General features: G+C 52.7%; 212 protein-coding genes, 3 tRNA genes, 3 pseudogenes and 1 riboswitch (1 of these 219 cut by a window edge). Of the genes and pseudogenes, 86 read left to right on the top strand and 132 right to left on the bottom strand.

Translation table 11 applies throughout. The annotated features are described in order from the left end of the window. The 11 genes from ACI43T_RS06890 to rpsF form a co-directional block, all read right to left on the bottom strand. Window positions 1-112, bottom strand: partial view of a hypothetical protein gene (locus tag ACI43T_RS06890; protein ID WP_050748712.1) — the 5' end (the start) only. 131 nt of this gene lie to the left of the window's left edge; 112 of the gene's 243 nt are visible here — the first part of the coding sequence; its start codon is at window positions 110-112; the stop codon falls past the left edge of the window. Window positions 113-123: 11 nt separating this feature from the next. Continuing rightward, window positions 124-4269, bottom strand: a complete 4146-nt coding sequence (locus ACI43T_RS06885; protein WP_405386087.1) for a PAAR-like domain-containing protein — start codon at window positions 4267-4269, stop codon at window positions 124-126. A 225-nt stretch (window positions 4270-4494) separates the two neighbouring features. Continuing rightward, on the bottom strand, window positions 4495-6405 hold the full coding sequence (locus ACI43T_RS06880) for an alpha-amylase family protein (RefSeq protein WP_405386085.1): 1911 nt from the start codon (window positions 6403-6405) through the stop codon (window positions 4495-4497). A gap of 375 nt (window positions 6406-6780) precedes the next feature. Beyond that, window positions 6781-6954, bottom strand: a complete 174-nt coding sequence (locus ACI43T_RS06875; protein ID WP_405386083.1) for a hypothetical protein — start codon at window positions 6952-6954, stop codon at window positions 6781-6783. A gap of 130 nt (window positions 6955-7084) precedes the next feature. After that, complete coding sequence (locus ACI43T_RS06870; RefSeq protein ID WP_009173318.1) at window positions 7085-7420, bottom strand: YbaB/EbfC family nucleoid-associated protein; 336 nt, start codon at window positions 7418-7420, stop codon at window positions 7085-7087. A gap of 131 nt (window positions 7421-7551) precedes the next feature. Further along, complete coding sequence (dnaX, locus tag ACI43T_RS06865; protein ID WP_405386080.1) at window positions 7552-9651, bottom strand: DNA polymerase III subunit gamma/tau; 2100 nt, start codon at window positions 9649-9651, stop codon at window positions 7552-7554. A 163-nt stretch (window positions 9652-9814) separates the two neighbouring features. Beyond that, window positions 9815-10897: a lytic murein transglycosylase B gene (mltB, locus tag ACI43T_RS06860; protein ID WP_405386078.1), complete on the bottom strand. Its 1083-nt coding sequence runs from the start codon at window positions 10895-10897 to the stop codon at window positions 9815-9817. 276 nt (window positions 10898-11173) lie between these two features. Further along, window positions 11174-11629, bottom strand: a complete 456-nt coding sequence (rplI, locus tag ACI43T_RS06855; RefSeq protein ID WP_009173315.1) for a 50S ribosomal protein L9 — start codon at window positions 11627-11629, stop codon at window positions 11174-11176. Between the two features lie 16 nt (window positions 11630-11645). Next, entirely contained in the window at window positions 11646-11876 is a 231-nt protein-coding gene (rpsR, locus tag ACI43T_RS06850) for a 30S ribosomal protein S18 (protein WP_405386076.1), read from the bottom strand. A gap of 6 nt (window positions 11877-11882) precedes the next feature. Continuing rightward, entirely contained in the window at window positions 11883-12185 is a 303-nt protein-coding gene (gene priB, locus ACI43T_RS06845) for a primosomal replication protein N (protein WP_372338374.1), read from the bottom strand. Continuing rightward, window positions 12182-12559, bottom strand: coding sequence for a 30S ribosomal protein S6 (gene rpsF / locus ACI43T_RS06840; RefSeq protein WP_009173313.1), 378 nt, complete (start codon window positions 12557-12559; stop codon window positions 12182-12184). Before rpsF ends, priB begins: the two co-directional genes overlap by 4 nt. A 245-nt stretch (window positions 12560-12804) precedes the next feature. On the opposite strand from rpsF, the gene ACI43T_RS06835 reads away from it, so the two are divergent. From ACI43T_RS06835 to ACI43T_RS06815, 5 genes are all read left to right on the top strand, one after another. Beyond that, entirely contained in the window at window positions 12805-13755 is a 951-nt protein-coding gene (locus ACI43T_RS06835; protein ID WP_377079999.1) for a bile acid:sodium symporter family protein, read from the top strand. Between the two features lie 233 nt (window positions 13756-13988). Next, complete coding sequence (locus ACI43T_RS06830; RefSeq protein WP_405386073.1) at window positions 13989-16151, top strand: heavy metal translocating P-type ATPase; 2163 nt, start codon at window positions 13989-13991, stop codon at window positions 16149-16151. Between the two features lie 104 nt (window positions 16152-16255). Beyond that, a complete protein-coding gene (locus ACI43T_RS06825) occupies window positions 16256-16513 on the top strand; it encodes a hypothetical protein (RefSeq protein WP_009173310.1) in 258 nt (85 codons plus the stop codon). A gap of 129 nt (window positions 16514-16642) precedes the next feature. After that, on the top strand, window positions 16643-17206 hold the full coding sequence (locus ACI43T_RS06820) for an SGNH/GDSL hydrolase family protein (protein ID WP_405386071.1): 564 nt from the start codon (window positions 16643-16645) through the stop codon (window positions 17204-17206). 115 nt (window positions 17207-17321) lie between these two features. After that, the gene (locus ACI43T_RS06815; RefSeq protein ID WP_405386069.1) at window positions 17322-17570 is read left to right on the top strand and encodes a CsbD family protein; all 249 of its coding nucleotides are present in this window, start codon (window positions 17322-17324) and stop codon (window positions 17568-17570) included. Window positions 17571-17651: 81 nt separating this feature from the next. Here the strand turns inward: ACI43T_RS06815 and ACI43T_RS06810 are convergent, their stop codons facing one another. The 6 genes from ACI43T_RS06810 to ACI43T_RS06785 form a co-directional block, all read right to left on the bottom strand. Continuing rightward, window positions 17652-18041, bottom strand: coding sequence for a VanZ family protein (locus ACI43T_RS06810; protein WP_405386067.1), 390 nt, complete (start codon window positions 18039-18041; stop codon window positions 17652-17654). Continuing rightward, on the bottom strand, window positions 18038-18244 hold the full coding sequence (locus ACI43T_RS06805) for a dioxygenase (protein WP_297955000.1): 207 nt from the start codon (window positions 18242-18244) through the stop codon (window positions 18038-18040). Before ACI43T_RS06805 ends, ACI43T_RS06810 begins: the two co-directional genes overlap by 4 nt. 21 nt (window positions 18245-18265) lie before the next feature. Further along, window positions 18266-18796 (bottom strand): SRPBCC family protein, encoded by a 531-nt coding sequence (locus tag ACI43T_RS06800; RefSeq protein ID WP_405386065.1) that lies wholly within the window; start codon window positions 18794-18796, stop codon window positions 18266-18268. Window positions 18797-18857: 61 nt separating this feature from the next. Next, window positions 18858-19433 (bottom strand): aminoacyl-tRNA hydrolase, encoded by a 576-nt coding sequence (pth, locus tag ACI43T_RS06795; RefSeq protein ID WP_009173304.1) that lies wholly within the window; start codon window positions 19431-19433, stop codon window positions 18858-18860. A 45-nt stretch (window positions 19434-19478) separates the two neighbouring features. Beyond that, a complete protein-coding gene (locus tag ACI43T_RS06790; protein ID WP_009173303.1) occupies window positions 19479-19763 on the bottom strand; it encodes an RnfH family protein in 285 nt (94 codons plus the stop codon). Next, entirely contained in the window at window positions 19756-20187 is a 432-nt protein-coding gene (locus tag ACI43T_RS06785) for a type II toxin-antitoxin system RatA family toxin (protein ID WP_293276446.1), read from the bottom strand. Before ACI43T_RS06785 ends, ACI43T_RS06790 begins: the two co-directional genes overlap by 8 nt. A gap of 180 nt (window positions 20188-20367) precedes the next feature. Between ACI43T_RS06785 and ACI43T_RS06780 the strand changes: the two genes are divergently transcribed. Then, entirely contained in the window at window positions 20368-21414 is a 1047-nt protein-coding gene (locus ACI43T_RS06780) for a sulfate ABC transporter substrate-binding protein (protein ID WP_405386062.1), read from the top strand. A gap of 210 nt (window positions 21415-21624) precedes the next feature. On the opposite strand, the gene ACI43T_RS06775 is transcribed toward ACI43T_RS06780, so the two are convergent. Beyond that, window positions 21625-22323, bottom strand: a complete 699-nt coding sequence (locus tag ACI43T_RS06775) for a class I SAM-dependent methyltransferase (protein WP_405386060.1) — start codon at window positions 22321-22323, stop codon at window positions 21625-21627. Window positions 22324-22542: 219 nt separating this feature from the next. On the opposite strand from ACI43T_RS06775, the gene ACI43T_RS06770 reads away from it, so the two are divergent. Then, window positions 22543-24681 carry a LysM peptidoglycan-binding domain-containing protein gene (locus ACI43T_RS06770; RefSeq protein WP_405386058.1) on the top strand — a complete coding sequence of 713 codons (2139 nt, stop codon included), beginning with the start codon at window positions 22543-22545 and terminating at the stop codon, window positions 24679-24681. 162 nt (window positions 24682-24843) lie between these two features. Here ACI43T_RS06770 and ACI43T_RS06765 read toward each other — a convergent pair whose 3' ends face one another. From ACI43T_RS06765 to cmk, 11 genes are all read right to left on the bottom strand, one after another. Next, on the bottom strand, window positions 24844-25416 hold the full coding sequence (locus ACI43T_RS06765; protein ID WP_009173298.1) for a 50S ribosomal protein L25/general stress protein Ctc: 573 nt from the start codon (window positions 25414-25416) through the stop codon (window positions 24844-24846). Between the two features lie 66 nt (window positions 25417-25482). Beyond that, window positions 25483-26469: a ribose-phosphate pyrophosphokinase gene (locus ACI43T_RS06760; protein WP_405386106.1), complete on the bottom strand. Its 987-nt coding sequence runs from the start codon at window positions 26467-26469 to the stop codon at window positions 25483-25485. 232 nt (window positions 26470-26701) lie between these two features. Continuing rightward, the gene (gene ispG, locus ACI43T_RS06755; protein ID WP_377080222.1) at window positions 26702-27967 is read right to left on the bottom strand and encodes a flavodoxin-dependent (E)-4-hydroxy-3-methylbut-2-enyl-diphosphate synthase; all 1266 of its coding nucleotides are present in this window, start codon (window positions 27965-27967) and stop codon (window positions 26702-26704) included. A 3-nt stretch (window positions 27968-27970) separates the two neighbouring features. Further along, on the bottom strand, window positions 27971-28840 hold the full coding sequence (locus ACI43T_RS06750) for a helix-turn-helix domain-containing protein (RefSeq protein WP_377080220.1): 870 nt from the start codon (window positions 28838-28840) through the stop codon (window positions 27971-27973). 3 nt (window positions 28841-28843) lie between these two features. Beyond that, the gene (pilW, locus tag ACI43T_RS06745) at window positions 28844-29599 is read right to left on the bottom strand and encodes a type IV pilus biogenesis/stability protein PilW (RefSeq protein ID WP_009173294.1); all 756 of its coding nucleotides are present in this window, start codon (window positions 29597-29599) and stop codon (window positions 28844-28846) included. A 3-nt stretch (window positions 29600-29602) separates the two neighbouring features. Next, the gene (gene rlmN, locus ACI43T_RS06740; RefSeq protein WP_405386055.1) at window positions 29603-30697 is read right to left on the bottom strand and encodes a 23S rRNA (adenine(2503)-C(2))-methyltransferase RlmN; all 1095 of its coding nucleotides are present in this window, start codon (window positions 30695-30697) and stop codon (window positions 29603-29605) included. A gap of 236 nt (window positions 30698-30933) precedes the next feature. Next, window positions 30934-31359, bottom strand: coding sequence for a nucleoside-diphosphate kinase (gene ndk / locus ACI43T_RS06735; protein ID WP_377080215.1), 426 nt, complete (start codon window positions 31357-31359; stop codon window positions 30934-30936). 184 nt (window positions 31360-31543) lie between these two features. Beyond that, window positions 31544-32689, bottom strand: coding sequence for a cell division protein ZapE (gene zapE / locus ACI43T_RS06730; RefSeq protein WP_377080212.1), 1146 nt, complete (start codon window positions 32687-32689; stop codon window positions 31544-31546). Between the two features lie 208 nt (window positions 32690-32897). After that, complete coding sequence (locus ACI43T_RS06725) at window positions 32898-33212, bottom strand: integration host factor subunit beta (RefSeq protein ID WP_009173290.1); 315 nt, start codon at window positions 33210-33212, stop codon at window positions 32898-32900. 10 nt (window positions 33213-33222) lie between these two features. Then, window positions 33223-34908, bottom strand: a complete 1686-nt coding sequence (gene rpsA / locus ACI43T_RS06720) for a 30S ribosomal protein S1 (RefSeq protein ID WP_009173289.1) — start codon at window positions 34906-34908, stop codon at window positions 33223-33225. Window positions 34909-35075: 167 nt separating this feature from the next. Further along, window positions 35076-35783, bottom strand: coding sequence for a (d)CMP kinase (gene cmk / locus ACI43T_RS06715; RefSeq protein WP_405386051.1), 708 nt, complete (start codon window positions 35781-35783; stop codon window positions 35076-35078). Between the two features lie 370 nt (window positions 35784-36153). Here cmk and ACI43T_RS06710 point away from each other — a divergent pair, with 370 nt between their 5' ends. From ACI43T_RS06710 to ACI43T_RS06700, 3 genes are all read left to right on the top strand, one after another. Next, window positions 36154-37389: a uracil-xanthine permease family protein gene (locus ACI43T_RS06710; RefSeq protein ID WP_405386049.1), complete on the top strand. Its 1236-nt coding sequence runs from the start codon at window positions 36154-36156 to the stop codon at window positions 37387-37389. A gap of 191 nt (window positions 37390-37580) precedes the next feature. Continuing rightward, on the top strand, window positions 37581-38525 hold the full coding sequence (locus tag ACI43T_RS06705; RefSeq protein WP_405386047.1) for a DnaJ C-terminal domain-containing protein: 945 nt from the start codon (window positions 37581-37583) through the stop codon (window positions 38523-38525). Between the two features lie 11 nt (window positions 38526-38536). Continuing rightward, window positions 38537-38830, top strand: coding sequence for a chaperone modulator CbpM (locus ACI43T_RS06700; protein WP_009312947.1), 294 nt, complete (start codon window positions 38537-38539; stop codon window positions 38828-38830). Between the two features lie 67 nt (window positions 38831-38897). Here ACI43T_RS06700 and ACI43T_RS06695 read toward each other — a convergent pair whose 3' ends face one another. After that, on the bottom strand, window positions 38898-39503 hold the full coding sequence (locus ACI43T_RS06695; protein ID WP_405386045.1) for a DUF4230 domain-containing protein: 606 nt from the start codon (window positions 39501-39503) through the stop codon (window positions 38898-38900). Window positions 39504-39768: 265 nt separating this feature from the next. Here ACI43T_RS06695 and ribBA point away from each other — a divergent pair, with 265 nt between their 5' ends. Then, the gene (gene ribBA / locus ACI43T_RS06690; RefSeq protein WP_405386043.1) at window positions 39769-41112 is read left to right on the top strand and encodes a bifunctional 3,4-dihydroxy-2-butanone-4-phosphate synthase/GTP cyclohydrolase II; all 1344 of its coding nucleotides are present in this window, start codon (window positions 39769-39771) and stop codon (window positions 41110-41112) included. Window positions 41113-41182: 70 nt separating this feature from the next. Here the strand turns inward: ribBA and ACI43T_RS06685 are convergent, their stop codons facing one another. The 5 genes from ACI43T_RS06685 to ACI43T_RS06665 form a co-directional block, all read right to left on the bottom strand. Continuing rightward, on the bottom strand, window positions 41183-41734 hold the full coding sequence (locus ACI43T_RS06685) for a hypothetical protein (RefSeq protein ID WP_009173282.1): 552 nt from the start codon (window positions 41732-41734) through the stop codon (window positions 41183-41185). 18 nt (window positions 41735-41752) lie between these two features. After that, window positions 41753-42688: a hypothetical protein gene (locus ACI43T_RS06680; protein WP_405386040.1), complete on the bottom strand. Its 936-nt coding sequence runs from the start codon at window positions 42686-42688 to the stop codon at window positions 41753-41755. Window positions 42689-42702: 14 nt separating this feature from the next. Continuing rightward, on the bottom strand, window positions 42703-43281 hold the full coding sequence (locus ACI43T_RS06675) for a hypothetical protein (RefSeq protein WP_039850375.1): 579 nt from the start codon (window positions 43279-43281) through the stop codon (window positions 42703-42705). Window positions 43282-43337: 56 nt separating this feature from the next. Next, entirely contained in the window at window positions 43338-43730 is a 393-nt protein-coding gene (locus ACI43T_RS06670; protein WP_405386038.1) for a hypothetical protein, read from the bottom strand. Between the two features lie 114 nt (window positions 43731-43844). After that, window positions 43845-44219 carry a hypothetical protein gene (locus ACI43T_RS06665; protein WP_377080194.1) on the bottom strand — a complete coding sequence of 125 codons (375 nt, stop codon included), beginning with the start codon at window positions 44217-44219 and terminating at the stop codon, window positions 43845-43847. 358 nt (window positions 44220-44577) lie between these two features. Here ACI43T_RS06665 and ACI43T_RS06660 point away from each other — a divergent pair, with 358 nt between their 5' ends. Both ACI43T_RS06660 and ACI43T_RS06655 read left to right on the top strand, forming a co-directional pair. Continuing rightward, window positions 44578-45456 (top strand): DMT family transporter, encoded by an 879-nt coding sequence (locus ACI43T_RS06660; RefSeq protein ID WP_377080192.1) that lies wholly within the window; start codon window positions 44578-44580, stop codon window positions 45454-45456. Between the two features lie 104 nt (window positions 45457-45560). Continuing rightward, window positions 45561-46304, top strand: a complete 744-nt coding sequence (locus ACI43T_RS06655; RefSeq protein WP_377080190.1) for a pseudouridine synthase — start codon at window positions 45561-45563, stop codon at window positions 46302-46304. 94 nt (window positions 46305-46398) lie between these two features. Here ACI43T_RS06655 and adhP read toward each other — a convergent pair whose 3' ends face one another. Next, a complete protein-coding gene (adhP, locus tag ACI43T_RS06650) occupies window positions 46399-47442 on the bottom strand; it encodes an alcohol dehydrogenase AdhP (RefSeq protein ID WP_003764565.1) in 1044 nt (347 codons plus the stop codon). Between the two features lie 465 nt (window positions 47443-47907). On the opposite strand from adhP, the gene ACI43T_RS06645 reads away from it, so the two are divergent. The 5 genes from ACI43T_RS06645 (at window position 47908) to ACI43T_RS06625 (ending at window position 52727) form a co-directional block, all read left to right on the top strand. Then, window positions 47908-49383: an aldehyde dehydrogenase family protein gene (locus ACI43T_RS06645; RefSeq protein WP_405386035.1), complete on the top strand. Its 1476-nt coding sequence runs from the start codon at window positions 47908-47910 to the stop codon at window positions 49381-49383. Between the two features lie 143 nt (window positions 49384-49526). Beyond that, window positions 49527-49913, top strand: coding sequence for a lysozyme inhibitor LprI family protein (locus ACI43T_RS06640; RefSeq protein ID WP_405386033.1), 387 nt, complete (start codon window positions 49527-49529; stop codon window positions 49911-49913). Between the two features lie 19 nt (window positions 49914-49932). Further along, window positions 49933-50364 (top strand): hypothetical protein, encoded by a 432-nt coding sequence (locus ACI43T_RS06635; RefSeq protein ID WP_405386031.1) that lies wholly within the window; start codon window positions 49933-49935, stop codon window positions 50362-50364. A gap of 18 nt (window positions 50365-50382) precedes the next feature. Then, a complete protein-coding gene (locus ACI43T_RS06630; protein ID WP_405386029.1) occupies window positions 50383-51372 on the top strand; it encodes a hypothetical protein in 990 nt (329 codons plus the stop codon). Between the two features lie 140 nt (window positions 51373-51512). Continuing rightward, the gene (locus ACI43T_RS06625; protein ID WP_405386027.1) at window positions 51513-52727 is read left to right on the top strand and encodes a pyridoxal phosphate-dependent aminotransferase; all 1215 of its coding nucleotides are present in this window, start codon (window positions 51513-51515) and stop codon (window positions 52725-52727) included. A 68-nt stretch (window positions 52728-52795) separates the two neighbouring features. Here the strand turns inward: ACI43T_RS06625 and aspA are convergent, their stop codons facing one another. Then, window positions 52796-54199: an aspartate ammonia-lyase gene (gene aspA / locus ACI43T_RS06620; RefSeq protein WP_405386025.1), complete on the bottom strand. Its 1404-nt coding sequence runs from the start codon at window positions 54197-54199 to the stop codon at window positions 52796-52798. Window positions 54200-54500: 301 nt separating this feature from the next. Here aspA and ACI43T_RS06615 point away from each other — a divergent pair, with 301 nt between their 5' ends. Next, window positions 54501-55235, top strand: a complete 735-nt coding sequence (locus tag ACI43T_RS06615) for an epoxyqueuosine reductase QueH (protein ID WP_009173270.1) — start codon at window positions 54501-54503, stop codon at window positions 55233-55235. Window positions 55236-55519: 284 nt separating this feature from the next. Here the strand turns inward: ACI43T_RS06615 and yfaE are convergent, their stop codons facing one another. From yfaE to surE, 19 genes are all read right to left on the bottom strand, one after another. Next, a complete protein-coding gene (gene yfaE / locus ACI43T_RS06610; protein ID WP_405386023.1) occupies window positions 55520-55822 on the bottom strand; it encodes a class I ribonucleotide reductase maintenance protein YfaE in 303 nt (100 codons plus the stop codon). Window positions 55823-55908: 86 nt separating this feature from the next. Next, window positions 55909-57042: a class Ia ribonucleoside-diphosphate reductase subunit beta gene (gene nrdB / locus ACI43T_RS06605; RefSeq protein ID WP_003756859.1), complete on the bottom strand. Its 1134-nt coding sequence runs from the start codon at window positions 57040-57042 to the stop codon at window positions 55909-55911. Window positions 57043-57314: 272 nt separating this feature from the next. Then, complete coding sequence (locus ACI43T_RS06600) at window positions 57315-57887, bottom strand: hypothetical protein (protein ID WP_079874230.1); 573 nt, start codon at window positions 57885-57887, stop codon at window positions 57315-57317. Window positions 57888-57907: 20 nt separating this feature from the next. Beyond that, the gene (nrdA, locus tag ACI43T_RS06595) at window positions 57908-60187 is read right to left on the bottom strand and encodes a class 1a ribonucleoside-diphosphate reductase subunit alpha (RefSeq protein WP_405386020.1); all 2280 of its coding nucleotides are present in this window, start codon (window positions 60185-60187) and stop codon (window positions 57908-57910) included. Window positions 60188-60640: 453 nt separating this feature from the next. Then, the gene (locus tag ACI43T_RS06590) at window positions 60641-62098 is read right to left on the bottom strand and encodes an efflux transporter outer membrane subunit (RefSeq protein ID WP_405386018.1); all 1458 of its coding nucleotides are present in this window, start codon (window positions 62096-62098) and stop codon (window positions 60641-60643) included. 431 nt (window positions 62099-62529) lie between these two features. After that, a complete protein-coding gene (locus tag ACI43T_RS06585) occupies window positions 62530-63642 on the bottom strand; it encodes an ABC transporter permease (RefSeq protein ID WP_377079664.1) in 1113 nt (370 codons plus the stop codon). Between the two features lie 107 nt (window positions 63643-63749). Next, the gene (locus ACI43T_RS06580; protein ID WP_377079665.1) at window positions 63750-64442 is read right to left on the bottom strand and encodes an aspartate/glutamate racemase family protein; all 693 of its coding nucleotides are present in this window, start codon (window positions 64440-64442) and stop codon (window positions 63750-63752) included. A 38-nt stretch (window positions 64443-64480) separates the two neighbouring features. Then, a complete protein-coding gene (locus ACI43T_RS06575; protein ID WP_039407382.1) occupies window positions 64481-64831 on the bottom strand; it encodes an MmcQ/YjbR family DNA-binding protein in 351 nt (116 codons plus the stop codon). Between the two features lie 76 nt (window positions 64832-64907). After that, the gene (gene rbbA, locus ACI43T_RS06570) at window positions 64908-67694 is read right to left on the bottom strand and encodes a ribosome-associated ATPase/putative transporter RbbA (protein WP_405386014.1); all 2787 of its coding nucleotides are present in this window, start codon (window positions 67692-67694) and stop codon (window positions 64908-64910) included. Between the two features lie 118 nt (window positions 67695-67812). Next, on the bottom strand, window positions 67813-68418 hold the full coding sequence (locus ACI43T_RS06565) for a GyrI-like domain-containing protein (RefSeq protein ID WP_009173260.1): 606 nt from the start codon (window positions 68416-68418) through the stop codon (window positions 67813-67815). A 101-nt stretch (window positions 68419-68519) separates the two neighbouring features. After that, complete coding sequence (locus tag ACI43T_RS06560) at window positions 68520-69266, bottom strand: alpha/beta fold hydrolase (protein WP_377079667.1); 747 nt, start codon at window positions 69264-69266, stop codon at window positions 68520-68522. 51 nt (window positions 69267-69317) lie between these two features. Next, window positions 69318-69506, bottom strand: coding sequence for a hypothetical protein (locus ACI43T_RS06555; RefSeq protein ID WP_377079668.1), 189 nt, complete (start codon window positions 69504-69506; stop codon window positions 69318-69320). A gap of 10 nt (window positions 69507-69516) precedes the next feature. Next, window positions 69517-69837, bottom strand: a complete 321-nt coding sequence (locus ACI43T_RS06550) for an NAD(P)H-dependent oxidoreductase (RefSeq protein WP_377079669.1) — start codon at window positions 69835-69837, stop codon at window positions 69517-69519. Window positions 69838-70030: 193 nt separating this feature from the next. Continuing rightward, window positions 70031-70756, bottom strand: coding sequence for a nitroreductase family protein (locus tag ACI43T_RS06545; RefSeq protein ID WP_377079670.1), 726 nt, complete (start codon window positions 70754-70756; stop codon window positions 70031-70033). Between the two features lie 81 nt (window positions 70757-70837). Further along, entirely contained in the window at window positions 70838-71893 is a 1056-nt protein-coding gene (locus tag ACI43T_RS06540; protein WP_377079677.1) for an HlyD family secretion protein, read from the bottom strand. 14 nt (window positions 71894-71907) lie between these two features. Further along, on the bottom strand, window positions 71908-72561 hold the full coding sequence (locus ACI43T_RS06535) for a TetR/AcrR family transcriptional regulator (RefSeq protein ID WP_314765104.1): 654 nt from the start codon (window positions 72559-72561) through the stop codon (window positions 71908-71910). Between the two features lie 138 nt (window positions 72562-72699). After that, complete coding sequence (locus ACI43T_RS06530) at window positions 72700-73344, bottom strand: TetR/AcrR family transcriptional regulator (RefSeq protein WP_254654882.1); 645 nt, start codon at window positions 73342-73344, stop codon at window positions 72700-72702. Between the two features lie 277 nt (window positions 73345-73621). Next, window positions 73622-74569 carry a peptidoglycan DD-metalloendopeptidase family protein gene (locus ACI43T_RS06525; RefSeq protein WP_405386009.1) on the bottom strand — a complete coding sequence of 316 codons (948 nt, stop codon included), beginning with the start codon at window positions 74567-74569 and terminating at the stop codon, window positions 73622-73624. A gap of 235 nt (window positions 74570-74804) precedes the next feature. Further along, complete coding sequence (gene surE, locus ACI43T_RS06520; RefSeq protein ID WP_405386007.1) at window positions 74805-75563, bottom strand: 5'/3'-nucleotidase SurE; 759 nt, start codon at window positions 75561-75563, stop codon at window positions 74805-74807. A 184-nt stretch (window positions 75564-75747) separates the two neighbouring features. Here surE and ACI43T_RS06515 point away from each other — a divergent pair, with 184 nt between their 5' ends. Continuing rightward, a complete protein-coding gene (locus tag ACI43T_RS06515) occupies window positions 75748-76086 on the top strand; it encodes a cupin domain-containing protein (RefSeq protein ID WP_405386005.1) in 339 nt (112 codons plus the stop codon). Between the two features lie 81 nt (window positions 76087-76167). Here ACI43T_RS06515 and pnp read toward each other — a convergent pair whose 3' ends face one another. The 3 genes from pnp to ACI43T_RS06500 form a co-directional block, all read right to left on the bottom strand. Next, the gene (gene pnp, locus ACI43T_RS06510) at window positions 76168-78285 is read right to left on the bottom strand and encodes a polyribonucleotide nucleotidyltransferase (RefSeq protein WP_405386003.1); all 2118 of its coding nucleotides are present in this window, start codon (window positions 78283-78285) and stop codon (window positions 76168-76170) included. 327 nt (window positions 78286-78612) lie between these two features. After that, window positions 78613-79476, bottom strand: coding sequence for a phosphoribosylaminoimidazolesuccinocarboxamide synthase (locus ACI43T_RS06505; RefSeq protein ID WP_377079674.1), 864 nt, complete (start codon window positions 79474-79476; stop codon window positions 78613-78615). Window positions 79477-79620: 144 nt separating this feature from the next. Continuing rightward, window positions 79621-80976 (bottom strand): calcium-binding protein, encoded by a 1356-nt coding sequence (locus ACI43T_RS06500; RefSeq protein WP_405386001.1) that lies wholly within the window; start codon window positions 80974-80976, stop codon window positions 79621-79623. Window positions 80977-81702: 726 nt separating this feature from the next. Between ACI43T_RS06500 and rfbD the strand changes: the two genes are divergently transcribed. Continuing rightward, window positions 81703-82566: a dTDP-4-dehydrorhamnose reductase gene (rfbD, locus tag ACI43T_RS06495; protein ID WP_405385999.1), complete on the top strand. Its 864-nt coding sequence runs from the start codon at window positions 81703-81705 to the stop codon at window positions 82564-82566. Between the two features lie 608 nt (window positions 82567-83174). Here the strand turns inward: rfbD and ACI43T_RS06490 are convergent. From ACI43T_RS06490 to hisS, 14 genes are all read right to left on the bottom strand, one after another. Beyond that, window positions 83175-83417: a glutaredoxin family protein gene (locus tag ACI43T_RS06490; RefSeq protein ID WP_405385997.1), complete on the bottom strand. Its 243-nt coding sequence runs from the start codon at window positions 83415-83417 to the stop codon at window positions 83175-83177. A gap of 74 nt (window positions 83418-83491) precedes the next feature. Further along, the gene (gene brnQ, locus ACI43T_RS06485) at window positions 83492-84820 is read right to left on the bottom strand and encodes a branched-chain amino acid transport system II carrier protein (RefSeq protein ID WP_405385995.1); all 1329 of its coding nucleotides are present in this window, start codon (window positions 84818-84820) and stop codon (window positions 83492-83494) included. 267 nt (window positions 84821-85087) lie between these two features. Next, complete coding sequence (locus tag ACI43T_RS06480; protein WP_009173193.1) at window positions 85088-85294, bottom strand: (2Fe-2S)-binding protein; 207 nt, start codon at window positions 85292-85294, stop codon at window positions 85088-85090. 262 nt (window positions 85295-85556) lie between these two features. Continuing rightward, window positions 85557-85985, bottom strand: coding sequence for a TOBE domain-containing protein (locus ACI43T_RS06475; protein WP_297958671.1), 429 nt, complete (start codon window positions 85983-85985; stop codon window positions 85557-85559). A 149-nt stretch (window positions 85986-86134) separates the two neighbouring features. Beyond that, window positions 86135-87007, bottom strand: a complete 873-nt coding sequence (xerD, locus tag ACI43T_RS06470) for a site-specific tyrosine recombinase XerD (RefSeq protein WP_405385992.1) — start codon at window positions 87005-87007, stop codon at window positions 86135-86137. 75 nt (window positions 87008-87082) lie between these two features. Continuing rightward, complete coding sequence (locus tag ACI43T_RS06465; protein WP_405386103.1) at window positions 87083-87520, bottom strand: peroxiredoxin; 438 nt, start codon at window positions 87518-87520, stop codon at window positions 87083-87085. A gap of 13 nt (window positions 87521-87533) precedes the next feature. Next, window positions 87534-88172, bottom strand: coding sequence for a deoxynucleoside kinase (locus ACI43T_RS06460; RefSeq protein ID WP_297958669.1), 639 nt, complete (start codon window positions 88170-88172; stop codon window positions 87534-87536). Window positions 88173-88260: 88 nt separating this feature from the next. Beyond that, complete coding sequence (folK, locus tag ACI43T_RS06455) at window positions 88261-88761, bottom strand: 2-amino-4-hydroxy-6-hydroxymethyldihydropteridine diphosphokinase (protein WP_405385990.1); 501 nt, start codon at window positions 88759-88761, stop codon at window positions 88261-88263. 22 nt (window positions 88762-88783) lie between these two features. Further along, the gene (locus tag ACI43T_RS06450; RefSeq protein ID WP_405385988.1) at window positions 88784-89155 is read right to left on the bottom strand and encodes a SirB2 family protein; all 372 of its coding nucleotides are present in this window, start codon (window positions 89153-89155) and stop codon (window positions 88784-88786) included. 50 nt (window positions 89156-89205) lie between these two features. Next, window positions 89206-89766: a class I SAM-dependent methyltransferase gene (locus ACI43T_RS06445; protein WP_377080969.1), complete on the bottom strand. Its 561-nt coding sequence runs from the start codon at window positions 89764-89766 to the stop codon at window positions 89206-89208. A gap of 110 nt (window positions 89767-89876) precedes the next feature. Further along, the gene (hfq, locus tag ACI43T_RS06440) at window positions 89877-90167 is read right to left on the bottom strand and encodes an RNA chaperone Hfq (protein ID WP_009173185.1); all 291 of its coding nucleotides are present in this window, start codon (window positions 90165-90167) and stop codon (window positions 89877-89879) included. Between the two features lie 242 nt (window positions 90168-90409). Next, window positions 90410-91867 carry a ribosome biogenesis GTPase Der gene (gene der / locus ACI43T_RS06435; RefSeq protein WP_377080966.1) on the bottom strand — a complete coding sequence of 486 codons (1458 nt, stop codon included), beginning with the start codon at window positions 91865-91867 and terminating at the stop codon, window positions 90410-90412. Between the two features lie 583 nt (window positions 91868-92450). Then, complete coding sequence (locus tag ACI43T_RS06430; RefSeq protein WP_405385985.1) at window positions 92451-93080, bottom strand: YfgM family protein; 630 nt, start codon at window positions 93078-93080, stop codon at window positions 92451-92453. Continuing rightward, on the bottom strand, window positions 93081-94376 hold the full coding sequence (gene hisS, locus ACI43T_RS06425; protein WP_405386101.1) for a histidine--tRNA ligase: 1296 nt from the start codon (window positions 94374-94376) through the stop codon (window positions 93081-93083). A 145-nt stretch (window positions 94377-94521) separates the two neighbouring features. On the opposite strand from hisS, the gene ACI43T_RS06420 reads away from it, so the two are divergent. Beyond that, the gene (locus ACI43T_RS06420) at window positions 94522-95442 is read left to right on the top strand and encodes a pseudouridine synthase (protein ID WP_377080959.1); all 921 of its coding nucleotides are present in this window, start codon (window positions 94522-94524) and stop codon (window positions 95440-95442) included. 105 nt (window positions 95443-95547) lie between these two features. Here the strand turns inward: ACI43T_RS06420 and lpdA are convergent, their stop codons facing one another. The 5 genes from lpdA to ACI43T_RS06395 all read right to left on the bottom strand — a co-directional run bounded on the left by lpdA (window position 95548) and on the right by ACI43T_RS06395 (window position 103767). Next, window positions 95548-97335, bottom strand: coding sequence for a dihydrolipoyl dehydrogenase (lpdA, locus tag ACI43T_RS06415; protein ID WP_405385982.1), 1788 nt, complete (start codon window positions 97333-97335; stop codon window positions 95548-95550). 87 nt (window positions 97336-97422) lie between these two features. After that, window positions 97423-99024 carry a dihydrolipoyllysine-residue acetyltransferase gene (gene aceF / locus ACI43T_RS06410; protein ID WP_405385980.1) on the bottom strand — a complete coding sequence of 534 codons (1602 nt, stop codon included), beginning with the start codon at window positions 99022-99024 and terminating at the stop codon, window positions 97423-97425. A 130-nt stretch (window positions 99025-99154) separates the two neighbouring features. Further along, a complete protein-coding gene (aceE, locus tag ACI43T_RS06405; protein ID WP_009173178.1) occupies window positions 99155-101818 on the bottom strand; it encodes a pyruvate dehydrogenase (acetyl-transferring), homodimeric type in 2664 nt (887 codons plus the stop codon). 538 nt (window positions 101819-102356) lie between these two features. After that, entirely contained in the window at window positions 102357-102971 is a 615-nt protein-coding gene (locus ACI43T_RS06400; RefSeq protein WP_405385977.1) for a Smr/MutS family protein, read from the bottom strand. Between the two features lie 16 nt (window positions 102972-102987). Then, window positions 102988-103767 (bottom strand): SDR family NAD(P)-dependent oxidoreductase, encoded by a 780-nt coding sequence (locus ACI43T_RS06395; protein WP_405385975.1) that lies wholly within the window; start codon window positions 103765-103767, stop codon window positions 102988-102990. A gap of 141 nt (window positions 103768-103908) precedes the next feature. Between ACI43T_RS06395 and ACI43T_RS06390 the strand changes: the two genes are divergently transcribed. From ACI43T_RS06390 to ACI43T_RS06365, 6 genes are all read left to right on the top strand, one after another. After that, window positions 103909-104319 (top strand): membrane protein, encoded by a 411-nt coding sequence (locus ACI43T_RS06390; protein ID WP_009173175.1) that lies wholly within the window; start codon window positions 103909-103911, stop codon window positions 104317-104319. A 228-nt stretch (window positions 104320-104547) separates the two neighbouring features. Further along, a complete protein-coding gene (gene trpE / locus ACI43T_RS06385; protein ID WP_405385973.1) occupies window positions 104548-106023 on the top strand; it encodes an anthranilate synthase component I in 1476 nt (491 codons plus the stop codon). 54 nt (window positions 106024-106077) lie between these two features. Then, on the top strand, window positions 106078-106341 hold the full coding sequence (locus tag ACI43T_RS06380; RefSeq protein WP_009173173.1) for a hypothetical protein: 264 nt from the start codon (window positions 106078-106080) through the stop codon (window positions 106339-106341). A 153-nt stretch (window positions 106342-106494) separates the two neighbouring features. Further along, window positions 106495-106782: a GIY-YIG nuclease family protein gene (locus tag ACI43T_RS06375; RefSeq protein WP_107145223.1), complete on the top strand. Its 288-nt coding sequence runs from the start codon at window positions 106495-106497 to the stop codon at window positions 106780-106782. Window positions 106783-106917: 135 nt separating this feature from the next. Next, complete coding sequence (locus ACI43T_RS06370; RefSeq protein WP_405385971.1) at window positions 106918-108054, top strand: 5-(carboxyamino)imidazole ribonucleotide synthase; 1137 nt, start codon at window positions 106918-106920, stop codon at window positions 108052-108054. A gap of 164 nt (window positions 108055-108218) precedes the next feature. Then, complete coding sequence (locus ACI43T_RS06365; RefSeq protein ID WP_009173171.1) at window positions 108219-108701, top strand: GNAT family N-acetyltransferase; 483 nt, start codon at window positions 108219-108221, stop codon at window positions 108699-108701. A gap of 154 nt (window positions 108702-108855) precedes the next feature. Here ACI43T_RS06365 and ftsH read toward each other — a convergent pair whose 3' ends face one another. After that, complete coding sequence (ftsH, locus tag ACI43T_RS06360; protein WP_405385969.1) at window positions 108856-110817, bottom strand: ATP-dependent zinc metalloprotease FtsH; 1962 nt, start codon at window positions 110815-110817, stop codon at window positions 108856-108858. A 61-nt stretch (window positions 110818-110878) separates the two neighbouring features. Then, on the bottom strand, window positions 110879-111499 hold the full coding sequence (locus ACI43T_RS06355; RefSeq protein ID WP_405385967.1) for an RlmE family RNA methyltransferase: 621 nt from the start codon (window positions 111497-111499) through the stop codon (window positions 110879-110881). A gap of 140 nt (window positions 111500-111639) precedes the next feature. Between ACI43T_RS06355 and yhbY the strand changes: the two genes are divergently transcribed. Next, window positions 111640-111924 carry a ribosome assembly RNA-binding protein YhbY gene (gene yhbY, locus ACI43T_RS06350; protein ID WP_009173168.1) on the top strand — a complete coding sequence of 95 codons (285 nt, stop codon included), beginning with the start codon at window positions 111640-111642 and terminating at the stop codon, window positions 111922-111924. Between the two features lie 256 nt (window positions 111925-112180). Here yhbY and greA read toward each other — a convergent pair whose 3' ends face one another. The 4 genes from greA to ACI43T_RS06330 all read right to left on the bottom strand — a co-directional run bounded on the left by greA (window position 112181) and on the right by ACI43T_RS06330 (window position 115639). Next, complete coding sequence (gene greA / locus ACI43T_RS06345; protein ID WP_293276378.1) at window positions 112181-112657, bottom strand: transcription elongation factor GreA; 477 nt, start codon at window positions 112655-112657, stop codon at window positions 112181-112183. Window positions 112658-112935: 278 nt separating this feature from the next. Further along, window positions 112936-113451 (bottom strand): single-stranded DNA-binding protein, encoded by a 516-nt coding sequence (locus tag ACI43T_RS06340; RefSeq protein WP_377081997.1) that lies wholly within the window; start codon window positions 113449-113451, stop codon window positions 112936-112938. Window positions 113452-113456: 5 nt separating this feature from the next. After that, window positions 113457-114839, bottom strand: coding sequence for an MFS transporter (locus ACI43T_RS06335; RefSeq protein WP_377081995.1), 1383 nt, complete (start codon window positions 114837-114839; stop codon window positions 113457-113459). Window positions 114840-115009: 170 nt separating this feature from the next. Next, window positions 115010-115639 carry a lytic transglycosylase domain-containing protein gene (locus tag ACI43T_RS06330; protein ID WP_314106366.1) on the bottom strand — a complete coding sequence of 210 codons (630 nt, stop codon included), beginning with the start codon at window positions 115637-115639 and terminating at the stop codon, window positions 115010-115012. Window positions 115640-115825: 186 nt separating this feature from the next. Here ACI43T_RS06330 and ppx point away from each other — a divergent pair, with 186 nt between their 5' ends. The 5 genes and pseudogenes from ppx (at window position 115826) to ACI43T_RS06305 (ending at window position 122865) form a co-directional block, all read left to right on the top strand. Next, window positions 115826-117334, top strand: a complete 1509-nt coding sequence (gene ppx, locus ACI43T_RS06325) for an exopolyphosphatase (RefSeq protein WP_377081992.1) — start codon at window positions 115826-115828, stop codon at window positions 117332-117334. A gap of 236 nt (window positions 117335-117570) precedes the next feature. Further along, window positions 117571-118407, top strand: coding sequence for a sulfate ABC transporter permease subunit CysT (gene cysT / locus ACI43T_RS06320; protein WP_003759178.1), 837 nt, complete (start codon window positions 117571-117573; stop codon window positions 118405-118407). Window positions 118408-118669: 262 nt separating this feature from the next. Beyond that, the gene (cysW, locus tag ACI43T_RS06315) at window positions 118670-119530 is read left to right on the top strand and encodes a sulfate ABC transporter permease subunit CysW (protein WP_003743550.1); all 861 of its coding nucleotides are present in this window, start codon (window positions 118670-118672) and stop codon (window positions 119528-119530) included. After that, window positions 119527-120600 carry a sulfate/molybdate ABC transporter ATP-binding protein gene (locus ACI43T_RS06310; RefSeq protein WP_003778776.1) on the top strand — a complete coding sequence of 358 codons (1074 nt, stop codon included), beginning with the start codon at window positions 119527-119529 and terminating at the stop codon, window positions 120598-120600. Before cysW ends, ACI43T_RS06310 begins: the two co-directional genes overlap by 4 nt. 294 nt (window positions 120601-120894) lie before the next feature. After that, a pseudogene (locus ACI43T_RS06305) lies at window positions 120895-122865 on the top strand (TonB-dependent copper receptor). Between the two features lie 446 nt (window positions 122866-123311). On the opposite strand, the gene pflA reads toward ACI43T_RS06305, so the two are convergent. From pflA to ACI43T_RS06280, 5 genes are all read right to left on the bottom strand, one after another. Next, entirely contained in the window at window positions 123312-124121 is an 810-nt protein-coding gene (gene pflA, locus ACI43T_RS06300) for a pyruvate formate lyase 1-activating protein (protein WP_308022767.1), read from the bottom strand. Between the two features lie 134 nt (window positions 124122-124255). Then, complete coding sequence (pflB, locus tag ACI43T_RS06295) at window positions 124256-126541, bottom strand: formate C-acetyltransferase (RefSeq protein ID WP_405385961.1); 2286 nt, start codon at window positions 126539-126541, stop codon at window positions 124256-124258. 358 nt (window positions 126542-126899) lie between these two features. Next, window positions 126900-128198, bottom strand: a complete 1299-nt coding sequence (locus ACI43T_RS06290; RefSeq protein WP_377080832.1) for an adenylosuccinate synthase — start codon at window positions 128196-128198, stop codon at window positions 126900-126902. A 27-nt stretch (window positions 128199-128225) separates the two neighbouring features. Next, on the bottom strand, window positions 128226-129377 hold the full coding sequence (locus ACI43T_RS06285) for an ATP phosphoribosyltransferase regulatory subunit (RefSeq protein ID WP_405385958.1): 1152 nt from the start codon (window positions 129375-129377) through the stop codon (window positions 128226-128228). A gap of 333 nt (window positions 129378-129710) precedes the next feature. Further along, on the bottom strand, window positions 129711-130883 hold the full coding sequence (locus ACI43T_RS06280) for an alpha-hydroxy acid oxidase (RefSeq protein WP_405385956.1): 1173 nt from the start codon (window positions 130881-130883) through the stop codon (window positions 129711-129713). Between the two features lie 381 nt (window positions 130884-131264). Between ACI43T_RS06280 and iscR the strand changes: the two genes are divergently transcribed. The 14 genes from iscR (at window position 131265) to ACI43T_RS06210 (ending at window position 141625) form a co-directional block, all read left to right on the top strand. Beyond that, window positions 131265-131711 (top strand): Fe-S cluster assembly transcriptional regulator IscR, encoded by a 447-nt coding sequence (gene iscR / locus ACI43T_RS06275; RefSeq protein ID WP_009173148.1) that lies wholly within the window; start codon window positions 131265-131267, stop codon window positions 131709-131711. 32 nt (window positions 131712-131743) lie between these two features. Beyond that, entirely contained in the window at window positions 131744-132958 is a 1215-nt protein-coding gene (locus tag ACI43T_RS06270; RefSeq protein WP_405385954.1) for an IscS subfamily cysteine desulfurase, read from the top strand. Between the two features lie 57 nt (window positions 132959-133015). Then, on the top strand, window positions 133016-133510 hold the full coding sequence (locus ACI43T_RS06265) for a hypothetical protein (RefSeq protein WP_405385952.1): 495 nt from the start codon (window positions 133016-133018) through the stop codon (window positions 133508-133510). 163 nt (window positions 133511-133673) lie between these two features. Further along, window positions 133674-133802, top strand: a complete 129-nt coding sequence (locus ACI43T_RS06260; protein WP_003712319.1) for a hypothetical protein — start codon at window positions 133674-133676, stop codon at window positions 133800-133802. Between the two features lie 69 nt (window positions 133803-133871). Beyond that, on the top strand, window positions 133872-134258 hold the full coding sequence (gene iscU / locus ACI43T_RS06255; RefSeq protein WP_123796284.1) for a Fe-S cluster assembly scaffold IscU: 387 nt from the start codon (window positions 133872-133874) through the stop codon (window positions 134256-134258). A gap of 72 nt (window positions 134259-134330) precedes the next feature. After that, window positions 134331-134579, top strand: coding sequence for a recombinase RecA (locus ACI43T_RS06250; RefSeq protein ID WP_009173144.1), 249 nt, complete (start codon window positions 134331-134333; stop codon window positions 134577-134579). A gap of 10 nt (window positions 134580-134589) precedes the next feature. Further along, the gene (gene iscA / locus ACI43T_RS06245) at window positions 134590-134910 is read left to right on the top strand and encodes an iron-sulfur cluster assembly protein IscA (RefSeq protein ID WP_003764837.1); all 321 of its coding nucleotides are present in this window, start codon (window positions 134590-134592) and stop codon (window positions 134908-134910) included. 102 nt (window positions 134911-135012) lie between these two features. Beyond that, window positions 135013-135516, top strand: a complete 504-nt coding sequence (gene hscB, locus ACI43T_RS06240; protein ID WP_405385949.1) for a Fe-S protein assembly co-chaperone HscB — start codon at window positions 135013-135015, stop codon at window positions 135514-135516. Between the two features lie 145 nt (window positions 135517-135661). Continuing rightward, complete coding sequence (locus tag ACI43T_RS06235; protein ID WP_405385947.1) at window positions 135662-136384, top strand: DUF6973 domain-containing protein; 723 nt, start codon at window positions 135662-135664, stop codon at window positions 136382-136384. 128 nt (window positions 136385-136512) lie between these two features. Continuing rightward, window positions 136513-137514, top strand: coding sequence for a porphobilinogen synthase (gene hemB, locus ACI43T_RS06230; protein WP_405385945.1), 1002 nt, complete (start codon window positions 136513-136515; stop codon window positions 137512-137514). A 286-nt stretch (window positions 137515-137800) separates the two neighbouring features. After that, window positions 137801-139216, top strand: coding sequence for an SLC13 family permease (locus ACI43T_RS06225; protein ID WP_405385943.1), 1416 nt, complete (start codon window positions 137801-137803; stop codon window positions 139214-139216). 107 nt (window positions 139217-139323) lie between these two features. Then, window positions 139324-139833 (top strand): peptidylprolyl isomerase, encoded by a 510-nt coding sequence (locus ACI43T_RS06220; protein WP_009173139.1) that lies wholly within the window; start codon window positions 139324-139326, stop codon window positions 139831-139833. A gap of 223 nt (window positions 139834-140056) precedes the next feature. Continuing rightward, window positions 140057-140815 (top strand): CDP-diacylglycerol--serine O-phosphatidyltransferase, encoded by a 759-nt coding sequence (gene pssA / locus ACI43T_RS06215; protein WP_293276352.1) that lies wholly within the window; start codon window positions 140057-140059, stop codon window positions 140813-140815. Between the two features lie 3 nt (window positions 140816-140818). Then, window positions 140819-141625, top strand: a complete 807-nt coding sequence (locus tag ACI43T_RS06210) for a sulfite exporter TauE/SafE family protein (RefSeq protein WP_405385941.1) — start codon at window positions 140819-140821, stop codon at window positions 141623-141625. 70 nt (window positions 141626-141695) lie between these two features. Here the strand turns inward: ACI43T_RS06210 and ACI43T_RS06205 are convergent, their stop codons facing one another. The 8 genes from ACI43T_RS06205 to ACI43T_RS06170 form a co-directional block, all read right to left on the bottom strand. Further along, window positions 141696-142370 (bottom strand): sulfite exporter TauE/SafE family protein, encoded by a 675-nt coding sequence (locus tag ACI43T_RS06205; protein ID WP_009173136.1) that lies wholly within the window; start codon window positions 142368-142370, stop codon window positions 141696-141698. A 151-nt stretch (window positions 142371-142521) separates the two neighbouring features. Beyond that, on the bottom strand, window positions 142522-142773 hold the full coding sequence (locus ACI43T_RS06200; RefSeq protein WP_405385939.1) for a putative hemolysin: 252 nt from the start codon (window positions 142771-142773) through the stop codon (window positions 142522-142524). A 55-nt stretch (window positions 142774-142828) separates the two neighbouring features. Then, window positions 142829-143602 (bottom strand): TatD family hydrolase, encoded by a 774-nt coding sequence (locus ACI43T_RS06195; protein WP_377079600.1) that lies wholly within the window; start codon window positions 143600-143602, stop codon window positions 142829-142831. Window positions 143603-143616: 14 nt separating this feature from the next. Beyond that, complete coding sequence (locus tag ACI43T_RS06190) at window positions 143617-143967, bottom strand: PilZ domain-containing protein (protein ID WP_009173133.1); 351 nt, start codon at window positions 143965-143967, stop codon at window positions 143617-143619. Further along, complete coding sequence (locus tag ACI43T_RS06185; RefSeq protein ID WP_405385936.1) at window positions 143964-144953, bottom strand: DNA polymerase III subunit delta'; 990 nt, start codon at window positions 144951-144953, stop codon at window positions 143964-143966. The genes ACI43T_RS06190 and ACI43T_RS06185 overlap by 4 nt, the downstream gene beginning before the upstream one ends. Window positions 144954-145074: 121 nt before the next feature. Next, window positions 145075-146391 (bottom strand): MFS transporter, encoded by a 1317-nt coding sequence (locus ACI43T_RS06180; protein WP_405385934.1) that lies wholly within the window; start codon window positions 146389-146391, stop codon window positions 145075-145077. Then, entirely contained in the window at window positions 146372-146563 is a 192-nt protein-coding gene (ccoS, locus tag ACI43T_RS06175; protein ID WP_009173130.1) for a cbb3-type cytochrome oxidase assembly protein CcoS, read from the bottom strand. The genes ACI43T_RS06180 and ccoS overlap by 20 nt, the downstream gene beginning before the upstream one ends. Further along, on the bottom strand, window positions 146564-146878 hold the full coding sequence (locus ACI43T_RS06170) for an HLGFF motif protein (RefSeq protein WP_009173129.1): 315 nt from the start codon (window positions 146876-146878) through the stop codon (window positions 146564-146566). It abuts the gene before it with no gap. Between the two features lie 254 nt (window positions 146879-147132). Here ACI43T_RS06170 and ACI43T_RS06165 point away from each other — a divergent pair, with 254 nt between their 5' ends. From ACI43T_RS06165 to ACI43T_RS06155, 3 genes are all read left to right on the top strand, one after another. Then, the gene (locus ACI43T_RS06165) at window positions 147133-148329 is read left to right on the top strand and encodes an acetate kinase (RefSeq protein ID WP_009173128.1); all 1197 of its coding nucleotides are present in this window, start codon (window positions 147133-147135) and stop codon (window positions 148327-148329) included. A 211-nt stretch (window positions 148330-148540) separates the two neighbouring features. Next, window positions 148541-149599 carry a sulfate ABC transporter substrate-binding protein gene (locus ACI43T_RS06160; protein ID WP_405385931.1) on the top strand — a complete coding sequence of 353 codons (1059 nt, stop codon included), beginning with the start codon at window positions 148541-148543 and terminating at the stop codon, window positions 149597-149599. A gap of 236 nt (window positions 149600-149835) precedes the next feature. Continuing rightward, window positions 149836-150102: a hypothetical protein gene (locus ACI43T_RS06155; RefSeq protein WP_405385929.1), complete on the top strand. Its 267-nt coding sequence runs from the start codon at window positions 149836-149838 to the stop codon at window positions 150100-150102. A gap of 71 nt (window positions 150103-150173) precedes the next feature. On the opposite strand, the gene ACI43T_RS06150 is transcribed toward ACI43T_RS06155, so the two are convergent. Together ACI43T_RS06150 and ACI43T_RS06145 are read right to left on the bottom strand one after the other, a co-directional pair. Next, on the bottom strand, window positions 150174-155393 hold the full coding sequence (locus ACI43T_RS06150) for a RecQ family ATP-dependent DNA helicase (protein WP_405385927.1): 5220 nt from the start codon (window positions 155391-155393) through the stop codon (window positions 150174-150176). A 144-nt stretch (window positions 155394-155537) separates the two neighbouring features. Then, on the bottom strand, window positions 155538-157331 hold the full coding sequence (locus tag ACI43T_RS06145) for a 2-isopropylmalate synthase (protein WP_405385925.1): 1794 nt from the start codon (window positions 157329-157331) through the stop codon (window positions 155538-155540). 586 nt (window positions 157332-157917) lie between these two features. Here ACI43T_RS06145 and ACI43T_RS06140 point away from each other — a divergent pair. Then, window positions 157918-159036 carry a methyltransferase gene (locus tag ACI43T_RS06140; RefSeq protein ID WP_405385923.1) on the top strand — a complete coding sequence of 373 codons (1119 nt, stop codon included), beginning with the start codon at window positions 157918-157920 and terminating at the stop codon, window positions 159034-159036. Window positions 159037-159116: 80 nt separating this feature from the next. On the opposite strand, the gene ygfZ is transcribed toward ACI43T_RS06140, so the two are convergent. Both ygfZ and ACI43T_RS06130 read right to left on the bottom strand, forming a co-directional pair. Beyond that, on the bottom strand, window positions 159117-159977 hold the full coding sequence (gene ygfZ, locus ACI43T_RS06135) for a CAF17-like 4Fe-4S cluster assembly/insertion protein YgfZ (protein WP_405385921.1): 861 nt from the start codon (window positions 159975-159977) through the stop codon (window positions 159117-159119). Between the two features lie 97 nt (window positions 159978-160074). Then, entirely contained in the window at window positions 160075-160428 is a 354-nt protein-coding gene (locus ACI43T_RS06130; RefSeq protein WP_308024849.1) for a RidA family protein, read from the bottom strand. A gap of 144 nt (window positions 160429-160572) precedes the next feature. Between ACI43T_RS06130 and ybaK the strand changes: the two genes are divergently transcribed. The 4 genes from ybaK (at window position 160573) to ACI43T_RS06110 (ending at window position 164029) form a co-directional block, all read left to right on the top strand. Further along, window positions 160573-161058: a Cys-tRNA(Pro) deacylase gene (gene ybaK, locus ACI43T_RS06125; protein WP_297956543.1), complete on the top strand. Its 486-nt coding sequence runs from the start codon at window positions 160573-160575 to the stop codon at window positions 161056-161058. A gap of 28 nt (window positions 161059-161086) precedes the next feature. After that, entirely contained in the window at window positions 161087-161449 is a 363-nt protein-coding gene (locus tag ACI43T_RS06120; protein WP_405385918.1) for a DUF4870 family protein, read from the top strand. Between the two features lie 90 nt (window positions 161450-161539). Then, window positions 161540-162415, top strand: coding sequence for an EamA/RhaT family transporter (locus ACI43T_RS06115; protein WP_405385916.1), 876 nt, complete (start codon window positions 161540-161542; stop codon window positions 162413-162415). Between the two features lie 279 nt (window positions 162416-162694). After that, entirely contained in the window at window positions 162695-164029 is a 1335-nt protein-coding gene (locus ACI43T_RS06110) for an anaerobic C4-dicarboxylate transporter family protein (RefSeq protein ID WP_009173116.1), read from the top strand. Between the two features lie 72 nt (window positions 164030-164101). Here ACI43T_RS06110 and ACI43T_RS06105 read toward each other — a convergent pair whose 3' ends face one another. Continuing rightward, on the bottom strand, window positions 164102-164536 hold the full coding sequence (locus ACI43T_RS06105) for a DUF4124 domain-containing protein (protein ID WP_009173115.1): 435 nt from the start codon (window positions 164534-164536) through the stop codon (window positions 164102-164104). A gap of 207 nt (window positions 164537-164743) precedes the next feature. On the opposite strand from ACI43T_RS06105, the gene guaB reads away from it, so the two are divergent. From guaB to ftsB, 3 genes are all read left to right on the top strand, one after another. Continuing rightward, a complete protein-coding gene (gene guaB / locus ACI43T_RS06100; RefSeq protein WP_405386098.1) occupies window positions 164744-166207 on the top strand; it encodes an IMP dehydrogenase in 1464 nt (487 codons plus the stop codon). Between the two features lie 348 nt (window positions 166208-166555). Continuing rightward, on the top strand, window positions 166556-167842 hold the full coding sequence (eno, locus tag ACI43T_RS06095) for a phosphopyruvate hydratase (protein ID WP_293276336.1): 1287 nt from the start codon (window positions 166556-166558) through the stop codon (window positions 167840-167842). Between the two features lie 22 nt (window positions 167843-167864). Then, on the top strand, window positions 167865-168140 hold the full coding sequence (ftsB, locus tag ACI43T_RS06090; RefSeq protein ID WP_009173112.1) for a cell division protein FtsB: 276 nt from the start codon (window positions 167865-167867) through the stop codon (window positions 168138-168140). Window positions 168141-168247: 107 nt separating this feature from the next. On the opposite strand, the gene ACI43T_RS06085 is transcribed toward ftsB, so the two are convergent. The 12 genes from ACI43T_RS06085 to mtnN all read right to left on the bottom strand — a co-directional run bounded on the left by ACI43T_RS06085 (window position 168248) and on the right by mtnN (window position 185520). Further along, window positions 168248-169567: a DUF445 domain-containing protein gene (locus ACI43T_RS06085; protein ID WP_405385913.1), complete on the bottom strand. Its 1320-nt coding sequence runs from the start codon at window positions 169565-169567 to the stop codon at window positions 168248-168250. Window positions 169568-169860: 293 nt separating this feature from the next. Beyond that, entirely contained in the window at window positions 169861-170193 is a 333-nt protein-coding gene (trxA, locus tag ACI43T_RS06080; RefSeq protein ID WP_293276334.1) for a thioredoxin TrxA, read from the bottom strand. A 150-nt stretch (window positions 170194-170343) separates the two neighbouring features. Beyond that, window positions 170344-171885 (bottom strand): ABC transporter ATP-binding protein, encoded by a 1542-nt coding sequence (locus tag ACI43T_RS06075; protein WP_405385911.1) that lies wholly within the window; start codon window positions 171883-171885, stop codon window positions 170344-170346. A 36-nt stretch (window positions 171886-171921) separates the two neighbouring features. Continuing rightward, entirely contained in the window at window positions 171922-172968 is a 1047-nt protein-coding gene (locus tag ACI43T_RS06070) for an ABC transporter permease (protein ID WP_377079615.1), read from the bottom strand. A gap of 27 nt (window positions 172969-172995) precedes the next feature. After that, window positions 172996-174048, bottom strand: coding sequence for an ABC transporter permease subunit (locus ACI43T_RS06065; RefSeq protein WP_016687013.1), 1053 nt, complete (start codon window positions 174046-174048; stop codon window positions 172996-172998). Between the two features lie 13 nt (window positions 174049-174061). Beyond that, window positions 174062-174367, bottom strand: a complete 306-nt coding sequence (locus ACI43T_RS06060; protein ID WP_377079616.1) for a hypothetical protein — start codon at window positions 174365-174367, stop codon at window positions 174062-174064. Window positions 174368-175434: 1067 nt separating this feature from the next. Next, complete coding sequence (locus ACI43T_RS06055) at window positions 175435-175920, bottom strand: hypothetical protein (RefSeq protein ID WP_377079617.1); 486 nt, start codon at window positions 175918-175920, stop codon at window positions 175435-175437. 219 nt (window positions 175921-176139) lie between these two features. Continuing rightward, on the bottom strand, window positions 176140-179013 hold the full coding sequence (uvrA, locus tag ACI43T_RS06050; protein ID WP_405385907.1) for an excinuclease ABC subunit UvrA: 2874 nt from the start codon (window positions 179011-179013) through the stop codon (window positions 176140-176142). A 115-nt stretch (window positions 179014-179128) separates the two neighbouring features. Beyond that, entirely contained in the window at window positions 179129-181840 is a 2712-nt protein-coding gene (locus ACI43T_RS06045) for a M16 family metallopeptidase (protein WP_405385905.1), read from the bottom strand. Between the two features lie 28 nt (window positions 181841-181868). Further along, window positions 181869-182855 (bottom strand): signal peptidase I, encoded by a 987-nt coding sequence (gene lepB, locus ACI43T_RS06040; protein ID WP_009173103.1) that lies wholly within the window; start codon window positions 182853-182855, stop codon window positions 181869-181871. Further along, a complete protein-coding gene (gene lepA, locus ACI43T_RS06035) occupies window positions 182855-184648 on the bottom strand; it encodes a translation elongation factor 4 (RefSeq protein WP_377079877.1) in 1794 nt (597 codons plus the stop codon). The genes lepB and lepA overlap by 1 nt, the downstream gene beginning before the upstream one ends. 170 nt (window positions 184649-184818) lie before the next feature. Beyond that, the gene (gene mtnN / locus ACI43T_RS06030; RefSeq protein WP_377079879.1) at window positions 184819-185520 is read right to left on the bottom strand and encodes a 5'-methylthioadenosine/S-adenosylhomocysteine nucleosidase; all 702 of its coding nucleotides are present in this window, start codon (window positions 185518-185520) and stop codon (window positions 184819-184821) included. 144 nt (window positions 185521-185664) lie between these two features. On the opposite strand from mtnN, the gene ACI43T_RS06025 reads away from it, so the two are divergent. After that, the gene (locus tag ACI43T_RS06025) at window positions 185665-186792 is read left to right on the top strand and encodes a PilT/PilU family type 4a pilus ATPase (protein WP_377079903.1); all 1128 of its coding nucleotides are present in this window, start codon (window positions 185665-185667) and stop codon (window positions 186790-186792) included. A gap of 109 nt (window positions 186793-186901) precedes the next feature. Here the strand turns inward: ACI43T_RS06025 and ACI43T_RS06020 are convergent, their stop codons facing one another. The 3 genes from ACI43T_RS06020 to modA form a co-directional block, all read right to left on the bottom strand. After that, on the bottom strand, window positions 186902-187564 hold the full coding sequence (locus ACI43T_RS06020; protein WP_405385902.1) for an ATP-binding cassette domain-containing protein: 663 nt from the start codon (window positions 187562-187564) through the stop codon (window positions 186902-186904). After that, entirely contained in the window at window positions 187554-188237 is a 684-nt protein-coding gene (modB, locus tag ACI43T_RS06015) for a molybdate ABC transporter permease subunit (RefSeq protein ID WP_377079883.1), read from the bottom strand. The genes ACI43T_RS06020 and modB overlap by 11 nt, the downstream gene beginning before the upstream one ends. 131 nt (window positions 188238-188368) lie before the next feature. Next, complete coding sequence (modA, locus tag ACI43T_RS06010; protein ID WP_405385899.1) at window positions 188369-189112, bottom strand: molybdate ABC transporter substrate-binding protein; 744 nt, start codon at window positions 189110-189112, stop codon at window positions 188369-188371. A gap of 178 nt (window positions 189113-189290) precedes the next feature. Here modA and ACI43T_RS06005 point away from each other — a divergent pair, with 178 nt between their 5' ends. Genes ACI43T_RS06005 through rlmB form a run of 3 tightly spaced genes read left to right on the top strand, consistent with a single transcriptional unit; the run spans window position 189291 to window position 191115 of the window. After that, entirely contained in the window at window positions 189291-190001 is a 711-nt protein-coding gene (locus ACI43T_RS06005) for an AzlC family ABC transporter permease (protein ID WP_405385897.1), read from the top strand. After that, window positions 189998-190306, top strand: coding sequence for an AzlD family protein (locus tag ACI43T_RS06000; RefSeq protein WP_039850317.1), 309 nt, complete (start codon window positions 189998-190000; stop codon window positions 190304-190306). Before ACI43T_RS06005 ends, ACI43T_RS06000 begins: the two co-directional genes overlap by 4 nt. Before the next feature lie 59 nt (window positions 190307-190365). After that, the gene (gene rlmB, locus ACI43T_RS05995) at window positions 190366-191115 is read left to right on the top strand and encodes a 23S rRNA (guanosine(2251)-2'-O)-methyltransferase RlmB (RefSeq protein ID WP_405385895.1); all 750 of its coding nucleotides are present in this window, start codon (window positions 190366-190368) and stop codon (window positions 191113-191115) included. Between the two features lie 55 nt (window positions 191116-191170). Here rlmB and thiC read toward each other — a convergent pair whose 3' ends face one another. Both thiC and ACI43T_RS05985 read right to left on the bottom strand, forming a co-directional pair. Then, window positions 191171-193072, bottom strand: coding sequence for a phosphomethylpyrimidine synthase ThiC (gene thiC, locus ACI43T_RS05990; RefSeq protein WP_405385893.1), 1902 nt, complete (start codon window positions 193070-193072; stop codon window positions 191171-191173). A 92-nt stretch (window positions 193073-193164) separates the two neighbouring features. After that, window positions 193165-193264: riboswitch (TPP riboswitch) on the bottom strand. Window positions 193265-193477: 213 nt separating this feature from the next. Continuing rightward, a pseudogene (locus tag ACI43T_RS05985) lies at window positions 193478-194680 on the bottom strand (cytochrome-c peroxidase). A 166-nt stretch (window positions 194681-194846) separates the two neighbouring features. Between ACI43T_RS05985 and ACI43T_RS05980 the strand changes: the two are divergent. Beyond that, window positions 194847-194995, top strand: a pseudogene (locus tag ACI43T_RS05980) (DEAD/DEAH box helicase); the annotation flags it as partial. A gap of 56 nt (window positions 194996-195051) precedes the next feature. On the opposite strand, the gene ACI43T_RS05975 reads toward ACI43T_RS05980, so the two are convergent. Both ACI43T_RS05975 and pdxH read right to left on the bottom strand, forming a co-directional pair. Next, window positions 195052-196101 carry a pseudouridine synthase gene (locus ACI43T_RS05975; RefSeq protein WP_405385891.1) on the bottom strand — a complete coding sequence of 350 codons (1050 nt, stop codon included), beginning with the start codon at window positions 196099-196101 and terminating at the stop codon, window positions 195052-195054. A gap of 235 nt (window positions 196102-196336) precedes the next feature. Then, the gene (pdxH, locus tag ACI43T_RS05970) at window positions 196337-196969 is read right to left on the bottom strand and encodes a pyridoxamine 5'-phosphate oxidase (protein ID WP_405385889.1); all 633 of its coding nucleotides are present in this window, start codon (window positions 196967-196969) and stop codon (window positions 196337-196339) included. Between the two features lie 127 nt (window positions 196970-197096). Here pdxH and dut point away from each other — a divergent pair, with 127 nt between their 5' ends. Further along, window positions 197097-197549, top strand: a complete 453-nt coding sequence (gene dut / locus ACI43T_RS05965) for a dUTP diphosphatase (RefSeq protein ID WP_405385887.1) — start codon at window positions 197097-197099, stop codon at window positions 197547-197549. 102 nt (window positions 197550-197651) lie between these two features. On the opposite strand, the gene ACI43T_RS05960 is transcribed toward dut, so the two are convergent. The 5 genes from ACI43T_RS05960 to ACI43T_RS05940 all read right to left on the bottom strand — a co-directional run bounded on the left by ACI43T_RS05960 (window position 197652) and on the right by ACI43T_RS05940 (window position 202761). Further along, window positions 197652-198140, bottom strand: coding sequence for a DUF4189 domain-containing protein (locus ACI43T_RS05960; RefSeq protein ID WP_009173092.1), 489 nt, complete (start codon window positions 198138-198140; stop codon window positions 197652-197654). A 101-nt stretch (window positions 198141-198241) separates the two neighbouring features. After that, window positions 198242-198736: a hypothetical protein gene (locus tag ACI43T_RS05955; RefSeq protein WP_405385885.1), complete on the bottom strand. Its 495-nt coding sequence runs from the start codon at window positions 198734-198736 to the stop codon at window positions 198242-198244. A gap of 120 nt (window positions 198737-198856) precedes the next feature. Further along, window positions 198857-200638, bottom strand: a complete 1782-nt coding sequence (gene nrdD / locus ACI43T_RS05950) for an anaerobic ribonucleoside-triphosphate reductase (protein ID WP_041961393.1) — start codon at window positions 200636-200638, stop codon at window positions 198857-198859. A gap of 35 nt (window positions 200639-200673) precedes the next feature. Continuing rightward, window positions 200674-201210 (bottom strand): anaerobic ribonucleoside-triphosphate reductase activating protein, encoded by a 537-nt coding sequence (gene nrdG, locus ACI43T_RS05945; protein ID WP_405385882.1) that lies wholly within the window; start codon window positions 201208-201210, stop codon window positions 200674-200676. A gap of 420 nt (window positions 201211-201630) precedes the next feature. After that, the gene (locus ACI43T_RS05940) at window positions 201631-202761 is read right to left on the bottom strand and encodes a porin (protein ID WP_405385880.1); all 1131 of its coding nucleotides are present in this window, start codon (window positions 202759-202761) and stop codon (window positions 201631-201633) included. Window positions 202762-203205: 444 nt separating this feature from the next. On the opposite strand from ACI43T_RS05940, the gene ACI43T_RS05935 reads away from it, so the two are divergent. From ACI43T_RS05935 to ACI43T_RS05910, 6 genes are read left to right on the top strand one after another with little or no spacing between them, the layout of a single operon-like run. Next, window positions 203206-204333 (top strand): glycosyltransferase family protein, encoded by a 1128-nt coding sequence (locus ACI43T_RS05935; protein WP_405385878.1) that lies wholly within the window; start codon window positions 203206-203208, stop codon window positions 204331-204333. A 21-nt stretch (window positions 204334-204354) separates the two neighbouring features. Continuing rightward, on the top strand, window positions 204355-205590 hold the full coding sequence (locus tag ACI43T_RS05930) for a glycosyltransferase (RefSeq protein ID WP_405385876.1): 1236 nt from the start codon (window positions 204355-204357) through the stop codon (window positions 205588-205590). A 15-nt stretch (window positions 205591-205605) separates the two neighbouring features. Beyond that, window positions 205606-206796: a glycosyltransferase family 4 protein gene (locus ACI43T_RS05925; protein ID WP_405385874.1), complete on the top strand. Its 1191-nt coding sequence runs from the start codon at window positions 205606-205608 to the stop codon at window positions 206794-206796. A 33-nt stretch (window positions 206797-206829) separates the two neighbouring features. Then, window positions 206830-208767, top strand: coding sequence for an ABC transporter ATP-binding protein (locus tag ACI43T_RS05920; RefSeq protein ID WP_405385872.1), 1938 nt, complete (start codon window positions 206830-206832; stop codon window positions 208765-208767). Between the two features lie 47 nt (window positions 208768-208814). Beyond that, window positions 208815-211118 carry a phosphotransferase gene (locus ACI43T_RS05915; protein WP_405385870.1) on the top strand — a complete coding sequence of 768 codons (2304 nt, stop codon included), beginning with the start codon at window positions 208815-208817 and terminating at the stop codon, window positions 211116-211118. Next, window positions 211115-212296 (top strand): nucleotide sugar dehydrogenase, encoded by a 1182-nt coding sequence (locus ACI43T_RS05910; RefSeq protein WP_405385868.1) that lies wholly within the window; start codon window positions 211115-211117, stop codon window positions 212294-212296. The genes ACI43T_RS05915 and ACI43T_RS05910 overlap by 4 nt, the downstream gene beginning before the upstream one ends. A gap of 75 nt (window positions 212297-212371) precedes the next feature. Here ACI43T_RS05910 and ACI43T_RS05905 read toward each other — a convergent pair whose 3' ends face one another. Further along, a complete protein-coding gene (locus ACI43T_RS05905) occupies window positions 212372-213763 on the bottom strand; it encodes a nucleobase:cation symporter-2 family protein (RefSeq protein ID WP_405385866.1) in 1392 nt (463 codons plus the stop codon). 338 nt (window positions 213764-214101) lie between these two features. Between ACI43T_RS05905 and dapA the strand changes: the two genes are divergently transcribed. The 14 genes from dapA to ACI43T_RS05835 all read left to right on the top strand — a co-directional run bounded on the left by dapA (window position 214102) and on the right by ACI43T_RS05835 (window position 224201). Continuing rightward, complete coding sequence (gene dapA, locus ACI43T_RS05900; protein WP_293276304.1) at window positions 214102-214977, top strand: 4-hydroxy-tetrahydrodipicolinate synthase; 876 nt, start codon at window positions 214102-214104, stop codon at window positions 214975-214977. 16 nt (window positions 214978-214993) lie between these two features. After that, window positions 214994-216127, top strand: coding sequence for an outer membrane protein assembly factor BamC (gene bamC / locus ACI43T_RS05895; RefSeq protein WP_293276303.1), 1134 nt, complete (start codon window positions 214994-214996; stop codon window positions 216125-216127). A gap of 171 nt (window positions 216128-216298) precedes the next feature. Beyond that, a complete protein-coding gene (locus tag ACI43T_RS05890) occupies window positions 216299-216529 on the top strand; it encodes an NGO_0222 family membrane protein (protein ID WP_405385863.1) in 231 nt (76 codons plus the stop codon). A 9-nt stretch (window positions 216530-216538) separates the two neighbouring features. Beyond that, on the top strand, window positions 216539-217132 hold the full coding sequence (gene rdgB, locus ACI43T_RS05885; protein ID WP_405385861.1) for an RdgB/HAM1 family non-canonical purine NTP pyrophosphatase: 594 nt from the start codon (window positions 216539-216541) through the stop codon (window positions 217130-217132). Window positions 217133-217172: 40 nt separating this feature from the next. Then, window positions 217173-218366, top strand: coding sequence for a DUF262 domain-containing protein (locus ACI43T_RS05880; protein ID WP_405385859.1), 1194 nt, complete (start codon window positions 217173-217175; stop codon window positions 218364-218366). A gap of 13 nt (window positions 218367-218379) precedes the next feature. After that, entirely contained in the window at window positions 218380-218907 is a 528-nt protein-coding gene (locus ACI43T_RS05875) for a HEPN domain-containing protein (RefSeq protein WP_405385857.1), read from the top strand. Between the two features lie 33 nt (window positions 218908-218940). Continuing rightward, on the top strand, window positions 218941-220107 hold the full coding sequence (gene hemW / locus ACI43T_RS05870; protein WP_405386096.1) for a radical SAM family heme chaperone HemW: 1167 nt from the start codon (window positions 218941-218943) through the stop codon (window positions 220105-220107). A 177-nt stretch (window positions 220108-220284) separates the two neighbouring features. Further along, a complete protein-coding gene (locus ACI43T_RS05865; RefSeq protein WP_009173075.1) occupies window positions 220285-220674 on the top strand; it encodes a RidA family protein in 390 nt (129 codons plus the stop codon). A 101-nt stretch (window positions 220675-220775) separates the two neighbouring features. Continuing rightward, on the top strand, window positions 220776-221606 hold the full coding sequence (locus ACI43T_RS05860; RefSeq protein ID WP_405385855.1) for a symmetrical bis(5'-nucleosyl)-tetraphosphatase: 831 nt from the start codon (window positions 220776-220778) through the stop codon (window positions 221604-221606). Window positions 221607-221727: 121 nt separating this feature from the next. Next, window positions 221728-222918 (top strand): succinyldiaminopimelate transaminase, encoded by a 1191-nt coding sequence (dapC, locus tag ACI43T_RS05855; RefSeq protein WP_405385853.1) that lies wholly within the window; start codon window positions 221728-221730, stop codon window positions 222916-222918. Between the two features lie 116 nt (window positions 222919-223034). Further along, window positions 223035-223814: a peroxide stress protein YaaA gene (gene yaaA / locus ACI43T_RS05850; RefSeq protein WP_405386094.1), complete on the top strand. Its 780-nt coding sequence runs from the start codon at window positions 223035-223037 to the stop codon at window positions 223812-223814. 80 nt (window positions 223815-223894) lie between these two features. After that, window positions 223895-223985 (top strand) — tRNA-Ser (locus tag ACI43T_RS05845). Window positions 223986-224009: 24 nt separating this feature from the next. Further along, a tRNA-Ser gene (locus tag ACI43T_RS05840) sits at window positions 224010-224099 on the top strand. Between the two features lie 11 nt (window positions 224100-224110). Continuing rightward, a tRNA-Ser gene (locus ACI43T_RS05835) sits at window positions 224111-224201 on the top strand. Between the two features lie 128 nt (window positions 224202-224329). Here ACI43T_RS05835 and ACI43T_RS05830 read toward each other — a convergent pair. From ACI43T_RS05830 to rluD, 5 genes are all read right to left on the bottom strand, one after another. Next, a complete protein-coding gene (locus tag ACI43T_RS05830; RefSeq protein WP_405385851.1) occupies window positions 224330-225418 on the bottom strand; it encodes an acyl-CoA dehydrogenase family protein in 1089 nt (362 codons plus the stop codon). A gap of 88 nt (window positions 225419-225506) precedes the next feature. Then, the gene (locus ACI43T_RS05825; RefSeq protein WP_405385849.1) at window positions 225507-226055 is read right to left on the bottom strand and encodes a carboxymuconolactone decarboxylase family protein; all 549 of its coding nucleotides are present in this window, start codon (window positions 226053-226055) and stop codon (window positions 225507-225509) included. Window positions 226056-226234: 179 nt separating this feature from the next. Beyond that, entirely contained in the window at window positions 226235-227926 is a 1692-nt protein-coding gene (gene dld / locus ACI43T_RS05820) for a D-lactate dehydrogenase (protein WP_405385846.1), read from the bottom strand. An 87-nt stretch (window positions 227927-228013) separates the two neighbouring features. Next, window positions 228014-228787, bottom strand: coding sequence for a peptidoglycan editing factor PgeF (gene pgeF, locus ACI43T_RS05815; protein WP_405385844.1), 774 nt, complete (start codon window positions 228785-228787; stop codon window positions 228014-228016). 48 nt (window positions 228788-228835) lie between these two features. Then, window positions 228836-229957 (bottom strand): 23S rRNA pseudouridine(1911/1915/1917) synthase RluD, encoded by a 1122-nt coding sequence (rluD, locus tag ACI43T_RS05810; protein ID WP_405385842.1) that lies wholly within the window; start codon window positions 229955-229957, stop codon window positions 228836-228838. Between rluD and ACI43T_RS05805 the strand changes: the two genes are divergently transcribed. Continuing rightward, window positions 229956-230686 (top strand): outer membrane protein assembly factor BamD (locus ACI43T_RS05805; protein ID WP_405385840.1); only part of this gene is annotated, 731 nt, incomplete at its 3' end. The two genes, rluD and ACI43T_RS05805, sit on opposite strands and share 2 nt — an antisense overlap.

Genomic DNA, 230686 nt, shown 5'->3' with positions numbered 1-230686 from the left:
GAAAAAGGTCCTTATCAATTAAACATATAACAATACCTTTCTCTATGGGATAGGAACCAGTCCAACATACAATATCTCCCAACTTAATTTCTTTTCCATTAGAATATTTCAATTATCTATTCCTTAATTATTAACAAAAGGTTCTACTGGAACCATATTTGACTTTAATTGATTAGGTTTTAATACATATTTTTGCTTTGCCCAAAAACAATCACATTTTGGATAAGGCATTTGGTTTGCTTCAAAAATATTGTGATGAGAACCATAAACACCATGCTGCTTTACATTGTTAGGAATAATATCTAGTGGTCTATAACCCAATGTTTTAGGTTGGATAATTTTTCCTGATACTGTTTTACAAGGAGGACATTTACCTTCGGGAGGTTTATTACATTTCCCAACATCAGATACGGATACCGCAGCTCCGCCCGCGCTACTTCTACTTCCCGTAAAGCCTCCCGATTGGGTTGCCTGCTGCCCAGCCACAACCACTGCACCGCCGAACAACAGCATCCAGAGTTCGTAACCTCCCAAAGCCAATGCGGGATTCAGCCCCAGCGGGTCAATCCACATCTGCACATTCGGCGCGTACGTATACGCATTCTCCCCTCCCGACAGCCCTATCGGATCCTGCGTCAGAAACCGTCCCATGTCCGCATCGTAATAGCGCAGCAGGTTGTAGTGCAGCCCCGTCTCTTCGTCGTGATGCTGGTTCTGCAACCGGAACGGCTGGCTTACGCCACAGATGTCTTCCTCCCGCTCCAGCCGCCCCAAGGCGTCGTATTCGCCGTACCACAGCAGCCTGCCCTCCGCATCGGTCAGCTCCCGCGGCCGCCCGATTTGGTCGCAGTGGAAATAGTGGATGCTCTCGTGGCTCCCGTGCTCGGCATCGGTCCAGTTGCGCACCTGCGCCAGCGGTTCGTAGCCGTCCTGTCCGGCGTACAGGTAGGTATGCGTCTGCCAGCCGTCGATTGTTTGTACCAGCCGGTCGCCGCTCCATAAGTAACGGGTTTCGCCGAGGATGCCGCCTTCGGCATCAATCCGACGTTTGCGGATGCGCCGCCCGACTGCGTCGTATTGGTATGTCCAGCTTTCTTTCTCCCGCCCGGGACGGAAGATGTCCGCCTGCACCAGTTGGTGCAGCGGGTCGTAATGGTAGTTGTGTACTTCGCCGTCTGCCTTCTCTTTCTGGATGACGTTGCCGAAGTCGTCGTAGTAATAGCTGTGGCCGTTGTGGTGGCGGACGCGGTTGTCGTTTGCCGGCCGTCCGATGATTTCTGCCACCGCTGCGGCGGCCGCTCCGTCTGCTTCGATATGGTCGCGGATGTTGTGCGCGGGGTCGTAGGCGTAGCTGCGCCCTGCTGCGGACACGGTCCGTCCCAGTGCGTCGTAACGGTATTGCGTGCTGCCGCTACGCTGGTCGTTGCTGCGGACGAGGTTGCCGTCCTTGTCGTAATGGTAGCTGCGTCTGACGGCATGGGCGCTGACTTTCCTGCCGTCGGCGGCAGTGTGCTCCAGTACCGCCCGCTGCTCTTTCAGACGGCCTGCAGGGTCGTACCGGTAACGGGCCGTCAGCCTGCCCTGCGTGCGCCGGATCTCGCGGTGCAGTGCGTCGCGCTCGCAATCGCTGACGGTCTCGCCGCCGAACATGAGGCCGTGCTGGTGGCCGCTGCCGTAGTAATGACGGCTTATCCGCCGTCCGTCGGGCAGGTCGGTGGTGGTACGGTTACCGTTGCCATCGTAGTGGTGGCTTACCAATTCGGTATGTAAAACCAGCAGGTGGTCGTGTTCCCTGCTCTGCCAGTCCAGTTCGGGCAGTGCCTGCTCCCGGCATTCGGCGGCGTCGGGATGGTCGCGGCCGTGTTCGCCCACCAGCCTGCCGTTACAGTCGTATTCGAAATAGTTGACGTGTTCGGGGGTGGCGGCGCGGACCAGCCGCCCCTCGCCGTCGTAGTGGTAGGCGCGCCGTACTTCGCCGCCTTCGTGCCGGCTGGCGCACAGATATTGCAGCCGTCCCAGCTCGTCGCGGCGATATTCGGTACGTATCAACGGGGGTTTATCTTTGAGGCCGTCTGAAAGGCTTTCCAAACCGTGTGCGGTGATGCTGTTGCCGTATTCGTCCCGCGCGCTCAATTCGCCGGCGGCGTTGTAATGGTAAACAGTCAGATTACCGTCGAAGCCTGTTTCGGCGGCCAGTCGGTCAAGTGCGTCGTAGCGCAAGCGGTAGACGGCGCCGTTTTCGTTGGTCAGCGAAGTCAATCGACCGGCCGGGTCGTAACGGTAATTGAAGCTGCGGCCCAGCGCATCGATGCGCTTGAGCGGCTGGCCGTCCGGACGGTATTCGTAGGTTGTGCTGCATCCTGCCGCGTCGGTGTGTCCGATCAGGCGGCCGGCGCTGTCATAACGGTAATATTCGCTGCCGCCGTCGGGATGGTGGATATGGCTGAGGCGGCCGTTGCCGTCGTAGTGGTATTCGGTGCGCTGCCCCAGTGCGTCGGTGAAGTGCGACAGCCAACCTTCGGCAGTATAGGACAGTCGGGTTTGGTTGCCGGAACAATCGGTAATGCTTTCGAGTCGGCAGTCGGCGTCATAGCGGTATTCAGTGCTGCCGCCCTCCGGCAGCTCTATGCACTCCGGCAAACCGTCGGCGCGGTAGCGGTAGCGGGTGATGTACCGCTTCGGGTCGGTATGAGAAATCAAGTTGCCGCGTTCGTCGTAACCGTAGCTGTGGCAGTTGTCTTCGGCATCGGTGCGGCTGCTTAGCCGATAGCCGTCGTCGTAGTCGTAATTTAGTTCGCTGCCGTCGGGGCGGATGATACTTTCCAGCTGCCCTTCGCTGCTGTAGCCGAAACGGGTGGTGCGGCCCAGCGCGTCGGTGTGAGCGGTCAGCCGCCCCAGATGGTCGCGTTCCATTTTGATGCGGCTGCCGTCGGCAAAAACGCGGGCGGTCAGTTCGTTGTGGCAGTCGTAATGATATTGTTCCGTCCGTCCCAGTACGTCGGTTACTTCGGTATAACCGTCGCGGTAGGCAAAACGCCATTCTTCGCCCAAACTGGTCCGGTTGCGGATCACCCGCCCGCCGGTGTCGTAGCGGTCGTATTCGTAATAAGATGCCAATCCGGCCGCGTCGGTGTGTTCGGTCATGATGTGGTTACGGTAGCCGAAACGGCGTACTTCGCCGCCGTCCCGCCCGATGACCCGTATCAGGTCGCCGCCGACACTGTATTCGTAACGCACCAGCGCCTTGCCGGTACGCGGTGTGCCGCCGAAGAAATCCGGCAGCCCTTCCGCCAGCAGGTACACCGCCACCAGCCGCATTTGCGGTGATGCGGCATCGGCGGTATTGGCAAAGCGCAGATAGAACACCCGACCGTTACCGTCGATAACATATTGCGGCAGCCCGCTGCGGTGGTGGTAAAGGATGCGGCGATGGTTGCCGTTGGCGTCCTCGGCCGCTACCAGCGGGTAATGCCTGCCGCTTTCGCCTGACGGATCGTCTGCCGAAACCGACAGCGGGGCGAAACGCAGCGTCAGCGAACCGTCCAAGCTGACTATCAGGTAATGGCCGTCTGAATTTTTGCTGAACCAGATTTGCTCGCTCTCGAACAATACCGGCTCTTCATCATCTTCCTCCACCTCAGGCAGCGGGAACTCCCGTCCCTGCACGTCGGTATAGACCAGCCCTTCGGCAGTACGTTCTATGCGTTCGCTCCCCGGAACACTCCAGCCCTGCCCCAGCCAGCCCGTACCCTCTTGGTCGGAATAGTAGCTGCGCTGCCAAATCAGCGGCATCAGGCCGTCAAAGGCAAAATCGGTTTCGCCTTCAAGAAACTTCAATCCCAATACCGGATTGACCGGCCTCCCCGCCGCCAGCGCCGCTTTACACGACAGACAGGTATTCTTCTTCAGCGGCTTGTTGAAATTGCCGTTCATATGAAACATGTCGCCGGTGCGGATAATGTAGTGGCTACGGATTTTAACCGATGCGGAATGCTGCATCGGCCATGCTGCCTCGCCTACCGTGCGCGAGATTACCCCTTTGCGCTGCCCCGGCTCGTCGCCATATGTTTTGGGTGCTTTGCTGGCGTTGTAGACGAACGCCGGCCTGCCGTTAATCAAAACGTCTTTCGCCACTTTCACCGCACCGCCCAAATCTGCAAATAACGGAAACGGCACCGGTGCTGCCAATCCGGGAACGAAGCAGAAATCCGGCAGGATGCTGATCACTCGAAAACGGCTGTCTTTACGGGCGATTTTGTTCGCAGCCATCAGCCTCCCTTCTTTTTAAGTGTATTTAAATTTATGTATGGATATGATTTATTGAGATGCGGTATGTAAACATAAAGTTTCCATCTTCCTGCAAAACTTTTTATACGGGGAGTTTGAAGGAAAGATGGAAACTGTCGGTTTCATGTGAAAAGGCATGGCTGAACCGTTCATTGATTCTTGCATAATACAGAAAGAACGGCCTTTGTCATGCCGGTGGGGCGGTTATCAGGCGATTTCCAGCCACAGTACCTGATACGGTCGCAACGTTACCCCTTCGTGCAGGGAAACGGTTTCGCCGCTGATGAGGTCGAACGCTTCTTCCGGCATGGCCGACAGCGTCAGCGCGCCGACGGTTTGGGTGTCTTCGCTGAAATTCGCCAGCACCAGCAGGGCATGGTTGCGGGTGTAGCCCAGCACATGCGCGTTATTGGTGTTGAACGTACTCAGACGGCCTCCGTCGAATTTGTCGTTGCTCTGGCGGATTTGAATCATGTGGCGCAGGCCCTGGTAGATTTTGCCTGCGTTGGTAGACGGGTCGTTGCGCTGGCCATACAGCGTTTCGTTGTAGTGCGGACGGTGCGCCCAGCGGCTGTCGTCGCTCTTGTTGCTGTCGCTCGCCCATTCGTCGTCGTTGAGCGTGCCCACTTCGTCGCCGAGGTAAATCAGCGGCAGGCCGCCGGTACTGAGGACGACGCTGTATAGGAGTTTGATGCGGTCGACAGCGTAGGGGTCGTTTTGCGCCAGTCCCGCCAAGGCGGCCGCAGTACCGCTGACGCGGCAGTCGCCGGTATTCGGATTGTATTGGAACGGTACGCCGCGGGCGAAGCTGCCGTCGAAGTGGTTGACGAAGAAGCGGTTGAGGAACTGACGGTGGTTATAGCCCTGAATGCCGAACTGCGAGGCATCTTCGTCAGCAAACGTCCAGCCGATGTCGTCGTGGCTGCGCACATAGTTGACCCAGCCAGTGTGTTCGGGCAGGTTGTGGCGGTAGGTCAATGCCTGCTGGAGCAGATTGACTTCGCGCGTGGCCAGTGTGTTCCAAAGCAAGGCCATTTGCAGTGGGTTGTAGCCGATTTGGCATTCGTTTTGGTGGATATACTGCACCACTTCGTCTGGATGGACAATCGCTTCGGATTTGAAGAATACGGCGGGGGCGGCGATGCGCATGACGGAGTTGAACGCGCGAATCAGGGCGTGTGCCTGCGGCAGGCTTTCGCAGCTGGTACCCATCTGCTTCCAGATGAAGGCTACGGCGTCCATACGCAGGATGTCCACGCCCAAGTTGGCGAGGAACATCATTTCGCCCGCCATGGCGTTGAATACCCACGGATTGGTGTAATTCAAATCCCATTGGAAAGAGTTGAAGGTCGTCCATATCCAGCGGCCGTCTTCCAGTTGCGAGAAGCCGCCCGGATGCTGGTCGGGGAAGATTTCGCGCAGAGTGCGGTCGTATTGGTCGGGCATCCAGCGGTCGGGGAAAATATAGTAGAAATTGTCGTATTGCGGGTCGCCGCCGACGCAGCCCTTGGCCCATTCGTGTTCGTTGGAGGTATGGTTGAAAATAAAGTCCACCACGGCGGAAATGCCCGCTTCGTGCAGCGCACTGATGACTTCGCGCAAATCGTTTATTGTGCCCAACGCGGGATTGACGTCGCGGTAGCTACTGACGGCATAGCCGCCGTCGCTCTTGCCTTCGGGGCATTTAAACAACGGCATCATGTGCAGGTAAGTCAGGCCCAGCTCCCTGAAATACGGGATTTTTTCTTTCAGGCCTTTCAGGTCGCCGGCAAACAGGTCGACATAACATACGCCGCCGACCATTTTGTTCGACAACAGCCAGTCGGGATTTTCCTCGCGCGACAGGTCGGTCGCCTTCAAATCCGCGCCGCGCTGCGAATAACTTTTCCAAGCGTTGGTAACCAACTGCTCCAGCATGGGCAGCACTGCTTCGTTGTTGCCGTATACATTGTCCAATTCGTGCATCAGATTGGGGAAATGCACGTCCAGACGCTCGCTGAACTTCTTCCAATCCTCGGTTTTTTTAATCCTTGTGCGCGATGCCTGTGCATAACCTGACAAAGCATAATCTTTGAGGTGTTGAAGCGTTAAATCGATTTGTTGGGCTTGGGTCAACATAATGCCTACTCCGTTTGAGATGAGGTAAAAAAATGGGAAATCTGCAAGCGGCCGTTGCCTACGCACCGGATGGGCTGCACATTCGGAAAATTGTGTTTATCCTTATAAAACAAGGGCATTCACCATCACAATACACAACGGCAATCGAGAAATATCATACTTCAAGCCACTGTTTCTGCCTAGATAGCCGACACGGCACTCCCACCGTGTTTTCAGGCAGATACGTCCCATTTTGTCCGAACCGGAATCCGGTTTGCGAAGCATTGCCGCTGGTTTTAGGCCGTCTGAAAAATATATTGACACTTAAATGACGTTATTTATCTCGTTTAACGCATAATCAGCCAAAAAAATTCCGTCTCTAACGCGGAAAAATTTTTACCGGACGCGTCCGTCATACCGTATCCCTTTGATGCAGGTCAAACATACCGCAGGCCGTCTGAAACCGTGTTCCAACTCCGTGCCCTGCCATAATCTTTCGAGCTTTAGATACTGCCGCCCTTCCGAGTGTTGCTCGCCGACAGGCTGGGAGGGCAGATCATGTTCTCCCACGACGCCTCTGCCGGCATGATGGCTAATCTTATGGAAACAATAATAATGGTCCCCCGTTTTCAGTATAGGCTATACAAAAAGGCCGTCTGAAAACCTGTTTCAGACGGCCTTTGACTTGCCAACCGTTGTATCAGCGGAAAAAGTCGCCCATTCCCGCAGGCAGGCCCTGCGTAAACGCGCCCATGGTCTTGTTGGCGGTTTCTTCGGCTTTTTTCGAAGCATCGTTGATGGCCGCCAATACCAAATCTTCCAGCATTTCTTTATCGTCGGCGGCCTCTTTAATCAGGTCTTCGCTGATTTCGAGTTTGCGCACGACATGGGCGCAGGTCATGGTTACTTTGACCAAACCGTTGCCCGCTTCGCCGCCGACCTCGGTATCGGCCAGCTTCGCCTGCGCCTTTTTCATATTTTCCTGCATCTGCTGGGCCTGCTTCATCAGTCCGCCCAATCCGGCTTTTCCGAACATTCTTTAAACTCCTGTTTCAATAATGGGGTTGTGGTAACGGGTCGGATCGGTTTCGCATTCCGCCCTCGTCATAATCGGTTGCAAACCGGCTGATATGCCGGCTGTTTCTCTAAATTTCAGACGGCCTCCGCCTATTCCTTGTTTTCAGCCAGTTCCAACGTATCCTGCTGCCACTGCGCTTCGAAAATCCGCATAATCTGCTGCACTTCGTTGTCGGCTTCAAGACATTCCTGCGCCTGCTGGCGGCCTTCGAGCTGCAAACGTTTGCGGCGCATAATCGGTGTTTCCAAACCCTTGCCGTCGTCCCACGGTTCGGTTTGCAACTTAAGCGGCAGGCCGTAGGCATCGGCCAGCGTATCGCGGATTTTGTCCAAACGTTCTTTATTGGTGGTGGCGCGCGCTTCGTCGGCCAGCGCCAGTATCAGCAGATGGGTGTCGGCATCGTAACCGGCCCATGCCGCATGTTGCGCCAGCATCTGCGCCGCTCCCAATTTCCTTGCGAAACGCTGTACCACCGCCGCCCAATTTTCGGGCTTGAATTCGGGCAAAGCGGCAAACTGCCGTTCGTCTTCATCCGCTTCGTCTTCCTCTTCATCCAGTCCGGCCATACCGGACATCGCAGCGGCTTCAGGTGCGAGTTCCGCTTCTTCGGGGAAATACGGCGGCGGTTCGTCGGCAGCGTAATCGGCCGATTTGTCCAACGGTTGTTTATTATCTGCTTCGTTCGACTGCGCCGGTATGTTTTCAGACGGCCTTACGGTTGCCGCCGTTTCCGTCTGAACGGTTTGCGGTTGTTCCGGCTGCGGCACGGCTTCTGCTTCGGCAACCGCCGTTTCCGCTACGGTTTCAGACGGCCTCTCATGCTCAAGCTGCGATGCCGCCATTTCAGGTTCGGCAGGCGTCGGAACAGAGTCGACGGATGTCTCGACTGAATCAGTCAAACCGACTTCCGACTCGGCAATCTCTTCATCCGCAGCAGCCGTATTTTCAGACGGCCTGCCGTCTCCGGCCGGGGCTGTCCGAACCGTCTGCGCTTCAGTTTCCTGCGGCAGAATCCGAAGCGGCTTTTTTTCGGTCGGCTCCGAAGCTGATGCAAAACCTAGCTGCGTATTTTCAATCACACCGTCCGTGCCATGCGCTTCGGCGGCAAACGGAGCGAACGCCAGCATCCGCAACAGCGTCATCACAAAGCCCGCATATTCGTCGGGGGCAAGGCTCAAATCCTGTTTTCCATGGATAACACATTGATAGTAAAGCTGGATTTGTTCACCGCTCAAAGCGCGGACGAAATTTAGCAGATTCTCCCGTTCGGGGTCGTCGCCGTCCAAAGCGGAAGGCACGGCCTGAATCAGCGCGAGCCTCTGAAGCAGCATAGCCAGTTCGCTCAGCGCACTGTCGAAACCAATGGCGCGCGCGGCCATTTCCTGTGCTTTACCCAATAAAGCCTTACCGTCCCGATTGACGATTCCGGCCAGCAACTCGTAAAGGTATTGTTTGTCCACCGCGCCTATCATCTGGCGCACATCCTGTTCCGCAACGCTGCCCGAACCCATTGCGATTGCTTGATCAAGCAGGCTCAACGCATCGCGCATCGAACCCGCACCCGCGCGTCCGATAAGTTGTAAAGCGGTTGCTTCATAAGGGATTTTTTCACTTTCCAGCACATGCGCCAAATGATCCGCCACTTGCTGCGTAGTCATATTGCGCAACACGAATTGCAAACAGCGGCTCAATACGGTAACCGGTACTTTGTGCGGGTCGGTCGTCGCCAAAATAAATTTCACATGCTCCGGCGGTTCTTCCAGCGTTTTGAGCATGGCATTGAACGCGCTTTTCGACAGCATGTGCACTTCATCAATGATATAGACTTTGTATCTGCCTGCGGTCGGCGCGTACTGGGCGTTTTCCAATACCTCGCGGATATTGTCGATACCGGTATTGGAAGCGGCATCAATTTCCAGCAAATCGACGTAACGTCCGGCGTCAATCTGCGTACAACTTTCACATACGCCGCAAGGCTCGCCGTGTTCGGCATGTCCGCAATTAAGGCTTTTCGCCAAGATACGCGCAATCGTGGTTTTGCCCACCCCGCGCGTGCCCGTGAGCAGATAAGCATGATGCAGACGGCCTTCGTCAAGTGCATTGCGCAAAGCTTTGACAACGTGTTCCTGTCCGACCAAATCGGCAAAAGTTTTCGGCCGCCATTTTCGGGCAAGCACTTGATAAGCCATAATTCTTCTCTGGATAATGATAAATTCGCGCCGAGGCCGTCTGAAAACTTTGTTCAAAAACCGGCCGGAACCCGCATTCTAACATTTTTTTCCAATGCACAATATGCGGCGGCACTCAGGCAAAAACCACCCTTACGGGTGGTTTCAACCGATACCTTGGATTTTACAGTCCAGCCGGACCGACAGCATTGGCAATGTCGCGCACGGCGGTAACGTACATACGGCTGTGGTTGTATTTCCAAACCGCATAGAAATTGTTTAAACCCAAATAATATTCATATACGCCCGGGCTGATTTCCAAACGGTACAAAACGGCTTTTTCACTGTCGGCCACGCCTTCCATCGGCACTACGCCCAATTCCCGAAAATCCGCAACCGTACGTGTCAGCGCGGTTTGCTCGTCAATAATCGCCTGAATCTGCGGAGTCGGATCCAGAGTTACGGGCACAATCATTTTGCCTCCGGTCTGCCAACCGTGCGCCTTCATATAATTGGCCACCGAAGCAGCCACATCGCCGATGTTGTTCCAAATATCGCGGTGCCCGTCGCCATCATAGTCCACCGCCCACTTACGGAAACTCGAAGGCATAAACTGCGGCATACCCATCGCCCCCGCATAACTGCCTTTGAAGCTAAATATGTCGGTTTTCTCTTCCTTCGCCATCAAAAACAGTTCGCTCAATTCGTCTTGGAAAAATTCGGCACGACGCGGGTAATCGAATGCCAACGTACTCAGCGCATCCGCCACACGAAAACTCCCCGTATTTTTACCATAATTGGTTTCGATACCGATAATCGCCACAATCAACTCAGGAGGCACGCCGTATTTACGCGACACATCATCGATTACGTCACGGTTCGCCGCATAAAATTGTCTGCCGCCGTTAAACTTAGACTCACCCGAATTTCCGGTACGGAATTCATACCACGGACGCGAAGTGCTCGGCCGGTAAATAATGCTGATAATATTGCCCTTATACACGGCATTATCAAAAAAATCACGCAAATCGGCTTCTTTAAAGCGTCCTTTGGCCGCTTCATATTTGATAAACGCCTGAACATTGGTATTGGCATTAAACCCGCTGCTGGCCACCGACTCAGCAGCAGCATCGAAAGCCGGACGCTTTGTTAAAGGTTGCACGCCCTTCTCTTGCCCGCTGACAGAAGGTCTCCCGGTCTGATTACTGCTACAAGCCGCCAATGCGGCCGCCACCGCCAGCAATATTAATGATTTTTTCACAAACATTTCGTTTCATCCCTTTCAAAACAAAAAGTTAAAAGTATACTAAATCAAGTTTTAAATTTAAAAAACATTGGATTAAGTTTTACCGCAAAATACATTCTCTACAAACAGCAAATAACCTACATCATACAACATCGTTTTACCCTAATGTAATGCAAATTATCTGATGCAGTGTAAATTATTCACATAAAAGGCCGTCTGAAAAGCCCGAAGCAAATTTAAAATTGCTCCCGTGCTATTTCAGACGGCCTCTGCGTCGTAATATACCGTGGCGACTACTTATTCAACGGCCGCAGCCACTACTGCAACGGTAATTTTCGCAACCGCATCGGTATGCAGTACAACTTCCAATTCATATTCGCCGACAGCTTTCAATGGACCGTTGGGCAGGCGTACATTCGCTTTAACAGCTTCAATACCGGAAGCAACAACGGCAGCCGCGATATCAGCATTGGTTACGGAGCCAAACAGACGACCGTCCACGCCTGCTTTTTGGGCGATGGTTATGGTTTGTCCGTCCAGTTTTTCCTGACGTGCTTTAGCATCAGCCAAAATCTCGGCCTGTCTGGCTTCCAATTCGGCGCGACGTGCTTCAAATTCCTGCATGTTGGCTTCGGTAGCACGTTTGGCTTTACCGCTAGGAATCAAAAAGTTACGGGCGTAACCGTTTTTTACGGTTACGATATCGCCCAGATTACCCAAGCCGCCGATTTTCTCTAACAGAATAATTTGCATGATTTACGCTCCAAAATTATTTGTGTTGATCGGTATACGGCAGCAAAGCCAAGAAACGCGCGCGTTTAACGGCGGTAGCCAACTGACGTTGGTAATGGGCTTTGGTTCCGGTAATGCGGGCAGGAATGATTTTTCCGTTTTCGGAAATAAAGTCTTTCAGCAGTTCTACCTGTTTGTAATCGACTTCTTGGATTTTTTCAGCCGTAAAACGGCAGAATTTTCTACGTTTGAATGATTGACGGGCCATTGTCGTTTAACCTTTATATTCTTTGATTTTCTGTATCCGCAGTATCGGTCGGGGGAAGCGCTGGCTGCGTTGCGCTAAAAAACCTTCGGCTTCTACCATAATATTTTGCCGATACTGCCACATTTCTGCTTCCTTACCTAAGATGCGCGCGTGCATTTCGAATTTTACAAGACATTTTTGTCCGTTTTCTTCCTGCCAAGATTCATGTATCAATATCAAATCCAAAACAGGAATGCCTGCCGGCGTATATCTTAATGCACCGCATTCGGCGATTCGGGCGGTAAGGCGTAAAAGATTTTCCAATCTTATTCGGCTTCGGCAACTTCTTCGGCAGTTGCCGCGCTGTTCAGCAGATTTTTAGTTTTTTCGCCGCCGAGCATCGGGGATGCTTCGGTAACGGCATGTTTGGTTTTGATGGTCAGATGACGCAACACTGCATCGTTAAAGCGGAAAGCAGTTTCCAACTCTTCCACTACTTCGGGAGTAGTCTCAATATTCATCAACACATAATGTGCTTTGTGGATTTTGTTAATCGGGTAAGCCAGTTGGCGGCGGCCCCAATCTTCCAAACGGTGGATTTTGCCGTTTGCTTCGGTAATCATGGTTTTGTAACGTTCAACCATTGCGGGCACTTGCTCGCTTTGATCGGGATGAACGATAAACACGATCTCGTAATGACGCATGCTATCTCCTTATGGATTGAAAACAGCCTTCTACCATGCGAAGAGTAAAAGGCAAGGTTGTGAAACGCACTATTATAGGGTAATCCTGCCGAGCAAAGCAAGCGTAATGTATCAAAAGCGTTTAGACTTTCGTTAGCATAATACCGCTTAAGTTTCAGACGGCCCCTCGATATCCGGCATCTGTACCGGAAACCGGAATATGTGTATCCTCTCCTTTTTCTTTCTTTTCAATTATTGACAATTTTATGAACAAACTAACTCGAATCAGCAATTTTATCGGCAAAACCTTTGCTTTTTGGGCGGCATTGTGCGCCGCTGTCGCATTTTATTTCCCCGAAACATTCGAATGGGTAACGCCGCATATCCCGCTGTTTTTAGGCATCATCATGTTTGGAATGGGACTGACGCTGACGCCGTCCGACTTTAAAATCATCGGCAGGCATCCGAAAGCCGTCGTCATCGGTGTCGTTTCCCAATTCGTCATTATGCCGCTAACCGCCTATTCCTTAGCCGTAGGGCTGAACCTGCCTGCCGAAATTGCCGTCGGCGTTATTTTGGTCGGTTCATGTCCGGGCGGAACAGCCTCCAACGTTATAACCTACCTGGCGCGCGGCAATGTGGCTCTTTCGGTGGCGGTAACCTCAGTTACCACTCTGCTAGCTCCTATTATGACGCCGTTTATTTTCTGGGCACTGGCGCACCAATGGCTGGAAATATCCGCTGCCGATATGCTGGTTTCCATTATGAAAATGGTATTGCTGCCGATTATATTGGGCGTGATTGCGCACACCCTGTTCCGCAGGCAGACCGAAAAGGCCGCCGGCGCATTGCCGCTGGTTTCCGTTATTGCGATAGTTTTGATTATCGGCGCGGTCGTCGGTGCAAGCAAACCCAAAATCATAGAAAGCGGTTTACTGATTTTCGGCGTGGTGGTCCTGCACAACTGCATCGGTTATCTGCTGGGCTTTCTTGCCGCCAAACTCTGCAAACTGCCTTACGATGCGCAAAAAACGCTGGCTATCGAGGTCGGTATGCAAAATTCCGGTTTGGGCGCGGCGCTGGCCTCGGCGTACTTCACTCCGCTGGCGGCCGTACCCAGCGCGCTTTTCAGCGTGTGGCACAATATCTCCGGTTCACTGCTGGCTTCCTATTGGGCTTCAAAAGCGGAAAAGGCAGATCCGGCCAAACGGCAATAATTGACTGCGGATAACGTATGAAGGCCGTCTGAACAAACAGGATTGTTTCCTTCTGTTTCAGACGGCCTTCTCTGTTTTTCCCGCTCGAAATGCTTTTTATCCACCATTTGACTTTTACCCGCGGTAAAGGTTTATAGTTACCCATAACTTAGATTAAGGCCGTCTGAAAATACAGTTTATAAAGTTTGTCTGATTTGCTTTCAGACGGCATCGGCTGAAAGAAAGGTCTATATATGCAACAAAAAGTCCGTTTCCAAATCGAAGGCATGACCTGTCAGGCCTGTGCTTCGCGCATTGAAAAAGTGTTGAACAAAAAAGACTTTGTCGCCGAAGCGGGGGTGAACTTCGCCAATGAAGAAGCGCAGGTGGTGTTTGATGCCGACAAGGTATCGGCGCAAGACATCGCCGCCATCATCGAAAAAACCGGTTTTTCGGCAAAAGAGAAAACCGACGCGCTGCCGTCTCCGGAAACGGAACTGCATATCGGCTGGCGGTTGTGGCTGCTGTTCGCCATAAACATCCCGTTCCTTATCGGCATGGCAGGCATGATGATTGGTCGGCACGATTGGATGATTCCGCCGTTGTGGCAATTCGCGCTGGCAAGCGTGGTACAGCTTTGGCTGGCGGTGCCGTTTTACAAAAGCGCGTGGGCAAGCATTAAGGGCGGACTGGCAAATATGGACGTACTCGTTACCATCGGCACGGTGTCGATTTACCTGTATTCCGTCTACATGCTGCTTTTCAGCCCGCACGCGGCGCACGGCATGGCGCATGTGTATTTTGAAGCGGGCGTGATGGTGATTGGTTTTGTGTCGCTGGGCAAATTTTTGGAACACCGCACCAAAAAATCCAGCCTGAACAGCTTGGGCCTGCTGCTGAAACTCACGCCGACCCAAGTCAACGTGCAACGCGATGGCGAATGGAAACAACTGCCCATCGACCAAGTGCAAATCGGCGACCTTATCCGCGCCAACCACGGCGAACGCATTGCCGCCGACGGCATTATCGAAAGCGGCAGCGGCTGGGCGGACGAGAGCCACCTCACCGGCGAATCCAACCCCGAAGAGAAAAAGGCGGGCGGCAAAGTGTTGGCGGGTGCGCTGATGACCGAAGGCAGCGTGGTTTACCGCGCTACGCAGCTCGGCAGCCAAACCCTGCTCGGCGACATGATGAACGCGCTGTCCGAAGCGCAAGGCAGCAAGGCGCCGATTGCGCGCGTGGCGGACAAGGCGGCGGCGGTGTTTGTGCCTACTGTCGTGGGCATTGCGCTTTTGACTTTTATCGCCACTTGGCTGGTGAAAGGCGATTGGACGATTGCGCTGATGCACGCCGTTGCCGTTTTGGTGATTGCCTGCCCGTGCGCGCTCGGTCTGGCGACGCCCGCCGCGATTATGGTCGGCATGGGCAAGGCAGTGAAACACGGCATTTGGTTTAAAGACGCGGCGGCAATGGAAGAAGCCGCCCACGTCGACGCCGTCGTGTTGGACAAAACCGGCACGCTGACCGAAGGCAGGCCGCAGGTTGCCGCCGTCTATTGCGTGCCCGACAGCGGCTTTGACGAAGACGATTTGTACCGCCTCGCCGCCGCCGTCGAACAAAACGCCGCCCACCCGCTCGCCCGCGCCATCGTCTCCGCCGCCCAAGCGCGCGGTTTGGACATTCCCGCCGCACAAAACGCGCAAACCATCGTCGGCGCAGGCATTACCGCCGAAGTTGAAGGCGCGGGATTGGTTAAAGCGGGCAAACTTGATTTTGTCGAATTAAAGCTACCTGAAAACCTTTCAGACGACGTCTGGCACATCGCAAGCATCGTCGCCGTTTCCGCCAACGGCAAGCCCATCGGCGCATTCGCACTCGCCGACGCATTGAAAGCCGATACCGCCGAAGCCATAGGTCGTCTGAAAAAACACGGCATCGATGTTTACATCATGAGCGGCGACAACCAAGGCACAGTCGAATACGTCGCCAAACAACTGGGCATCGCACACGCCTTCGGCAACATGAGTCCGCGCGACAAGGCCGCCGAAGTGCAGAAACTCAAAGCCACCGGCAAAACCGTGGCGATGGTCGGCGACGGCATCAACGACGCGCCCGCACTCGCCGCCGCCAACGTCAGCTTCGCCATGAAAGGCGGCGCGGACGTTGCCGAACACACCGCATCCGCCACGCTGATGCAGCATTCGGTCAACCAGCTCGCCGATGCCCTGCTGGTGTCGCAGGCGACGTTGAAAAACATCAAGCAAAACCTGTTTTTCGCCTTCTTCTACAATATCTTGGGCATCCCGCTCGCCGCACTCGGCTTCTTAAACCCCGTCATCGCAGGCGCGGCAATGGCGGCAAGCTCGGTGTCGGTGTTGAGCAATGCGCTGCGCTTGAAACGGGTAAATATTGAGTGAGAATCTTAGAGGCCGTCTGAAAATATCCCCCTTTGTTTTCAGACGGCCTCTAACCGTTATAATCCCCCTATCCTAACCAATCTGCCAAACTAGGAGCACACCGTATGGACATGATGACGTTTACCAATATTTTATTGATTGTTTTATGTATTTTCACCATGTTACTGGTGTGGTCGCGCAACTGGAAACGCAAGCAGGCATATTTTGAGAAAATCAAAAGCAATCCGGAAAACCTCAAATGGGTCGGGCAAAATCTGACCGGCCAGGAATGGAAAGACCTGAAAACCGTCGGCGACCGCTTCGGACTGCCCATGTTGCAGGCCAAGCAGTTGATTGATTTTTATAAAAACAGTCGGAACTGATTGCATGATTTAACAATAGAATTTGACTGAAATTAAGGCCGTCTGAAAATATCACTCTTATAATAAGTAATATTTTCAGACGGCCTCGGCATTTGCCGTTCCGTTTTAAAACAAAGGGAGGGAATAAAAATGACCGTTTATCTTATCGGCGACTCCGTGCGGCTCGCTTCGGAACCTTATACCCGCGCCGCGCTGCCTGATGCAGGCATCGTTTCTCCGTCGGAAAACTGCCGTTCGTCGCACGATGTTTTGCAGCATATCAAACAATGGACGGCGGGTGCGGCTGCCGGAGACATCGTCCACATCAACTGCGGCCTGCACGACATACGCCGCGACCGAGGCAGTAACGGGCCGGTGGCCGATTTGGAAACCTACCGGAGCAATCTGACCCGTATTTTCGATTATCTGAAAAAGACGGGGGCGAAAATCATTTGGGCCGACAGTACGCCGTTTCTGGAGAGCGTGCATAACATCGTCAAATCCTCGCGCCGCTATCTGGCCGATTTGAAGGCGTATAACCGTGTGGCGGACGATTTGGCAAAACAATACGGTTTCGCCATCAATGATTTATACAGCCTGATGTTCCGGCAGGGCCTGACCGCACTGATGTTGTGCGACGGACTGCATTTCAACGAATTCGGCAGCGAAATGATCGGCAAGGCGGTAGCCGAAGCAGTGTCGAAGCAGATGTAGGGAGCCTTAGCCGTTTTACAGCCATTTACGGTTTTCAGACGGCCTCTAGGTTGCGGCCGGACGTTCATCGGGATATAGTAACTCCCCCCATTAACATGAAATCAAGGAATAGGCTATGAGCGGAAAATTAGACCAAATCAGCGGTAAAGTAAAAGAAACTGCCGGAGAAGTATTCGACGATTCCAAACTCAAAGCGGAAGGCATTATCCAGCAAGGAATCGGCAAGATAAAAGAAGCCGCTGCCGACATTGAGGAAAAAGCAGGCGACGTATTGAAAAAAGGCAAAGAAGAAGCGGGACATTTGGTTGACGAAGCGAAAGAAAAAGCCGGAAACCTGATTAACGATATTAAAAGCAAATTCTGATACATCCTCGTTTGAAACCATAAAAAGGCCGTCTGAAACACGATTTCAGACGGCCTTTTTATATAGTTTTTACCGCACGGTTTATTGTGCGGACGGCCCGCGTGCCGCTTTTTTTACCGCTGCGGTTTTTGCCGCCAGCCACAAAGCGGCCGACGCACCGAGCATATCCGCGATGCCGTCGCCGACCGTTCCTTCGCGCGTAGCGGTAAACGCCGCCTGCGCCCATTCGCTGCCCGCGGCAAACAGCAGGGCAAACGCCAGCAGCCCGCGATACGGGATTTTCAGTCCGTCATGGATAAAGGCTTTTGCCAGCAGCCAGATTTGGGCAAAAAACAGGGCGAAATGCGCGGCTTTGTCGAAATGCGGAAACGGCGGCGGCGCATTGCCGGATTCCCTGAAAATCAGTGCGTAGATACCGGCGGCAAACCATGCGGCGGCGAACAGGGTGAATTTGTTTGCGGGCAATTTCATGGCTGTTCCTCATCCAACCAAGTCTGGCAGAGAGCGGCCAAACGGGCGAACCTGCCGCCGCGGGCGTTCAATATATCGCGCCATTGCGCCACTTCCGCGGCGGACGGCGCTTCGTCCATACTGCATTCATACAGCCAGAAATCGAGGGTTTCCCCTACGGTACCGGCGGATTCGTTTCGGATAAGGTCTAAAAGTTCGGTCATATCGAGGCCGTCTGAAAAAAGTTAATCGGTTTCCGGTGGCGAAATACGGGTTTGCCGCGCCAATTCTGCGGCCAGTTCATCCTGATAGGTCCGCATCATTTTATCCAAATCCATCAGGGCATGGCCGACGGCGCGGACAAACGGATTTTTATACCGGATATTCTCCGTAGCCGTGAAGCGGGTGCGGTTTGTGGAAACGGCTTCCAGCTCGGCCGTCCATATCCCGTCAAAGAGGCGATGTTCCATCTTGAAAGCGTAATGGTCGGGATAATGTTTATCCAGCATTTCAAAACGGATGGTAATGCCGCCCGTTGTTTCCAGCCAAACCTCCCTTCCTGCGTTTTCGCTCACTATCCGCAAATCATCCGGAGAAGTGCGGTAATGCCAATGCCTGTTATCGGTAACAGTGCGGTAGACAATGTCTATCGGCGCATCAAATACGATTGTTTTGCTCAAGCTGCGCGTTTCCGGCAACAACAGGCCGGCAATATACAGCAAGCCCGCGCCGCAAACGGCCGCCATGCCCAAATAAACCGGAATCTTCGCCCACACGCCCTGTTCCTCCGAACAGTATAATTTCAGGCCGTCTGAAAATTTCAGACGGCCTTTCCATCTACTTGCTGTGCAAAAAACGCACCGCCTCTTCCCATTCGCCCGCCAGTATCGCCGGCATCGCCTCCAATGATTTTCGAATCGCATCATCGATTTGTCGGCGGTGCTCGGCACTGGGTTTGTTCAACACATAACCGACCACAAGGTTGCGGTCGCCCGGATGGTCTATGCCCAACCGCAAGCGGTAATAGTCGGGGGTTCCCAAGCGGGCTTGAATATCTTTCAAGCCGTTGTGCCCGCCGTTGCCGCCGCCGAGTTTGAATTTGATGCGGCCGCAAGGTATATCCAATTCGTCATGCACCACCAAAATCTCTTCGGGCTTGATTTTGTAAAACTGCGCCAGCGCGGCAACGGCCTGGCCGGAACGGTTCATAAAAGTCATGGGTTTGAGCAGCCAGACATCACCGTCGGGCAGGCCGACGCGCGCCACTTCGCCGAAGAATTTTTTTTCGTCTTTAAACGAGGCTTTCCATTGCCACGCAAGTTCGTCAAGGAACCAGAAGCCTGCATTGTGGCGGGTTTGTTCGTATTCGCGGCCGGGATTGCCCAAGCCGGCGATAAGTTTGATTTTCGGCATATCGTTCCTTCAAACAGGGCCGTCTGAAAGCGGGTTTCAGACGGCCTATCGTCCTTCTTCTTTATCCTGCACGCGCTTACGGCGCGCGTCTTTCGGGTCGATGAGCAACGGGCGGTACACTTCGATGCGGTCGTGGGCGCGCAATACGGTATCGTCCTTCACCACCTTGCCGAAGATGCCCAGCGGCGCGGTATTCAAATCCACATCGGGAAACCGCTCGGCAATCGGACTGCGCAAAGCGGCCTGCCGCACGGTCGTACCCTCTTCCACCCGCATGATGTGCAATTCCTGCCGGTCGGCCAGCCCGTAGGCGATTTCGATTTCAAGCATAACGGCGGTCCGCTTCTTTGATGAACGCATCCACCAGCGTCCCCGTCAGATGGGAAAACACGGGTGAAATCACCGCCGACAAGAGCGCGCTGGAAAAATCGTATTCCAGTTTGAATTCGATTTTGCACATATCGCCGCCCAAATCGATAAACTTCCAAGTCCCGCGCAAAGTTTTAAACGGACCTTCAAGCAAATCCATACGGATTTCCTTGCCGGGGATATTGTGGTTGTGCGTCGCAAAAGACTGTTGCACGCGCATATAGTCCATAAACAGCCGCGCCTTCAACTCGTTGCCGTTGCGCTCAATGATTTCGGTTTTGCTGTACCACGGCAAAAATTTCGGATAATCCTCGACCCTGTCGACCAGCTCGAACATCTGCTCTGCGCTGTGCAGCACCAATACGTTTTTTTCTACTTTTTTCATAACACAGCCTTCGGGCGGAAAGCGTCATTATAAACGCTTTTTCAGACGGCCTCCCCCATATTTCGGCACGGGCGTAAGCCATATAACCAAAAATCCTTTCAATAAAATAATCCATTCTTTCCCTTTCACGCGCCCGCCCGTTACAGTAACGCACAATGAAAATAAAAAAGGATAGAAATAATGAGCAAAATCCGCTGCTTGGCAATCGGCACCATCGCCGCCCTGCTGGCCGTCGCCGCCTGCTCCGGCGGAAAAACCGCCGCCGGCGGCGGCAAATACATGAAAATCCTCAACGTTTCCTATGACGTTTCCCGTGATTTCTACAAAGAATACAATCCGCTGTTCATCCGCGAATTTACCAAAAAACATCCCGAAACCGACCTGCACATCCAGCAATCGCACGGTGGTTCGAGCAAACAGGCATTATCGGTGGCAAACGGCCTGCCTGCCGACGTCGTTACCATGAACCAGTCTTCCGACATCGACACGCTTCAGGCACGCGGCCTTATCCGTCCAAACTGGCAGTCGCGCCTGCCGGATAAAGCCGTACCGTTCACCAGCACCACCGTTTTCCTCGTCCGCAAAGGCAATCCCAAACACATCCGCGACTGGGACGACTTGACGCGCCCTGACGTCAAAACCGTATTCGCCAATCCCAAAACCAGCGGCAACGGCCGCTACGCCTTCCTCAGCGCATACGGTTACGGCCTGAAAACATCCGGCGGCGACGAAGCGCAGGCCTGGCAGTTTACCCGGGCAATCCTGAACAACGTGCCGATGTTTGAAAACGGCAGCCGCGCAGCCACCACCAGTTTCACGCGGCGGGACATCGGCGACGTACTCGTAACCCTTGAAAACGAAGCCAACTTCGTCAGCAAAAAATTAGAAAACGGACGGTTTGAAATCGTCTATCCGAGCTACACCGCCGCCGCGGACAGCCCCGTGGCGGTAGTCGATAAAAACGCCGAGAAAAAAGAATCGCAAGCCGCCGCCCGCGCCTACCTCGAATACCTATGGAGCAAACCCGCGCAAGAGTTGGCGGCAAGAATGTATTTCCGCCCGAGCGATAAAGAAATACTGGCGCGGCACAAAGCCGACTTCCCCGACCTGGACACCTTCCGTCCAGCCGAACTCTTCGGCGGCTGGCCGCAGATTATGCAAAAATTCTTCGCCGACGGCGGCATGTTCGACCAACTGACGGCAGAAAGAAAGCCGCGGGAACAGTGATTTATAGAAGCTAAAAGGGATTCCATATTTGGTATTATCGAAACCACCATACAACCCTTTTATACTAAACACAGCTATATTTACTCTATTATTATGGTTTCCATCCAATTAACCTAATCTGAATTTCGACGACGGCTCCATCAAGAATTCCAATCTGCCACACAAAATTTATTACCAATCACCCTTCTTTCCATATGACTCATTAGGCTGTTACCCTATAAATAATTTGAGACTGTCCACTCTAGCCGCCCCCAATGCAACATCTTCCGTCGCCAACAGATTCTCGACTTCGGGCAACAAGGTCAGCCCTGCTTCTCTTTTAACCAGCACCAAACCATAAACAGCCGCAGCAGCAGGCCACCAGCGATCTCCTGCTTTTTCCATAAACTGCCAAAATTTCAAACCGCTTTCAGTTTTAACTGGAGGAACATACACCATAAATTTCCCGTATTCTATTTCAAATCCCAACGATAAAACCTTTTTTTTAAAGACAGGCAGAGTAAAACAATTTTTTTTCTCCGGCAATAAATTCCCATCAAACCACCCACTCATCCCCCATAACGAACCGAGATTAAATCCACTAATTACCAGTCTACCGCCCGACTTCAACACACGAGCTGCCTCAACCAGTGCAACATAGGGCTGTTGGCAATATTCATGACTATGCGGCATCAGCAAAATGTCCAAAGATTGCGCTGCCCAAGCCAAAGCGGTACCATCCATAACCACATCAGACGGTATATAAATAATGCTTTCAGACGGCCTGAGCCACGAATCCATCCCTAATTGGACAATCTTTCCCATTGCAGCAGAGGATTGAGTGTTCGATTCAAAAAAGTATTTTTCCTTTTCAGCCACATACCGTCCAACCAGTGTTTCCTCAAACCATACTCCCTGATTTTCAATCATTTTCAGACGCCCCCCTTATTTCAGTTTAACTCAAACCATCATACCGAGTTATGTCCCAGCAACCAAGTCCCAACCGCCGGGCTTTGTTTATGCTAATTGCCATTAACACCACAATTCACAGAAATTACAATGCTATCCGCTTGACGTTATCTCTCCCAGACAGTAACATCGGGCAAAACTTAATCTCAATTCCTAAAACTCACTGAATAACTATCAATCATGGCAAAACTGAAAACAATCGCATTGACCATTTCAGGTTTATCCGCACTTTCCGGGACAACACACGCTCAAGCCGCAAGCACCGAAACAGATTCATCTTCCAACAAACTCGGTATGGCTATGATGCGACTCAATTCATCTCTGCTTGATCAAGCACAAACAAATAAACATCCGAGCGGAAGCCTGTGGGCTTCATTACGTAAAGACTTCCGCATCAACGAAGTCAATACCGAGCTAGTGCGCCGCCACGAAAGCAAATTTGCTGCAAACAGCGGTTATTTCGATCGCACGATCAACCGTAGCAAACCATATATGTATCATATTGCAAACGAAGTAAAAAAACGCAATATGCCGGCAGAAATAGCACTGCTGCCGTTTATTGAAAGCGCATTTGTTACCAAAGCGAAATCACATGTAGGGGCATCAGGTTTATGGCAGTTTATGCCATCAACAGGCCGTCACTACGGTTTAGAGAAAACTGCCCTGTACGACGGACGTCATGATGTTTATGCCTCAACCAATGCAGCTCTAAACTATCTCGAATACCTACACAGCATGTTTGGTGACTGGACATTAGCCCTTGCTGCATATAACTGGGGCGAAGGTAATGTCGGTCGCGCGATCAACCGTGCTCGCGCACAAGGCCTAGAACCAACCTACGAAAACCTTCGCATGCCCAATGAGACAAGAAACTATGTACCAAAATTACTGGCAGTCCGCAATATTGTATCCAACCCCCAAATGTTTGGTCTGAATATCAGCGAAATCAACAACCAACCGTATTTCAAATCCGTCAATATCGATAAAGCCATTGATAATAGTACGATTGCCCGTTTTGCCAACATTAGCGAAAGTGAATTACTAGCGTTAAACCCCGGCTTCAACGCACCAGTCTTCATTCCTAAAAATAACCGCAAACTATTGTTGCCTGCCAGTGCAATCGCAACTTTCGAAAAAAATTACCGTAATGCAAAACCCGAAAATCTGCTATCTTGGGATATTTACTCAACAGCAGATAACACCAATTTAAGCACGATTGCTGCTGAAACTGGCATGAGCGTAGCAGAACTGAAACGATTGAACAATATTGGTAGTAACTCTGTTTCTGCCAATCGCAGCATTTTAGTTGCCAAAAATAACAGTAGTAATAATAAACTGGAACAAACTCATACGGTTGACATCGATATTACTCCTGACTCATACCGACCAAGCGTACCAAGAACAGAACAAATTGTAAAAGCAGAAAAACCAACTGATTTGGCTACTGCTTCATCTCAAACAATAACATCAGCAACTGATTTCGTTAGCCGTTCAAAAACGGATTCTGAAACCCATATGGTGATTTCTAAAAATAACGAATCAACAGCTAAAAAACAAGGTATCGCAGCCAATCTTGTTGCCAAAGAGATCGATACTCAGATCAATTCAAACCCAATGATTGCATCTGTGGCTTCGGAAAAAACATCAAATCAGCCAGCTTTATCTACCTTATCAGATAATGGGTTTGATAGTACCCAAACTGATGCCATTGCAAAACTCGCATTACAAGCTAATTCCCCTGCAACAACAATTTCATTAAATCAAACTGTTACCGAACAGGATGATGAATTAATGTCCTTGGTAAAAAATAATGAAACAGATTCTGCTGCTACAAATGCACTTACAATAACTGAAGCTAAAGTTACTACTCATACCGACGAGCCTACAACATCACAACAAGCCCGAATTGAAAAAATTGCTGAAAACCGCATTAAGCAGAAACATAGAATTGAATCTCGTCTTGCACGCGCCGAACAAAAAACACAACGCGTAGCAAGCACTACAGGTACACATAAAGTAAGTGATGGAGATACTCTTTTCAATATTTCTCAACGCTATAATCTAAGTGTTGCTGATTTGATTACAGCCAATAACATTAAAGGTAACAACATCCAGAAAGGTCAGGTATTACGAATCATAGCCTCTCCTGCAAAAAACAAAACCAGCAATATCAAAAATGTATCCTACACTGTTCGTAAAGGGGATACTCTGAATACTATTGCTAACCAATTCAATCTTGATATTAATGATATCCGCAGATGGAACAGAAATACACGCGCGGTGTCTCCTGGTCAACGTTTGAACCTACTGGGAAGTTAGGTTATTGCTATTTAGACTTGCCAAATACCCATAATAATATTAGTACTAATAGGAGCTTCCTGTTAGTCAGTGTACTTGGTTCTGTTTACCCAAGATATAAGGAAAGAAAACCCCATAGTATCTCTCTTACTATGGGGTTTTAAATCTTCTCTATAATTCAGATCAGCGTTTCTTACCTGTCACAGTAGCAACTGCTAAATTTTCATTACGTTTAAGTGAAACACTTTCTACACCTTCCGGCAACTTAATGTCTGACAAGTGCAAAATATCCCCTGCCTCTACTGAAGCACAATCTAAATCTAAGAAAGCCGGAATATTAGATGGCAATGCCAAAATCTCAACAGACGTATTCAATAATGAAACACGACCACCTTGTAATTTCACAGCCTGAGAGTTTTCAGCATTAACAATATGCAAAGGAACACGGATACGCAAAAGTTGATTAGCTTTTACTACCTGAAAATCAATATGCTGAACCTCGCGGCGGAATGGATGCATTTGGAAATCACGCACAATGACATCATAAGTCTTACCATTCAGGGCTAATTTAATTAATGCAGTATGGAACGATTCCTTCTCCAATGCATAAAAAATGGTTTTGTGATCAACCGAAATAGAAATCGGCTTTTGATCTTCACCATATAAGATGGCAGGAATCTGGCCTTCGCGACGCAGGCGGCGGCTCGCACCAGTGCCTTGTTGCTCACGAATAGCAGCTTGAATTTCATATGACATATAAAAATACTCCAATAATAATAAATAAACCGTCATCGGCCGCGACCAGCTTAAGACGGCAAAGGTTTATGGCAACAACATGCTGCCGGTAATCATCACATCTTCATTGAAAAGATATGACACAGATTCTTCATTACTAATTCTGCGGACTGTCTCCGCAAGCAACCCTGCAATCGTTACTTGACGAATACGCCCACAAGTTTTAGCTGCATCAGATAATGGAATGGTGTCAGTTACAACAACCTGATCTATATCGGAAGAAGCAATGCGGTTAATTGCTTCTCCTGAGAAAACAGGATGGGTTGTATAGGCCAATACACGCGAAGCTCCCCGTTCTTTTAAAGCTGAAGCTGCTTTACATAAAGTATTTGCAGTATCAATCATATCATCAACAATCAAACACGTACGGTCCTGAATATCACCAATAATATTCATCACTTCAGCAACATTTGCTTTCGGTCGGCGCTTATCAATAATTGCCAAATCAGCATTCAAAGCCTTGGCAACAGCACGAGCACGCAAAACACCACCAATATCAGGACTGACAACTGTCAAATTTTCAATACGTTGCTGATTAATATCATTCAGTAAAATTGGAGTAGCATAAATATTATCAACAGGAATATCGAAAAATCCTTGAATTTGGTCGGCATGCAAATCAACGGTTAATACTCTATCGATACCTGCCGAATACAACATATTCGCAACTAGTTTGGCAGAAATCGGAACACGTACTGAACGGGGCCGGCGGTCTTGGCGAGCGTATCCGAAATATGGGATGGCAGCGGTGATACGGCCGGCCGAAGCACGTTTCAACGCATCCGCCATAGTCAAAATTTCCATCAAATTATCATTTGTCGGAGCACAAGTCGGCTGCAAGATAAATACATCTCGACCACGCACATTTTCCAATAGCTCTATTGCAACTTCACCATCAGAAAATTTACCAACTGAGGCATTACCTAAAGAAATCCCTAAATGCTTCACAACGCGTTGAGCCAATTCAGGATTCGCATTACCGGTAAACACCATTAAACTGTCATAAGCCGCCATATCTATTCCACCTACCTCTACATTTAAATTTTGCTCAGAAAACATGATGCTTCCTTCCGCATAGCTGATAGCTAACTTTGTAATTATACCTAATAAAAAGGAATAAAACAAAATAGCATGAAGAAATAATCTCTTATTTCTTTGTTATTAAATAAAGCTTTAATTACATCACTAAAAAGTAACGAGTACCGTTGCAAATCCTATCTAAAATAAAATAACTTTTATTTTAAAATCAAATGGTTAAAATCGGAATAATACGATTCTGATTACGTTTACTTCCACCTTCTCCATAATTGGTTTTGACATAATCCTCAACAATTGCCAAAAATTCGGCAGCCATATTATCGCCTTTTAGGGTTACTTTACGTTCCCCATCTATATATACGGGAGCAATGGGTGTTTCACCTGTACCCGGTAGGCTTATACCGATATCCGCCAGTTTGCTTTCACCCGGGCCATTTACAACACAGCCCATAACGGCCACATTCAGTGATTCCACCCCCGGATAGAGATCACGCCAAACTGTCATTTTATTACGCAGATAATTTTGAATATCCTGTGCAAGTTCTTGAAATACAGTACTTGTGGTTCGGCCGCAACCGGGACAAGCCGTTACCATTGGAGTAAAAGAGCGCAGCCCCATTGTTTGCAGGATTTCTTGTGCGACAATCACTTCTTGCGTACGTGAACTACCCGGTTCAGGAGTAAGCGAAATGCGAATAGTATCGCCGATACCCTCTTGAAGTAATACTGACAATGCTGCAGTAGAAGCGACAATACCTTTACTACCCATACCGGCTTCGGTTAAACCCAAATGCAATGGATATTTGCAACGACCACCCAAATCACGATAAACCTGTATTAAATCCTGCACGGAACTTACTTTGCACGATAGAATGATTTTATCTTCCGGCAATCCCAAATTCACTGCTTTTTCTGAAGACTCCAACGCCGAGACAATCAATGCCTCTTTCATTACTTCTTCCGGAGGTCTGGGAGATGTAGCAGCTAAATTGGCATCCATCATCCGCTTCGCCAAACTTTGATCGAGCGAACCCCAATTTACACCGATACGGACCGCTTTATCGTTTTCAGCAGCAGTCCGAATCATATATGCGAATTTTTCATCGCCTTTTGCACCTTTACCAACATTACCCGGGTTGATACGGTATTTAGATAAAGCCTTGCCGCAATCCGGAAATTCTGCCAACAGTCTCTCACCATTGAAATGAAAGTCACCGATAAGCGGGGTGTGATACCCCATATCATCCAAGCGCTGCCTAATTTCGGCTACCTTAGACGCAGCTTCCGGACTATTAACCGTAATCCGCACCATTTCGGAACCGGCATCGCTTAATTCTTTTACCTGCTGCGCGGTTGCCGCCGCATCTGCCGTATCGGTATTGGTCATAGATTGAACAACCACAGGAGCATCCGAACCGACAATAATATGATCGATTTTTACTTGATGTGTCTTGCGCCGTTTGAGCGTATTCATAATTTATTTTTTTCCTGCAATAAATGACGCGGCCCTTGCTCCTGCCTTATAAGGTTTAACTGGAATTTCTTTTCCGCCAAAATTGGCTTGTGCGCCGGTAGAGATCCCTATCCAGACATCGTACGGCGCACCGCCTTGAAAACGTCGTTCGCTACCTTCGGGAATAATTTGACTGAAGACCATTTTGCCGTTTTTATCTTTCACAATCAGATTGCTGCGATATTGTACTTTAAGCCACAATTCGTCCGGCGCTACGGAAACCGGTACTTCCTCCGCCGAAGTGGCAACAGCGGAAGCCTCCGAAGCATTAGCTGCTTGAACTTTATCGGCAGTCTTTTCATCAGGCATTTTAGAAACTGTAACATTGCTGGCTTTGAGCGCCGGAGCTTGCATGCTGTTCTGTACCGCACTGCTATCCTGCTGGTTCTGGTATGCGGTTTCCTGATTGGATTTGTTTTGCCACGCATAAATGCCACCGCCAAACAATATGCCCACTGCCACACCTAGAATCCACTTCGGGAAAGCAGCCTTTTCATTTTGACGGTAATCAAAGCCTTTTTTTCCCGCTTGGCGTTCTACCGCATAAACATGCCCTCTTTCATCGGGAACAACCATTTTCAGACGGCCTGCAAATTCCTGTTCGTCCCATTTCAACAAACGGGCATAAGAACGTAAAAAACCGGTTACAAAAACAATACCCGGTAATAGGGAATACTCCCCCTTTTCCAATGCTTCTATCTGCTCGATTGACAACTTCAGTCGTTCAGCAACGGTGTCTATGTCAATGCCCTGCTTTTTGCGCATCGACCGCAACTCTCCACCCAGCGTTTTTGCGGCCAAAGCATCAAATCCGCCGCTTTGTTTATTATCCATGTATCAATGCCTTTTGGTAACAGCTTGTAATTCTTCGGAATAAGGGAAATTCGTTCTTAATTGCGCTTCGTATTCATAAGCAGCCTGAACTTTGCCCAAAGCATTGGCAATCTTCCAACCGAGCAGCAAATCATCTGCCATCAACATATCGACTTTGCTCTGATATTGACGGAAATAATAGTCCGCATCATGCAGATTGCCCGCCATCATCTTAGTACGCGCCAATTCTTTGAATGCTGGCGTAAATTGCGCGTTAGCGGCCAAGGCTCGTTTCAAATAAGCTTCTGACAGAGAGTATTGCCCCATTTTCGCACTGCAAATACCTTTGTTCAGATTTGCCACAAAAGGTGTCGGGTAGGTAGGATCAGAAAGGGCCTTATCGAAATAAGGCATGGCTTCAGACGGCCTATTAAGCTTACCGCATAAAAACCATCCGTAGTTATTGTTGATTTCGGCGCTGTCGGGTTTTAAAGCCAAAGCTTTGAGAAAGCTCTCCTGTGCTTTGTCATCGACTTTCAGAAATTGATAAATCTGCGCACGCACCAACCATGCTACTGCATTTTTATGATTGGCTTTCAATGCTTCTTCGATGGCGCGCGTCGCTTCGCGATAATCCTGAGCACGCATATATTCCAGTGCAAGCTGCGTTCTAATATTGGAGACCTGCTCCTCACGCTCGCGGGCACTGGGGCCGGAATGTCCGGCGCAGGCCGACAATGCCAGCACCAGCAATAGGGGTTGCCATATTTTCAGTTTCATATTTCAGCCCTGTTGTTGAATTACGATTTGCTGCCATTTTTGCTGGCGGCGGGTTTTATCTTTCACTTGGCCGGCCAGTTGGCCGCAAGCAGCATCGATGTCGTCTCCGCGTGTTTTGCGCACCGTCACAACAAAACCCGCCTGTTGCAAAATATCGCGGAACACACGGATGTTTTCTGCGGAAGAACGTTCGTAGCCAGAATGAGGAAAAGGATTGAAAGGAATCAGATTGAATTTGCACGGCACATCGTGTACCAAATCAATCAATTCGCGCGCATGTTGTGCATTGTCGTTCACACCGTCAAGCATCACATACTCGAACGTAATAAAATCGCGGGGTGCTTTGACCAGATAGCGCTGGCAGGCCGCCATTAATTCCTTCAACGGGTATTTTTTATTCAAAGGAACAATTTTATCGCGCACTTCGTCATTGGAGGCATGAAGCGACACAGCCAAAGCCACCGGCATTGCATCCCTCAATCTGTCCATCTGCGGCACCATGCCGGAAGTGGATACGGTAACACGGCGGCGACTCAGACCGTAACCGTGGTTATCAAGCATAATACTCAATGCCGTAACCACATTATCGAAATTCGCCATCGGTTCGCCCATACCCATCATGACCACATTGGAGATGACCCGTTCATTTTTCGGAGTAACGCCCATCGCCTTATTCGCCCACCAAAGTTGGCCGATGATTTCGGCGGCGGTAAGATTGCGGTTGAACCCTTGGCGGCCGGTAGAACAGAAAGTACATTCTAAGGCACAACCGACCTGTGAAGAAATACATAACGTACCGCGGTCGGTTTCGGGAATAAATACGGTCTCCACGCCGTTGCCGGTACCTACATCCAGCAGCCATTTGCGCGTACCGTCGGAAGATTCTTGGGCGGCCATTAATTTCGGCACTTCAATCGTCGCGCCGTCGATCAGTTTTTGGCGCAGCGATTTGGCCAAATCCGTCATTTCATCGAAATTCTGCGCACCCGCTTGATGCATCCAACGCATCACTTGCTTGGCCCGGAAGGGTTTTTCACCCATTTCGGCGAAATGCCGGGTCAGGCTGTTCAAATCGTAATTCAGTAGATTGGTTTTCATGTATTCTTAACGTCAAAACAGGGTTTCAGACGGCCTGAAATCCTGTCGGCAACCTTTATTATTCAAAGTTATCGGATATTTTAAAGCAGACATAAAACAAGCCGCCCGCAAAACGGCAAAATAATTCTAATCGGCAGGCCGTCTGAAAGCTCTAAGCTCTGCGTCAAAAAACCTTCAGCCGCCCGAACACTCTCTTTTCAGACGGCCTCGACAGTTAACGGTCATTCCCCACACCTTCAACGCGGACAAATTTCGCTTTGGCTGAAGAAATAAGCTATTTCGATTGCCGCATTTTCCAAACTGTCGGAACCGTGTACCGCATTGATGCTCAGAGATTCGGCAAAATCAGCGCGAATCGTGCCCGGAGCGGCATTTGCGGGATCGGTTGCCCCCATCAGCTCGCGATTTTTGGCCACGGCATTCTCACCTTCCAACACCTGAATCATAACCGGCCCGTTGGTCATGAATGCAACCAAATCTGCGTAAAAGGGGCGCTCTTTATGCACTGCATAGAAATCCTGCGCTTCGCGCACAGACAGATGCTTCATTTTGGCTGCAACGATACGCAGGCCGTTTTGCTCAAAACGGCTGTAAATTTGACCGATGATATTTTTTGCCACTGCATCCGGCTTTACAATGGAAATGGTACGCTCAATCGCCATATAAATGTCCTTATATCATGCTGTATCAACAACATAACGGGTAATTTTTCACTTGCGGGCTATTTTACCAAAATTCCCCTTCCTTTGGTAAAAACAGCGGCGGATTTGCATTTCATTTTAAGTCGGACTCGATATTTTCAGACGGCCTCAATACTTCATAAGGCCGTCTGAAAAAAATGAATCGTCAGGATTTGGGCGCATTTAAAGTCAGATGCGGCAGCTTCAAATAGGCTTCCGACTGCATTTCCGCCATACGGCTGGCTGTGCGTGTGAATTCTTGCGCAAAATCACCTTCGACATAAATATCGTCGACACCAACTTTGCTGGTGGCACACAACTTCACCCGATAATCATACAAGACGTCAATCAGCCAAGTCAGACGGCGCGCCTCGGCTTTTTCCTGAGGTGTCAGCCGCTCCAATCCCGAAAGGAACACGATTTCATAGTGTTCCGCCAAATAAAGGTAATCCGCCTGCGAACGCGGACCGAAACACAAAGCACGAAAATCAAACCAAATCACTTGCTCCGATTTTGCCTTATGGGGAATTTCCCTGCCGTGTATGACGCTGATTCCTGCTTCGGCTGCGACTCCGCCCGACATGTTTTTAAACAAATCAGACAGTTTTTTTTCGTTTTCGTCATTATCGGGTACGAAAAAAATTTCTGCGGGTTTCAAAGTGCGCAGACGGTAATCCTCGCCGCCATCAACATTTAATACCGTCAGATTGGCCTCAATCAATGCAATCGTCGGTAAAAAGCTGCTGCGGTTCTGCCCTTGCGGATACAGCTCTGACGGCGCATAGTTGGAAGTTGCCACCAAAACCACCCCTTCATTCAACAAATTTTCCAGCAGGCGGCCCAAAATCATCGCATCGGCAATATCGCTGACATGAAATTCGTCAAAACACAGCACGCGCGTTTCTTCGGCAATTTCCGCCGCTACCGCTTTAAGCGGGTTGGCCTCACTTTTCAACCCTTTCAAACGCTGGTGTATTTCCGCCATAAATGCATGAAAATGCACCCTGCGCTTACGGCGATATGGCAAACAGCCGTAAAAAGCATCCATCAAAAAACTTTTGCCCCGCCCTACCCCGCCATAGAAATACAAACCTTTCGGCACTTGCGGAGAACGCAGGCTGCGTCCTAGAAAACGGTTACGTTTGCGTTTGAACATCATCAGTTCCGTCCACAACCGGTCAAGATGCTCAATGGCGCGCGCCTGTGCCTCGTCACGGATAAAACCAGGTTTTTGCGAAGCGGCTTGATACCAAGTCAGCGGGCTGTGATTATCAAACTCAGGGGGGACAAAAAGATTTTCACTGTTACTCATTACCGGCCCTCATATTATCGTTATCAGATTACGGGTTGCAGATACTCTTCCTTGCTTCGCTTCAAAAAACAGACAGGCTGCCGAAAGTATCCCTACCTTTGCGATGCAAGCATTATAAATGATTTCAGACGGCCTCCAACAGCTATTACCCCTTCATCCTTATAGGCAAAACAAAAACGCCGCATCTCTGCGGCGTTTCCATCTGCACTTAATTGGCAGTTTGCTGCAATGCCAAATCTACACGTTCGCGCAACTCTTTACCCGGCTTGAAATGAGGAACATGCTTTTCAGGCACTTCCACACGCTCGCCGGTTTTAGGGTTACGGCCGATACGGGCCGGCCGATGATTCAGATCAAAGCTGCCGAAACCGCGGATTTCGATACGTTGGCCGCGGGCCAGCGAGCGGGTCATGGTGTCAACCAAAACTTTTACGCTGTATTCCACGTCTTTCGCCATCAGATGGGTACCGTTTTTTTCAGCAAATACTTCTGCCAAACGGACCATTAATTCCGATTTAGTCATGTCCGCAACCTTATTCCTGATCTCCGGACAGCTTGGCTTTCAACAGATCGCCCAAGCTGGTCGTGCCGGCACTAGCGGTAGCTGCGGCATTAACCGAATTGAGGGCCTCACGGTTTTCTTTGGCATCTTTGGCTTTCACAGACAAACGGATGCTGCGGTTTTTGCGGTCGACAGTAGCAACGATGGCTTCGACTTCGTCGCCTTCTTTAACGACATTGCGCAAATCTTCCACGCGTTCGCTGGACCACTCGGCAGCCGGCAGGTAGCCTTCCACTTCGTCGGACAATGCGATAACCGCACCTTTGGCATCAACGGATTTCACGGTACCTTTTACCAGCGAACCTTTATCGTTTACGCTAATAAAGTTGCCGAACGGATCGCCTTCGAGCTGTTTGATACCCAAAGAGATGCGTTCCTTATCAACATCGATGGCCAATACGACAGCTTCGACTTCTTCGCCTTTTTTGTATTTGCGTACGGCTTCTTCACCGGATTCAGTCCAAGACAAGTCGGACAGGTGCACCAAACCGTCGATGTTGCCCGGCAAGCCGACAAATACGCCGAAATCGGTGATGGATTTGACCGCACCGGAGATTTTGTCGCCTTTGTTGTGGTTGGCGGCAAATTCTTCCCACGGGTTAGCCTGGCATTGTTTCATACCCAAAGAAATACGGCGGCGGTCTTCGTCGATTTCCAGAATCATGACTTCGACTTCGTCACCCAATTGTACGACTTTGCTCGGATGTACGTTTTTGTTGGTCCAGTCCATTTCGGAAACGTGTACCAAACCTTCGATACCTTGTTCGATTTCAACAAACGCACCGTAATCGGTCAGGTTGGACACTTTGCCGAACAGGCGGGTGCCTTGCGGGTAACGGCGGGTCAGGCCGTTCCACGGGTCTTCGCCCAACTGTTTCATGCCCAAAGAAACGCGCTGTTTGTCTTGGTCGAATTTCAGGACTTTGGCTTCGACTTCCTGACCGACTTCCAACACTTCGCTCGGGTGTTTCACGCGGCGCCATGCCAAATCGGTGATGTGCAGCAGACCGTCGATACCGCCCAAGTCAACGAACGCACCGTAGTCGGTAATGTTTTTAACGATACCTTTGACAACAGTACCTTCTTGCAGATTTTCCAGCAGGGCTTTGCGTTCTTCGCCCAAAGTGGCTTCCAAAACGGCACGGCGGGAAACAACGACGTTATTGCGTTTTTTGTCCAGCTTGATGACTTTGAATTCAATTTCTTTGCCTTCAAAGTGCGAAGTATCTTTAACAGGACGCACGTCAACCAGCGAGCCGGGCAGGAATGCGCGGATGCTGCTGATCATAACGGTCAGGCCGCCTTTGACTTTGCCGTTGATAACGCCGGACAAGATGTCGCCATTTTCCATTGCTTCTTCCAAAGCAATCCAGTCGGCGGCACGTTTGGCTTTTTCGCGTGACAATTTGGTTTCGCCGAAGCCGTTTTCAACGGATTCGATAGTAACGGTAACAAAATCGCCTACTTTAACTTCAATCTCGCCCTGAGCGTTTTTGAATTCAGCCACATCAATCAGAGACTCTGATTTCAGACCTGCATTGACGGTAACGAAGTTTTGATCGATCGCCACCACTTCGGCGGTAATCACCTCGCCCGGGTTCATCTCTTGCAGGGTAAAGCTTTCTTCCAGCAGCTGGGCAAAATTTTCCATAGTCATATATACTCTTTTCGGTACACCGCCAAGGGGTGCGGGGTTGGTTGATCAAAATCTGCCGTCCTTGGCACGGCAGGCTTTAGAAAACACTTCAAAAATAATTTTCAGACGGCCTCATCGGAAGACAGGCCGTCTGAAAGCGGTAAAACGGGGCAATTATACAGCAAATGCTATAATTTGTGATACCAATCAAGCACTTTTTTCACAGATTCCTCGATACCCAAGTCCGTCGTATCCAGTAAAACGGCATCGGGCAGTTGTCTGAGCGGGGCGGCGGGGCGGCGGCGGTCGGCCTCATCCCTCGCTTCAATGTCCGACAGGATTCGGTCGAACTCCACTCCTTCGCACGGCAAACCGAGTTGTCGGGCGCGCCGCTGAGCCCTGACCTGTGCCGAGGCGGTCAGAAACACTTTCAACACGGCATCAGGGAATACGACCGAACCCATATCGCGCCCGTCGGCAACCAGCCCTTTCTCAGTCAGAAAATCACGCTGGCGCTGCAACAGGGCGGCGCGCACCTTCGGCAGTTGCGCTATGGCGGATGCCCCCATGCCGATGGCTTCGCTGCGGATTTGCACGGAAACATCTTCGTCATTCAACATAATCCGCGTTTCCTCGAAACGGACGGGAAGGTTCTCGGCCAACTGAGCGACGGCTTCTTCATTATGCCAACCAACACCCCGTTTTTCCGCATAAAGCGCAGTCAGACGATATAACGCGCCGGAGTCCAGATAGTCAAAATCCAAAGCCTGAGCGACGCGCAGGGCAACTGTTCCTTTTCCCGATGCACTGGGGCCGTCGATGGCGATTACTTTTTGTTTGATGCTCAATTCTTCCTCCTGAAACCTGCTACATGCAATTTTAAAAGTCGGCCGCATTATATAACGTGCAAGGCAAGCATAAGAAGGCCGTCTGAAAACATTTCAGACGGCCTTTTGCTGCCTTCCTGCATGAGGCGGTTACCGTTGCGCGGATACGCGACATTCAAAGGTAAAACTCCGCCCCCTTCCAATTTATATTCAAATCATTAGCGGCCGTAACATGCCGAATCCAACCTGGCGGACATATCGCCCTAAAAATCCGACCTAAATCTAATTGCAACCCAAATCCAATTCTTGAATTATCAGGATTTCAGACGGCCTTTAAGCTGCAAAGGCCGTCTGAAATTTTAATTTGTAAATTAATGTTCATTTTTAGGGTGAAACAGTATAATTCCCGCCGTTTGAATTGATTTGACGAGGCTTTTTGATGAACCAGCTTAAATTGGCGGTTTCCGGCGCGCAGATTTTGTTTGTGGCGTTCGGGGCGATGGTGCTTGTTCCGCTTTTGACCGGACTGAATCCTTCTTTGGCACTTTTGGGGGCGGGCATCGGTACGCTGCTCTTTCAAATAGTCACCAAACGTAAAGTGCCGATTTTCCTCGGCTCTTCTTTTGCTTTTATTGCGCCGATTATCTACTCCATTAAAACATGGGGTCTGCCTTCGACCATGTTCGGGCTGTTTGCGGCGGGTTTTATGTATTTCGTGTTTGCCGGATTGATTAGATGGCGCGGGCTGGCTACGGTCAACCGGCTGCTGCCGCCCGTGGTTATCGGGCCTGTGATTATGGTTATCGGTTTGTCTGTTGCCGCGGCCGCAAGTGAAATGGCAATGGGCAAATCCGGCGGAAACCAAGTGGTCGGCTATGCGGATGCGCTGATTTTGTCGGGCTTTACGTTTGCCGTTACGGTGGTTGTGTCGGTTTTCGGCAGCCGCATGATGAAACTGGTTCCGATTTTAATCGGCGTGGCTGCGGGCTATATTTTGGCTTTGGTGATGGGCTTGGTAGATACCGCCGCCATCGCGGCTGCGCCGTGGTTTGCCGTGCCGCATTTTGAAACGCCGCAAGTCAACTGGCAGGCCGCACTGTTTATGCTGCCCGTCGCCATTGCGCCCGCCATCGAACACATCGGCGGCATCATGGCCATCGGCAATGTAACGGGCAACAACTACACCAAAGACCCAGGCTTGGATAAAACGCTTGCGGGCGACGGCTTGGGCGTGTGTGTGGCGGGTTTGATCGGCGGTCCGCCTGTAACGACTTATGGCGAGGTAACGGGCGCGGTGATGATTACGAAAAACAGCAATCCGGTCATTATGACTTGGGCGGCGATTTTTGCCATCGCTATGGCGTTTTTCGGCAAATTCAATGCTTTCCTCGCTTCCATCCCTCTGCCAGTGATGGGCGGCATCATGCTGCTTTTGTTCGGTACGATTGCTTCTTTGGGCATTAAAACGCTGGTGGATGCAAAAGTGGATTTGATGCAGCCGAAAAATCTGGTGATTGTCAGCTCGGTTCTGACGGTCGGCGTCGGCGGCATGGCGGTTCATGTCGGTACGTTGAGTTTTGCCGGCGTCGGTTTGTGCGCCATTTTGGCGATTGTCTTAAACTGCCTGCTGCCGACACCGAAAACGGAAGTCAAATCATTTTCCGATTCGGCATAACCATATCGAACCTTCCCTTATCAAACATACCTCTCAGAGGCCGTCTGAAAAATCCGTTTCAGACGGCCTCTCTCAATCCTTATCCGCCTTAACCGTTTATTTGTGCACATAGAGTATTGAATCTATGCCTTCCGCCCTTATAAACAGCAAATACGGCATAATGATTAACATGATAAAGACGGAAGAACGATATGGCAGAAAAAACCTATTACGAAATTCTCGGCGTGGACAAAACCGCCGACGCCGACACCATTAAAAAGGCCTACCGCAAACTGGTACGCAAATACCATCCCGACGTCAGCAAAGAACCTGACGCCGCCGAGCGCACCGCCGAAATCAACACCGCCTACGAAACCTTATCCGACCGTGAAAAGCGTGCCGAATACGACGAATTGCTGGCCAACCCCTACGGCCGCAACGCAGGCGGCAATCCGTTCGGAGGCGCGCAATCCGGCGGCTTCCACTACGAATACCGCGGCGGCGAACCTTTCGGCGCGGGCGATTTCAATTTTGAAGATTTGTTCGCCGGCTTCGGCCGCAGTCAGAGACATGCGCACGCAAGGCCGGACGGCCCGATTAAAGGCGAAGACCAGCATGCCGAACTGAGTATCGATATTTACGCCGCTTATGTCGGCGCGGAGCGTTCGCTGAACCTGAACGTGCCGACCGTGGACGAATACGGCCGCGTCGGTTATCAGACCAAAACCCTCAACGTCAAAATCCCCAAAGGCATTACCGAAGGCCAGCAAATCCGTTTGGCGGGACAGGGTCTGCCCGGCTACAACGGCGGCGCAAACGGCGATTTGTATCTGAAGATCAAGTTCCACGACAAACCCGATTTATACGTTAAAAACAAAAAAGACGTATACCAGACCATAGACGTCAAGCCTTGGGAGGCCGTATTGGGCGGCAAAATCATCGTTCCCACCGCAGCCGGACGTTTGCAGGTCAACCTGCCCGCCAACAGCCAAAACGGTAAAAGCATACGCCTGAAAGGCAAAGGCATTCCGGCCAAAGAAGCGGGCGATTTGTACCTCAACATCCGCATCAGCGCTCCCAAGGCCGAAAGCGAAGCCGACCGCGCCGCATGGGCGCAGCTTGCCGCCCATTTTGACGGCAAAAGCGCATCAAATTGAAAGGACAAACCATGACGCAACACACCGATATTACCCTGACTTTCGAAGAAATCCTCGCTGCCAGCCGCTGCCGCCGCGATTGGCTGCTGGAGCTGATAGAGGAAGAAATCATCAGCGTAAACGGCCGGCCGGAACAAACTTTGTACAGCGGCTTCCAACTCGCCCGTATCCGCCGCGCCCAGCGCTTGAGCCGCGACTTCGATGCTGGCATTCCCGCGCTCGGCCTGATTATGCGCCTGCTGGACGAAGTGGAAGAATTGCGCAAGGCGCAGCAGCCCTTATCCCTGCTGGATGAAGGCAAATAGCAGTCAACAAAAGAAAGGCCGTCTGAAAAACAGTTTTCAGACGGCCTCAAATACCATCGGGAACAACCTACCCCTTACACACTGGAACGGCCGCGGGATAAACCGACACTTGGGTTTGCGTCAGCGCAAACAGATTCTCCAACTGCAACTGCGCCTGGCGGTTGGCATGTTGCAGAATATCCGCCTTGCACGCACTGGCCAACACCTGCGCCCTGGCCCTTTCCTGCACGGTTTTGAACACCCCTTTGTCGGCGGGCAGCAGATTGAACGAACCCGTCTTCATGTCGTACACCTCGATATTTTCCAAATCCACGCTGAGGATTTCCACCGGCGGCAGGCTGAGAATGACTTTGCCGTCGACAATATTCACATTCTCCGCCGTCAACTTGTCCAAATCCAAACCGGCCAGCACCTTGCCGCGCACGATAAAGATGCCGCTTTGCGCGTCCTGCCACAACATGCGCCAGTTGCCTTTTTTCTCGGTGCGGATAATCGTGTCGATATAGAACGCCGTGCTTTCCAGCCGGTTTACCTTCTTAATCTGCATCAGCACGCCCTCGCGCGACAGCACCTCATGCGCATCGTCCGCCTCTCTATCGTGGTAATACCAGCCGCCAAAACCGGCAGCGGCACACAGCAATAACACCGTCAACCAACGGAAAAAACTTTTCATCTCGAACCTCATCATTTACATCAGCCTGCATATAGGGTGGAGCGGATAAATTTCAATCATAAAGGCCGTCTGAAAACGGATTTTTACCTTTCAGACGGCTTTTGCATACACGGTGTTTGCCTCACGCTTATTTAAACCGAAAACACACCGCATCCCATCACATTAAATTTACTAAAAAGTAATAAAAATACAAAGTTTACCAAATTTGCTTTTTGGTAAAGCAAGGCATACAATCAGCCCGTGTCCTTCATCCACAGGAACCGAAATGACCATTACCGACTTGCGCCGCCTCAACCTGCGGCAATGGATTGCAGACAAATACGGCGGACAGCAGTCGCGCTTCGCCGAAGCTGCCTCCGTCAACCAAGGCGAGCTTTCCTCCCTGCTGAAAAACAAATCGTTCGGCGAGAAAAAAGCCCGCAAAATCGAACAGGCCGCATCCATGCCCGACATGTGGCTCGACACCCCCCACGATACCGGCCGCGCCGGAACCGGACCGAATAATCCGAAAGAGAGCAGAAAAATGACAGCAATTTCCACCATTCCAGAAATTCTGGCCGACATCAAAGCCGGCAAGATGGTCATCATCACCGACGCGGAAGACCGCGAAAACGAAGGTGATTTGTTGATGGCCGCACAATTCGTCACCCCCGAAGCCATCAACTTCATGATTAAAAACGCCCGCGGCCTCGTCTGCCTGCCGATGGAAGAACAAATGGTCGAAAATCTCGGCCTGCCGATGATGACGCAGAAAAACGGCGCCCAATACGGCACCAACTTCACCGTCTCCATCGAAGCGGCGCAAGGCATAACCACCGGCATTTCCGCCGCCGACCGCGCTCTGACCATCCAGACCGCCGTATCGCCCTCGGCCAAACCCGAAGACATCGTCCAACCCGGCCACATCTTTCCGCTGCGCGCGCAGAAAGGCGGCGTATTGGTGCGCGCCGGCCACACCGAAGCAGGCGTTGATTTGGCACGGATGAGCGGGCTGATTCCCGCCGCCGTCATCTGCGAAATCATCAACGACGACGGCACGATGGCGCGTATGCCCGAACTGATGAAGTTCGCCGAAACCCACGGCCTGAAAATCGGCACGATTACCGACCTCATCGAATACCGCAGCCGCACCGAGAGCCTGCTCGAAGAAATGGGCGACGCGCCTGTACAAACCCCGTGGGGCGAGTTCCAGCAACACGTTTACGTCGACAAACTCTCCGGCGAAACCCATCTCGCACTGGTCAAAGGCAAGCCCTCCGCCGACACCGAAACCCTCGTGCGCGTACACGAACCCTTCAGCGCGATGGACTTCATCCAGCCCAATCCGCGCCACTCGTGGCCGCTACCTGACGCGCTGCAACGCATCCAGCAGGCCGACAGCGGCGTCGTCATCCTGATGCACCGTACCGAAGACGGCGCCACCCTGCTCGACCGCACCCTACCCAAAGGCGCCAACCAAGCCTATAAATGGGACAGCAAAAGCTACGGTATCGGCGCACAGATTCTGGCCAACCTGAACATCAAAAAACTGCGCGTGCTAGGCCAACCTTCCTCCTTCACCGGCCTGACCGGATTCGGGTTGGAGATTGCGGGGTTCGAAGAAAAATAAGCGGCGCCGAATGACAAGAGGCCGTCTGAAAACGTATTTTCAGACGGCCTCTTGTTTGTTATCTGTTTGCTCACTCGGAAACAACCGGCACTTTATTCAGTTTGGCCTGCAATTGCTTCAACTGGGAAGCATTTTGCTGCTCCGCACGATACAGTTGTTGAAATTCCGTCAATTCGAATTTAGACAAGTCCGCACTCGAACGACCGATTTCAGTATTGAGTTGATTCATTATACCTTTCAACTCTGAAACCATTTTTTCAGACGCACTACTTCTGCCGATTTCATCTATTTTTAAGGCCAAATCTTGAATCAGCCTGCTGCGGGAGGCAACGGCGGCAGATTTTTCCTGATAACCGTAACGTTCCAACAGTAATGCCTTGGTGGAGTCGATAAAAGACGCATCAGACCGCACAGGCGCGGCTTCTCCCCGCTTCTTACCGCTACCGGTCTGGGCACTACGACCTTTAGTACCAACATTTGAAGTTGAAGGCTGAACCGTAAGCGTAGCAGGATCAAGCGTCTGTGTGTTGATGATCAGAACCTCCCCATATGCAGAAACATTAAATGCCAACATACCAGAAACCAAAAATAATCTTCTTAAAAATAAGCATTTATCAAACATTCGATTTACTCCTTGGTATTAGCAGTTCTGATCTTTATAAACTTGATAAGGTTTCAGGAATTTATCCAATAATTCATAAACCCCTTTGTCTATTATTTCTTTAACGGCTGCCATTTTCGGATCCCCCACCTGCACCGAATAATCGATACCGTAATCCTTCGTTCCAATCAAACGGAAGAAATTATGACCGTTTTTCACAGAATAGAAAGTATTGGTCAGATTGACGCCTGCCAAATCGTCCATGCCCGCCACTCTGACCACCGTTCCGGTATCAGAATCAATCAAGCGCAAATTGACACTGACGGTCATCGCCTGCGTACCTCTAGAAAACTGATACGCATCAAGATCGGCATTAATATCTTTATTGGGGATAACGTTGGTTTCGTCATATTGGGTTATCGCCCCGCTGATATAGTAATTAGACGGAAACATCACCCCTATCGGCATATGCTGCAAAGAGGTCATAGTGGCCGCAAAACCCTGTATCAATCCCGCCGGCAGGTTGTAAGTAGGTTTGATAAAGTTATTCCTAGATTCAGCCAAATTATCGGGTGCGAGCGGTGTTTCAACGACATCAAAATGTTTGAATTTCATTAACGAATCCATCACCATCTCTGACAATACCGTCGAACTGCCTTCAAACACTTTTCCCGTCTTATCCCGCATCGGAGCGACCGAAATGCGGAACCTTCCGTTTCCCGTTGTTATTCCGTTTTGCAATGCGGCCTGTTGGGACGCCATAAAGAAATCTTTATGCATATCGCTCAAACATTGAAGCTTCTTACCGTAAAACGTATTGTTTTCGCTAATCTGCTGGGAGCGTAAATCTGCAATATCCTGAACCTTTTTCCTATATTTTTCGGAAGCATATTTTTTACGCGTCATCTTCAAATCTAAAGTGGCGCATGAAGAGAGTGAAAAACAGGCCAAAACAATCAATGCAATGGCCTTCATAGAAGAGTTTTTTATCATTTTGCGATCGCCTTAAATTTATTCTTGCCTTTTATTTTAACTATAACTTTCGAATCCACATCTTCATCCGTACACACAACACCGGCACAGGCGACACTTCCGCTCGAAGAGGTCGCACGGGCGTTAATTTCACTGTTTCTAGACTCAACATGTACGTTTTTCATATGAATTTTAGAAGTATCTCTCGCATTTTTCTTCTTGCCATTTTCCACAACAACAACGCCTGCACTGCCGTCTTTGTTGTCCTGTGCAAATCCGTCAGTAACGATGCGCGTATTTTCAATATAGATTTCCTTATTTCTGGGATTTTTTATCTCAATAAGCGGCTTATTCTGGTTTTGCCCCGGTTTCGTCGTTATCGTCCCGCCTTTGACAATCAATTTATTACCTGAATTGATGACTTGTCCACCCTGCAAACCGTTGATATTAATTTGTTCTGTCCTTACATTATTTGCCTTCTCTGCAACAACAGACCCTCTTTGGCTAATCGAACCTTTATCGGTAATGGAAGAAGGCGGGGAAGCAAAAACTGCAAGCGGCATGACAAACACAAAAAATACTGGAAATTTCGACATAACGGTACTCCATATCAAATAAATCGAACCATCATTCAAAGAAATCTATTTTCGTATTATTCCCTCGGTGTAATCACCCTTCCTCCCGCATACGCACTTTTCCCTCCAGATGCCGTAGCGGTCGCATCGATTCTGGCATTCGAAAAATCGGCCGTTGCCGATACGCCTTTCGCATTTTCCTTATTATTGGTCGTACTGCTGACTACCCCTCCCGCCATGGCTTTAGAACCCTTGCCAAAAGCAGTTGCCGTAGCATTAACTTGACTTCCGCCCGTAAAAATCCCAGCAGTTACCCCACCATCCTCAGAATTACCTTTTTGTGCTTTTTCAGCTTCGCCTTTAGCTTGTTTGACAATAATGTCCGTGAAAGGATTAGACCAAGCGTCAGACACAGGAACCAATCCCAAACAACATAATCCAAATACATTAACGAACAATATATTCTTCATAAGAATCTTTCAATATTAAGCAAAATAAACGCTAAAACTTCGGAAAATAACACACATAGTCATAATAAGGACTTCCATCTCCGGGCAGTAATCAAAGATGAAAGTCCGAATAATTTATTTATCTTTGCTGGCGGAAACCACACCACCGGCATAGGCTTCAGCGCCATCACCGGCCTTAGCCTTAGCCCTTACGCTTGAATTATCAAATACGCCTAAAGTTACTTTCGTATTAACGGCTGCACCACTACCACCACTGGTCGCAACAACACCACCAGCCATAGCTTTAGAACCTCTACCTTGAGCTTCTGCCTTTGCATCCACATTGCTGCCATTTGTGAACGTACCGATGGTAACGTCTGTATTGACTTTACTGCCGCCAAAGATTGATTTTGCAGCATCAGCAACCGAACCAATCGCATCAGCATGGGCACTGCCTGCCATAACTGCCAAACTTACAAACAGTGTCGTATAAACTTTATTTAACTTCATGATTAATCCTTTCGCAAAAAGGGTTAGGAAAATCGCAGTATGATTTTCATCTGCACCTAGTAGACAATATTCATTAATAAAAATTCAATTTAAAATTAAATATAAATATAAATATTATAACAGTGAAAACTTTAACCTATCACAATCCAATGAATTATTGACATAATTTTCTTAACAATTCATTTATGCTAAACAAAATATAATTCTTTTTTTACGAAAACTATATTTTCAATTAATAACGGGGGAAGCTGCTCTAATAAAATATCAAATAACATTTTCAGACGGCTCCTTTGTTTTACATCCCCGTATTTTTATAGCAGAATCAACTCTTATCAGAAAAACACCATAGGGAAACACCATGCCGGCCACCAACCGTTCCCACGCCGCGCCGTTGCTGGTTGTCGGCTGCGTTATTTTCGGGCTGGGCAGCCTGATTGTGAAATTCGTTCATGTCGGTTCCTACGCCATCGCCTTCTGGCGTTTGGCCATCGCCGCCGTTATTTTTTGGCTCCTGGCGCGTTTCTTCGGGCAGAAGCTGCCCCAAAACAGGAAAGCCGCCTACACCGCCCTGCTCTCCGGAGTATTCCTCGCCTTCGATTTAGCGTTGTGGCACGAAAGTATCCGCGCGGTCGGGCCGGGCATTTCCACGCTGCTGAACAGCTTGCAGATTTTCTTCCTCTCTGCCATCGGATTTTTCTTTTACCGAGAACGTTTAAATAAGTTGCAAGTTCTGAGTTTATTGCTGGCCGTCGTCGGCGTCGCCCTGATTGGCAGCCCCGAATTCGGACACAACGGCAACGCGGTTTGGGGATTCGTCAGCGGCATTATTTCGGGCGCGATGCTGGCGCTGTCGATGGTGTTCGTGCGCAAGACCCATCAAATCGAACCGGTCCCGTTGTTTCCCGTTATGATGATTCTGAGCTTCGGCGGCGCGGTTTCACTGATTATCCCCGCCCTTGTTTTCGACGGCGGCGCGCTTTATCCGACCACCCTGCTCGACATCGGATGGGTACTGGTTTACGGCGCAGTGATGCAGTGTTTCGCATGGGGGCTGATTGCCTATTCGATTCCGATGCTGTCGCTCTCGCTGACCGGCCTGCTGCTGCTTTCCGAACCTGTCGCCGCACTGCTGATCGACTATTTCCTACTCCGCAAACCAATTAACGGGCTGCAATGGGGCGGCGCAGCCTTAACGCTGGCGGCAATTTATCTCGGTTCGCAGAAACCCAAACCATGAAACCTGCCGAGGCCGTCTGAAACCGTGTCGGTGGATATTTCAGACGGCCTCCGACCACCGGCCGAGTGCTATAATCCGCCTCATCCACACCAAGCGAACCCATTATGGAACACGATTCAAACGAAACCATGCGCCTTTCCAAGCGTATGGCGCAATTGGGCTTATGCTCGCGCCGCGAGGCGGACAGCTACATCGAGCAAGGCTGGGTCAAGGTCAACGGGCAAACCGCCGTACTCGGTCAGAAAGTAACCGAACGCGACCGCATCGACCTCAACCGGCAGGCGCATGAAAAACAGGCGGAGCGCGTTACCATCCTACTCAACAAGCCCGTCGGCTACGTCAGCGCGCAGGCGGAAAAAGGCTACAAATCCGCCGCCGAGCTGATTACCGCCGACAACCGTTGGGAAGGCGACGACAGCCGCATTCCGTTCAGCGAAAAACACAAATTCAGCTTGGCGCCCGCCGGCAGGCTGGACATCGATTCCGTCGGGTTGCTGGTGTTGACGCAGGACGGCCGCATCGCCAAGCAGCTTATCGGCGAAAACAGCGGCAGCGAAAAAGAATATCTGGTACGCGTGCGCGGCAAATTGGACGAAAAAGGACTTGCCTTGCTGAATCACGGATTGAGTTTGGATGGCGAGAAACTGCGCCCTGCCAAAGTAGAATGGCAAAACGAAGACCAGCTGCGTTTCGTGTTGAAACAAGGCAAAAAGCGGCAAATCCGCCGTATGTGCGAACTCGTCGGTTTGCGCGTCGTCGGGCTGAAGCGGATTCGGATGGGTAAAGTCAAACTGGGCAAACTGCCGCCCGGCAAATGGCGTTATCTGCGGGCGGATGAGTCGTTTTGATTGGATTTAAGAGATTGGAGATAACGGCAAAAGGCCGTCTGAAAACCCCAAACAGGGTTTCAGACGGCCTTTTCATTCAACTGCCTGCATCAAATTAATGATGACCGCAGCCGCATTCTTTTTTCATGTCGATAACCATGCGGCCGGTGATTTTGCCTTCGCGCATTTCTTGGAAAATGGCCGGAGCTTCGTCCAAAGCGCGCAATTGGACTTTCGGTACCACCAAGCCTTCTGCCCCGAATTGGAAGGCTTCTTCCAAGTCTTTGCGCGTACCGACCAGCGAGCCGACCACTTCGATGCCGTCCAAGACCAGACGCGGGATGGACAGGTCCATAGATTCGGGCGGCAAGCCGATGGCAACGACGCGGCCGCCAGCGCGGACGCAGTCCACGGCGGAGTTGAACGCAGCGGCGGATACGGCGGTGACAACGGCTGCGTGTGCGCCGCCGGTTTTTTCTTGAATCACTTTGGCTGCGTCTTCTTTGGCGGCGTTGATGACCAAATCCGCGCCGCTTTCTTTGGCGAATGCCAGTTTTTCATCGTTGATGTCGATGGCGACGACGTGTGCGCCGAATACTTTTTTCGCGTATTGGACACCCAAGTTGCCCAAACCGCCCGCGCCGTAAACGGCAATCCATTGTCCCGGACGCACGCCGGAAACTTTCACGCCTTTGTAAGTGGTTACGCCGGCGCAGGTGATGCTGGAAGCTTGTGCAGGGTCGAGGCCGTCGGGTACTTTGACGGCGTAGTCCGCATCGACGATACAGTGGGTCGCCATGCCGCCGTCGGCGGTGTAACCTGCGTTCAATACGGAACGGCACAAGGTTTCGCGGCCGGTATTACAGTATTCGCACGAACCGCAGCTTTGGAACAACCATGCGATGCTGACGCGGTCGCCGACTTTCAGGGCGTTCGCACCCGGAGCGACTTCTTTGACGATGCCGATGCCTTCGTGTCCCAACACGCGGCCCGGTTTTTCGCCGTAGTCGCCCGCCGCAACGTGCAAGTCGGTATGGCACACGCCGCAATATTCGACTTCAACCAACGCCTCGCCGTATTCCAACGGGCGCAGTTCGCGTTCTACAACTTCTACATCGCCTGCTACATTTTGATTCACAACAACAGCTTGCATCTTCATGGTGTTCTCCTTGGCATTCGTACGAAATCTGTAAATTTACGCGGCGGCCCGATTGGCTGCCGCGTTGCGGTTATGTCCGGCCGGCGGGATGCCGCCCGACCTATAAATGAGAATACTCCCCTTCGTTTCACTGTGTCAACTCCCTATCCTTTTGAAAAATAAGGAATAAAATGTTATACCATAACAAATTATTCACGAAGGGATTTGCAGTGAAAATTTATTACAAATAAATCGTCGCAGAGGCCGTCTGAAAGTTTAAAACATATTAACGAACTCATTTCATTCCTACGCTCCATCTTGTTTTTCAGACGGCCTGAGACGCTCTTGCAAAATTACATCGAACCGCCTTTGAGAAAATTATCATTTTTAGTGCTTGAACCAAAAGAGAAAAAATACTATGCTAATTCCGAAAGGCATTGCAGAAACGTCCAGAACCCCAATGAAGACAACCAAGGAGACAGCATCATGGCAAAAGATTTAAATGCGTTTGATAAAGAGTACGGCCTTTTGATTAACGGCGTGTGGACGAAACCCGGCGCGCTTTTGGATTCATACAATCCTGCCAACGGAGAATTGTTAGCCAAATTTACCGACGCATCCGATGCCGATGTTGATGCTGCGGTTGCCGCCGCGCAAGAAGCGTTCAAAACATGGCGCAAAACCACCACCACCGAACGCGCCGCCATACTCAACAAAATCGCCGATGTGATTGACGACAACTTGGAATTGTTCGCCTTGCAGGAAACGCTGGACAACGGCAAACCCATCCGCGAAACCCGCGCCGCCGACATCCCGCTGGCTTCCGACCATTTCCGCTACTTTGCCAGCGTCATCCGCGGCGAAGAAGGCACTGCCACCCAGCTTGACTCCGAAGACCTGTCTATCGTATTGCGCGAACCCATCGGCGTAGTCGGTCAGATTATTCCGTGGAACTTCCCCTTCCTGATGGCGGCTTGGAAAATCGCCCCCGCACTCGCCGCAGGCTGTACCATCGTTATCCACCCGTCTTCCAGCACTTCGCTGAGCCTGTTGTCGTTCGCACAAAAAATCAACCACTTGCTGCCTAAAGGCGTGTTGAACATCATCACCGGACGCGGTTCTAAATCCGGCGAATACATGCTGCGCCACAAAGGCTTCAACAAACTCGCCTTTACCGGTTCGACCGAAATCGGCCGCCACATCGGCATCGCCGCCGCCGAAATGCTGATTCCCGCTACCTTGGAGCTGGGCGGCAAATCCGCCAACATCTTCTTTGACGACATGCCGTTCGACAAAGCCCTCGAAGGCGCGCAAAAAGGTATTTTGTTCAACCAAGGCCAAGTGTGCTGTGCCGGTTCGCGCATCTTCGTACAAGAAGGCATTTACGACAAATTCGTCAACGCCTTGGCGGAAGAGTTCAAAAAAATCAAAGTCGGCCTGCCTTGGGAAGACGATACCCAAATGGGTTCGCAAGTCAACGCCGGTCAGCTTGAGACCATTTTGAAATACGTCAAAATCGGCGAACAGGAAGGCTGCCGCATCATCACCGGAGGTAAGAAAATCGAAGGCGCGTTGGGCAAAGGCGAATTTGTCGAACCGACCTTGATTGAAGCCGGCAGCAACAGCGCACGCGTTGCCCAAGAAGAAATCTTCGGCCCGGTTGCTACTGTGATTAAATTCAAAACCGAAGAAGAAGTCATCAAAATGGCCAACGACAGCGAATACGGCTTGGGCGGCGCAGTTTGGAGCAAAGACATCAACCGTTGCCTGCGCGTTTCCAATGCGCTGGAAACCGGCCGCGTTTGGGTAAACTGCTACAACCGCCTGCCTGCAGGCGCACCGTTCGGCGGCTACAAGACTTCAGGTATCGGCCGCGAAACCCACAAAATGATGCTCGCCGCTTACACGCAGGTGAAAAACATCTACATTTCCACCCGCGAAGAGCGCGAAGGCTTGTATTGATTGAATGCCCGCCTGATAGCGATTTGAACATGGAAGGCCGTCTGAAAACTTTTCAGACGGCCCTATCAATCACACAATAACTTTTTAGGAGATGAATTATTTCGAAACACAAAACCCGTTACATTCTGCCGCTGCTGGCCGTGATGGCATCCGCCGCCTGTGTCGGTGCGGCAGGGTCGTCTGAAAAAGCTGCAAATGCGCTTAAACTGCAGAAGGAAAAGAATCTTTGCCCTGAACCTGTAAAAGAAATGGACGATGATTGTTTGAGGCTTACATCAAGGGAGTTCGAAGGCAAATTGAACACAAAATATAAAGATTTATTTAGGCGAGCTGCCACCAAAGACAAAAAACTGCACGGTTTATCCAAACAGTATTTCACAAGTGTCCGCTCAAAATGGGAGGCTTATCGGGACGAACTCTGTGATGATCCGACGGTAACGACTGATTTAAAATCACCTGCGGACAGAGTTTTTTATACGTGTTATATCGAACAAACACAACATCATTTGAAGGCATTGGAACGTTTTTGATTTTTTTTAGGAGACTGATATGTCGAAACACAAAATCCGTTACATTCTGCCGTTGCTGGCAATAATGACATCCGCCGCCTGTGTCGGTGCGGCGGGGCCGTCTGAAAAAACTAACGAAAAAGATGCAAAGCAACAGAACAGGGCTATTTGTCCAGAGCCTGTCAATCTGATGAGTGACGATTGCTTGAGTATTACTTTAGGGAAATTCGAGGACAAGCTGAAGAAGAAGTATGAAGAATTGTTCCGACGTGCAGCAGCCAAAGACCGAAAACTGCACGGATTGTCCAAACAGTATTTTGCAAGCGTCCGCTCGAAATGGGAGGCTTACAAAGAAGAACTTTGCGACGACCCGACGGTAACGACCGATTTGAAAACACCTGCGGACAGGATTTATTCTCTTTGCGCCATTGAACAGACGAAACTTCATTTGAAGGCATTGGAACGTTTTTAATTTTTTTAGGAGACTGATATGAGTCGCTTTACAGGCGGAGACCATCTGAAACTGGAAGACGGTTTGAAATACTATATCCATCAGACAATGATGGTAAACGAATTGTCGGGCGGGCGCGGCGCGTACAAAATATCGAATGCGGAGAAGGCTGCCAGCGGTCCGAGCTTCGGCCCCATCCAATACGACATAGGCGGCAATGACAAAGGACAGCAATTATTGGAACGGATTGCGCGAGAGGCAGCAGACTCAAAAGGCAACCGTTTTATTTCCGATAATGAAATAAAGCAGATGCAAATTCATCTATACAAGCCGTTCAATAAAATGTCTGCCGAAGACAAACAGGTGTATCAAAATTTGAAACCGAAATTGAATCAGGCTTTGGCTTCCGAAACCGGTATCTCATTAATCAATCAGGATTACGATAAGGCACTTGACGACAAAGTTAACAAGGTAAATGACGTTATCTCTAGAATTACAAATCCTGACAATAAAAAATTCCTGCAATCCAGTATGCAGGCACAAGTCTTTATTGCCGATATAGGCAACCAATATGGAGGAAAAGTAAACATGTCGTTGGAACATTTCCTGAATATGTCGGAACGCGATGCGGGTATCAAACTTCCGGGGAAAAACGGCGGCACGGTTAAAGTCGAAGGCAAACTGGATATGGAAGATTTAAAAAACTTCCGTATGAATACGGCTTACGGTGTCAAACATCCCGCCGATGCCCATCGCAGAGACAAACACATCGAGGACGTTACCGCTCCGACCCGTGAAAAACCGCTATCCCAAGCAGATAAATTCCATGCCTTGGTTCAAGGCTTGCTCAACGATAAGGACGGCTCTTTCGCCAAACAGGTTTTGGCGGAGAACCGCGAAGTTGTTGATGTTTTCAATGCCAAAGCGCAGGAAAGGATGGAACAGGAACGGCAGCAAACAGCAGCGAGGGAAATTTCTGTGCAGCAGAATCCTGCGGAAAGGGAATTTGGCGGGCGGTCTTTCGGCTGATCGTTCCACATGAGGCCGTCTGAAACTGTTTTTCAGACGGCCTCATGGCTTAACATAAAATAATCCCCGTTGCGCCTTTCCATCCGGCGGCAAACAATGTACATTTACAATATTGTTGACAATTTCACGGAACACACGCCATGGAAAAATTCCCGAAATCTTCCAAACTCGACCACGTTTGCTACGACATCCGAGGCCCCGTACACAAAAAAGCCCTGCAACTCGAAGAAGAAGGCCATCAAATCCTCAAGCTCAACATCGGCAACCCCGCCCCGTTCGGCTTTGAAGCGCCCGATGAAATTCTGGTGGACGTTATCCGCAACCTGCCGACCTCGCAAGGCTATTGCGATTCCAAAGGGCTTTACTCCGCCCGCAAGGCCATCGTCCACTACTACCAAACCAAAGGCCTGCGCGACATCACGGTAAACGATGTCTATATCGGCAACGGCGTGTCCGAACTGATTACCATGTCCATGCAGGCACTCCTGAACGACGGCGACGAAATCCTGATTCCTGCGCCCGACTATCCGTTGTGGACGGCTGCCGCTACCTTGGCGGGCGGTACGGTGCGCCATTATCTGTGCGACGAAGAAAACGACTGGTTTCCCAACCTTGCCGACATGGAAGCCAAAATCACGCCCAAAACCAAAGCCATCGTCGTCATCAATCCCAACAACCCTACCGGCGCGGTGTACAGCAAAGAAATCCTGCTCGAAATCACCGAGTTGGCGCGCAAACACGGCCTGATTATCTTCGCCGACGAAATCTACGACAAAATCCTCTACGACGGCGCGGTACACCACCACATCGCCGCCCTCGCCCCCGACCTGCTGACCATCACCTTCAACGGCCTCTCCAAAGCCTACCGCGTGGCCGGATTCCGCCAAGGCTGGATGCTGCTCAACGGCCCGAAAGAACATGCCAAAGGCTATATCGAAGGACTGGATATGCTCGCCTCGATGCGCCTGTGCGCCACCACGCCGATGCAGCACGCGATTCAGACGGCCTTGGGCGGCTACCAGAGCATCAACGAGCTGATTCTGCCAGGCGGCCGCCTGCTGGAACAGCGCAACAAGGCTTGGGAAATGGTGAACCGAATCCCCGGTGTCAGTTGCGTCAAACCGATGGGCGCGCTGTATATGTTTCCCAAAATCGATACCGAAATGTACGGCATCCGCGACGACATGAAATTCATCTACGACCTGCTGGTGCGCGAGAAAGTGCTGCTGGTTCAGGGCAGCGGTTTCAACTGGATCAGGCCCGACCACTTCCGCATCGTTACGCTGCCGCACGTTTACCAGATTGAAGAGGCGATGGACAAGCTGGAACGTTTCCTGCGCAGCTACCGCCAGTAAACGGATAAACCGAAAAAGGCCGTCTGAAAACGTTGTTTCAGACGGCCTTTCGCTTATTTCAAGCCGAATCAGGTGCCCCGATGCGGGTTTGCCAGATTCTCCGGCGACAAGATGCGGTCGAGTTCCGCTTCGCTCAAGAGGCCGCGTTCGAGTACGACTTCGCGCACGCCTTTGCCGGTTTGGGCGCAGATTTTGCCGACCAAATCACCGTTGCCGTGTCCGATATACGGGTTCAGGTAAGTGACCAGGCCGATGGAGTTGAACACATAGCGTTCGCAGATTTCGCGGTTGACAGTAATGCCTTTGACGCATTTTTCGGCGAGGTTTACCGCAGCGTTGCCCAAGAGGGAGATGGTTTCGAACATACATTGCGCGATGACCGGCTCCATCACGTTTAATTGCAACTGCCCCGCTTCGGCGGCGAAGGTGATGGTGGTGTCGTTGCCGATGACTTTGAAGCAGACTTGGTTGACCACTTCGGGAATCACGGGGTTGACTTTGGCGGGCATAATCGACGAGCCTGCCTGCATTTCCGGCAGGTTAATCTCTTTCAAACCGGCGCGCGGGCCGGACGACAAGAGGCGCAAGTCGTTACAGATTTTCGATAATTTCACCGCCGTGCGCTTCAATGCGCCGTGTACCATCACATACGCGCCGCAATCTGAAGTCGCTTCAATCAGGTTTTCGGTCAGTTTGCAATCCAAGCCGCTGACTTCGGACAATTTTTTCACCGCCAAAGCCGCGTAGCCTTTCGGCGTGTTCACACCCGTGCCGATGGCGGTTGCGCCCAAGTTGACTTCCAACAGCAAGGCGCGCGTGCGGTTCAGATTCACAATCTCTTCTTCCAGCAATACTTGGAAAGATTGGAACTCCTGCCCCGCCGTCATCGGTACGGCGTCTTGAAGCTGGGTACGACCCATTTTCAACACATCTTTAAACTCATCGGCTTTGGCGGCAAACGCGTCTTTCAGCAACGCCAGTTTTTCCAGCAGTCCGCCGACGCTGTCATACACTGCCAAACGGAAGCCGGTCGGATAGGCGTCGTTGGTGGACTGGCTGGCGTTCACATGGTCCATCGGATTGACGATGTCGTAGCGGCCTTTTTCGTAGCCCAATATTTCCAAAGCAAGGTTGGCGATGACTTCATTAGTATTCATGTTGACCGAAGTCCCCGCGCCGCCCTGATACACGTCGGACGGGAATTGGTCGAGGCAGCGGCCTTTGAGCAACACTTCGTCGCAAGCCTTTTCGATGGCAGCGGCGATTTCGGGTTTTACTGCGCCCAATTCGCCGTTTGCCTGCGCGGTCGCTTTTTTCACCATCACCATGCTGCGGACAAACTGCGGCGCGTCGGAAATTTTTTGATTGGAAATTTTAAAGTTTTCCACCGCGCGCAAAGTATGGATGCCCCAATACGCCTCGGCGGGGATTTCGCGGTCGCCCAGCAAATCGCGTTCGATACGGACAGTCATGTTTCTCAGCCTCTTCAGATGTAGTCAATATAAAAAGTCTGCCGACGATCCCCGGCCGGCGGCACCGCCGCACCGGAAACGACAGACGGGATGCATAATGCGCATCGAACGATAGACCAGTCGGCAAGGCTTGTCCATATGCTTAAAGTATCGCGGCCCTAATCATGCCGTCTGAAACATTCCTTCGGGCGGCATGGCGGCCGTTCCGCCCGATTTCTGTTAAAATAAGCATTTATCCCAATACTCTTTTTCAGACGGCCTTCGGCCTGCTTCAAGGCCGTCTGAAAGGCAATGACACACCATGAACCAACACGATACCCCGCAAGTTACCCCCATCGACCGCCCCGTCCTCGTCCCGCCCGGCGGCCATAAAAAAGTCCTGCTGCATTCCTGCTGCGCCCCGTGCAGCGGCGAAGTGATGGAAGCCATGCTCGCCAGCGGCATCGACTACACCATCTACTTCTACAATCCCAACATCCACCCGCTCAAAGAATACATGTTGCGCAAAGAAGAAAACATGCGCTTCGCCGACAAATTCGGCATCCCCTTCATCGACAAAGACGACGACTACGAAAACGACCGCAAAGAATGGTTCGCCAAAGCCAAAGGCATGGAATTCGAACCCGAACGCGGCATCCGCTGCACCATGTGTTTCGACATGCGTTTCGAAAAAGCCGCCCAATACGCCCACGAAAACGGCTTCCCCGTCTTCACCAGCTCGCTGGGCATTTCCCGCTGGAAAAACATGGCGCAAATCAACGACTGCGGCCACCGCGCCGCCGCGCCTTACGACGACGTCGTTTATTGGGATTTCAACTGGCGCAAAGGCGGCGGCAGCGCGCGCATGATCGAAATCAGCAAACGCGAACACTTCTACCAGCAGGAATACTGCGGCTGCGCCTACTCCCTGCGCGACTCCAACGCCCACCGCAAATCGCAAGGCCGCATCCCCATCAAACTCGGCGTGCTGTATTACGGCGACGAATCGACGCAATACGAAAATATACAGCCGAACAAAATTGCCGTGGACAAATAAAATCAAATATAGTTAAACCACTTACTTCGACACAACTTGTTTATTAACCTCGTCATTCCCGCGCAGGCGGGAATCCAGTCCTATCTGTACAGAAACCTATCGGGAAAAACAGTTTCTTCAATTCCACGCTCTGGATTCCCGCCTGCGCGGGAATGACGATTGACGTAGGTGTGTTGTATCGGGAATTAAATTAAGTGAATCAGCTATAAAGGGCCGTCTGAAAACCTGTTGCAAGGTTTTTCAGACGGCCCTTTTGTATTTTAAAATCATTTGGAACAGCAACTTCAATCCTGTTCATCAAACAAGCCGACATCAAACAAGTCCGGTTCGCTCACCCGCCCGCGGCAATCGACCTTAATATCCTCATTCACACGACAGCAACACGGCAGAATTTCGCCGGGCGCGACAAACGCCAGCGGGAAATCGTCGTAGGACACCCTGCCGTCCAATATTTTGACGCGGCAGGAACCGCAATAGCCGCTGCGGCACTGGTATTCGACCTCGTGGCCGGTGCGCTCCAAGCCCTCCAATAAGGTTTCGCCCTCTTGAAGCTCGAAGGTTTTGTCGTGTGTGCTGATAAGTATCATATCGTTATTTTGGGGACGAAAGGCCGTCTGAAAGTTTTCAGACGGCCTCAAAGACCATGAAACTACAGAAAAGCCGCTAAGCCCGATTACAATTCAAAATCGCCCAAATCGTCCGCGCTGACTTCGGAATCGATCTGACCGATTAAGTAAGAAGAAATTTCCACTTCCTGCGGCGCGACCTGCACGTTGTCGGACGACAGCCACGCGTTAATCCACGGAATCGGGTTTTGGGTAGCGCCTTCGAATCCGGCGGGCAGACCGACCGCCTGCATACGCAGGTTGGTGATGTATTCGACGTATTGCGCCAGAATTTCCTTGTTCAGACCAATCATGGAACCGTCTTTAAACAGATAGGCCGCCCATTCTTTTTCCTGCTCCGCCGCTTTTTTGAAGAGTTTGAAACATTCGTCCTGCAATTCGACGGCGATTTCCGCCATTTCAGGGTCGTCTGAACCTGCACGCATCAGGTTGAGCATATGCTGGGTGCTGGTCAGGTGCAGGGCTTCGTCGCGGGCAATCAGTTTGATGATTTTGGCGTTGCCTTCCATCAACTCGCGCTCGGCAAAGGCAAACGAGCAGGCGAATGAAACGTAGAAACGGATGGCCTCCAACACGTTGACGCACATCAGGCAGAGATAGAGTTTTTTCTTCAACTCGCGCAAAGACACGGTAACGAGCTTGCCGCCGACATTGTGCGTTCCTTCGCCCAACAGGTTGTAATACTGAGTATATTCGATTAAATCATCGTAATAGCAGGCGATGTCTTCGGCGCGGGCGATGATGTATTCGTTCTGCACGATGTCGTCAAACACGACCGACGGGTCGTTGACGATATTGCGGATAATATGGGTATAGCTGCGCGAGTGAATGGTTTCGCTGAAGCTCCACGTTTCAATCCAAGTTTCCAGTTCGGGAATCGACACCAAAGGCAGTAAGGCAACGTTCGGACTGCGGCCTTGGATGGAATCGAGCAGGGTTTGGTATTTTAAGTTACTGATGAAAATGTGTTTCTCATGTTCGGGCAGGTTGGCGTAGTCGATACGGTCGCGCGACACGTCGATTTCTTCCGGCCGCCAGAAGAAAGACAGTTGTTTTTCAATCAGTTTTTCAAATACTTCGTATTTCTGCTGGTCATAACGGGCAACATTAACAGGCTGACCAAAAAACATCGGCTCTTTAAGCGCGTCGTTTTTGGTTTTGGAAAAGGTGCTGTATGACATGACTAGGTGTTCGCAGGACATGGCTGTTTTCTCAGGTTAATTTAAATCTAAAAGTAGGATAGGCGACTTCTAGGCTATGCAAAGCATATGGGTCGTCTGAAAATTTTTATTTTGAGCCTTATTGCAATCGTGGTACAATTTGACTCAACAAAACGCATGAGCAGGCATGAAACCATTTCAGCGTTTGTCCGGCCTTTTTTAGGCTACTAGCCCAAGAGCAGTTATAAAGCGAAGCCTGTACTGACAACCCTTGCTTTTAAGTGAGGGTTGTTTTACTTTGGGCGTTTGATTCTCTTATTGACCAATGTATTATGTAATAACACAAAGAAACCGACCGGTTTTCTCCTTACTTTTGTTCCGTGATTTTCTTTGTAATCCCCATCCCGTATATATGCACTATTAATGTAAATATGTACATCATGTTTTGGAGATTTGGCTCTTTGAAGTGAAAAGTAAATTTCATAATCTACTTTTTTACCGTTTTTATCCGTTACTGATATGGTCAGAAACTTATCATCAGCCGAAGTGAAATAACATTTGTTTCTACTAATTTCACGCATAATTTGCGGCAACATTTTTGAAACCTGATAACGTTCGAAACAAAAAATTCGTGTTTCTTTAGCCGTTATATACTGCAATGCAGGTTCAATATCTGATAACGTTTCTCCCTTACGTTTATTTTCACCTCTTGTAAAACAATGTGTACTAAACTCGATAATACAGCGGTATCGTTTTTCCGCCGTACCATCACTTTTAGCAGGTTGAATATAGTCACAAGAAAACGCAGTTAAATGCGTTAGATCATATTCAATACCTTGATAATCAAATTTAGGAAAGGCTTTCAATTACTTCACCAAAGCCCTTATCAAATCTTACAAGCACCGCCCGCGCAGCCGTCATCCTGAATATCGGTCTGCGTATCGTCCGCACCATCGCGGGTGTTGTGGTAGTACAGGGTTTTGACGCCGTATTTGTAGGCAGTCAGCAGATCTTTTAGCATTTGTTTCATGGAAACTTTGTTGCCTTCGAATTTGCCCGGGTCGTAGGCGGTGTTGGCGGAAATCGCCTGATCGACGAATTTTTGCATCACGCCGACAAGTTTCAGGTAGCCTTCGTTGCCCGGAAGCTGCCACAGGGTTTCGTAGGCGTCTTTCAGGGTTTCAAACTCCGGCACAACTTGTTTCAGGATCCCGTCTTTCGATGCTTTAACCGTTACCAATCCGCGTGGCGGCTCGATGCCGTTGGTGGCGTTGGCGATTTGCGAGCTGGTTTCAGACGGCATGAGTGCGGTCAGGGTGGAGTTGCGCAGGCCGTATTTGACAATGTCGGCGCGCAGGCTTTCCCAGTCGCACAACAGCGGTTCGCTGCACACGGCATCCAAGTCTTTTTTGTAAGTGTCGATAGGCAGTTTACCTTGCGAATAAACGGTCTGGTTGAACAGCGGGCATGCGCCGTATTCTTTGGCGAGGTTTACTGATGCTTTGAGCAGGTAATACTGCATGGCTTCAAAGGTGCGGTGGGTCAGGCCGAGTGCAGAATCGTCGCTGTAACGGACGCCGTTTTTCGCCAGATAGTAAGCGTAGTTGATGACCCCGATGCCGAGCGTGCGGCGGTTCATGGTCGCGGTACGGGCGGCTTCGACCGGATAGTCTTGATAATCCAGCAAGGCATCGAGTGCGCGCACGGTCAAATCGGCAAGCCCTTCCAGTTCATCCAAGCTGTTTAATGCACCCAAGTTGAAGGCGGACAAGGTGCACAGGGCGATTTCGCCGTTCGGGTCGTTGATGTTGTCCAGCGGCTTGGTCGGCAGGGCGATTTCCATGCACAGGTTGGACTGGTGCACGGGCGCGACGCGCGGGTCAAACGGGCTGTGCGTGTTACAGTGGTCAACGTTTTGGATGTAGATACGTCCCGTTCCGGCGCGTTCCTGCATTAGCGTAGAGAACAAATCGGTAGCCGACAAGGTGCGTTTGCGGATATTCGGGTCTTGCTCGTATTTCGTGTAGAGACGCTCGAATTCGTCTTGGTCGGCAAAAAATGCGTCGTACAGACCGGGGACTTCGTTGGGCGAGAACAGCGTGATGTTGCCGCCTTTAATCAGGCGGGTGTACAGCAGGCGGTTGATTTGTACGCCGTAATCAAGCTGGCGGATGCGGTTGTCTTCCACGCCACGGTTGTTTTTCAATACCAACAGGCTTTCGGCTTCAATGTGCCACAATGGGTAGAACAAAGTAGCCGCGCCGCCGCGCACGCCGCCTTGCGAGCAGGATTTAACCGCCGCTTGGAACATTTTGAAAAACGGAATGCAGCCGGTATGTTGCGCTTCGCCGCCGCGGATTTCGCTGCCCAAACCGCGAATACGTCCGGCGTTGATGCCGATGCCCGCACGTTGGGAAACGTATTTCACAATCGCGCTGGTGGTGGCGTTGATGGAATCCAGACTGTCGTCGCATTCAATCAATACGCAGCTTGAGAACTGGCGCGTAGGCGTGCGCACGCCGCTCATAATCGGGGTCGGCAGCGATACTTTAAATGTGGAAACGGCGTCGTAAAAGCGTTTAACGTAGTCCAAGCGCGTCTCTTTCGGGTATTTGCTGAAGAGGCACATCGCTACCAAAATGTATAAGAACTGCGGCGTTTCATAAATCTGGCGGGTAACGCGGTTCTGCACCAGATATTTGCCTTCGAGCTGCTTCACGGCGGCATACGAGAAGGTCATGTCGCGGCTGTGGTCGATATAGGCATTCAGCTCGTCAAACTCTTCGCGGCTGTAATCTTCGATGATGTGGCGGTCGTATTTACCCGCATCGGTGAGTTTTTTAACGTGGTCGAACAGGTGCGGCGGTTCGAACTCGCCGTAAGCGATTTTGCGCAGGTGGAAAATCGCCAGACGCGCGGCGAGATATTGATAGTCGGGTGTATCCTGCGAAATCAGGTCGGCAGCCGCCTTAATGATAGTTTCATGAATGTCGTCGGTGCGGATGCCGTTGTAAAACTGGATGTGCGATTTGAGCTCGACCTGCGATACGGAGACGTTTTTCAAGCCTTCCGCCGCCCAAGTAACGACGCGGTGGATTTTGTCTAAGTCGAGATTTTCCAAACGTCCGTCGCGCTTGGTTACTTTCAAATCAATCGGTGCATTCATCTTCGGTTCTTCCAGTTATAAAACACAAGATACGGTAGGTAGAAAACTTCTGGGCCACAATATAAAGTATTTTCATTCTGCTTTCTAGTCTTGACTTTCACGAAAAAACCGCGCCGTCTGCTTTCAGACGGCCTGCCGCATTTTTTACGCTCCTCCCCATTGACAGCGACGGAAAGGCGGCTTTTCCTTACCAATTCGGCCTTTACACCGTTTGCGGCGTAAAGGGGGAAATCGGGCGGGGAAAATTCGGTTTCCGACTATCCGCTTATGGAATCAAGCGATTCCGGATTTATACATGCCGTCTGAAAAATATGCGCTTAAAAATCTTCTGCCGCATTTTAATAATCACACGATATGGTTAAATTTCGTAAACGCAAAAATCTGTCGTCATTATGCAAAAAGTTTAGAGGCCGTCTGAAAAACATATTTTCAGACGGCCTCATTCCATTTTTCCTATTTCGCCGACCAGCCGCCGCCCAATGCCTTATACAGCGACACCAGCATCTGCGCCCTTGCCAGTTGCGCCGCAATCAGGTTTTCCTGCATTTGGCCTTCGGCGATATGGGCTTTGAGGGCGACATCCAGCGTTTTGTAGCCGTTGCGGAACATTTTTTCCGTATCGGCCGCGTGGCGTGCCGCCTGATTATGGGCGGTTTGCAGCAGTTCGGTTTGACGGCTTAGCGATTCCACGCCTTGATACGCGCTGTCAACTTCGCCCAGCGCGGTCAGAAGCCGTTTGTCGTATTCCAACAATGCCGTCTGAAGGCGCGCGTCGGCGACTTTGATATTGGCTTTGATGCGGCCGTTGGTGAACAGCGGCGTCTGTATGCCCACCGACAGCAAACTTGCCCAGCCGGTCAGAGAACGGTCGCCGTCCACACCGATGCGCCCGCCCTGCCCCATAAAGCTGATGGTGAAACGCGGCAGTAAATCGGCTTTGGCACTGGCGAATTTGGCGGCATAGGCATTGACTTGAGCCGCCTGTGCGCGCAGGTCGGGGCGGCGTTCCAGCAAGCCTTGCGGCGTTTGTCCGCTTGGTGCGGAGGGTTGGTGTGCCAACGCATCAACAGACGATTCGGGCAGCGTAAACGTCTGCGGCACGTTACCGATCAACACGGCGATACTGCGTACATAAGCGGCGTATTCCGCCGCTATCGTGGCGCGTTTGGCTTCCGCTGCGGTCAGTTGCACTTTCGCCTCGTTCACTTCATAGCCGCTGACATGTCCCGCCTTAAACCGACCTTCGATGTAGCGCACCATCCGCCGCAAAGTGGTAACGGTTTGGTCGGCGGTTTTCAGACGGCCTTGCGCCGCACGCGCTTTGAAATAATTGTCGGCAATATCGCCCGCCACCAGCATTTGCGCGCCATACGCCAGCTCTTGCTGCCCGAGTGCGGCATAACGGGCGGCATCGGCATCGCTGCGCTTCTTGCCGAAAATATCCGGCTCCCACGAAGCGGTCAGTCCGCCGTACATGCTGGTGCCTGTGGACTCGATGGTATCGCCGTTTAAAGACGAGGCCTGCGGATAACGCGAGAGCAACGCCCTGGCATTGCTGTCGAGCGGGTTATCCATTTTGCTGTAATTCGCCCCCACCTTGCCGCTCAGTCCGACGGTCGGCCCCAAATCGGCACGCGCAGCCCCCGCGACGGCACGGGCTTCGTTCAGACGGCTGACGGCGATTTTCACATCATGCCCCTGCGCCAAACCCTGCGCGATTAATCCGCTTAATACAGGATCATTCCACTGCCGCCACCACGCCCCGATGTCCGCATTGCCCTTCGCCTCCGCATCCTGCGTAAATGTTTCAGGCAATTCAACTTGACTGTTTAACGGAACTTCTGTGTTTTTACAGCCTGCAAGCGCCAAGGCTGCGGCAATACACAATAAATGGATTTGATTGAATTTCATCGTATTTTCCTTTTTGAAAAGGTTTTAGCGTTCCGTGTTGGCGAAACTCGCTTTGCTTGTTTTCAGATGACCTTTCAGAAGATTTTTTGCGAAACCTGAATGTAAGCCTGCGGCTTACCGCCCTCTCCCTAACCCTCTCCCGCGGGGAGAGGGAACAAATTGGCCGGAAACCCCAAAAATGGTTGGGTTTCAGCATCCTCAATTCCCTCTCCCACGGGGAGAGGGGACAAAATTGGTTGAAAATCCCAAAATGGTTGGGTTTCGGTATCCTCAACTCCCTCTCCCACGGGGAGAAGGGACAAATTGGCTGGAAATCCCAAACATGGTTGGGTTTCGGTATCCTCAATCCCCTCTCCCCGTGGGAGAGGGCTAGGGAGAGGGCAGCGAACCGTCAGGTTTGCTTTTTAGCGATCGTTGGCTTGACGACCTCATCAACCCTGTCTCTCCAACATCCCTTGAAACCGCAACAATGCCAGCCATAAGAATCCTACGCCGATACAGCCCATGATCAGCATATGTCCCCACACGATTTCAATCCCTGCGCCGCGGAACAGGATGTCTTGCGAAAATTTGACGAACTGCGTCAGCGGCCAATATTCGCTGATCAGTTGCGCCGCGTGCGGCATGTTGCTGCGCGGGGATGCGCCGCCGGCAAACAGGTTCATCACGATATACACCGGCAGCATCAGCATACCGAACTGCCCCATCGTCGATGCGAACGTGGCAATCATGATGCCCAGCGACGCCACCGAAAACAGGAACAACGCCAGCCCTACCGCATAAAGCGGCACCGAGCCGATGAGCGGCACGCCTATGTTCAAATGCACGATAAACCACAGCGACGACAATGCCGCCACCCAAATCACGGCGGCATTTGCCAACACTTTGCCCATCATCAGTTCGAACGCATTGACCGGCATCACCAGCAAATGCTCGATTGTGCCGCGTTCGCGTTCGCGGATAACCGCCGCCCCCGTCAATAAAATCAGCAACATACACGACATCGAGCCGATTTGCGAAGTCGGCATGAACCACGAGCTCTCGCCGTTGGGATTGTAATAAGTGTTAATGACGGGGCTGATTAACTCCGGCCGCGTCACGCCGGTGAATTCGTAAATTTCGCGGTTGATAATTTGCGAAAGATACGACGCGCCCACCCCCGCCTGCGTCATCGACGTCGCATCAACCAAAAGCTGCAAATCAGGATTGCGCCCCGCCGCCATGTCGCGCTGAAAATTGGGCGGCACTTCCAAAATAAAGGTGAACTCGCCCTTATCCATCAATTCGTCCGAATCCTCGCGCCGCACGTCCTCTACCGGTTTGAAAAACGGATGCTGCACGGCATCGCGGATACGCATAGACAAAACCGAACGGTCTTGATCGATGATGCCGACAGTGGCATTTTTCAAATCCGCGCCCACCTGCGCCATCTGATAAATCGTAGCGGTAAAGATATACGCAATCAGCACCATCAGCACCGGATCAGTCAGCACGCTGCGGAACTCTTTGAGCATCAGGGTCAGAATGTTTTTCAGGGTACGCATGGGGATTCCTGTTGATAGCTTGCTTTCTCAAAGGCCGTCTGAAAAACCGTCCGGCTGTTTTTCGGCTTTACAGCCTGTTCCTTATAAACAAAACGGCATTTGCTGCGTTACTCCGCCAGCGCCGCATCCACTGCCGCAAGCGCATGGATGGCGGTGCTGTCGAACACGGGCAGCGGGCTGTCGGCTTCGTTCACAAGCAGGCAGATTTCGGTGCAGCCGAGTATCACGCCCTGCGCGCCTTCCTTTTTCAGACGACCTATCACGTCGTAAAAGTAGCGGGCGGATTCGGGGCAGATGCGGTTCAGGCACAGTTCGTCAAAAATAATGCGGTGGATTTCGTCTTGTTCGGCGGCGGTTGGAGCTATGGTTTGTACGCCCTGCGAAACCATGCGCTCCGTATAAAAACCGTCGCTCATGGTAAAGCGCGTACCGAGCAGGCCGACGGCAGACAAGCCCTGCCGTTTGATGGCGGCGGCAGTCGCATCGACGACGTGCAGCAAGGGGATGCCGGCCGCCTGTTCGATGGCGGGGGCGACTTTGTGCATGGTGTTGGTGGCGAGCAGCAAAAAATCCGCGCCGCCCGCTTCCAGCTTCCGCGCGCTTTGCGCCAACACGTTTCCCGCCGCCGCCCAATCGCCGCTTTTCTGCAAACGGACGATTTCTTCAAAATCCACGCTGTCGAGCAGGATTTTGGCGCTGCGGTTGCCGCCCAAACGGCGGTTGGTCTCGCGGTTGATGATTTGGTAGTAGAGCACGGTGCTTTCGGGGCTCATGCCGCCGATGATGCCTATGGTTTTCATGTTTTTTCCTTTCGTTTGATGTGTGGAGTTAATCAATCCTAGCGCGTCAGCACGAAGCTGTCATCTATCAGCCGCCACACGTTTTCTGCGGGCGTTTGCGCCAATACGATGCTCAACCAGTGTTCTTTGTTCATGTGGTAGGCGGGCAGGATGCCTGCCGTCGCGCGCCATGCGCCGATGTGTTCAGGGCGGCATTTGACGTTGACGATTTCCGTCAGACCGCCCTCGCCCATGCCCAGTTTTTCAGACGGCACGGGCATATACAAACAGAACCATTTGCGGTTGCCCGTGTGGCGGAACACGGCAAAGTCGGGAGATTTCGCCCACGGATATTCCGCCGCCGCGCCGTAGCGTTCGGCCAGTCCGTCAAACAGGGTTGTTCGGTTCATGGCGTTTCTTTCTTTATAGTGGGTTAAGGAACAAATCAGGCATCAAGACCCGCCTGCTGAGTTTTCAGACGACCTCTCACTTCTCCTGTTTCTTCAACAACACGCACGCCAAAATCAGGCTGGTGGCGGCAAAGGCGGCGATGGCGGCGTATTCATGCAGCAGGTCGATGGTGTGCAGCCCTTTGGTGAAGCTGCCGACGCTGACGGTATAGTACCACGACGACGGGAAGGTTTTGCCGATAACCAGCGCGCCGCCTTCCATGGTGGACAGCGGGTAGAGAAAGCCGGAATAGGTTTGCGCGGGAATCATGGTGATGATGGCGGTGGCGAAGATGGCGGCAAGCTGGGAGCGCACGAAGCAGGAAATCAAAAGCCCTAGCGCGGTGGTGGCGGACACCATCAAGAGCGTGCCGATGGCGAGTCCGGCAAACGAGCCTTTGAGCGGCACGCCGAACAGGTAAATAATCATCAGCATCATGGCGGCAAAATTGACCATGCCGACGGCGATATAGGGAAGCTGTTTACCGATCAGATATTGCGCCACGGCGGCGGGCGATGCGTAGAAATTGGCGATGGAGCCGATTTCGCGTTCGCGTACCACGCCGACCGCCGACATCATGGCGGGTATCATCATCAACACCAGCATCATCACGCCCGGGGCGATGGCGTTGATGCTGTCGAAATCCTGATTGTACATAAAGCGCGGTTCGATGCCGGCGGGGGCTTTGAGTGAAACGGGCAGCCCACTTTCGGCGATGCGGTCTTTGGTGTAGGCGGTGATCAGGCTGCCGATGTAGCCGCGGATATTGGTGGCGTTAAACGGCATGGAGCCGTCCACATAAAACCCGACTTCGGGCTTGAGCCCGCGCGCCAAATCGCGCCCGAAACCGCTCGGAATATCGATGACCAATATGGCGCCGGAGCTTTTGAGCACGGTGTCGATTTCGGCTTCGGACTGTATCGGCGGCTGTTGGAGGAAATAGCGCGAACCGTCGAAATACTCAACCAGCTCGCGGCTGGCGGCGGTTTGGTCGCGGTCATAAACGGCGAATTTCAGATTACGTACGTCAAACGAAATCCCCCACGATACCGACGCCATGATAATCAGCGGACCGAACACGGCAAAAAACAGGCGGATTTTGTCGCGCAGGAGTTCTTTGGCTTCACGGCGGGCAAAGGTCCAAATCATGGAAAACCGGTATTTGAAGGTGTCGGTGTTTGGGTTGTCTCGTAAGGTGTGTGAACTTTGTTCACGCACGCCGTCTGTATTTTGGAGCAACTCGCGTTGATCACTTTCAGAGTGCGCAGCCTCCTGGCGGGACAACCCTTCCCCACCTTCCCCGCCTTCCGCTTCAATCAGATACTGCACAAACGCTTCTTCCAAATCCGGCGCATTCTGCCTTGCCGCCAGTTCGGCGGGCGTGCCCACCGCCAGCACGCGGCCTTTGTGCATAAAGGAAATGCGGTCGCAGCGGGCGGCTTCGTTCATAAAGTGGGTGGAAACGAAAATGGTGATTTTGTCTTCGCGGGAGAGTTTCAGAAGATGCAGCCAGAACATATCGCGCGCGGCGGGATCGACCCCCGAAGTCGGTTCGTCCAAAATCAATACTTCGGGATGGTGCAGACAGGCGGCGGCCAGTTGCAGGCGTTGGCGGATACCCAGCGGCAGCGATGCGGGCGCGGTGTCGGCAACGTCCGCCAAATCAAACTGTTGCAGGGCTTCCTCCACCGCTGCCGCGCCTTTGTCGCCCATCTGGTAGAGTCTGGCGTGCAAATCCAGATTGCGGCGCACGCTCAACTCTTCATACAGCGAAAACGCCTGCGACATATAGCCGACGCGCATTTTCGTATCCAAGCCGCCTGCGTCTATCGGCTTGCCCAACAACGTGGCGTCGCCTTCGGTCGCCTCCAACAGACCGGTCAGCATTTTCATGGTGGTGGACTTGCCGCAGCCGTTGCTGCCGAGAAAGCCGAAAATCTCGCCTTTTTGAATGGTAAAGCTGACATGGTCCACGGCGGTGAAATCGCCGAAACGCTTGGTCAGCCCGTGCGCTTCCATCGCGGGCGGCGCAGCGGGGTCGGGGACGAACGGCGTAATGTCCAAACCGCCCGAACCCTGCTGTTTCTCCGGCGGCAGCATTTTGACGTAGGCCTCTTCCAATACGTCGGTGCCGTAATCCGCCAACACGTCGGCGGTCGGCTTGTTTTCCAGCAGCCTGCCCGCATCCATCGCCAGCAGCCGCTCGAAACGCTGCGCCTCTTCAATATAGGCGGTCGCCACAATCACGGTCATACCCGCGTGCTCCCGCCGCAAATCGTCCACTAACGCCCAAAACTGGCGGCGCGACAAAGGGTCCACGCCCGTGGTCGGTTCGTCCAAAATCAACAAATCCGGGCTGTGCACCAGCGCGCAGCACAAACTCAGCTTCTGCTTCATCCCGCCCGAGAGCTTGCCCGCCGCCCTGCCGGAAAACGGCGCAAGGCGGGTCGCCTCCATCAGCCGCGCAATCTGCCGCGTGCGTTCCTGCCCGTCCAAACCGAACAGCCGCGCGTGGAAATCGATATTCTCATACACTGACAAGGTAGGATACAGGTTGCGCCCCAAACCCTGCGGCATAAAGGCGATGCGGTGCGACAAATCCCGCCGCACGTCCTTGTCCGCCATATCGCCGCCCAACACTTCCACCCGTCCGTCCTGAATCACCTTCACACCCGCCATCAGCGAGAGCAACGTCGATTTGCCCACACCGTCCGGCCCGATCAAACCGACCGTCGCGCCTTTCGGAATGTCCAGCGACACATCGTCAAGCGCAAGGGTCTTGCCGTAGTGGTGGGAAAGGTTTTGGATGGAAACGGTGTTCATGAAAACTTCTTTCGGGTCGGACAAGAGATTTTCAGACGGCCTCAAACGGGTGGGAGGCCGTCTGAAAACAGCTCGCGGGCTTCTTCGGGTTATAACGGATGATTTTGGCTGCGGTCGATTACTCTACCGTGTAACGCAAAATCGTTTTGAGCTTTTCCACGGCGGTGCGGTTCAGGTTGTTAAGATAAATTTCCCGATGGTAATCGCTGTTGCGCTTCAAGCCTTTCTCATTGCAGAAACCGTCCAATTTGGCAAAAGAGGCGGGTTCGTCGTCAAACGCGCCCTGATGCAGGATGCTCACGCATTTGCCTTCGGCCATCCGTTCAAACCGTATTTCGTCGTAAAGCGGATTCGGCTTTTTGACCCTGACCTTTTCCAAAGCCGAAGCCACCATTTCTGCGGTAATAAAATCAGGCTGGCCTATCATAATGGTATAAACCAAGTCTTCTTTTACTAAGGTTCCCTGCGTTTTCCGACGCCAAATCCCTTCCAATGGATAAACGGTGAAATCATCGATTTCGCAACCGGCTGATGCTTTCTTGTAATCCATTTTGACGGCGTAAGCCAAGGCATAAAGGGCCGAGACCCGTTCCGAGAAATCGGGAGCATTGGGATTTCCTTCTCCGTCTATCATGATGAAGGACTGCGCAGGGACATCCGTCAAAGTCGGAACCGCTTTGATGTTGTAACAAGCTTTTTGGGCTTTTTTCCATTCGTATTTCATCTCGATTTACCTCCGTAAGCCAGGCCGCGTTTACTTGATCGGTTTCGGGCATCAGGCCGTCTGAAAAATATAAGGCTGCCGTTTTTCAGACGGCCTCGCGGTTACAAAACATAAAACGCCTTCACCGCCGCCCACAGGATTTCGGGCTGCTCTTTAATCGCTTCATGCCGCGCGAAGGGGATGTTCATCAAATGCGCTTCGGGCAGGCAGGAATGCAAATCGGCCAAGTCCGACAGTGAAAACAGGCCATCGCGTTCGCCGCGCACGGCCAGCACGGGCGCTTTGACGGCGGCGATGCGTTCGTTCGGATAGCCGCTGGCCGATATGTCCAGCCACATGCGGCACAGGTCGGCGGTGAGCGTATCCAGATCGGGCTGCGGGTTCAGCGCTTCGTAAACGGCCACCTGCCGCGCCATGTTTTCGCGGAAAAACGCGGGGGTCAGGTTCTCGAACATTTCGCGCACCGGCTCAAGCTGGCGGCTGTGCCACGATGCGCCGACGGTAATGACCGACTGCACCCGTTCGTCCCGCGCCGCCAGCCGGTAGGCGGCGATACCGCCGTCGCTGAAGCCGAACACATGGTATTCGTCCAGCCCCAGCGCCTGCACGATGTGTCGGGCGTCATCGGCAATCTGGGCGTAGGTCGGCACCGCCGTGCCGCGCGTGGAACGGCCGTGTCCGCGCGTATCGGCCTCAATCACGAAAAAATATCGTTGCAATTTGGGCAGTATGGCGGCAAAGTCCTGCGCCGAACCCAATCCGCCGTGCAGCAGCAACATGGCGGGGGCGTCGGACTTACCGCCGGTGCGGTAGAACAAATCCGCACCCTGATAATGGATGGTCGGCATGATCTCCTCCTGAGGCCGTCTGAAAAATCCCTCCGGCCTGTTTATTGGTCATTATTGGTAATAAGTATCCAGATGCGCCAGATAATCTTCCGCGCCGCGCGCCACCGGCCCGGCGGCGGCTTCGTCGTAGCCCGCGTTGCTGTCTATGGCGTGGAAGGCAAAGGCGGGTTGGTAGTCGGCGTTGATATAGCGGGCGGTCAGTTCGAACGGACGCAGGGCTTCGGCAATCAGGGTTTTCATAGGTTTCCTTTCAATCTCCAAATAGGCGCGGGACAAGCAAAACCGGCACGGCAGGCCGCTTCAAAGGACCTGTGCGCCCCACGCCATCAATCCCGAGCAGAGAAAAAACATAATCCATTGTCCCAGCAGATAATAGTTTTTGCCGCCGCATCCTGCCACTTTGAGCTGTACCAGCCATACCACGCCCCATACGCCCAGAAAGGCCTGTTTTGCTTTCCACATAGGCAAACTGTTTCAACAGCACTTTGTCGAGAAACCTTTTGACGATAGCGGGCATATCCGCCCACCAGATCGGGAAAATGAAAATCAGACGGCGGCTTTCTTTAATCATCTGCTGGTATTTCTGCACCGACGGATCAAGCGCCTCCCTTGGTTGAAAAGAGCCAGCTCTTCTTTACTGGAAACGGGGTTGAAACTGCCTTCGTAAGGATGAGCGTAAATAACGGTCGTTGCCATAGCGTTACTCCTAAACAATGGTTGTCCCGAATTCCCGACTGTGCAATGTTTCAGACGGCCTCCCCCGTTCAAATCCGCCGGTATACCTCTTCAAACGGCAACCTGAAACGCTCGCCCCAAATACCGCGGCCGGGCTTGCGGATGCCGCAGACGACTATCATATTGATTTCCGCACCGCGCGGCAGCTTGAGGATGCGTTTGACCATGCGGCTGTCCAACCCTTCCAGCGGACAAGTGTCGTAGTCTGCCTCCGCCATCGCCAGCATAAAGGTTTGCGCGGCCAAGCCGCAGCTTTTGTGAACAACGTTGCGCATATCGTTTTCGGACAAATCGCGCATAACCGGACGAAACAGCCCGATACACCAAGCCAAGGCCACGCGGAACGCGCCGAGCAGACCGAAACAGCGGCTATACAGGAAGGGCAGCATCCTGCTGTAATACATTTCGCTGGCCTTTATCCGCTTCGCGTGTTTTTCGGGCGGGCTGTTGCGTTCGATGTTGCCGCGTTCAAATTCAGATACGGCCTGCGCGCGGCGGCGGTGCAAATCTTGGCGGGTAACGAACACAACCGCCTGCTGCGCAGTTTCCACCGCCCGCTGGCTCAAACAAGCTGCGGCGAGCCGTTTTAAAACGGCGGGATCGGTAACATGGTAAAACTCGTAAAGCTGCATATTCGAGCTGCTGGGCGCAAGCTGCGCGGTTTGCAGGCAACGGCGGACGGTATCGGCGTCAATGGGGGTTTCATCGTAATGACGAACCGAACGGCGACGGTTCAGCAAGTCGGTCAGGCTCATGCGCAAAATCCTTTCGTATTCGATTCTCCAGTAATACAAACGGTTTCAGACGGCCTCTTCCCAAACAGGCCGTCTGAAAAACTATTGCGGCAGCTTCACTGCCAATTCGGACGGCCAAGCCGCTTTGCCGTCGGTTTTGACAAAGCCGTTGCCGGTCATGCCGCCTTTGAGCAGACGGTTATACTTCGCCGCCGTTTCACGCGGGATTCGCAGTTTCACTTTAAACATCAGTTTGGCGCGTTCATCAATCGTTTCCACCGCCTTGGGCGTGAACTGCGCGTCGGTGGCGATGAATTGGATTTTGGCGGGAAATACGGCATCAATGCCGTCCAGCCTGATGCGTGCGTCGTCGTTGACTTTCAGACGGCTTATACTGCCGGTCGGCAGAAAAATATTCATGGAAACATCGTTCGGATCAAGCAGGCTGACCACTTTCGAACCGGATGCCACCACATTGCCGACTTCCGCGATTTTGTATTCCACCCTGCCGCTTATCGGCGCACGGATGTTCATGTCGTCGTTGGCGGATGAGGCCGATTTCACCGCCGCCTTCGCCTGCGCCACCGCCGCCTTGGCTTCGGCTTGGGCGGCAGCACTCTGTGCCACGGTAGCCTGCGCCTCGTCCCGCGCCGCTTCGGCGGCCTTCACCGCAGCGGCGGCACGCTCGTAATCCGCCTGGCGCTTGGTTACCTCCGATTGCGATACCAACTGGTCGGCAAACAATTTGCGCGCATTGTCCAATTCCATTCTGGCGACGCGCTGCTGCTGCCTGCTTGCAGCCACATTTGCCTGTGCGCGTGCAACCGTCTGTTTCATCTGCGCTTCGGCGGCTCTCGCCCGGCTTACCGCCTCTTGCTGCCGCGCCTCCGCCGCCTGCGCCTCTTCCAAACGGCTGCCGCTGGTTTCAGAAGACAATTCCGCCAACACATCGCCCGCCTTCACCTCCGCACCCTCTTCCGCCGGCATAGCCTTCACCCGCCCCGGATACAGGCTGGCGACATCGATGCGGTTCAATTCCAGCCGCCCGTTGGATTGCGCAATCCATTCCGGCAGTTCGCCGTTGTGATGCTGACGGTAATACCAGAAACCGCCCGCAGCCAAGGCGGCAATAACGGCAATTGAAACAACTTTTTTCATTGCAGTGTTTTTCTTCATTGTTTTTTCCTATCCGGCCGGATACCGACACATTCAAGACGGCTCGGGAACATGGCGCAAACCGCCCATTCCAAACGCTGGCTGATGGCCTCGTCAGTCAGCAACGCCCCCACATTCCGGCTCAACTCGTCCGACAACAATTCCATACTGTTAAACCGCGTCCCCAACACCATCGGCGCAATGACCGCGCTACTGAGGTAACCCAACCGCTGTATCGTGGCTGTCGGCACCCCGTCATCAATAGCGGCACACTCCTCCAACAACCCCACAATCACCCTCGTCCGTTCTTCCATTTCAGACTTGAGAAACTCGTTGGCAATAGCGATATTATCGGCACTATCAGTAAAAATACGCTGTATAAACAATAGATTATCCCGAACCGATTGCGCAATGGCGAAAGCGGCGTAATACAGGCGCGCAAACGGCTCATCCGGCACGTCGGCGAAATCTAAACGCCCGAATGCGGTTATATTGTAATGACGGAACATTTCCAACATAAAAACATCTTTGTTTTCAAAAAGATGATGAAACATTCCCGAACTTAATTCCGCTTCGGCGGCAAGCAGCCGCACAGAAAGCTTGCTGTAACCCAGTTCAGGATAAAGTTTCTCACCCGCGGCAATGAATTTGGTACGCGCTGACTCGGACATCTCATTTCCCTTACGATATTATTGGACATACGTCCAATAATAGACCTGACAATACCGCTTGACAAGAGCGGTTCTTAAGGCCGTCTGAAAGCGGCAGACCGATAAGTTCGCCACTTCCAGACCTGTTATAATAATATATTAATTTTTAGCCGGATGCTTTTGAGAACGGTATTGAGGAAACAACGCTTGGAAAGCCCAATTGATACGTTGGTGGATGGCCGAATCGGTCAGCAAATCCTCATGTTTCTCGTTCATTTCATCAGTCAGAATCCCCATCAGCCGGTAACGGGTATTCATAATCATCGGCGATATAATCGCCCCGTTAAGAAACTCAAACTGATTAAACAATTCGAGTTCGGACATATCTTCTCTGCCGTTACATGCCTTGATATGCTGAATCATGCCGTAGGCCAACATTTTATGTTGTTTTTTCAAAGCCTTGGTCATTAACTCAACCCCTTCCGCGCTGTCTAGCAGCATTCTGTGTATCCACACCAAATGCTCGCGTATGGTAACGGCCAGCCGCCATACAATCTGATACAGCCGCTCTGTTTCTTCTATATTCTGGGCGAAATCAAACGACACCCTTCCCAACGCGCGGTTGCTGTATTCAATCAACATTGCCTTAACAAATTCATCTTTGTCGGCAAACATTTGGTTGAATGTCTCCATATCCGAGTTCAAATGCTCGGCAATGGCCTTCTCTGAAAGCTGCCGATAACCGCATTTTGGGTAAAGATGAATACCTGCCGAAATAAATTGCGCACTTGTTACTCCATTCATAGCTCTCACCTTAACTCGCTGCATTATTTTAATTGGACGCACGTCCAATATATATTAAATCAACCTAATTATCAATGACTATGAACCAATGCTTACAATACGATAAATTTCATTACAAATCTGCAAGTTGGCATTCTCCATCTTTCCTTCAGATAAAAACAAAACAAAGGCCGTCTGAAAAACCGACGGTATTCATCAGTTTTTCAGACGGCCTAAAACATACTTTAAAAACTATTCTGCCGACATTATCCCAGCAGCAAACATTACCTTTACTGATTTAGAAAGCAACATAATTGGCAGGATTAACAGGTTTGCCGTTTTGACGCACCTCAAAGTGAAGTTGGGTACGGCTGGCATCGGAATTACCCATTTTGGCAATGGTCTGGCCACGTTTCACAGTCTGACCTTCGTTAACCAAAAGACTTTGGTTATGACCGTATGCACTCAGGAAAGTCGGACTATGCTGGATAATAACCAAATTACCGTAACCGCGCAGTCCGGAACCGGCATATACCACTTTACCATCGGCCGCAGCCACGACAGGCTGCCCCGGATTACCGGCAATGTCTACACCTTTGTTGGTACCGCCGAATTTAGTGATGACGTTGCCCGCAGTCGGCCGCTGCCAAGTAATGCCGCCGGTGTTGCGCACACCGCCCGTCGATACGGTCGGCGTTGTCGCAGGAGTTGCAACCTTAGATGTGTTTGCCTGCGGGGTAGAAGGTACATTCGGTGTGGCAGATGAAGCTGCGGAAGGCTGAGTACGCGCCGCAGAAGTTGCCGCGCTGCCGGCCGGAGCGGTATAACCCGCCGGTTTCACGCGCAGAACCTGACCCACGCTGATGGTATTGTCGGCCATATTGTTCCAAGCGCGCAGATTGTCTTGGGTAATCTGGTAACGTTTGGCAATATTATAAACCGTATCTCCGCGTACTACGGTATGAGTGGCCGCGTTAATATCGACGGGCGCATTGGAAGGAATGTAGCCGCCGGAAGAAGCAGCAGGATAACTTTGCGAAGCAGGCGGAGTATACGGTGCGGATTCGACAGGGTTGTTGCCCGCATTCGGTTCATAAGGTGTTGCACCATACGGATTGCTTGAAGAAGCGGCCGAACCGCCGCCCGAAGTTCCTGCTACGACGGGAGCAGGTTGTTGGGTGGTACAAGCACCGACTAAAAGAGCCAAAGCTGCCGGAACAGCATAGAATGCGGTCTTTTTCAACATATTTGTTACCTTTGTCAATGGGGTTATTTCTATTCGGGCATATCATAATCAAAATATGACCCGTTCTCAAGTGCTGCAGGCGTTAGGACTTGTTAAAATGCTCATAAACGCTGGGTTTCCGACCCGCAAAACAGATAACTTGCGATACCGTTTCAGACAATCTGAAACGAAGTTTTCGATAAGGAACCGACAATGTTTTTCACAATGAGGCCGTCTGAAAAAGCATCGTTTTTACTCATTCCGCCTTTACCGTCCCTTCCCAAAATCTGACCACGCCTTCCAACTGCGCATAATCGGTCAAATCAATCTGCAACGGGGTAACGGTAATGAATCCTGCCTCGCATTCTCCGAAATCAGTACCCTCCTCGCGATCGGAAATATCGCCGACCGGCCCTATCCAGTAAATCGGTTCGCCGCGCGGATTACGCATCGGTACGACGCTCTGTTCATGATGGCGGCGTCCGAGTCGGGTTATTTTGATTCCCTGAATCTCATCGGACGCGACGGCAGGGATGTTCACGTTCCATAATACAGGCAGTTTGGGCGGTGTTTTGACCAAGCGGTCAATCATCATCCAAGCCGCTTTTTCCGCGGTTTCCCAATACCGTCCGCTGTAATCGTTCAATGAGAAGGCCACTGCGGGAATGCCCATCAAATAGGCTTCGGTCGCAGCAGCCACCGTACCCGAATAAAGCGTGTCGTCTCCCATATTCGCACCGTTGTTGATACCGGAAAACACCAAATCAGGACGGAAATCCGGCAAAACGTGCAACCCCAGATGAATGCAGTCGGTCGGCGTACCGCTGACATAGTAAAACCCGTTCTGTGCCTGTTTGATATGCAACGGCCGGTCGAGCGTCAGTGAATTGCTGACGCCGCTGCGGTCGCGTTCGGGCGCAACTACGCGCACATTGGCAAACTCCCCTGCCACGCGCGCCAAAACGGCAATTCCGGGGGCGAGATAACCGTCGTCATTGCAGATTAAGATATTCATATTATTCTATAAAAATAAAAACGGAGTTATTTTAATAGCTTGTACGACTATTTGTCTACGCCGCTTCAAGCCGCTTCAAATACCGTAGAGGCCGTCTGAAAACATTTGAATGACTTTAACGCAGCATACGAATCGGCTATATAATGAATGGGCAAATCAGCCACCACAGCGATAAGGACATGCCGTGAAACAATATACCCTTGACCCCAAAGCCCTTTTGGGCGGTATCATCGCCCAAGACAATGATCAGGAAATCGTGCAACTTTCCCTGCAAAAAAACAACGAAATCCCGACCTACGAAACCGACGCCATCATTCTGTTGCTGGTCCTGAACGGCAGCGCGCAAATCGTCAGCACACAAGGCACACTCGAAACCAAAGGCCTACAGGTAGTACGGTTGGAGCCGAACGAGGCACACAGTATCCGTGCATTGGAAGACGCGACTAACATTTTGGTTATCAAACAACTTACACACGAATCAGTACTCAACAAAAAACTGCGCTTCGGTACCTGCTGCCTGTAACTTGAAACACAGAAAAGGCCGTCTGAAAACATATTTCAGACGGCCTTTCAATTTATATACCTGACGCAAATCCTGTGCGGATTATTCCTCGCCTTCCTCGCGCATAGGCTCTTCCAGCAAAGCCTTGATAGACAGGCGCACGCGACCGCGGTCGTCCACTTCCAATGCTTTCACATTTACAACCTGACCGACTTGCAGATAGTCGCTGACGTTGCGTACGCGCTCGTGGGCGATTTGGCTGATGTGTACCAAACCGTCTTTACCCGGCATCACGCTGACGATGGCGCCGACGTTGTTGTCGAGGATTTTAACCACAGTACCTTCGTACACTTTGCCTACTTCCACTTCGGCGGTAATTGCTTCGATGCGTTTTTTCGCGGCGTCGCCGGCTTCTTGAGTGGTCGCGGCAATAGTGATGGTACCGTCTTCCGCGATATTGATTTCAGTACCGGTTTCAGCGGTAATCGCACGGATGGTTTCGCCGCCTTTGCCGATAACGTCGCGGATTTTGTCTTGGTTGATTTTCATGGTGAACAGGCGCGGAGCGTGAGCAGACAGTTCTTGCGGACCTGCCACGGCGGCTTTCATCTGTTCCAAGATGTGCAGACGCGCGTCTTTGGCTTGCGCCAAAGCAATCTGCATGATTTCTTTGGTAATACCTTGGATTTTGATGTCCATTTGCAGCGCGGTCACGCCTTCGGTCGTACCGGCAACTTTGAAGTCCATATCGCCCAAGTGATCCTCATCACCCAAGATGTCGGTCAACACGGCGAATTTGTTGTTGTCCAAAATCAGACCCATTGCGATACCGGCAACGTGTGCTTTCAAAGGCACACCGGCAGACAGCAAGCTCAAGCAGCCGCCGCAGACGGAAGCCATAGAAGACGAACCGTTGGACTCGGTAATTTCGGAAACAACACGCATGGTGTAGCTGAATTCTTCAGGGGACGGCAATACGGCAACCAATGCACGTTTTGCCAAACGGCCATGTCCGATTTCGCGGCGTTTCGGTGCGCCGACGCGACCCACTTCGCCGGTAGAATACGGCGGGAAGTTGTAATGCAGCATGAAGCGGTCGGTGTATTCGCCGGAGAGCGCATCAATAATTTGCTCGTCGCGCGAAGTACCCAAAGTCGCTACGGCAAGGGCTTGTGTTTCGCCACGGGTAAACAGGGCGGAACCGTGTGTACGCGGCAATACGCCGGTTTGAATATTCAAAGGACGGACGGTGCGGGTATCGCGACCGTCGATACGCGGCTGACCTTCCAAAATTTGGGTGCGGACAACGTCGGCTTCCAAATGTTTAAAGATGCCTTTGATTTCGTTGGCAGCCAAAGTATCGGTTTCTTCGGTAATCAGCGCGTCTTTTACTGTGTTCCAAGCCTCGTCCAATTTAGCGGAACGCGCTTGTTTTTGACGGATTTTGAATGCTTCTTTAATCGCTTCACCTGCGATTTCGCGCACTTTGGCAACCAATTCCTCATTGGTTTCAGGCGCTTTCCAATCCCATACTTCAGGGTTTACTTCGTCGGCGAACTCGTTGATGGCATTAATCGCTACCTGCATTTGGTCGTGACCGTAAACGACGGCACCCAGCATCACGTCTTCCGGCAGGATTTTAGCTTCGGATTCCACCATCAAAACGGCTTTGGATGTACCCGCAACGACCAAATCCAGCTTGGATTTTGCCAATTCGGCTTTGGTCGGGTTCAATACGTACACGCCGTTTACATAACCTACGCGCGCGGCACCAATCGGACCGGCAAACGGTACGCCGCTCAACACCAGCGCAGCGGACGCGCCGAGCATGGCAGGAATGTCGGAATCGATTTCAGGATCAACGGAAACCACCATCGCAACGATTTGGATATCGTGGTAGAAACCTTCAGGGAACAGCGGGCGGATAGGACGGTCGATCAGACGGCTGGTCAGAATTTCTTTTTCGCTTTGTTTGCCTTCGCGTTTAAAGAAACCGCCGGGGATTTTACCTGCGGCGTAAGTGCGCTCAAGGTAATCAACAGTCAGAGGGAAGAAGTCTTGACCTTCTTTGACTTCTTTGTTGGTGGTCACAGCAACCAAAACAACTGTGTCGCCCATCGATACTTTAACAGCCGCAGCGGCTTGGCGCGCGATTTCGCCGGTTTCCAAGGTAACGGTGTGATTGCCGTATTGGAAGGTTTTAATATGTTTGTCGAACATTTTGTTCCTTTCGAAATGCCGCACCGCTAAACCATCAGGGTGTGTTTGCGATTCGCTTTTGCGCAGCCGATATTTTCAGACGGCCTCATGCAAACAACGAATTGCAAACATACCCTTAACTGTACATCCGCAACTGAAAACGGACGTTTGTGTCTAAGCCGATGCGGCCGGGTTGGTTGAACTTCAGACGGCCTGCCAAAGAGCAGGCACAGTGGGCGATTATAATCTTAAAACGTGTTTGAATCTAGATAGGATATTTGTTCGAACGGGAGGCCGTCTGAAAACAAATTTCAGACGGCCTCCCGTTGGAAACATTGGGAAACGAATTCAGTCTTGAGTCAGCAAATGCAATGCTTCTCTATATTTATCGATTGTTTTTTGAATAACGTCGGCAGGTACTTTCGGAGCAGGTGCCTGTTTGTTCCAACCGCTTTGTTCCAGCCAGTCGCGCACGAATTGCTTGTCGAAAGATGGCGGGTTAGTACCGACTTGATATTGGCCGGCGGGCCAAAAGCGGCTGGAATCGGGAGTTAAGACTTCATCCATCAGCGTCAGCGTGCCGTTTTCATCCACGCCGAATTCAAATTTGGTATCGCAAATAATGATGCCGCGCGACTTGGCGTATTCTGCCGCTTCGGTATAAAGCCGAATTGCTTTGGCACGGACTTCGGCAGCCAACCCTTTGCCGATAATGCGTTCACATTCTTCAAAGCTGATGTTTTCGTCATGATCGCCAACTGCGGCTTTAGTTGATGGTGTAAAAACTGCTTCGGGAAGCTGCTGCGATTCTTGCAGGCCTTCGGGCAACTTGATACCGCAAACGGCACCGGTTTTCCGGTAGTCCTTCCAACCGCTGCCCGCCAAATAACCGCGCACAATAGCCTCCACTTTTACAGGCGTGAGCTTTTTAACCACAACGGCACGTTTCTCCAAAGCCATCGCTTCACTTTCAGGTAACACGTCGTACACGGTATCGCCGGTAAAATGGTTGGGCATAATGTGCGCCAGTTTCCGAAACCAGAAATTTGAAATCTGAGTCAGTATTTCACCCTTGCCGGGAATCGGGTCGTCTAAAATGACGTCGAATGCAGACAAGCGGTCTGAAGCCACCATCAGGATACGTTTATCATCGATTTCGTATAAATCTCGGACCTTGCCGGAATAGATTTTTTTCAGGCTGATTGCAGACATTTTTAGATTCTTTTTGGCTGTTGGAATAAAGTCTTATTTTAACCGAACTTACGTTCTGCCGCTGGATTGTTTACAAAATAAGGCCGTCTGAAACGGCTGGAAAACCATTTCAGACGGCCTGTCTTCACACAAAATCAAAAGGGATTAAACAATACCTGCGTTTTGTGTTTGTTCTTGGATTTGAGCGGCAATATTCGCTGCATTCAAAGAGCTGCCGTCGGCGAACGAGAAGTTTTCCACTTTGTTGGAATCGTTCGCAAACCAATCGTCTACCAAGACGCTGTCGTTGCTGCCTTTGAACTTAATGCTCAGATCATCGCCCGATTTGCTCAAAATCAGGTCGGAAGCGGTGATACCTTGACCGAAGCACAGCGTGTCGTTACCCGAAGAATCTTGGATGATGTCGTGACCGTAGCCTTTGGCGAAGAAATAAGTATCATCACCGGCACCACCAATCAGCACGTCGTTGCCGATACCGCCGTCCAAGAAATCACGACCGTCTTTACCTACCAGACAGTCGTCGCCTGCCAGGCCGTACAGATGGTTGTTGCCACTGTTGCCGTTGATAGTATTGTCCAGCGCGTTACCGGTACCGTTCAGATTACTACTGCCTTGCAGGTAGAGGTTTTCCACATTGTCCGGCAATGTATAGTCGATAGTGCTTCGAACCGTATCTATACCGCTATTGACGTTGGCGAACTCTTTAACGATATCGCCGGGATTATCTACATAGTATACATCGTTACCATCGCCGCCGAGCATGATGTCCGCACCCTCGCCGCCGTTCAGGTAGTCGTTGCCGCTGCCTCCTTGCAGATAATCTTTACCGCCTTCACCGTAAAGGGTATCGCCGTTATTACCGCCGTTCAGCGTATCGTTGCCGTCACCGCCGTAAATAACGTCGGCTCCGCCCTGACCGTAGATAATGTCGTCACCCGAAGTGCCATAGATGGTGTCTTTCTGTTCGGTACCGATGGTTTTGCTCGGACCGGATTCGGAAGCAACAACGTTGATAATGTTACCTTTATCTTTATCCAGCCCACCGAAAGAATTGTTCTGCTTACCATCATCTACACAATCATCACAATCCGGTTTCGGTTTGGGTTCAGGTTTCGGTTCCGGACACGGTTTGGGCTCAGGTTTCGGTTCCGGTTTAGGCTCAGGACACGGTTTGGGCTCGGGTTTTGGTTCCGGCTTAGGTTCCGGACATGGTTTAGGCTCCGGTTTGGGCTCAGGCTTCGGTTCCGGTTTGGGCTCGGGTTTCGGTTCCGGTTTCGGCTCAGGTTTCGGTTCCGGTTTAGGCTCGGGTTTCGGCTCGGGTTTCGGTTCCGGTTTAGGCTCGGGTTTCGGTTCCGGTTTAGGCTCGGGTTTCGGTTCCGGTTTAGGCTCAGGACATGGTTTCGGTGGGCACCACGGAGCCGGTTTGATAGGAGGATAAGAATGATGAGGAGGACAATACGAAGGGCCTTTGTGATGCGGCTGGATTTGCGGAGTCCACATCGGACCGCAATGGAATTTTATCGGAGGACAGTATCCGTATGAAATGAACGGTTTGGGCATAGGTGCCCAATGACCGTGACCATAGTGGTGAGACGGTTTTGCAATAGGCATGCAATAATGCTTCATAATGTATTACTCCCAGATGAAATATTGTTATACAGACCAAATTACCGATTATCACTATGATAAAGGCTTAAATCTGCATTATTAGTCTAGTTACTCTTTTTACCTATCGCTTACATATCGCTTTAACGGTTTAACACTTTGACAAAAGGTATCAAGAAATTTAAATAATTTATCCATAACACTTTTCCCTTTACATTTATCAATTATTAACATAAATATATTTAATTAAATAATTTTTTCGATTTAACTAAATCATCACCAACTGAACTTTTAATTTTAGAATCAACATAACATCATGTTAGATAATTAATTTTATTTACTTAAACTCGTACTAAATTAATTTAATCAAGTTAATCAACTTAACTTATCAAAATTCAATCACGACCAACCGCACTATCCATTCACTCTTGAAACAAACTGCATACGGCAATAACATTCTGACAACTGTAAAATTATCCCATACTCCAACCGTAAAATATCTTAAACATATAAAGCACCAGATAAGATGTTTACGAGACAACGAGTTAAGATATAAACGGTTTTCTACTACAATTTGCTCTATAATAACGACACGATAAAAATCTCAATGGAGAAACTGACATGCGAATTCTCTTAACCGGTTCCAAAGGCCAACTGGCACAGTGTTTCAGAGACCGTCTGCCGGACAAATGGGAAGTTATTTCAACCGATTCTGCTTCTTTAGACATTACCGATGCGACAGCCGTCTTTAATATGGTTCAAAACTTCCAACCCGACGCCATCGTCAATGCCGCAGCCTACACTGCCGTAGACAAGGCCGAGAGGGAATACCGGAAGGCCTTTACAGTCAACGCCTCGGCCGTACACAATCTGGCCGCTGCCGCATATGAGGCAAAGGTGCGTTTTATCCACATCTCAACAGATTACGTTTTTGAAGGCGACGGTAAAAATCCTTACAGCGAACACGACGTTCCCAATCCTCAGAGTATTTACGGAAAATCCAAATTATCGGGAGAATTTCTTGCCTTGGCCGCCAATCCGGAAAGCATTGTCGTCCGCACCGCATGGCTTTTTAGCGAATATGGAGAAAATTTCGTTAAAACCATGTTGCGCTTGGCAAAAGAACGGGACACTCTGTCAGTGGTTAACGACCAAATAGGTAATCCGACTTATGCCGGCGATTTGGCCCAGGCATTGATCGACATCCTGAAATCCGCCGGGCCTGCACGCGGTGTTTACCATTTTTGCGGCGACAAATCTGTAAGCTGGTACGAATTTGCCCAAGCGATTTTTCAGACAGCCTCGGAAAATATAAAAGGCTTCAAAGTGCCCGAATTAAAGCCCATTCCGAGCGAACAATATCCGACGCCGGCCCCGCGCCCCGCATACAGCGTACTGGATTGCGGAAAAATAAACCGAGACTTCGGTGTGAAAACATCCGATTGGCAAAAAGCGTTGGGCAGTATCGTCGGCCGTTTTGACTGATGTTCTCCCGTATAAACAGGCCGTCTGAAAAACTGTTTTCAGACGGCCTGTTTCCCGTTGTACGGTAAGAATCCTACCCGCAATCTCTCTCCGCGAAACCATGCAATATTCGCCGTCATAGTACATTTTCGCTCCCAAGAAATATTTTCCATAACAAATCAAGGCATAACAAAAATACGGACTTAAGTTCCTAAATTACATAACCGCCTTATAAATTTACACTATACCCATTTAAAAAAACATCAAATGTCCCTATTATATTAGAGGACAACATCTCGCAATAACCAAAACGGATTTATTTGAACATAAATCCATAAGCAAAAGGCTAAACCGGCACCGGATTCAACGACATATCAAATCGATCGGTCATGCCTAAAACATAATAGAAAGGAAACATCATGCAACACCGCAGACGTCAGGCTATCTTCCAAGCTGCCAAACGTGCATTCAAAGGCTCGAAAGCGAGCAGTCCGGCAGAACCGCGCAGCGCACGCTGACGACATAACGGGCGTTATTGCTGAAACAAACGCCCGACGAATTAAAAGGCCGTCTGAAAACTCTGATTTTCAGACGGCCTAAGCATTCACGGTCCGACACAAACGAAACCGTCATCCTATCCTGTTTTGCAAATGCGCACACAGCTTATCCGCGTCCAAAAACCAATGGCAGATTTCCTCGTCTCCGTCCAGCAATACCGGAACAAGCTCATTGTATTTTTCTTCCAAATCAGGATGATCGTCCACATCGAGCACTTCCAGTTCAAATCCGAACGCTTCCTTATATGGCAGCAGTTCGGCCTTCATCTTGTGGCACAAGCTGCAATATTCGCGGAACATTAACGTCAGCTTCATCCTATCCGTCCGTATCAATACATACAGGCCGTCTGAAAACGCAACCACGATTTTCAGACGGCCTGTTCAAAGCGTTACGCTTTCTTTTTCAATGCCGCATTCAAAATGCAGCCCAACACAAAACCGACAGTCGCAGGCAGCAGCCAACCCAAGCCGATATGGTAGAGCGGCAGCACATTGTTGATTGCCGACGCAGCTTCTTCACTGAAGCCGAAAGCCGCTTTATAAGCGTCCAGCAAACCGACCACCAGCGTCGCCATAATGGTGCAGAAATACACGATGCGGCTGCCGCCGAAGAAATTATGCAGAAACGCCAACAAGATAATCACTACCGTCAACGGATACAGCAACATTAATACCGGAACGGAAAAACTAATGATGTCCGCCAACCCTTTGTTCGCCAATCCCATCGACACCAAGGTATTGATAATGACAAACATTTTATAAGAAATTCCCGGACACAGACGGTTGAAATATTCCGCACAGGAAGTAATCAGGCCGACTGCCGTACTCAGGCAGGCCAATAAAACAATCACGCCCAACAGCACATTGCCGCCCATGCCGAAATAATATTGCGCCGTTTTCGACAACACCAACGCACCGTTTTCCTGCACACCCAAACCGGCCACACTGGTCGCGCCCATATAGCCGATAAACAGGTAAACGGCAGCCAGACAAGACGCCGCAATCACACCCGAAACAGTAGTCGTGCGCAACAGCTCAGCACGATTATCCACACCCATCGCCCGTACGGCATCAATCACGATGATGGCAAACACCAAAGACGCCAACGCATCCATCGTGCCATAACCTTCCAAAATGCCTTTGGCCAAAGGTTGGGTAACAAAATCACCTTGTGCCCCAGTCAAAGCACCCATAGGATTCAGCGCGGCATAACCCACCAGCGCGGCAATAGTCAGCAACAATGCGGGGGTCAAAATTTTACCGATACGGTCAACCAGCTTGCCCGGCGACATCGACAGCCAGTAGGCTACGCCGAAAAACACTACGCTGAACACCGCCAAACCGACACTTTTATTGGCTTCGCCGATAAACGGCACTACACCGACTTCAAACGATACCGTCGCGGTACGCGGCGTAGCAAACAACGGGCCGATGGCCAGATACAGTGCGGCGGCAAACGCAACGCCGTACCACGGACTGACACGCGAAGCCAAGGCCTGAACGTCGCGCGAACCGGAATAACCGATGGCAATCACACCGAGCAACGGCAAACCGGCACCGGTCAACAAAAAGCCGAACATGGCCGACAACCAGTTTTCACCGGCCTGCTGCCCCAGATATGCCGGAAAAATCAAATTGCCCGCACCAAAAAACAAAGCAAACAACATCAGGCCGACAGCCCACAGCGAGGCTTTCTGGTTTCCACTTGAAGAACTCATAAACAACACCTGTTTTTCTTATCAATCAACAAACAATCCGCCGAAACCGATGAGCTGGCACGGTTACCGGCGGCATTTCAGTTTGTTTCGCATCTTCACCCCATCTTTGTAAAAAAGCAGAGCGAACATATGCAAACAAATATGTAAAACCTGAGCAAAGAATAGTCAAAAAACCTTTATTTATCAACTTATTTTTCACTACACCCCGCCCAAATACAAAGGCCGTCTGAAATTTTTCAGACGGCCTCATGCAAGAATTCTTTAAAATCAGCACTGTACGTTGATGCCTGCCGTAACCGAACCTTGTACCTGCGTACCGGCACCGTTCAAGAAAGAAGCGGCCAGTTCGCTACAACACCCGCAACAGGTCGCTACACCCAGTTGGGCCTGCAAATCATTCATAGTAACCGCACCGGCGGCAACGGTTTCTTTGATTTCACGGTCGGTAATCGCATTGCAGATACAAACAAACATGATGTGCTCCAAAAATATTACGCCTCAAGAATGAGACTTAGTTTTATTCTTGAGGCGTAATATAAATAAAAACTGTTTGCATTGCAAGCAACAATCAGACAAATTGCTACGATAAATTTCTATCGTTTTTTCATTTTGAATTGAAATCACCAAAATAAAATATATTTTAATTAAATTGGTATTTGATATATCCAACCACTTCCATTCACAAAATGCGCCGAAAAATCTTGCAACAGACAGATAAGATACTGATACCCCTCCTCTAAGCCAGCACACCCAACACTACACTGCCCGCTTTAAATATCGCGGTGGCGCGTTGGCCCGGATGAAGGTTGAGTTGTTCCGTGCTTTGCAAGGTAACGCCCGCCGTCAACCTCAAACCGCTACCTAGGTCCATCGTAATCACAGAGTTGACCGCCCCGCGTTCCACTTCACAAATCAGACCGTTCAGACGGTTTCTGGCTGAAAGTTTGATGTGCTCCAAATCGGTGGCGATGATGATGGCGGTCGATTTGATTAGGGCAATAACCGCACTGCCGACGTTCAGCCCCAAATCGTTGCAGCTTTCGCGGGTAATCATGGCCACCAGTTCGTGACCGCCCGGCAGCGTAATCGTTACTTCGCTGCCGACATCACCATTTTTGATGCGTTTAACGATACCGGCAAACTGGTTTCGTGCGCTGGTTTTCATGTTGTTCCGTTTCCTTTTAAAAATTCTTTCTGCAAAGCGTTCCGTATTTTTCAGACGGCCTGCGGACGGAGCGGCAGATACTTCCGCCACAATGTACCCGTTGGCAAACCTGCTGCAACCCGTTACGTTGAATACCGCCGAAAGTAGGATTAACTGCGCGGATGGTGTTTCCCGACCAATTCCTTCAGGCGCTGGTTGGCGACATGGGTATAAATCTGTGTGGTGCTGATGTCCGCATGGCCGAGCAGCATCTGTACTACGCGCAAGTCTGCGCCGTGGTTGACCAAATGGGTGGCAAAGGCGTGGCGCAGGCCGTGCGGGCTAAGCGAACGGATACCTGCCGCATCTGCATATTCCTTCACGATCATCCAAGCCAGCTGACGTGAAATGCCGCTTTTTTTCTGACTGACGAAAAGCTCGTCGCAGATTTTGTTTTTCAGCAGCAGCGGCCGAGATTCGGCGCAATACCGCTCTATCCAGTAGACCGCCTCTTCCCCCAGCGGTACATAACGTTGCTTGTCGCCCTTGCCTATGATGTTTATCCAGCCTTTGTTCAAGTCCAAATCCGACATTTTCAGTTTCACGGCTTCAGTAACGCGCAAACCGGTAGCGTACATGACTTCGAGCAGCGTTTTGTCGCGCAGGCCATGAGGGGTATCGACATCGGGGGCGGCAAGCAATTTTTCAATCTGGGCTTCGGTAATCAGGCCGGGCAATGGCTGCTCTTTGTGCGGAGAGGTCAAGAATTGAGTGGGATTGTCCGCCCGCTTTTCCGTTTCTTCCAGCCACGCATACAGCCGTTTGCAGGCCGACAACGCCCGTGCCTGCGAACTGGCCTTTTCCTCCGGAACATAAACGGCGGCGGCCAAATCTTCGGCCGCCGCGCCAAACCAGTCCTTCCCGCCCTGCCGCAATCTTGCGGCGACCTTTTCCAAATCGCGGCGGTAGCTTTGCAGGGTGTTTTGGCTGAGACGGTGGTTCAACCAGAGGTGTTCGAGCAGTTTGTCGATGAGTTCGTCCATATCCAGATAACGCCGAAACCATATGCCGAGGCCGTCTGAAACGGCGGCGCATTATGTTTTCAGACGGCCTCTCCATTATCCGCCCAATGTTTCCAATACTTCCTGCGCATGACCGCCCACTTTGACCTTGCGCCACTCGTACATGATTTCGCCTTCCGCGTTTAGCACGAAAGTGCTGCGCTCGACGCCGAGGGATTCTTTGCCGTAGAGTTTTTTCAGCTTGATGACATCAAACAGTTTGCACACGGTTTCGTCTTTATCACTCAGCAATTCAAATCGGAAACCTTGTTTGGTGCAAAAATTCTGATGCGACTTCACGCCGTCACGCGAAATGCCGACGACGGTATAGCCCAGTTTTTCAAACTTCGCCAGCCGCGCATTGAAATCCAGCCCTTCGGTGGTGCAACCCGGTGTGTTGTCTTTCGGGTAGAAGTAAACGACCAGCGGCAGGTGTTCGGCGGAATTAAATTCCGCACCGCTGCTTGACGGCAGGGTAAATTCGTATTTCGGCATCATCATTTCCTTTTCAGACGGCCTCACGCAGATTCAGGTAACGGCGGCTGCCCTGCATTCCACCCATCGCCTGGAGCAGCATATCGAAATGCTCGTCGTTGCCCGCAAAATCCAGTTCGTCGGCATTGACGATTAATAAAGGCGCGTTTTGATAAAGATGGAAGAAACGGCTGTATTCCTGCTGGATTTTACCCAGATAGCCGCTCGGGAACATACTCAATATACCGTCGCCGCGCCGTTGCAGGCGCTTGGTATCGGCCTCGCCGGAAGTTTGCAGATACACCACCAAATCGGGAACGGGATATTGCGGCATGATTTTGCGGCGCAGTTCCCAAAATAAGGTTTGCTCAGGATCTTTCAAAACCACGGGCACAAAAATCTGGTCTTTTTCCAACAAAAAATCGGCGATGATGCGACCGCCTTTGTCTTCCTCCGCATTGATAATGTCTACATTTTCGGCGCGGCGCATCAGGAAAAACAACTCGGTCGCCAAGCCGTGATTGGAGGCATTGAGGTAAAACTGCTCCAAAAACGGATTGCGTTCGGGACTCTCGGTCAGGTGCAACGCCTCGAAATGCTTGGCCAACCGGCGGCTCAATTCGGATTTTCCGCTGCCGATGGAACCTTCGACGACGATATAACGGTAGTTCATAATATTTCTCTGTTATTTACATCATTGGTTTTAAAACACTGCAAGGCCGTCTGAAAACACGGCGGACGGTTTTCAGACGGCCTCTCGTTCAATCCTGTTCCGCACCTTCATCCAACAGGCGGACACCTGAACCGCCCAGTTCGGCGGCAAGCTCCGCAGCCGTGCCTTTGTCTCCCAAACGGAAGGCCGGCAGGATTTCCGCCAACGGCAACATGACGAATCCGCGTTCATGCGCACGCGGATGCGGCAACGTCAGATGCGGGTCATTGCTGCTGCGGCCGTCGAAATCAATGATGTCCAAATCCAACGTGCGCGGCGCATTGCGGAAACTGCGTTCGCGGCCGAAAGCCGCTTCGATGCGGTTCAGCTCCGCCAACAGTTCCTCCGCGCCGAGCGAGGTCTCCACCGCACAGACGGCATTGATGAAATCGGGTTGGTCGTCATAACCTACCGGCGCGGTAACATAAAGCGAGGATATTTTATTGATGCGGATGGCGGGATGCCCGCCGACGGCTTGCAATGCCGCACGCACCTGCGATGCGGGGTTTTGCAGGTTGCTGCCCAAGGCAATAACGGCTGTCTTCAACATGGAAACACTTTCAGACGGCCTGTCAAAACGGTTTGTACATCGCCAGATACACGATGCTGCCCACGCACGCCATCGCCAGCAGATAAGTAATAAAGAATTTCGGCGAACGCGGCCTCGCCCTCATCATGACCACGCCCAAACCGATATAGACCAACAGCAGCAGGATTTTGACACCCAACCAGTTTGCATTGCCAAACGGGGTAAAATGCGTAATCTTCATCAGCCAGAGTCCGGCAAACAGCAGCATCGTGTCGTTCAGATGAGGCAACACTTTCCAAATGCCGGCCAGCGGTTTCTCCGGCTTGGAAAGCAACAAAAAGAAACGGATATTGAACAGAAAAATAGTCACGACCGCGAAAGTCATGTGCATGTTTTTAACGAACAAATATTGCATAGCGGTTTGTTTTTAAAATATCGAATTGCAACGTATTCTACCGCAAACATTCATTTTTGACGTAACTTTTCAATCGCAAGCAGATACGGCGGCCGGTTTTGTCTGTTGGTAAACACATATTTCAATACGGCAAACTGCTGTTGCGGCAAAGCGGCCGCCCATTCCTCGACGGCTTGGGCCTCGGCAAAACCCGCCTCGTGGCCGGGATACAGCACCGCCACCAAAAGGCCGCTTTCCTCCAAAAACGATACCGCCGCCGACAAAGCGGCAACACTGGTAGCCGCCTGCGTTGTGCAGGTTTTATCGCCGCCGGGCAGCCAGCCGAAATTGAACACCGCCGCCGTCAGTGGCCTGTCCACATAATCCGCCAGCTTTTCGTGCCCGTCGCATATCAACTCCGCACTAACACCCGCTTCCTCCAAGCGGCGGCGCGTCTGCTGCAAAGCCTGCGGCTGGACATCGAAAGCCCACACCTTACCGCCGCCCACGCATTGCGCCAGCAGCAGCGTATCATGGCCGTTGCCCGCCGTACCGTCGAGTGCGGCATCACCGTTTTTCAGACGGCCTCTAAGCAGATGGTGGGCAAAAGGCAGAATATTTTCCAAATACATATTTTTGATTGCTTAATACAAAAGTAATTTGAACAGTCGGGCCGTCTGAAAATCCGTCTGCCATAAAAAATACCTTACCGCAATACGGTAAGGCATTTTCCAATCCTTGATTATTCGGCAGACTGTTGTACTGTTTCTACCTGAACAGGTGCATTGGCGGGCTGCTGCGGCTTGTTTTCATGCTGAAGACTTACTGCACGGGCCGGAACGATCGTCGAAATAGCGTGTTTGTAAACCATTTGCGTTACCGAAGTGTTACGCAACAACACAACATATTGGTCAAATGATTCAACCTGCCCCTGCAATTTAATACCGTTTACCAGATAAATGGACACAGGCACATGCTCTTTGCGCAGTGCATTCAAAAAAGGATCTTGTAAAAGTTGTCCTTTAGCTGTCATATTCTTTAACTCCGTTATTATGATTTTAAGATAAGCGTAAAAAGCTTGGATTGTTGATTGTAGTCCTGAATGCAAATTTTTACCAATAATTTTGGGTAAGAATATGCAAACCTCCAGCACTTTAGTCGGCAGACTTCATAGTAGGATAAACACGGTGCGGAAAAGTTCAGTGCTAATGAAATATACCCCGTTTGAATTGCCTTTTATGTTTACCGCGCGGCCGCCAGACGGAAATTTCTTATTTATTTGCTGTGCTGTTTTTTCACGCTGACTTTGGTTTTCTTTTTAAAACGGTTTTTCTCTTCCTTGCGGCCCTCGCGTTTTTCGATGCGGTTGCTCAGGCTGACGCGGCGCAGCGGTTTTTTCTTCGGTTTGTCTTCCGCATTTTCATACGGGTTTTCCGAAACATTGTATTGAATCCGCAGCGGCGTGCCTTGCAGGTTGAAGGCTTTGCGGAACGTCTGGGTCAGGTAGCGCGTATAGCTGTCGGAAATCGCGTGCAGCGAATTGCCGTGTACCACAATCACGGGCGGATTCATGCCGCCTTGGTGGGCATAGCGCATTTTCGGGCGCACCAAACCTGCGCGCGGCGGCTGTTGGCGCTCGATGGCGCTTTGCAGGACGCGGGTGATTTTCGGCGTCGGCATCTTAATCATGGCGGCGTTGTAGGCGGCCTGAATGCTGTCGAACAATCCGTCGATGCCGCGTTCTTTCAATGCGGAAATGAAATGGAACTTGGCAAAATCGAGGAAATACAGTTTGCGGGAAATGTCGCGTTTGATTTGTTCGCGGCGCTCTTCGCTGATGCCGTCCCATTTATTGACAGCAACCACCAGCGCGCGCCCTGCTTCCAAGGCGAAACCGGCAATCGTGGCATCTTGGTCGGCGATGTCCTGCTGCGCATCCAACACCAAAACGGCAACGTTTGCCGCCTCAACCGCCTGCATGGCTTTGATAACGGAGAACTTTTCCACCGCCTCATCAACTTTGCCGCGACGGCGCACGCCTGCGGTATCGATGATGGTAAACGGTTTACCTTCGCGTTCGAAATCGATGTGGATGCTGTCGCGCGTCGTGCCTGCCATATCGAAGGCAATCACGCGCTCCTCGCCGAGAATGGCGTTAACCAGCGTGGATTTGCCGACATTCGGACGACCGATAACGGCAAAAACGGGATGTTTTACATCGGCTTCTTCGGCTTCAGGCTCGGGGAATTTTTCTAAAATTTCTTCAATCAGGTAATACACGCCGTCGCCGTGCGCGCCGGAAATAACGTGCGGCTCGCCCAATGCCAGCTCGTAAAACTCGGCGGCAAGCACGGCTCTGTTGCCGCCCTCGCCTTTGTTTACCGCCAGATAAACGGGGCGCGGGCTTTGGCGCAGACGGTCGGCGATGATTTTGTCTTGCGGGGTCAGACCTGTGCGGCCGTCCACCAAAAACACGACGGCGTCGGCTTCATCGACAGCCTGCAAAGTCTGCTTCGCCATTTCGTGCAAAATGCCGCTGTCCACAACCGGCTCAAAACCGCCGGTATCGATGACGAGATAAGGTTTGCTGCCGATTTTGCCGTGTCCGTAATGGCGGTCGCGGGTCAAGCCGGGCAGGTCGTGCACAAGCGCATCTTTGGTGCGCGTCAGGCGGTTGAACAAGGTGGATTTACCGACGTTCGGGCGGCCGACAAGGGCGATGGTGGGTTTCATGATGGGGTCTTTCTGTGTCAAGTGTCGGTTCGGAAGCGAACCTGCAACACGAGCAGGTGTTTTTCAAAACACGGTAGGTTAAAAAGGATAAGGGCTAGTCTGAAACGGGATGCAACAGCAACAATGGCTTGAGCCGGAATATCCATCCCGTACAGCCATCTTCGACTTGGGGAACTTGTCTGTGTCCATCAACTTCAAATACGGTATGACAAGTTTCATCCGGTCATAATTAATGGATTTTACGCAATGAAAAAGATCATCTTAACATCACTATTCATTTTTCTCCCTGTGAATTTCGGGATTGGCTTATTGCTCGGCGTTTATCAAACAGACCAACCACTCAAAATCATAGTCTCATTAATTATTAGCACGCTCTTTTATATCGTACCTATGTATTTTCTACTCAAATACAAAGCCAAATAATCTGCCTTTTCAGACGACCTGTTCGGCGAATCTTGTCCCTGCATGATACATATTCAAACAAAGGGTCGTCTGAAAATATAGTGGAACACAATTAAAATAGACAAGGCTTGCCGGAAAGATTCCGACAAGCCGCATACGTCTCTCAATTTTTCAGACGACCTTATTTTTGCGAATCCAGCTTCATTTGCAGCAATTCGCGTTCAATGGCGTCTTTTGGCAGCTTTTCCAAAGCCTGCTGATAGCTTTGCGCGGCTTCTTTGGTTTTGTTTTGTGCAGCGTAAACATCGCCTTTCGCTTCCAAAAGCAGCGGCTCGAAATCGGCTTCAACTTTCGTATTCGAGGCTGCAATCGCGGCATCGTATTTTTTCTGCTGCAACAATACCACGGCCAAACGTTGCGCGGCCAATGCCTGAATCAGCGGGGCTTTTTGGTTGGATAACACCCAATTCAGATGTCCCGCCGCCGTATCATAGCGGCCTGCGTCAAATTCGGTCGCCGCCACCATCATAGTCGCCTGTGCCGCCGGCACGGTATCGGAATAATCCTGCTGCAATTTCAGCAAATCGGCGTTAATCTGCTTTGAATCTGCTTTGGATTGGGCTTTGTCAACCATCTGCGCCAGCACTTCGGCGGCTTCCCGATTTTGGCTGATTTTGTGATCTTTATAAATAATGTAGCCTAGATACCCCAAGGCGGCGGCAATTAGCAGCGCAAACAGCCAACGCCCCCAGTTTTTCCAGAAATATTTGAAATCGTCGAGTTCCTGTTGTTCTTCCAAATGAGCGGCCATTTATGCGTTCTTCCATTGTTGTAAAGTATTAATCAAATCGGCGGCGGCAACGGTTTGCTGACTGTACCGTCCCTGCATGTCTTTCAACGTTGCACTGCCGGAAGACAGTTCGTCCTGCGCTACGATGAGGGTGAAGCGCGCCCCGCTGCCGTCGGCTTTTTTCATTTGGGCTTTCAGGCTTTGCGAACCGGAATGCTGCAACACGTTAAATCCTGCGTCGCGCAGCAAACGGGCGTATTTCATCACCTGCAAATCCGCACCCTCTCCTTGATGCACCGCGTAAACGTCGGGCGCGGCATCGGCACGCAGCGACCCGTATTCGTGTACCAGCAGCAGCAGGCGTTCGATACCCATGGCAAAACCGATGGAAGGGGCAGGTTTGCCGCCGAGCTCTTCAATCAGCCCGTCGTAACGCCCGCCGCCGCACACGGTGGCTTGCGCACCGATTTTGTCGGTCGTCCATTCGAATACAGTCTGGTTGTAATAATCCAAACCGCGTACCAGCCGCGGGTTTTCGATATAACGGATGCCCAATCCGTCCAGCATGGCTTTAAGGCGGGCATAATGCGCTCGGGACGCATCGCCCAAATAATCAATCAAGCGCGGCGCAGAGTTGCAAACTTCCTGCAAAGCGGGATTTTTAGTGTCCAATACGCGCAAGGGATTGGTTTTCAGACGGCGTTTGTCGTCTTCATCCATTTTGTCCTGATGCCTGCCGAGATAATCAACCAAAGCATGTCGGTGTGCGGCGCGTTCCTCTCGATTACCCAAACTGTTGATTTCCAAAGTCAGATAATCGCGGATGCCCAACTTGTCCCACAAATCGGCGGACATGGCGATGATTTCCGCATCGACATCCGGCCCTTCGAATCCCAATGCTTCGATACCCACTTGATGAAACTGGCGGTAACGCCCCTTCTGCGGCCGCTCGCGGCGGAACATCGGCCCCATATACCATAGTTTCTGCGGGCTGTTATATAAAAGGTTGTGTTCGACCACCGCCCGCAGGCAGGAAGCCGTGCCTTCGGGGCGCAGGCTCAGGCTCAAAGATTCGTTGGAATCGGAAAAAGTATACATTTCCTTGCCGACTACATCGGTTTCTTCGCCTATGGAACGGACGAACAGCCCGGTCTGCTCCAGAATCGGCGTGCGTATCTGCTGATAACCGTAGGCGCGCGTCCAGCGGCCGACCGTGTCTTCAAACGCCTGCCAAAAAGCGGCCGTGAGCTTGAAATCTTTTTGTTCGACGGGCAAAAGGTCGTTCATGCCTTTTACGGATTGGATTTTTTGTGCCATTTCAATATCGTTATTTAAGGCTTGGAATTTCGGGAAACTGCGATTATAGCCGATTTTGCGTTTTCCGTGTTTCAGACGGCCTGCGGAAGAAAAGGCCGTCTGAAACACGGCATTTTGCGGAAAATTTACCGTAAAATACGGCCTCATGAAAAAACGCATCAATCCCCTACCCCTGCGCGACGGTATCAAACCCAGCTATCTGGTTCTGCCGCACGAAAAACGGTTTTACGGTCTGCCGCTACTGCATTTCCTCTGCACGCATTTCCCTTTTGTCGGCGAAGACAACTGGCGGCGGCGGCTCAACAGCGGTTCCGTCGTCGGTGCGGACGGCGTACCGCTGAACGAAAACACGCCGTTTAAAGCGGGCGAAGTCATGTATTACTACCGAGAAACCAGCCGTGACAGCGAGCCGCGCATTCCGTTTGACGAGAAAATCCTGTATGTGGACGAGCATCTGATTGTGGTGGACAAACCGCACTTTCTGCCTGTTACTCCCAGCGGCCGCTTCCTGCACGAAACCCTGCTCACCCGCCTGCGCCTGCGCCCCGAGTTACAGCACTTAAACGTCGGCGACATCACGCCTGTACACCGTTTGGACAAAGACACGGCGGGCGTGATGCTGCTGTCGCACAACCCCGCAATCCGTCGTCATTATCAGGCCATGTTCCAAGACAAAGCCGTCCGTAAAACCTACGAAGCCCTCGCTCCGACGCGCACTGACTTGCGCTATCCCCACCGAATCAGCTCCCGCCTGGTGCGCGGTGAAAGATTTTTTCTGACGCAGGAAACCGACGGCGAACCCAATGCCCACACCGTTATCGAGCTTTTCGAAAACCGCGGCGACACCAGCCTTTACCGCCTTTACCCGCAGACCGGCAAAAAGCACCAACTGCGCGTACATATGACAAGTCTGGGCATACCGATTCTAAACGACATGTATTACCCCGTTCCGTCCGATGCGGAGGAAGACTACGGCAAACCGTTAAAGCTGTTGGCGAAAAGTATAGAGTTTCAAGACCCCGTCAGTGGCATGATGAGGCGGTTCGAGAGTATGCAAACACTTTGAATTTACCATCACGCATCATAAGAGGCCGTCTGAAAAACATTTTTCAGACGGCCTCCATTCAATAAATACCTAGGCGGCAGTTAACTCAAACCGCTGCTTCCGGCATTACTTTTTCTTTTGAGCCGGCAGGTCGGTACAAGTACCCAGTGCCACTTCCGCAGCCATACCGATGGATTCGCCCAAGGTCGGATGCGGGTGGATGGTTTTGCCGATGTCTTCCGCGTCGCAGCCCATTTCGATGGCCAGACAGATTTCGCCAATCATATCGCCGCCGTTCGGACCAACGATACCGCCGCCGATGATACGGCCGGTTTCGGCATCAAAAATCAGCTTGGTGAAGCCGGTATCGCAACCGTTGGCAATCGCACGGCCGGAAGCAGCCCACGGGAAGTTGGCTTTGGTGATTTTGCGGCCGGATGCTTTGGCAGACAATTCGGTTTCGCCAACCCATGCTACTTCGGGAGCAGTGTAAGCCACGCCCGGAATCACGCGTGCGTCGAAGTAAGCTTTGTGTCCGGCGCAGTTTTCAGCGGCAACGTGGCCTTCATGAACGGCTTTGTGCGCCAACATAGGCTGACCGACGATGTCGCCGATGGCGTAGATGTGCGGCACATTGGTACGCATTTGTTTGTCTACTTCGATGAAGCCGCGGTCGGTTACAGCAACGCCTGCTTTTTCGGCGCTGATGAGTTTGCCGTTAGGCGCACGGCCGGCGGCAACCAATACGGCATCGTAGCGTTGCGGCTCTTTCGGCGCGTTTGCACCTTCGAAGGTAACGTAAACGCCGTCTTCTTTCGGCTCGACTGCGACGGTTTTGGTATTGATCATGATGTTGTCAAAACGGTATTCGTTTTGTTTTTGCCATACTTTCACCAAATCGCGGTCCGCACCTTGCATCAGGCCGTCCATCATTTCAACAACGTCGAGGCGTGAACCCAGCGTGCTGTAAACCGTACCCATTTCGAGACCGATAATACCGCCGCCGATAATCAGCAGTTTGCCCGGTACTTCTTTCAGAGCCAGAGCGCCGCTGGAATCGATGATGCGCGGATCTTCAGGGATAAACGGCAGCTTGGTTACGCGGCTGCCCGCTGCGATGATACAGTTTTTGAACGCAACGATTTTTTTCTCGCCGGTAGGCGTAGCTTGCTCGTACACGTCGCCGGTAGTCAGCGACACTTCCAAGTGGTGCGGATCCAAGAATTGACCGTCGCCTTGGATAACGTCCACTTTACGGCCTTTTGCCATGCCTGCCAAACCGGTAGTCAGGCGGGAAACCACACCTTCTTTGTAGCCGCGCAACATGTCGATGTCGAGTTCAGGCTCGGGGTATTTGATGCCGTTGGCAGCCAAGTGGCGCACTTCGTCGATAACGGCAGCGTTGTGCAATAATGCTTTGGAAGGGATACAGCCGACGTTCAAGCAAACGCCGCCCAAGGTTTTGTAACGCTCAACGATGGCAACTTTCAAGCCTTCGTCAGCAGCGGCAAATGCAGCGGAGTAACCACCGGGGCCGCCACCCAATACGACCACGTCGTACTCTGCATCGGCAGAACCGCCGAATTGCGACGCTTGCGGTGCAGGAGCGGCAGCTTTGGGGGCTTCTTGCGCAGGAGCGGCAGCAGATGCTTCGGCTTTAGGAGCAGCAGCCGCGCCTTCGGCTTCAACGACGACGATCAAGCCGCCTTCGGAGATTTTGTCGCCGACTTTGACTTTGACTTCTTTGACCACGCCCGCAACTTCGGCAGGCACGTCCATCGTCGCTTTGTCGGTTTCCAGGGTAATCAGGGTATCGTCAACGGCAATGGTGTCGCCTACGTTCACTTCAACCGCGATAATATCTACATTTTCGTGTCCGCCAATGTCGGGCACTTTCAATTCAACTAAGCTCATGTCTAATCTTTCTGAATGATATTCGGACTTCTGTTTTCAGACGACCTGTCGGATTGTTTGCCGAAGGTCGTCTGAAATACGCTCGGATTACAGGGTAATGCGGCGGAAGTCTTTCAACAGGTTCGCCAAGAATACGGTGAAGCGCATACCGGCGGCACCGTCGATGACGCGGTGGTCGAAGGACAGACTCAACGGACACATCAGGCGAGGAGCGAACTCTTTGCCGTTCCAAACCGGTTTGATTTGGGATTTGCACACGCCCAAAATAGCGACTTCAGGTGCGTTCACAATCGGAGTGAAGCCTGTACCGCCGATGCCGCCCAAGCTGGAAATGGTAAAGCAGGCGCCTTGCATTTCTTGCGGTTTGAGCTTACCTTCGCGGGCTTTTTTAGACAATTCGGTCAGCTCTTGGCTGATTTCTTTCAGACCTTTTTGATCCACGTCTTTGATAACGGGAACAACCAAGCCGTTCGGTGTATCGGCTGCGAAACCGATGTTAAAGTAGTTTTTCAGAACCAGATTGTCGCCATCCAAAGAAGCGTTGAATTCAGGGAAGGCTTTCAGCGCAGAAACGGAGGCTTTGATGATGAACGCCAATGGAGACAGTTTCACGCCCTCGCGTTCCCATTCTTTGTTCAGCTGTTTGCGGAATTCTTCCAATTCGGTCATGTCCGCTTCTTCGTGAACGGTAACGTGCGGGATAACTACCCAGTTGCGGGACAGGTTTTGACCGGAAATTTTCTTAATGCGGGACAATTCTTTAACTTCGACATTGCCGAATTTGGAGAAGTCCACTTTAGGCCACGGCAGCAAGTCCAGACCGCCGCCCAAAGATGCGCCGGCAGCAGCAGGTTTCGCCGCACCGCCTTGCATTACAGATTTCACAAAGGCCTTAATGTCATCGCCCATGATACGGCCTTTCAAGCCTGTACCTTTGACTTGACCCAAATCTACGCCCAATTCGCGCGCCAGTTTGCGTGCGGAAGGACCGGCGTGTGCTTTGGCGAAAGCGGCTTCGTCGATTTTGGCCGCGGCAGGAGCCGGAGCGGCAACAGGAGCCGGAGCTGCAGCAGGTGCGGCAGTCGGAGCAGGTGCTGCTGCCGGCGCAGCGGCTTGAGCAGGAGCGGGAGCTGCGGTAGAACCGGCGGTTTCCACTTCGATAATGGCAGTACCTTCGGACACTTTATCGCCGACTTTCAGGAATACGGCTTTAACGACACCGGCGGCAGTACAAGGTACGTCCATGGTCGCTTTGTCGGTTTCCAAAGTAATCAGCGTGTCGTCTTCGGCAACGGTGTCGCCAACTTTGACTTCAACGGCGATTACATCTACATCAGTATGACCGCCAATGTCGGGAACGGCTACTTGAACGGTTGCACCGCCTGCGGGAGCGGCAGCAGGCGCAGGTTGTGCTTCAGCGGCAGGAGCCGGAGCAGCCTCAGCTGCGGCAGCACCGGTTTCAACGGTCAGAATCACGCCGCCTTCGGAGATTTTGTCGCCGACTTTGACTTTCACTTCTTTAACAACGCCTGCTGCATCGGCAGGTACGTCCATAGTGGCTTTGTCGGTTTCCAGTGTAATCAGGGTGTCGTCAACGGCGATGGTGTCGCCCGCTTTGACTTCTACGGCGATAATATCAACGTTTTCATGACCGCCGATATCAGGCACTTTAATTTCTACGATACTCATCTGAGTTCCTTTTAATTTCTGTTGATGCCGTCTGAAATGTTTTCAGACGGCCTGCAAATTATTTCTGCACACGGCAGGTTTATTCGGTTTCAGACGGTCTCACCAGACGAGAGGCCGTCTGAAACTGCCATCAGCGTTTCCAGCTCGGAGACGCGCTTACGTCGATACCGTATTTTTCAATAGCCTGCTGAACGGTCTCTTTGCTGACTTTGCCTTGTTCGGCCAATGCGCTCAAGGCGGTTACGGCTACGCTGTAACGGTCCACTTCAAAGAAGCTGCGCAGGTTGGCGCGGCTGTCGGAACGGCCGAAACCGTCGGTACCCAAAACGTGGTAGTCGTTAGGCACATAGGCGCGGATACGGTCGGCATAGCTGCGGATGTAGTCAGTAGCGACAACCACCGGACCCTCATGACCCTTCAACTGAGAAGTAACGAACGGCACTTTGGCTGTTTCCAACGGGTGCAGGCGGTTATAGCGCTCCACTTCGATGGCGTCGCGGTGCAGTTGGTTAAACGACGGGCAAGACCAAATGTCAGCTTCCACGCCGAAATCGGCTTTCAGCAATTCGGCACCGGCAATCACTTCCTGCAGGATAGTGCCTGAACCCATCAACTGTACTTTCTTATCGCCTTTTCCGCCTGATTTCAACAGATACATACCTTTCAGAATCTGCTCTTCCACACCTTCGGGCATATCCGGATGGGTGTAGTTCTCATTCATCAGGGTCATATAGAAGAACACGTCTTCATTGTTGGCATACATACGGCGCAGACCGTCGTGTACGATAACGGCCACTTCGTATTGGAACGTCGGATCGTAGGTGACGCAGTTGGGAATCAGGTCGGCCTGAACATGGCTGTGGCCGTCTTCGTGTTGCAAACCCTCACCGTTCAGCGTTGTACGGCCGGCAGTACCGCCCAGCAGGAAGCCGCGTGCGTGCATATCGCCGGCAGCCCATGCCAAGTCGCCGATACGTTGGAAACCAAACATAGAGTAGTAGATATAGAACGGAATCATGGCAAAATCGCTGTTGGCATAGCTGGTTGCCGCAGCAATCCAGTCAGCCATCGCACCCGGTTCGTTAATACCTTCCTGCAGGATTTGGCCGTCAACCGATTCTTTATAGAACATCAGTTGGTCTTTGTCCTGCGGGGTGTATTGCTGTCCTTTCGGGTTCCAGATACCGTATTGGCGGAACATGCCTTCCATACCGAAGGTACGGCTCTCGTCGGGCACGATGGGCACGATGCGTTTGCCGATTTTTTTGTCTTTTAACAAGGTGGACAGGATGCGGACAAATGCCATCGTGGTCGAGAATTCACGATCGCCGCTGGATTTCAGTTGTGCATCGAATGCGGACAACTCAGGCACTTCCAATACCTCTTGTGTCGGATGACGTTGAGGCAGGTAGCCGCCCAAAGCTTCGCGGCGCGCATGCAGGTATTTGTATTCTTCGCTGTCGGGAGCGAAAGCCAGGTAAGGCAGGTCGCCGCTTTCGATTTGCTCGTCGGTAACGGGAATGTCAAAGCGGTCGCGGAATTGTTTCAGGGACGCTTTGTCCATTTTTTTCGCTTGGTGCGCCACGTTTTGACCTTCGCCTGCGGCACCCATACCGTAACCTTTAATGGTTTTTGCCAAAATCAGGGTCGGACGGCCTTCGGCATGATTCACCGCGCGGTCGTAGGCGTTATATACTTTTTGCGGGTCGTGTCCGCCTCGGTTCAATGCCCAGATTTCGTCATCGGTCATGTCGGCGACCAATGCTTTCAATTCGGGGGTATTGAAGAAATGTTCGCGCACATATGCACCGTCTTTGGATTTATAAGTCTGATAGTCGCCGTCCAGACATTCTTCCATGCGTTTGCGCAGGATGCCGTCTGTATCGCGTTCCAGCAGTTTGTCCCAACGGCTGCCCCAGATGACTTTCACTACGTTCCAGCCGGCGCCGGTAAAGTTGCCTTCCAATTCCTGAATGATTTTGCCGTTGCCGCGCACCGGTCCGTCCAAACGTTGCAGGTTGCAGTTGATGACGAAAATCAGATTGTCCAAGCCTTCGCGGGCGGCCAATGCGATTGCGCCTTGGCTTTCCGGTTCGTCCATCTCGCCGTCGCCGCAGAACACCCATACTTTGCGGCCTTTGGTTTTGGCCAAGCCGCGCGATTCCAAGTATTTCAGGAAACGGGCCTGATAAATCGCCATCAGCGGGCCAAGACCCATAGACACGGTCGGGAACTGCCAGAAATCGGGCAGCAGGTGCGGGTGGGGATAAGACGGCAGGCCGTTGCCTTGGGTTTCCTGACGGAAATTGTTCAACTGCTCTTCTGTCAGACGGCCTTCAACAAAGGCGCGGGCATACATACCCGGTGCGGAGTGGCCTTGGAAGAACACCAAATCTCCTTCCTCACCTTCGCCTTTGGCTTTCCAGAAATGGTTGAAACCGACTTCGTACATGGTGGCCGAAGATTGGAAAGATGCGATGTGTCCGCCCAATTCCAAATCTTTCTTGCCAGCACGCAATACGATGGCTGCCGCGTTCCAGCGGACGAACGCACGGATGCGGTGCTCGATTGCTTGGTCGCCCGGAATCGGTTTTTCATCGCTTTTCGCAATGGTATTGACATACGGAGTAGTTGTCCCGTGCGGCATACGCACACCGTTGCGGCGGCCGTATTTCACCAAGTTTTCCAGCAGGTACTGCGCACGTTCGCTGCCTTCGTATTCCAGTACCGAACTTAATGCGTCTAACCACTCGCGGGTTTCGATAGGGTCAACATCGTGTAATTGGGTGGACATATCATTATCCTTCTATTGAATGTTACAAACGGCTGCTTTTTCGGCGGCCTTTTCTTTAATTTTTCGTTTGCGAAAATTTACCAACACAAACGAAGATTCCTAAAACCGAAGCAAATACGGTATCAACCTTTAATTTCAAAAAGTTAACGGATTCACGGGATAACTGCCTGCAAATCCAGCCATATTCGTGTTTTATTCCGGGGCAAATCGTATCAGTTATTGGATTTGCTGGCAAATTGCAGCAACAGGAACGGGACGGGCCGACGATGTAATTTGGCAACCTTTAACTTGCAAGATTAAAACTTTCAGAACGAAAACGAAAACATTTCGGACAATTTTCAAATAACAAACAAACCATACGAAAAGATAGGAATGATTTTCAAGTAGTTTTCCTGCAAGGAAACGGGTTTGACATACCAAACGGGCAACCGTTAAAAACGGTAAATCATGACACCATTATTTGTACCTGCCGTTCTGACAAAGCCTGAGGCCGTCTGAAAACGAATTTTCAGACGGCCTCAGGCTAATGTTTAAAAATTTAACCTTCTTCCCTACGGCTGCGCTTGAGCAGAATCCTGACCGCTCCGTCGTTGCCCGCCCTCGGTTCGACATACGCCAATACGTCGGGATGCTGCATCAGCCATCGTCGCGTCATATTTTTTAAAACCGGTTTGTAACCGGCCGAACCCAAGCCGCTGCCGTGGATGATTTCGCCGCACACGCCGCGTTTTTTGGTGAACTCGATAAATTCGTTCAATACCTGCTGCGCTTCTTCCTGCGTGTAGCCGTGCAAGTCCACATCGGCCACAACCGGATAATGGCCGTTGCGCAGGCGTTGGATGTCGTTTTTGCCCTGACCGTTTTTGCTGAACGAGGCGGGCGGTTCGTCGCAACCGCCGCTGCCGACATAAAAATAATCTTCCTCCGCCAACGCACCGGCCTCTTTCGGACGCGGCTTAATCGGCGAACGGTCGCGCGGCGCCTCATATCTGCGGCTGTCTTTCAAAGGCGTAACCCCGCCCACCGCTTTGGCGAAATCGATATTGTCTTCATCGCGCCTGCGGGCTGCGGCGGCTTCTTCCGCACGCGCTTCAGCTTCTTTTTTCGCCTGTTTGCCCAAGGCTTTCAAAGTCGATTGGAAATCCGTACTCATCGCATCGCTCCTGATTTTATGTTTCAGACGGCCTCTCCCTCAAAGCGGAGGCCGTCTGAAAAGTCTCTTTCAATTCCTGCCGGCGGCGCACGTCTTCAATAACCTCGCCGCCGAAATCTTCATCCGCTATCATCGCCGCAATCAGCGCGGCGGCCGATTCGGGCGAAGCCAGTCCGTTCTCCCGCCTGAGCTGCACAAAACGCGGCAGCACCGGAAATTCGTCCTGCGGCAGGCCGCGTATTTCCGCCTGCATCGCCGTATCCACCACGCCCGGCGCAATGCTGGCTATGGCGACGTTGCGCCGGTCTTCGGCCGCCACGCAGCGTGCATGATGGTCAAGCGCGGCCTTGGTCGCACCGTACACGCTCCAGCCCGGATACGCCTTGCGTCCCGCACCGCTGCTGATGTGTACGATTTTCACAGGCAGGCTTTCCGGCCTCACGGCCAAAACATGGTTCGTCAGCATCAGCGGTGCGGCAACGTTCAACGCCACCGCCGCCGCAATTTCAGACGGCCTCTGCCTACCGCATACTGCGCTTGGAGCAACCGTGCCTGCATTATTAATGAGGACAAGCTCGTCCGCACCGTTTATAAATGCCTTCGGCGCACCGCTTTCAAGCCAGCGGGCCAGCGTTCCGCTGTCGGACAAATCCAGCGTACACTGTTGCAAGCCCTCCCGTGGCGGCAGCATCCTTCGTGCAATCCCCAAAACCGGACAACCCTGTTCCAAATAAAGCTCGGCCAGCGCTTTTCCCAAGCCGCTGCTGTGGCCGCTGATGATGATTTTTGCCGCCATATCCCGTCCTTCGTATCAATATAAATGATTCTGCCACAGAATCAGGCCGTCTGAAACTCTTTCGGCCCGCCGCCTTCCTTAACAGCGGCGGTGATTTGGGGTATAGTGGGCAAAATCCACTGTTCCGTCCGGAGACCTGCAATGTTCAAACGCCCCGAAGAATTGATTATGTTGGTTTTAGCCGTTTTATGGGTCATCCTGACCTACTTCCTCTGCGGCTATTTCGGAGCGCCCGCGCAAACTTCTCTGCTGATTGCCGCCCTGACCCTGATTTGGGCCGCAGCGAGCTTTTCCTTATGGCAGCGCAATTACAGCCGATTAATCTGGCCCGTCCTACTGGGCCTGCTGGTCGCCTGCTGGTGGCCGTTCCTCGATTGGTACGCCGTAAAAAACATCGTCGTACCGGGCATGGAAAGCCAAGCCATTATCGTGAACAAACCGTGGTACGCAGGCTGGACGTTCAAATTCATCCTCGCGCTGATACCCATATGCGCCGGTTACTTTTTCAAATGGAAAAACAGCCGCAAAAGCAAAACCTCCCCGGCCCTCTGAACCCGTTTGGCAAGAGCACTATCCGCCCGATAGTGCTCTTTCCTTTTCAGACGGCCTGATTCACCGCCAACCGATAAACTGCTATACTTTTCACATTCTTTAACATCTATATCCGACGCAACTATTTCTCAATAAAGGCAGCAAAGCGCGGCAACGCTATCAAAGAAAAACAAACGCGTTGGCCATTCCGCCAGGCCGTCTGAAACATCCGCTTCAACGGAGTGAAACATGATCAGCAAACAAGAATACCAAGCCCAAGCCGCCCAAGGCTACAACCGCATCCCGCTCGTGCAAGAACTCCTTGCCGACTTGGATACACCGCTTTCCCTCTATCTCAAACTTGCCAACCGCCCCTATACCTACCTGCTCGAATCCGTTGTCGGCGGCGAACGTTTCGGCCGCTATTCCTTTATCGGGCTGCCTTGCAGCCACTATCTCAAAGCCAGCGGCAAACACGTCGATGTTTATCAAAACGGCGAAATCGTCGAGCAACACGACGGCAATCCGCTGCCCTTTATCGAAGCCTTCCACAACCGCTTCAAAACACCCGAAATCCCAAGTCTGCCGCGCTTTACCGGCGGACTGGTCGGCTACTTCGGTTACGAAACCATCTACAATTTCGAACACTTCGCCCACCGCCTGAAAAACACCGCCAAAGCCGACCCGCTCGGCACGCCCGACATCTTGCTGATGCTGTCGCAAGAATTGGCGGTTATCGACAATTTGAGCGGTAAAATCTACCTCATCGTTTACGCCGATCCCTCGCAGCCCGACGGCTACGAACGCGCCCGCGAACGCCTTGAAGACATCCGCACCCAGTTGCGCCAAAGCTGCGCCATCCCGCTCTCGCTCGGCAGCAAACACACCGAAGCCGTCAGCGAGTTCGGCGAAGAACCGTTCAAAGCCTGCGTCGATAAAATCAAAGACTACATCTTCGCAGGTGACTGCATGCAGGTCGTCCCCAGCCAACGCATGAGCATGGAATTCACCGACAGCCCGCTCGCCCTCTACCGCGCTCTGCGCACGCTCAACCCTTCGCCTTATCTCTTTTACTACGATTTCGGCGATTTCCACATCGTCGGTTCCTCGCCCGAAATCCTCGTCCGCCGCGAACGCGACGACGTCATCGTCCGTCCCATAGCCGGTACGCGCCTGCGCGGCAAAACCCCCGCCGAAGACCTTGCCAACGAGCAGGATTTATTAAGCGACGCCAAAGAAATCGCCGAACACGTCATGCTTATCGATTTAGGGCGCAACGACGTCGGCCGCATCAGCAAAACGGGCGAAGTCAAAGTAACCGATAAAATGGTGATTGAAAAATACTCCCATGTGATGCACATCGTTTCCAACGTCGAAGGCCGTCTGAAAGAGGACGTTACCAACATGGACATCCTCGCCGCCACGTTCCCCGCCGGCACACTCTCCGGCGCACCCAAAGTCCGCGCCATGGAAATCATAGAAGAAGTCGAACCAAGCAAACGCGGCATCTACGGCGGCGCCGTCGGCGTATGGGGTTTCAACAACGACATGGATTTGGCAATCGCCATCCGTACCGCTGTAGTGAAAAACAACACGCTATACGTCCAAAGCGGCGCAGGTATCGTCGCCGACTCCGACCCGACCTCCGAATGGCAGGAAACGCAGAATAAAGCCCGAGCGGTGGTTCGGGCGGCGCAGATGGTGCAGGAAGGGTTGGATAAATAAATTTCAGACGACCTGTTTTTTATTACTAATGTTTATTATTTAGAAATATTTATTATGCAAATCATCCAATTAAAATTTATTACAAATGTACAAAATGCAAAAAAATCTATCACGCTCACTAAAGAAGTGAAACAGGCCTTAAATATTGTAGATAATACTGATGAATACACTTTGATCATTGAAGTATCTTCCTCTAATGGCTCAAAAACAGTTGTTACCAATACAACTTCAGGAGGAGAAACAAAAGTGTCAGATTTTAATGATCATATTGATAATGGTGAATTAGTAACTGTAACAGTAAGTAAGTTATTAATCTGATTTTGTTTATAAAAATCTTAATCCGTCATTCCCGCGTAGGCGGGAATCCAGAAATTTGAAATTACGGGAATCTCTAAATATTTCTGAAAGATTGAGACCTGGATTCCCGCCTACGCGGGAATGACGGATTAAGATTTTTTTTGCAGAAACATGATGCAACCTGCCGTTTATATACTCGCCAGCCAAAGAAACGGAACGCTGTATATCGGTGTAACATCCAATCTTATCCAACGTGTTTACCAACATAGAGAACATTTGGCGCAAGGATTTACAAATCAGCATCATGTAACCATGTTGGTTTGGTATGAACTGCATTCCACGATGGAACACGCCATTACCAGGGAAAAGCAATTGAAAAAATGGAATCGGCAATGGAAGCTGCGCCTTATTGAAGAGAAAAATCCAGGTTGGCAGGATTTATGGTTTGAAATTATTAAATAACCATCATTTCCATAAAACATGTAAATTAACCCTAGTACCCCTTGAATTTCGTCATTCCCGCGCAGGCGGGAATGACGGATTGACGGTTTCAGACGACCTGAAATAAACAGCAGAACACAGACAGATTAAAACACCATGAACAAATCCCCCATCCTCCCTCCTTCCATGCTCGGCATCCTCGGCGGCGGCCAGTTAGGCAGAATGTTTACCGTTGCCGCCAAAACCATGGGCTACAAAGTAACCGTTCTCGACCCCGATCCGGACGCGCCGGCGGCGGAATTTGCCGACCGCCATTTGTGCGCGCCGTTTGACGACCAAGCCGCTTTGGACGAGTTGGCAAAATGCGCGGCGGTTACTACTGAATTTGAAAACGTCAATGCCGACGCGATGCGCTTTCTGGCAAAACATACCAACGTTTCCCCCAGTGGCGACTGCGTGGCCATTGCGCAAAACCGCATTCAGGAAAAAGCGTGGATACGCAAAGCGGGATTGCAAACCGCACCGTATCAAGTGGTTTGCCGTTCAGACGACATCAGCGAAGAAAGCGCGCAATTCTTGCCCGGCATCCTGAAAACGGCCACTTTGGGCTACGACGGCAAAGGTCAAATCCGCGTCAAAACGGTGGACGAACTCAAAGCCGCGTTTGCCGAACACGGCGGTGTGGATTGCGTTTTGGAAAAAATGGTGGATTTACGCGGCGAGATTTCCGTGATCGTATGCCGTCTGAACGATGAAAACGTGCAAACCTTCGATCCTGCCGAAAACATCCACGAAAACGGCATCCTTGCTTACTCCATCGTTCCTGCGCGGCTGAGTGCCGACGTGCAGCAACAGGCACGGCAGATGGCGCAACGCTTGGCGGACGAATTGGATTATGTCGGCGTGTTGGCGGTAGAAATGTTCGTCGTCGGCGACACGCATGAATTAGTCGTCAACGAAATCGCCCCGCGCCCGCACAATTCCGGCCACCATACGCTGGATGCCTGCGCCGCAGACCAGTTCCAGCAGCAGGTACGCATTATGTGCAATCTGCCGCCCGCCGATACCAAGTTGCTTTCTTCATGTTGCATGGCGAATATTTTGGGCGACGTTTGGCAGGAAGACGGCGGCGAACCGAATTGGCTGCCGTTGCAAAGCCATCCGAATGCACACCTGCACCTATACGGCAAAAAAGCCGCGCGGAAAGGCCGCAAAATGGGACATTTCACCGTCTTGGCCGCCGATGCCGATGCTGCGCTGCAACAGTCGCAAAAACTCCGCAGCCTGCTTTGACGTATTCAGAGGCCGTCTGAAAGCCAAACCCTATGCCGATACCTTGATGCCGAACCGGTTTATCTTTATCATTCAACATATTTAATTCCAATCTGACGTTTTAACCTTTTTCAGACGGCCTCACTCTTCAAAGGCCGTCTGAAACCCGTTTACCAAACCCGAACATGAGCCTGCTGACCGTACTCCGCCCCGCTAACCGGCAAGACTGCCGCTTCATCCACAATGCCCACCGCCACGCCGTGCAATATACCTGCATCCGCAGTTACGACGAGCGCGTATTACAGGCATGGGAAGAGCTACTGGGGATGGAAAGCTATATCGAAGCGATGGAAGACAAGAAGAAAGCATTGTGGGTGGTCGAATATAAAGGCGTGGTACAAGGTTTTTTCCAAGTGGACTTCAAAGAAGCACAACTTGACGCGCTTTACGTTCATCCGTTCGTCCACAACCAAGGTTTAGGCACCGCGCTGCTCTCCCGCGCCGAAGAACTGGCTGCGCGCGCTGGCCTGAGTTTTATGAAACTCTACGCCTCGTTAAACTCTGTTCCGTTTTACCGGCTGAACGGTTACGAATCGCTGGGCGCAGCGGTATTGCCGCTGAACGAAACGGTCAGGGTCAAATGCGAGCTAATGCGTAAGTATTTGTAATTTTTGAATAAAGCAACTATAAACCCAACACCTAAAACAGCAAAATATTATCTTGATAAACAAACAGGCCGTCTGAATATTTCAGACGGCCTGTTTTACGATTCAAAAATAAAAACGGCGGTATTCCACAAACCGCCGTTTCTCTATCGCCCAATCAGGCTTTATCCCGACTATTTTCCTGAGCCTCTATCGGCATCGGTTCAGGTTCGGCCTCTGCCGGTTGGATAGTATCCGTTGCCTGGACTTCAGATGCTTCACCTTCCTCATCCTGTCGCAGGTTGTGGCTGTAATCCTTAGGCGGGCTGGGCTGTTTGCCCGCCATAATTTCCAGCACCTGATCGCGATCAATGGTTTCCCACTCCATCAAGGCTTTACACATGGTTTCCATTTTGTCGCGGTTTTCATCTAGGATTTTGTAAGCGACTGCATACTGTTCGTCCAAAATGCGGCGTACTTCAGCATCGATTTCCTGCTGGGTTTTTTCGGAAATATGCTGCGAGCGGGTAACGCTGCGTCCTAGGAACACTTCGCCTTCATTTTCGGCATAAACCATCACGCCCATTTTGTCGCTCATGCCGTAACGCGTTACCATCTCGCGCGCCATCTGGGTGGCACGCTCGAAATCGTTGGATGCTCCGGTAGAAATACGGCCGACGAAAATGTCTTCGGCAATACGGCCGCCGAACAAAATGGAAAGCTGGCTCAGCATTTGGTCTTTATACATGCTGATACGGTCGCGTTCAGGAAGCTGCCAAGTCAGACCCAGCGCACGGCCGCGCGGCATGATGGTTACTTTGTGGACGGGATCAGTAAACGGCAGGCTTTCCGCTACAATCGCATGACCCGCTTCATGGTAGGCAGTGGCGCGTTTTTCGTCTTCGTGCATCACCATGCTGCGGCGTTCGGGGCCCATATAGATTTTGTCTTTGGCATCTTCAAAATCGCTTTGGTCAACTTTGATTTTGTTGCGGCGGCCAGCAAACAGGGCAGCCTCGTTAACCAAGTTTGCCAAATCCGCACCGGAAAACCCAGGGGTGCCGCGCGCCAATGAAACCAAATCCACGGATGCGTCCAAAGGCACTTTTTTCGAATGCACTTTCAAAATCTGCTCACGGCCGCGAATATCAGGCAGCGGAACAACCACTTGTCGGTCGAAACGGCCGGGACGTTGCAGGGCAGGATCCAGCACGTCGGGACGGTTGGTCGCGGCAATGACGATAACGGTCTGGTTACTCTCAAAACCGTCCATTTCCACTAAAAGCTGGTTCAAGGTTTGTTCGCGTTCGTCGTTACCGCCGCCCAAACCGGCACCGCGCTGCCGGCCTACGGCATCGATTTCGTCAATAAAAATGATACACGGCGCGTTTTTCTTCGCCTGCTCGAACATGTCGCGCACACGGCTTGCACCGACGCCGACGAACATTTCGACGAAATCAGAACCGGAAATACTGAAAAACGGCACACCTGCCTCACCTGCAATCGCTTTTGCCAACAAAGTTTTACCCGTACCCGGGCTGCCTGCCAGCAAAATACCGCGCGGCACACGGCCGCCCAAACTTTGATAGCGGTTCGGCGCTTTCAGATAATCAACGATTTCCTGTACTTCTTCTTTCGCTTCGTCGCAACCGGCAACATCGGCAAAAGTAACTTTGTTGGCATCTTTATCCAGCAGGCGGGCGCGGCTTTTGCCGAAAGAGAATGCACCGCCCTTGCCTCCGCCGCCGCTTTGCATACGCATAAAATAGAACCACGCGCCAATCAGCAGCAATACGGGCAGCAGGCTGTAAAACAGGCTGGCCAGCATACTCGGTTTTTCTTCCGGCGTTACTTTCACGCGGACTTTGTTGTCCAGCAATGTTTTAATCAGGTTGTCATCCAAAGGCGCATTGGTAAAAAACGGACTCTTATCGGAGCGCTCGCCCTTAATCAGATAGCCGCTGACAACAGACCCTTCGATGTTGACGCTGGATACTTCGCCACTGTTTACCTGTTGGATAAACTGCGAATACTCGATTTGTTGGCTATTTTCACGCTTCTCGCTGATTGCATTGAACGCAGCCATCAAAGCTACGCCCAAGGCCAACCAGACCAGCAAATGTTTAATGGTATTCCCCACTGAAACAGGCTCCATAAAAAGGTAAATGAAAGGAAGATTTTAAAGCAGGCAGCACACCTTGTCAGCGTTTATTTCTGCCCAATAAATAAATCTCACTGGAACGATTGCGGGATGCCTCCGGCTTGCGTGTCTGCACCGTACCGAACACCGCACGCATGGCCGCCGTATACTCCTGAAATCCTGCACCCTGAAATACTTTAACCAAAAAATTGCCGCCTGTTTTCAGATGGTTGGCGGCAAAATCCAAAGCCAACTCGCACAGATAATAACTGCGCGCCTGATCCGTGACGGCGTTACCCGACATATTGGGCGCCATATCGCAAATTACAAGGTCTAACGGCCGGCCGGACAATAAAGATTCAAACCGTGCCAACACATCGTCTTCCCGAAAATCGCCTTGGATAAAAGAAACGCCCTCAATTTCGTCCATCGGCAAAATATCCAACGCAAACACCTTGCCCGAATCACCGACCAACTTTGCCGCCACCTGCGACCAACTTCCCGGCGCACTGCCCAAATCGGCAAGCACTGTTCCCCGCTTGATTAATTTATCTTTCTCATTAATTTCCAAAAGCTTATATGCCGCGCGTGCACGATAGCCGTCTTTTTGCGCCATATGCACATAATGGTCGTTAACATGCTCATGCAACCATGCCTTAGAAGATTTCGAGTGAACCGCCATCGTTTATTTCCGCTTTATCAAAATGTTTTATTGTACGTTACTTTTCCGCAGGAATACCTGAATCTGCCGACAAAATCCGATGCAGCCATACCGCGATTCGCGTACAATAAGGCTTCATTATCCTTATTTAGTACAACAAAATGGCCAACGAAAAACTGAGCACAAAAGAAATTTTGGAATTAAAAGCACGCGCGCACCACCTCAACCCCGTAGTTATGGTCGGACAACAAGGTCTGACCGAGGCCGTCATCAAAGAAACCGATGCCGCGCTGACCGCGCACGAACTGATTAAAATCCGCATCTTCGGCGATGACCGTGCCGAGCGTATCGCCATTTGCGACGCATTGTGCGAAGCTGTCGACGCACAACCCGTACAGCACATCGGCAAGCTTTTGGTTTTGTGGCGTAAAAATCCTGAAGCCTGATACAACCCGACACATCCGTTTGGAAAGGCCGTCTGAAAAAATATTTTCAGACGGCCTCAAAACTATTTATAGCATTCGGAACGCAACAAACACTTTATCAATATCAACGATCACATATCTCGCCAAAACATGCGCGAAATACCGCACCATATGCCGAACGGACTGCTTGGCGGTCAAACAATTCGGATAACTCAAAAACAGAGGCCGTCTGAAAGTTGAATCTCCAACTTTTCAGACGGCCTCAACTATTCGAAAATCAAATATATTCGACAGAGATGATGTCATACTCGCGCACGCCGCCGGGCGCCTGTACCTCGGCTACATCGCCTTCTTCTTTACCGATAAGGGCACGGGCAATCGGGGAGCCTACATAAATTTTGCGCTCTTTTATGTCTGCCTCGTCTTCCCCTACGATCTGATAGGTAACCTGTTCTTCGGTTTCCATGTCCTCCAACGTTACAGTCGAACCGAATACGATTTTCCCTTCGGCGTGGATTTCGGCCGGGTTGATGATGTGCGCCACAGACAATTTGTATTCCAATTCGGAAATGCGGCCTTCGATAAAGCCTTGTTTTTCTTTGGCGGCTTCGTATTCGGCGTTTTCAGACAAATCGCCGTGCGAACGGGCTTCGGCGATGGCTTCGATAATTTCGGGACGTGCGACGCTTTTAAGGTGTTGCAATTCCTGCTTCAGCAACTCGGCTCCGCGCACGGTCAATGGGATTTTTTGCATCTTTACTCTCCGTTAAAGCGGCCTACCCCGCCTTCAATATATGATTTCCAGCCTGTTATACCGGACGGCCCCTCCGGTAAAGCAATAAATAAAAATACAAGCCGCGCGGATTCGGCGGCTTGTATGGATAATTTCTGACACGTTCATTTTACCAAAAACCATCAAAACTGCAACGACCAATCGGTTTTTTATCAGACAATGTACCCAAATCGTTACAGTTACAGGCCGTCTGAAACATTGTATGAATTTTTCAGACGGCCTCCAAACAGGTATCAAGGCTAGAACGGAATATCGTCGTCGATGTCTTCAACAGGAGCTGCCGGTGCTGCTGGGGCTTGGCGGCGGGGAGCGGCAGGGGGTTCTTGGTTTTGCGGGGCGGCTTGGTATTGCTGCTGCGGTGCCTGTTGCTGGTAGCCGCCTTGGTTGTAACCGCCGTCGTCGTAAGGTGCGCCGCCGCTGTTGTCATTCCGCCCGCCCAACATTTTCATTTCGTTGGCGATAATGTCGTATGCGGTACGCTCGATACCGTCTTTGCCTTGATATTTTCGGCTTTGGATGCGGCCCTCCAGATAAACTTGGCTGCCTTTGCGCAGGTATTGGCCGGCGATTTCGGCCAAACGGCGGTACATGGTGATGTTGTGCCATTCGGTACGTTCTACGCGCTGGCCGTTGCGGTCGTTCCAGGTTTCGCTGGTGGCAACGCTGAAATTGCAGACGGCTTCGCCGTTGGGCATATAGCGGACTTCGGGGTCGCGTCCCAAGCGGCCGATAAGGATGACTTTGTTCAATGACATAATGTTTAAACTCCTGAAATGATTTTTTCGGCGGCCTCTTGGTCAAACCCTTTCTGCAACGCCTTGATATAAACAGTTTGCCTGTCGGCACTGAATGCGACGCTTTCTACGCCGTCCAACTCCGACAGAGCACAGAAGAGCAAATCGGTATTGCCGCGCCATTGCGTTCCGACCGGCATACTGATGTTTTTCACGGGATTCGGTGCGGGCGAGCACAGCGCAATCAACAACCACACCCCCATCAATACGCAGCAAAAGGCGAAGATGCTGGCAAAACCGTAATGCTGGAACAGCAACCCGCCCGATGCACCGCCGACAAACAGGCCGACCGACTGTAATGTGTTGTACACCCCCATCGCCGTACCTTTGAGGTCGGGCGGTGCAATTTTCGACACCATCGACGGCAGGCTGGCTTCCAATACGTTAAAACCGATAAAGTAAACGACCAGATAGCCGGTAATCAGCCAAACCGAATGCAGGCCGAACAGCAATCCCGCCTGCGCCAGCGCGATGCAGGCGATACCGAGCACGAACACCTGCTTCAGTTTGCCGCGCGTTTCGCCGACGATAATCAGCGGAACCATCACAATCAGGCCCGTAACGGTGGAAGGCAGATAGACTTTCCAGTGTTGGATTTTCATCAGCCCCAGATTTTCCAACGCAAACGGCAATGCGGTAAACAAGGCCATCTGTGCGGCGTGGAGGGCGAAAATACCGAAATCCAAAGTCAAAAGCTGGCGGTTTTTCAACACTTCGCCCATACGTGACGGCTGGGTTTGTGCGTCTTCATGGAATTTCGACACTTCCGGATTGGGCGTCATCCATGCCACCACGGCGATACTGGAAACGGTCAGTGCGCCGGTCAGCATAAACAGGCCGGGCACGCCGATAAAATCGGCAATTACTGGCGCCAACACCAGACTGACGGAAAAAGTCAGGCCGATGCTCAAACCTATCATGGCCATCGCACGGGTACGCACTTCATCGCGGGTCAAATCCGCCAAAAGCGCCGTTACCGCCGCGCTGACCGCACCCGCACCCTGCACCGCCCGCGCCGCCACCAGCATATGCAGCGAATCGGCGGCGGTGGCAAGAAAACTGCCTGCGGCAAAAACTATCAAACCGACGTAGATGACTTTTTTGCGGCCGAACTTATCGGATGCGATGCCCAGCGGCAACTGCAACGCAGCCTGCGTCAATCCGTAGATGCCCATCGCCATGCCGACCAGCGTTTTGTTGTTTTCCGCGCCGGGCAGCGACGCCGCATACAGCGACAATACGGGCAGCACCAGAAACATGCCGAGCATACGCAGCGCGTACACGCCCGACAGCGTTACGCCCGCCCGCCATTCGGACGGAAACATTTGAGTGTGGTTTTGTCTTGCCATAATTATTTTCAGACGGCCTTTCGGAAAAGCCGGAACACTTGAACCTGTTGCCGGACATCGCCGTCCGCCGGTATATATCCGCATCAGGCCGTCTGAAAGACGGCCGGCGGGAGAAAGGTCGGATTATACAGGAACGGCTTGTTTTTGCATGTCGGCCGTGCACGAGGGAATCAGCCCCACTGCCAGCGGTTGCGCCATGCACCCAAAACGGCGTTCGGATATTTGCCGCTGCCGAGACTGCCGTTGAAGCGCGCCAGCGCGCGGTAAAGGTTGCCGTTTTCCAGATTATTGTAGTGGCGCAGGATGGTGCAGCCGTAGCGCAGGTTGGTGCGGATGTCGAAAAGATTATGCGACGGTTTGCCGATATAGTTTTTCCAAAACGGCATGACCTGCATCAGGCCGCGCGCGCCGACGCCGCTGATGGCGTATTGCCGGAACGCGCTCTCCACTTCGATGAGTCCGAGTACGACTTGGGGGTCCAGCCCGGCGCGGCTGGCTTCATACTGGATGTTGACCAGCAGGCGGCGGCGTTCGCCTTCGTCGGGCACATATCTTGCCAAACGGGACGACATCGCCGAAAGCCAGCGTTCGCCTTCCTGCGCGGAAGCGAACACCAGCCGCGGCGGATTGACGTTGTTAATCGAACCGCGCATCACCGAAGCGACGTCGTCCGACAGGGTTTCTTCGCGTTGCGCGCCGGCCAGCGCCAGCGAAGGCGATAAAAGCAGCGCGCTTCCGGCAAACAGCAGGCGGCGGCGTTGCAAAGATACGGGTGATTGAATAAGAGTGTTTTTTTCCATAATGCAGCCAAGCAGGTTATCGGTGTTATCGGCAGGCCGTCTGAAAACCTTTTTCAGACGGCCTTATTATAAAATTATCCCGCCCTCTTATAAAGCGGAAAACCGAAAATCGTAAATCGTAAAGCAGATGACAGTCCTCAAGGCAAAGGGTAACATACAGGCATTCCAACCAACCGGTATACCGTCATGACTGCCATCCCGACCAACGTCCTCGCTTCCGTCGATTTAGGTTCCAACAGTTTCCGCCTCCAGATTTGCGAAAACCACAACGGCCAGTTGAAAATCATCGATTCCTTCAAACAGATGGTGCGCTTTGCCGCCGGTTTGGACGAACAGAAAAACCTGAGCGAAGAATCGCAGGAACGCGCCTTGGAATGTCTGGCCAAATTCGGCGAACGGCTGCGCGGCTTCCAACCGGAACAGGTGCGCGTCGTGGCGACCAACACTTTCCGCGTCGCCAAAAATATCGGCCGCTTCATTCCCAAAGCCGAAGCCGCGCTGGGGTTTCCGATAGAAGTGATTGCGGGCCGCGAAGAGGCACGCCTGATTTATACCGGCGTCGTCCACACTCTGCCGCCCAACGGCGACCGGATGCTGGTTATCGACATCGGCGGCGGTTCGACCGAGTTCGTCATCGGCTCCGACCTGCGGCCGACCCATACCGAAAGCCTGCCGCTGGGTTGCGTTACATACAGTATGCGTTTTTTCCAAAACAAAATCGGCAATAAAGACTTTCAGGCGGCCATCGCCGCCGCGCGCAACGAAATCCAGCGCATCAGCAAGCTGATGAAGCGCGCAGGCTGGGACTTCGCCATCGGCACCTCCGGTTCGGCCAAATCCATCCGCGACGTGCTGGCGGCCGAATATCCGCAGGAAGCCGACATCACCTACGAAGGCATGAAAAAACTGGCCGAGCGCATCACCGCTGCGGGTTCGGTGAAAAAAGCCAAATTCGAGAACCTGAAACCGGAGCGTGTGGAAGTGTTTACCGGCGGTTTGGCGGTCATGATGGCGGCCTTCGAAGAGCTGGAAATCCGCAAAATGACGGTAACCGAAGCCGCCCTGCGCGACGGGGTGTTCTACGACCTTATCGGCCGCAGCCTCAACGAAGACATGCGCGAGCAGACCACGGCGGAATTCCAGCACCGCTACCACGTCAGCCTCAACCAGGCCAACCGCGTCGCCGATACCGCGCAAAAATTCATGGAAAGCCTCTGCCACGAACACAACGTGCCCGTGCAAAGCCTGACTTTATGGAAACAGTATCTGAGCTGGGCCGGCCGCCTGCACGAAATCGGGCTGGACATTTCGCATACCGGCTACCACAAACATTCCGCCTATATTTTGGAAAACGCCGACATGCCCGGTTTTTCGCGCAAAGAACAGTCCGTGCTGGCGCAACTGGTATTGGGACACCGCGGCGAGGTCAGAAAAATGACCGAAATCGTCGGCAGCAACGAAATGATGTGGTACGCCATCCTGTCGCTGCGCCTCGCCGCCCTGTTCTGCCGCGCGCGGATGCCGCTGGAGCTGCCGCCGTTTACCCAGCTCCGCCCCGACAACACGGGAAAAGGCTTCATGCTGCGCATCAGCCGGAACTGGCTGGAACAGCACCCGCTTATCGGCGACGCGCTCGCCTACGAAAGCACGCAATGGCAGAAAATCGATATGCCTTTCGGCGTGCAGCTTCAATAAGGCTGTTTTACAGCTTGATTTCAATAAAGGCCGTCTGAAACATCGGTTTGTCCGTTTCAGACGGCCTTTTCTTCTGCTCGCCCTTATCTCCCGGCATTTTCCGTCGGAGGCCGTCTGAAAAAAGGCCGTGCGCCTTTTATAACAAAATCATCTTTGCATCAAACAAACCATTCTTTCCTTTTTTCAGACGGCCTCAGTAAAGTAACACCTGCTTTCAATCATTCAAAATCCCGATTATGTTACTGCTCAAAACGCCCAGCGTACTGCCCGGCTTCAAAATCAGCCTCGGCCTGACCGTATTGTGCCTGTCGCTTCTGGTGGTTTTGCCGTTTGCGATGATGGCGGCGAAGGCGGCGGAAATCGGTTGGGGCGGCTTTTGGAACACGATTGCCGAGCCGAACGTGTTGGCGGCAGTGTGGCTGAGTTTGCGGATGTCGTTTTATGCGATGCTGACCAATGTCGTGTTCGGCACGCTGGTGGCGTGGGTGTTGGTGCGCTATGAATTTCCGCTCAAGGGGCTGGTGAACGCGCTGGTCGATTTGCCGTTTGCGCTGCCGACGGCGGTTACGGGCATCGCGTTGGCGACCCTATATGCACCCAACGGTTGGATCGGCCGATTTTTCGAGCCTTTGGGCATCAAAATCGCGTTTACGCCCGTCGGCATTTGGATTGCGCTGGTCGTCGTCAGCCTGCCTTTTATCGTCCGCGCCGTGCAGCCGGTATTGGAGGAATTGTCGGGCGAATATGAGGAAGCGGCGGCGACTTTGGGGGCAAACCGCTTCACGACGTTCCGCCGCGTGCTGCTGCCGGAAATCACGCCGGCGCTCTTAACCGGCGCGGGCATGATGTTCGCGCGGGCAACGGGGGAATACGGCTCGGTGATTTTTATCGCGGGCAACATTCCGATGGTTTCCGAAATCCTGCCGCTGATTATTACGGGTAAGCTAGAACAGTTCGACGTACAGGGCGCATCGGCGGTGGCGTTGTTTATGCTGCTGGTTTCGTTTGTGATTCTGTTTGCGTTAAATGTGATGCAGTGGGCGTTGAGCAGGCGTTCGGGAGCGAAGGGTTGAGGGGTCGTCTGAAAACCTGAACTACGCTGTTGCCGTCATTCCCGCGCAGGCGGGAATCCATTGGTGAATTTCGGCTGCCTTATTTATTTTCTGTTTTCCTGTTGCCCTGTGGTGGATTCCCGCCTGCGCGGGAATGACGGTAGCTAGACGTTTTTATTCCCTTAATCAATAAAAGGTCGTCTGAAAACGAATCCGCCCCACGAAAACGGTTTTTTCAGACGACCTCCAAACATCTTAAAACCAACCAGAGAACACCACCGCCATGAAACCCTATTCCGCCAATCCCAACCTGACCGAACCGCGCTGGCTGCGCGTGCTGCTGACCGCCGTCGCGCTGGGGTTCCTGCTGCTGATGCTGGTCGTACCGCTTGTCGCCGTGTTTTACGAGGCGCTGAAAGGCGGTTGGGATTTGTACCTGCAATCCCTTACCGACCCCGAAGCGTGGGCGGCGATCAAGCTCACCCTGATTACTGCCGCGGTGGTCGTTCCCGTCAATGCCGTCTTGGGCGTGGCGATGGCGTGGCTGCTGACCCGTTTCGACTTCCGCGGCAAGCAGTTGCTGACCACCCTGCTCGATTTGCCGTTTTCCGTATCACCCGTGGTGGCCGGTTTGATGTTCGTCTTATTGTTCGGCGCGCACACGGCATTGGGCGGCTGGCTGGAAGCGCAAGGCATACAGATTATCTTCGCCATCCCCGGCATTATTCTGGCGACGCTGTTCGTTACCTTTCCCTTTGTCGCGCGCGAAATCATCCCGCTGATGCAGGCGCAGGGCGACAGCGAAGAACAGGCCGCGCTGATACTCGGTGCAAGCGGCTGGCAGATGTTTTGGCGCGTTACCCTGCCCAACATCAAATGGGCGCTGCTCTACGGCATTATCCTTACCAACGCCCGCGCGATGGGCGAGTTCGGCGCGGTCAGCGTGGTATCGGGACACATACGCGGCGAAACCAACACCATCCCGCTTTTGGTCGAAATCTTCTACAACGAATACAACTTCACCGGCGCATTCGCCCTCTCCGGCGTATTGGCACTTTTAGCACTGGCGACGCTGGCGGTGCAGAACATCATCACAAAATTACAAGATAAAAAACTCGCCGCCGCCGAAAGGAACGCAGCATGAGCATCACCATCCAAAACTTAAACAAACACTTCGGCAATTTCCACGCGCTGAAAAACATCAACCTCAACGTCCCTACCGGCAAACTCGTTTCCCTGCTCGGCCCTTCCGGCTGCGGCAAAACCACGCTCCTGCGCATCATCGCCGGACTGGAAAACGCCGACGGCGGCAATATCCTCTTTGACGGGCAAGACGTAACCGCCAAGCATGTGCGCGAGCGCAAAGTCGGTTTCGTGTTTCAACACTACGCCCTCTTCCGCCACATGAACGTGTTTGACAACGTCGCCTTCGGTTTGACCGTATTGCCCAAGTCCGAACGCCCGTCCAAAGAACAAATCCGCGCCAAAGTCGAAGAATTGCTCAAACTCGTGCAGCTCTCCCACCTCGCCAAATCCTATCCGCACCAGCTCTCCGGCGGCCAACGCCAACGCATCGCCCTCGCCCGCGCCCTCGCGGTCGAACCTAAACTCCTGCTTCTAGACGAACCCTTCGGCGCGTTGGATGCCAAAGTGCGCAAAGAATTGCGTACCTGGCTGCGCGATATCCATCACAACCTAGGCGTAACCAGCATTCTGGTGACGCACGACCAAGAAGAAGCCCTTGAAGTTTCCGACGAAATCGTCGTCATGAACCACGGCAAAATCGAACAAACCGGTAGCGCTGAAGCCATTTATCGCAAACCCGAAAACGCCTTCGTTACCGAATTTCTCGGCGAAACCGATGCCTTCGAAGGCAGAATCGAAAAAGGCATCTGGCACTACAACGGCTTCGCGTGGAAATTGGACGCGCAATACAAATGGCAGGAACAAACCGCCACCGGCTACATCCGCCCGCACGAATGGCAGCTCGCCGCCGAACACGAAACCCCGATGATCCGCGCCGAAATCGAAAAAATCCACGCCGTCGGCGCACTGACGCACGTTTTGGTGAAACACGGCAAACAGGACGTACATATCACGCTGGCAGGCAGCGACGCGTCAAGGCTGGATTTGTCCGCAGGGCGGGAATTGGCATTGGTGCCGAAACAGGTTTATGTGTTCTCGCAAAACGAGTTGATTGAATATTCGATTTAACGGCGTGATAAGCGGAAGGCCGTCTGAAAAATGTTTCAGACGGCCTTTTTGCCGCAACGACAATTTTGTCCTTTCCTTGTCCGGCGGGGAAGCCTATCGAAATATGCCCGTTGCTGTTTTCTTTAAATATTTCACCATATCAAAAATTTACCTGTTGACTATATGCTATAAAAATATTGACTTAAATTAAACAACCCCTGTTTTGTCATTTCACAAATTAACCGACCTCGTATATACTACTAAAGTATTAGACTTCTATAACCTACGGACTACACACATAAAAGGAGCACCCAAATGAGACGCCCGTCTTTACTCGTTCTGCCGCTTGTCCTTGCCGTATCCCAGGCTTGGGCAGATACAGAACCCGTCGCTGAAGAAACCGTTACCCTTTCCCCCGTCACCGTTACCGGCACACAACAACAAAAAGCCAATAGCATTACTTTCAACCCCAAAGCTGCTTTGCAACCCCTCCCTGCCGGAGACGGCGCAGACCTTTTACAATCCGTGCCCAACATGAGCATCATCCGCAAAGGCGGCAGCTCGGGCGATCCGCTATTCCGCGGTTTGGGCGGTTCGCGCTTGTCCGTTAACGCCGACGACCAGTTTATTTACGGCGGCTGCGGTATGCGTATGGATCCGCCGACTGCCTACATTCACCCGAACTCTTTCGACAAAGTCGTCGTTACCAAAGGCCCTCAAACCGTAACCCAGGGCATGGGTTCGGTCAGCGGCTCGGTGCAATTTATCCGTAAAGACCCTGATTTCAGCGAAAAACCCTACAACGTCAACGCTACTCTGACCGCAGGCAGCAACGACCGCCGCGACGGCTCGCTTGAAGCCGAGTTCGGCGGCAAATACGGCTACGTCCGCAGCAATATTTCCCATAACGAAGCCGACGACTACAAAGACGGCGACGGCAACCGCGTCCACTCCAATTTCAAACGCGACAGCCAAATGCTGCAACTGGGCATCTCCCCGACCGAAAACACCACCATCGCCGGCACATACGAGCGCAGCAGAGCCAAGGTTGCCTACGCCGACCGCATGATGGACGGCAGCAAATTCGACCGCGACGCATGGAATGTCCGCTTTACCCAGCGCAACCTCACCCCTTGGTTCAGCGAACTCGAACTGCGCTACGGCAAAAGCGAAATCGACCACGTTATGGACACATACAGCCTGCGCACCATCCGCAATCCGGCAGGCAAACAAATTAAAAACGCCAACAACCCCAAACGAAATACCGACACAGGCCGTCTGAAAGCCACCTTCGACTGGGACAAACTCAATCTGCAAACAGGTCTGGACTATCTGGACGACGTCCACGTCGTGCGCAATGAGCGCGGCGGCGACGGCTACCGCCACAAGCCCTACATGCCCAACCAAAGTTTCAAACAATGGGGCATTTTCACTGAAGCCGCTTGGCAGCAAACCGACAAACAACGTTGGGTGGCAGGCTTGCGCCATGACCAGGTCAAAGCGCATTACGATACCGCAAGCGTTACCGACCCCGCTTTGAAACATCAGAAATTCAACTTGGATTCCGGCTTCCTGCGTTGGGAACGAAACACGGATAACGGCTTGAAATACTACGCAGGATTCGGCATTGCCGAGCGCGCGCCCGACTACTGAGAACGCCTGCGTTCTGAAAAGAAAGCCATCCACGCCGAACAAAACCGCCAAATCGATGCAGGCATCATCTGGAAACGCCCCAACCTCCACGTATCCGTATTCGGCAGCGATGTCAAAAACTTCATCCTGATGGAACGCCAAGGTATGAACTTGGGCGTGCGCAACATCAACGCCTCGCGTTTCGGCGGTGAAGCCGAAGTCAAATGGACGTTTGCGCCCAACTGGGAAATCGGCAGCAGCCTCGCCTATACCTACGGCAAAAACCGTACCGACGGCAAACCTTTGGCACAAACTCCGCCGCTGGAATGGAACAACACCCTCGCCTTTGACAACGGCAAATTCAGCGCAGGCGCGTTATGGCGCGTAGTAGCCAAACAAAACCGTTACAGCAAAGGTCAAGGCAATATCGTCGGTCAGGACATCGGCGCATCTTCCGGCTTCGGCGTACTCTCGCTCAACGCCGGCTGGAAATTCAGCAAATACGCTACATTGCAAGGCGGCATAGACAACGTGTTCAACAAAACTTATGCCGAATTCGTCAGCAGGGGCGGCGACCCCTCCGCCGGCACGCAAACCCTGCGCGTCAACGAACCCGGCCGTACCGCATGGCTGAGGCTGCAAGCGAAATTCTGACGCGGAGAAAGTCAAACAGGCCGTCTGAAAACCCTGATTCGAGGTTTTCAGACGGCCTTTTACTTTCCGCAATCCTCCGATATTGCAGGACAGACTTATATAACCAATTTACTTTGATTTTCGATACATCACTTGCCATCAGCCGCCATTCCCGCACAGGCGGTAATCCAGAATGTAGAATTTAGAAAACCTTTTTTCCGACAGGTTTCTGCACCGACAGGCCTAGATTCCCGCCTGCGCGGGAATGACGGCGGTTGGTAAGCAGCGTATCGGAAATGAGGTGTTTTACAGCTATATAAATTTTCAGACGGCCTCAACAAACACCGAGGTCTGTTGAGGCCGTCTGAAAATTTATATAGCGAAAATATCCGGCTGCCGCGCCTTCTTATTTGTTCCACAAACAAGGAATTAAACGATAAAACTCGTTTTCGGGTGTTCCGGCTAACTTAATAAATGATTGATTTTCCGTACCCTTCCAAGATTTCCTTAATCTTCAGCACAACCTCTTTGGGCGGCGGGTGCACGCCTTTCAGTTTGTACTCGTCGCCGCACAATGCCCATTTGTGCGCGCCCAGTTCGTGATACGGCAGAAGTTCGACCGCGCCGACATTTTCCATATCCCCGATGAACCCGCCCAACAGATGCGCGGAACGCTCGTCGTCGGTATAGCCGGGAACGATAACGTAGCGCACACGGGTAGACTGTCCGCGCTCGGCCAGATAGCGGGCGAAATTCAGCGTTTTGGTGTTGGGAATGCCGACCAGCACCTTATGGATTTCGGGGTCTATCTGTTTCAAGTCCAGCATGACGAGATTGGTATGGTCGAGCAGGTCTTCCAAGATGGAATCGTAATGCAGCGCGTAGCCGTTGGTGTCAAGACAGGTATGGATGCCGTGTTCGCGGCAGGCGGTGAACCAGTCGCGCACAAATTCGTATTGCAACAGCGGTTCGCCGCCGGTTGCGGTTACGCCGCCGCCCGTTGCCTCCAGGTAATGGCGGTAAGACATTACCTGTTTCATCACCTGCTCGACGGTCATTTCCTGACATTTGTCGGTATGGAAATCCCATGTATCCCGATTGTGGCAGTACAGGCAGCGCATCAGGCAGCCTTGCAGGAACAGGACGTACCGCAGGCCGGGGCCGTCCACCGTGCCGCACGATTCGACGGAGTGTACGATGCCTTTGCCCTGATAATGGCGGTGGCCCATGTCTTTTGCGGGCGGGTGCGTTTCGGAATTGATGGTGTAGGTCTGCATAATGGTTCGGGATGCTGGGTTTTCAGACTGCCTTTAAGCTGAAGAGGCCGTCTGAAAAACGGTTTCGGCGTTATGGTTCGGGTTTGCAGAAATAATGCCGGACGGCTCCGGCATTATTTCCTCTCCGCAGGCGGTTACATGGTTTCAGTAAAGGTGCGGGTAATCACGTCCTGCTGCTGTTCGCGGGTCAGCGAGTTGAAGCGGACGGCGTAACCCGATACGCGGATGGTAAGCTGCGGATACTTATCGGGATTTTCCATCGCATCCTTCAGCGTTTCGCGGTTCAGCACGTTGACGTTCAGATGTTGGCCGCCTTCCACCTCTCCTTCTTCGTGGTGGAAGTAACCGTCCATCAGGCCTGCGAGGTTGCGTTCGCGGGAGTTTTCATCTTTGCCCAATGCGCCCGGCACGATGGAGAAGGTGTAGGAAATACCGTCTTTGGCAAACTCGAACGGCAGTTTGGCTACGGAGGTCAGCGAAGCGACGGCACCGTTGACATCGCGGCCGTGCATCGGGTTGGCACCCGGACCGAACGGTGCGCCTGCGCGGCGGCCGTCCGGCGTGTTGCCGGTTTTTTTGCCGTACACGACGTTGGAGGTAATGGTCAGCACGGACTGGGTCGGCGTTGCGTTACGGTAAGTTTTGTGGGTTGCCACTTTTTTCATGAAGCGTTCCACCAAGTCGCAGGCGATGTCGTCCACGCGGTCGTCGTTGTTACCGAACTGCGGATATTCGCCTTCGATTTCAAAGTCGACGGCAATACCGTTTTCGTCGCGAATCGGTTTGACTTTGGCGTATTTGATGGCTGACAGCGAGTCGGCGGCCACAGACAAACCGGCGATACCGCAAGCCATAGTGCGTTTCACGTCGCGGTCGTGCAGCGCCATCAGCGCAGCTTCGTAACTGTATTTGTCGTGCATGTAATGGATGATGTTCAGCGCGGTAACGTATTGGGTTGCCAGCCAATCCATGAATTTGTCCATGCGCGCAAAGACAGTGTCGTAGTCCAAGACTTCGTCCATAATCGGTTCGGTTTTCGGGCCGACCTGGTCTTTGGATTTCTCGTCCACGCCGCCGTTGATTGCGTACAGCAGGGTTTTCGCCAAGTTGGCGCGTGCGCCGAAGAACTGCATTTGTTTGCCGATTACCATCGGGCTGACGCAGCAGGCAATGGCGTAGTCGTCGCTGTTGAAGTCCGGACGCATTAAATCGTCGTTTTCATACTGGATGGACGAAGTGTCGATGGACACTTTGGCGCAAAATTCTTTAAAGCCTTGCGGCAGTTGTTCGGACCACAACACGGTAATGTTCGGTTCGGGAGACGGACCCATGTTGTACAGGGTGTGCAGCACGCGGAAGTTGGTGCGCGTTACCAGCGTGCGGCCGTCCAAACCCATACCGCCGATGGATTCGGTTGCCCAAATTGGGTCGCCGGAGAAGAGTTGGTCGTATTCGGGCGTGCGCAGGAAACGAACCATACGCAGTTTCATCACCAAATGGTCGATAAACTCTTGCGCTTGGGTTTCGGTAATCACGCCGTTTTTCAGGTCGCGCTCGATGTAAATATCCAAGAACGAAGACACGCGGCCGAACGACATGGCGGCGCCGTTTTGCGATTTAACGGCGGCAAGGTAGGCGAAGTAAGTCCATTGGATGGCTTCTTGCGCATTTTTCGCAGGGCCGGAAATGTCGTAGCCGTAAGAGGCCGCCATTTCTTTCATTTGACCCAAGGCTTTGTATTGGTCATTGATTTCTTCGCGGCGGCGGATAACTTCTTCCAGATTCACACCGTTTTCCAAATCGGCTTGCAGCGAATTGAATTGGTTGAATTTGTCGGCCATCAGAAAATCGATACCGTACAACGCCACGCGACGGTAGTCGCCGATGATGCGGCCGCGGCCGTAAGCATCCGGCAAGCCGGTAATCACACCGGATTTGCGGCAACGGCGGATGTCGGGCGTATAAACGTCAAACACGCCTTGGTTGTGGGTTTTACGGTATTTGGTGAAGATTTCGCTGACTTCGGGGTTCAACTCGACGTTGTACACCTTGCATGCGTCTTGTACCATTTTCAAACCGCCAAACGGCATGATTGAGCGTTTCAGAGGCTCGTCTGTTTGCAGACCGACGATGGTTTCCAAATTTTTATTGATATAGCCCGGTGCATGACTGGTAATGCCGGACACGACTTGCGCGTCGATTTTGTAAGGTTCGTGCGTGCGGTTTTCGACTTTGATGCCTTCCATCACTTCCGCCCACAATTTGGTCGTAGCCTCGGTCGCAGGTGCGAGGAAAGACGCATCGCCTTCATAAGGCGTGTAGTTTTTCTGAATAAAATCGCGCACGTCGACATTGGTTTCCCAATTACCGCCGACAAAACCTTCCCAAGCGGCGGGGCGTTGTTGTATATCGGTTGACATATCAAGCTCCTAATCAGATGAATCGGTTGGATACAATACTAAAAAAATCTTGTTATTTAAAATAATATCACTATTGCCCGCTCAAAGTAATACCGATTCTGAAACATTACTACACGCGACACAAACGCTTGATGTATATCAAATATCCGTGCGGATTTATTTGAAAACCGGCACAGGCGCACCCATTCTCTTATACCTTAAGAATGAATATTATGAGGCCGTCTGAAAACCGTATCTGCAACTTTAAAGACAACAAATCTTTTCAGACGGCCTCCAATCTTCGTAAACCAATATTAAAAAGCCCCGCAAGCATTCTGGCTGCGGGGCGCATTTCTTTTTAAAACCGTCGGCATCGGCATCAGGCAAACGGATGGTGCAATACGATGGTTTCTTCGCGGTCGGGACCGGTGGAAACAATGGCCACGGGTGCGCCGCAAACTTCCTCGATACGCTTCAGATAGGCTTTGGCATTGTCCGGTAATGCGTCATAACTTTTCACGCCGAACGTCGATTCCTTCCAACCCGGCATAGTTTCGTAAACCGGTTTGCAGCCTGCCACCGCATCCGCGCCGAAAGGCAGGATGTCGGTCTTGCTGCCGTCGGGCAGTTCGTAACCGACGCAGATATTGATGTTTTCAATACCGTCCATGACGTCCAGTTTGGTGATGCACATACCCGAAATGCCATTGACTTGGATAGAGCGTTTCAACGCAGCCGCATCAAACCAGCCGCAACGGCGCGCACGGCCGGTTACCGAACCGAATTCATTGCCGCGCTCGGCCAATCCCGCGCCCACTTCGTCAAACAATTCGGTCGGAAACGGTCCGGAACCGACGCGGGTAGTATAGGCTTTGACGATACCCAGCACATAATCCAGCATTTGCGGCGCAACGCCCGCTCCGGCAGACGCGGCTCCCGCCAAGCAGTTGGACGAGGTTACGAACGGATAAGTCCCGTAGTCGATGTCCAGCAGCGTGCCCTGCGCGCCTTCAAACAACAACTGCTCGCCTTTGCGGTTTTTCTCGGTCAGCACGCGTGAAACGTCGGTGATCATCGGCACGATGCGCGGCGCGATTTTTTCAATGACGGCCATCACGTCCTCCGCCTTTACCGGCTCGGCACCATGCAGATGCTGCAACTGGACATTGTAATAGGCCAAAACCGATTCCAGCTTTTCGGCCAGCTGCTTAGGACGGAGCAAATCCACCACGCGGATGGCCCGACGGGCGACTTTGTCTTCGTAAGCCGGACCGATGCCGCGACCGGTCGTGCCGATTTTGCTTTTTCCTCTGGAGGCTTCACGCGCCTGGTCCAAAGCGATATGGTAAGGCAGAATCAGCGGGCAGGTCGGCGCGATTTTCAGACGGCCTTCCACGTTTTTCACGCCGGCCGCGTTCAATTCGTCGATTTCGCCCAACAGCGCCTCGGGGGAAACGACCACGCCGGAACCGATGAAGCAATCCAGCCTCTCATGCAGGATGCCGCTCGGAATCAGGCGCAACACGGTTTTTTTACCGCCCACCACCAAAGTGTGCCCTGCATTGTGGCCGCCTTGAAAACGCACAACACCCGACGTTTCTTCCGCCAGCCAGTCGACGATTTTACCCTTACCCTCGTCGCCCCATTGGGCGCCGATTACCACTACATTTTTAGTCATAGCCAAACCTTATAATTCTAGATATTGTTAAATTTTAAAAACTTCCCATCCCGATTCCGTCTTTTTCAGACGGCCCGAAACATCTTGCGAACCATTGTATCCGACGCCGTAATCCACCACGACGCACTGTCCCTGCGCGCGCAACCGCCCGATGGCTTCCTCAGCCTCTTCCGCATCCTCATGCGCCACGGCCACCAGCGGCAGGCGTTTGATGGCGGGCAGCCTGCCGACAAACGTGCGCATGTCGAAACTGAAACCGGTCGCCGGACGGCTCCGTCCGAAATACGCGCCCAAACCGTCGTAACGTCCGCCGCGCGCCACCGCCTCGCGGCAGTTGCTGCCGTAGGCCGCAAAGAGCAGGCCGGTGTGGTATTCGTCCACACGCAATTCGGATAAATCGACGTGTACCTGTTGCGAAGGGAATGCCTTACAGACGGCCTCCAACTCGTCCAGCGCCTCGCCGACCGCACTCAAATCCGGCAATTCGGCGCGCGCCCTGGCCAGTATTTCCCTGCCGCCGTAGAGCGTCGGCAGCAGGGCAAACGCCTTAGCCCACATCCCATCAAGCCGCCAAGCCGCAACCTGTTCGGAAACCGCAGCGGCATCTTTATCCTGCATCAGCGACAGCAAACGGGCGGCCCGCGCCTCGTCCAAATCCGCCGCACGCGCCAACGCACGGAACACGCCGATATGGCCCAGCGACAGTAAAACTCCGCCTATATCGGCAATTCCCATGCTTTTAAGCATCAAATCAATCAACTCTATATCGGCGGCAATACCGGCGAAACCGTACAGTTCGGCGCCGACCTGCAAAGGCTCGCGGGTATTGAGCAGGCCGTCGGGTCTCGCATGGAGCACCGGGCCGGCATAACACAGGCGGTTGATGCCTTCGTTGGCCGATAACAAGTGCGCATCGATACGCGCCACCTGCGGCGTAATGTCCGCGCGTATGCCGAGCTGCCTGCCGCTAATCTGGTCGGCCACACGGATGGTTTTCAGCGACAATCCTTCGTCGATATGGGTCAGCAGCGAACCGCTGTATTCCATCAGGGGGGGCTGCACCAATTCGTAACCGTGCACGCGGAACAGTTCCAAAACCTGCTCTCTGGCGCTTTCCAACTGTCTCGCGGCAGTAGGCAGAATATCGGCAACATGTTCGGGTAGCTGCCAGGGCTGCATAACCGTCTCCTCCAAACCTGCACACACTAAAAAAGCTGCTTAAACTTAAAATTCAGACGGCCTTACAGCTCACGTCGGCACTTTCAAAAATATGCGTTGCCAAACGTACCGCACCGAATCCTGATTTTAAATTCAAACAGCCCCTGTGGCGGCCAAACCGCCGAGTTATTAAAATCAGACTTTAACATAAAAATTACCTTTGTGCAGGCCGTTGCCGCAGAAAAGGCCGTCTGAAAATTTCAGACGGCCTCATCAACGTCGCGGCATCGCATGACCAACATTATTCAGGGAGAAACAATACGTTCATGCAACGCCGCTTAACGGAAAACGGAATCAAAACATACCTTCAGACCAACGCGTACTTTGCAAAATACCGGCATCGACGTCCTGAATATTGCGATGGCCGGTAAACGCCATGGATACGTCCATTTCTTTATACAGAATTTCCAGCGCACGGGTAACGCCTTCTTCGCCGTATGCGCCCAAGCCGTAGAGGAACGCGCGGCCTATCATCGTGCCTTTTGCGCCCAAGGCCCATGCTTTGAGGATGTCCTGACCGCTGCGGATGCCGCTGTCCATCCAGACTTCGATGTCGCTGCCGACTGCGCTGACGATGTCGGGCAAGGCTTTGATGGAGGATACGGTATCGTCGAGCTGGCGGCCGCCGTGATTGGAAACGACCAATGCGTCCGCGCCGCTTTTCGCTGCTTTTTCCGCATCTTCAGGTTCCATAATGCCTTTGATGATCAACTTGCCGCCCCACAAATCTTTAATGCGGGCGACGTCGTCCCAGCTCAGGCGCGGGTCGAATTGTTCGGAAGTCCATGAGGACAGTGAGGACAAATCGCCGACGTTTTTGGCGTGTCCGACGATATTGCGGAACGTGCGGCGTTCCGTGTTCAGCATTTTCATACACCATTCGGGCTTGGTCGCCAGATTGATTAAATTGGCGATGGTCGGTTTCGGCGGTGCGGACAGGCCGTTTTTGATGTCTTTGTGGCGTTGCCCCAAAACCTGTAAATCGGCGGTCAAAACCAACGCCGAACATTTGGCATCTTTCGCACGCTTAATCAGGTTTTCCATAAACTCACGGTCGCGCATCACATAAAGCTGAAACCAAAACGGCGCGCTGGTGTTTTCGGCAACATCTTCAATCGAGCAGATGGACATGGTGGACAGCGTAAACGGAATGCCAAACTTCTCCGCCGCCCGCGCCGCCAAGATTTCGCCGTCGGCGTGTGCCATGCCGGTAAAGCCCGTCGGCGCAATCGCTACCGGCATTTTCACATCCTGCCCAATCATTTTGGTCTCCAGGCTGCGGCCTTCCATATTGACCAATACCTTTTGGCGGAAGCGGATGTCTTTGAAATCCGAAGTGTTTTCGCGGTAGGTGGTTTCCGTCCAAGAACCTGAATCGATGTAATCGTAAAACATGCGCGGCATCTTGCGCTTGGCAACAAGGCGCAGGTCTTCGATACAGGTCATTTTGCTCAAATCGCGTTTCATATTGATTTTACCTCTGGGGATATAGGGGTTTGTTGCATGATGTTATTCAAATTTAAAATAGCAGGCTGAAACACTGCTTTTCAGACGGCCTCTTACCCACCTGAAATACTCAGATTTCGATAATCTATATCAATCGCAAATATAATGCAAACGCTTTCAGCGGAAAGGTTTGCCGCCGTTTCCCGTTCCGACTCGTTACAATCCGATATAAATACAGGATTAATAAAAACTTTCACCCGAACCCGATTACAGCAGCCTACCTGCGCGCCCCTCGTGGCGCCGGTCCGCCAAACGGACTACATACTTGACTGAATCACTCAGATATTAGACAATCGGCACATTACAAAAACAGCCTAACACATACCCGAACAGGCACAAATCATGCGACTGACCACCAAAGGCCGCTTCGCTGTAACCGCCATGATCGATTTGGCCATGAACGCGCAAACCGGCGCCGTCAAACTCAGTGCCATCAGCGAACGCCAAAGCATATCCCTATCCTATCTCGAACAGCTTTTCAGCAAGCTGCGCCGCGCGCAGTTGGTCGAAAGCCTGCGCGGCCCGGGCGGCGGCTACATCCTCGCCGCCCCCGCATCGGAAATCAACATCGCCCAAATCATCGCCGCCGCCGAAGACCGGCTGGACGCCACCCGCTGCGGCAGCAAAGCCAACTGCCACCACGGCGCGCCCTGCCTGACGCACGACCTTTGGGAAAATTTAAACAAAACCATCAATGACTACCTCAGCAGCGTTACGCTGCAAAGCATCATTGAACAGAAAAACTGTAACGACGGCAGCCAAGTCGTTACCTTTACTCACATCCATTAAGTAGAAACCAAATAAAAAAGAAAGAGCAAACCATGACCGTCAAAACCCCCGTTTATCTCGACTACGCCGCCACCACCCCCGTTGACAAACGCGTTGCCGAAAAAATGATTCCCTATCTGACCGAAACCTTCGGTAACCCCGCTTCCAACAGCCACGCATTCGGCTGGGAAGCAGAAGAGGCCGTCGAAAAAGCCCGCGCCGACATCGCCGCCCTGATTAACGCCGATTCCAAAGAAATCGTCTTCACCAGCGGCGCGACCGAGTCCGACAACCTCGCCATCAAAGGCGCGGCAAACTTCTACAAAACTAAAGGCAAACACCTCATCACCGTCAAAACCGAGCACAAAGCCGTGCTCGACACCATGCGCGAACTTGAACGCCAAGGTTTTGAAGTAACCTACCTCGGCGTACAAGAAAACGGTTTGATTGATTTGGAAGAACTCAAAGCCGCCATCCGCGACGACACCATCCTGATTTCCGTAATGTGGGTAAACAACGAAATCGGCGTGGTGCAAGACATTCCCGCCATCGGCGAAATTTGCCGCGAACGCAAAATCATCTTCCACGTCGATGCCGCCCAAGCCTGCGGCAAAGTGCCTGTCGATGTCGAAGCCGCCAAAATCGACCTGCTGTCCATGTCCGGCCACAAAGTGTACGGACCCAAAGGCATCGGCGCACTGTACGTCCGCCGCAAACCCCGCGTCCGCCTCGAAGCCCAAATGCACGGCGGCGGCCACGAACGCGGCTTCCGCAGCGGCACCCTGCCGACCCACCAAATCGTCGGCATGGGCGAAGCCTTCCGCATCGCCAAAGAAGAACTCGAACAAGACATGGCGCACTACCGCAAACTGCGCGACATCTTCCTCAAAGGCATCGAAGGCATCGAAGAAGTCTATATCAACGGCGACCTCGAGCACCGCGCCCCGAACAACCTGAACGTCAGCTTCAACTTCGTCGAAGGTGAAAGCCTGATTATGGCAGTGAAAGAACTCGCCGTATCCAGCGGCTCCGCCTGTACCTCCGCCTCGCTCGAACCCAGCTACGTCCTGCGCGCGCTCGGCCGCAACGACGAACTGGCACACTCATCCCTGCGCATCACCTTCGGCCGCATGACCACCGAAGAAGAAGTGCAGTTTGCGGCAGAACTGATCAAATCCAAAATCGGCAAACTGCGCGAGCTGTCGCCGCTGTGGGAAATGTTCAAAGACGGAATTGATTTAAACTCGATTGAATGGGCAGCGCATTAAGGTAACGAAAATTCAATTGTAAGTTATAATGCTTAATCATATATATTTGGAGTTAAAATGAAACGTTATCAATTATTTATTGCTATTCCTGGAGCTGTATTGTGGATAATTTTTATTTGTAATTATAAATATTTTTTCGATAAGTTTCCGGGTGATTGGCTTAAGTTAATTGATGGGTATGTACTAGGATTTATAATGACTTTTTTTGGTGGGATATTTTGGGAGATTATTCAAGGGAATATAAAAACGGATTGGTTTAAATCTCGTAATAAAAATAAGATTATTGCTGCTGTTAGTAACTTGCATACCTGCATTTTTTTTGCTATATGTTTTGCCATAGCGTCTTTAATATTTTTGATAAATATATTTAAAGACGGATTATCTTGGCAATATTTTATAAGTGTATCTATTGCAGGTATTGTAGTCAATCAAGGTATATTGAAGATCATCAATCAATTAGAAGAAAGTTTAAAAGAAAAAGAATTATTAATGGTTGAAAAATTACAGATGACTGAGAAAAATAAAGAGGAAACAAATAGTGAAATTAAGTAGTAAGCGTAGGTTGGGTTAGAAACCCAACAAGCCTATTAAAGCACCTGAAATGTTGGGTTTAACAACCCAACCTACCTAATAAATAAAAAAGGTCGTCTGAAAACCCTAAAAGACCTTTTCAGACGACCTAAAAGCCACCACATTAAAATCAAGGATGCAACCCATGAACGAACAAGAACTTGACCTCGACAATCTCGACAACCTGCTTGAAGATTTTGACGGCGTTACTGTGGAAGGCGGCGTCGATTCGGAAAACGACGACGGCTGCGAAGGCGGCGCGTGCAAAATCTAAACTTCAGGCCGTCTGAAAATCGGCAAACAAACCACTTAAACCATCAAAAAACATTAAGGAAACCACATCATGGCATACAGCGATAAAGTAATCGACCACTATGAAAATCCGCGCAACGTCGGCACATTCGACAAGGGAGACGATTCCGTCGGCACCGGCATGGTCGGCGCGCCCGCCTGCGGCGACGTCATGCGCCTGCAAATCAAAGTGAACGACGAGGGCATCATCGAAGATGCGAAATTTAAAACTTACGGCTGCGGCTCGGCCATCGCTTCGTCCAGCCTGATTACCGAGTGGGTCAAAGGCAAAAGCTTGGATGACGCGCTGGCAATCAAAAACAGCGAAATCGCCGAAGAACTGGAACTGCCGCCGGTGAAAATCCACTGCTCCATCCTGGCGGAAGACGCGGTAAAAGCGGCCGTTGCCGACTACCGCAAGAAAAAAGAAGCCCAATAAACTTTTTCAGACGGCCTCCGATACCTCGTGCCTCCGCAGGCCGTCTGAAACCCCTACCGTAAGAGACGATTCATGGCCTTTACCGAAGCGCAAACCCAATCCCTGCTCGCCGTCAAAGGCATAGGCAAAACCGTATTGCAGCGTTTGCAGCAGATGGGTTTGGACGATGTGGCGGAACTTGCCGCCGCAGATGCCGGCGAAATTCTGCAACAGGGCGCGGCACTGACCGGTTCGAGCTGCTGGAAAAACAGCCCGCAGGCCAAAGCCGCGATAGAGGCCGCCGTCGCATGGGCGAAAGCGCAGCAAAACAGCAACCCGTAAGGACAATATTATGATTACCATCACCGAAAACGCCGCCAAATATATCAACAACTACCTGACCAAACGCGGCAAAGGCTTGGGCGTGCGCTTGGGCGTGAAAACCAGCGGCTGTTCGGGCATGGCCTACAACCTTGAATTTGTCGATGAGGCCAGCGCCGAAGATTTGGTATTCGAAGAACACGGCGCCCGCATCTATATCGACCCGAAAAGTCTGGTTTATCTGGACGGCACCCAAGTCGATTACACCAAAGAAGGCTTGCAGGAAGGTTTTAAATTCGAAAACCCCAATGTAAAAGACTCCTGCGGCTGCGGCGAAAGTTTCCACGTTTGACCGGATACGGCGTACAAGGCAAACACGGCCTTTCGCCCTTAACCTTAGGCCGTCTGAAACCGCACCGCCGTTTTCAGACGGCCTCTTACCGAAAGCGACACCATGAGCCAGTATTTCACCCTGTTCCAACTCGAACCGCAATTCGACATCGATACCGACAGCCTCGAACAAAACTACCGCACGCTGGCTGCGCGCTTCCATCCCGACCGTTTCGCCTCCGCTTCCGCGTTCGAACAGAAACAAGCCGTGATGATGTCGTCCACCATTAACGAAGCCTACCGCACGCTGAGAAATCCCACCGACCGCGCCGCCTACCTGCTCCGGCAGCAGGGCATCGACGCCGACGCACCCGAACACACTTCGTTCGCTCCCGAATTTCTCATGCAACAAATGGAGTGGCGCGAAACGCTGGCCGAAGCGCGCGGCGGACAAGACCAGACTGCCCTGCCCGCCTTGGATAAGGAAATCTCCGGCGCGCAGCAGGAATTGTGGCGGGATTTGCGCGAAGCGTTCCGCCGGCAGCAATATGAAAACGCGGCGCAACTCGTCCGGCAGGGGCGTTTTTTGGACAAACTGAAAAAAGAAATTTCCAACCTGCTGCAATAAAAAATACGATAGAATAAGTAAATAATATTGCCCCGTTTTTCGGAACAACCGCTGGACGGCAGATAAGGCCGTCTGAAAAAAAGTTTCCCGAAAAATTCCTTTTCATGTTAAAAATCATACATGATAAAAACGTCTCTTTACTGTCATGAAACCGATTAAACACCTTATCATTACCAGCATACTCGCCGCGTCGCTGGCAGGCTGCACGACCTACCAGCACGACCAAAGCCGCCGCAGCAAAATCGCGCAGTTCATCATCAATCATCCCGTTGCCGCCCGCACCATAGGGGTGGAAGACTACAAATCGGTCAACATCAGCAGCAATGCCGCCCGTCTTGCCAAACGTACCGGATTGGACAATAAAGCCAACGGCGAAGGCAGGGGCACGCAGGTCAATGCCGTGCGGCACACCCTGTGGCAGGCCGCCATTTCCTCCCAATTCGACAGCATCATTGCCGAACGCGCCGGCGATGCGTATCTGAGCGACACCGAAGTGCGCGAAGGCAAAACCGATTACTTCAGCCGCCTTGCCGCAGATCAGGCGGTCGACATCCGCAACAACCGCATCGGCCGCAGCATCGGCAGCGGCAAACCGCAGGCAGACATGAAAACGTTGGCGCAGGCGGTTCTGTTCTATTACAAACAGGTCGGCCTGTGGACCGCCGCGCAAGTCAAAGGCGGCAACGGCCGCAAAGTATGGCGCATCAGCCAGAACAAACTGAGCGACGCCGAATACCGCCGTGCGCTAAACAATTTGGAAGTGCTCAATTCAGACGGCATGACCCCTTTCGAAGAGCGTCTGTATAATCCGAGCAAACTGCGCGAAATAAAGAAATCCGTCGAAGCCATCGGTAACGTTCAAGACTGACATTCGTTTTAAACTTCAGCAAACGGCCGAAACAGCGTAAACTGACGGCCGTCAGACAACAAACCGCCGCATTTGGATTCAGGCCGTCTGAAATCCGATGCGGTTTCTCTTTTTTAGAAAGGCCGATTATGAATTTCCCGCCGCGCCATGTTTCCGCCACCCGTATGCGCCGTATGCGCAAAGACGATTTTTCCCGCCGCCTGATGCGCGAACACACCCTGACCGCAGACGATTTGATTTACCCCGTCTTCGTACTCGAAGGCAGCAACCAAGAAGAAGCCGTTCCTTCCATGCCCGGCGTGAAACGGCAAAGCTTGGACAAATTATTGTTCACCGCCGAAGAAGCCCTCAAGCTCGGCATCCCCATGCTGGCACTCTTCCCCGTCGTTACCCGAAATAAAACCGACTTGGCGGAAGAAGCCTACAACCCCGAAGGACTCGTTCCTACCGTCGTGCGTACCCTGCGCGAAAAATTCCCCGAACTCGGCATCATGACCGACGTCGCCCTCGACCCCTACACCATTCACGGGCAAGACGGGCTGACCGATGCGAACGGCTACGTCCTCAACGACGAAACCATCGAAGTTTTGGTGAAACAAGCCTTGTGCCACGCCGACGCAGGTGCGCAGGTCGTCGCCCCGTCCGACATGATGGACGGTCGCATCTTCGCCATCCGCGAAGCCCTCGAAGACGCGGGACACATCCACACCCGCATCATGGCGTATTCCGCCAAATATGCCTCCGCTTTTTACGGCCCGTTCCGCGATGCGGTCGGCAGTTCCGGCAATCTGGGCAAAGCCGACAAGAAAACCTACCAAATGGACCCCGCCAACACCGACGAAGCCCTGCACGAAGTCGCCCTCGACATTCAGGAAGGCGCGGATATGGTGATGGTCAAACCCGGCCTGCCCTATCTTGACGTTGTCCGCCGCGTCAAAGACGAGTTCGGCGTACCGACCTACGCCTACCAAGTTTCCGGCGAATACGCCATGCTTCAAGCCGCGATTCAAAACGGCTGGCTGGACGGCGAAAAAGTCATACTCGAAAGCCTGCTTGCCTTCAAACGCGCCGGTGCCGACGGCATCCTGACCTATTACGCCGTCGAAGCGGCCAAACAACTGCGCAAATAATCTCAACGATATGAATGAGGCCGTCTGAAAACCGTTTCGGTTTTTCAGACGGCCTTTTTATTTGCAGCGCGCACCCATAATACTCCGAATTATCTCTGCCCTTGCCGTATTTCTCATTTTTTATCAAACACAAAGCCGCCGCATCGCGTTAAATTGTTTACAATGTGTTTACACTACTTTCAATTACAAATATACTCTCCACAGATTATTGCTATTAAAGCAGGCAACAGCCCGCTACAAATACGGTTTCAAAACCGTTCGAACCACCGCCCCAAAGGAGCGCATTATGGATTTGCACTCAAAAGACAAAACCCAGCATCCTGAGAATGTCGAGCTGCTCAGTGCACAGCCACCGATTACCGACTTTAAAGGCCTGCTGACGACGATTATTTCCGCCGTCGTCTGTTTCGGCATCTATCACATCCTGCCCTACGGCACTGATGCCAACAAAGGCATCGCGCTGTTGATTTTCGTTGCCGCGCTTTGGTTTACCGAAGCCGTCCACATCACGGTAACTGCATTGATGGTGCCGATTCTCGCCGTCGTACTCGGTTTCCCTGATACGGACATCAAAAAAGCGATGGCGGGCTTTGCCGACCCGACGATTTACATCTTCTTCGGCGGCTTTGCGCTCGCCACCGCCCTGCACATGCAGCGTCTCGACCGCAAAATCGCCGTCAGCCTGCTGCGTGTTTCCCGAGGCAATATGAAAGTGGCGGTTTTGATGCTGTTTGCCGTAACCGCCTTTCTCTCCATGTGGATCAGCAACACCGCCACCGCCGCCATGATGCTGCCCTTGGCTATGGGCATGATGGATCATCTGGACAAAGAGAAAGACCGCAAAACCTTTGTGTTCGTATTGCTCGGCATCGCCTATTGCGCCAGCATCGGCGGTTTGGGTACCGTGGTCGGTTCGCCGCCGAACATGATTGCCGCCAAAGCCCTGAATCTGGATTTCGTTGGCTGGATGAAGCTCGGCCTGCCGATGATGCTGTTGATTCTGCCCTTGATGCTGTTTTCCATGTATGTCATCCTCAAGCCCAATCTGAACGATCGCGTCGAAGTCAAAGCCGAGTCTATCCCTTGGACGCTGCACCGCGTGATCGCGCTGTTGATTTTCATCGCTGCCGCCGTAGCATGGGTGTTCAGCGCTAAAATCAAAGAAGTTTTTGGCATTTCCAACCCAGACACCGTCATCGCCCTGATTGCCGCCGTCGCCGTCGTCGTATTCGGTGTGGCGCAATGGAAAGAAGTTGCCCGCAACACCGACTGGGGTGTGTTGATGCTCTTCGGCGGCGGCATCAGCTTAAGCGCGCTGCTGCAATCTTCCGGCGCGTCCGAAGCCTTGGGTCAGCAGGTGGCCACTACTTTCACCGCCGCGCATCCGCTGCTGGTGATTTTCGTAGTCGCCGCCTTCATCATCTTCCTGACCGAGTTCACCAGTAACACTGCCTCCGCCGCGCTGCTCGTGCCCATTTTCGCCAGCATCGCCGCGCAAATGGGGCTACCCGAACAAGTTTTGGTATTCGTTATCGGCATCGGCGCATCTTGTGCCTTCATGCTGCCGGTGGCCACGCCGCCCAACGCGATTGTGTTCGGTACGGGCCTAATCAAACAGCGCGAAATGATGAACGTCGGCCTGCTGCTGAACGTCCTCTGTATTGTCCTCGTCGCCATGTGGGCGTACCTCATCCTGATGTAACGCATCATTTGCATTAGTCAGGCCGTCTGAAAGAATATTTTTCAGACGGCCTTGAAGTTTGTCCGCCGGACACCATCTCCAAAACGATTTACAACGAAAGGAAACTCATGATTATCCTGCACACCAACAAAGGCGACATCAAAATCGAACTCGATTTCGACAAAGCCCCCGTTACCGCCAAAAACTTCGAGCAATACGTCAAAGACGGCTTCTACGACGGCGTAATCTTCCACCGCGTCATCAAAGGCTTCATGATTCAAGGCGGCGGCATGGACGAGAACATGAACGAAAAAGAAACACGCGAGCCGATTCAAAACGAAGCGTCCAACGGCCTGCCCAACGAGAAATACACCGTCGCCATGGCGCGCACCTCCGACCCGCATTCCGCCAGCGCGCAATTCTTCATCAACACCGCCGACAACGCCTTCCTGAACTTCCGTTCTAAAGAGCTGTACGGCAAAACCGTCGTCCAAGATTGGGGCTACGCCGTATTCGGCAAAGTAGTCGATGGGTTTGACGTGGTCGATGCCATCGAAGGCGTCGCCACCAAACGCCACGGCTACCACGACGACGTACCGACCGAACCTGTCGTCATCACCAAAGCCGAAGCGGTCTGACCGGCCGTCTGAAAAAAGCAGCTCTTTGCAGGGCTGCTTTTTTAATGCCGGAAGCGGCGCAGCCTCCAAAAACCATTCGAGGCCGTCTGAAACCGCCCATATCTCCCGCCGTTTCAGACGGCCTGCCGCTGCAACGGTTTCCCGTTTGCCGCCCGCCCATTTGTTTTCCGGCGCGATGCGGTATAATCTGCATTCCCCCGCCATGCGGACCAACGGTATCATTATGGAAAATATGGAAAACCCCCAAAATCCCACACCGCCGCGCCATTCCCTGCGGCAGAACAGCATTTACCTGCTGCCCAACTCGTTTACGGTTGCGGCACTGTTTTCCGCCTTCTTCGCCATCACCCAATCCATGCACGGCCGCTACGAAACCGCCGCCATCGCAGTATTCATCTCCATGCTGCTCGACGGCATGGACGGCCGCGTCGCACGCTGGACCAACAGCCAAAGCGCGTTCGGCGAGCAGCTCGACAGCCTCGCCGACATGGTCAGCTTCGGCGTCGCCCCCGCCCTGATTGCCTACAAATGGCAGCTCTGGCAGTTCGGCAGAATCGGCTACTCGATAGCCTTTATCTACTGCGCCTGCGCCGCGCTGCGCCTCGCCCTGTTCAACACCTTAATCGGCAAAGTCGACAAACGCTGGTTCATCGGCGTGCCCAGCCCGACCGCCGCCGCCCTGATCGTCGGTCTGATTTGGGTCAACCACAGCGTGGAACGCTTCCCCGCCGTGCAATGGTGGGCCTTGGGCATCACCCTGTTTGCCGGCATCTCCATGATTGTGCAGATTCCGTTTTGGAGTTTCAAGGAAATCAACATCCGCCGCAAAGTGCCGTTTATGGGCATGGTACTGGCCGTACTGATTCTGCTGCTGATTACTTGGGAACCGTCGCTGGTCCTGTTTCTGTTTTTCTTCGGATACAGCCTGTCGGGTTATGTGATGGCCGTGTGCCGCTGGTTTAAGAAGCGTAAGGCCGTCTGAAAAATGTGGCCGCTTGAAATCATTGCCGCCCTGCTCGCCGTCGGCAGTCTGGCCGGATTCATTGCCGGACTGCTCGGCGTCGGCGGCGGGACGATCATCGTCCCCGTCGTTTTGTGGGCATTGCAACTGCAAGGTATCGGCAACCACCCCTACGCCCAGCACTTGGCCGTCGGCACGTCTTTTGCCGTTATGCTGTTCACCACCCTTTCAAGCGTCGCCGCGCAACACAAAAAACAATCCATCGACTGGCAAACCGTCATGCGCATGACCCCGGGCATGATGGCGGGCGTACTCATCGGCGCCACCTCGGCAAAATACATGCCTACCGCCGGTTTACAGGTTTTCTTCATCGCCTTCATCAGCATCATCGCCGTCAGAACCCTTGTCGGCATCAAACCCAAACCCTCGCGCACCCTGCCCCGCCTTGCCGGCTTAAACGCCACGGGCGTACTGTTCGGCGCGGTTTCCAGCTGGGTCGGCATCGGCGGCGGTTCGCTCTCCGTGCCTTTCCTTATCTACTGCAACATGCCGCCGCACAAAGCCGTCGGCACATCTTCCGGCCTGGCATGGCCGATTGCGCTGGCCGGTACCGTCGGTTATCTGGCCGCAGGCCGGCACATTTCCGACCTGCCCGACGGCGCGGTCGGTTTCCTCTACCTGCCCGCCGTTGCCATTCTGAGTATCGCCACCATAGTGTTTGCCCCGCTGGGTGTCAAAACCGCCCACAAACTCCCGCCCGAAACACTGAAAACAGCTTTCGGCCTGCTGCTTCTGGCCATTGCCGCAAGAATGCTTTGGAAAATGGTTTAGCCGCTTTCATATGAAACGCAGGCCGTCTGAAAAATTCAGACGGCCTGCGCACATAACGGCGGTGTTCCATTCAAAACGCAACATAAAAAGACACCAACCGCCAGAGCGCCCACGCCGCGACCAGCAATCCGGCGGCCAGACGCACGGTTTTCCGTTGCAGAAAATTTTTCAACTGCGCGGCAAACAGCCCCATTGCCAACAGGTTCGGCAGCGTGCCCAACGCGAAGGCCAACATATACAGCCCGCCTTCCAACGCGTTGCCGCTGCCCAAGGCGTAAAGCGAGGCGCTGTACACCAGGCCGCAGGGCAGCCAGCCCCACAGCATACCGACGCCGAAGCAGGCGGGAACGGACTGAATCGGCAGCAGCCTGTTCAAAAGCGGATTAAGGCGTTTCCAGACCGGACGGCCGATGCTTTCGATTCTGGTGGCCAGGCTGGAAATTCCGGCCAGATACAGCCCTAAAAACAGCAGCAGCAGATTGGCGGAGAGGTACAGGCCGTTTTGCAGCCAGCGCGTCTGGTCGAGTGAAATGCCGATTTGTCCGATAGCACCGACCAGCAGCCCGATAAAAACATAGCTGCTTATCCGCCCCAGATTCAGCAGCACAATCAGGCCGGCACGGTTCAGCCCGGGCGGGAGCTGCAAGGCAAACGCGCTGCTCAGTCCGCCGCACATGCCGACGCAGTGGCCGCCGCCGAAAAAGCCGAGCAGGAATAATGTAAGCAGAGTAATGTCGCCGTTCATACCGTGTCATTCAGAGACCAAACCAGCCCGATATTGTAGCAATATTGCGGTACGCCCGCATTTGCCCCGTTGCAGAAAAGGACGGGGCGTACATCTCGGCCCGTATGGTTTTGAGGCCGTCTGAAACGATTTTTCAGACGGCCTCAAAAGGTTATTTGCTGTGTTTGCGGAAATATTCCCATTCCTCCGCCACCGTACCGTCGGACAGGTGGCAGAGCGCGTATTCGTTGCCCTGCGCATCCTTTTTCGGCTCCAGCCTGCCGCCCTGCTTCACGCAAAATTCGGACGCGGGATTGGCCATGCCGACGACCGGTTGTTCTTCCTGAGAATTCGGATTGTCGGCCGCACTGCACGCAGCCAAGGTTACGGCAGCGGCGGCACTCAGTATCAGAGCTTTTTTCATGACTTCCTTTCTTTCAGACGGCCTTTCGGCAAGCAATCCGCCGACTCAGGCCGCATCACGCGATTCTCGGCACTTTGCTGAACAGACGGTAAAAATTCTCGGTGGTCGTTTCTGCGACCTGTTCCAAGGTCTCGCCCCTCAGTTTGGCGAGAAACTCGGCGGTATATCGCACATAAGACGGCTCGTTCGGTTTGCCGCGCTTGGGCACGGGCGCAAGGAACGGAGAATCGGTTTCCACCAGCATCCTGTCGGCGGGCACATATTTCGCCGCTTCCTGAATCGACGGCGCGTTTTTGAAGGTAACGATGCCCGAAAACGAAATATACAGCCCCAAATCCAGCGCGGCTTTGGCAAAAGCCACATCTTCGGAAAAACAATGGATGACGCCCGCCCGCGTATTGCATTCCTTCAGCAGCCGCAAGGTATCGGCGGCGGCATCGCGGGTATGCACCACCACCGGCAGGCCGGCTTCATTGGCCGCTTGGATGTGGTCGGCAAAACGCCGGTGCTGCCAAGCCAAATCGCCTTTGCACCAATAATAATCCAAACCGGTCTCGCCGATACCGACCACTTTCGGATGCCGCGCCTGCGCCACCATTTCGGCAACGCTAAATTCCTCCGCATCCCGACGGTCGGGATGTACGCCTATGGTGCAGAAGATGTGGCCGTTGTTTTCCGCGATGGCGAATACTTCGGTAAAACTCTCCCGACTGACGCTGATGGCCAATGCCTGCCCGACCTGCTGCGCGCGCATATTGGCGAACACTTCGGGCAGGCGGTCGGCCAAGCCGTCGAAATTCAGGTGGCAGTGCGAATCAATCAGATACATATTTTACCGGCGGTTTAAAGGGTGAAAGTGGCTCTGTCGCTGCGCAATACGTTGCCCAGTTCGGCCTCGATAAGTTGCTTGGTCTGGATGCAGATTTCGTCCGTGCCGAAGGCCAGCCCGACGCCTTTCGGACGGTGTGCCGAAGTGCGCGCGGGATTAATCCAGGCGACCTGCGTGCGCAGGAATTTTTTGGGATGGTCGATGATTTCCACGGCGAGCAGCACTTCGTCGCCCAGCGAGAAAATATCGTCGGTCGGCACAAACAGGCCGCCGTGTTCTAAAAAAGGCATGTAGCAGTTGTAAAGCATGGCTTTTTCTTTCAACTGCAAAGACATCATTTTTCCCGGTAAATCAGTAGCATTCATGGTGTAACCCTTTTATTCTGCCAAAATTCAAGATAATCCGTTAACAGGTATTCGAGCTGCATTCTAACACTTAAGGTATGGTATCCGTAAGGGCTGAGGGCGTTCAGACGGCCTACCAAGGCAAACAAAGCCGCCGCTTCGGTCCTCGCCGCCGTATCCGCCGATTGCGCGGCGTATTCGGGGTAATACAGCGGCGGCATTTTTTGTTGCGCCAAGCCGACATCAAGCAGCCATTTCTGCATCCAGCCGATAAACACCGCCAACGGCTGCTTTTGCCGGTCGAATGCCGCCGCGTAATCCAGAATCGCCAGCAGGCGCGGGGCGGCGAGCAGGCGGAGCAGTTCGGCGCGCAGCTCGTCCGACTCGGGCGCATGTTCGAACAACGGGGCGCCGCTGTGGAAAGCCAGCAGCGCCTCTGCCTGAGCGACGCCGCGTTCCCGCAGGTAATGCAGTGCCTGACTGTGCGACGGCGGCGGCAATACCATCTGGCGGCAGCGGCTTTTGATGGTCGGCAGCAGTTTGTCGCGGGCATGGGTTACCAGCAGAAACACAACGTGCTCGGGCGGCTCTTCCAGCACTTTGAGCAGGCTGTTGGCGGCTTGGAGGTTCATGCCCTCCACCGGATGTACCAACACCACGCGCAACCCGCCGCGCACCGAGGTAAGGTGGATGCCGTCCACGATGCCGCGTACCGCGTCGATTTTGATTTGCAGCAGTTTGCGGCCGACTGCTTCGCCCTCGGGTATTTCGGGCGTGAGTTCGTAAAAATCGGGATGGCTTTTTTGGGCGAACAGATGGCAGGACGTGCATGTGCCGCAGGGTTCGTGGTTATCCTTCGGCGTCTCGCACAGCAACGCCTGCGCCGTAAAGCGCGCGAACTCGGTTTTACCGGTGTTTTCCCTGCCGGTAAACAGCCACGCGTTGGGCCGGTTTTGCCAGTGTTCGGCGATTTGCCGCCATTGCTGCTGGTGCCACGGATAAATCATGTCGGAAGAGGACGGAAACAGAGGAAGCAGCTATTATACATTGGATACGTGCAAAGAGGCCGTCTGAAAAACCGCGGCCCGGTTACGGATTTTTCAGACGGCCTCGCGTTTGGTTCGGACGCTATTCGGAAATCCCAAGATAGCCTTCGACATCTTTCAAAAATTGTTTTTCCCGTTTCGCCAGATACACCATCAGCGGGATATTGCCCAACGCCACGGCCAAGTAAAGTAAAGCAATACTGTTAAACAGCATCAGCAACACCGCGCTCAACACCGCCGCCGACACCATGAACACGCCGTTGACGATATTGTTGGCCGCCACCGCATGGGCGCGGAAGGTTTCGCTGCTGGCCGTCTGAAGCCATGTATAAAGCGGCACGGAGAAAAAGCCGCCAAAAAAACCGATCAGCGTCATCACCAGCATCACCGGATAAGCGTTGCCCTGCGACAGAAACCAGATCACGCCGTTAAGCGAAGTGAACCGCTGGCCGTGCGTCAGCCACACCAGCAGCAAACCGCAGGCGGTCAGGCCGCACGTTCCGACCGTTACCAGCCCCAGATGCAGCCGCTCATGGCTGAGTTTGGCGCACAATACCGACCCGGCCGCAATGCCGACGGAAAACAGCGCCAGCATCAGATTGAACACATTATCGTTGCCGCCGAGATGGATTTGGGTGAAAGTCGGAAGCTGGGTGGTATAGACCGAACCGACGAACCAAAACCACGAAATACCGATGATGGCGGTAAACACCTCGCGTTGCGAAGCGGTTTCACGCATCAGCCCCGCCGTGCTTCTGGCGATGTTCGGTTCAATCTTCGTCGCAGGGTCTTTTGCGGCCACGGAAGGCATGAACAGGCTGGCGGCCGTGCCCAGCATGGCGGTCAGCACCACTAGGAAACCGACGACATAAGGCGGCACGCCCGCTACCGACGTACCCAGAATCTGGCCGAACAAGATGGCGATAAACGTACCCGACTCAATCAGGCTGTTGCCCATAATCAGCTCTTTGTCGTTCAGATAATCGGGCAGCACGGCGTATTTCAGCGGGCCGAACAGCGTGGACTGCGTGCCCATGCAAAACAGGCAGAACAACAGCAGCGGCGCGGACTGAATCAAAAAACCATAAGCCGCCATACCCATCACTGCGATTTCGAGCACCTTCACCCAACGCGCCAGCACCGCCTTATCGAATTTGGTACTCAACTGGCCGGAAAAGGCGGAAAACAGAAAATACGGCAGGATGAAGAGCAAAGCGCCCAAATTCAGCATCTGGCTGGGTGGCAGGAAATCGTTTTTGCCCAAACCGTAGAAACTTATCATCACGAACAGCGCGGTTTTAAAAAGGTTGTCGTTGAACGCGCCCAGAAACTGCGTACCGAAAAGCGGCGCGAACCGGCGGCTTGTCGCAAAGTTCAGATTATCTTTTTTCTGGGTCATCGTTATCGTCTTTATCAATCAGTTTGTCGGTGGAATCATCGTCCATCAAAATACGGTGCGCCGGACCTTCGAGGTCGTCGAACTGGCCGTTTTTGCCCGACCACCAAAAAAAGTAGCCGATGACGAAAGCCAAGATGATGCTGATGGGCACCAGAATAAACATGCTTTCCATTCAAATCGTTCCCGTCAAATCATTCAGTACCAGCGAATGCCCCAGCAGGGTCAGGTATTCATTGCGTATCGAACCGATGTTCCGGCCGCCGCAAAACAACTCGACGCGGTCTTTTTCAACGCGCCAGAGCAGCGGTTTTCCCTCCTGCTCCAAACTGCGCAGCATATCCGCCTGAGGCCCGCCGGACGGATTTTCGCTTTGCAGCTTGACCGCAAACCGCCCGCCCTTCGGCCCGGCTTCCGCCCCGTCGTCGGCCAGCATCACGAAAAAGCCCAAATGGCCGCCCTGCTGCGTGTGGATACTGAAATAATGCATGGTTTTAACGTCTCTATCACCCGCAGGCCGTCTGAAAACAGGTTTTCAGACGGCCTGCGGCAAAAGACCCTAATGTAACAGTTTGCCGCGCCGCTGCAAAGCCTCAGCCGTGCCAAACATATTAATAACAAAATATTAATATCAGCATAAAACCGCAAACTTTGATAAAATACGCCGCGTCAGATCCATTAACTTTTTCAGACGGCCTCCCCCACCCGATCCGACAGACCGTCCGAACACTCAGGAACTAAAAAATGACTCAAAAACTCATCTTGGTATTGAACTGCGGCAGCTCCTCGCTGAAAGGCGCCGCCATCGACAACGACAGCGGCGAAGTATTGTTAAGCTGCCTGGCCGAAAAGCTGAACCTGCCCGACGCCTTCGTTACCTTCAAAGCCAACGGCGAAAAACACAAAGTCGATTTGTCGGCCAAACCCAACCATACCGGCGCGGTGGAAGCATTGATGGAAGAACTCAAAGCCCACGGCCTCGACAGCAAAATCGGCGCCATCGGCCACCGCATCGTCAGCGGCGGCGAACTGTACAGCGAATCCATCTTGGTTGACGACGAAGTGATTGCCGGCATCGAAAAATGTATCCCGCTCGCCCCGTTGCACAACCCTGCCCACCTGCTCGGCCTGCGTGCCGCCCAGAGCATCTTCAAAGGCCTGCCCAACGTCGTCGTATTCGACACCGCATTCCACCAGAGTATGCCCAAACACGCCTACACCTACGCCATTCCGCAGGAACTCTACCGCAAATACGGCCTGCGCCGCTACGGCGCGCACGGTACCAGCTACCGTTTCGTCGCCGACGAAACCGCCCGTTTCCTCGGTAAAAACAAAGAAGATCTGCGCATGGTTATCGCCCACTTGGGCAACGGCGCATCCATCTCCGCCGTCGCCGGCGGCAAATGCCAGGATACCAGTATGGGCCTGACCCCGCTGGAAGGCTTGGTAATGGGTACCCGCAGCGGCGACATCGACCCCGCCGTATTCGGCTTTTTGGCGGAAAACGCCAACATGACCATCGCCCAGATTACCGACATGCTGAACAAGAAATCCGGCCTGCTGGGTTTATCCGGCCTGTCCAACGACTGCCGTACCATTGAAGAAGAAGCGGCCAAAGGCCACGAAGGCGCGATTCTGGCCATGGAAGTGTTCGTATACCGTCTGGCCAAATACGTCGGCAGCATGGCCGTAGCCGCCGGCGGTTTGGACGCGCTGGTCTTCACCGGCGGCATCGGTGAAAACTCCGAACTCATCCGCTCCAAAGTATTGGGCTACCTCGGCTTCCTCGGCCTGACCGAAGACCACGAAGCCAACCTGAAAGCCCGTTTCGGCAACGCAGGCGTGATTACTACCGCCGACAGCAAAGCCGTAGCCGTCGTCATCCCGACCAACGAAGAGCTGATGATTGCCCACGACACCGCCCGCCTGAGCGGCCTGTAAAAAATTTCGCTTGGCAAAGCCCTGTTCACCGACAGGGCTTTTTCTTTAAGAGGCCGTCTGAAAACCGTTTTCAGACGGCCTCCTTTGCATCCCGCTGCACCGTGTACCGCCTATATAACCAAAACTGATAACCGCCGGCAAAAACATTATTTCCCACCGCCACCCGCACGGTATAAAGTGGTTGCCGTCTAGAAAAACGAAGGAGCATCCCGTGAACGCACGCATATTCTCACTGGCCGCAATCGGCGCCGCGCTGGCACTGTCCGCCTGCTCGCCCAAGTCAGGACAAAATACCGCCGCAGAATCGTCCGCCCCCGCAGCTGACGGCGGCAAGGGCATCAAACTGCTGAACGTTTCCTACGATGTCGCCCGTGATTTTTACAAAGAATACAATCCCCTGTTCGCCAAAGAATACCAAGCCAAACACAACGGCGAAACCGTCGACATACAGCAGTCGCACGGCGGTTCGAGCAAACAGGCCCTGTCGGTCGCCAACGGCCTAGCCGCCGACATCGTAACCATGAACCAGACTTCCGACATCGAACTCTTGGAACAAAAAGGGCTGATTAAACCCGACTGGGCCAAACGCCTGCCCGACAACGCCGTACCCTATACCAGCACCACCGTATTTCTCGTGCGCAAAGGCAATCCCAAACAAATTAAAGACTGGCCCGATTTGACCAAAAACGGCGTGCAAATCGTCATCGCCAACCCGAAAACCACCGGCAACGGCCGCTACGCCTTCCTCGGCGCATACGGTTACGGACTGAAAGCAAACAACGGTGATGAAAACAAGGCTAAAGAATTTGTCGCCACCCTTCTGAAAAACGCCCCCGTCTTTGAAAATGGAGGCCGCGCGGCCACCACCACCTTCAGCCAGCGTAACATCGGCGACGTGTTGATTACCTTCGAGAACGAAGCCAACCACGTCAGCAAAAAGCTCGCACCGAACCAATTTGAAATCGTCTATCCGAGCTACACCATCCTTTCCGAAAGCCCCGTTGCCGCCGTAGACAGCGTCGTCGAGAAAAAAGGCACGCGCGCCGCCGCCGAAGAATACCTGCAATACCTGTGGAGCAAACCCGCTCAGGAACTTGCCGCCAAACTCTACCTGCGCCCGCGCGACGTCAAGGTATTGGCCGCACACAAAGCCGACTTCCCCGAAATCGAAACCTTCAGCCCGAACGAAAAATTCGGCCCGTGGGAAGGCATCATGAAAAAATATTTCTCCGACGGCGGCCTGGTCGACCAACTCTCGCCGAAAAAATAACGGCCGGCTTCGGCAAAAGGCCGTCTGAAAAGATAAAATACCGCTCCATCCTTTCAGACGGCCTCAACCGTGCCCCAAATCCGAACAACCGCCCTGCTGCTCTGTGTCCTGCTCACTGCCTGCGCCTCCCCTGCCCGGCACATTCCCCCGCCCCAAACCGCCGGAACCGAACAAAACACTTCCGGCAACCTGATTATCTTCTTATCTTCTACGACGGCCAAACCGGCCCCGCCCCTTTGATACAGGCCGTCAAAGACTACGGCGCAACCCTGATTTACGCATACAGAACCCTCCGCGGCATTGTCATCCGGCCGCCGCAAAACATACCGCTGCAAGATGCCGCGGCGCATTTTGAGCAGGTAAAAGGCGTATTAACGGTCAATCAAGACCAAATAACACCGCTTTATCAAACAATCCGTGCGGCACGCAACTTGCCTGCAATCGCCCAAAGCTCAAGAGGCCGTCTGAAAAACAAGATTCTGCTTTTTCAGACGGCCTCTTGAGCTACTACCACTGATTAACTCACTCCGATACTGCGCTTGCCGAACTTGGGGTCAGTTAATTCGCTATATTGCTATTTGGGAATAATCAGCATGGGGATGACCAGCGGCCATTTTTGGATTTTTTTAGGAATATTGTCCGTATATTGTTCGTCCTCACGATAGCGGACGCCGAATGCCGCTGCGCGGACACGGATGGCGGACAGGTCTGAAACGGCGTCCAACTCCGGAAAGGCGGCATTTTTGGCGGTTCTCGCCACGGCAATGCCGTCGGTGCAGAATTCGTATTGCTTGTTTTGCCATCCGCCTCGCCGTATCGTCAGCGCATCGCCGACTTTCAGTTTTTTTGCGGCTTCCAACCTTGAAATAAGGTCGGAGGCATTCCGTGTTTCGCGTGCGATAAAGCCGATGTCCAGCTCGGCGGGCCGGTTTTCTTTTTTATCGCTGTAAAGAGACAGCGTCCGGTATTCCGTGTCCAATTCGGGCAAAACCGTATAGCTGCGTTCCACGCATTCTGTTTCTTCGGGCAGCCTGCCTATCCACAAATGCTGCGGCGTATTTTGAATCAGAGTCAGGGTTTCAATCGCGCGGGTCATGGCGACGTAGTACAGCCGCTGTTCGGACTCGTCCGCGCTGTTCCAGCCTCCGTCCAAGACGAAGACATGCTTGAATTCCAAGCCTTTCACGGAATGTGCCGTCCCTAGGAAGATGCCGTCCGAGCGGCTTTCACTTTCGTTGCCGACGTATTCGTACAGCCAGTTTTTCAGGAATGCGGCGGGATAGCCGGTATCGGCGGTATTTTCCCGCAGGAAATCCTGTGCCGTCTGTCTGAAATAGTCCTGCCACATACCTCCTGCGTCCTGCGAGCGTATCAGTTCTGCGAACTCGTTTCCGGTGAATGTTTTTTCTTTCTGCCCTTCCTGCTGTTTGTCTGGCACTAATTGTTCGACAAGGCGCACGAATTCGCGGGTATGGCGCAGGCGTATGCCGTGTTTGCGATCTTTGGCGAGGAAATAGGGAATGTTGTTCTGTTCGCACCATGCCTGCATGGGTTTGAGTTCGCCGTTGTTTCTCGACAATACGGCGATGCTGCGGTACTTGATGTCGGCAAGGGTTTGCAGGCGGCGGATTTCGGCAGCGACTGCCTGCGCCTGGATATTGTTTTTCTGCTGACGGCTGCCTTGAGAGGGCAGTTTGACGACACGCACACGCCCTTGCCGCTCCCCGTCGCGCTCCGACCAGATACCGCCGTTGGGCTGATGCTGCCTTTCGGGGTTGATGACTATCGGGTGCAGGGTTTTCAGACGGCCTCCCATATCCTGAATCAGCCGATTGGCGGCGCTAATGATGTTTTGCGTGCTGCGGTAGTTGAAGGTCAGGAAATCGGGCTGTTTTACCCCGTAATCCTGCAGGAAGCGGTGGATGTATTCGTTGCTCGTACCGTTGAAGGCATAGATGTTTTGGTCGTCGTCGCCGACTGCGATAATGGTCAGTTTTTCGTCTTCGTCCTCACGTTTCCGTCCTGCAAGTGCGGAAACCAGTTCGTAATGCTCTTCGGTGATGTCTTGGTATTCGTCCACCAGAATATAACGAAAGCCCGCCATGATGCGGTCGCGGGCGTCGTCGCTGTCCGCATCGGCGGAGAGTCCGCCCGACAGCATGGCGGCGGCTTCCCTGCACCACTTTTTGAACTGTCCTTCCTCATACTCTTTTTTGCCGTCAAACCGCACGCCCAAAAGCCTCATCGCCATCCCGTCGTAAGTCAGGACGGTAACGGCGGCGGCAAGGCTGCCGACCAGTTCGAACAGACGCCGTTTAATTTCCTGCGCGGCAAGGCGGTTGAAAGTCAGGATGATGACGGAGGCGGGATTGACATGTTCTGCCTTCAGCAGATAGGCGGTACGGTGTACGATGACGCGCGTTTTGCCCGAGCCCGGACCTGCCAGCACCAGGCGGTTTTCCTGTTTTCCGGTAACGACGGCTTTTTGGATGGCGTTCAAGCCGTCGGTAATCGTGTGCAGGGTCTGCGGCGAAATGGATTCTTCCAATTCTTTCAGACGGCCTTTGAACCATTTGTTTTTAAAATCTTTCTCGCTGGTTTTGAAATAGTCGCTGACCAGCTCCCAGCCGTTTTGCAGGTTTTTCAGGGCGCAAAGGGCGTATTCCTGCATGACGTGTATCTGGAAGCGTTTTTCTCCGTAAAAGATTTCCAGCGGGCGGTAGTCGGCTTTCAGGTATTGGCGTTTCTGCTCCAGCGCGTTGTGGTCGAGCCGTATGGTCATGGCGTGGCGCAGGATGGTCATGCCGTGGTTGAGCTTGATGACGCCGAGTTTGTGCATGAACAGCAAAGCCTGTTTGAGCAGGATTTCGCGGCGTTTTTCGGGAATTTGTGCGGCAAGTGCCAAATCGTCGCCGATGTGCTGTTCCAGTTCTCCGAAACTGGTTTCCACCACGGCGTCTTTGCTGCGGATGCCGCCCGTTTTACTGATGAGCAAAGGTAGGAGGCTCATGCATATGTGGCGGCGCAGTGCGGCGTTTTCACGAAGTTGCGCCCATGTGCTTTGTTTGTCTTTGAAGCGCAGCAGCAACATATCGTTGCCTTTGTCGATGATGTCAAAGCTGCCGCTGCTGCGGGTTTCCGCCGCCGCTTTATCGTAAGCAAGCGACTGCATCAGCAGCTTGATGTCGGCAGGGACGGTTTCACAGCCCATATCGTGCATTTCCCGGCATACCGCCGTCAGCGACAGGTTTTGCCAGACGCCGCGGTCGGCATCCGGAATTTTTTCGTTCAAGATCTGCCACAGCTTTTCCTCATGCCCGATGATAAGCTCAAGCCGCTTTTCAGACGGTTTGGAATGGTCAGTACGCAGGTTGACGGTCATTTTTGTATCGTTGACCAATACGCCCAATTCCTCCAACTTCTTCAGGTGTCCGCGCAATTCGGCAAAGCTGCACGCGGTAGCCTGGGCCAGTACGTCGGTACTCAATGGTGCGTCGTCGTCGGCGTTAAAAACGATTTCGGCAATGGTCCGGTACAAATCGGTTTTGCGCTGTCCCAAATTTGCTTTGGCAATGATGCCCCATGCCTGATCCAGATTCAGACGGCCCGAACGCGAAGGAAAGATACGGGTTTGGTTTTCGCTTCGTTCCAGCAAATCCGCCCGCTCCAGCCATGCCAAGGCTGCTTTGACTTTGGTGTCCGCCTGCCTGTCATCGCTGTCGAAGCTCATGTATCCTTCGGTATCCCGCAGGATTTCCCCGCCCGTTACGACAATGGCGTCATCTTCCGCTTTGCCCGATACCGTCCGGTTCAAGAGTTTGAGTTTGCGCCATACGGATTGCAGATCGCGCTGCTCGAGCTGAGAGAAGCGGCTGAGGCGGAACTGGGTATCCACGTCCGAACGGTCGAACAGCAGCACGCATTTTGCCTCCTTTTGGTCGCGTCCCGCCCGTCCCGCTTCCTGAAGATAGTTTTCCAGCGAACCGGTAATCTCGGCATGAACCACCAGCCGCACGTTGGGCTTGTCCACGCCCATGCCGAACGCGTTGGTCGCAACGATGACCCTTAATCTGTCGTGAATGAAATCGTCTTGGATTTCGGCTTTGGCATTTGCCTGAAGCCCCGCATGGAAATATTCGCAATCCCAGCCCTGACGCTTTAAAAATTCCGCATATTTTTCGGCACTTTTCTGCCGTGCCACAAACACGACCGCCCCGCCGTCCTGATGGTCGAGTTCGCGGTGCAGCAGTTCGTCGATGTAGCGGTTTTTAAGGTCGTCTGAAACCTCCAAAACCTCGTAAAACAGATTGCTGCGCTCGTTGCCGCCGATAAACTGTTTGAACTCGATACCCAGTTCTTCGCGGAAATGTTCCGTAATTTCCTGAAGGACGTCCGGTTTCGCCGTTGCCGTAAAGCAGCTTACGGGGGCGGCTGCCGCTCCGTTGCGGTTGCGCTTGGCAATGAATTTGGCGGCATACAGATAATCGGGGCGGAAATCGTGCCCCCATTTGGACAGGCAGTGTGCTTCGTCGAATACCCAGCCGTTGATTTGGCGGTGTTCGATGGCTTTGATAAAGCTCGTATTGCGGAACTGTTCGGGTGCGACAAACAAAATACCGACATCGCCCAAAGCGACCCTGTCCAATACGTCCGCGCGCTCCGTTACCGACAGCATGCCGTTGAGCGTATCCACATCCGTCCGCCCCTTCGCCTTTAAATTGTCCACTTGGTCCTTCATCAGCGACTGCAACGGGGAAACGACGACGGTCAGCCCGCCGTTGCGGTAATAGCGGTTGAGCGCGGGAAGCTGGAAGCACAATGATTTCCCGCCTCCCGTAGGCAGGACCGCCAGCACATGTTCGCCGTTCATGCCCGCCTTGACAATCGCCTGCTGTCCGCCTGTTACGCCATCCACTTCCCTGAACGAGGCAAAGCCGAAATAACGCTTCAGTTGCGAAACAGGGTTGAGCGTGTCGCAGCAATAGCGGCATCCGGCATCGCCGCAGTCGTGGTCGCGCAATTCGGCAATCAGACGCGCGGTATCGGGAAACTGGTGGCGCACCCACGGCGCAAGTACCGAATTGCCTCCCGAAACGGACAGCCACGAGAGCGCATAGGCAAGCGGGATATAGAGTTCGGGCCGGTGTATGTCCTCGCGCATCAGTCGGGTAAAACGGGTTTTGCAGACTTTCAGACGGCCTGTTTCAACTTCGTCCTGCACCATGTTCCAAATATGCGGAATCAGCGCATAGGCGTTGTGCTGTGTCTGCGTGCCGGGAATGACGATGCCGTCTGCAACCCGATACGGCAATGCGCCGAACAGCCCGCTGTAAACACCGTAGGTTTCGGGATGGCGGGTTTTCAGATTGCCGAACGCAGCACACTGGTCCTGAAAAAGCTGCCAGCAGGCGCGGCAGTCGGCTTCGGGAGAATTGAGCGAGGATGAAATGATTTTGTGGTTTTTAATCAGGCGGTGATAAGGATTTTGCGGAAAAGCGAGCGGCGACAGCCTCAGGGTATCCAAAACGGGCAGGGACAACCACGGCAAATCGGGGGCGGCTTCCTTCAGATAGCGCAAATCGTGCGCCAGAATATTATGCCCCATCAGCCAGTGCGCACCGTTCGCAAGGTATTCCATTTCAAACAGGGCTTCCCTGAAGCCTTTTACATTGCGGACGGCGCGCTCGTACCCCAGTTCCAAGTCAGGACGGTATGCGCCAAGTTTGAACACGGCATCTGTTTTGGGATTGACCTCCAAATCGATAATCAAAACGGCGGGGGCAGGAGATGTCATAGGGTGTCTTCAACCAATGAAAGCGTGAAGCCGAAAATATAACATAGAGTTAAGTATGGTTAAAATATAAAGGCCGTCTGAAAACCTGATTTAAGGTTTTCAGACGGCCTTTTTACTTTTCGACGTCAAATCAAGCTAGTTAACTCAAATCGTACCGCTGCCCTGCGCTTTCGGTTTGGCGGCACCGAATTCCAGTTTGCTCAAGGCGGAGAGGTAGGCTTTGGAAGTAGCGACCAAAACGTCGGTATCTGCGCCTTGTCCGTTGACGACGCGGTTGCCGCGCGCCAGACGGACGCTGGTTTCGCCTTGGCTTTCCGTGCCTTGCGTTACGGCGTTGACGGAATAAATCTGCAAAGTCGCGCCGCTTTGCGCCACGCTCTCAATCGCTTTGAAAATCGCATCGACAGGGCCGGAGCCGGTGGCGGAAGCGCGTTTTTCTTCGCCTTTGATGCTGAACACGATGTCGGCGCGCGGTTCTTCGCCGGTTTCGGTGCTGATTTTTTGGGAGATGAATTTGTAGCTTTCGGCGCCCATGCTGCCCATTTCGTCGGACACCAGCGCGTGCAGGTCTTCATCGAAGATTTCGCGTTTTTTGTCGGCGAGTTCTTTGAAGCGGGCAAACGCGGCATTCAGCGCCTCTTCGCTTTCCAATTCGATACCCAAATCCGCCAGCTTGGTTTTGAAGGCGTTGCGGCCGGACAGTTTGCCCAACGTCAGACGGTTGGTTGACCAGCCGACCGATTCGGCAGTCATGATTTCATAGGTTTCGGGGTGTTTCAACACGCCGTCCTGATGGATGCCTGATTCGTGTGCAAAGGCGTTTGCGCCGACCACCGCCTTGTTGGGCTGAATCGGATAGCCGGTAATGGTGGACACCAGTTTGGATACCGGCACGATTTGTGTGGTATCGATGCCGGTTTCCAAGCCGAAAAGGTCGTGGCGCACTTTCAACGCCATCACGATTTCTTCAAGGCTGGCATTGCCTGCGCGTTCGCCCAAGCCGTTGATGGTGCATTCCACCTGGCGCACGCCTGCCTGAACGGCGGCCAGCGAGTTGGCAACCGCCATACCCAAGTCGTTGTGGCAGTGGGTCGACCAGACTACTTTGTCGCCGTTGGGCACGCTTTTGATGATGTTGCTGATACGCTCGTACCACACGGAAGGGATGGAGTAGCCGACAGTATCGGGAATATTGATGGTGGTCGCGCCCGCTTCGATAACCGCCGTAAAGATTTTGGCGAGGAAGTCCAAATCCGAACGCACAGCGTCTTCGGCGGAAAATTCCACATCGTCGGTGTATTCTTTAGCAATTTTCACCGCTTTGACCGCCGCATCGATAACCTGCTGCGGCTTCATTTTCAGTTTGTGCTCCATATGGATGGGGCTGGTAGCGATAAAGGTATGGATGCGTTTTTTCAGAGCGGGGGAAACGGCTTCGCCTGCTTTGCGCACATCGTTTTCAACGGCACGCGCCAACGAGCAGACCGTGGATTTGGTGATGATTTTGGCAATCGCATTGACCGACTCGAAATCGCCCGGGCTGGCGGCGGCAAAACCCGCCTCAATCACATCCACGCCCATTTTCTCCAACTGGCGGGCAATGCGGATTTTCTCCTCTTTGGTCATGGATGCACCGGGCGACTGCTCGCCGTCGCGCATGGTGGTATCGAAAATAATTACGCGGTTGGTCTGTGTCATTTCTGTTCTCTCCAGAGATTCGTTTTTTTGTAAAAAAGCATTCAAATCCAGCGGTCTGCCTTGCGCTTCGGCCAGCGCGGTCAGCTTTTGCAGTTGCGTCAAAGGCAGCGACCCGCGCGTGCGCCATTTATAGATGGCGGCGGTCGTCGCGGCATTTTCGGGATCGTGCTGTTTCAACGCTTCGGCAAGCGCATTCACGCCGCCGAAATAAGCAACTAAGCGGTCAATGTCTAATTGCATGATGTTCCTTGTCCAAACCTTATCGAAATTATTGTTTGCATTGAAAGGGGATTATACGCATTTTAGACAAAACGGCAATCTATTTTTCTAAAAATACTGCCTAACATTTTAATATTGGAATTATTTTATACATTTTGTCTAATTATATAAAAAATAAAAGCACCGCAAGCAGAGAACCCTGTCCTGCATGCGGTGCTTTTCATAATTTATTATATAAATTATCTATCTGCAATTCTTTGAAACATAAAAAGAAAAATTACCAACTCAATCGATAGAAATAAAAGATAACCACAAATCTGCCACACAGTATACTGCATGGCTATTTGACCGATGATATAAGAATGAAGGCCGAAAAATGCCCAACCAATCATTAACAGTATGATTCTAATATTTTTCTTCAGATTAGAATGCCCCATTCCGAAGAAAAACATAAAAGCTGTTGCTGTCAATGCCGCATAAAACATCTCAAAACCTCCAATGATCAAGGTATATCATAAACATGGCGGTCAATTTATGATATACCTGACGAGAAATTAAGAAATAAATTATCAGAATCGAACATTAGTTCCAGTATCACCAATATATTATGTATACCATTTCAACCTCTCAAAAAATCCCCATTGAATGGCGCAATGAAAGCACGCAAAAGCCGCCCAAGCAGGCGGTTTATGTGCACGAAGGCAATGCCGCCGATATTCTGAAAAACGCCCACGCCCACACGGCAACCGTTTGGACGGGCGATTTCCACAACGCCAAACAAGTGTTGGCGGCGATGAAAAAACGCGTCCGCAGGCCGTCTGAAAAAACAAAAAACGCGCCTGCCGATATTCAGACGGCCTTCCACACCCACCGCATGAAGCAGGCGCAGCAAAGCCGCGTTTTGAATATGCTTGCCGTCGAAATCGACGCGGGTTTTCAGTTAAGTAACCCGCGCGCGCCCGACGTCCGCGCCGCCCTTGCCGACGTGTATACCGAGCCGAACGACGCGCCGTTTTTGCTGCCGCTCAACCAGCTTTTGGGTTTTATCGGCGCACACGAATGGCACAAAAAAGGCATAGACATTCCGCAGCTTGGCGGCAAAATCCACGTCCCCTTCGGCGTATTCTCGCCCCTGCGCGGCGAATATTTGGACTTAATCGCCCAAGCGCCGTTAAATCCCAATATTCAGACGGCGTTCGACATCGGCACAGGTTCCGGCGTTATCGCCGCCATCCTCGCAAAACGCGGCATTCCCGAAATCACCGCCACCGACACCAACCCCAAAGCCATCGCCTGCGCAACCGCCAACCTCGCCCGCTTGGGACTGGACAAACAAGTCGCCGTCCAAGCCGTCGATTTGTTTCCCGAAGGACGCGCCGACCTGATAGTCTGCAACCCGCCGTGGCTGCCCGCCAAACCGACTTCCGCCGTCGAGACCGCCCTCTACGATCCCGACAACGCCATGCTGACCGCTTTTTTAAACGGCGTGCGGCAGCATTTAAACCCGCAAGGCGAAGCGTGGTTAATCATTTCAGACTTGGCGGAACATCTGCACCTGCGCGACCGCGATTTTCTGGAACAATGCTTTCAGACGGCCTCTTTAAGCGTGGTCGGCATACTGGAAACCAAACCGCGCCACCGCAAAGCCGCCGACGAATCCGACCCGCTCGCCTTCGCCCGCAACCGGGAAACCACCCGTCTGTACCGGTTGGAAGCAGACCGGTGATTCAGGCAAAAAACCGCCGCCATCGTGTGTACGCTGGCGGCGGTTTTGGTTTCCGAACAGGCTTCAGGCCGTCTGAAAAATCATTCTTTGGGTTCGATGTTGAAAAACAGCTTTTCCTGTTTGAGGCTGTTGCCGTCGGCATCGGTCAAAACCGCTTGTGCGGCGGCATGTTTGATAACGGCAAGGCTCAGGCTGCCGGTATCGGTCAGCGCGGTATTGATAATCTGGCCGGCTTCCGCACCGTTTTCCAACACGGCGATTCCGGCGGCTTCCAGCGAACCGCCGGACAATACGGCCAGGCCGCGTTTGACCTGTCCGCGGTATTGCGCGCGGGCGATGATTTCCTGCCCGGGGTAGCAGCCTTTTTTAAAGTGCACGCCGCCGATAATGTGCTGGTTGAGCATCTGGGCGACGGCGGTTTCCTTGGTGGCGGCGGAAATCCATGCGTAGCCGCTGCGGATTTCGTGCAGGTTCCATGCGTTTTCAGCGGCGGCATCGTGTTCGGGCAAACGCTCCGCCGCTCCGATTTTCAGACGGCCTGTGTGCGGCAGGGACACCGTCCATACGCCGTTTTCTTCCGTAGCGGGAAAAGACAGCGACGGTTCGGCGGCGGCGTGTGCTTCGGCGTTTTCGTCCAACACTGCGGCGGCGGCATAATCGGGCAGCGGCTCGAATACGACTTTGGCACGCAAAACAAACATGCGCAGGCGTTTGACGATGGCCTCGGTCAGGTCGGCGGCCATGACCAGCAGCAAATCCGAACCGCGGTTCAACACCAGCATATTGGCCAGCACACGGCCTTTCGGGGTGTTGTAGGTGGCGTAACAGGCCGAACCTTCGGCCAAGTGGTTGATGTCGTTGGAAAACTGGCCGTGCATAAATGCGGCGCGGTCTTCTCCGCTAACGCGGACTATCCCGAAAAACGGTAGGCGGGTTTGCATGGCGGAATCCTCAAATTCGGTGTTTTGTCGAAATAAGGTCATTATTCTAGAAATAAAGGCCGTCTGAAAAAATACTTCGGACGGACAGGATGGCGTTTCAGACGGCCTGTACCGCCGAAACTTTGATTTCCACCGCCCAGCGGCTATCGGCAAGTCCCGCCTGCACGCAGGCCCGTGCGGGTGCGCGGCCGGCGGCGACCCATTCGTCCCACGCTTCGTTCATCGCGGCGTAACCGTCCATATCGGCGAGGAAAACGGTGGCCTCAAGGATGTGCGCCTTGTCCGAACCGCATTTTTCAAGCCAGCGGTCGATTTGCGCCAACACGTCCTGCGTCTGGCCTTTCACGTCCGCCTCCGTATTTTCCGGCACCATGCCCGACAGAAACACGAAGCCGCCCGCAACCACGGCCTCCGACAGACGGGCGTTTTGTCCGAAATAACGTATGTCCATTTCCTGCTCCTTTCCGTAAAAACCTCTTCTCCGCCACTTATCCGGCAGCCCGCCCGACAGGCGTCTTATGGTAACATTGTGTTCCGATTGTTGCTATATTACAGGCGGTTGCACAGTGAAGGCAGGCCGTCTGAAAGGCCGTTTATGAGCAAACCCAACCATCCCGTTACCCCCGCCGTCCGTTTTCTGCGCGGGCGGAAGATTGATTTTGAACCATATGTCTATACTTATGAAGAACACGGCGGTACGGCGCAGTTTGCCGCGTTGTTCGGCATACCCGAACACCAGGTCGTTAAAACCATCGTATTGCAAAACGAGCAGAAAAAAGGGCTGGTCGTGCTGATGCACGGCGACAAGCACATTTCCACCCGCAATCTGGCACGCAGTTTGGGAATGAAGCATATCGAACCGGCCGACCCGAAACAGGCCGCCAAATGGACGGGCTACCTGGTCGGCGGCACGACGCCCTTCGGCATGAAGACCGCACTGCCGGTATACGTCGAAAGCTCGATTTGGGCATCGGACACCATCTATATCAACGGCGGCAAACGCGGGTTCATCATCGGCGTCAAGCCGGAAGCGCTGCGCTCGCTGGACCCGCAGGATGTCAACGTGGCCGTTGACGATTGATTTTTTATGCAACGTAAGGAGTAGGAAAATGAACGACGTTATCGAACAAAATACCCCGCAAGACGACAACAACCGCAACTACATGATGATTATCTACGGCCTGTACGCCCTGTCGCTGGTAACGGCCGGCTGCGCAGCGCTCATCGGCGTCATTCTGGCCTATGTCAAACGCGACGACATGCGCGGCACGATATACGAAAACCATATCACCTACCTGATTAAAACCTTCTGGGTATCGCTGGCCGCAGGCTTGGTCGGCGCGTGTACCACCATTATCCTCATCGGTTTCCTGATTCTGGGTACCGGTTTCATCTGGTACGTTTACCGCGTGGTGGCGGGATTCGTCAAATTCTACGACGGCAAAACCGTTTCTCCCGACGGCTGGCTGTAACCCCTGCCGGAAACAGTCTGCCTTTGCTTTTCAGACGGCCTTGTTTATCATACGGGCCGTCTGAATTTATGTATCCCTTGGGAGAATCCGATGATTTACCTTATCGCCAGTATCGTGTGCAGCGTCGCCGTCGCCGTACTGCTGAAAATCACCCGCAAACAGAAAATCGACATCCATCAGGCGGTGGCGGTGAACTATATCGCCGCCGTCGTGCTGACCATGCTGGTGCTGAAACCGGACTTGGGCAATCCGCGCGCGTTCCTGCCGACATGGTGGCTGTTTGCCGCGTTGGGCGTGTTGCTGCCGTCCGTGTTCATCATCATGGGCAAATCGGTGGACACGGCCGGCATCGTCAAATCCGATGCGGCGCAGCGGCTGTCGCTGTTTCTGCCGATTGTCGCCTCGTTCGCCCTGTTCGGCGAAAAACTGACCGAAGGCCGTCTGATAGGCATTACGCTGGCTTTCGTCGCCTTGTTCTGCCTGCTGTGGAAATCCGGCGGCGGCAAAAAATCGGGCGGGCTGATGAACAACGCCGCCTTGCTATTGGGCGTGTGGTCGGGTTACGGCGTCATCGACATCCTGTTCAAACAGGTTGCCAAAAGCGGTACGGCGTTTTCCGGTAACCTGCTGGTGGCGTTCAGTCTGGCCGCAGTATTGATGTTCGGCTACCTGTCCTACCGTTCGACCAAATGGACAAAAGAAGGCGTCATCGGCGGCGCGGTGCTCGGCTGCCTGAACTTCGCCAACATCCTGACCTACATCCGCGCCCACCAGGCCATGAGCGAAAACCCGACGCTGGTCTTCGCCGGCATGAACATCGGCGTCATCGTGCTGGGCACGCTGGTCGGCGCGGCGGCATTCAAAGAAAAAATCAGCAGCATCAACGCCGCGGGCATCAGCGTGGCGGTCTGCTCGATTGCCTGTCTGTTCTACTGGCCGCAACTGCGCTCGCTGGCCGGGCTGTAATGCCCAGCGGCGCGGGCAACCTTCCGGCAGCCGAATATGCCGAGGCCGTCTGAAAACAAATGTTCAGACAGCCTCGGCGTATTTTTATTCCGGTAAACGATTGTTAACAATGATACCTTAAACTATAATCACGGCTTTTGTACCGGCATCGGGACGGTCGGGCCTTTCCGCGCAGACCGTCCCTTTTTGATGTCCGTCCGGCCACCGCCTCCATCGCACTCAAGGCCTGTCCGGCGGACTCCGCATCCCCGATTTATTAACGGAGTTACCATGTCAACCATGTTCTTTATCCAGTTTGCCATCGTGCTGCTGTGCATCCTGATTGGCGCGCAGGTCGGCGGCATCGGCTTGGGCGTGCTCGGCGGCGTCGGCTTGGCGGTTTTGGCCTTCGGCTTCCACCTCGAACCGACCAGCCCGCCGATTGACGTGATGCTGATGATTATGGCGGTCGTCTCCGCCGCCGCCTCGATGCAGGCCAGCGGCGGTTTGGACTACATGATTAAAATCGCCACCCGCGTGCTGCACCGCAATCCGAAATACATCACCTTCATCGCCCCCGCCGTAACCTATCTGTTTACCGTACTGGCCGGCACGGGACACGTCGCCTATTCGGTGCTGCCCGTCATCGCCGAAGTCAGCCGCCGCAACGGCATCCGCCCGTCGCGTCCGCTGACGATGGCGGTTATCGCATCGCAGTTCGCCATCGTCGCCAGTCCGATTGCGGCGGCAGTCGTCGCCTGCGTAACCTACCTCGAGCCGCAGCACATCACGATGGCCGACGTACTGAAAGTTACCGTTCCCTCAACCATCCTCGGCATCGGGCTGGCCTGCGTGTTCGTCAACAAACTCGGAAAAGAGTTGAAAGACGATCCACACTACCAGAAACTGCTGGCAAAACCCGAATACGTCAAAGCACACGAAAAAGACCCGACGGAACACACCAACCTCACCGTCAGCCCGCAGGCCAAATTATCGGTCGGCATCTTCCTTGCCGCCGCGCTGCTGGTGGTCGTGATGGGTGCCGTGCCGGAATTGCGCCCCACCTTCCAAACGGAAGAAGGGCCGAAACTGATGGGTATGGCGCACACCATCGAAATCGTCATGCTTTCCGCCGCCGCACTGATTATCCTGCTTTGCAAACCCGACGGTAACGCCATCACCAGAGGTTCGGTATTCCACGCCGGAATGCGCGCCGTCATCGCCGTATTCGGCGTGGCCTGGCTCGGCGACACGCTGATGCACGGCCATCTGGCGGAAGTCAAAGACACCGTGTCGCATTTGGTCGAAACCGCGCCGTGGACTTTCGCCGCCGCACTGTTCGTATTGTCCGTGCTGGTCAACAGCCAGGGCGCAACCGTAGCGACGCTGTTCCCGATTGCCATCTCGCTGAATATTCCCGCCCCCGTCATCATAGGCACGTTCGTAGCGGTCAACGGCTATTTCTTCATCCCAAACTACGGCCCGATTATCGCCGCCATCGACTTCGACAGCACGGGTTCGACCAAAATCGGCAAATACATCTTCAACCACAGCTTCATGATCCCCGGACTGTTGAGCCTCATATTCAGCCTGATTTTCGGATTGATGTTTGCAGAAGCGCTCCTTCGAACCTGAGCCAAATCCGACAAACACCAAAGAGGCCGTCTGAAACACCATTTTCAGACGGCCTCTTCCCAGATTCAAACCTTAATTGCAATACCGTTTGACATCGCTCTCGTAACGCTGAATCAACGCCTCACGGTTGTTGCTGCGGGCGGTCTCGGCAAACTGACGGTTCAGGCGCGCGGCTTTGCAGTTGTCTTCCTGACGCTGGCGGTTTTCCTCTTCAATCTTCTTATTCTGCTCCTCAACCTGTTTGTTCTGCATGGCAATCTGGTCGTTCAGCTTGGCCTGCTGTTCGGCAAGCGAACCGGTACCCGCAGCAGATGCCGGCTTCACGGCGGCCGGTGAAACGCTGTGCGTACGGATATTCACGATGCCGGAATGTTCCGGCTGGAGGCGGCGCGGCACGTCGGAATAACTGTTACCCCCGTTGCGGCCTTTCCATGTATAAACATCACCGGCCGCAAACGCAGCAGAAGCGCACAAAGTACATGCCAATAATAAAGAAGTGATTTTCATATCGTTTTTCCGTTGGATGAATGTGTTGACGAACGGTCATATTTTACTTGGTTTCGGACCGTAATGTCATATTCTGTCAAAAAATTTATCATAACTGTGATAATTGTGTAAAAAAACAAACACAAATCCCCTACCTCCCCCTGTCATGACGCCGCCCTGCATGTTATAATGCCGTGCATCTTGCACAAACTGGAAAGCCCGAGCATTATGCGCATCGTAGAAAAAGCCTATACTTTCGACGACGTTTTGTTGGTTCCCGCACATTCAACCGTGCTGCCGCGAGATGTCAAACTCCAAACCAAACTCACCCGCAACATCACACTCAACCTCCCCCTACTTTCCGCCGCAATGGATACCGTTACCGAAGCCCGTTTGGCCATCTCTATGGCACAGGAAGGCGGCATCGGCATCATCCATAAAAACATGACGCCCGAAATGCAGGCCAAAGCGGTTTCCAAAGTAAAACGCCACGAAAGCGGCATCGTCAAAGACCCCGTTATCATCGCGCCCAACGTCCTCATCCGCGAGCTTTTGGAACTTCGCGCGCAACGCAAACGCAAAATGTCCGGCCTGCCCGTTGTCGAAAACGGCAAAGTGGTCGGCATCGTAACCAACCGCGACCTGCGTTTTGAAAACCGCCTCGACCTGCCCGTTTCGGCCATTATGACCCCGCGCGAGCATCTGGTTACCGTACCTGAAGGCACCAGCATCGACGAAGCGCGCGAACTGATGCACAAACATAAAGTCGAGCGCGTTTTGGTCTTGAACGAAAAAGACGAACTCAAAGGCCTGATTACCGTTAAGGACATTCTGAAAACCACCGAGTTTCCAAACGCCAACAAAGACTCCGAAGGCCGTTTGCGCGTCGGCGCGGCGGTCGGTACCGGCGCAGACTCCGAGGAACGCATCAAAGCACTGGTCAATGCCGGCGTAGACGTCATTGTCGTCGATACCGCGCACGGCCACAGCCAAGGCGTCATCGACCGCGTGAAATGGGTAAAAAGCCATTATCCCGAAGTACAGGTTATCGGCGGCAATATCGCAACCACCCAAGCCGCACGGGATTTGGTGGCCGCCGGTGCGGACGCAGTGAAAGTCGGCATAGGCCCGGGTTCGATTTGTACCACCCGTATCGTCGCAGGCGTGGGCGTGCCGCAACTGACCGCCATCCACAACGTCGCCGAAGCCCTCAAAGGCACCGGCGTCCCGCTGATTGCCGACGGCGGCATCCGCTTCTCCGGCGACATCGCCAAAGCCTTGGCGGCAGGCGCATACAGTGTGATGCTGGGCGGTATGTTTGCCGGTACGGAAGAAGCGCCGGGCGAAATCGAACTCTACCAAGGCCGTTCGTACAAATCCTACCGCGGTATGGGTTCGCTGGGCGCAATGAGCCAAGGTTCCGCCGACCGCTACTTCCAAGACAAAACCGACAGCACGGACAAATATGTTCCTGAAGGCATCGAAGGCCGGGTTCCCTACAAAGGCCCGATTGTAAACATCATCCACCAACTGATGGGCGGCCTGCGCTCCAGTATGGGTTATCTGGGTTGCGCCGACATTGCCGAGATGCACGAAAAAGCGGAGTTCGTAGAAATCACTTCCGCCGGTATGAACGAATCCCACGTCCATGATGTACAGATTACGAAAGAGGCGCCGAACTATCACCGCTGACCTTTTCATTACCAAGGCCGTCTGAAAAACAATTTTCAGACGGCCTTTTGGGAATTTTCACGGTTTACGGCGGGAAAACGGGGGCATTTTCAACCGGATACTCCCCTTCCCGTATCCGAAAATCCCCCGCCTTACCGATATTCGATAATTTTTGCGGTTTTTACGGTAAAACACTCGTTTATCTCAAGGCGAAACGGTATAATCCAAACTATGTAATATAGTTTCAGAACCTATTCGGCCGTTTGTCGGATGAGAGGCCGTCTGAAACCGATTTCCCGACAAAGCCTAGCGCAGTTTTCTGCGAAGCCGGACGTTTTCCCTTCCTTTAATCAAATCAGGAGAATTTTCATGAGCGCAATCGTTGATATTTTTGCCCGAGAAATTTTGGACTCACGCGGTAATCCCACCGTTGAGTGCGATGTCTTGTTGGAATCAGGCGTCATGGGGCGTGCCGCCGTGCCGAGCGGTGCATCCACCGGCCAGAAAGAGGCTTTGGAACTGCGCGACGGTGACAAGTCCCGTTATTTGGGCAAAGGCGTATTGAAAGCCGTCGAGCATGTCAACAACGAAATCTCACAAGCCTTAATCGGAATCGATGCCAACGAGCAATCCTACATCGACCGGATTATGATTGAGCTGGACGGCACCGACAACAAAGGTAATCTGGGCGCCAACGCCACATTGGCTGTATCTTTGGCGGTAGCCCGTGCCGCTGCCGAAGATTCAGGCCTTCCTTTATACCGTTATATCGGCGGTGCAGGACCGATGGCTCTGCCCGTGCCGATGATGAACGTCATCAACGGCGGCGAACACGCCAACAACAGCCTGAACATCCAAGAATTTATGATTATGCCCGTCGGCGCAAAATCCTTCCGCGAAGCCCTGCGCTGCGGTGCCGAAGTGTTCCACGCCCTGAAAAAACTGTGTAACGACAAAGGCTTCCCGACTACCGTCGGCGACGAAGGCGGTTTTGCACCCAACCTGAACACCCACGAAGAAGCATTGCAGCTGATGCAGGAAGCCGTTGTCGCCGCGGGTTACAAACCCGGCGAAGACGTACTGTTCGCAATGGACTGCGCTTCCAGCGAGTTCTACAAAGACGGCAAATACCATTTGGAAGCCGAAGGCAAAGCCTACACCAGCGAAGAGTTTGCCGACTATCTCGCCGACTTGGTATCGAAATACCCGATTATCTCCATTGAAGACGGTATGGACGAAAACGACTGGGCGGGTTGGAAACTCCTCACCGAAAAACTGGGCGGCAAAGTGCAACTGGTCGGCGACGACTTGTTCGTTACCAATCCGAAAATCCTTGCCGAAGGCATCGAAAAAGGCGTGGCAAACGCATTGCTGGTCAAAGTCAACCAAATCGGTACTTTGAGCGAAACCCTGCAAGCCGTCGATTTGGCAAAACGCAACCGCTACGCCAGCGTGATGAGCCACCGCTCCGGCGAAACCGAAGACAGCACCATCGCCGACTTGGCGGTTGCCACCAACTGTATGCAGATTAAAACCGGCTCGCTCTCCCGTTCCGACCGCATGGCGAAATACAACCAACTGCTGCGCATCGAGGAAGAGCTGGCGGAAGCCGCCTACTATCCGGGCAAAGCCGCGTTTTACCAACTGGGCAAATAATCGGAAATAAGGTATTGATTGTATGAAGTGGGTAACTGTGGTTTTGGCCGCCGCGGCGGTATGGTTCCAATACAGCCTTTGGATAGGCAAAGGCAGTTTGCACGATATGGGCAGAATAGAGGAACAGCTTGCGACGCAAGAGGAAAAAAACCGCTCGCTCACTTTGCGCAACAATGCCTTGCAAGCGGAAGTAACCGATTTGGCCACCGGTCAGGAAGCGATTGCCGAAATCGCCCGTGTCGAATTAGGCTATATCCAAGACGGAGAAACCTATTACCGCTTCATCGGCAGCCGCTGATTGTTTGACGTATGCAGAGGCCGTCTGAAACATAAGTTTCAGACGGCCTTTTATGATTTGCCGTATCGGAAACCCGCTTTCAGACGGCCCGACATTTCAACTGGCGCTTATTCCAACCAAAGCGACACGCAATATATCACCAAGCCGACCAAACCGCCGACTAACGTACCGTTGATGCGGATAAACTGCAAATCCCTGCCCACGCTCAATTCCAACTTCTGCACCATCAGCGCGCCGTCCCAGCTTTTGACTTTATCTGCTACAAACTGCGCCGCGCGGCCTTTATAGCGCATCACAAAATCGCGCACCGCCAATGACAGCCGCACGTCGGTGCGGCGCATAAACTGTGGGAACTCGGCAGCTTGCGCAAGCATATGGTCCAACAATTTTTCCAGTTGCCGCAGACAGGCCGAATTTTTTTTCTCCACGTCTTTCTCCGCCCAATCCTGTATGCCGCGCCAGAATCCCGCCAAATGGTTTTGCAGCGCCGGCGACTGTGCAATCTGCATTTTGACCGCCTCCAGCCGCTTGTGCCAAGCATCCGATTCAAGCAGTTTTTCCACTATTTTGTCGTATTGTTCGTCAAAACCTTTGCGGATGGCGTGATTGCCGTCTTCCTCCGCTGCCGCCAGACAGTTGTCCGCCCAGTCCAGCGCCTTTTCCGCCACCCAGTCGTCCACCCTTTCCACCAGCGTCGATTTCAACGTGGCTTTGAGCTTGTCCCAAGTGCTCGGCGCATCGGTTTCGATTTTGACCGCCCATTCGCGTAAATTCTGCTCCAACAACACACGGGTATCGGGGCTTTGCAGCCAACGGCGCAACTGCTTGAGCAGGCTGCAAAACAAGACTTCGTGCATACCGTTGGCTTTCAGCAGCCTGAGGCCGTCTGAAAACGTCCGGCCGATTTTCTCCCCGGTATATTGCTGCGCCAGCAGCATACCGGCAAAACGGGCAAACTGTTCGGGCTTGGCCACTCTAAGCAGATACGGAATCTGCCGCGCCACCCACGGCAGCCACTGCGCCCGCACCTCTTCGCTGCCCAGCCAGTTCAACAGCTTATCGGCGGGCTGCGCCTGATAAACGCGCAAGGCTATCGGTTTGCCCAGCAGGAAATTGTTTTCGATAAACCGTCCCAGCTCGTCGGCAATCCTTTCTTGATTGCGCGGCAATATCGCCGTATGCGGAATGGGCAACCCCATAGGCCGTCTGAACAATGCGGTTACGGCAAACCAGTCGGCCAGCGCCCCCACCATCGCCGCTTCTGCAAACGCCTTGACGTACGCCAGCCAGCCGTACTGTTTCACCAGCAACTGCGAGGCGACAAACAACACGCAGGCAGCCAGCAGCAGGCCGGTCGCCCAGCGGCGGCTTTTCCTCAAACGCGCCCGGGCCAGCTCCGTGCGCACTTCGGCGGAAAGCGTGTGCATAATGTTCCTTTTCAATCAAAAACCGTTTCAGAATTATAGCGCATACGGGATTGCGGCTGTCTGTCCGCCACGTTATTGCCTGTTTTTTAGGCAACATTGATTTATACTTTTATTTCAATATGGTAGCGTACTTTTCCACAAGCATTGCACACAGCAGCAAACACGGCTTGTGGTCAAACTACCTGCCTTTCGATTTTTCCACAGTTTTGCAGCATTTTATCCGCATTTTATGTGCATAAATACAAAAAGGCCGTCTGAAACATTTTTCAGACGGCCTTTCTATCATTTAGAAATCAGGCGATGGACGCGTTCACAAATGCAGTGAGCTGACCTTTTGCCAAAGCGCCGACTTTGGTGGCAACGTTTTCGCCGTTTTTGAACACCATCAGCGTCGGGATACCGCGCACGCCGAATTTGGCGGGGGTGGCTTCGTTGTCGTCGATGTTGAGTTTGACGACTTTCAGACGGCCTTCAAATTCGGCGGCGATGTCGTCCAAGATCGGAGCGATCATTTTGCAAGGGCCGCACCAAGGTGCCCAGAAGTCCAGCAATACGGGGACGTCGGATTTCAAAACGTCTTGTTCGAAATTTGCATCGGAGGTGTGGATAATCAGTTCGCTGCTCATGAGTTTTTCCTTTTTGTGTCAAATTGAATCAGATGTTGTGCAGGATAGGGCTTGGGGCTGAAAATTTCAAGTGTCGGAAAAGTGTAATAGCTTTTTTGTAAGGTTGCCATCGGGATTGGCTAATGTTTTTCAGACGGCCTGCCTGATCGGTCAGCCTGCCCTAAAGCTCATCAGATGGCGCGTGTAATCGCTGGAAGGGTTGGAAAATACGGTTTCGCAGTCGCCCTCTTCGACGATTTTGCCGTCTTTCAACACCATCACGCGGTGCGACAGGGCGCGGATGACGGCGAGGTCGTGGCTGATGATGATGAGGCTGAGACCGTGTTTTTTCTGCAAATCGGCGAGCAGCTCCAGAATCTGTTGCTGCCATTGTACGTCGAGCGCGCTGGTCGGTTCGTCCAAAACGAGGATTTTCGGGCGGACGATGATGGCGCGGGCGATGGCGAGCCGCTGGCGTTGTCCGCCGGAAAAAGCGTGCGGATAGCGTTCGAGCGCGTCTTCGGGCAGACCGACCTGCCGCAATACGTCTTGCACGCGCTGCCGCATTTCTGTACGGGACAAATCGGGTTCGTGGACGCGCAGGGCTTCGGAAACGATATTAAAGACGTTCATGCGCGGGTTGAATGCGCCGAAGGGGTCTTGGAACACCATTTGGATGTCGCGCCTCGATTCGCGCGTCCAGGCCTCGCCGTTGATTTTCAGACGACCTTCCGCGTCGATAAGGTGCATCACGGCTTTTGCCAGCGTGGTTTTGCCGCAGCCGCTTTCGCCGATGATGCCCAGCGTTTCGCCCGCTTTCAAATCGAAGGAAACCGGCTCCAACAGGGTTTTGCTGCGTTTTTTGAACCAGCCCGCCGTTTCTTTGACGGCAACGGAAAGCTGCTCCGCCTGCAAGACGGTGGCGGGGTTGTCCGCCAAAGGTACGACCTTGCGCGCGGCGCCGGCGTTCAACAGCATTTGCGTGTATTCGTGTTGCGGACGGGCGAACACTTCCGCCGCTGCACCCGTTTCGACAATGCGTCCGCCGCGCATCACGGCAACGTCGTCTGCAAAACGGCGGACAAGGTTCAGGTCGTGGGTGATGTAGAGCATGGTCATGTTGTGCGCCTGCTGCAAGCGCGCCAACAAATCGAGAATTTGCGCCTGTACGGCAACATCCAAGGCGGTGGTCGGTTCGTCGGCAATCAGGAGCTTGGGTTCGGCGGCAACCGCCATCGCAATCATCGCCCGCTGCCGCTGTCCGCCGGAAAGCTGGAAGGGATAGGCAAAGGCTTTCTGCTCCGGCTCGCGGATGCCGGTTTCCGCCAAGAGTTCGACCGCCCTCGCCCATGCCTGTTTTTTGTCCAAACCCAGATGCAGGGTCAACACTTCAGCAATCTGCGCGCCAACGCGCATCACGGGGTTGAGCGCGGTCATCGATTCTTGAAACACCATGCCGATTTCCCGTCCGCGCAACTTTTGCAGGGCGCGTTCGGATTGGGTCAGCAAATCGTTGCCGCAAAATTTCAGACGGCCTTCAAACGACACCAGCGGATTCAGCCGCATAATGCCCTGCGCCAACACGGTTTTACCGCTGCCGCTCTCACCAACCAATGCCAGTTTCCTGCCGGCCTGTACGGTCAGGCTGACATCGTGCAGGACTTGCTTGCCAGGGAACGAGGCATTCAGATTTTCGATTTCCAAAATGTTCATAGGATTTATCTGCTTAATCGTATTTTTCAGACGGCCTCAACTTCTTATCCGCACGTCAAACGCCTGACGCAAGCCCTCGCCTATCATCACCAGCAAAAGCAGCATAACCGTCAGCGTACCGACGGTGGACAAGCCTATCCACCAAGCGTCCAAGTTGTCCTTGCCCTGCGCCAAGAGTTCGCCCAAACTCGCCTGCGACGCGGGAACGCCCAAACCGAGGAAATCCAAGCTGGTCAGCGCAAGCACCGCGCCGGAGATACGAAAAGGCAGAAACGCCAATACGGGCGTCAGGCTGTTGGGCAGGATGTGCCGCCACATAATCGCGCGGTTGCCCACGCCCATCGAACGCGCCGCCAAAACGTAATCCGCCTGACGGTTTTTCAAAAACTCGGCGCGGACGTAGTCCGACAGCCCCATCCAGCCGAACAGCGACAGCAACACCAGCAAAATCAACAAACTGGGATTAAAAAACGAAGACAGGATAATCAAGAGGTAAAGCTCCGGCATTCCGCCCCAGATTTCGATAAAGCGCTGCATCAAAAGGTCGGTCTTGCCGCCGAAATAACCCTGCACCGCGCCGGTGATCACGCCGATTACGGTCGTTACCAAGGTCAGCGCAAGGGCGAACAAAAGGGAATCGCGGAACCCGTAAACCAAACGCGCCAAGACATCGCGACCGCGGTCGTCCGTGCCGAGCAAGTGCCTTTCGGACGGACTTGCAGGGTCGGGCTGCGTGTCGAAATCATTGAGCGTATCGGCATCGTAGGAATTGGGCAGATAAACGGCGTAATTGCCGTTTGACGTGATGTTGCCGCGTATCAGCGGGTCGAGGTAATCGGCAGGCGTGTCGAAATCGCCACCGAACACGGTTTCGTTGTATTCGTTTACCAGCGGAAAATAATATTCGCCCTGATAACGTATCCACAAGGGCTTGTCGTTGCTCCACAAAGGCGCAAGCAGCGCGACGGCGAACAAAACGGCTAAAACCCGCAACGCGAACCAGCCGCGTTTGTGTTGTTTGAATGCCTGCCAAGTGGGGTTTGAGGTGTGTGTTTTCATGGTTTGGAAAGGTTTATCAGTCATGATTCAGAAACATATTTTTCAGACGACCTATTTCTGTCCGCCGAAATGAATGCGCGGATCGACCCACGAATAAGAAATATCCGACACCAATTTCGCCAGCAAACCCATCAGCGTGAACACATACAGCGTCCCCATCACCACCGGATAATCGCGCTTCATCACCGCCTCGTAGGAAAGCAGCCCCAGCCCGTCGAGCGAGAACAAGGTTTCAATCAGCAGGCTGCCGGTGAAAAACGCGCCGATAAAGGCGGCGGGAAAGCCGGTAATCAGCGGAATCATCGCGTTGCGGAAAACGTGTTTCCACAAAATTTGCTTTTCCGGCAAACCCTTGGCGCGGGCGGTATAGACATATTGGCGGCGGATTTCTTCAAGAAACACGTTTTTCGTCAACACCGTCGTTACCGCCAGACTGCCCGCCACCGAAGCCGTAATCGGCAGCGCCATGTGCCACAGATAATCCTTGATTTTGCCTGCCCACGACAGCGTGTCGAAATCATCGCCGACCAAACCGCCCTGCGGGAACCACGCAAAAAAGCTGCCGCCGCCGAACAACACCAGCAGCACCAAACCCAACACAAACGGCGGTATGGTATAACCGACCAGCACCACCATCCCCGTTACCGCATCAAAACGGCTGCCGTCGCGCACCGCCTTGGCAATGCCCAACGGGATACAAATCAGATAAGTCAGGAAAAACGTCCACAAGCCCAAACTCATCGACACCGGCATTTTCTGTTTGACCAGCTCGAACACGGTTTCATGATGGAAAAAACTCTTGCCCAAATCAAAACGGGCAAACCGCCACACCATATCCGCAAACCGCGTCAGCGGCGGCTTGTCGAAACCGTACAGCGCATTCAACGCCGCCAAATCTTCCGGACTGATGCGGTTGCCGTTTTTCATGATATTGCCCGCCGTCGCATTCGCCGTCTCGCCGCTGACCGCACCATGCGTCAACTGCTGCACCATCTGCTCCACCGGCCCGCCCGGCACAAATTGGATAACGGCAAAAGTAATCGCCAAAATCCCCAACAGCGTGGGGATTAAGAGTAATAGGCGGTGGAGGATGTAACGGTACATATCTGTGATGTCCTTATAACGGTATATTTGTGAAAATGCTATTGCCCGATACCGCGTTCGTGCCACCGTTTTTTACTAACGGACAGGAGTTACGTGTGGAATAATCCGCACCGTCTAATCGTAGCATCCAAATGGCGTGGATATGGTTCGACAGCACATATACGGCGACGGTTTCAAAGGGATATTGTTTTTGCACATCCATATAGGCCGCCCGCAATAAGCCGATATGTTCGACAAGCAGGCGTGATTTCGAGTCGGCGAGTTTGACAGTGAAAAAGAATGTGCCGCCGGCAATGAAGTTTCTGCGATAACGCGCCATAGGATTTTTGTTTTTGGTTTGAGCGTTGGAGAAGGAACGGTTTGTTGTTTAAGGTTTTAACTTTGTTGAAGCTGATGTTTTCAGACGGCATTGGAGGCCGTCTGAAAAGTTGAAACGACAAACCGTCAATCAAGCAACCGCGTGCGTACCGCACACACCCTACACATTGGTTTTAAAGTTCCGCATAATTCACAGGTAGGGTGTGTAGCACAGCCACGCACGCGGTAGGTATGCAGGCTACGGCTTGCTGAATATCAATATTCAGACGGCCTTTTCTCTGACTGGAACGCGGCTTGCCTTCTCGGCAAATAAACTCGGATGATAGGCTGGGTTGGCAAACCCGATAAAATGCCGGAAGCTCAACGGTTTTGTTGGGTCAAGAACCAACCTACATTTAATTTCCGACAGGCTGCTTCCCCCCCCCCCCGTCATTCTCGCGCAGGCGGGAATCTAGTAACGCGGGATTTCAGTAACTGCCTTTTCATTGGCTTCCGAGCCGAACAATCCGGATTCCCGCCTGCGCGGGAATGACGGCGGAAAGGTCGTCTGAAAACGTCGGTCTCAACGAAATTAAATTTTGAAAAGGCAGAGCGCGAATCAAACGACCGTGTGCGTACCGCACACCCTACGCGCTAGTTTTAAAATTTCGTATGATTCACAGGCAGGGTGTATGGGGCATAGCCACGTACGCGGAGGATGGGGATGCAGGCTATGGTTTGCTGAAAAATATCCGGCTTTATTGCAGCGGATATTTTTCAGGTAGCCTTTATTGGTAGGAAGCTCAAATGGCAGATTGGGTCATGACCCAACCTACGTTTGCTGTTGTTTGAACAAAAATGCAGGTCGAATTCTCGAATCCGACATTTGATATTGTCTGATATTGTCGCCATCATCAGACAGGGAGGAATATCGAAGGTTTTGTCGGATACAAGTATCCGACCTACGTTTTCAGACGGTATCTAAAAATTTAAAACGGCAAACCGTCAATCAAACAATCGGGTGCATACGTACCTCACACCCCCTACACATCGGGTCTAGGTTTTATGCAGACTATGGCTTGTTTATTTCTATTTTGTAACGGGAACGCTATGTCGCAATAGTACTATGCAGCTTGAACCAGTATCATCACCTCCCAAGCTTTCAATTTGTCCGTTCATGGTTATGATTTGTCCAACTTTCAGGTTGGCTGCAGCTGCGCTGCTGCTCATGCCCGCATTGATACGTTCTGAACCAACCTGCATTACTACACGGTAAGTGTTCTCCAGTATGGTACCGCCATTTTTTCCAAATTTACTGAAATCATCTTTATAAATTCGCAATACTTTACCAGTAGGATGGATGGTTTTGCCGATATATTTCCGATTGGCCATCATACTGTTTTCACGATATTCTTTACAGATTTGTGCAGGTGAGGCCTTCTCTACTGCTCCTCCAAATAGCGCAGAACCTTGATTTTTCAAATCGCTCATGCCATCCATGAAATTATCATATTCGGCACAAGCTGAAAGTGTTAACAATGCCGCTACACCTGCTGCAACTGATTTCAATTTCATTACAAAGTTCCTTTTCATGAGGTAATCCATATTTGTATGAATGTAAAAAAGAAAACAATATTTGTCAACTATTATTAATAGTAAAATCAAAATAATGTCATGACAAAAGATTAAATATGCAGACTATATCTTGCTCTGTTTATTTTTTGAGTTTCAGTGCTGCATAGGTATTTTTAACACTTTTTTCGCTTTTAATATTTTACAAGCTCTGACGCAAAGTTATTTGCTAGTTTCCAGATTTTGATTATTCAATATGTGTTTCAGGTATTTGCCGGTATAACTCCCCTTAACCTTAGCCACCTGCTCGGGGCTACCTGAAGCAATAATCCTCCCCCCACCGTCGCCACCTTCCGGCCCTAAGTCCACAATCCAATCGGCAGTTTTAATTACGTCAAGATTATGCTCGATAATCACAATCGAGTTGCCTTTGCCTTTCAGACGACCTATGACTTCGAGCAGCAGGGCGATGTCGGCGAAGTGCAGGCCGGTGGTGGGTTCGTCGAGGATGTAGAGCGTTCTGCCGGTGTCGCGTTTGGAGAGTTCCAAGGCGAGTTTGACGCGCTGGGCTTCGCCGCCGGAGAGGGTAGTGGCGGATTGTCCGAGGCGGATGTAGCCGAGGCCTACGTCCATCAGGGTTTGCAGTTTGCGCGATACGGTGGGGACGGCGTCGAAAAATTCGCGGGCTTCTTCGACGGTCATGTCGAGGACTTGGCTGATGTTTTTGCCTTTGTATTGGATTTCGAGCGTTTCGCGGTTGTAGCGTTTGCCGTGGCAGACTTCGCAGGGGACATACACGTCGGGCAGGAAGTGCATTTCGACTTTGATGACGCCGTCGCCTTGGCAGGCTTCGCAGCGGCCGCCTTTGACGTTGAAGGAGAATCTGCCGACGTTGTAGCCGCGTTCGCGCGAGAGGGGTACGCCGGCGAAGAGTTCGCGGATGGGGGTGAACAGGCCGGTGTAGGTGGCGGGGTTGGAGCGCGGGGTGCGGCCGATGGGGGATTGGTCGACGTTGATGACTTTGTCGAGGTGTTCGAGGCCGCGGATGTCGTCGTATGGGGCAGGTTCTTCTTGGGCGCGGTTGAGTTCGCGGGCGGTGATTTTGGCGAGGGTGTCGTTAATCAGGGTGGATTTGCCGCTGCCGGATACGCCGGTGATGCAGGTAATCAAACCGAGCGGCAGTTCGAGGGTAACGTTTTTGAGGTTGTTGCCGCGCGCGCCTTTGAGGACGAGCATTCGGTCGGGATTGACGGGCGTGCGTTCAGACGGCACGGCAATGGATTTTTTACCGCTGAGGTATTGTCCGGTAACGGATTTTTCGCATTTGGCGACGTTTTCGGGCGTGTCGGCAATCAGTACGTTGCCGCCGTGTTCGCCTGCGCCCGGGCCCATATCGACGACGAAATCGGCTTCGCGGATGGCGTCTTCGTCATGTTCGACCACAATCACGCTGTTACCCAAATCGCGCAGGCGTTTGAGGGTGGCGAGCAGGCGGTCGTTGTCGCGCTGGTGCAGGCCGATGGAGGGTTCGTCCAAAACGTACATCACGCCGGTCAGGCCGCTGCCGATTTGGCTGGCGAGGCGAATGCGCTGGGCTTCGCCGCCGGAGAGGGTTTCAGCGGAGCGGCTTAAATTCAGGTAATCCAGCCCGACGTTAATCAGGAAGCCGAGCCGTTCGATGATTTCTTTGAGGATTTTTTCGGCGATTTGTTTTTTGTTGCCGTCCAAATCCAGCGTTTCAAAGAATTGGTGGGTTTTGGTGAGCGGCCAGGCGGAAACTTCGTGCAACGGTTCGCCGCTGACGTAAACGTAGCGGGCTTCTTTGCGCAAACGTGCGCCGCCGCAGCTTGGGCAGGCGCGGTGGTTTTGGTATTCGCGCAGTTTTTCGCGCACGGTTTCGCTGTCGGTTTCGCGGTAGCGGCGTTCGAGATTGGGAATGATGCCTTCGAAGGCGTGGCTGCGGTTGAAGGTGGTGCCGCGTTCGGACAGGTATGTGAAATCAATGACTTCTTTGCCCGAGCCGTGCAACACGACTTTTTTCACTTTTTCAGGTAGCGTTTCCCAAGCAGCCTGCACATCGAAACCGTAATGCCGCGCCAGCGACTGAATCATTTGGAAATAGAACTGGTTGCGCTTGTCCCAGCCGTCAATCGCGCCCGTTGCCAGCGACAATTCGGGATGGGCGACCACTTTTTCGGGGTCGAAGAAATTGGTGTTGCCCAAGCCGTCGCAAGTCGGGCAGGAACCCATCGGGTTGTTGAACGAAAAGAGGCGCGGCTCCAATTCGGGCAGGCTGTACGAACACACGGGGCAGGCGAAACGCGCGGAAAACCAATGTTCTTCGCCGCTGTCCATTTCCATTGCCAGCGCGCGCTCGTTGCCGTGGCGCAGCGCGGTTTCAAAACTTTCCGCCAGCCGCTGCTTGATGTCCGCCTTCACTTTCACGCGGTCGATGACCACGTCGATATTGTGTTTGATGTTTTTTTCCAGCTTCGGCACTTCGTCAAGCTGATAGACCTCGCCGTCCACGCGCACCCGCGCAAAACCCTGCGCCTGCAAGTCGGCAAAGAAATCGACAAACTCGCCTTTACGCTCGCGCACCGCCGGCGCCAGAATCATCACGCGCGTGTCTTCAGGCAGCTTCAACACGGCATCGACCATCTGCGATACGGTCTGGCTCGACAGCGGCAGATTGTGTTCGGGGCAATACGGCGTGCCGACGCGGGCGTACAAAAGGCGCAGGTAATCATGGATTTCCGTAACCGTGCCGACGGTGGAACGCGGGTTGTGGCTGGTGGATTTCTGCTCGATGGAAATCGCGGGCGACAGGCCTTCGATCAAATCGACATCGGGCTTGTCCATCATCTGCAAAAACTGCCGCGCATAGGCGGAAAGGCTCTCGACATAACGCCGCTGCCCTTCGGCATACAGCGTGTCAAACGCCAGCGACGATTTGCCGCTGCCCGACAGCCCCGTGACCACCACCAGCTTGTGGCGCGGAATGTCCAAATCGACGTTTTTCAAATTATGCGTGCGCGCGCCGCGGATGCGGATGGTGTCGTTGTCGCGGGTGTGGTGTGGGTGGTGTTTGCACATGGTGGGAATGCCGTCTGAAAAATAAAGGTAATCCGTTATTGTAACACTTTATGAAAGGCCGTCTGAAACGGTGTTTCAGACGGCCTTTCATACGGTTTGCCATTTTAAAAGCTCCCTACTCCTTCGGGTCGGCAATCAGCACCCTGCGGTTTTCAGACGGCCACAACAGCTTGGCAGCCTCCCGCAATTTTTCCAGCGTCAGTATTCCGGCCAATGAGTCTGCGTCGGCGGGATACCGTTCGCGTTCTATCAGGCGTTCAAGCTGCGCTTCCGGATTTTTCAGACGGCCTGTTTCTTGTTCGATAAAGCGGCGGCGCAAGGGAACAAGCTGCTGTTCGGTCAAGGTATCGGGCAGTGCCGCCAGTGTTTCTTCTCCGAGCCTGAGCAGGATTGCGGCCTTGTCGGGCGCGGCGGTGAAATGCAGCTCGCTTTCTACACGGTTGCGGGTAGGGTTCAGTACAGCCTCGAATTTCAGGCTGTATATGCCTGCCGCCTTGTCGCGCAGCTCGGTTTTTAACCGCTCCCCCGCCAAAATACGCAGCAGTTTAATCTGCACGGCAGTTTGCGGATTCCACCGGCGGGAGGCGAACGTCCAGGCGGATACGTCGCTGCGCGCTTCGGAATGGATTGCCCTGCGTTCCATCTTGCTGCCGGACAAAGGCAGACGCGGCGCGGCATTTTCAGACGGCCTGCGGGGAATCCCTGCAAGATATTGCCCGACCAGCGGTTTCAACCGTGCGGCGGATTGGCCGGTCAGAATATAAACGGCGGCGGGAGCCTGAATAATATTCCGCCACTGCGCCAGAAACTGCGGTTTGCCGACCGCCTCGGCTCCAACCGGTACGGGTTCGCCTATTCTGCCGAACCGGATTTCCTCGGCCGCGCGTTCCTTTGCGGCTCCGTCCGCGGCTTCTTCCGCGCGGACGCGTTGCAACAACGTACTTTCCGCCGCTCCAACCTGCGGCGACACCGCATAGGCGTGATACAGGCGCAACAGGGATTCGGTTTCCTCATCGGGCGCGCTGCCGGCGATTTTGCTGCCGTCCGCCTGCAAAGTCATGTTCAGGGTTATCCGGTGCCGCTGCATCCACGAACGCAACTGCACAGGTGTAAACCCCTGCGGGGCGGACTGCCAGACTGTTTTCTGCGCCGTCCGTGCCAAACGCGGATGACTGCCCGCCCCCATGAATCCTGTTTCGCCCAAAATCCTAATATACGTTTTGCCGTCGGCGGCAGGATGGTTTTGCACAACGACCGTATCACCGTTTTGCAGCTTCCAGCGCGTGATTTTTAGACGGCGTTCATGCTGTTCCGCAACGATGGCGCCGCCTTCCGGCCGCATGGTAAAACCGCCGTCCGCCGTATCGGTTGGCAATTCGGGCAATTCGGCGGCCCGCAATTTTTCCGCCAGCGCGGCTATTTCAGACGGCCTCGGCAAGTCTTTAACGCCATCGGAATCAGGGGATTGAACCTGTACGAGTTTGTCGTCCGCCTCCAGCCATTGCCGCAGCCGCCGGCTAATATCTTCGGGACCAATCCGCCGCAAAGCCGCTTCGGCGGCTTCTGCCTTTTGCGCCGGAGTGCGGACGGGTTTACCGGCAAAAACGGCCTCGGTAACGGTTTGCACGGCCTGCTCAAATCCGTCCGGCAAGCCGGTTTCCCGCTTCGCCCGCGCCGCCTCGTCCCGCACAGCCGCCACACCGGTTTCAAATTCAAGAGGCGTAACCGGTTTTCTCAAAATTCGTTCGCGTAATTCCAGTATGGCGGCCAAACCCGCACGATGGCCGCCGGAGGCTGCAACTGCCGTTGCAAATCCTACGGCCGAGGTATGCCTGCCGATACTTGCTTTGCGTACGGTTATCCTGTCTCCGATTTCGGGCCGACCCTGCTGCCTTTTGTCTGCACGCTGCGTCAAAATATGCAGGGCGATACGATCGATATTCTGTTCCCGCTCGCCATCATCGTCATCACTGCGCGAAAGGCTGTCGTCAAAACGGAACAGGACCGAAATAAAACTGCCGCCTTCTCGGGTTTCGGCGACATGCCAGCCCTGCCGCAAAACAGGTTCGTAATAGCTGCCGCCGCGCTCGGGCAAACCGCCCTGCCGCAAACCGCCGAAATATTTTTCCAACAACGGCACAGCCTCGTCAGACGAAATGCGGCCCGATACCACCAACCGCATATTTTCCGGCACATACCAGCGCCGGTGGAAGGCTTCCAGTACTTGCGGCGGCGTGTTGCGGATGCTTTCCAGCGTACCGATAACCGCAAACCGCGCCTGACGGCTGCCGCTGCGCAAAACTTCCGTCCGCCAGCGGTTCATCCGCCCTGCCGCACCCAACCCGTTACGCCATTCTGCTTCGATAATCTGCTTTTCCTGACGCCAGTCTTCGGTAGAAAAAACATGTGGCGACATCATGGCCGACAAAGCCCACAAGGCTTGTTCCAAACCTGCCCTGCCCTTGTCGGAACGGAACAGGTAAAGTGTGCGCTCATGGCCGGTCAACGCATTAAACTCCGCGCCGCGCCTCCATCCCGCTGCAACCAACGCATTCCCCACACCGTCGGGGAAATCGGGCGCACTCCGGAAAACCATATGCTCGACCATATGCGCCGTACCGATTTCTTCGATACCGTTTTCATCGGCGGCACCCGCACCGACCTGCATCTGCACATCGATATACCGTCCTGCTGACGGTACCGTCAGAATATGGTAGGCCAGCCCGTTTTTCAGACGGCCTGCGGTATAAGCGGTACGGGCGCAAACAGAAACCGCTGCCGTAGAAAGCGCAGCGGTCAGGATGATTTTGTGTATAAGGCCGTTCATGACAAAACAGGCGGATTCCTACGGCAGCTTACTGGATACTCTTGCCGATGCGGGATTTGTCGCGGAAGTTCATCCAGATAAAGAACGCCTTGCCGACAATCAGTTGGTCGTCGACAAAGCCCCAATAGCGGGAATCTTCGCTGTTGTCGCGGTTATCGCCCATCATAAAGTAATAGCCTTTGGGCACGATACATTTGAACGACGAACCGTCTTCAGCGTATTCGCAATTATCGCGGAACGGAAACGAAGCGCGCACGGCCTGCGGGATAAAGCTCGGTTGTCCGGCCATTTTCAGTACGCGGAAGCTGTGGTCGCCGATATTTTCGCGGTACGCGTTGGCTTCGATGTCCATCACGCCGTATTGGCGGGTGTTTTCGGTATAAGTTTCCTTGCCGTCGGCCTTATCTGCCATTACCTGCCCGTTGACGCTCAACACTTTGTTTTTATACTCGACGACATCGCCCGGCAAGCCGACCGCACGTTTGATGTAGTTGACAGATGTATCTTCGGGGTAGTTGAACACCACCACGTCGCCGCGCTGGATTTTTCCGGTTTCCACCAACACATCGTTAATTATCGGCTTACGGATGCCGTAGGCGAATTTGTTCACAAGGATGAAATCGCCAACCACCAATCCGGGCCGCATCGAGCTTGACGGAATCTGGAACGGTTCGGCCACAAATGTACGCAATACAAACACAAACAGGATAATCGGAAAGAAGCCGCTCATATAGTCGGTAAAATGGCCGCGGTCTTTGTGCGACGGGTCCCTGCTTAAACGGAATTTGTGGATAATCCATATGATTCCGGTAAAGGCGACGAACACCAGCAACACGGCGGTAAAGCTCATATTGAAAGACAATACGCCGAAAATCCCGACCATAATCAACAGATAACCCCATTGCAGGGCACTGCTCCATTCTCCGTTTTCCCCGCGTTCTTTACTACTGAACAAGAACATGACGAAACCGACGGCTATGGCGGCTATGGCGGCATATAAAAGATTTGTACTCATTATTTATCACTCACTTGCAGAATCGCCAAGAATGCGCTTTGCGGGATTTCCACATTGCCCACTTGTTTCATGCGGCGTTTGCCTGCTTTTTGTTTTTCGAGAAGTTTTTTCTTACGGGTAATATCGCCGCCGTAACATTTCGCCAAGACGTTTTTACGCAGGGCTTTGACGTTTTCGCGGGCGATAATCTGGCTGCCGATGGCAGCTTGGACAGCGATGTCGAACATTTGGCGCGGAATCAGTTCGCGCATTTTCGATGCCAGCTCGCGGCCTCGGTGAACGGCGCTTTGACGGTGCACAATCAGGCTCAGTGCATCGACTTTTTCGCCGTTGACCATGATGTCGAGCTTAATCAAATCAGACGGTTGGAACTCTTTGAAATGGTAGTCCAGCGAGGCATAGCCGCGTGAAGTGGATTTGAGTTTGTCGAAAAAGTCCATCACGACTTCGTTCATGGGCAAGTCGTAAGTCAGCATGACTTGACGGCCCATGTACTGCATATTGACCTGCACGCCGCGCTTTTGGTTACACAAAGTCATGACATTGCCGACGTATTCCTGCGGCACGAGGATGGTCGCGGTGATAATCGGCTCGAGAATGGTTTCGATGCTGCCGATGTCAGGCAGTTTGGACGGGTTTTCAACTTCGATTTTTTCGCCGCTCTTCAACACGACTTCGTAAACCACCGTCGGCGCGGTGGTAATCAAATCCATGTCGAACTCACGCTCCAAGCGTTCCTGAACGATTTCCAAGTGTAGCAGGCCTAAGAAGCCGCAACGGAAGCCAAAGCCTAATGCTTGAGAAACTTCAGGCTCGAATTTCAACGAAGCATCGTTAAGCTGCAATTTTTCCAAAGCGTCGCGTAGAGCTTCGTAGTCGTGGCTTTCCACGGGGTAGAGGCCCGCGAATACTTGGCTTTGTACTTCTTGGAAGCCGGGCAGCGGCTCAGAAGCAGGGTTGGCAACCAAAGTAACCGTGTCGCCGACTTTTGCCTGTCCCAATTCTTTCACACCGGTAATCAAAAAGCCCACTTCGCCGGCTTTGAGTTCTTGTTTTTGAACCGATTTCGGTGTGAATACGCCCAGCTGTTCGACCTGAGTTTCCGCCTTGGTGCTCATAAAGCGCACTTTGTCTTTCAGCTTGATGGTGCCGTTTTTCACACGAATCAACATGACCACGCCGACGTAGTTGTCAAACCACGAATCGACGATAACGGCTTGCAGCGGCGCGTTTTCTTCGCCGGTCGGCGCGGGGATTTTGGCAACGATTTCTTCCAAAACGTCTTCCACGCCGATGCCACTTTTGGCGGAACATTGCACCGCACCGACGGCATCGATGCCGATGATGTCTTCGATTTCCTGTTCCACGCGCTCGGGGTCGGCGGCGGGCAGGTCGATTTTGTTCAAGACAGGCACGACTTCCACGCCCAAATCAATCGCGGTGTAGCAGTTCGCCACGGTTTGCGCTTCCACGCCTTGCGATGCGTCAACGACCAAGAGCGCGCCTTCGCAGGCGGACAGCGAGCGGGAAACTTCGTAAGAGAAGTCGACGTGTCCCGGCGTGTCAATCAGGTTGAGTTGATACACCTGCCCGTCGCGTGCTTTGTAGTTGAGCGCGGCGGTTTGCGCTTTGATGGTGATGCCGCGCTCTTTTTCGATGTCCATGGAGTCGAGCACCTGCGTACTCATTTCGCGCAAATCCAAGCCGCCGCAGTATTGGATGAAGCGGTCGGCAAGCGTCGATTTGCCGTGGTCGATGTGGGCAATGATGGAGAAATTCCGTATATTTTTCATATCGTAGAATTGAAAAAACAGTATGTGTTTCGAAAGGCCGTCTGAAAAACGCGGTAGGCGTTCAGACGGCCTCGAACAAAAACAAATAGTCGGGTATTTTAGCGGAAATTCACTGCTTACGCATGAAATTTCCATCAGTCATGCCGCAGTCCGCCGCAAAAGCGCACAGTTCAGAGCCGCTCCATCATTTTCAAAACCATTTCTGCGGAATGTACTGCCGCGGTTTTTAAAAATTCATCGAAACTGACGTCGGCTTTCTCGTCGGCCGAATCGGAAACCGCGCGAATCACCACAAACGGCACGCCGAGCTGCGTACAGGTCTGCGCAATGGCCGCCGCTTCCATTTCCACCGCCTGTATGTCGGGGAAACGGCTGCGGATTTCCTCTACCCGCCCGCTGCTGTGGACAAATTGGTCGCCGCTGGCAATCAGGCCGCGCCTGGCCGATGCGCCTTCAAACACGCTTGCGGCCTGCTCCGCCGCGCCCACCAGCCTTTCGTCCGCGTCAAACACTGCCGGCAGGCGCGGGACCTGCCCCCATTCGTAACCGAACGCGGTTACGTCGACATCGTGATGCGCCGCTTTATCGCCGATAACCACGTCGCCGACCTTCAGCCCTTTGCCCAAACCGCCCGCGCTGCCGGTGTTGATGACGCAGTCAGGATTGAACTGATGCACCACCCATGCCGTCGCAACCGCCGCATTGACTTTGCCGATACCGCTCAACGCCAGCACCATGCGTTTGCCCGCATACCGTCCCGCGCAGGCGGTAAAGCTGCCGAAGCTCAGGGTATGCACTTCTTCCATACGGGCGCGCAGAAGCGCGATTTCCTGTTCCATGGCGCCGATTACGGCGATTGTTTGTTCAGACATTGTCCTCGTCCCTATCCGGTCGTTAAAATTTCCGCAAATATTATACCGACAAATTTAATTACCCGTGCAGGCCGCGCCGCCGCCTTATTTTGCTATAATTGCCGCCGGAAAAATACGACTTACATATGCTTGGAGACTATCATGATGGAAAACACACCCCGCAACGCCAAAGACGATCTCTATACCTGGCTGCGCCACATGAACAAATTTAAAGGTTCCGACCTTTTCATCACCACCAATTTCCCGCCGGCCATGAAAGTGGACGGCAAAATCACCCGCCTGACCGACGAGCCGCTGACCGCCGAAAAATGTATGGAAATCGCCTTTTCGATTATGACCACCAAACAAATCGAAGAGTTCTCCAGCACCAACGAATGCAACTTCGCCATCAGCCTGCCCGACACCAGCCGTTTCCGCGTCAACGCCATGGTACAGCGCGGCGCAACCGCCCTAGTGTTCCGCGCCATCACCAGCAACATCCCGAAATTCGAAAGCCTGAACCTGCCGCCCGTGTTGAAAGAAATTGCTTTGAAAAAACGCGGTTTGGTCATCTTCGTCGGCGGTACGGGTTCGGGCAAGTCCACCTCCCTGGCTTCGCTCATCGACTACCGCAACGAAAACACTTTCGACCACATCATCACCATCGAAGACCCGATTGAGTTCGTTCACCAGCACAAAAACTGCATCATCACCCAGCGCGAAGTCGGCGTCGACACCGAAAGCTGGATGGCCGCGCTGAAAAACACCCTGCGCCAGGCGCCCGACGTGATTCTTATCGGCGAGATCCGCGACCGCGAAACCATGGATTACGCCATCGCCTTTGCCGAAACCGGCCATTTGTGTATGGCGACGCTGCACGCCAACAGCACCAACCAGGCGCTCGACCGCATCATCAACTTCTTCCCCGAAGAACGCCGCACCCAGCTCCTGACCGACTTGTCGCTCAACCTGCAAGCCTTCATCTCGCAGCGCCTCGTTCCGCGCGAAGGCGGCCGCGGCCGCGTGGCGGCGGTGGAAGTGCTGCTCAACTCCCCGCTGGTCGCCGAGCTGGTTCACGAAGGCCGCATCCATGAAATCAAGGAACAGATGAAAAAATCCACCGCAATGGGTATGCAGACTTTCGACCAGGCATTGTACGATCTGTACGAGCGCGGCGACATCAGTTTCCAAGACGCGCTGAAAAACGCCGACTCTGCCCACGACCTGCGGCTCGACATCCAACTGCGCAGCCGCCGCGCCCAGAATGCGGGGCCGGATTTGGAACTGATTTAATCAGGCGGCAGAAAAAACCGCTCTGATATTTCCCCATCCGTAACAAGCCTTGAGGCCGTCTGAAAAAGTTTTCAGACGGCCTCAAGGCTTGTATAGCCGCTAATCCGCACTAACCCGCATTTATTCCTGCCGCTGCCAGCCTGCCCGCCTCCATCGTCCATACTTCGTCCGCCAGCACTTCGGCATCCGCCTTGTCGTGGGTAATCAGAATCATCGGGATACCGCTTACCTGCTGAATCTGCAACACTTCGTTGCGCGTATACGTGCGCAAATCGGCGTCCAACGCAGAAAAAGGCTCGTCCAGCAGCAGCAGCTCCGGCTCGGTAATCAAGGCCCGCGCCAAAGCGGTACGCTGTTTTTGCCCGCCGGAAATCTGTTGCGGATAATGGCCGGCCACCCGTTCCAGTCTGAGCATTTCCAGCCAGTAGCGGGCTTTTTCAGACGGCCTCTTCGACGGATTGGACAGCCCGCGCGCCAATCCGAAATCGATGTTCTGCGCCACGGTCAGGTGCGGAAACAGGGCGTAATCCTGAAACAGCAGGCCGACCCTGCGTTTCTGCACGGGCAGGTTAATCCGTTCGTCGAACCATGTCCCGCCGTTGACGCGGATATGCCCGCCGTCGGGCTTGAGCAGCCCCGCCAGCAGTTGCAGGGTCAGACTTTTCCCCGAACCGGACGGCCCGACGACGGCCAGCCGCCGCGCATCAGACCGCAACACGATGTCCAATCCGAACGACGGCAGTTTTTTGTGCAGCACAATATCAAACAGCATGGTTCCTCTCCCCTCGGGAACGCATCAGACGGCCGGTCGACAGCAAAACGGCTATGCAGACGGCGGAAACCAACACCACCAGCCCGTTGGCCAACGCATCGTCTCCGGCCTGCACCGCTTCGTAAATCGCCACCGACAGGGTTTGCGTCTTACCCGGAATACTGCCGGCAATCATCAGCGTCGCGCCGAATTCGCCCAGCGAACGGGCAAACGCCAGCAGCACGCCCGCCAAAATGCCGCGCCACGCCAACGGCAGGCTGACGCGGAAAAATACCGCCCATTCGTTCAACCCCAGCACGCGTGCCGCCTGCTCCAACTGCGGGCTGACCTCTTCAAACGCCGCCCGCGCGGGCTTGAACACCAGCGGAAACGTAACTGCCGCCGCCGCAATAACCGCCCCCTGCCAAGTGAAGATCAGATTGATGCCGAAATTGTCTTTCAGCCATGCGCCGACGGTACCGTTGCGGCCGAACACCACCAGCAGATAGTAGCCCATCACCGTCGGCGGCAGCACCATCGGCAGCATCAGCAGCGTATCCAGCAGCCCGCGTCCGACAAAACGCCCGCGCGCCAGCACGAAACCCGCCGCCGTACCGAACACGAAGTTCAACAAAGTAGCCATGCCTGCGATTTTCAGCGAAAGCAGCAGGGTCGTGATTAACGATTCGTTCATTTGGTATTCTTTATTAATATCGGGGATAGTGAGTATTACGAAACTGCCGAAAGCGCGGATGACGCTTTCTAGCAAACCTGAGGCCGTCTGAAAACGAAAAATGCGTTTCAGACGGCCTCAAATTTCTTTTTTCAAGGTTTTTTAAATCCGTATTTGTTCAACACGCCCTGCCCCTGAGCCGACAGCACATATTGCACGAAGCGTTTTGCCTCCACCTTCTGCGGACCGGAAGCAGCAACGGCAATCGGATAAGACACCGGCTCCTGCGTCGGCACGGTTTTCAGCACTTTCACCTTATCCTTCATCAGCATCGCATCGGTGTTGTAGACGAAACCAGCATCCACTTCGCCGCGTGCGACATAATCCAGCGACTGGCGCACGTTTTGCGTGGTGATGACTTTAGACCGGATATTGTCCCAAATTCCCGCTTTCTCCAAAGCGGCCTTGGAATAACGGCCGACGGGCACGCTGGCGGGATTGCTGATGGCGATGCGGTCGAACCGGTAGCCTTCCAAATCGCTCAGTCGGCCGACCGTCAATTTGCTGTCTTTGGGCGCGGCGATAACCAGCGAGTTGAGCGCGAACGATTTGCGGGTGGCTTTATCGATAACGCCTTTAACCTGCGCCTGATTCATGGTTTCCTGGTCGGCAAAGGCCAGCACGTCCACCGGTGCGCCCTGCAACGCCTGTTGCAGCAATGCGCCCGAACCGGCGGTATTCAGTTTGACTTTGCTTTGCGGATACTGTTTTTCGTATTTGGCGGCGATGTCGGCAAATGCCTCTTTCAGACTGGCGGCGGCGGACACGGTGATTTCGGCGGCGGAAACGCTGCCTGCGGCCAAAGTCAGCAGCAATGCGGTGTAGCGGATTTTCATGTTGTTCTTTCCGGTTTTCTGACATTAAACGGGATTTCGTTTGTAACACATCGCATACCGTTCGATGATGGTCATTTTTAACTAATACTAAAGAACTATATTTCAATGAGGCCGTCTGAAAACGGCAAATGCGTATCGTGTATAATACCGCTCTTCATTTATTTCAAAACGGTTTCAGATGGCCTCCCCCGCATCTCCCCAATCCGAATTCCTGCGCGGCATCAAAGAATGTTCGCCCATGCTTATCGGCCTGCTGCCGTGGGCGCTGATACTCGGCGTACAAGGCGGGCAGAAAGGGATGAACTGGCTGGAAATGCTGCTGATGACGGGCATGAACTTTGCCGGCGGCTCGGAATTCGCAACGGTCAATTTGTGGGCAAACCCGCTGCCGATACTGCTCATCGCCACCGTTACCTTCATGATTAATTCGCGCCATATCCTGATGGGGGCCGCCCTTGCGCCCTACCTGAAAGGTGTGCCGCTGAAAAAAGCCCTGCCCGCACTGTTTTTCATGTGCGACGAAAGCTGGGCGATGGGGCTGGCCGAAGCGCAGAAACGCAAACCGCTGGGGCTGCCTGCGTTCAATATGCCCTATTACGCGGGCGTGTGTTTCATCCTCTACACCACTTGGATAAGTTTCGCCGCCGTCGGCGCGGCGGTCGGTCCGATGTTCGGCGATGTGGCGGCATGGGGCTTCGGCATGGCGTTTCCCGCCGTGTTTTTGGTGCTGCTGCGGGGTATGTGGAAAAGCTTTACGGCGGCACGCCCTTGGTTTGTCAGCCTGATTGTGGCGGCGATGACCTATCTCTCGACCGAAGGCGCATGGTATGTCCCCGCCGGTGCGCTGGCCGGGCTGATGACCGCCTACTTCCAAGGAGGACAGAAATGACTCCGCTGATTTCGTCGGACTCGATGCTGGTTTTCCTGAGTATGCTGGCCGTTACCTATTCCACCCGCCTCGCCGGTTTCTTCGCCCTGCGCAACCGCACTCTGAGCAAACGCGCGGCGGCGGTAATGGAAGCCGCGCCGGGCTGCGTGCTGATTTCGGTCATCGCCCCGTATTTCGTTTCCGACAAACCGCACGAACTGATCGCCATCGCCCTGACCGTACTGGCCGCCAGCCGCCTGTCGATGCTGCCGACGGTATTAATCGGCGTGGCCGCATCAGGGCTGTTCGGCTACCTGTTGCAATAAACCCTTTTTTCAGACGGCCTCCGCCGACAAAGGCCGTCTGAAACCCCGAAAGCAAAATCATGGCAAACCAAAGACTCATCTACGGCTTCCACGCCGTCAACGCCCGCCTGTGGCAAAACCCGAAATCGATTACCGAACTCTATGTTCAAGAAGGCAAAAACGATGCCCGCACGCGTGATGTACTGGAGAAAGCGGTAAACGAAAACGTGCGCGTACACTTCGCCGACGCCGACCGCCTCAACGCCATCAGCAAAGGCGCCCGGCATCAGGGCGTGGTCGGGTTTATCGACGCTTCCAAAAACCACGTCCACCTCGAAGACGTATTGGAAAACCTGAGCGAACCGCCGTTGCTGCTGATACTCGACGGCATCACCGATCCGCATAACCTCGGCGCGTGCCTGCGAACCGCCGACGCAATGGGCGTACACGCCGTCATCGCACCGAAAGACAAAAGCGCAGGGCTGAACGCCACCGTCAGCAAAGTCGCCTGCGGCGCGGCGGAAACCGTCCCCTACATCACCGTAACCAACCTCGCCCGCACCCTGCGCGAGCTGAAAGAATACGGCATCTGGATCATCGGCACCGACATGGGCGGCGATGCCGACCTCTACCATTGCGACCTGCCCGACAGCGCGGCATGGGTGATGGGCAACGAAGGCGAAGGCATGCGCCGCCTGACGCGCGAACATTGCGACATGCTGGTGTCGATACCCATGTTCGGCACGGTCGAAAGCATGAACGTCTCCGTCAGCGCGGGCATGGTATTGAGCGAAACGCGCCGTCAACGGGTGTTGAAAGCGGAAAAATAGGCCCGGTATCGCGAACAGCCAAGGTCGTCTGAAAACTTTTCAGACGGCCTTTTTATCAACTGTAAATCTCAGCCCCTTTCTTCACAAACTCGACCGCTTTTTCCTCCATGCCCTGCCGTTGGGCTTTTTGCTTGTCGGCGTAGTCGCGCACTTCCTGCGTGATTTTCATCGAGCAGAATTTAGGGCCGCACATTGAGCAGAAGTGGGCGATTTTCGCGCCTTCGGCGGGCAGGGTTTCGTCGTGGAAGCTCTCGGCGCGTTCGGGGTCGAGGCTAAGGCGGAATTGGTCGCGCCAGCGGAACTCGAAACGCGCCTTGCTCAGGGCATTGTCGCGCAACTGCGCACCCGGCCAGCCTTTGGCGAGGTCGGCGGCGTGGGCGGCGAGTTTGTAGGTAATGATGCCGGTGCGCACATCTTCTTTGTCGGGCAGGCCGAGATGCTCTTTCGGGGTAACGTAGCAGAGCATGGCTGTGCCGTACCAGCCGATATTGGTCGCGCCTATGCCCGAGGTGATGTGGTCGTAGCTGGGGGCGATGTCGGTAACGAGTGGGCCGAGTGTGTAGAAAGGCGCTTCAAAGCAGTGTTGCAGCTCTTCAGTCATGTTTTCTTTGACGCGTTGCAGCGGCACATGGCCGGGACCTTCGATCATCACTTGTACGTCGTGTTTCCACGCTTTGGCGGTCAATTCGCCCAAGGTGTGCAGTTCGGCGAATTGGGATTCGTCGTTGGCATCGGCAATGCAGCCGGGGCGCAGGCCGTCGCCGAGGCTGAACGAGACGTCGTAGGCTTTCATGATTTCGCAGATTTCGTCGAAATGCGTGTAGAGGAAGTTTTCCCGATGGTGAGCGAGGCACCATTTCGCCATGATGGAGCCGCCGCGCGATACGATGCCGGTGAGGCGGTTGGCGGTCATCGGCACATAACGCAGCAACACGCCCGCGTGTATGGTGAAATAGTCCACACCTTGTTCCGCCTGCTCGATTAAGGTGTCGCGGAACAAATCCCAAGTCAGGTCTTCGGCGATGCCGCCGGTTTTTTCCAAAGCCTGATAGATGGGCACCGTGCCGATGGGGACGGGCGCGTTGCGGATAATCCATTCGCGCGTTTCGTGGATGTGCGCGCCGGTGGACAAATCCATAATCGTGTCCGCGCCCCAACGCAGCGACCACACCATTTTTTCGACTTCTTCGGTCAGGCTGGAGGTTACGGCGGAATTGCCTAAGTTGCCGTTGATTTTGACGCGGAAGTTGCGGCCGATAATCATCGGTTCGAGTTCGGGGTGGTTGATGTTGGCGGGGATGATTGCGCGTCCCGCGGCGATTTCTCGGCGCACGAATTCGGGGGTGATTTGGTCGGGGTGGGTCGGGATGTTCGCGCCGAAACTTTGTCCTGCGTGTTGTTTCAAGAGCTTGGCGTATTCGGGTCGTCTGAAAAGTTCGTCCAGCTTCATGCGTTCGCGTATGGCGGCAAACTCCATTTCGGGCGTGATGATGCCGCGGCGCGCATAGTGAAGCTGGGTTACGTTGCTGCCGCTTTTGGCGCGGCGCGGGCGGGTGATTTGGTTGAAACGCAGATGGGCGGTTTGCGGATCGTGTGCGCGTTCGATGCCGTATTCGCTGGAAAGCTTGGGCAGGATTTCGGTATCGCCGCGTTCGTCCAGCCATGCGGTGCGGACGTGCGGCAGGCCTTGTTTCAGGTCGATGTGTGCCGCCGGATCGCCGTACACGCCGCTGGTGTCATAGACGGGAATCGGCGGGTTGGCTTCCGTACCTTGCGCCGTGTAGGTGTCGTCCTGACGGATTTCACGCAAAGGCACACGGATGTCGCCGCGGCTGCCTTGCAGATACACGCGCTCCGAGTTCGGATATTTGAAGCGGATGCCGATGTCTTCGCTCAAGTCGGCAAGCTCGCGCGCTTCGTTGCCGGAGGTTTTGGCGGTTTTCTTTGGCGTAGTCATAAAAAATGCTCCTGTTTTCTCGTTTGAAAAGAAGAAACAGGAGCGTTTTGCTTTTTCAGACGACCTTAATATCAAAAAAGGCCGTCTGAAAGACAGAATCCGTGAAAACTCCCCACGCAGGTATTATCCCGATCGGGTGTAAAGGGTATTTCTCAGCCGCCTGAACATCAGGCAGCACCCCTGTTTCGTTAGAGGAGGATTATAAACCACGATTGGGGTTTATTGGAAATCTTAACGGGGCTGACATCGGTATTTTAAGGAATGAATTGCTTGAATATCGAGGGAATAGCTATATTGCGTTTCCATAAATCGAAACTTCGTCTGAAAAAGTTGTTTTGCTTTTCAGACGACGTTTGGTATGGCACAAATTTAGGATAACGGGTTCCGTTACCCTAAATCTACGGCTTATTTATTGTTCGGATGGGATTCCATCGGTGCAGACAAAGGCAGTTCGGGCATGGTACGGGCGGAGTCGGAAACATTGCCGGACAGGGTTTTCAGGAAGGCAACGATGTTGTCGGTGTCCTCTGGAGACAGGTCTTTGCCCAGTTGCGCTTTACCCATGATGGTAACGGCTTTGTCCAATTCCCAAACGCTGCCGTTGTGAAAATATGGATAAGTTTTGGCGACGTTACGCAAGCCTGGGACGCGGAAGAAGAATTCGTCTTCGGCTTTTTTGGTTACGTCGGCACGGCCTTTGTCGTGTTTCGGATCTTCGATGAATTTCCAGTACGGGCCTTCAACCAAACCGAATTTTTGGAAGGTTGCGCCGCCGAGGTTGACACCGCTGTGGCAGGCGATACAGCCGTTGTCCATAAAGGCGCGCACGCCTTTGCGCTCTTGCTCGTTCAGGGCGTTGACGTTGCCTTTGAGGTAGTCGTCCCATTTTGTGGGCGTCAACAGGGTGCGTTCGAATGCGCCCAGTGCGGTGGTGATGTTTTTGAAGGAAACTGCGCCGTCTTCGGGGAAGGCGGTTTTAAACAGTTCTTGATATTCGGGGATTTTGGCTATTTTGGCAGCGGCTGCTTCTTGCGAGTCGTTTGCCATTTCCACAGGGTTCACCAACGGTCCACCGGCTTGTTCTTCAACATCGGCCGCGCGGCCGTCTCAGAACTGCATGCCGAGCAAGGCGGCGTTTAAAGCGGTTGGGGAGTTGCGTCCGCCGAACTGTCCTTTATGGCCTTGGCTGGTCGGCAGGTTGTCCACGCCTGCGGTGGCGAGGTTATGGCAGGAGTTGCAGCTTACGGTGTTGCCTTTGGAGAGGCGCGGCTCATACCATAATTGATGGCCGAGTTTGACCTGTTCTTCGGTAAACGGGCGCAGTTTCTGCATTTCTTCGGCACTCGGCAACGGTTTGAAAATACTCTGTGCGCGTTTGAGCAATTCTTGGTCTTCAGGTGAAGCATTGCTGTCGGCAACGGCGGCGGAGGCCGCAGAAGCCGCATTCGAAGCAGCGTTTCCGGCAACAGTTGGGGAGGCCGTCTGAACGGCGGCTTCCGAAGCTCCCGAAGCCGCTTCCGGCGCCCCGCTACCCTGACCGCCGCAGGCGGCAAGGGCAAACAATACGGCTAAGGGCAGAACCAGACGGCAAGGATTTTGGTAGTTCATAATATATTCCTTTTGGGCTTTATTGGTTGAATGTCCTTGAGGAAGCGTTTCTCCCTTTTTTCCCGCATTCACCGGCAAACCGGTTTGCGCTTTTTTACAAAATTATAGTAATCCCCTGACAATATACTTTTGCGTAAAATCAACTTTCGCACTGTCATAGCCGCAGGCAATCCCTGCCATTGACGAACACGACCTTCAGGCTGCCGCGCAAACCGGCACCGGCAAAACTGCCGCCTTCATGCTGCCCGGCCTCGGGCGGTTCAAATGTTCGCTACCCTTCCCCCCTCCCCCGCGATGCACCCCATGCGGAAAATAACCAACGGCAAAAGGCCGTCTGAAAACTTTATCCCGTTTTCAGACGGCCTTTGCGGTCAGGCTTTCCGCCGCCGGCGTTCGCCCGGCAGCAGCATGTCCGCCCATTTGATGATGTTGGCGACTTCGGCGGGGTTGAGTTCGTAGAACTGTCCGCGTTTGAGGCGGTTGGGCAGACCGATGGGGCCGAAGCCGACGCGCACGAGGCGGCTGACGGTGAGGCCTTGGCTTTCGAATATGCGGCGCACTTCGCGGTTGCGGCCTTCTTTAATCACGACGTTGTACCATTTGTTTGCGCCTTCGCCGCCTTGTTCGTAGATGCGTTCGACTTTTGCCAAGCCGTCTTCGAGCATCACGCCTTCTTCGGTGAGGCTGCGCATTTGTTCGGTGGTCAGCCCGCCCAGCACGCGCACGGCGTATTCGCGTTCGACTTCGAAGCTGGGGTGGGCGAAACGTTGGACGAGTTCGCCGGAGGTGGTCAGGATAAGCAGGCCGCTGGTGTTGATGTCCAAGCGCCCGATGGCGACCCAGCGGCTGCTGGCGGCCTGTGGCAGGCGGTCGAAGATGCTGACGCGGCCTTGCGGGTCGTCGCGGGAAACGATTTCGCCTTCTTGTTTGTAATACAGGATGATGCGGGGCAGGCGGTCCGCCCATTTGAGCTTAATGATGCTGCCTTTGACGGTAACGTGGTCGTCGGGGGTGACTTTGTCACCCAGTTGCGCGGTTTTGCCGTTGACCGTTACCCAGCCGTTGTTGATCCACTCTTCCATTTCGCGGCGCGAACCGACGCCGGACGCGGCAAGCACTTTTTGCAGGCGTTCGGGTTCCATGCGCGACAGGTCGCTGCGGCGCTCTTTCAAATCGCGCGCGCGTTCCATGATTTTTTGGTTGGGATTGCGGACGACGAGTTTTCTGGCTTTGGCGGCACGCTGTTTGGGGGCGTTTTGCGGCTTGAGGTCGTCTGAAACTTTTTGTCCGTAAGGTTTGGAAGCGGTTTTCCGCGTTTCGTCTTTGGGACGGGCTTTGCTTTTGAAAGGTTTGGCGGTTTTCTTGGCAGACGGAGCTGCGCCGTCGCGCCATTGGCGTTTGCTGGTGGGTTGCTTGGACATGGGGTTCTCCTAACGCGTTTGATGGCAGCGGGTTGAATTTGAAGCAGGACAAGGCAAGTCAAATTCAACCCGCTGCGGAAAACGGTTCTTCTGCGGCGGTAGCGGCAGGATAAGTTACGGATAAAAGGTCGCCTGAAAACGAATGAAACGAGTTTTGCTAAAACGTTTTTTATATTTCAGACGACCTTTTGCTGGAGTCGGGATTTTACCCTATCGGCTTGAAGCTGTGGAAAGTTTAAGGCGACAGCCGCTCGCGTATCCAGTTGCCGTCAACCAAGCGGTATTGGATGCGGTCGTGCAGGCGGCTGGGGCGGCCCTGCCAGAATTCGATGCGGTCGGGAATGACGAGATAGCCGCCCCAATGCGGCGGACGCGGGACGTGCAGCGGGTGTTTCGCGCCTACGGCAGCGGCTTTGGCAACCAACATCGCTTTGCTCGACAACACTTCGCTTTGCGCGCTTGCCCATGCGCCGATGCGGCTGGTGTAGGGGCGGCTGTCGAAATATTCGTCCGAAGCGGCGGCATCCAGTTTTTCGATGCGTCCTTCAACGCGCACCTGCCGCTCCAGTTCCGGCCAGAAAAACGTCATAGCGGCAAACGGATGCGCGTCAAACGAGCGCCCTTTGCGGCTTAAGTAGTTGCTGAAAAACACAAATCCCTGCGGATTAACTTCTTTCAGCAGCACCACGCGGCTGTTCGGCCTGCCGTCTTCGCCCACGGAAGCCACGTTGACGGCGGTCGGCTCGTTGACTTGCGAATGAATCGCCTCGTTCAGCCATTGCTCGAACTGGACAATCGGGTCGGCACAGCATTCCGATTCCGACAGTTCGCGCTTGCTGTAATCTGCGCGGATATTGTGCAAATCCATTTTTATCCTCCGTTTTCCGATATCGGGCCAGCGGGAAATGCGCCCCGACCCATCATACCCCCATTGTTCAGACGGCCTCAAGCGCTGCTGTTATAATGCGCTTTTTTATTGATACAAACGAAAAACCATGCAAACCGAAGTCGAACTGAAAATCCTCAATCCGAAAATGGCGGACAAACTGCCCGCCTACGCCACGCCGGGTTCTGCCGGACTGGACCTGCGCGCCTGTTTGGACGAAGCCGTTGCCCTGCAACCGGGCGATACCTATCTCGTTCCGACCGGTCTGGCAGTTCACCTTGCCAATCCCGACTACGCCGCCGTTTTGCTGCCGCGTTCCGGTCTGGGACACAAACACGGCATCGTCTTGGGCAACTTGGTCGGACTGATCGACTCGGACTATCAGGGCGAACTCAAAGTCTCCGTGTGGAACAGGGGCAAAGAAGCGTTCACCATCGAGCCGATGGAACGTATCGCGCAAATGGTGATTGTCCCTGTCGTCCAAGCCTCGTTTAAAGTCGTGGACGAATTTGCCGCCAGCGAACGCGGCGAAGGCGGCTTCGGCAGCACGGGCAAATCTTAACCGGCTTGCGGAATAGCAATCATTAAAGATGAGGCCGTCTGAAAACAATCATGTTTCAGACGGCCTCACCTTTGAAGAATTAAAATCCGACGCCGCTCGGCCTCAACGGGATTTCAGGCGGTTCCACATCGTTCTGACCGTACCGCCGTAATACTCGCTTTCGGTACAGTAGGCGGTCTCGACCACGCATTTGCCCTGCGTGCCGTATTTCTTCATGCACTGGTTCAACGCGGCCTGTTGCGCGTTTCTGTAAAACGGCGAAGTCATCACTACGGCGGTATCGTGCATCAGCCTGCCGTCGTTTTTCGGAAACGCAACGGCCACGCAGGTATTGTGCAGCGGCACGATGGTTTTGCAGCCGGTATGTTCGTTGTCCTGCTGCACGCCCGCCTGTATGTCTTTGCTGCGGCAGTAATCGCGCATTTCCTGATGCGCATCGGCCTGCGGCGCGTTTTCGCGCGTGGTTTTGACTTGGACGCTCTCGTTCAGGTTGGCGGGATTCTGCCAGAAAATCAGGTAACCGTAGGTATCGGCTGCCGTTGCGGCGGCGGCAAGGCCGCCGATAATCAATGCGAAAAGTGTCTTTTTCATGAATCGCTCCCAGATGCCCGTATTGGATTTATACTGCCCTCATTATAATGCAAAAAGCAAAAGGCCGTCTGAAACCGCTGTTTCAGACGGCCTTTTGGCATTCAATCCGCTTTCGGCTGCCCGCCGCCGTATGCAGAAGACGAGGTGCAAAACACGGTTTCAATCTGGCAATCGGCGTCTTCTCCGTATTTTAGACGGCATTTCGCCAAAGCCTCTTCCGCCACCGGCGCGAATTTCATGTTGCCCGCCACAACCACATTATTGTGTTTCAACAATCCGCGCGCACCCGGCCATGCGGCAGCGGCGCAGCTATTGCGCAATGCAGTAACGTTCTGGCAACCCGTGCGTACTTTGCCGCCCGCGTCCAGTTTCGCATCCTGCGCGCGGCAGAAGGCATCCAGTTCCACCTTCGCCGCCAGCTCGTCGGCATCTTCCTGCGTGGTTTTGGTTACGGTAACGACTTCCGGTTTGTCAGGATTTTCCCAAAAGGCCAGATAGCCGAAGGTGTCCGAGGCGGCTGCGGCGGGTATCAGTACGGAAACGAACAATGCAGGCAATATCTTCATACAGGCGCGGAGGAAAGGAATCGGCATCATTATATCGCCAAACGGCTCTGAGACGGCAGAAAACACTGATTTAAACGGCTGTTTGCCGTTTCCCAATGCGAAGGCCGTCTGAAAATAAATTTTCAGACGGCCTTTATCTATTAAATACCATCAAGCCGCTTTGCGGTGGTAATGCCGTAGTGCGTGTTCTTTGCGCCGACCGCTACTGAATGCGGATACCCGTTTCAGGTAGCCGATGACGCGGGTGCCGTAGTCGATGTCGTGCGAGCCGCAGGCGGAACAGGCGTGCAGGGTGCGTTTGTCGATGTGGCCGCATTCGTTGCAGATGGTGATGCGCACGTTCACGCAGAAGTAGTTGCAGCCGGTTTGCGCGGCGATGTCCAAGAGCGAGCGGTAGCCGGATTCGGGCAGGGCTTCGTCAAGGTTCAGGTGCAGCGCGGAGCCGCCGTCGAGCCAGTCCACCAGTTCTTTGCCGTGCAGCAGGAATTTGTCGAGCGCGTTGATTTCTTCGTCTTCAACGACGTAGAAATAGGAGTTGTAGCATTCGCGGCTGACTTTGTAGCCGTCGGCTTTGTCCCATTTGGCGTTTTTCACGCCGAGGTTTTCGGCGGGGACAAACTCGGTGTTGAACTTCACGCCGTAGTGTTTGCTGGCGGCTTGGTTGGCTTCGAATATGGTTTTCAGACGGCCTTGAACGAAGTTGATGTAGTCGTCGTTGTAGCCGACCTTGATGCCTTGTGATTCGGCGGCTTCCGCCATGCCGTTGATGCCGATGGTGAGGAACTGTTTGTCCAGCGTGATGAAGCCTGCATCGTACACGGGCAGCATTCCGGCAGCTTGGTATTCTTCCATCAGTTTGCGGTAGGCGTATTGGTATTTGTGGATTTTGGCGACTTCTGCGGCAAGGTCGCGCCCGTCTTGTTCCAGCCGGTTCATATTGATGGTGATGACGTTGATGGAACCGGTCGCCACGCCGCCTGCGCCGAGGGTATAGCTGAAAGTGCGGTCTTCGATGGCGTTACGCAGACGGCAGCAGGAAGCCAACGAGTCGGGATTATCGGAAAGATAAACGAAGAAGGAATTGCCTTCCGCCAATTCTTTCGCCATTTCGTCGGCGAACACGGTGTCTTTGCATTTGCCGCCGTCGGTCAGCATCGCAGCGGTCACGACGGGGAAAGTCAAAACGGCTTTGGTGCGTTCCTGATTGAACCATTTGAGGAAGAAGTTTTGCAGCTTCGCCACGCTCGCCCACACCGGTTTGCTGAAATCGGGGAAGACGAAATCGCCGAACATCGCGTCGAAATAGTATTGATCGTAAACGGAAATATTCCAAAATACGCTCTGATAGCCCCGCGCGGCTGCGGGCTGGTTGATGCTGTACACCACCTGCTGCATATGGTTGGCGATTTCTTTGCCGTGGGTTTCCAAATAATCGTCGCCATAGTCTTTTCGGGCGAAATAGTCGAAATAGGTCAGAAATTCCACCGTTGCCACCGCGCCGGCAAACTGTGCGCTGATGGCGAACACAAGATTGATAAACGAGCCGCAAAACGAAGCCAAATGTTGTGGCGCCTTAGATTCGCCGCCGAGTTTGCTTAAGCCGTCGAGCAGGAAGGGATACAGCGTCACCGACACACAATAAGGCTTGAGGCTGGTTTCGTCGTGCACATAAATCTCATGCGCCTCAATCTGGCGGATGTATTCGTCGGCAACGGATTGGTCGAAAATTTCGGCGATTTTGCGCGACACTTGGGCGCGGTTAATCTGCACGAAAAAGTCTTTCATGATTTCCGCTTCCATCGTGGCGATGTTTTTCTGGGTAACGTTGGCGTTAGCGTCCATTTTCGAGCCGTCCGCCGCGTTTTGCGCACTGATGTAGTCGTGCATGAATTGCAGTTTGCCGTTTAACTGTTCGGGATGCAGCCGAATCATGTTAAGTCCTCCTGTGTGGGTTGGATAAAAAAGCCTCAGGCCGTCTGAAAAGCGGCCGCCTGCGGCTGGGTCGTAATCGGGATGATTTTGGGCGCGGGTTTGTCTTTGATAAACAAGCGGTTCAACACCTCGCCCGTGCGCAAATCGATAAATTTCTGATTGGTGGTCGGGCTGTCCAAGCCGCCCAGCTCCATCTGCCAGCGGCCGGTTTTCAGATACGCCAGATAAGGCAGGATGCCGTCTGAAACCGCCTCCAGCTCCTCACGCTCCAAACCGGTGTACAAACAGGCTTTCAAACCCGCCTGCGTCACGATGCCCAACATTTTCTGCAAGGCTTCCGGCTGCCATTCCCCGCCCATAAACAACACGCAGCTAATCAGCCCGCGATAGCGTTTCAGACGACCTCTTAAATAATCCTCGGTCAATTCCGTGCCGATACCTTCTTTCCACGCATCGGCACTATGACAGCCTTTGCAGCGCAGCGGGCAGCCTGAAAACAGAAACGCCAGCGACACTTCGCCCGGCACTTCCTGCCATACGATTTGCTCGATTGTGAATTTCAGCCGATTCATCTCACATCACCATAAACACAACATTTAGTGCGTATTAAATCATAAAAATACTATATATAGTATTTTATTTAACAATGCAGTTTTTTGTAACGATAAAAATTTATAATTTGTGTAATTGGGTTTTTAAATATATCAGACAATTCGAAACAAATAAAAAGGCCGTCTGAAAACGCGACACCGGCAAAACCGAAACTTCGGTTCCTGCCACACGGCACTAACATTTTCAGACGGCCTCAGATTCCATTTTGCAGAAGACCTGCTTTTCCGAACACAGTTGTCCGGCTACCCATCCATATAACGACGATGCCGTCTGAAAAGAACCTCTCTTTTCAGACGGCATCGAACGGGAAATCCGTATTCGGTCATTACCAGCCAAAATTCACTGCCTGATTACCACGGAATTTCAAAACACCTTACAGACTACCAATAAGCGCGCAAACCGACGACGGTGGTGTAGTTGCGCTCTTTGGTACGCAATTCGTCCCGACGATATTTTTTCGTATGCGTGTTTTGGACTTCCACAAACGTTTTCATATTGAAAGGCTTGCTTTTCGGAATCAGATAATATTCCGTGCCCAGCATAAACTGGTGCTGTTTCTCTTTCTTATCCGAACCGGACACATAGTCCTGTTTTTCCGTTTTATAGGCATACATACCGTATGCGCGCCAGTCGCTGGTCAACTTATGGTACAGAATCGTACGGATTTCATTGTTGGTCTCTTTGTTGCCCGCGCCCTCTTCATCTTTAGTAATACTGCGCTCCAAATCCAAACCGACGGTGGTTTTATCGTAAGTATACGCGCTGCCGATTGAGTAGGCGGTACGAGAATAATCGGATGGTTCGGATTGGCGGAAACGTTCGCGGGACGTACCGGTCCCTACGATAAATTCCTGTTTGTCGTCTATTGTGAATTTTTTAACGGCACCGACACCCCAAATATCTTTACGTTTGTTGTCCAAACTCAAACCGTCGTTGCCGCGCGGACTGCCGCCGCCATAAAACACACCGGCTTTGATACCTTGGTCTTTATTGTCATAAACATATTGGACTGACCGGCGGACGCTGGAAGCCAGCAGCCCGTCGCTCAAACTCAGCGTATTTGCCAAATCGGTTTGTTTGACATCGTCGGTAATAACCGACTGATTGCCGTAGGTCAACTCCCCGAACCGTTTATGACCGATACCCGCATAAAGTTGGCGGGTATAAAGATGGTCGAAATTATGGTTCGAACGGGCATCGTTACCAGCATTGTCTTTACCGCGAAACCGCCATTCGACGCGGCCCAAGCCGTAAAAATCATTGCCCAGCGACTGTTTCAGTTTGAACCCGAAACGGGTACCGTTATTCTGAATCGGACGGTTGGTCTGATTTTTAGTAACCGAACCTTCTTTGACATCAGTTTCTTTATCGGCGGTATTGGTCAATTTAATACGGGCGGAACCGACAAATTCCACTTTCGTACCGGAGTTCTGGCTGTCGACCAATGTTACAGCTGAAGCGGTATTTGCTGCGAAAGCAGATATTAAAAAAGCTAAGGCAGTTTTTTTCATTATGGCCTCCTTAAGAAAAATTAGTAATCTAGTGCCAGTTTACCAGTTTATAAAAATCAATCAATATTAATTAATATCACAATAAAAAACGCAATCGTCAATAAGCTATATCATTATAATTTAAATGAAATTATACATAAGAATATCATTAACGTACCCAGTTAACCTCCCTTCTAATCATTTCTTTAACATCTTATCTATATACATAATGAAAATATCTATTTTCCTACAAAAATATATTTTCATTTAATAAATATATTTTTTACAAAATTTAATATGAATATTTTTGGATTACCATTTATAATAATCACGCAATAATAAAATTATTTTTCAAGCAATTTATTAATTAAAATTATTAAATTTTAAAGGAACAATTAAATTATGCCGAATATATTAAAAAATAGAAACACGGCACCCAGAATTGCATTCTATTCGCACGATACCATGGGATTGGGACATGTCCGACGCAATATGTTGCTGGCGCAATCGGTATTGGAAGCCCATCCCGACGCCGACGTTCTGCTCTTGTCGGGTGTCCGCGAATCCGGCGCGTTCAAACTTCCCCAAGGAGCCGACAGCGTAACATTGCCGACTTATTTTAAAACATCGGAAGGGAAATATATCCCCCGCTCGTTAGGTAATGATATTACGCGGCTGGTAAAGATCAGAAAGGAAATCATCAGTGCTGCTTTAGATGCGTTCGAACCGGACATCGTCATTATCGACAATGTACCGCGCGGCGCAATGAACGAGCTGGACAATATCCTCCCCGAGCTGGCCAGTCGCGGTACACACATTATTTTAGGCGTCAGGGATATTATCGACGAACCGGAAGCCGTACTTAATCAATGGGAAAAACTGAAAAATATTGAAATCATCCGTTTATATTTTTCCGAAATCTGGGTTTACGGCGACCCTAACCTATATGATTTCATTAAAGAATACCGATTACCCGAAGACATCTGCGAGAAGCTGCGCTATGTAGGCTATCTCGACCAAACCCGCCGCAACGAAACCCGCGGCCTCGATAATATTATTTCCGAGGTCAAGTCGCCTTACGCATTATGCGCGGTCGGCGGCGGGCAGGACGGTTTCGAACTTGCCAGAGCCTTTGTTCAGGCACGATTGCCTGAAGGTTGGAACGGTTTGCTGATTGCGGGCGCATTGATGCCCGGACAGCAGCGCGAACAGCTCCATGCTTTGGCCGGAACGCGTCAGGATATTAAGGTAATCGATTTCGTACCCGAACCCTTAAAAATCATGCGAAACGCCGAATGTATCATTTCCATGGGCGGATACAACACGACGACCGAGATTTTGTCTTTCAACAAGCGCGCCCTGATTGTGCCCCGCATCATACCGAGAACCGAACAATGGATTCGCGCCTCCCGCCTGGCGGAAATGGGCGTCATCGACTGCCTGCATCCGAAAGATTTGACGCCGCAAGCACTGAGCGAGTGGCTGGCTTCCAGAAAAACAAAACTGAATGCGCGCGACGTATTACGTTTTGACGGCTTGGACCGAATAGTGAACGAAATTCAAGCCATTCTTCACAATAACAACGCCAACTAACCACGAAAGTCTGACTAAAACATGAATAACAACCCAACCTCGGCAACCCGACCTCTTTATATCGGATACATACTGAAACGCTATCCCCGTTTTTCCGAAACTTTTGTGGTTAATGAAATTTTGGCGCACGAACGCGAAGGAATGAAAATCGATATTTTTGCATTGGGGCCGGTGGAAGACACCCATTTCCAAGACGGAATTTCAAGGGTTCGCGCACCCGTAACGCGCTTGGAACATAAACATTACAAACCGGAGACCGTATGGCTGCTTATTCAGACGGCCTTTGAACGGCTGCCAAACTTTGCGGAAAAACTGGCACGGGCCAAGTGTGCCGTATATGAATTGACGCAAAGCATTTCAGTGGCGCTAGAAATACAAAACCGCGGTATTCAGCACCTGCACGCCCATTTCGGCACGCAGGCGGCGACCGTGGCGCGTCTGGCGGCCGATTTTGCCGGCATCACTTACACCTTTACCGCCCATGCCAAGGATATTTACTTCCGATACGCAGAACCTACCCGTCTGGATATGAAAATGCGCGATGCCTTTGCCACGGTAACGGTATCCGACTACAACCTCGCCTATTTGCAACAGCAATACGGCAAAGATGCGGAAAAGGCCGTACGCATCTACAACGGTATGGACTTGAGCAAATTCCCATACAACGAATTTACTTCCCGCGAACGCCATATTCTAGCGGTAGGCCGTTTGGTTCCGAAAAAAGGATTCAGCGTACTGCTCGAGGCGTTGTCGCTGCTGAAAAAACAAAATATCCGAATGCACTGCACATTGGTCGGCGGCGGCCCGTTGTATGAAGATTTGTCCGCCCGAACCGAAGCCTTGGATATTGCCGACATAGTAACGATGGTCGGCCCGATGCCGCAGCCTGACATCATCAGACTGATGCAAAACAGCAATATGGTTGTAGCGCCGTGCGTTATCAGCGACGACGGCGACCGCGACGGCCTGCCGACCGTATTGCTGGAATCGATGGCTTTGGGTACGCCTGTGATTTCGACCCAGGTGGCCGGCATTCCCGAATTGGTCATAGACGGCGAAACGGGCTTGTGCGTGCCGTCTGAAAATCCGCAGGCGTTGGCCGAAGCGATGGCGCGCCTGCTGGACGACCATGATCTTTGCCGGACATTCTCCCGCAACGGCCGCGCATTAATCGAACGCGAATATGACGAAGACCGCAACGCTGCGAAATTACGTCAGATTTTCAACGATGCAATCGACAGCCGTCCGGCCGTTTAAACGGAGGGAGGACCCATGCGAGTTGCTTATATCTGTGCCGACCCAGGCATTCCGGTATTCGGCACCAAAGGTGCTTCCGTCCATGTACAGGAAGTGGTTAAAGCAATGCTGTCCAGAGGCTTGGACGTTACCCTGTTCGCCCAACGGTTGGGCGGGGACGTACCCGAAGCATTGAAAAATGTTCCAATCCGGAAATTGGAAACCTTACCGAAAGACTCGGTGGAAATCCGTGCTCGCGCCGCTTTGGCTGCCAATGCCAAAGTCGAAGCCATGCTGGAGGCGGAAGAACCGTTCGATATGGTTTACGAACGTTACTCCCTGTGGAGCAGCGCCGGTATGGATTTTGCGAAAAAACACGGTTGCGCAGGGATATTGGAAGTAAATGCGCCCTTGATTGAAGAACAGAAAAAACACCGCGAATTACCGCTTGAAGACGAAGCGCAACGAATCGCAGAGTCTGTTTTTGCCGCTGCGGACGCCATAATTGCCGTTTCCCCCGGAGTGAAACAACACCTTGAAACATTTGAAAAAGCCCGAGGCCGCGTACATGTTGTAGCCAACGGCGTGGCATTGGATCGCTTTGCCCCTGCTGCGGAAAAAAATGCCCGAAGGCTGCAAACCCTCACGCCTTCTTCAGAAGTTACCGTAGGCTTTTTGGGCACATTAAAGCCGTGGCACGGTCTGGCGACACTGGTCGAGGCATGGGCGTTATTGCGGCAGCGCGGACAGGATGCACGCCTGCTGATAGTCGGAGACGGCCCCGAACACGAATCGCTGCACAACAGAATCGATGCTTTAGGCTTACTGGAATATGTGGAATTTACCGGTGCGGTACAGCCCGAAAATGTCCCCGAATGGCTCGAACGAATGGATATTGCCGTCGCTCCTTATCCGAATATGGAACATTTCTATTTCTCACCGCTGAAAATCTACGAGTACATGGCAGCGGGCATTCCCGTTGTCACCACGAAAGTGGGCCATCTGGAAAGCGTGGTGTCGCACAACCGGAACGGTATGCTGGTGGAAGCCGAAAATCCCGAAAAAATGGCGGACTGCATCGCCTCGCTCATCAAACAACCGGCAGAACTTCGGCGCTTGGGCACTTCCGCCCGCCAAACCGCCGAACAAGAACACAGTTGGTTCGCCGCAGTAGACCGCATTCTTAGAATTGCTGCCGATACAGGCCGTCTGAAAAAAACGGTATAGGCCGTCTGAAAAAACATTTTAAGAAAACCGCTCATGAAAAACTATGACTGGCAGGCTGCCGCCCGCCGTTTTCTAAACTACATCCGCCCGAAACGGCCTGACCGCCCCGCCATGCAGCAAAGCAACTGGTGGCTGGTGGCAAACCGTTTTAGAGATTACATCCGGCCGGAACGCTGGCTTATCGCCGGTTCGCTGTTGTCCATGCTGACCGCGACTTTCGTCCGCCTGCTCAAGCCGCTTCCGCTGGCTTTCGCCGTGGATTACATCCTGGTCGAAGTAGTGGAACACGTCGACAAAATAGACGGCGGGAAAAGTCCCGCAGTTAAAAACATCAAGTTTGACACCAGCCTGTTTGAAATCTCCCTTCAGTCTATTGACAAACAATATCTGCTGCTGGGTTGCGGAATAGCCGTCGTCCTGATTGCCCTCCTGATGGCGGCCAGTAACTTTTTAAGTACCGTAGGGCTGTCTCTGGCGGGCAGCCGCATTTTGGCCAAGGTACGCAGCGACTTGTTCGTGCACTTGCTCGGTTTGTCGATGAGATTTCATTCTCAGGCCAAAAACGGCGATTTGACCATGCGCTTGGTCAGCGATGTCGCCATGTTGCGCGAAGCGGTGGTAACGGCTCTGATGCCGATGCTGGCAAACATCTTTGTGCTGTCGGGCATGCTCATCGTCATGTTCTATCTAGACTGGCAGCTGACGCTTTTCGCTATTGCCTCACTGCCGTTCCTATGGTTCACGACCAACCGCTCCGGCAGGCGCATTCACGAAGTCAGCCGCGCACAGCGCAAAAAAGAAGGTGGGTTGGCCTCAAAAGCATCTGAATACATTGCGTCCATCAAAACCATCCAGTCTTTGTCGTTGGAAAACGAAACCATCCGCAGTTTTGAAGGCAACAACGATCAGAGCCGCACGCAAGAAGTGAAATCCAAACGGCTTGCCGCAGGCTTGGAACGCCGCGTAGACCTATTGGTGGCAGTAGTTACGGCAGTGGTGTTGTTTAAAGGCGCGAATAATGTCTTGGGCGGACAGATGTCGACGGGCGAATTGATTGTGTTTATGTCTTACCTGAACAATTCGTTCCGGCCGGTACGCGAGTATGCCAAATACACCGCCCGTCTATCGAAAGCATTGGCCGCCGGCGAACGCATTATCGACCTGATGGACCAGCAACCCGACATTAAAGACCGGCCCAGCGCCAAAACGCTGACTGATGTGCGTGGCGAAATCCATTTTGACCATGTGGGTTTCGGTTACCAAGACAAAGATAAAAACTTTGTATCCGTATTGAAAGGCATGGATTTCAAAATTAATCCCGGCGAGAGCGTAGCGATTGTCGGCCCTTCCGGTTCGGGCAAAACGACCATTGCCAACCTGATGCTGAGGCTGTACGAACCTGACAGCGGGATTATCCGCATCGACGGCTGCAATATTCAGGAATACACCATCGCCAGTCTGCGCAAACAAATCGCCGTCGTGCCGCAGGAAAACCTGCTGTTCGGCGTCAGTATCCGCGACAACATCGCACTGGGCGCATTGCACAATGCCGGCGAAGTAACCCACGGTGAAATTATTGCCGCCGCCAAACTGGCGAACGCCCACGATTTCATCAGCGTCCTGCCCGACGGTTACAACACCATATTAAGCGAACTCGGCAGTTCACTTTCAGGCGGCCAGCGACAGCGTATCGCAGTGGCGCGGGCGGCCATCAGCCACAGCTCGATTCTGCTGTTGGACGAACCGACCGTGGGTTTGGACCGCGAAAGCGAAAGCCATGTGATTAACGCCTTGCATAATTTAATGAAAAACCGTACGACCATCATGATTACCCATGATTTGGCGTTTGCAGCCACTGCCGACCGGATTATCTTCATCGAAGGAGGCGTAGTGATGGAACAGGGCAGCCACGAGGAACTGCTGGCCCTCGGTCAGAATTATGCAAACTGGTGGAAAATGCAGATAAGCTGATTTGTTTGTACCCAATTATTAATTAGAAATAGAGAACCAGCCCTGATATGTTAACAGAAGCAGATAAAAAAATTATTTCGAACGATCCCGCCCTTCCCGGGTTGGCCGCGTTGCTGGATACGGAATTGCTGTTGACAAAGTTGCGGGCAATTCCTGCATTATGCACGGTAGAAAAAGCGGAGATTGAATATTTGCGCTACAAACCGGCCAACAGTTGCGCCTGCACAGTGCGTATCAGGCTTGCGGACGGTTCAAGCCGGTATTACTACGCCAAGGCATTGACCAAAGAGCGGTTCAAAGAATCTTGGAACAAGCCCTCCCGACAGAAACTGGTACAGTCGGGGCATCCGCAGGCTCCGTTGGCTGTTTTCGATTCGCATATCATGCTTCTGCATCCTGCGCACGACCGCGGAATAGGCCATCTGAAATGGCTGATTGACCAAGCGGAACGCAGGCATTTGTTCAAAGCCTGTTCGCTGCAGCCGTTACAAGATTACGAAGAACTGGAAATCGATATTCTGCGCTACAAACCGGAACGCCGCTTGGTGGCAAGAATCAGCAAAGACCGGCAGCCTTTGGCGGTTATCCGTTGCGCCAATCCGGACGAATTTACCAAAATGCTGATGGGCAACGCATTCGGCGTCGCCCAAGGCGGCGTTCACCTGCTGGGAGCAGACGGCGCAAACCGTACCCTAGCCACCAACTGGCAGAAAGGCCGGAGCCTCTGTCCGGAAGAAGGAGAGCCGCCCACGGCCGACTTAGTCCGACAACTGGCCAGACAGGTTACGCGCATTCATCATGCCGGTTACAAACATCCGATTCGATACACAATCGAAGACGAAGCTAAATCATTAAAAGGTGTCATCAACACCTTCAAGCATATCTTGCCGGAACAAACGGAATGGTTTGTCAGTTTGGTCGAACGTGTCGAAAAAGGGCTGGCTTCCGTTCCCGAACATTTTGCACTTATCCACGGAGATTTTTCACTGGATCAGGTGATCCGGCGGGAAAACAAACTCGGCGGGGCCAGGCTGCACATTCTGGATTGGGACCGTTCCGCCTACGGCAATCCGTTGATGGATTTAGCCACGTTCCAAGCCAGATTGGAACTGCAAGTAATCGAAAGCATACTGCCGCGCCGGCGGGCCGACGAAATATTGGACACTTTCCTCAATACTTACCGGAAAAAAAGCGGAACGAGCCTTGACGGACTTTACTGGTTTACCGCTTCCGCCATGCTGCGCTTAGGTGCCGAACCTTTCCGCAAGCGCGACCCGCGATGGGAACAATGCGTCCTGCAACTATTGCAGCGTATTGAGGAGATTTTGGCCAAAACCGACGACCCTTATATGCTGACGGCTGAAAACGATACCTGTTTTTCCGAAGACTCCCCCCTTATAACCCTGCTGGACGTCCCAAAAATGCAGGCGTTGCTGCACGACGAAAAAATTCTGCCCGCACATGAACACATACAGTCTGCCGTATTGTGCCGCTACAAAATACGGCGGCGCGCCCTAGTGGATTACCAAACCGATACAGGGCATTTAATCGGCAAATACCGCGCCAAAGGGCTGGATGAACGTTCGTACCTCATACAGCAAAAACTGTGGGAATCAGGTTTCGACACTCAAGCACAAACAAGCGTACCCGAAACGGCAGGCAAACTGCCCGCGTTGAATACTTGGTTCCAATATAAGGTAAACGAACAAAACGTCGGCAACATATTGATGCCGCAAAACGGCCGTCTGGCTTTTCTCGGCCAAGCCGTTGCCCGCGCAATCAACACCCTGCATCGAAGCCGGACGGCACAAGAATTAGAATTGCCGCGGTGGACGCAAGAAAGCGAACTCGAAATCTTGCGCGACCGCCTGACAAAGGCGCAAACCACTCTGCCGCAATGGGCAAAACGCATCGCAAACGTATTAGGCCGATGCGAAACTTTGGCGCAGCACTTGTCAGAAACGCCGTTCGTAACCGTACACCGGGATTTTTATCAAGACCAGATACTTGAACGTTACGGCCGCCCCGGCCACATTGTATTGCTGGATTTCGATTTGCTCTGCCAAGGTCATGCGGCATTAGATGCAGGCAACTATATTGCACATATTCAAGAGCTTGCATTACGGTTATATGGCGGTATTGATGCACTGAAAGCCCATGAAGACGCATTTTTGCGGCAATTTCTGGCAGACAGCGAAACTGCCAAACGAAAAGAAGTGGACATTTATACCACCCTCAGTCTGGCGCGCCATATTTATATCAGCACATTATTTGACAACCGCAAACACACCACCGAAACATTACTAAAACTGTGTGAATCACGACTGCATTCACAAACAAACAAAGTATGAAGCTCCCGATGAAAATTACCGTAGTAGGCGCCGGATATGTCGGCCTTTCCAATGCCGTGCTGTTCGCACAACGACACGAAGTCAAGCTGTTGGACATCAGCCCGGAAAAAACAAACCTGATAAACCGGAAAATTTCACCGATTCAAGATGCCGAAATCAGCGAATATCTGGCCACCAAACCGTTGAATCTGCATGCGACGACCCACGCGGACGAAGTATACGCCGACACAGAATACATCATCATCGCCACCCCGACCGATTATGATCCGGAAACCAACTATTTCGACACCAGCTCGGTGGAATCGGTGCTGGAAACCGCATTGGCGAAAAACGACCGTGCCTACCTGATCATCAAATCCACCATTCCGGTAGGATTTACCGTCAAAATGCGCGAAAAATTCAATACCGACCGCATCATCTTTTCGCCTGAATTTCTCCGCGAAAGCAAAGCGTTACATGACAACCTTTATCCCTCGCGCATTGTAGTCGGCGATACCAATCCGGCGGCGGAACGATTCGCTGAAGCCCTGCGCGATTGCAGCCTGGTACCCGACGCACCGATTATTCTGACCAACCCGACCGAAGCCGAATCCATCAAACTCTTTTCAAACACCTATCTGGCGTTGCGCGTAGCATTCTTTAACGAGCTGGATTCCTTTGCCGCGGCTTTCAATTTGGACTCCCGCCACATCATCGACGGCGTATCGGCAGACCCGCGCATCGGCACGCATTACAACAACCCGTCGTTCGGTTACGGCGGCTACTGCCTGCCCAAAGACACCAAACAACTATTGGCAAACTACGAAACCGTACCGCAAAACCTCATCGGTGCCATCGTCGAATCCAACAGCACCCGCAAAGACTTCATCACCAAAGACGTGCTGGCGAAAAAACCGTCCGTAGTCGGCATATACCGCCTGACCATGAAATCCGGTTCGGACAATTTCCGCAGCTCGAGCATCCAGGGCGTGATGAAACGTATCAAGGAACAAGGCGTCCCCGTCATCGTTTACGAACCGAAATATAAAGAAGACGAATTCTTCGGTTCCGCCGTCATCAAAGATTTGGCGGAGTTTAAGCAACGGGCGGACATCATTCTGGCAAACCGGCGGAACGACGACTTATCGGATGTCGAAGACAAAGTTTATACGAGGGATTTGAAAGGAAACGATTTCTGATTCATACCGTCATTTTTCCCCAAACAAAAAAAATTGAGGCCGTCTGAAAACGGCCTCGATTTTTCAGACGGCCTTTTAATGCTCCAAACCGTCGGTATCCACTTTCACCACCTTATCGGATTTATCTTCCGGCAGCAGCAGGTTCAACACCACCGCCGTAATGCCGCCGGCGGAAATAGAGTTTTGGAACAAGACAGGCAGGTTTTTAAACACTTCCGGCTCAAACGCCACGCCCAAGCCCAGACCGACCGAAGTTGCCGCAATCACCGCCTCGCGCCTGCGGATGCCGTGGCTGACCAAAATCCGCACGCCCGCAATCGCAATCAAGCCGAACATCAAAACCATCGCCCCACCTAAAACCGGACTCGGAATCGTCGTAAACGCACGTCCGACGACGGGGAACAAACCCAACAACACCAAAATCACGGCAATATATTTGCCCACATGGCGCGAAGCCACGCCGGTCATCTGAATCACGCCGTTGTTTTGCGCGAAGGTGGTCAGCGGCAGCGAACCCAAAGCCGTCGCAATCACCGATACCAAGCCGTCCGCCAACACGCCACCGCGCAGGCGTTTGGTGTATTCCCCGCCTTCAATCGGCTGGTCGGACACCATTGCCGTCGCGGTCAAATCGCCGACCGCCTCAAACACGCTCAACAGGAAAATCGCGCCTGCCACAATAAATGCGTGCCAATCGAAAGCAAAACCATATTTAAACGGTACGGGCAGCGTAACCAGCGGCAGGTTTTGCAGTGCGGAAAAATCCACCTTGCCCAAAAACAGCGCGACGATGTAGCCGACAATCAAGCCGACCGCGATACCGCTCATACGCAACAGCGGATTTTTCATGCAGTTGAATATCAACACAATCAGCAACACCAGCGACGCCAGCCCCAAGTTTTCCATCGAGCCGAACGTGCCGTTCGCCTTCGCGCCGAAGCCGCCGCCAAAATCGGTAATGCCGACGTGTACCAAACTCAGACCAATCAGCATCACGACTACGCCGCTGACCGTTGGCGTAATCACTTTTTTCAAATACGGCAGAAGCCACGCCGAGAAACACACCAAAAACGCGCCGACAAACGATACACCCAACAGTGTCGAAATCATCGCATCCTTAGTCAAACCGCCCTCTTTCATCCCTGCGCCGAGCGCAATCATGACGGTAACGAACGAGAAATTTACCGACTGGATAGACAGCATCCCCGAACCGACCGGCCCGAAGCGGTTGACCTGCAAATAAGTGCCGACACCTGACGCAACCATCGCCATCGACACGAGATACGCCGTCATTTCCACCGGCAGTTCCAGCGCGCCGCCCACAATCAGCGCGGGCGTAATCATCGGCACAAAAATCGCCAGAAGATGCGTTATCGCGCTTAATAAGGCATTTCCGAATGGCGGTTTGTCTTCCAAACCGTACACTAAATCAGGCGTATCCGCCTTTTTCCCTGCCACACCGGCCATAACCCCTCCGAACGTAATAAACGAATGTAATAAAACGGTAAAAAATGTAATCGGAATTGTATAGCGTTTGTCGGGCCGCAGCAATTTTCAGACGGCCTTGTCTGCACGCAGGGCAGGCCGTCTGAATACACGGCGGAATATTTAACACTTTATAACCTTGACAGCCCAAAATCTTGCTCCAAAAAATAAGCCGTTAAAATATAAAAACATCTCCAAACAGCAAAGCCTGTTATCCTGTCGCCCGCAATATACCGTTCGGCTGCGATGTTTCACATCGGCAACAAAGTAGGCTACAATCCGCAAATCATCCCAGACCCCAGAAAAACAAAGGTTTCATTATGTTAAAAGGCAGCTTGGTTGCCCTGATTACCCCGATGAATCAAGACGGCAGCATCCATTACGAACAACTCCGCGACCTGATTGACTGGCACATTAACAACGGCACCGACGGCATCGTCGCCGTAGGAACGACCGGCGAAAGCGCCACCTTGTCCGTTGAAGAGCATTTGAGCGTGATTGAAGAAACCGTCAAACACGTCGGCAAACGCATTCCCGTGATCGCAGGTACCGGTGCCAACAACACTGCCGAAGCCATCGCCCTCTCCCAAGCCGCCGAACGACTGGGCGCAGACTACACCCTGTCCGTCGTCCCCTATTACAACAAACCCTCCCAAGAAGGCATCTACCGCCATTTCAAAGCCATCGCCGAAGCCACGTCGATTCCAATGATTGTCTATAACGTGCCCGGCCGTACCGTAGTCGGCATGAGCAACGAAACCATCCTGCGTCTGGCCGAAATTCCCAACATCGTCGGCGTCAAAGAAGCCAGCGGCAACATCGGCAGCAACATCGAACTCATCAACCGCGTCCCCGAAGGCTTCGCCGTATTGTCCGGCGACGACCCGACCGGTTTGGCATTCATGCTCTGCGGCGGACACGGCGTCATCACCGTCGCGGCCAACGTCGCCCCCAAACTCTTCGCCGACATGTGCCATGCCGCCCTTGCCGGCGACATCGCAACCGCCCGCCGGCTGAACGGCCGGTTAATTCCGATTTACAACGTCATGTTCTGCGAACCCAGTCCGGCCGCGCCGAAATGGGGCGCATCCCTTTTAGGCAAATGCACACCCCATGTGCGTCTGCCGCTTATCGAACTTACCGAAGCCGGACAAGTCAAAGTACGCGCCGCGCTGGAAACGGCGCAACAGATTTAAACCACAGGAAACCGATATGACGAATATCAAACCCATCGTTTTAACCCTAGCACTCATCAGCCTGACCGCATGTTCGGGCAGCAAAAAAGACCAGCCCAAACTGGATTACCAAACCCAAAACCGCAAAATCGTCAATCTGGAAGTACCGCCCGATCTGACCAACCCCGATCAGGGCAACCTGTACCAGATTCCCGCAGGCAGCGGCGCCGTGCGTGCCAGCGACCTGAAAGGCCGCAACAACGGTGTACAGCAGCCCGCCAACCAAGCCGTATTGAAATCCGTCAAAGGCGTGCGCCTCGAACGCGACGGCAGCCAGCGCTGGCTGGTCGTAGACGGCAAATCGCCGGCCGAATTGTGGCCCCTGCTCAAAGTCTTCTGGCAGGAAAACGGCTTTGACATCAAATCCGAAGAACCCGCCATCGGCCAAATGGAAACCGAATGGGCGGAAAACCGCGCCAAAATCCCGCAAGACAGCCTGCGCCGGCTGTTTGCCAAAGTCGGCTTGGGCGGCATCTATTCCACCAGCGAGCGCGACAAATTCATTATCCGCGTAGAACAGGGCAAAAACGGCACCGCCGACGTATTCTTCGCCCACAAAGGTATGCAGGAAGTGTACGGCGACAAGAAAAAAGACACCACCGTGTGGCAGCCGCGTCCGAACGACCCGAATCTCGAAGCCGCATTCCTTGCCCGTTTCATGCAGTATCTCGGCGTTGATGCCAAACAGGCCGAAAACGCTTTGGGTCAAAGCATCAATGCCCCGCGCAGCGCGGGTGATTTGGCCAAAGTCGACAACGGCACGCTGCTGCTCAACGGCGACTACGGCCGCAACTGGCGCCGCACCGCTCTCGCCCTCGACCGCATCGGCCTGACCGTATTGGGCCAGAACGCCGAACGCCACGCCTTCCTGGTACAGCAGGCGCCTGCGGAAAGCGAAGCCGTAACCAACAAAAAACCCGGCCTGTTCAAACGCTGGTTCGGCAAAGACAAAAAACAGAACGCGCAGACCGCCGCCCGTCCCGAAATGATCGTGTATGTCGAACCCGTCAACGGCGGCGCACGCATCAGCTTGTTGAACAAAGACGGCAGCAGCTACAAAGGCAGCGACGCCCCCACCCTGCTCGGCCGCCTGCACAACGAATTGCGCTGATTCCCATCCGTGGCAAACAGCCTTCGTCATATCGAAGGCTGTTTTCATTTGAGGCCGTCTGAAAAATTTTCAGACGGCCTCAAAATACAGTCCGGCAGAAAACCTGCCCGCTCCTGCCTCCCGACGGTTTTACTATATAATGACCGTCCCGCTTCCTCCCACAGAACCTCTATGGACAAACGCAAAGCCTACCTGCTGCTGACGGCCCTGTTCACCTTGATTTTCATGGCGCTCATCCTGCTCGGCAGCTACCTCCTCTCCATCCACAGCAAACAATATGGCCTCGCCGCCTTCCTGTTCGCCTTCGCCGCCGTCTTCGGCCAAATCGGCAGCCTCGCCCTCTACATCCGCCACAAAGCCCGCGCCCAGGCACTGCGCGCGCAACAAACCGAATCCCGCTAAGGAAATCCCATGTTCGACAAAATCGTCCTCGCCAGCGGCAATGCAGGCAAACTCAAAGAATTTTCACGCCTCTTCGCCGATTTGAACATCGAAGTCCTGCCGCAATCGCAGTTCGACACGCCCGAATGCCCCGAGCCGTACCACACCTTCATCGAAAACGCGCTCGCCAAAGCCCGCCACGCCGCCAAACACAGCGGCCTGCCCGCGCTTGCCGACGACTCCGGCATCTGCGCCGCCGCATTAAACGGTGCACCCGGCGTCCTCTCCGCCCGCTATGCCGGAGCAAATCCCAAATCCGATGCCGCCAACAACAAGCGCCTTTCAGACGACCTCGCCGACAAAGCCGACAAAAGCTGCCACTACGTCTGCGTCCTCGTCCTCGTCCGCCACGAAAACGACCCGCAGCCCATCATCGCCGAAGGCATCTGGCGCGGCCAATGGCAGGCAGAAGCCGCAGGAACCCACGGTTTCGGCTACGACCCGCATTTTTACCTGCCCGAACACAACTGCACCGCCGCCGAGCTTGCCCCCGAAATCAAAAACGCCGAAAGCCACAGGGGACAGGCGTTGCGGGAATTGTTGCAAAAAATAAATATTTCATAATAAAATCAGTTATATTTCTACATACTTTAAGGTTAGCAATATGGAAACTTATGAAAACAATAACTCATTACAGATTGATGATTATGCAGAAAATGAATGTGAAAATTTAGATATAGATGGATATGATATTACAGCAACTCCTAATGATTTTAATGTTATGACATTAAATAGTTTTATTGAATCAGGAGCTGTCATCATACCTGGATTTCAAAGAAATTTTGTTTGGGATATCGGTAGGTCATCTAAATTAATTGAATCATTATTATTAGGCCTTCCAGTACCCCAATTATTTCTATATGAACAAGAAAGAAATAAATTTTTAGTTATCGATGGGCAACAACGATTAATGTCAATATATTACTTTATGAAAAAACGTTTTCCTAAAAAAGAAAAACGCTCTGCTTTACGTAATATTTTTGATAGAGAGGGAAAAATTCCTGAAGAAGTATTGCATGATGATGAATATTTTACTCCTTTCAACCTTAAATTACCTAGTCAACTATCTGACAAAAAAAATAAATTTCATGGAATGAACTACTCAACTCTTGGGGAATTTAAACTACAATTAGATTTACGACCAATCAGAAATATTATAGTAAAACAAAATGCGCCATCTAATGATAATTCTTCAATGTTTGAAGTTTTTAATAGATTAAATACTGGTGGAATGAATTTAAAAGCACAAGAAATCCGTACCAGTATGTACCACTCAGATTTTTATAAGATGCTTTTCAAGATAAACAACAATTCTAACTGGAGAAATTTATTGGGTTCGCCAGAACCTGATTTACATATGAAGGATATAGAAATTCTCCTGCGATCTTTTGCTATGCTTATTGATAGTGAAAACTATCGACCTTCTATGACTAGGTTTCTAAACCAATTTTCAGAAAAATGTTCTAAATATTCAACCGAATATAATAAATACTTATTAGATTTATTTAACTCTTTTATAACCGCCTGTCGTGATCTTGACCCTAGGATTTTTAGAAGTAGGTCAAGAGGAAATTTATTCAATGTCGGGATATTTGAGGCTGTTTTTTATGCTGTAGCTAAAAAGTTTTTCTCTCCTGATGAAAATAAATTAATTGAAGGTTTTATTGAAGAAAATAGTATTAAAAAATTAGCCGAGGATGAAGAGTTCTCTGAGGCTCTACTAAAAGGTACTGCTCATGCGACTAAAGTAGCTAAAAGACTAGAAAAAGCTAAACAGATTATTTCATTAAAAGTATAGGAACCTTTCTATTATGAAGGATATTATTGATAGGATATATGAAGATCATAAAGAACTCAAAAAATTTCTTGAAGACCATGATGAAATATCTTTATCAATTTCTGCTGATGAAATCTATCGTAAAACTCTATTGCTGGCCATTTCAAGTTATTTTGAAGACCGAATTACCAGTTGTGTTCTAGAATATGTAAAAGAACAAACTCATGAAAAACATATCATTTCTGAGCTAGTAAGAACAAAATTTATTAGTAGACAGTATCATACGTGGTTTAGATGGGATGATAAGAATATCAATTCTTTTTTAGGAATATTTGGAGAACCATTTAAAAAATATGCTACTGAAAAAATTAAAGATGAAGAACTAGAAGAATCAATAAAACAATTTCTTGAACTTGGCTTAGATAGAAACCGCTTAGTTCATCAAAATTTTGCGGCATTTTCACTAGAAAAAACTTCAGATGAACTCTACTCTAGCTACAAAGAAGCAATTAAAATTATTGATAGACTGCCTAAATTATTTAGAGAATTTAACCATATTTGAGAACACAAAAAATCTAACAACGTGAAACATAATATTACCTTTCAGTATCCCGGACAGCTCACCGCCCTGCCACCCCTGTCGCTCTACATCCACATCCCGTGGTGCATCAAAAAATGCCCGTATTGCGACTTCAATTCCCACAGCCTGAAAAACGGGCTGCCCGAAGCCGCCTATATCGACGCGCTGCTGACCGACTTGCAGCTTGAATTGCCCAATATTTGGGGCAGGCCGGTGGAAACGATATTTTTCGGCGGCGGTACGCCCAGCCTGTTTCAGGCGGAATCGATTGACCGTTTGTTGAGCGGCGTGCGTTCGCTGTTGCGCTTGCAGCCGGAAGCGGAAATTACTTTGGAAGCCAATCCGGGTACGTTTGAAATCGAGAAGTTTCAAGGATTTAAAGACGCAGGCATCACGCGGCTTTCTATTGGCGTGCAAAGTTTCAACGACGATATGCTTGCACGGCTGGGGCGCGTCCACAACGGCAAAGAAGCCTTAACCGCTATCGATACCGCCTTGAAATTATTTGATAAAGTCAATATCGACTTGATGTACGCCCTGCCGAACCAGACCGTTCAGACGGCATTGGACGACGTGCAAACCGCCATCGCCACGGGCGCAACCCACATCAGCGCGTATCATCTGACCATGGAGCCGAACACGCCGTTTGGTCATACGCCGCCGAAAGGTTTGCCGCAAGACGAAGCCGCCCTCGACATCGAAGACGCGGTACACGGCGCGCTGGAAGGCGCGGGTTTTATCCACTACGAAACATCGGCTTTTGCGAAACCCGCCATGCAGTGCCGCCACAATTTGAACTACTGGCAGTTCGGCGATTATTTGGGCATAGGTGCGGGCGCGCACGGCAAAATCTCCTACCCAGACCGCATCGAGCGTACCGTCCGCCGCCGCCATCCCAACGACTACCTCGCTCTAATGCAAAGCCAACCGAGTGAAGCCGTCGAACGCAAAACCGTTGCCGCCGAAGATTTGCCGTTCGAATTCATGATGAACGCCCTGCGCCTGACCGACGGCGTACCCGCCGCGATGTTGCAGGAGCGCACAGGCGTACCCGCCGCCAAAATCATGGCGCAAATCGAAACGGCAAGGCAAAAAGGCTTGCTGGAAACCAACCCGACCGTATTCCGCCCGACCGAGCAGGGACGGTTGTTTTTAAACGATTTATTGCAATGCTTTTTATAGCCACCCACTTTTTCAGACGGCCTTGACGCGCCAAACTGAAACATCTTCGGGCTGCCGCTTTATCAGGCCGTCTGAAAACGTCAATACCCTACACAATCACTCGGTTTTATACGATAATCGACACCGTTTTCATCAAAGCTTCCATCTTTCAGACGACCCCGACAACAGGAGAAAATCATGTCCAAAACCATCATCCACACCGACAAAGCCCCTGCCGCCATCGGTGCATACAGCCAAGCCGTGCGCGCGGGCGACACCGTTTACATGAGCGGTCAAATTCCCCTCGATCCCGCCACCATGACCGTTGTCGGCAACGGCGACTTCCGCGCCGAAGCGCGCCAGGTCTTTAAAAACCTGCAAGCCGTTGCCGAAGCCGCAGGCGGCACGCTGGCCGACATCGTCAAACTCAACGCCTACCTGACCGACCTCGCCGACTTCGCCGTTTTCAACGAAGTCATGGCAGAGTTCATCCAAGAACCCTTCCCCGCCCGCGCCGCCGTCGGTGTCGCCGCCCTGCCCAAAGGCGTGCAGGTCGAAGCCGAAGCCGTGCTGGTGTTGACCGCATAATACGTACACACCCACAACCCGTTTTCAGACGGCTTCATGTTCCGATTTTCCTTAAAAGGCCGTCTGAAACACAGCAATCCATCCAATGCAAGAATCCGGATATGGCACACTACGCAATCGGCGATATTCAGGGCTGCTTCGACGAACTGACCGCCCTGCTCGACAAAATCAGTTTCAACCACGGCACCGACATACTCTGGCTGACCGGCGACATCGTCAACCGCGGCCCGAAATCGCTTGAATCACTGCAATTTGCCATGCGGCACGAAAGCAGCGTCCGAATCATCCTCGGCAATCACGACCTGCACCTGCTCGCCGTCGGATTCGGCCACGGTTCGGTCAAACGCAGCGATACCATCACCCCGATTCTGAAACACGCCGACAGCAAAAAAATGCTCGACTGGCTGCGCGCGCAGCCCCTGATGATAAGCGGCGAAAAACACGTTATGGTACATGCCGGCATCCTGCCGCAATGGAGCATAGCCAAAGCCGAAACGCTGGCGCGCGAGGCAGAGGCCGAACTGAAAGGCAAAAAAGCCGAAAAATTCTTCTCGAAAATGTACGGCAACAAACCGACCGCGTGGAGCGACCACCTCAAAGGCTACGACCGCCTGCGCATGATTGTGAACGTGTTTACCCGGATGCGCGCGCTGACGCTGAAAAACGAACTCGACTACGACTACAAGTCCACCCTCGACCAAATGCCCCCGTCGCTGCGCCCGTGGTTCAAAGCCCCGGACCGCAAACACCTCAGCCACACCATCGTATTCGGCCATTGGTCTTCGCTGGGCTATATGAATTGCGACCGCATCATCTCGCTCGATACCGGCGCGCTTTGGGGCGGCGAGCTGACCGCCATCGACCTTGCCAGCAACCAAATCACCCAAGTCCCGTCTGCCAACGGCTTGGATTGGAAAAAGCCGCTCAAATAAAAATAAAACCCGCCGCCCCGTTTAACAGGCCGTCTGAAACCCCGTTCAGACGGCCTTTCCCGTCCACAGCGCAGATAAAAAATGCTAAGATGAAACCCTATCCCACCAAGCGGAACACATCATGAACCCTTTATTGAACCAACTTCAGCCCTATCCCTTCGCCCGACTGCGCGAGGCCATGAGGGACTGGACCACGCCCGCCGGCCTGCAACCCGTACACCTGCAAATCGGCGAACCCAAACACGCCACGCCGAAAATCATTACCGACGCGCTGGCCGCGTCGCTGGCCGAATTGTCCAAATACCCGCTGACCGCCGGCCTGCCCGAACTGCGCCAAGCCTGTGCAAACTGGGCGGCACGGCGTTATCAGGGAGTGGAGCTGAATCCCGACACCGAAATCCTGCCCGTATTGGGCAGCCGCGAAGCCCTGTTTTCATTCGTACAGGCGCTGCTGAACCCCGTTTCAGACGGCCTCAAACCCGTTGTCGTCAGTCCCAATCCGTTTTACCAGATTTACGAAGGCGCCGCCCTGCTCGGCGGCGGCGAAATCCGTTTCGCCAACTGCCCCGCCCCTTCGTTCAAACCCGACTGGCGCAGCATCGGCGAAAGCTTGTGGCGGCGCACCCAACTGGTTTTCGTCTGCTCGCCCAACAATCCCAGCGGCAGCGTGCTGCAACTGGACGACTGGAAGGAATTGTTTGATTTACAAGACAAATACGGCTTCACCATCGCCTCGGACGAATGCTACTCAGAAATCTATTTCGACGGCGAAAAACCCATCGGCGGCCTTGAAGCGGCGCACAAACTGGGACGCGGCAACAAAGGGCTGGTCATGTTTACCAGCCTGTCGAAACGTTCCAGCGTCCCCGGCCTGCGTTCCGGCTTTGTGGCCGGAGATGCGGAAATCCTGAGCCGCTTCCTGCTCTACCGCACCTACCACGGCAGCGCGATGGGCATCCCCGTGCAACACGCCAGCATTGCGGCTTGGAACGACGAGCAACACGTCATCGAAAACCGCCTCCTGTACCAGGAAAAGTTCGATCGCGTACTGCCAATCCTGCAGCAGGCATTCGACGTCAAACGTCCCGACGCCTCGTTCTACATCTGGCTGAAAGTGCCCGGCGGCGACGATTTGGCCTTTGCCAAAAAACTATGGCAGGAAGCCGCCATCCAAGTGCTGCCCGGCCGTTTTCTGGCGCGCGACACCGAATACGGCAACCCCGGCGAAGGCTATGTGCGGATTGCATTGGTCGCCGATGTCGATACCTGTGTCAAAGCCGCCGAAACCATCGTTGCACTTTATCAAAAATAAACCGGCCCTTCAGGCCGTCTGAAACCCGGCAGCCCTTTTTCAGACGGCCTTTTGCCTATGCGGTGTCTGCCACGCATATCATTCCGCCGTACACCCTTATCCACAGCGAGAACGCCATGTTTTTTGTCCTCTCCCCCGCTAAAAACCTCAACGAAAAAGACCCCGCCCCCGTCGGCAGATTTACGCAGCCCGACCTCTTGGCGGAATCCGAAATCCTGATGGAAACACTGCGCGGCCTCGCGCCGCAGCAGATTGCCGAACTGATGCACGTTTCCGACAAAATCGCCCTTTTAAATGCCGAACGCAATGCCGCATGGCACACCCCCTTCACCCCCGACAACGCCAAACAGGCCGTGTTTATGTTCAACGGCGATGTCTACGAAGGACTTGACGCCGCTTCGCTCACACCCGAACAAACCGACTACCTGCAACAGCACGTCCACCTGCTTTCGGGCCTTTACGGCGTTTTGCGCCCGCTCGACCTGATGCAGCCCTACCGGCTGGAAATGGGCACGCCGCTTGCCAACCCGCGCGGCAAAAACCTCTACGAATTTTGGGGCGGCCGCATCACCGGTTTGCTGAACGACACCCTCGCCCAAGCAGGCGCAAGCGTTTTGGTCAACCTCGCCTCGCAGGAATATTTCAAATCGGTCGATAGCCGCAAACTCAACGCCCGCCTGATTACCCCCGTATTCAAAGACGAAAAAAACGGCAAATACAAAATCATCAGCTTCTACGCCAAACGCGCCCGCGGCCTGATGGTACGCTACGCCGCCGAACACGGCATCACCGACCCCGAACAACTGAAAGGGTTTGACAGCGAGGGCTACCGCTTCAACGAAGCCGCTTCCGGCGCGGACGAGTGGGTATTTCTGCGTGAAGAACAATCCAAGTAAAAACAAAACGCTAAAAGCCTCCCGCCAAAAACACCTTGGCAAAAGCGGCGGATTTTATTAAGATACGCGTTTCAAGAAACGGAAGCGTGGCAGAGCGGTTTAATGCAACGGTCTTGAAAACCGTCGAGGGTTGATAGCCCTCCGTGAGTTCGAATCTCACCGCTTCCGCCAATCTTGAATATTTTTTTATCTGATGGAAACGTGGCAGAGAGGCTGAATGCAGCGGACTCGAAATCCGCTGAGGGTGCAAATCCTCCGTGGGTTCGAATCCCACCGTTTCCGCCAGAACCTACTAGGGAAGCGTGGCAGAGCGGTTTAATGCAACGGTCTTGAAAACCGTCGAGGGTTGATAGCCCTCCGTGAGTTCGAATCTCACCGCTTCCGCCAAATCCGAAAACCGCCGCTTTGGCGGTTTTTTTGTATCCGCATCAAATCTTTTCCGACTTCGGAATCATAAAAGGCCGTCTGAAAAACCTGTTTCAGACGGCCTTTTCACCTAGCTGCCGATTAACTGATTAATTTCCTTCCCATGCCGCGATTTCTTTACGCAGATGCTTCAAAGCGGGGGTAACGATGGCGACGAACATCGCCTCGCGCAGCCGGCGCTGTGCCGGACTGCGCATCAGATAACCTTTCGCCCCGGCATGTAAGGCGGCGGATTGCGATGCAGCCAAAGCCAGCTCGGAAGCGGCGGCACGCAGTTTCAGCGTTGCCAGATTATCGGGCCGGTTGTTCCAAGCAAGGTCGGCCAGCCGTTCGGTTTCCGCCCAAGCGGCGTCCAACCTGGTTTTCAGGCTGTCATAATCATCGTCAAGATACCGGTTGGCTTCGGCATGGGCGGCATCGGCTTCACGGATAACCTCCAAACTGCCGTCGATAACGCCCGCACCGATACCGATTTGCAGCAGGATGAAACCTGCTTTGATGCTTTGGATATAGGCGGCAAACTGTTCGGGCGCAGCGATAACGTCCTCATCTTCAATAAATACGTCCTTAAAAGTGAGGCCGTAGGTACGCGTACCTTCCAAGGCGCAAAATTCCGGACAGTTTTGCAGGCTGACGCCGTCCCATTCTCCGCCGGTGATAAACATCACATAACCGCCGTCGGTCTGCGCGGTATTCGCCCAGATATGTTCTCCGCCGATATTCGACACCCACGGCAAGGTTCCGTTGACAATATAGCCGCCGTCGGCGCGCACTGCCTGAAGGTTGTGTTTTTCAATCCCGGCCAAATGCTTGACAGTATTGGACATGCCGGTACCGGCCAAAATACCGCCCTGCAAAATTTCCGCCAAATACTTTTCCTTCACTTCAGGGTTGGGCGACCGGTGCAGATACCATGCGCAAGCCGCCTGACACCACGCGCTGAACGAGGTCGCGCCGCATTCTTTGGCTACCTCGCGCAATACGGCAATCTGCGTCGCCAACCCGTAGCCCGTACCGCCCTCTTCGGCGCTGCCGACCGACGCAAAACCGCCGATGGCTCCCAAATTACGTAAAAAATCTTCGGGATACAGCCCCTTGCGGTCAATGTCCTCCACCAAAGGTTTGAGTTGGTTTTTCACCAGCTCGGTTACATTGTTCAACAAAGTCTCACGCGACATTCGTTTTCTCCTATTTAAAAGGCCGTCTGAAATTTCCTGTTCAGACGGCCTTACATTTCCAAATCTTTCAGAAATCCCGAATTTCGATTTAGGCGAATGCCTGCAATTCAGGGTTGATTTCTGTCTGCGCCACGTTGTTGACGTAGTTGCACAAAGTCGCCAAGGCAACGCCCATTACAACCTCCACAGCCTGCTGCTGGTTGTAGCCGGCGTCGAAGAAGGCTTTGAGTTCGGCATCGGATACCGCGCCTTTTTTCGACATCACGGCTTGGGTAAACGCGGCGAGCGCACCCAGTTTGGCATCGTCAAATTCGCCGGCCGCCAATGCGCGCGCGGCTTTGATGGATTGTTCGGACAGGAGTTTTTTCAGGGTTGCCAGCTTGGTGTGGCCCGCCACGCAGAAACCGCATTCGTTGGTGCGGGCGGCGATGATTTGGATGACTTCCACTTCGCCGGGAGTCAGGCTGTTGGCGGCGTTCAGCTTGCCGACTTCTTGATAGAAGGCCAAGGCTTCGGGCGCGTTGGCCAATACGCCGATGAGGTTGGGGATGAAGCCGTTGTTTTTCAGCGCGGCTTCGACGCGGGGTTTTGCTGCTTCGGGAGCGGTTTCGACGGTGTGTACGGTTAAGCGTGCCATAATTTATACCTTTGTTTTCAGTGTATTGAATGGAATGTGGCATACTACTCCGATTGGCATTGGTCGGGAAAGACTGATTGGTTATGTGCTACAAACCAAAAGTTATAAGCAAAAAAAGTCGTCTGAAAACCAAATACGGTTTTCAGACGGCCTTTGTCATTGACACAATCCCTAACTTATCATTCAGCCCAGTTTTTCTTCTTACTGGTTTTACCTATGCCCGGATTGAAACTGTTGGTCGGGTCGAGTTTTCGGTAGAACTGTTTGAGCGCGGGTTTAGCTTCGTATAAATGGCCGACGTTGTGCTCGGCGGGATATTGCGCGCCGCGTTGGTCTAAAAGATGCAGCATTTCGTGTTCCAATGCCATGCAGTCGTTGCCTTTTTTGATGATGTAATCCTGATGGAAAACGTGGCACATGAAATGTCCATAGTAGAGTTTATGGATGATTTTATTGTCAATTTCCGAAGGCAGTTTTTCAAACCAGTCGCGGTCGTCGCGGCGCAGGGCGATGTCCAGCGCGACCAAATCTTCCACTTCATCATCATGCACGGCGCGGTAGCGGATGGCGGCTGAGGCGACGGCAAAACGGTGCAGCATGGCGGCTTGGGTTTCTTCGGCGTTGCATTCGAAAAACGCACCGCCGTGGTGTGCAAAATACTCTTTCAAAAACGCGCGCGCTTCATCTACGCCTTTTCCGCCCATTTTCAGAATCAGATGGTGTTCGTATTTGTCGCGGTAATCGCGCATGGATTTGGGCAGGTGGTCGGGCAAGTATTTGCTGACGAACTGCATGACCTTATCGGAAAAATGTTTGGGCAGGAAGCTGACTTTTTTGCCTAATCGGTCAACTTTGGCTTTGAAATCAAATAATTTCGGCAGTTGGTGTGTACCGAATTTTTTGATGACGTAGAACGTGTCTTTGCCGTACACGTCGGCAATATCGAAAGCGTCGCGATGGATGTATTCGCCGGAAACGGGCAGGCTTTCAAATTCGCCCAAGGCGGCGCGGCGGATGTCGGTCAGTTCGTTGATGTCGTTGGTACCGATGTAGAACACGGCGGTTTGCTTCTCTTGCGGGAAGGTGTCTAAGCGGACGGCGAAAACCATCAGTTTGCCCGCGCAACCGGACGCTTCGTAATGGCGCGCGGGGTCGGCATTGAAACGCGCGGCGGTGGGCTCGTCCACTTGGCGCACATGGTCGCAATAGGCGTGGTCGTGTCCTTTGCCCGCGTCTTGCATGATGTCTTTTCTTTGATAATGATGGCCTTGAAGATTGGTCAGGATTTCTTCGGGCGTGTCGCCCAAATCTATGCCCAAATGGTTGACCAGCTCCAGTTTTCCCTCTTCGTTGATTTGGGCGAACAGCGCCATTTCCGTGTAGGCCGGGCCGCGCTGCACCAATGCGCCGCCGGAGTTGTTGCATACGCCGCCCAAGACGGACGCGCCGATACATGAAGAGCCGATGACCGAATGCGGTTCGCGCCCCAAAGGTTTCAGCAGCAATTCGAGTTGATTCAGGGTAGAGCCGGGCAGGCAGACGACTTGTTCGTTGTTGTTGATGGTTTGGATGATGTTTATCCGCATGGTGTTCACAATCACGATGTCGCGGTCGTAATCGTTGCCGTCGGGGGTCGAGCCGCCTGTCAAACCGGTATTCGCCGCCTGCGTAATCACAATCACGTCCGCTTCGACGCAGGCCTGCAAAATTTTCCACATTTCCAGAATGGTTCCGGGGCGCACCACCGCCAACGCCCTACCCTCGCCGAAACGGTAGCCTTGACGGTATTGTTCGGTTTTCGCGGGGTCGGTGATGATGTATTTTTCGCCGACGGTTTGGGTCAGGCTGCTGATTAATTGCGAGGCGTTCATAATGCGCTCCTTAGGATTTTCATGGTTCAAACAATAATGATAAATATATTTTATTGCAGGCAAGGGATTATATGGAGTAAACAATTATCACTGTTTCTCCAACCAAACCACACTGACCATGCGTCCCGTCTTTCCTTCACGGCGATAAGAGAAAAAGGTATTTCTTTCTAAGACCGTACAATAGTCTCCGCCATAAATCATGCTGACGCCTTCACGCTGCAAAATCATTCTGGCCAAAGCATAAATATTGGCAAGGAATTTACCGCCGCCAATGCTTTCAAACGCACTTTCCGATTCCGGCATGGATTGATAAAACACATCGACGACATCCCGCCCAACCTCGAACGCATCAGGACCAATGGCGGGGCCAAGATAAGCCATAATTTCAATAGGAGCGACATTCATCGCACGAATAGTATTTTGCAGTATCCCGCCCGCCAAGCCTTTCCAGCCCGCATGTGCAGCGGCAACAACTGTTCCGGCCTTGTCGCAAAACAAGACCGGAAGGCAGTCGGCGGTCATACTTGCGCAGGCAGCACGCCCCGTATTGTCCACGGACGCATCGGCATCTGTAAGTCGCGCCAAAGCATCGGTTGCCAACACCACTTTATTACTATGTATTTGGTTCAGATACGCTACCGGCACGCTGATTTGCTGCTGTACAATTTTCCTGTTATGAGCGACGTGCTCGGGATTGTCACCGACATGGATACCGACATTCAGACTTCGGTATACCCCGTTGCTTACTCCGCCGTTTCGAGTGGTTAACAAAGTTTTTACATTATCCGGTGCCGGCCAGTCGGCATGGAGAAAATTACTTTTTACAGCAGCAATACCCAAGCTTTCGCTTAATGTTTTCATCTTTGCTTCTTTCTTTCAGACGGCTTTAAAAGGCCGTCTGAAAACTGTTTAATCCCTAGTATAAACAACCTCTACATCGTAATCGTCTTCATCCCAATCATCGTCATCTTCTTCATTTAGCTTGTTGAACCATTCTTCCTCATGGCTCAACGACGAATCTAGCCCTGCCTCCAAACGTAGCACAGACAACAAATGATACATATCTTCGGGAATCGCTGCTTCAAACGATACAGCTTTCTGAGTTTTAGGATGAAGGAAACTCAAGCGGTAAGCATGAAGCGCCTGACGGCCCAAAGCCTTAACCGCTTCTTTCACCATTTCACTACACGGATGACGGGGATTCCCGTAAATAGGATCGGCAGCGAGAGGATGGTTTGCTTCACGCATATGCACGCGGATTTGGTGGGTACGTCCGGTTTCAAGCGAGCACTCTATGTAACTGTGTGCAGGATAACGTTCCAACACCTTGACATGCGTTATTGCCGGTTTACCGCCGTATTTAACCACCGCCATTTTCAGGCGATTATGAGGATCACGGCCTATTAATGTTTCGATTTTACCGTCAAAAGGCACTACCCCGTTGGCCACAGCGCGATAAATCCGTTTCACCGTCCGTTCCTGAAGTTGCCGTACCAAAGAATTTTGGGCAGGCAAGGTCTTGGCAACCACCATCAGTCCACTGGTTTCCTTATCCAATCGATGCACAATACCTGCCCTTGGAATCTGCCCTAATTCAGGACAATGCGCCAACAAACCGTTAAGTAACGTACCCGACCAATTACCCGCAGCAGGGTGAACGACCAATCCAGCCGATTTATTGACGACAATTACGGTATCGTCCTCATATACAATGTCCAAGTCCATTTTTTCAGGCAAAAACGCAAGACTCTCTTCGCTTAAACGTACCGTTACCGTAATAAACTCGCCGCCAATCAATTTCTCTTTGGGTCGCGCCGGTTTACCATTTACAATGACCAAGTCTTCTTTTATCCAAGTAGCTAGGCGGCTGCGCGAATAATCAGGCATCAATTTGGCAAGTGCGCTATCGAGGCGTAATCCCGCCATATCCAATGGAACAGTTAACTTAACACAACTTTCTGCTTCAAGGGCTGCCGCAAAATCCAAATCATCGTTATAATCGGCTTCATTATCAAAGGAAGTATTCTGCATGAAAAAAATTCTTTTAGTAGTTTCTCTAAGTTTGGTACTCGGCGCGTGCGCCAGCAAAGGTACAGTCGATAAAGACGCCCAAATTACTCAAGACTGGAACGTGGAAAAACTTTATGCCGAAGCACAAGACGAGCTGAACAGCAACAATTATACGCGAGCCATTAAGTTATATGAACTTTTGGAATCACGCTTTCCCAATGGTCGTTATGCACAACAATCCCAACTAGACACCGCCTACGCTTACTACAAAGATGATGAACCGGAAAAAGCATTGGCTGCTATCGAACGTTTCCAACGTCACCACCCGCAACATCCCAATATGGATTACGCCTTATATTTAAAAGGCCTAGTATTGTTTAATGAAGATCAGTCCTTCTTAAATAAACTGGCTTCCCAAGACTGGTCCGACCGAGATCCCAAGGCCAACCGAGATGCATACCAAGCATTTTCCCAACTGGTTCAACTTTATCCTAACAGCAAATATGCTCCCGATGCCACAGAACGTATGACCAAATTGGTCGATGCATTAGGTGGCAATGAAATCGCAATTGCCCGTTATTATATGAAACGCGGAGCGTATCTCGCTGCCATCAACCGTGCCCAAAAAATTGTCGAACAATACCAAAATACACGTTATGTTGAAGAATCATTAGCCATGATGGAGCTGGCATATAAGAAGCTGGGCAAACCGCAGCTGGCAGCGGACAGCAGACGCATTCTGGCCGGCAA

It is taken from the genome of Neisseria oralis (assembly GCF_045062685.1).
GTDB lineage: Bacteria > Pseudomonadota > Gammaproteobacteria > Burkholderiales > Neisseriaceae > Neisseria > Neisseria oralis.
The sequence above is the reverse complement of the archived record's forward strand: the minus strand, read 5'-3'. Positions and strand labels throughout refer to the sequence as shown.

What these genes read in the sequence shown, in the direction of transcription:
- ACI43T_RS06885 (WP_405386087.1), bottom strand. Translation starts at nt 4,269, where the DNA reads ATGGCTGCGAACAAAATCGCCCGTAAAGACAGCCGTTTTCGAGTGATC.
- ACI43T_RS06880 (WP_405386085.1), bottom strand. Translation starts at nt 6,405, where the DNA reads ATGTTGACCCAAGCCCAACAAATCGATTTAACGCTTCAACACCTCAAA.
- ACI43T_RS06870 (WP_009173318.1), bottom strand. Translation starts at nt 7,420, where the DNA reads ATGTTCGGAAAAGCCGGATTGGGCGGACTGATGAAGCAGGCCCAGCAG.
- dnaX (WP_405386080.1), bottom strand. Translation starts at nt 9,651, where the DNA reads ATGGCTTATCAAGTGCTTGCCCGAAAATGGCGGCCGAAAACTTTTGCC.
- mltB (WP_405386078.1), bottom strand. Translation starts at nt 10,897, where the DNA reads ATGTTTGTGAAAAAATCATTAATATTGCTGGCGGTGGCGGCCGCATTG.
- rplI (WP_009173315.1), bottom strand. Translation starts at nt 11,629, where the DNA reads ATGCAAATTATTCTGTTAGAGAAAATCGGCGGCTTGGGTAATCTGGGC.
- rpsR (WP_405386076.1), bottom strand. Translation starts at nt 11,876, where the DNA reads ATGGCCCGTCAATCATTCAAACGTAGAAAATTCTGCCGTTTTACGGCT.
- rpsF (WP_009173313.1), bottom strand. Translation starts at nt 12,559, where the DNA reads ATGCGTCATTACGAGATCGTGTTTATCGTTCATCCCGATCAAAGCGAG.
- ACI43T_RS06835 (WP_377079999.1), top strand. Translation starts at nt 12,805, where the DNA reads ATGAACAAACTAACTCGAATCAGCAATTTTATCGGCAAAACCTTTGCT.
- ACI43T_RS06830 (WP_405386073.1), top strand. Translation starts at nt 13,989, where the DNA reads ATGCAACAAAAAGTCCGTTTCCAAATCGAAGGCATGACCTGTCAGGCC.
- ACI43T_RS06825 (WP_009173310.1), top strand. Translation starts at nt 16,256, where the DNA reads ATGGACATGATGACGTTTACCAATATTTTATTGATTGTTTTATGTATT.
- ACI43T_RS06820 (WP_405386071.1), top strand. Translation starts at nt 16,643, where the DNA reads ATGACCGTTTATCTTATCGGCGACTCCGTGCGGCTCGCTTCGGAACCT.
- ACI43T_RS06815 (WP_405386069.1), top strand. Translation starts at nt 17,322, where the DNA reads ATGAGCGGAAAATTAGACCAAATCAGCGGTAAAGTAAAAGAAACTGCC.
- ACI43T_RS06810 (WP_405386067.1), bottom strand. Translation starts at nt 18,041, where the DNA reads ATGAAATTGCCCGCAAACAAATTCACCCTGTTCGCCGCCGCATGGTTT.
- ACI43T_RS06805 (WP_297955000.1), bottom strand. Translation starts at nt 18,244, where the DNA reads ATGACCGAACTTTTAGACCTTATCCGAAACGAATCCGCCGGTACCGTA.
- pth (WP_009173304.1), bottom strand. Translation starts at nt 19,433, where the DNA reads ATGCCGAAAATCAAACTTATCGCCGGCTTGGGCAATCCCGGCCGCGAA.
- ACI43T_RS06790 (WP_009173303.1), bottom strand. Translation starts at nt 19,763, where the DNA reads ATGCTTGAAATCGAAATCGCCTACGGGCTGGCCGACCGGCAGGAATTG.
- ACI43T_RS06785 (WP_293276446.1), bottom strand. Translation starts at nt 20,187, where the DNA reads ATGAAAAAAGTAGAAAAAAACGTATTGGTGCTGCACAGCGCAGAGCAG.
- ACI43T_RS06780 (WP_405386062.1), top strand. Translation starts at nt 20,368, where the DNA reads ATGAGCAAAATCCGCTGCTTGGCAATCGGCACCATCGCCGCCCTGCTG.
- ACI43T_RS06775 (WP_405386060.1), bottom strand. Translation starts at nt 22,323, where the DNA reads ATGATTGAAAATCAGGGAGTATGGTTTGAGGAAACACTGGTTGGACGG.
- ACI43T_RS06770 (WP_405386058.1), top strand. Translation starts at nt 22,543, where the DNA reads ATGGCAAAACTGAAAACAATCGCATTGACCATTTCAGGTTTATCCGCA.
- ACI43T_RS06765 (WP_009173298.1), bottom strand. Translation starts at nt 25,416, where the DNA reads ATGTCATATGAAATTCAAGCTGCTATTCGTGAGCAACAAGGCACTGGT.
- ACI43T_RS06760 (WP_405386106.1), bottom strand. Translation starts at nt 26,469, where the DNA reads ATGGCGGCTTATGACAGTTTAATGGTGTTTACCGGTAATGCGAATCCT.
- ispG (WP_377080222.1), bottom strand. Translation starts at nt 27,967, where the DNA reads ATGAATACGCTCAAACGGCGCAAGACACATCAAGTAAAAATCGATCAT.
- ACI43T_RS06750 (WP_377080220.1), bottom strand. Translation starts at nt 28,840, where the DNA reads ATGGATAATAAACAAAGCGGCGGATTTGATGCTTTGGCCGCAAAAACG.
- pilW (WP_009173294.1), bottom strand. Translation starts at nt 29,599, where the DNA reads ATGAAACTGAAAATATGGCAACCCCTATTGCTGGTGCTGGCATTGTCG.
- rlmN (WP_405386055.1), bottom strand. Translation starts at nt 30,697, where the DNA reads ATGAAAACCAATCTACTGAATTACGATTTGAACAGCCTGACCCGGCAT.
- ndk (WP_377080215.1), bottom strand. Translation starts at nt 31,359, where the DNA reads ATGGCGATTGAGCGTACCATTTCCATTGTAAAGCCGGATGCAGTGGCA.
- zapE (WP_377080212.1), bottom strand. Translation starts at nt 32,689, where the DNA reads ATGAGTAACAGTGAAAATCTTTTTGTCCCCCCTGAGTTTGATAATCAC.
- ACI43T_RS06725 (WP_009173290.1), bottom strand. Translation starts at nt 33,212, where the DNA reads ATGACTAAATCGGAATTAATGGTCCGTTTGGCAGAAGTATTTGCTGAA.
- rpsA (WP_009173289.1), bottom strand. Translation starts at nt 34,908, where the DNA reads ATGACTATGGAAAATTTTGCCCAGCTGCTGGAAGAAAGCTTTACCCTG.
- cmk (WP_405386051.1), bottom strand. Translation starts at nt 35,783, where the DNA reads ATGCGGCCGACTTTTAAAATTGCATGTAGCAGGTTTCAGGAGGAAGAA.
- ACI43T_RS06710 (WP_405386049.1), top strand. Translation starts at nt 36,154, where the DNA reads ATGAACCAGCTTAAATTGGCGGTTTCCGGCGCGCAGATTTTGTTTGTG.
- ACI43T_RS06705 (WP_405386047.1), top strand. Translation starts at nt 37,581, where the DNA reads ATGGCAGAAAAAACCTATTACGAAATTCTCGGCGTGGACAAAACCGCC.
- ACI43T_RS06700 (WP_009312947.1), top strand. Translation starts at nt 38,537, where the DNA reads ATGACGCAACACACCGATATTACCCTGACTTTCGAAGAAATCCTCGCT.
- ACI43T_RS06695 (WP_405386045.1), bottom strand. Translation starts at nt 39,503, where the DNA reads ATGAAAAGTTTTTTCCGTTGGTTGACGGTGTTATTGCTGTGTGCCGCT.
- ribBA (WP_405386043.1), top strand. Translation starts at nt 39,769, where the DNA reads ATGACCATTACCGACTTGCGCCGCCTCAACCTGCGGCAATGGATTGCA.
- ACI43T_RS06685 (WP_009173282.1), bottom strand. Translation starts at nt 41,734, where the DNA reads ATGTTTGATAAATGCTTATTTTTAAGAAGATTATTTTTGGTTTCTGGT.
- ACI43T_RS06680 (WP_405386040.1), bottom strand. Translation starts at nt 42,688, where the DNA reads ATGAAGGCCATTGCATTGATTGTTTTGGCCTGTTTTTCACTCTCTTCA.
- ACI43T_RS06675 (WP_039850375.1), bottom strand. Translation starts at nt 43,281, where the DNA reads ATGTCGAAATTTCCAGTATTTTTTGTGTTTGTCATGCCGCTTGCAGTT.
- ACI43T_RS06670 (WP_405386038.1), bottom strand. Translation starts at nt 43,730, where the DNA reads ATGAAGAATATATTGTTCGTTAATGTATTTGGATTATGTTGTTTGGGA.
- ACI43T_RS06665 (WP_377080194.1), bottom strand. Translation starts at nt 44,219, where the DNA reads ATGAAGTTAAATAAAGTTTATACGACACTGTTTGTAAGTTTGGCAGTT.
- ACI43T_RS06660 (WP_377080192.1), top strand. Translation starts at nt 44,578, where the DNA reads ATGCCGGCCACCAACCGTTCCCACGCCGCGCCGTTGCTGGTTGTCGGC.
- ACI43T_RS06655 (WP_377080190.1), top strand. Translation starts at nt 45,561, where the DNA reads ATGGAACACGATTCAAACGAAACCATGCGCCTTTCCAAGCGTATGGCG.
- adhP (WP_003764565.1), bottom strand. Translation starts at nt 47,442, where the DNA reads ATGAAGATGCAAGCTGTTGTTGTGAATCAAAATGTAGCAGGCGATGTA.
- ACI43T_RS06645 (WP_405386035.1), top strand. Translation starts at nt 47,908, where the DNA reads ATGGCAAAAGATTTAAATGCGTTTGATAAAGAGTACGGCCTTTTGATT.
- ACI43T_RS06640 (WP_405386033.1), top strand. Translation starts at nt 49,527, where the DNA reads ATGGCATCCGCCGCCTGTGTCGGTGCGGCAGGGTCGTCTGAAAAAGCT.
- ACI43T_RS06635 (WP_405386031.1), top strand. Translation starts at nt 49,933, where the DNA reads ATGTCGAAACACAAAATCCGTTACATTCTGCCGTTGCTGGCAATAATG.
- ACI43T_RS06630 (WP_405386029.1), top strand. Translation starts at nt 50,383, where the DNA reads ATGAGTCGCTTTACAGGCGGAGACCATCTGAAACTGGAAGACGGTTTG.
- ACI43T_RS06625 (WP_405386027.1), top strand. Translation starts at nt 51,513, where the DNA reads ATGGAAAAATTCCCGAAATCTTCCAAACTCGACCACGTTTGCTACGAC.
- aspA (WP_405386025.1), bottom strand. Translation starts at nt 54,199, where the DNA reads ATGACTGTCCGTATCGAACGCGATTTGCTGGGCGACCGCGAAATCCCC.
- ACI43T_RS06615 (WP_009173270.1), top strand. Translation starts at nt 54,501, where the DNA reads ATGAACCAACACGATACCCCGCAAGTTACCCCCATCGACCGCCCCGTC.
- yfaE (WP_405386023.1), bottom strand. Translation starts at nt 55,822, where the DNA reads ATGATACTTATCAGCACACACGACAAAACCTTCGAGCTTCAAGAGGGC.
- nrdB (WP_003756859.1), bottom strand. Translation starts at nt 57,042, where the DNA reads ATGTCATACAGCACCTTTTCCAAAACCAAAAACGACGCGCTTAAAGAG.
- nrdA (WP_405386020.1), bottom strand. Translation starts at nt 60,187, where the DNA reads ATGAATGCACCGATTGATTTGAAAGTAACCAAGCGCGACGGACGTTTG.
- ACI43T_RS06590 (WP_405386018.1), bottom strand. Translation starts at nt 62,098, where the DNA reads ATGAAATTCAATCAAATCCATTTATTGTGTATTGCCGCAGCCTTGGCG.
- ACI43T_RS06585 (WP_377079664.1), bottom strand. Translation starts at nt 63,642, where the DNA reads ATGCGTACCCTGAAAAACATTCTGACCCTGATGCTCAAAGAGTTCCGC.
- ACI43T_RS06580 (WP_377079665.1), bottom strand. Translation starts at nt 64,442, where the DNA reads ATGAAAACCATAGGCATCATCGGCGGCATGAGCCCCGAAAGCACCGTG.
- ACI43T_RS06575 (WP_039407382.1), bottom strand. Translation starts at nt 64,831, where the DNA reads ATGAACCGAACAACCCTGTTTGACGGACTGGCCGAACGCTACGGCGCG.
- rbbA (WP_405386014.1), bottom strand. Translation starts at nt 67,694, where the DNA reads ATGAACACCGTTTCCATCCAAAACCTTTCCCACCACTACGGCAAGACC.
- ACI43T_RS06565 (WP_009173260.1), bottom strand. Translation starts at nt 68,418, where the DNA reads ATGAAATACGAATGGAAAAAAGCCCAAAAAGCTTGTTACAACATCAAA.
- ACI43T_RS06560 (WP_377079667.1), bottom strand. Translation starts at nt 69,266, where the DNA reads ATGCCGACCATCCATTATCAGGGTGCGGATTTGTTCTACCGCACCGGC.
- ACI43T_RS06555 (WP_377079668.1), bottom strand. Translation starts at nt 69,506, where the DNA reads ATGAAAACCCTGATTGCCGAAGCCCTGCGTCCGTTCGAACTGACCGCC.
- ACI43T_RS06550 (WP_377079669.1), bottom strand. Translation starts at nt 69,837, where the DNA reads ATGATTAAAGAAAGCCGCCGTCTGATTTTCATTTTCCCGATCTGGTGG.
- ACI43T_RS06545 (WP_377079670.1), bottom strand. Translation starts at nt 70,756, where the DNA reads ATGAGCCTGACCGACTTGCTGAACCGTCGCCGTTCGGTTCGTCATTAC.
- ACI43T_RS06540 (WP_377079677.1), bottom strand. Translation starts at nt 71,893, where the DNA reads ATGAAAAAAGTTGTTTCAATTGCCGTTATTGCCGCCTTGGCTGCGGGC.
- ACI43T_RS06535 (WP_314765104.1), bottom strand. Translation starts at nt 72,561, where the DNA reads ATGTCCGAGTCAGCGCGTACCAAATTCATTGCCGCGGGTGAGAAACTT.
- ACI43T_RS06530 (WP_254654882.1), bottom strand. Translation starts at nt 73,344, where the DNA reads ATGAATGGAGTAACAAGTGCGCAATTTATTTCGGCAGGTATTCATCTT.
- ACI43T_RS06525 (WP_405386009.1), bottom strand. Translation starts at nt 74,569, where the DNA reads ATGTTGAAAAAGACCGCATTCTATGCTGTTCCGGCAGCTTTGGCTCTT.
- surE (WP_405386007.1), bottom strand. Translation starts at nt 75,563, where the DNA reads ATGAATATCTTAATCTGCAATGACGACGGTTATCTCGCCCCCGGAATT.
- pnp (WP_405386003.1), bottom strand. Translation starts at nt 78,285, where the DNA reads ATGTTCGACAAACATATTAAAACCTTCCAATACGGCAATCACACCGTT.
- ACI43T_RS06505 (WP_377079674.1), bottom strand. Translation starts at nt 79,476, where the DNA reads ATGTCTGCAATCAGCCTGAAAAAAATCTATTCCGGCAAGGTCCGAGAT.
- ACI43T_RS06500 (WP_405386001.1), bottom strand. Translation starts at nt 80,976, where the DNA reads ATGTGGACTCCGCAAATCCAGCCGCATCACAAAGGCCCTTCGTATTGT.
- rfbD (WP_405385999.1), top strand. Translation starts at nt 81,703, where the DNA reads ATGCGAATTCTCTTAACCGGTTCCAAAGGCCAACTGGCACAGTGTTTC.
- ACI43T_RS06490 (WP_405385997.1), bottom strand. Translation starts at nt 83,417, where the DNA reads ATGAAGCTGACGTTAATGTTCCGCGAATATTGCAGCTTGTGCCACAAG.
- brnQ (WP_405385995.1), bottom strand. Translation starts at nt 84,820, where the DNA reads ATGAGTTCTTCAAGTGGAAACCAGAAAGCCTCGCTGTGGGCTGTCGGC.
- ACI43T_RS06480 (WP_009173193.1), bottom strand. Translation starts at nt 85,294, where the DNA reads ATGTTTGTTTGTATCTGCAATGCGATTACCGACCGTGAAATCAAAGAA.
- ACI43T_RS06475 (WP_297958671.1), bottom strand. Translation starts at nt 85,985, where the DNA reads ATGAAAACCAGCGCACGAAACCAGTTTGCCGGTATCGTTAAACGCATC.
- xerD (WP_405385992.1), bottom strand. Translation starts at nt 87,007, where the DNA reads ATGGACGAACTCATCGACAAACTGCTCGAACACCTCTGGTTGAACCAC.
- ACI43T_RS06465 (WP_405386103.1), bottom strand. Translation starts at nt 87,520, where the DNA reads ATGCCGAAATACGAATTTACCCTGCCGTCAAGCAGCGGTGCGGAATTT.
- ACI43T_RS06460 (WP_297958669.1), bottom strand. Translation starts at nt 88,172, where the DNA reads ATGAACTACCGTTATATCGTCGTCGAAGGTTCCATCGGCAGCGGAAAA.
- folK (WP_405385990.1), bottom strand. Translation starts at nt 88,761, where the DNA reads ATGTTGAAGACAGCCGTTATTGCCTTGGGCAGCAACCTGCAAAACCCC.
- ACI43T_RS06450 (WP_405385988.1), bottom strand. Translation starts at nt 89,155, where the DNA reads ATGCAATATTTGTTCGTTAAAAACATGCACATGACTTTCGCGGTCGTG.
- ACI43T_RS06445 (WP_377080969.1), bottom strand. Translation starts at nt 89,766, where the DNA reads ATGTATTTGGAAAATATTCTGCCTTTTGCCCACCATCTGCTTAGAGGC.
- hfq (WP_009173185.1), bottom strand. Translation starts at nt 90,167, where the DNA reads ATGACAGCTAAAGGACAACTTTTACAAGATCCTTTTTTGAATGCACTG.
- der (WP_377080966.1), bottom strand. Translation starts at nt 91,867, where the DNA reads ATGAAACCCACCATCGCCCTTGTCGGCCGCCCGAACGTCGGTAAATCC.
- ACI43T_RS06430 (WP_405385985.1), bottom strand. Translation starts at nt 93,080, where the DNA reads ATGGCCGCTCATTTGGAAGAACAACAGGAACTCGACGATTTCAAATAT.
- hisS (WP_405386101.1), bottom strand. Translation starts at nt 94,376, where the DNA reads ATGGCACAAAAAATCCAATCCGTAAAAGGCATGAACGACCTTTTGCCC.
- ACI43T_RS06420 (WP_377080959.1), top strand. Translation starts at nt 94,522, where the DNA reads ATGAAAAAACGCATCAATCCCCTACCCCTGCGCGACGGTATCAAACCC.
- lpdA (WP_405385982.1), bottom strand. Translation starts at nt 97,335, where the DNA reads ATGAGCTTAGTTGAATTGAAAGTGCCCGACATTGGCGGACACGAAAAT.
- aceF (WP_405385980.1), bottom strand. Translation starts at nt 99,024, where the DNA reads ATGAGTATCGTAGAAATTAAAGTGCCTGATATCGGCGGTCATGAAAAC.
- aceE (WP_009173178.1), bottom strand. Translation starts at nt 101,818, where the DNA reads ATGTCCACCCAATTACACGATGTTGACCCTATCGAAACCCGCGAGTGG.
- ACI43T_RS06400 (WP_405385977.1), bottom strand. Translation starts at nt 102,971, where the DNA reads ATGAGTACGGATTTCCAATCGACTTTGAAAGCCTTGGGCAAACAGGCG.
- ACI43T_RS06395 (WP_405385975.1), bottom strand. Translation starts at nt 103,767, where the DNA reads ATGGCGGCAAAAATCATCATCAGCGGCCACAGCAGCGGCTTGGGAAAA.
- ACI43T_RS06390 (WP_009173175.1), top strand. Translation starts at nt 103,909, where the DNA reads ATGTTCAAACGCCCCGAAGAATTGATTATGTTGGTTTTAGCCGTTTTA.
- trpE (WP_405385973.1), top strand. Translation starts at nt 104,548, where the DNA reads ATGATCAGCAAACAAGAATACCAAGCCCAAGCCGCCCAAGGCTACAAC.
- ACI43T_RS06380 (WP_009173173.1), top strand. Translation starts at nt 106,078, where the DNA reads ATGCAAATCATCCAATTAAAATTTATTACAAATGTACAAAATGCAAAA.
- ACI43T_RS06375 (WP_107145223.1), top strand. Translation starts at nt 106,495, where the DNA reads ATGCAACCTGCCGTTTATATACTCGCCAGCCAAAGAAACGGAACGCTG.
- ACI43T_RS06370 (WP_405385971.1), top strand. Translation starts at nt 106,918, where the DNA reads ATGAACAAATCCCCCATCCTCCCTCCTTCCATGCTCGGCATCCTCGGC.
- ACI43T_RS06365 (WP_009173171.1), top strand. Translation starts at nt 108,219, where the DNA reads ATGAGCCTGCTGACCGTACTCCGCCCCGCTAACCGGCAAGACTGCCGC.
- ACI43T_RS06355 (WP_405385967.1), bottom strand. Translation starts at nt 111,499, where the DNA reads ATGGCGGTTCACTCGAAATCTTCTAAGGCATGGTTGCATGAGCATGTT.
- yhbY (WP_009173168.1), top strand. Translation starts at nt 111,640, where the DNA reads ATGGCCAACGAAAAACTGAGCACAAAAGAAATTTTGGAATTAAAAGCA.
- greA (WP_293276378.1), bottom strand. Translation starts at nt 112,657, where the DNA reads ATGCAAAAAATCCCATTGACCGTGCGCGGAGCCGAGTTGCTGAAGCAG.
- ACI43T_RS06340 (WP_377081997.1), bottom strand. Translation starts at nt 113,451, where the DNA reads ATGTCATTGAACAAAGTCATCCTTATCGGCCGCTTGGGACGCGACCCC.
- ACI43T_RS06335 (WP_377081995.1), bottom strand. Translation starts at nt 114,839, where the DNA reads ATGGCAAGACAAAACCACACTCAAATGTTTCCGTCCGAATGGCGGGCG.
- ACI43T_RS06330 (WP_314106366.1), bottom strand. Translation starts at nt 115,639, where the DNA reads ATGGAAAAAAACACTCTTATTCAATCACCCGTATCTTTGCAACGCCGC.
- ppx (WP_377081992.1), top strand. Translation starts at nt 115,826, where the DNA reads ATGACTGCCATCCCGACCAACGTCCTCGCTTCCGTCGATTTAGGTTCC.
- cysT (WP_003759178.1), top strand. Translation starts at nt 117,571, where the DNA reads ATGTTACTGCTCAAAACGCCCAGCGTACTGCCCGGCTTCAAAATCAGC.
- cysW (WP_003743550.1), top strand. Translation starts at nt 118,670, where the DNA reads ATGAAACCCTATTCCGCCAATCCCAACCTGACCGAACCGCGCTGGCTG.
- ACI43T_RS06310 (WP_003778776.1), top strand. Translation starts at nt 119,527, where the DNA reads ATGAGCATCACCATCCAAAACTTAAACAAACACTTCGGCAATTTCCAC.
- pflA (WP_308022767.1), bottom strand. Translation starts at nt 124,121, where the DNA reads ATGCAGACCTACACCATCAATTCCGAAACGCACCCGCCCGCAAAAGAC.
- pflB (WP_405385961.1), bottom strand. Translation starts at nt 126,541, where the DNA reads ATGTCAACCGATATACAACAACGCCCCGCCGCTTGGGAAGGTTTTGTC.
- ACI43T_RS06290 (WP_377080832.1), bottom strand. Translation starts at nt 128,198, where the DNA reads ATGACTAAAAATGTAGTGGTAATCGGCGCCCAATGGGGCGACGAGGGT.
- ACI43T_RS06285 (WP_405385958.1), bottom strand. Translation starts at nt 129,377, where the DNA reads ATGCAGCCCTGGCAGCTACCCGAACATGTTGCCGATATTCTGCCTACT.
- ACI43T_RS06280 (WP_405385956.1), bottom strand. Translation starts at nt 130,883, where the DNA reads ATGAAACGCGATTTGAGCAAAATGACCTGTATCGAAGACCTGCGCCTT.
- iscR (WP_009173148.1), top strand. Translation starts at nt 131,265, where the DNA reads ATGCGACTGACCACCAAAGGCCGCTTCGCTGTAACCGCCATGATCGAT.
- ACI43T_RS06270 (WP_405385954.1), top strand. Translation starts at nt 131,744, where the DNA reads ATGACCGTCAAAACCCCCGTTTATCTCGACTACGCCGCCACCACCCCC.
- ACI43T_RS06265 (WP_405385952.1), top strand. Translation starts at nt 133,016, where the DNA reads ATGAAACGTTATCAATTATTTATTGCTATTCCTGGAGCTGTATTGTGG.
- ACI43T_RS06260 (WP_003712319.1), top strand. Translation starts at nt 133,674, where the DNA reads ATGAACGAACAAGAACTTGACCTCGACAATCTCGACAACCTGCTTGAA.
- iscU (WP_123796284.1), top strand. Translation starts at nt 133,872, where the DNA reads ATGGCATACAGCGATAAAGTAATCGACCACTATGAAAATCCGCGCAAC.
- ACI43T_RS06250 (WP_009173144.1), top strand. Translation starts at nt 134,331, where the DNA reads ATGGCCTTTACCGAAGCGCAAACCCAATCCCTGCTCGCCGTCAAAGGC.
- iscA (WP_003764837.1), top strand. Translation starts at nt 134,590, where the DNA reads ATGATTACCATCACCGAAAACGCCGCCAAATATATCAACAACTACCTG.
- hscB (WP_405385949.1), top strand. Translation starts at nt 135,013, where the DNA reads ATGAGCCAGTATTTCACCCTGTTCCAACTCGAACCGCAATTCGACATC.
- ACI43T_RS06235 (WP_405385947.1), top strand. Translation starts at nt 135,662, where the DNA reads ATGAAACCGATTAAACACCTTATCATTACCAGCATACTCGCCGCGTCG.
- hemB (WP_405385945.1), top strand. Translation starts at nt 136,513, where the DNA reads ATGAATTTCCCGCCGCGCCATGTTTCCGCCACCCGTATGCGCCGTATG.
- ACI43T_RS06225 (WP_405385943.1), top strand. Translation starts at nt 137,801, where the DNA reads ATGGATTTGCACTCAAAAGACAAAACCCAGCATCCTGAGAATGTCGAG.
- ACI43T_RS06220 (WP_009173139.1), top strand. Translation starts at nt 139,324, where the DNA reads ATGATTATCCTGCACACCAACAAAGGCGACATCAAAATCGAACTCGAT.
- pssA (WP_293276352.1), top strand. Translation starts at nt 140,057, where the DNA reads ATGGAAAATATGGAAAACCCCCAAAATCCCACACCGCCGCGCCATTCC.
- ACI43T_RS06210 (WP_405385941.1), top strand. Translation starts at nt 140,819, where the DNA reads ATGTGGCCGCTTGAAATCATTGCCGCCCTGCTCGCCGTCGGCAGTCTG.
- ACI43T_RS06205 (WP_009173136.1), bottom strand. Translation starts at nt 142,370, where the DNA reads ATGAACGGCGACATTACTCTGCTTACATTATTCCTGCTCGGCTTTTTC.
- ACI43T_RS06200 (WP_405385939.1), bottom strand. Translation starts at nt 142,773, where the DNA reads ATGAAAAAAGCTCTGATACTGAGTGCCGCCGCTGCCGTAACCTTGGCT.
- ACI43T_RS06195 (WP_377079600.1), bottom strand. Translation starts at nt 143,602, where the DNA reads ATGTATCTGATTGATTCGCACTGCCACCTGAATTTCGACGGCTTGGCC.
- ACI43T_RS06190 (WP_009173133.1), bottom strand. Translation starts at nt 143,967, where the DNA reads ATGAATGCTACTGATTTACCGGGAAAAATGATGTCTTTGCAGTTGAAA.
- ACI43T_RS06185 (WP_405385936.1), bottom strand. Translation starts at nt 144,953, where the DNA reads ATGATTTATCCGTGGCACCAGCAGCAATGGCGGCAAATCGCCGAACAC.
- ACI43T_RS06180 (WP_405385934.1), bottom strand. Translation starts at nt 146,391, where the DNA reads ATGACCCAGAAAAAAGATAATCTGAACTTTGCGACAAGCCGCCGGTTC.
- ccoS (WP_009173130.1), bottom strand. Translation starts at nt 146,563, where the DNA reads ATGGAAAGCATGTTTATTCTGGTGCCCATCAGCATCATCTTGGCTTTC.
- ACI43T_RS06170 (WP_009173129.1), bottom strand. Translation starts at nt 146,878, where the DNA reads ATGCATTATTTCAGTATCCACACGCAGCAGGGCGGCCATTTGGGCTTT.
- ACI43T_RS06165 (WP_009173128.1), top strand. Translation starts at nt 147,133, where the DNA reads ATGACTCAAAAACTCATCTTGGTATTGAACTGCGGCAGCTCCTCGCTG.
- ACI43T_RS06150 (WP_405385927.1), bottom strand. Translation starts at nt 155,393, where the DNA reads ATGACATCTCCTGCCCCCGCCGTTTTGATTATCGATTTGGAGGTCAAT.
- ACI43T_RS06145 (WP_405385925.1), bottom strand. Translation starts at nt 157,331, where the DNA reads ATGCAATTAGACATTGACCGCTTAGTTGCTTATTTCGGCGGCGTGAAT.
- ACI43T_RS06140 (WP_405385923.1), top strand. Translation starts at nt 157,918, where the DNA reads ATGTATACCATTTCAACCTCTCAAAAAATCCCCATTGAATGGCGCAAT.
- ygfZ (WP_405385921.1), bottom strand. Translation starts at nt 159,977, where the DNA reads ATGCAAACCCGCCTACCGTTTTTCGGGATAGTCCGCGTTAGCGGAGAA.
- ACI43T_RS06130 (WP_308024849.1), bottom strand. Translation starts at nt 160,428, where the DNA reads ATGGACATACGTTATTTCGGACAAAACGCCCGTCTGTCGGAGGCCGTG.
- ybaK (WP_297956543.1), top strand. Translation starts at nt 160,573, where the DNA reads ATGAGCAAACCCAACCATCCCGTTACCCCCGCCGTCCGTTTTCTGCGC.
- ACI43T_RS06120 (WP_405385918.1), top strand. Translation starts at nt 161,087, where the DNA reads ATGAACGACGTTATCGAACAAAATACCCCGCAAGACGACAACAACCGC.
- ACI43T_RS06115 (WP_405385916.1), top strand. Translation starts at nt 161,540, where the DNA reads ATGATTTACCTTATCGCCAGTATCGTGTGCAGCGTCGCCGTCGCCGTA.
- ACI43T_RS06110 (WP_009173116.1), top strand. Translation starts at nt 162,695, where the DNA reads ATGTTCTTTATCCAGTTTGCCATCGTGCTGCTGTGCATCCTGATTGGC.
- ACI43T_RS06105 (WP_009173115.1), bottom strand. Translation starts at nt 164,536, where the DNA reads ATGAAAATCACTTCTTTATTATTGGCATGTACTTTGTGCGCTTCTGCT.
- guaB (WP_405386098.1), top strand. Translation starts at nt 164,744, where the DNA reads ATGCGCATCGTAGAAAAAGCCTATACTTTCGACGACGTTTTGTTGGTT.
- eno (WP_293276336.1), top strand. Translation starts at nt 166,556, where the DNA reads ATGAGCGCAATCGTTGATATTTTTGCCCGAGAAATTTTGGACTCACGC.
- ftsB (WP_009173112.1), top strand. Translation starts at nt 167,865, where the DNA reads ATGAAGTGGGTAACTGTGGTTTTGGCCGCCGCGGCGGTATGGTTCCAA.
- ACI43T_RS06085 (WP_405385913.1), bottom strand. Translation starts at nt 169,567, where the DNA reads ATGCACACGCTTTCCGCCGAAGTGCGCACGGAGCTGGCCCGGGCGCGT.
- trxA (WP_293276334.1), bottom strand. Translation starts at nt 170,193, where the DNA reads ATGAGCAGCGAACTGATTATCCACACCTCCGATGCAAATTTCGAACAA.
- ACI43T_RS06075 (WP_405385911.1), bottom strand. Translation starts at nt 171,885, where the DNA reads ATGAACATTTTGGAAATCGAAAATCTGAATGCCTCGTTCCCTGGCAAG.
- ACI43T_RS06070 (WP_377079615.1), bottom strand. Translation starts at nt 172,968, where the DNA reads ATGACTGATAAACCTTTCCAAACCATGAAAACACACACCTCAAACCCC.
- ACI43T_RS06065 (WP_016687013.1), bottom strand. Translation starts at nt 174,048, where the DNA reads ATGTACCGTTACATCCTCCACCGCCTATTACTCTTAATCCCCACGCTG.
- ACI43T_RS06060 (WP_377079616.1), bottom strand. Translation starts at nt 174,367, where the DNA reads ATGGCGCGTTATCGCAGAAACTTCATTGCCGGCGGCACATTCTTTTTC.
- ACI43T_RS06055 (WP_377079617.1), bottom strand. Translation starts at nt 175,920, where the DNA reads ATGAAATTGAAATCAGTTGCAGCAGGTGTAGCGGCATTGTTAACACTT.
- uvrA (WP_405385907.1), bottom strand. Translation starts at nt 179,013, where the DNA reads ATGTGCAAACACCACCCACACCACACCCGCGACAACGACACCATCCGC.
- ACI43T_RS06045 (WP_405385905.1), bottom strand. Translation starts at nt 181,840, where the DNA reads ATGAACGGCCTTATACACAAAATCATCCTGACCGCTGCGCTTTCTACG.
- lepB (WP_009173103.1), bottom strand. Translation starts at nt 182,855, where the DNA reads ATGAGTACAAATCTTTTATATGCCGCCATAGCCGCCATAGCCGTCGGT.
- lepA (WP_377079877.1), bottom strand. Translation starts at nt 184,648, where the DNA reads ATGAAAAATATACGGAATTTCTCCATCATTGCCCACATCGACCACGGC.
- mtnN (WP_377079879.1), bottom strand. Translation starts at nt 185,520, where the DNA reads ATGTCTGAACAAACAATCGCCGTAATCGGCGCCATGGAACAGGAAATC.
- ACI43T_RS06025 (WP_377079903.1), top strand. Translation starts at nt 185,665, where the DNA reads ATGGAAAACACACCCCGCAACGCCAAAGACGATCTCTATACCTGGCTG.
- ACI43T_RS06020 (WP_405385902.1), bottom strand. Translation starts at nt 187,564, where the DNA reads ATGCTGTTTGATATTGTGCTGCACAAAAAACTGCCGTCGTTCGGATTG.
- modB (WP_377079883.1), bottom strand. Translation starts at nt 188,237, where the DNA reads ATGAACGAATCGTTAATCACGACCCTGCTGCTTTCGCTGAAAATCGCA.
- modA (WP_405385899.1), bottom strand. Translation starts at nt 189,112, where the DNA reads ATGAAAATCCGCTACACCGCATTGCTGCTGACTTTGGCCGCAGGCAGC.
- ACI43T_RS06005 (WP_405385897.1), top strand. Translation starts at nt 189,291, where the DNA reads ATGGCCTCCCCCGCATCTCCCCAATCCGAATTCCTGCGCGGCATCAAA.
- ACI43T_RS06000 (WP_039850317.1), top strand. Translation starts at nt 189,998, where the DNA reads ATGACTCCGCTGATTTCGTCGGACTCGATGCTGGTTTTCCTGAGTATG.
- rlmB (WP_405385895.1), top strand. Translation starts at nt 190,366, where the DNA reads ATGGCAAACCAAAGACTCATCTACGGCTTCCACGCCGTCAACGCCCGC.
- thiC (WP_405385893.1), bottom strand. Translation starts at nt 193,072, where the DNA reads ATGACTACGCCAAAGAAAACCGCCAAAACCTCCGGCAACGAAGCGCGC.
- ACI43T_RS05975 (WP_405385891.1), bottom strand. Translation starts at nt 196,101, where the DNA reads ATGTCCAAGCAACCCACCAGCAAACGCCAATGGCGCGACGGCGCAGCT.
- pdxH (WP_405385889.1), bottom strand. Translation starts at nt 196,969, where the DNA reads ATGGATTTGCACAATATCCGCGCAGATTACAGCAAGCGCGAACTGTCG.
- dut (WP_405385887.1), top strand. Translation starts at nt 197,097, where the DNA reads ATGCAAACCGAAGTCGAACTGAAAATCCTCAATCCGAAAATGGCGGAC.
- ACI43T_RS05960 (WP_009173092.1), bottom strand. Translation starts at nt 198,140, where the DNA reads ATGAAAAAGACACTTTTCGCATTGATTATCGGCGGCCTTGCCGCCGCC.
- ACI43T_RS05955 (WP_405385885.1), bottom strand. Translation starts at nt 198,736, where the DNA reads ATGATGCCGATTCCTTTCCTCCGCGCCTGTATGAAGATATTGCCTGCA.
- nrdD (WP_041961393.1), bottom strand. Translation starts at nt 200,638, where the DNA reads ATGATTCGGCTGCATCCCGAACAGTTAAACGGCAAACTGCAATTCATG.
- nrdG (WP_405385882.1), bottom strand. Translation starts at nt 201,210, where the DNA reads ATGAATCGGCTGAAATTCACAATCGAGCAAATCGTATGGCAGGAAGTG.
- ACI43T_RS05940 (WP_405385880.1), bottom strand. Translation starts at nt 202,761, where the DNA reads ATGAAAAAAACTGCCTTAGCTTTTTTAATATCTGCTTTCGCAGCAAAT.
- ACI43T_RS05935 (WP_405385878.1), top strand. Translation starts at nt 203,206, where the DNA reads ATGGGATTGGGACATGTCCGACGCAATATGTTGCTGGCGCAATCGGTA.
- ACI43T_RS05930 (WP_405385876.1), top strand. Translation starts at nt 204,355, where the DNA reads ATGAATAACAACCCAACCTCGGCAACCCGACCTCTTTATATCGGATAC.
- ACI43T_RS05925 (WP_405385874.1), top strand. Translation starts at nt 205,606, where the DNA reads ATGCGAGTTGCTTATATCTGTGCCGACCCAGGCATTCCGGTATTCGGC.
- ACI43T_RS05920 (WP_405385872.1), top strand. Translation starts at nt 206,830, where the DNA reads ATGAAAAACTATGACTGGCAGGCTGCCGCCCGCCGTTTTCTAAACTAC.
- ACI43T_RS05915 (WP_405385870.1), top strand. Translation starts at nt 208,815, where the DNA reads ATGTTAACAGAAGCAGATAAAAAAATTATTTCGAACGATCCCGCCCTT.
- ACI43T_RS05910 (WP_405385868.1), top strand. Translation starts at nt 211,115, where the DNA reads ATGAAGCTCCCGATGAAAATTACCGTAGTAGGCGCCGGATATGTCGGC.
- ACI43T_RS05905 (WP_405385866.1), bottom strand. Translation starts at nt 213,763, where the DNA reads ATGGCCGGTGTGGCAGGGAAAAAGGCGGATACGCCTGATTTAGTGTAC.
- dapA (WP_293276304.1), top strand. Translation starts at nt 214,102, where the DNA reads ATGTTAAAAGGCAGCTTGGTTGCCCTGATTACCCCGATGAATCAAGAC.
- bamC (WP_293276303.1), top strand. Translation starts at nt 214,994, where the DNA reads ATGACGAATATCAAACCCATCGTTTTAACCCTAGCACTCATCAGCCTG.
- ACI43T_RS05890 (WP_405385863.1), top strand. Translation starts at nt 216,299, where the DNA reads ATGGACAAACGCAAAGCCTACCTGCTGCTGACGGCCCTGTTCACCTTG.
- rdgB (WP_405385861.1), top strand. Translation starts at nt 216,539, where the DNA reads ATGTTCGACAAAATCGTCCTCGCCAGCGGCAATGCAGGCAAACTCAAA.
- ACI43T_RS05880 (WP_405385859.1), top strand. Translation starts at nt 217,173, where the DNA reads ATGGAAACTTATGAAAACAATAACTCATTACAGATTGATGATTATGCA.
- ACI43T_RS05875 (WP_405385857.1), top strand. Translation starts at nt 218,380, where the DNA reads ATGAAGGATATTATTGATAGGATATATGAAGATCATAAAGAACTCAAA.
- ACI43T_RS05865 (WP_009173075.1), top strand. Translation starts at nt 220,285, where the DNA reads ATGTCCAAAACCATCATCCACACCGACAAAGCCCCTGCCGCCATCGGT.
- ACI43T_RS05860 (WP_405385855.1), top strand. Translation starts at nt 220,776, where the DNA reads ATGGCACACTACGCAATCGGCGATATTCAGGGCTGCTTCGACGAACTG.
- dapC (WP_405385853.1), top strand. Translation starts at nt 221,728, where the DNA reads ATGAACCCTTTATTGAACCAACTTCAGCCCTATCCCTTCGCCCGACTG.
- yaaA (WP_405386094.1), top strand. Translation starts at nt 223,035, where the DNA reads ATGTTTTTTGTCCTCTCCCCCGCTAAAAACCTCAACGAAAAAGACCCC.
- ACI43T_RS05830 (WP_405385851.1), bottom strand. Translation starts at nt 225,418, where the DNA reads ATGTCGCGTGAGACTTTGTTGAACAATGTAACCGAGCTGGTGAAAAAC.
- ACI43T_RS05825 (WP_405385849.1), bottom strand. Translation starts at nt 226,055, where the DNA reads ATGGCACGCTTAACCGTACACACCGTCGAAACCGCTCCCGAAGCAGCA.
- dld (WP_405385846.1), bottom strand. Translation starts at nt 227,926, where the DNA reads ATGAACGCCTCGCAATTAATCAGCAGCCTGACCCAAACCGTCGGCGAA.
- pgeF (WP_405385844.1), bottom strand. Translation starts at nt 228,787, where the DNA reads ATGAAAACATTAAGCGAAAGCTTGGGTATTGCTGCTGTAAAAAGTAAT.
- rluD (WP_405385842.1), bottom strand. Translation starts at nt 229,957, where the DNA reads ATGCAGAATACTTCCTTTGATAATGAAGCCGATTATAACGATGATTTG.